General features: G+C 66.4%; 223 protein-coding genes, 2 tRNA genes and 12 pseudogenes (2 of these 237 cut by a window edge). 124 read left to right on the top strand and 113 right to left on the bottom strand.

Annotation, left to right across the window (positions count from 1 at the left end):
- A protein-coding gene (locus tag MMSR116_RS18285; protein ID WP_010687556.1) for a PAS domain-containing protein crosses the window boundary here: on the bottom strand, positions 1-2497 show its 5' portion. Its footprint begins 323 nt before the window's first position; the window shows 2497 of its 2820 coding nt (coding positions 1-2497); its start codon is at positions 2495-2497; the stop codon falls past the left edge of the window.
- 428 nt (positions 2498-2925) lie between these two features.
- On the opposite strand from MMSR116_RS18285, the pseudogene MMSR116_RS18280 reads away from it, so the two are divergent.
- A pseudogene (locus MMSR116_RS18280) lies at positions 2926-6244 on the top strand (DEAD/DEAH box helicase).
- Positions 6245-6521: 277 nt separating this feature from the next.
- On the top strand, positions 6522-6956 hold the full coding sequence (locus MMSR116_RS18275) for a GlcG/HbpS family heme-binding protein (RefSeq protein ID WP_010687554.1): 435 nt from the start codon (positions 6522-6524) through the stop codon (positions 6954-6956).
- A 15-nt stretch (positions 6957-6971) separates the two neighbouring features.
- Here the strand turns inward: MMSR116_RS18275 and MMSR116_RS18270 are convergent, their stop codons facing one another.
- Complete coding sequence (locus MMSR116_RS18270; RefSeq protein ID WP_010687553.1) at positions 6972-7523, bottom strand: PAS domain-containing protein; 552 nt, start codon at positions 7521-7523, stop codon at positions 6972-6974.
- 478 nt (positions 7524-8001) lie between these two features.
- Here MMSR116_RS18270 and MMSR116_RS18265 point away from each other — a divergent pair, with 478 nt between their 5' ends.
- The 3 genes from MMSR116_RS18265 to MMSR116_RS18255 all read left to right on the top strand — a co-directional run bounded on the left by MMSR116_RS18265 (position 8002) and on the right by MMSR116_RS18255 (position 10119).
- Positions 8002-9279, top strand: coding sequence for a Zn-dependent hydrolase (locus tag MMSR116_RS18265; RefSeq protein ID WP_010687552.1), 1278 nt, complete (start codon positions 8002-8004; stop codon positions 9277-9279).
- An 11-nt stretch (positions 9280-9290) separates the two neighbouring features.
- A complete protein-coding gene (locus tag MMSR116_RS18260; protein ID WP_010687551.1) occupies positions 9291-9596 on the top strand; it encodes a hypothetical protein in 306 nt (101 codons plus the stop codon).
- A 67-nt stretch (positions 9597-9663) separates the two neighbouring features.
- Entirely contained in the window at positions 9664-10119 is a 456-nt protein-coding gene (locus MMSR116_RS18255) for an SRPBCC domain-containing protein (protein ID WP_010687550.1), read from the top strand.
- Between the two features lie 60 nt (positions 10120-10179).
- On the opposite strand, the gene MMSR116_RS18250 is transcribed toward MMSR116_RS18255, so the two are convergent.
- A complete protein-coding gene (locus tag MMSR116_RS18250) occupies positions 10180-10431 on the bottom strand; it encodes a hypothetical protein (RefSeq protein ID WP_010687549.1) in 252 nt (83 codons plus the stop codon).
- A 150-nt stretch (positions 10432-10581) separates the two neighbouring features.
- On the opposite strand from MMSR116_RS18250, the gene MMSR116_RS18245 reads away from it, so the two are divergent.
- The 3 genes from MMSR116_RS18245 (at position 10582) to MMSR116_RS18235 (ending at position 12428) form a co-directional block, all read left to right on the top strand.
- On the top strand, positions 10582-11310 hold the full coding sequence (locus tag MMSR116_RS18245) for a spermidine synthase (protein WP_010687548.1): 729 nt from the start codon (positions 10582-10584) through the stop codon (positions 11308-11310).
- 61 nt (positions 11311-11371) lie between these two features.
- Entirely contained in the window at positions 11372-11578 is a 207-nt protein-coding gene (locus MMSR116_RS18240) for a hypothetical protein (protein WP_010687547.1), read from the top strand.
- A 394-nt stretch (positions 11579-11972) separates the two neighbouring features.
- Complete coding sequence (locus MMSR116_RS18235) at positions 11973-12428, top strand: hypothetical protein (RefSeq protein WP_244625487.1); 456 nt, start codon at positions 11973-11975, stop codon at positions 12426-12428.
- Positions 12429-12448: 20 nt separating this feature from the next.
- Here the strand turns inward: MMSR116_RS18235 and MMSR116_RS18230 are convergent, their stop codons facing one another.
- Complete coding sequence (locus MMSR116_RS18230) at positions 12449-12811, bottom strand: hypothetical protein (protein WP_039894961.1); 363 nt, start codon at positions 12809-12811, stop codon at positions 12449-12451.
- A 174-nt stretch (positions 12812-12985) separates the two neighbouring features.
- Positions 12986-13942 (bottom strand): LysR family transcriptional regulator, encoded by a 957-nt coding sequence (locus tag MMSR116_RS18225; RefSeq protein WP_010687544.1) that lies wholly within the window; start codon positions 13940-13942, stop codon positions 12986-12988.
- 103 nt (positions 13943-14045) lie between these two features.
- Here MMSR116_RS18225 and MMSR116_RS18220 point away from each other — a divergent pair, with 103 nt between their 5' ends.
- Positions 14046-14666 (top strand): YceI family protein, encoded by a 621-nt coding sequence (locus MMSR116_RS18220; protein ID WP_010687543.1) that lies wholly within the window; start codon positions 14046-14048, stop codon positions 14664-14666.
- Positions 14667-14921: 255 nt separating this feature from the next.
- Here the strand turns inward: MMSR116_RS18220 and MMSR116_RS18215 are convergent, their stop codons facing one another.
- The 3 genes from MMSR116_RS18215 to MMSR116_RS18205 all read right to left on the bottom strand — a co-directional run bounded on the left by MMSR116_RS18215 (position 14922) and on the right by MMSR116_RS18205 (position 19118).
- The gene (locus MMSR116_RS18215) at positions 14922-15500 is read right to left on the bottom strand and encodes a GNAT family N-acetyltransferase (RefSeq protein WP_010687542.1); all 579 of its coding nucleotides are present in this window, start codon (positions 15498-15500) and stop codon (positions 14922-14924) included.
- Positions 15500-17845: an Orn/Lys/Arg decarboxylase N-terminal domain-containing protein gene (locus MMSR116_RS18210; RefSeq protein WP_010687541.1), complete on the bottom strand. Its 2346-nt coding sequence runs from the start codon at positions 17843-17845 to the stop codon at positions 15500-15502. Before MMSR116_RS18210 ends, MMSR116_RS18215 begins: the two co-directional genes overlap by 1 nt.
- A gap of 292 nt (positions 17846-18137) precedes the next feature.
- Positions 18138-19118, bottom strand: coding sequence for a hydroxyacid dehydrogenase (locus MMSR116_RS18205; RefSeq protein ID WP_010687540.1), 981 nt, complete (start codon positions 19116-19118; stop codon positions 18138-18140).
- A gap of 322 nt (positions 19119-19440) precedes the next feature.
- Between MMSR116_RS18205 and MMSR116_RS18200 the strand changes: the two genes are divergently transcribed.
- A complete protein-coding gene (locus MMSR116_RS18200) occupies positions 19441-20196 on the top strand; it encodes a hypothetical protein (protein ID WP_010687539.1) in 756 nt (251 codons plus the stop codon).
- A gap of 9 nt (positions 20197-20205) precedes the next feature.
- Here MMSR116_RS18200 and metB read toward each other — a convergent pair whose 3' ends face one another.
- From metB to MMSR116_RS31395, 4 genes are all read right to left on the bottom strand, one after another.
- Entirely contained in the window at positions 20206-21366 is a 1161-nt protein-coding gene (metB, locus tag MMSR116_RS18195) for a cystathionine gamma-synthase (protein ID WP_010687538.1), read from the bottom strand.
- Between the two features lie 136 nt (positions 21367-21502).
- Complete coding sequence (locus MMSR116_RS18190) at positions 21503-22387, bottom strand: BLUF domain-containing protein (RefSeq protein WP_010687537.1); 885 nt, start codon at positions 22385-22387, stop codon at positions 21503-21505.
- 29 nt (positions 22388-22416) lie between these two features.
- Entirely contained in the window at positions 22417-24156 is a 1740-nt protein-coding gene (locus MMSR116_RS18185; protein WP_010687536.1) for a putative bifunctional diguanylate cyclase/phosphodiesterase, read from the bottom strand.
- Positions 24157-25013: 857 nt separating this feature from the next.
- A complete protein-coding gene (locus MMSR116_RS31395) occupies positions 25014-25820 on the bottom strand; it encodes a hypothetical protein (protein ID WP_191991822.1) in 807 nt (268 codons plus the stop codon).
- A 313-nt stretch (positions 25821-26133) separates the two neighbouring features.
- Here MMSR116_RS31395 and MMSR116_RS18180 point away from each other — a divergent pair, with 313 nt between their 5' ends.
- Positions 26134-26334 carry a hypothetical protein gene (locus tag MMSR116_RS18180; RefSeq protein WP_158169029.1) on the top strand — a complete coding sequence of 67 codons (201 nt, stop codon included), beginning with the start codon at positions 26134-26136 and terminating at the stop codon, positions 26332-26334.
- A 168-nt stretch (positions 26335-26502) separates the two neighbouring features.
- Here the strand turns inward: MMSR116_RS18180 and MMSR116_RS18175 are convergent, their stop codons facing one another.
- Complete coding sequence (locus MMSR116_RS18175; RefSeq protein ID WP_202882055.1) at positions 26503-26958, bottom strand: PaaI family thioesterase; 456 nt, start codon at positions 26956-26958, stop codon at positions 26503-26505.
- Between the two features lie 196 nt (positions 26959-27154).
- Between MMSR116_RS18175 and MMSR116_RS18170 the strand changes: the two genes are divergently transcribed.
- From MMSR116_RS18170 to MMSR116_RS18160, 3 genes are all read left to right on the top strand, one after another.
- The gene (locus MMSR116_RS18170) at positions 27155-27766 is read left to right on the top strand and encodes a recombinase family protein (protein ID WP_158169419.1); all 612 of its coding nucleotides are present in this window, start codon (positions 27155-27157) and stop codon (positions 27764-27766) included.
- 134 nt (positions 27767-27900) lie between these two features.
- Complete coding sequence (locus MMSR116_RS18165; RefSeq protein WP_158169025.1) at positions 27901-28077, top strand: hypothetical protein; 177 nt, start codon at positions 27901-27903, stop codon at positions 28075-28077.
- 756 nt (positions 28078-28833) lie between these two features.
- Positions 28834-29181 (top strand): hypothetical protein, encoded by a 348-nt coding sequence (locus MMSR116_RS18160; protein WP_158169023.1) that lies wholly within the window; start codon positions 28834-28836, stop codon positions 29179-29181.
- A gap of 83 nt (positions 29182-29264) precedes the next feature.
- Here the strand turns inward: MMSR116_RS18160 and MMSR116_RS18155 are convergent, their stop codons facing one another.
- Positions 29265-29591, bottom strand: a complete 327-nt coding sequence (locus MMSR116_RS18155) for a hypothetical protein (RefSeq protein ID WP_158169022.1) — start codon at positions 29589-29591, stop codon at positions 29265-29267.
- 185 nt (positions 29592-29776) lie between these two features.
- Here MMSR116_RS18155 and MMSR116_RS18150 point away from each other — a divergent pair, with 185 nt between their 5' ends.
- Positions 29777-29989: a hypothetical protein gene (locus tag MMSR116_RS18150; protein ID WP_158169020.1), complete on the top strand. Its 213-nt coding sequence runs from the start codon at positions 29777-29779 to the stop codon at positions 29987-29989.
- 398 nt (positions 29990-30387) lie between these two features.
- Here the strand turns inward: MMSR116_RS18150 and MMSR116_RS18145 are convergent, their stop codons facing one another.
- Positions 30388-30699, bottom strand: a complete 312-nt coding sequence (locus MMSR116_RS18145) for a hypothetical protein (protein WP_158169018.1) — start codon at positions 30697-30699, stop codon at positions 30388-30390.
- A gap of 242 nt (positions 30700-30941) precedes the next feature.
- On the opposite strand from MMSR116_RS18145, the gene MMSR116_RS18140 reads away from it, so the two are divergent.
- On the top strand, positions 30942-31880 hold the full coding sequence (locus MMSR116_RS18140) for a hypothetical protein (RefSeq protein WP_158169016.1): 939 nt from the start codon (positions 30942-30944) through the stop codon (positions 31878-31880).
- Positions 31881-32602: 722 nt separating this feature from the next.
- Here MMSR116_RS18140 and MMSR116_RS18135 read toward each other — a convergent pair.
- Both MMSR116_RS18135 and MMSR116_RS18130 read right to left on the bottom strand, forming a co-directional pair.
- Positions 32603-33052 (bottom strand): hypothetical protein, encoded by a 450-nt coding sequence (locus tag MMSR116_RS18135; RefSeq protein WP_158169014.1) that lies wholly within the window; start codon positions 33050-33052, stop codon positions 32603-32605.
- Between the two features lie 31 nt (positions 33053-33083).
- The gene (locus MMSR116_RS18130; protein WP_158169012.1) at positions 33084-33713 is read right to left on the bottom strand and encodes a ParA family protein; all 630 of its coding nucleotides are present in this window, start codon (positions 33711-33713) and stop codon (positions 33084-33086) included.
- 222 nt (positions 33714-33935) lie between these two features.
- Here MMSR116_RS18130 and MMSR116_RS18125 point away from each other — a divergent pair, with 222 nt between their 5' ends.
- The 8 genes from MMSR116_RS18125 (at position 33936) to MMSR116_RS18090 (ending at position 39893) form a co-directional block, all read left to right on the top strand.
- The gene (locus tag MMSR116_RS18125; protein WP_158169010.1) at positions 33936-34205 is read left to right on the top strand and encodes a DUF4258 domain-containing protein; all 270 of its coding nucleotides are present in this window, start codon (positions 33936-33938) and stop codon (positions 34203-34205) included.
- The gene (locus MMSR116_RS18120; RefSeq protein WP_158169008.1) at positions 34202-34396 is read left to right on the top strand and encodes a DUF2283 domain-containing protein; all 195 of its coding nucleotides are present in this window, start codon (positions 34202-34204) and stop codon (positions 34394-34396) included. Before MMSR116_RS18125 ends, MMSR116_RS18120 begins: the two co-directional genes overlap by 4 nt.
- Positions 34397-34479: 83 nt before the next feature.
- A complete protein-coding gene (locus MMSR116_RS18115) occupies positions 34480-35409 on the top strand; it encodes a hypothetical protein (RefSeq protein ID WP_158169006.1) in 930 nt (309 codons plus the stop codon).
- Between the two features lie 43 nt (positions 35410-35452).
- Positions 35453-35812, top strand: a complete 360-nt coding sequence (locus MMSR116_RS18110; RefSeq protein WP_158169004.1) for a hypothetical protein — start codon at positions 35453-35455, stop codon at positions 35810-35812.
- A 1926-nt stretch (positions 35813-37738) separates the two neighbouring features.
- Complete coding sequence (locus MMSR116_RS18105) at positions 37739-38032, top strand: type II toxin-antitoxin system RelE/ParE family toxin (RefSeq protein ID WP_158169002.1); 294 nt, start codon at positions 37739-37741, stop codon at positions 38030-38032.
- Positions 38033-38063: 31 nt separating this feature from the next.
- Positions 38064-38396, top strand: coding sequence for a HigA family addiction module antitoxin (locus MMSR116_RS18100; RefSeq protein ID WP_158169000.1), 333 nt, complete (start codon positions 38064-38066; stop codon positions 38394-38396).
- Position 38397: 1 nt separating this feature from the next.
- Entirely contained in the window at positions 38398-39171 is a 774-nt protein-coding gene (locus MMSR116_RS18095; protein ID WP_158168998.1) for a nucleotidyltransferase, read from the top strand.
- Positions 39168-39893: a DUF6602 domain-containing protein gene (locus tag MMSR116_RS18090; protein ID WP_158168996.1), complete on the top strand. Its 726-nt coding sequence runs from the start codon at positions 39168-39170 to the stop codon at positions 39891-39893. The genes MMSR116_RS18095 and MMSR116_RS18090 overlap by 4 nt, the downstream gene beginning before the upstream one ends.
- Before the next feature lie 155 nt (positions 39894-40048).
- Here the strand turns inward: MMSR116_RS18090 and MMSR116_RS18085 are convergent, their stop codons facing one another.
- From MMSR116_RS18085 to MMSR116_RS18055, 7 genes are all read right to left on the bottom strand, one after another.
- Complete coding sequence (locus MMSR116_RS18085; RefSeq protein WP_158168994.1) at positions 40049-40672, bottom strand: hypothetical protein; 624 nt, start codon at positions 40670-40672, stop codon at positions 40049-40051.
- Positions 40673-40694: 22 nt separating this feature from the next.
- The gene (locus MMSR116_RS18080; RefSeq protein WP_244625486.1) at positions 40695-40817 is read right to left on the bottom strand and encodes a hypothetical protein; all 123 of its coding nucleotides are present in this window, start codon (positions 40815-40817) and stop codon (positions 40695-40697) included.
- Between the two features lie 250 nt (positions 40818-41067).
- Positions 41068-41406, bottom strand: coding sequence for a hypothetical protein (locus tag MMSR116_RS18075; protein ID WP_158168992.1), 339 nt, complete (start codon positions 41404-41406; stop codon positions 41068-41070).
- Positions 41407-41612: 206 nt separating this feature from the next.
- Positions 41613-42113 carry a hypothetical protein gene (locus MMSR116_RS18070; RefSeq protein ID WP_158168990.1) on the bottom strand — a complete coding sequence of 167 codons (501 nt, stop codon included), beginning with the start codon at positions 42111-42113 and terminating at the stop codon, positions 41613-41615.
- Positions 42110-43867: a DNA polymerase gene (locus MMSR116_RS18065; protein WP_158168988.1), complete on the bottom strand. Its 1758-nt coding sequence runs from the start codon at positions 43865-43867 to the stop codon at positions 42110-42112. The genes MMSR116_RS18070 and MMSR116_RS18065 overlap by 4 nt, the downstream gene beginning before the upstream one ends.
- A gap of 8 nt (positions 43868-43875) precedes the next feature.
- Positions 43876-44433 carry a hypothetical protein gene (locus MMSR116_RS18060; RefSeq protein ID WP_158168986.1) on the bottom strand — a complete coding sequence of 186 codons (558 nt, stop codon included), beginning with the start codon at positions 44431-44433 and terminating at the stop codon, positions 43876-43878.
- Between the two features lie 1337 nt (positions 44434-45770).
- Entirely contained in the window at positions 45771-46364 is a 594-nt protein-coding gene (locus MMSR116_RS18055; protein WP_158168984.1) for a recombinase family protein, read from the bottom strand.
- Between the two features lie 246 nt (positions 46365-46610).
- Here MMSR116_RS18055 and MMSR116_RS18050 point away from each other — a divergent pair, with 246 nt between their 5' ends.
- Both MMSR116_RS18050 and MMSR116_RS18045 read left to right on the top strand, forming a co-directional pair.
- Positions 46611-46925: an AbrB/MazE/SpoVT family DNA-binding domain-containing protein gene (locus MMSR116_RS18050; protein ID WP_158168982.1), complete on the top strand. Its 315-nt coding sequence runs from the start codon at positions 46611-46613 to the stop codon at positions 46923-46925.
- A complete protein-coding gene (locus tag MMSR116_RS18045) occupies positions 46816-47307 on the top strand; it encodes a type II toxin-antitoxin system VapC family toxin (RefSeq protein ID WP_244625485.1) in 492 nt (163 codons plus the stop codon). Before MMSR116_RS18050 ends, MMSR116_RS18045 begins: the two co-directional genes overlap by 110 nt.
- Positions 47308-47649: 342 nt before the next feature.
- Here the strand turns inward: MMSR116_RS18045 and MMSR116_RS18040 are convergent, their stop codons facing one another.
- Together MMSR116_RS18040 and MMSR116_RS18035 are read right to left on the bottom strand one after the other, a co-directional pair.
- Positions 47650-48084, bottom strand: a complete 435-nt coding sequence (locus tag MMSR116_RS18040) for a tautomerase family protein (RefSeq protein WP_158168978.1) — start codon at positions 48082-48084, stop codon at positions 47650-47652.
- 94 nt (positions 48085-48178) lie between these two features.
- The gene (locus tag MMSR116_RS18035; RefSeq protein ID WP_202882054.1) at positions 48179-48928 is read right to left on the bottom strand and encodes a flavin reductase family protein; all 750 of its coding nucleotides are present in this window, start codon (positions 48926-48928) and stop codon (positions 48179-48181) included.
- A 172-nt stretch (positions 48929-49100) separates the two neighbouring features.
- Here MMSR116_RS18035 and MMSR116_RS18030 point away from each other — a divergent pair, with 172 nt between their 5' ends.
- Entirely contained in the window at positions 49101-49301 is a 201-nt protein-coding gene (locus tag MMSR116_RS18030) for a hypothetical protein (protein WP_158168974.1), read from the top strand.
- A 105-nt stretch (positions 49302-49406) separates the two neighbouring features.
- On the opposite strand, the gene MMSR116_RS18025 is transcribed toward MMSR116_RS18030, so the two are convergent.
- The 7 genes from MMSR116_RS18025 to MMSR116_RS17995 all read right to left on the bottom strand — a co-directional run bounded on the left by MMSR116_RS18025 (position 49407) and on the right by MMSR116_RS17995 (position 56223).
- Entirely contained in the window at positions 49407-50342 is a 936-nt protein-coding gene (locus MMSR116_RS18025; RefSeq protein ID WP_158168972.1) for an AEC family transporter, read from the bottom strand.
- A gap of 172 nt (positions 50343-50514) precedes the next feature.
- The gene (gene irrA, locus MMSR116_RS18020; RefSeq protein ID WP_158168970.1) at positions 50515-51012 is read right to left on the bottom strand and encodes an iron response transcriptional regulator IrrA; all 498 of its coding nucleotides are present in this window, start codon (positions 51010-51012) and stop codon (positions 50515-50517) included.
- A 92-nt stretch (positions 51013-51104) separates the two neighbouring features.
- Positions 51105-51971: a class II aldolase/adducin family protein gene (locus tag MMSR116_RS18015; RefSeq protein ID WP_158168968.1), complete on the bottom strand. Its 867-nt coding sequence runs from the start codon at positions 51969-51971 to the stop codon at positions 51105-51107.
- A 230-nt stretch (positions 51972-52201) separates the two neighbouring features.
- Positions 52202-52441: a hypothetical protein gene (locus MMSR116_RS18010; protein WP_158168966.1), complete on the bottom strand. Its 240-nt coding sequence runs from the start codon at positions 52439-52441 to the stop codon at positions 52202-52204.
- Positions 52442-52522: 81 nt separating this feature from the next.
- Complete coding sequence (locus tag MMSR116_RS18005) at positions 52523-53524, bottom strand: PDR/VanB family oxidoreductase (RefSeq protein ID WP_202882053.1); 1002 nt, start codon at positions 53522-53524, stop codon at positions 52523-52525.
- A gap of 61 nt (positions 53525-53585) precedes the next feature.
- The gene (locus tag MMSR116_RS18000) at positions 53586-55145 is read right to left on the bottom strand and encodes a Rieske 2Fe-2S domain-containing protein (protein ID WP_158168962.1); all 1560 of its coding nucleotides are present in this window, start codon (positions 55143-55145) and stop codon (positions 53586-53588) included.
- A gap of 403 nt (positions 55146-55548) precedes the next feature.
- Positions 55549-56223: a GntR family transcriptional regulator gene (locus MMSR116_RS17995; protein ID WP_158168960.1), complete on the bottom strand. Its 675-nt coding sequence runs from the start codon at positions 56221-56223 to the stop codon at positions 55549-55551.
- Positions 56224-56739: 516 nt separating this feature from the next.
- Between MMSR116_RS17995 and MMSR116_RS17990 the strand changes: the two genes are divergently transcribed.
- The 3 genes from MMSR116_RS17990 to MMSR116_RS17980 all read left to right on the top strand — a co-directional run bounded on the left by MMSR116_RS17990 (position 56740) and on the right by MMSR116_RS17980 (position 60614).
- Positions 56740-58059, top strand: a complete 1320-nt coding sequence (locus tag MMSR116_RS17990; RefSeq protein WP_158168958.1) for an MFS transporter — start codon at positions 56740-56742, stop codon at positions 58057-58059.
- Positions 58060-59212: 1153 nt separating this feature from the next.
- Positions 59213-59488, top strand: coding sequence for a hypothetical protein (locus MMSR116_RS17985; RefSeq protein WP_158168956.1), 276 nt, complete (start codon positions 59213-59215; stop codon positions 59486-59488).
- A 205-nt stretch (positions 59489-59693) separates the two neighbouring features.
- On the top strand, positions 59694-60614 hold the full coding sequence (locus MMSR116_RS17980; RefSeq protein ID WP_158168954.1) for a LysR family transcriptional regulator: 921 nt from the start codon (positions 59694-59696) through the stop codon (positions 60612-60614).
- Here the strand turns inward: MMSR116_RS17980 and MMSR116_RS17975 are convergent.
- The 4 genes and pseudogenes from MMSR116_RS17975 to MMSR116_RS17960 form a co-directional block, all read right to left on the bottom strand.
- Positions 60588-61619: an efflux RND transporter periplasmic adaptor subunit gene (locus MMSR116_RS17975; RefSeq protein WP_202882052.1), complete on the bottom strand. Its 1032-nt coding sequence runs from the start codon at positions 61617-61619 to the stop codon at positions 60588-60590. The two genes, MMSR116_RS17980 and MMSR116_RS17975, sit on opposite strands and share 27 nt — an antisense overlap.
- Before the next feature lie 20 nt (positions 61620-61639).
- The gene (locus MMSR116_RS17970) at positions 61640-61846 is read right to left on the bottom strand and encodes a DUF1656 domain-containing protein (protein WP_158168952.1); all 207 of its coding nucleotides are present in this window, start codon (positions 61844-61846) and stop codon (positions 61640-61642) included.
- On the bottom strand, positions 61843-63771 hold the full coding sequence (locus tag MMSR116_RS17965; RefSeq protein WP_158168950.1) for an FUSC family protein: 1929 nt from the start codon (positions 63769-63771) through the stop codon (positions 61843-61845). Before MMSR116_RS17965 ends, MMSR116_RS17970 begins: the two co-directional genes overlap by 4 nt.
- A gap of 301 nt (positions 63772-64072) precedes the next feature.
- A pseudogene (locus MMSR116_RS17960) lies at positions 64073-64299 on the bottom strand (DDE-type integrase/transposase/recombinase); the annotation flags it as partial.
- Between the two features lie 477 nt (positions 64300-64776).
- Here MMSR116_RS17960 and MMSR116_RS17955 point away from each other — a divergent pair.
- The 4 genes from MMSR116_RS17955 (at position 64777) to MMSR116_RS17940 (ending at position 67374) form a co-directional block, all read left to right on the top strand.
- A complete protein-coding gene (locus tag MMSR116_RS17955; RefSeq protein ID WP_158168948.1) occupies positions 64777-65469 on the top strand; it encodes a ParA family protein in 693 nt (230 codons plus the stop codon).
- Positions 65469-65855: a hypothetical protein gene (locus tag MMSR116_RS17950; RefSeq protein WP_158168946.1), complete on the top strand. Its 387-nt coding sequence runs from the start codon at positions 65469-65471 to the stop codon at positions 65853-65855. The genes MMSR116_RS17955 and MMSR116_RS17950 overlap by 1 nt, the downstream gene beginning before the upstream one ends.
- Before the next feature lie 30 nt (positions 65856-65885).
- Positions 65886-66359 (top strand): hypothetical protein, encoded by a 474-nt coding sequence (locus tag MMSR116_RS17945; RefSeq protein WP_158168944.1) that lies wholly within the window; start codon positions 65886-65888, stop codon positions 66357-66359.
- 133 nt (positions 66360-66492) lie between these two features.
- The gene (locus MMSR116_RS17940) at positions 66493-67374 is read left to right on the top strand and encodes a replication initiation protein (RefSeq protein WP_158168941.1); all 882 of its coding nucleotides are present in this window, start codon (positions 66493-66495) and stop codon (positions 67372-67374) included.
- 189 nt (positions 67375-67563) lie between these two features.
- On the opposite strand, the gene MMSR116_RS32550 is transcribed toward MMSR116_RS17940, so the two are convergent.
- From MMSR116_RS32550 to MMSR116_RS17905, 7 genes are all read right to left on the bottom strand, one after another.
- The gene (locus MMSR116_RS32550; protein WP_158168939.1) at positions 67564-67752 is read right to left on the bottom strand and encodes a hypothetical protein; all 189 of its coding nucleotides are present in this window, start codon (positions 67750-67752) and stop codon (positions 67564-67566) included.
- Positions 67753-67755: 3 nt separating this feature from the next.
- A complete protein-coding gene (locus MMSR116_RS17930) occupies positions 67756-68163 on the bottom strand; it encodes an IS630 family transposase (protein ID WP_432419874.1) in 408 nt (135 codons plus the stop codon).
- Between the two features lie 264 nt (positions 68164-68427).
- Positions 68428-69186 carry a hypothetical protein gene (locus MMSR116_RS17925; protein WP_158168937.1) on the bottom strand — a complete coding sequence of 253 codons (759 nt, stop codon included), beginning with the start codon at positions 69184-69186 and terminating at the stop codon, positions 68428-68430.
- A 414-nt stretch (positions 69187-69600) separates the two neighbouring features.
- The gene (locus MMSR116_RS17920) at positions 69601-69864 is read right to left on the bottom strand and encodes a hypothetical protein (RefSeq protein WP_010687633.1); all 264 of its coding nucleotides are present in this window, start codon (positions 69862-69864) and stop codon (positions 69601-69603) included.
- A gap of 125 nt (positions 69865-69989) precedes the next feature.
- Complete coding sequence (locus tag MMSR116_RS17915) at positions 69990-71675, bottom strand: porin (RefSeq protein ID WP_158168935.1); 1686 nt, start codon at positions 71673-71675, stop codon at positions 69990-69992.
- Positions 71676-72242: 567 nt separating this feature from the next.
- Positions 72243-72530: a ribbon-helix-helix domain-containing protein gene (locus MMSR116_RS17910; RefSeq protein WP_010687635.1), complete on the bottom strand. Its 288-nt coding sequence runs from the start codon at positions 72528-72530 to the stop codon at positions 72243-72245.
- Positions 72531-72535: 5 nt separating this feature from the next.
- Positions 72536-73171 (bottom strand): ParA family protein, encoded by a 636-nt coding sequence (locus tag MMSR116_RS17905; RefSeq protein WP_010687636.1) that lies wholly within the window; start codon positions 73169-73171, stop codon positions 72536-72538.
- A 354-nt stretch (positions 73172-73525) separates the two neighbouring features.
- Between MMSR116_RS17905 and MMSR116_RS17900 the strand changes: the two genes are divergently transcribed.
- Together MMSR116_RS17900 and MMSR116_RS17895 are read left to right on the top strand one after the other, a co-directional pair.
- A complete protein-coding gene (locus MMSR116_RS17900; RefSeq protein ID WP_010687637.1) occupies positions 73526-73765 on the top strand; it encodes a hypothetical protein in 240 nt (79 codons plus the stop codon).
- 59 nt (positions 73766-73824) lie between these two features.
- Complete coding sequence (locus tag MMSR116_RS17895; protein WP_244625484.1) at positions 73825-74886, top strand: site-specific integrase; 1062 nt, start codon at positions 73825-73827, stop codon at positions 74884-74886.
- On the opposite strand, the gene MMSR116_RS32545 is transcribed toward MMSR116_RS17895, so the two are convergent.
- From MMSR116_RS32545 to MMSR116_RS17885, 3 genes are all read right to left on the bottom strand, one after another.
- Positions 74827-75078: a PsiF family protein gene (locus MMSR116_RS32545; RefSeq protein ID WP_432419913.1), complete on the bottom strand. Its 252-nt coding sequence runs from the start codon at positions 75076-75078 to the stop codon at positions 74827-74829. The two genes, MMSR116_RS17895 and MMSR116_RS32545, sit on opposite strands and share 60 nt — an antisense overlap.
- A 5-nt stretch (positions 75079-75083) precedes the next feature.
- Positions 75084-75254 carry a hypothetical protein gene (locus tag MMSR116_RS17890; protein WP_010687639.1) on the bottom strand — a complete coding sequence of 57 codons (171 nt, stop codon included), beginning with the start codon at positions 75252-75254 and terminating at the stop codon, positions 75084-75086.
- A 616-nt stretch (positions 75255-75870) separates the two neighbouring features.
- On the bottom strand, positions 75871-76389 hold the full coding sequence (locus MMSR116_RS17885; RefSeq protein ID WP_010687640.1) for a MucR family transcriptional regulator: 519 nt from the start codon (positions 76387-76389) through the stop codon (positions 75871-75873).
- Between the two features lie 307 nt (positions 76390-76696).
- Between MMSR116_RS17885 and MMSR116_RS17880 the strand changes: the two genes are divergently transcribed.
- Both MMSR116_RS17880 and MMSR116_RS32410 read left to right on the top strand, forming a co-directional pair.
- Complete coding sequence (locus MMSR116_RS17880) at positions 76697-77212, top strand: hypothetical protein (protein ID WP_244625483.1); 516 nt, start codon at positions 76697-76699, stop codon at positions 77210-77212.
- The gene (locus MMSR116_RS32410) at positions 77213-77590 is read left to right on the top strand and encodes an HGGxSTG domain-containing protein (RefSeq protein WP_106428361.1); all 378 of its coding nucleotides are present in this window, start codon (positions 77213-77215) and stop codon (positions 77588-77590) included. It abuts the gene before it with no gap.
- Here the strand turns inward: MMSR116_RS32410 and MMSR116_RS17875 are convergent.
- A complete protein-coding gene (locus tag MMSR116_RS17875; RefSeq protein WP_158168933.1) occupies positions 77574-77777 on the bottom strand; it encodes a hypothetical protein in 204 nt (67 codons plus the stop codon). The genes MMSR116_RS32410 and MMSR116_RS17875 overlap by 17 nt on opposite strands.
- 199 nt (positions 77778-77976) lie before the next feature.
- On the opposite strand from MMSR116_RS17875, the gene MMSR116_RS17870 reads away from it, so the two are divergent.
- The 3 genes and pseudogenes from MMSR116_RS17870 (at position 77977) to MMSR116_RS31955 (ending at position 79093) form a co-directional block, all read left to right on the top strand.
- Positions 77977-78255 carry a hypothetical protein gene (locus MMSR116_RS17870; protein WP_010687644.1) on the top strand — a complete coding sequence of 93 codons (279 nt, stop codon included), beginning with the start codon at positions 77977-77979 and terminating at the stop codon, positions 78253-78255.
- Positions 78256-78342: 87 nt separating this feature from the next.
- Complete coding sequence (locus MMSR116_RS17865; RefSeq protein WP_010687645.1) at positions 78343-78585, top strand: hypothetical protein; 243 nt, start codon at positions 78343-78345, stop codon at positions 78583-78585.
- A gap of 197 nt (positions 78586-78782) precedes the next feature.
- Positions 78783-79093, top strand: a pseudogene (locus MMSR116_RS31955) (GCG_CRPN prefix-to-repeats domain-containing protein).
- 2 nt (positions 79094-79095) lie between these two features.
- On the opposite strand, the gene MMSR116_RS17855 reads toward MMSR116_RS31955, so the two are convergent.
- Complete coding sequence (locus tag MMSR116_RS17855; RefSeq protein WP_158168931.1) at positions 79096-79497, bottom strand: hypothetical protein; 402 nt, start codon at positions 79495-79497, stop codon at positions 79096-79098.
- Positions 79498-79532: 35 nt separating this feature from the next.
- Entirely contained in the window at positions 79533-79814 is a 282-nt protein-coding gene (locus tag MMSR116_RS17850; RefSeq protein ID WP_158168929.1) for a hypothetical protein, read from the bottom strand.
- A 222-nt stretch (positions 79815-80036) separates the two neighbouring features.
- On the opposite strand from MMSR116_RS17850, the gene MMSR116_RS32265 reads away from it, so the two are divergent.
- Together MMSR116_RS32265 and MMSR116_RS17845 are read left to right on the top strand one after the other, a co-directional pair.
- Positions 80037-80168 (top strand): hypothetical protein, encoded by a 132-nt coding sequence (locus MMSR116_RS32265; protein ID WP_010687649.1) that lies wholly within the window; start codon positions 80037-80039, stop codon positions 80166-80168.
- A gap of 43 nt (positions 80169-80211) precedes the next feature.
- Positions 80212-80610 carry a DoxX family protein gene (locus tag MMSR116_RS17845; RefSeq protein ID WP_010687650.1) on the top strand — a complete coding sequence of 133 codons (399 nt, stop codon included), beginning with the start codon at positions 80212-80214 and terminating at the stop codon, positions 80608-80610.
- Positions 80611-80911: 301 nt separating this feature from the next.
- On the opposite strand, the gene MMSR116_RS17840 is transcribed toward MMSR116_RS17845, so the two are convergent.
- The 5 genes from MMSR116_RS17840 to MMSR116_RS17820 form a co-directional block, all read right to left on the bottom strand.
- Positions 80912-83578, bottom strand: a complete 2667-nt coding sequence (locus MMSR116_RS17840) for a PriCT-2 domain-containing protein (RefSeq protein ID WP_010687651.1) — start codon at positions 83576-83578, stop codon at positions 80912-80914.
- On the bottom strand, positions 83575-84009 hold the full coding sequence (locus MMSR116_RS17835; RefSeq protein WP_010687652.1) for a hypothetical protein: 435 nt from the start codon (positions 84007-84009) through the stop codon (positions 83575-83577). The genes MMSR116_RS17840 and MMSR116_RS17835 overlap by 4 nt, the downstream gene beginning before the upstream one ends.
- Positions 84006-84227, bottom strand: coding sequence for a hypothetical protein (locus MMSR116_RS17830; protein ID WP_010687653.1), 222 nt, complete (start codon positions 84225-84227; stop codon positions 84006-84008). The genes MMSR116_RS17835 and MMSR116_RS17830 overlap by 4 nt, the downstream gene beginning before the upstream one ends.
- Complete coding sequence (locus MMSR116_RS17825; protein ID WP_010687654.1) at positions 84227-84409, bottom strand: hypothetical protein; 183 nt, start codon at positions 84407-84409, stop codon at positions 84227-84229. The genes MMSR116_RS17830 and MMSR116_RS17825 overlap by 1 nt, the downstream gene beginning before the upstream one ends.
- Positions 84410-84538: 129 nt before the next feature.
- Positions 84539-84754, bottom strand: a complete 216-nt coding sequence (locus MMSR116_RS17820) for a helix-turn-helix domain-containing protein (protein ID WP_010687655.1) — start codon at positions 84752-84754, stop codon at positions 84539-84541.
- 147 nt (positions 84755-84901) lie between these two features.
- Between MMSR116_RS17820 and MMSR116_RS17815 the strand changes: the two genes are divergently transcribed.
- Both MMSR116_RS17815 and MMSR116_RS17810 read left to right on the top strand, forming a co-directional pair.
- The gene (locus tag MMSR116_RS17815) at positions 84902-85453 is read left to right on the top strand and encodes a hypothetical protein (RefSeq protein ID WP_010687656.1); all 552 of its coding nucleotides are present in this window, start codon (positions 84902-84904) and stop codon (positions 85451-85453) included.
- Positions 85454-85590: 137 nt separating this feature from the next.
- On the top strand, positions 85591-85794 hold the full coding sequence (locus MMSR116_RS17810) for a CopG family transcriptional regulator (protein WP_010687657.1): 204 nt from the start codon (positions 85591-85593) through the stop codon (positions 85792-85794).
- A gap of 84 nt (positions 85795-85878) precedes the next feature.
- On the opposite strand, the gene MMSR116_RS17805 is transcribed toward MMSR116_RS17810, so the two are convergent.
- Positions 85879-86148 carry a hypothetical protein gene (locus tag MMSR116_RS17805; RefSeq protein WP_158168927.1) on the bottom strand — a complete coding sequence of 90 codons (270 nt, stop codon included), beginning with the start codon at positions 86146-86148 and terminating at the stop codon, positions 85879-85881.
- 135 nt (positions 86149-86283) lie between these two features.
- On the opposite strand from MMSR116_RS17805, the gene MMSR116_RS17800 reads away from it, so the two are divergent.
- From MMSR116_RS17800 to MMSR116_RS17790, 3 genes are all read left to right on the top strand, one after another.
- Complete coding sequence (locus MMSR116_RS17800; protein ID WP_039895015.1) at positions 86284-86568, top strand: hypothetical protein; 285 nt, start codon at positions 86284-86286, stop codon at positions 86566-86568.
- Between the two features lie 43 nt (positions 86569-86611).
- On the top strand, positions 86612-88567 hold the full coding sequence (locus MMSR116_RS17795) for a hypothetical protein (RefSeq protein WP_010687659.1): 1956 nt from the start codon (positions 86612-86614) through the stop codon (positions 88565-88567).
- A gap of 204 nt (positions 88568-88771) precedes the next feature.
- Positions 88772-90631: a hypothetical protein gene (locus tag MMSR116_RS17790; protein ID WP_244625482.1), complete on the top strand. Its 1860-nt coding sequence runs from the start codon at positions 88772-88774 to the stop codon at positions 90629-90631.
- On the opposite strand, the gene MMSR116_RS17785 is transcribed toward MMSR116_RS17790, so the two are convergent.
- Both MMSR116_RS17785 and MMSR116_RS17780 read right to left on the bottom strand, forming a co-directional pair.
- Positions 90574-90819: a hypothetical protein gene (locus MMSR116_RS17785; RefSeq protein WP_158168925.1), complete on the bottom strand. Its 246-nt coding sequence runs from the start codon at positions 90817-90819 to the stop codon at positions 90574-90576. The genes MMSR116_RS17790 and MMSR116_RS17785 overlap by 58 nt on opposite strands.
- 169 nt (positions 90820-90988) lie before the next feature.
- Positions 90989-91255 (bottom strand): hypothetical protein, encoded by a 267-nt coding sequence (locus MMSR116_RS17780; RefSeq protein WP_010687661.1) that lies wholly within the window; start codon positions 91253-91255, stop codon positions 90989-90991.
- A 69-nt stretch (positions 91256-91324) separates the two neighbouring features.
- Here MMSR116_RS17780 and MMSR116_RS17775 point away from each other — a divergent pair, with 69 nt between their 5' ends.
- The 3 genes from MMSR116_RS17775 to MMSR116_RS17770 all read left to right on the top strand — a co-directional run bounded on the left by MMSR116_RS17775 (position 91325) and on the right by MMSR116_RS17770 (position 93134).
- On the top strand, positions 91325-92140 hold the full coding sequence (locus tag MMSR116_RS17775) for a hypothetical protein (protein WP_244625481.1): 816 nt from the start codon (positions 91325-91327) through the stop codon (positions 92138-92140).
- Complete coding sequence (locus tag MMSR116_RS31950) at positions 92104-92475, top strand: hypothetical protein (RefSeq protein WP_244625480.1); 372 nt, start codon at positions 92104-92106, stop codon at positions 92473-92475. The genes MMSR116_RS17775 and MMSR116_RS31950 overlap by 37 nt, the downstream gene beginning before the upstream one ends.
- 320 nt (positions 92476-92795) lie before the next feature.
- Positions 92796-93134: a DUF3761 domain-containing protein gene (locus MMSR116_RS17770; RefSeq protein ID WP_039895020.1), complete on the top strand. Its 339-nt coding sequence runs from the start codon at positions 92796-92798 to the stop codon at positions 93132-93134.
- A 430-nt stretch (positions 93135-93564) separates the two neighbouring features.
- Here the strand turns inward: MMSR116_RS17770 and MMSR116_RS17765 are convergent, their stop codons facing one another.
- Positions 93565-94062, bottom strand: a complete 498-nt coding sequence (locus MMSR116_RS17765; RefSeq protein ID WP_010687665.1) for a hypothetical protein — start codon at positions 94060-94062, stop codon at positions 93565-93567.
- Positions 94063-94314: 252 nt separating this feature from the next.
- Here MMSR116_RS17765 and MMSR116_RS17760 point away from each other — a divergent pair, with 252 nt between their 5' ends.
- Together MMSR116_RS17760 and MMSR116_RS17755 are read left to right on the top strand one after the other, a co-directional pair.
- Positions 94315-94668, top strand: coding sequence for a hypothetical protein (locus MMSR116_RS17760; RefSeq protein WP_010687666.1), 354 nt, complete (start codon positions 94315-94317; stop codon positions 94666-94668).
- A gap of 389 nt (positions 94669-95057) precedes the next feature.
- On the top strand, positions 95058-97475 hold the full coding sequence (locus tag MMSR116_RS17755) for a bifunctional diguanylate cyclase/phosphodiesterase (RefSeq protein ID WP_010687667.1): 2418 nt from the start codon (positions 95058-95060) through the stop codon (positions 97473-97475).
- Between the two features lie 15 nt (positions 97476-97490).
- Here MMSR116_RS17755 and MMSR116_RS17750 read toward each other — a convergent pair whose 3' ends face one another.
- On the bottom strand, positions 97491-97700 hold the full coding sequence (locus MMSR116_RS17750; protein WP_010687668.1) for a hypothetical protein: 210 nt from the start codon (positions 97698-97700) through the stop codon (positions 97491-97493).
- 222 nt (positions 97701-97922) lie between these two features.
- On the opposite strand from MMSR116_RS17750, the gene MMSR116_RS17745 reads away from it, so the two are divergent.
- From MMSR116_RS17745 to MMSR116_RS17735, 3 genes are all read left to right on the top strand, one after another.
- A complete protein-coding gene (locus tag MMSR116_RS17745) occupies positions 97923-98195 on the top strand; it encodes a hypothetical protein (protein WP_158168923.1) in 273 nt (90 codons plus the stop codon).
- 447 nt (positions 98196-98642) lie between these two features.
- Positions 98643-100334, top strand: a complete 1692-nt coding sequence (locus MMSR116_RS17740) for a methyl-accepting chemotaxis protein (RefSeq protein ID WP_010687670.1) — start codon at positions 98643-98645, stop codon at positions 100332-100334.
- Between the two features lie 155 nt (positions 100335-100489).
- The gene (locus MMSR116_RS17735) at positions 100490-100915 is read left to right on the top strand and encodes a hypothetical protein (protein WP_158168921.1); all 426 of its coding nucleotides are present in this window, start codon (positions 100490-100492) and stop codon (positions 100913-100915) included.
- A 15-nt stretch (positions 100916-100930) separates the two neighbouring features.
- Here the strand turns inward: MMSR116_RS17735 and MMSR116_RS17730 are convergent, their stop codons facing one another.
- From MMSR116_RS17730 to MMSR116_RS17710, 5 genes are all read right to left on the bottom strand, one after another.
- Positions 100931-101113, bottom strand: coding sequence for a hypothetical protein (locus tag MMSR116_RS17730; protein ID WP_010687672.1), 183 nt, complete (start codon positions 101111-101113; stop codon positions 100931-100933).
- A gap of 203 nt (positions 101114-101316) precedes the next feature.
- Positions 101317-101535, bottom strand: coding sequence for a hypothetical protein (locus MMSR116_RS17725; protein ID WP_010687674.1), 219 nt, complete (start codon positions 101533-101535; stop codon positions 101317-101319).
- 156 nt (positions 101536-101691) lie between these two features.
- Complete coding sequence (locus tag MMSR116_RS17720) at positions 101692-102402, bottom strand: LrgB family protein (protein ID WP_010687675.1); 711 nt, start codon at positions 102400-102402, stop codon at positions 101692-101694.
- On the bottom strand, positions 102395-102766 hold the full coding sequence (locus MMSR116_RS17715) for a CidA/LrgA family protein (RefSeq protein WP_158168919.1): 372 nt from the start codon (positions 102764-102766) through the stop codon (positions 102395-102397). The genes MMSR116_RS17720 and MMSR116_RS17715 overlap by 8 nt, the downstream gene beginning before the upstream one ends.
- A gap of 42 nt (positions 102767-102808) precedes the next feature.
- Complete coding sequence (locus MMSR116_RS17710) at positions 102809-102994, bottom strand: hypothetical protein (RefSeq protein ID WP_010687677.1); 186 nt, start codon at positions 102992-102994, stop codon at positions 102809-102811.
- A 243-nt stretch (positions 102995-103237) separates the two neighbouring features.
- On the opposite strand from MMSR116_RS17710, the gene MMSR116_RS17705 reads away from it, so the two are divergent.
- A complete protein-coding gene (locus MMSR116_RS17705) occupies positions 103238-104341 on the top strand; it encodes a helix-turn-helix transcriptional regulator (protein ID WP_039895028.1) in 1104 nt (367 codons plus the stop codon).
- Positions 104342-104367: 26 nt separating this feature from the next.
- On the opposite strand, the gene MMSR116_RS17700 is transcribed toward MMSR116_RS17705, so the two are convergent.
- Positions 104368-104874, bottom strand: a complete 507-nt coding sequence (locus MMSR116_RS17700; protein ID WP_010687679.1) for an SRPBCC family protein — start codon at positions 104872-104874, stop codon at positions 104368-104370.
- Positions 104875-105184: 310 nt separating this feature from the next.
- Positions 105185-105913, bottom strand: a complete 729-nt coding sequence (locus MMSR116_RS17695; protein ID WP_348529320.1) for a helix-turn-helix domain-containing protein — start codon at positions 105911-105913, stop codon at positions 105185-105187.
- 387 nt (positions 105914-106300) lie between these two features.
- Here MMSR116_RS17695 and MMSR116_RS17690 point away from each other — a divergent pair, with 387 nt between their 5' ends.
- From MMSR116_RS17690 to MMSR116_RS17665, 6 genes are all read left to right on the top strand, one after another.
- The gene (locus MMSR116_RS17690; protein WP_010687681.1) at positions 106301-106837 is read left to right on the top strand and encodes a DUF2059 domain-containing protein; all 537 of its coding nucleotides are present in this window, start codon (positions 106301-106303) and stop codon (positions 106835-106837) included.
- A 72-nt stretch (positions 106838-106909) separates the two neighbouring features.
- Positions 106910-107164 (top strand): hypothetical protein, encoded by a 255-nt coding sequence (locus MMSR116_RS17685; protein WP_010687682.1) that lies wholly within the window; start codon positions 106910-106912, stop codon positions 107162-107164.
- A gap of 73 nt (positions 107165-107237) precedes the next feature.
- A complete protein-coding gene (locus MMSR116_RS17680; protein ID WP_010687683.1) occupies positions 107238-107504 on the top strand; it encodes a hypothetical protein in 267 nt (88 codons plus the stop codon).
- Positions 107505-107653: 149 nt separating this feature from the next.
- A complete protein-coding gene (locus MMSR116_RS17675) occupies positions 107654-107983 on the top strand; it encodes an HU family DNA-binding protein (protein WP_010687684.1) in 330 nt (109 codons plus the stop codon).
- A gap of 119 nt (positions 107984-108102) precedes the next feature.
- Positions 108103-108789, top strand: coding sequence for a helix-turn-helix domain-containing protein (locus tag MMSR116_RS17670; RefSeq protein ID WP_010687685.1), 687 nt, complete (start codon positions 108103-108105; stop codon positions 108787-108789).
- Between the two features lie 126 nt (positions 108790-108915).
- On the top strand, positions 108916-109158 hold the full coding sequence (locus MMSR116_RS17665) for a DUF6894 family protein (RefSeq protein WP_010687686.1): 243 nt from the start codon (positions 108916-108918) through the stop codon (positions 109156-109158).
- Between the two features lie 463 nt (positions 109159-109621).
- Here MMSR116_RS17665 and MMSR116_RS17660 read toward each other — a convergent pair whose 3' ends face one another.
- From MMSR116_RS17660 to MMSR116_RS17635, 6 genes are all read right to left on the bottom strand, one after another.
- On the bottom strand, positions 109622-110188 hold the full coding sequence (locus MMSR116_RS17660; RefSeq protein ID WP_244625479.1) for a PAS domain-containing protein: 567 nt from the start codon (positions 110186-110188) through the stop codon (positions 109622-109624).
- A 546-nt stretch (positions 110189-110734) separates the two neighbouring features.
- Positions 110735-111160: a hypothetical protein gene (locus MMSR116_RS17655; protein WP_010687689.1), complete on the bottom strand. Its 426-nt coding sequence runs from the start codon at positions 111158-111160 to the stop codon at positions 110735-110737.
- A gap of 90 nt (positions 111161-111250) precedes the next feature.
- Entirely contained in the window at positions 111251-111934 is a 684-nt protein-coding gene (locus tag MMSR116_RS17650; protein WP_010687690.1) for a hypothetical protein, read from the bottom strand.
- Positions 111931-112239, bottom strand: coding sequence for a hypothetical protein (locus MMSR116_RS17645; protein WP_158168917.1), 309 nt, complete (start codon positions 112237-112239; stop codon positions 111931-111933). Before MMSR116_RS17645 ends, MMSR116_RS17650 begins: the two co-directional genes overlap by 4 nt.
- 157 nt (positions 112240-112396) lie before the next feature.
- Entirely contained in the window at positions 112397-112678 is a 282-nt protein-coding gene (locus MMSR116_RS17640) for a hypothetical protein (RefSeq protein ID WP_010687692.1), read from the bottom strand.
- A gap of 84 nt (positions 112679-112762) precedes the next feature.
- Positions 112763-113053, bottom strand: a complete 291-nt coding sequence (locus MMSR116_RS17635) for a hypothetical protein (RefSeq protein ID WP_010687693.1) — start codon at positions 113051-113053, stop codon at positions 112763-112765.
- A gap of 109 nt (positions 113054-113162) precedes the next feature.
- On the opposite strand from MMSR116_RS17635, the gene MMSR116_RS17630 reads away from it, so the two are divergent.
- Both MMSR116_RS17630 and MMSR116_RS17625 read left to right on the top strand, forming a co-directional pair.
- The gene (locus MMSR116_RS17630; protein WP_039895034.1) at positions 113163-113408 is read left to right on the top strand and encodes a helix-turn-helix domain-containing protein; all 246 of its coding nucleotides are present in this window, start codon (positions 113163-113165) and stop codon (positions 113406-113408) included.
- Positions 113405-113725, top strand: coding sequence for a hypothetical protein (locus tag MMSR116_RS17625; protein WP_010687695.1), 321 nt, complete (start codon positions 113405-113407; stop codon positions 113723-113725). Before MMSR116_RS17630 ends, MMSR116_RS17625 begins: the two co-directional genes overlap by 4 nt.
- A 38-nt stretch (positions 113726-113763) precedes the next feature.
- Here MMSR116_RS17625 and MMSR116_RS17620 read toward each other — a convergent pair whose 3' ends face one another.
- On the bottom strand, positions 113764-114921 hold the full coding sequence (locus tag MMSR116_RS17620) for a hypothetical protein (protein WP_010687696.1): 1158 nt from the start codon (positions 114919-114921) through the stop codon (positions 113764-113766).
- A 231-nt stretch (positions 114922-115152) separates the two neighbouring features.
- Here MMSR116_RS17620 and MMSR116_RS17615 point away from each other — a divergent pair, with 231 nt between their 5' ends.
- The 7 genes from MMSR116_RS17615 (at position 115153) to MMSR116_RS17585 (ending at position 117306) form a co-directional block, all read left to right on the top strand.
- Complete coding sequence (locus tag MMSR116_RS17615; protein WP_010687697.1) at positions 115153-115404, top strand: hypothetical protein; 252 nt, start codon at positions 115153-115155, stop codon at positions 115402-115404.
- A complete protein-coding gene (locus MMSR116_RS17610; RefSeq protein WP_010687698.1) occupies positions 115401-115658 on the top strand; it encodes a hypothetical protein in 258 nt (85 codons plus the stop codon). Before MMSR116_RS17615 ends, MMSR116_RS17610 begins: the two co-directional genes overlap by 4 nt.
- Positions 115655-115819 carry a hypothetical protein gene (locus MMSR116_RS17605; protein ID WP_158168915.1) on the top strand — a complete coding sequence of 55 codons (165 nt, stop codon included), beginning with the start codon at positions 115655-115657 and terminating at the stop codon, positions 115817-115819. Before MMSR116_RS17610 ends, MMSR116_RS17605 begins: the two co-directional genes overlap by 4 nt.
- A gap of 126 nt (positions 115820-115945) precedes the next feature.
- Positions 115946-116185: a hypothetical protein gene (locus MMSR116_RS17600; RefSeq protein ID WP_010687699.1), complete on the top strand. Its 240-nt coding sequence runs from the start codon at positions 115946-115948 to the stop codon at positions 116183-116185.
- A gap of 126 nt (positions 116186-116311) precedes the next feature.
- On the top strand, positions 116312-116563 hold the full coding sequence (locus tag MMSR116_RS17595; protein WP_010687700.1) for a hypothetical protein: 252 nt from the start codon (positions 116312-116314) through the stop codon (positions 116561-116563).
- Positions 116564-116628: 65 nt separating this feature from the next.
- On the top strand, positions 116629-116850 hold the full coding sequence (locus MMSR116_RS17590; RefSeq protein WP_010687701.1) for a helix-turn-helix domain-containing protein: 222 nt from the start codon (positions 116629-116631) through the stop codon (positions 116848-116850).
- 168 nt (positions 116851-117018) lie between these two features.
- Positions 117019-117306 (top strand): hypothetical protein, encoded by a 288-nt coding sequence (locus tag MMSR116_RS17585; RefSeq protein ID WP_039895038.1) that lies wholly within the window; start codon positions 117019-117021, stop codon positions 117304-117306.
- A 27-nt stretch (positions 117307-117333) separates the two neighbouring features.
- On the opposite strand, the gene MMSR116_RS17580 is transcribed toward MMSR116_RS17585, so the two are convergent.
- A complete protein-coding gene (locus MMSR116_RS17580) occupies positions 117334-117654 on the bottom strand; it encodes a hypothetical protein (RefSeq protein ID WP_244625478.1) in 321 nt (106 codons plus the stop codon).
- Positions 117655-117737: 83 nt separating this feature from the next.
- On the opposite strand from MMSR116_RS17580, the gene MMSR116_RS17575 reads away from it, so the two are divergent.
- Positions 117738-118130 carry a hypothetical protein gene (locus MMSR116_RS17575; RefSeq protein WP_010687703.1) on the top strand — a complete coding sequence of 131 codons (393 nt, stop codon included), beginning with the start codon at positions 117738-117740 and terminating at the stop codon, positions 118128-118130.
- Positions 118131-118160: 30 nt separating this feature from the next.
- Here MMSR116_RS17575 and MMSR116_RS17570 read toward each other — a convergent pair whose 3' ends face one another.
- The 4 genes from MMSR116_RS17570 to MMSR116_RS17555 all read right to left on the bottom strand — a co-directional run bounded on the left by MMSR116_RS17570 (position 118161) and on the right by MMSR116_RS17555 (position 119885).
- Positions 118161-118379 (bottom strand): hypothetical protein, encoded by a 219-nt coding sequence (locus tag MMSR116_RS17570; RefSeq protein WP_010687704.1) that lies wholly within the window; start codon positions 118377-118379, stop codon positions 118161-118163.
- A 43-nt stretch (positions 118380-118422) separates the two neighbouring features.
- Positions 118423-118689, bottom strand: a complete 267-nt coding sequence (locus MMSR116_RS17565; RefSeq protein WP_010687705.1) for a hypothetical protein — start codon at positions 118687-118689, stop codon at positions 118423-118425.
- A gap of 148 nt (positions 118690-118837) precedes the next feature.
- On the bottom strand, positions 118838-119275 hold the full coding sequence (locus tag MMSR116_RS17560; protein WP_039895039.1) for a DUF5615 family PIN-like protein: 438 nt from the start codon (positions 119273-119275) through the stop codon (positions 118838-118840).
- Positions 119241-119885, bottom strand: coding sequence for a DUF433 domain-containing protein (locus MMSR116_RS17555; RefSeq protein ID WP_106428365.1), 645 nt, complete (start codon positions 119883-119885; stop codon positions 119241-119243). Before MMSR116_RS17555 ends, MMSR116_RS17560 begins: the two co-directional genes overlap by 35 nt.
- A gap of 319 nt (positions 119886-120204) precedes the next feature.
- On the opposite strand from MMSR116_RS17555, the gene MMSR116_RS17550 reads away from it, so the two are divergent.
- The 3 genes from MMSR116_RS17550 to MMSR116_RS17540 all read left to right on the top strand — a co-directional run bounded on the left by MMSR116_RS17550 (position 120205) and on the right by MMSR116_RS17540 (position 122844).
- Positions 120205-120870, top strand: a complete 666-nt coding sequence (locus tag MMSR116_RS17550) for a recombinase family protein (protein WP_010687708.1) — start codon at positions 120205-120207, stop codon at positions 120868-120870.
- Between the two features lie 212 nt (positions 120871-121082).
- Complete coding sequence (locus MMSR116_RS17545; protein WP_039895042.1) at positions 121083-121766, top strand: ParA family protein; 684 nt, start codon at positions 121083-121085, stop codon at positions 121764-121766.
- Between the two features lie 898 nt (positions 121767-122664).
- The gene (locus MMSR116_RS17540; protein WP_039895045.1) at positions 122665-122844 is read left to right on the top strand and encodes a hypothetical protein; all 180 of its coding nucleotides are present in this window, start codon (positions 122665-122667) and stop codon (positions 122842-122844) included.
- Positions 122845-123056: 212 nt separating this feature from the next.
- Here the strand turns inward: MMSR116_RS17540 and MMSR116_RS17535 are convergent, their stop codons facing one another.
- Positions 123057-123575 carry a MucR family transcriptional regulator gene (locus MMSR116_RS17535; protein WP_010687713.1) on the bottom strand — a complete coding sequence of 173 codons (519 nt, stop codon included), beginning with the start codon at positions 123573-123575 and terminating at the stop codon, positions 123057-123059.
- A gap of 178 nt (positions 123576-123753) precedes the next feature.
- Here MMSR116_RS17535 and MMSR116_RS17530 point away from each other — a divergent pair, with 178 nt between their 5' ends.
- The 5 genes and pseudogenes from MMSR116_RS17530 to MMSR116_RS17515 all read left to right on the top strand — a co-directional run bounded on the left by MMSR116_RS17530 (position 123754) and on the right by MMSR116_RS17515 (position 128088).
- Entirely contained in the window at positions 123754-124422 is a 669-nt protein-coding gene (locus MMSR116_RS17530; protein WP_051072340.1) for a hypothetical protein, read from the top strand.
- Positions 124423-124462: 40 nt separating this feature from the next.
- Positions 124463-124585, top strand: a pseudogene (locus MMSR116_RS32405) (HGGxSTG domain-containing protein); the annotation flags it as partial.
- Between the two features lie 750 nt (positions 124586-125335).
- The gene (locus tag MMSR116_RS17525) at positions 125336-125710 is read left to right on the top strand and encodes a hypothetical protein (protein WP_010687715.1); all 375 of its coding nucleotides are present in this window, start codon (positions 125336-125338) and stop codon (positions 125708-125710) included.
- A protein-coding gene (locus MMSR116_RS17520; protein WP_085988008.1) for an IS5 family transposase occupies positions 125673-126478 on the top strand; the annotation gives its coding sequence in 2 pieces (ribosomal slippage) (positions 125673-126003 and positions 126003-126478; 807 coding nt in all). Before MMSR116_RS17525 ends, MMSR116_RS17520 begins: the two co-directional genes overlap by 38 nt.
- A 386-nt stretch (positions 126479-126864) precedes the next feature.
- Complete coding sequence (locus MMSR116_RS17515; RefSeq protein WP_010687717.1) at positions 126865-128088, top strand: sensor domain-containing diguanylate cyclase; 1224 nt, start codon at positions 126865-126867, stop codon at positions 128086-128088.
- Positions 128089-128388: 300 nt separating this feature from the next.
- Here the strand turns inward: MMSR116_RS17515 and MMSR116_RS17510 are convergent, their stop codons facing one another.
- The 8 genes from MMSR116_RS17510 to MMSR116_RS17475 all read right to left on the bottom strand — a co-directional run bounded on the left by MMSR116_RS17510 (position 128389) and on the right by MMSR116_RS17475 (position 133976).
- Entirely contained in the window at positions 128389-128880 is a 492-nt protein-coding gene (locus MMSR116_RS17510; RefSeq protein WP_010687718.1) for a DUF6790 family protein, read from the bottom strand.
- Positions 128877-129722: a site-specific integrase gene (locus tag MMSR116_RS17505; RefSeq protein WP_010687719.1), complete on the bottom strand. Its 846-nt coding sequence runs from the start codon at positions 129720-129722 to the stop codon at positions 128877-128879. Before MMSR116_RS17505 ends, MMSR116_RS17510 begins: the two co-directional genes overlap by 4 nt.
- Complete coding sequence (locus MMSR116_RS17500; RefSeq protein WP_083920345.1) at positions 129719-129997, bottom strand: hypothetical protein; 279 nt, start codon at positions 129995-129997, stop codon at positions 129719-129721. Before MMSR116_RS17500 ends, MMSR116_RS17505 begins: the two co-directional genes overlap by 4 nt.
- A gap of 250 nt (positions 129998-130247) precedes the next feature.
- A complete protein-coding gene (locus MMSR116_RS17495; RefSeq protein WP_010687721.1) occupies positions 130248-130988 on the bottom strand; it encodes a carbonic anhydrase in 741 nt (246 codons plus the stop codon).
- Between the two features lie 216 nt (positions 130989-131204).
- Positions 131205-131414 carry a hypothetical protein gene (locus tag MMSR116_RS17490; protein ID WP_010687722.1) on the bottom strand — a complete coding sequence of 70 codons (210 nt, stop codon included), beginning with the start codon at positions 131412-131414 and terminating at the stop codon, positions 131205-131207.
- A gap of 180 nt (positions 131415-131594) precedes the next feature.
- Complete coding sequence (locus MMSR116_RS17485; RefSeq protein ID WP_010687723.1) at positions 131595-131846, bottom strand: DUF6894 family protein; 252 nt, start codon at positions 131844-131846, stop codon at positions 131595-131597.
- Between the two features lie 1145 nt (positions 131847-132991).
- Positions 132992-133423, bottom strand: coding sequence for a response regulator (locus tag MMSR116_RS17480; RefSeq protein WP_083920347.1), 432 nt, complete (start codon positions 133421-133423; stop codon positions 132992-132994).
- Positions 133424-133697: 274 nt separating this feature from the next.
- Positions 133698-133976 (bottom strand): hypothetical protein, encoded by a 279-nt coding sequence (locus MMSR116_RS17475; protein WP_010687727.1) that lies wholly within the window; start codon positions 133974-133976, stop codon positions 133698-133700.
- A gap of 384 nt (positions 133977-134360) precedes the next feature.
- On the opposite strand from MMSR116_RS17475, the gene MMSR116_RS17470 reads away from it, so the two are divergent.
- From MMSR116_RS17470 to MMSR116_RS17440, 7 genes are all read left to right on the top strand, one after another.
- The gene (locus tag MMSR116_RS17470) at positions 134361-134576 is read left to right on the top strand and encodes a hypothetical protein (protein WP_010687728.1); all 216 of its coding nucleotides are present in this window, start codon (positions 134361-134363) and stop codon (positions 134574-134576) included.
- Positions 134577-135163: 587 nt separating this feature from the next.
- On the top strand, positions 135164-135403 hold the full coding sequence (locus tag MMSR116_RS17465) for a hypothetical protein (protein WP_010687729.1): 240 nt from the start codon (positions 135164-135166) through the stop codon (positions 135401-135403).
- A gap of 610 nt (positions 135404-136013) precedes the next feature.
- Positions 136014-136535 (top strand): hypothetical protein, encoded by a 522-nt coding sequence (locus MMSR116_RS31390; RefSeq protein WP_010687730.1) that lies wholly within the window; start codon positions 136014-136016, stop codon positions 136533-136535.
- Between the two features lie 2 nt (positions 136536-136537).
- On the top strand, positions 136538-136933 hold the full coding sequence (locus tag MMSR116_RS17455; RefSeq protein ID WP_010687731.1) for a hypothetical protein: 396 nt from the start codon (positions 136538-136540) through the stop codon (positions 136931-136933).
- A 390-nt stretch (positions 136934-137323) separates the two neighbouring features.
- A complete protein-coding gene (locus MMSR116_RS17450) occupies positions 137324-137470 on the top strand; it encodes a hypothetical protein (protein ID WP_158168913.1) in 147 nt (48 codons plus the stop codon).
- 372 nt (positions 137471-137842) lie between these two features.
- Complete coding sequence (locus MMSR116_RS17445) at positions 137843-139156, top strand: Hint domain-containing protein (protein ID WP_010687733.1); 1314 nt, start codon at positions 137843-137845, stop codon at positions 139154-139156.
- An 18-nt stretch (positions 139157-139174) separates the two neighbouring features.
- Positions 139175-139381 carry a hypothetical protein gene (locus MMSR116_RS17440; protein WP_158168911.1) on the top strand — a complete coding sequence of 69 codons (207 nt, stop codon included), beginning with the start codon at positions 139175-139177 and terminating at the stop codon, positions 139379-139381.
- 714 nt (positions 139382-140095) lie between these two features.
- Here MMSR116_RS17440 and MMSR116_RS17435 read toward each other — a convergent pair.
- Positions 140096-140260 (bottom strand): hypothetical protein, encoded by a 165-nt coding sequence (locus tag MMSR116_RS17435; RefSeq protein ID WP_010687735.1) that lies wholly within the window; start codon positions 140258-140260, stop codon positions 140096-140098.
- A gap of 289 nt (positions 140261-140549) precedes the next feature.
- Entirely contained in the window at positions 140550-140921 is a 372-nt protein-coding gene (locus MMSR116_RS17430) for a hypothetical protein (RefSeq protein ID WP_051072339.1), read from the bottom strand.
- Positions 140922-141395: 474 nt separating this feature from the next.
- Between MMSR116_RS17430 and MMSR116_RS17425 the strand changes: the two are divergent.
- A pseudogene (locus tag MMSR116_RS17425) lies at positions 141396-141509 on the top strand (integrase core domain-containing protein); the annotation flags it as partial.
- Between the two features lie 250 nt (positions 141510-141759).
- Here MMSR116_RS17425 and MMSR116_RS17420 read toward each other — a convergent pair.
- Both MMSR116_RS17420 and MMSR116_RS17415 read right to left on the bottom strand, forming a co-directional pair.
- Positions 141760-141838: transfer RNA gene (locus MMSR116_RS17420), tRNA-Met, on the bottom strand.
- A 51-nt stretch (positions 141839-141889) separates the two neighbouring features.
- Positions 141890-143110, bottom strand: a pseudogene (locus MMSR116_RS17415) (penicillin acylase family protein); the annotation flags it as partial.
- Between MMSR116_RS17415 and MMSR116_RS17410 the strand changes: the two are divergent.
- The 5 genes from MMSR116_RS17410 to MMSR116_RS17390 all read left to right on the top strand — a co-directional run bounded on the left by MMSR116_RS17410 (position 143033) and on the right by MMSR116_RS17390 (position 160764).
- The gene (locus MMSR116_RS17410) at positions 143033-146425 is read left to right on the top strand and encodes a DUF499 domain-containing protein (protein WP_348529367.1); all 3393 of its coding nucleotides are present in this window, start codon (positions 143033-143035) and stop codon (positions 146423-146425) included. The pseudogene MMSR116_RS17415 and the gene MMSR116_RS17410 sit on opposite strands and share 78 nt — an antisense overlap.
- A gap of 410 nt (positions 146426-146835) precedes the next feature.
- Positions 146836-150261, top strand: coding sequence for an STY4851/ECs_5259 family protein (locus MMSR116_RS17405; protein WP_010686556.1), 3426 nt, complete (start codon positions 146836-146838; stop codon positions 150259-150261).
- 28 nt (positions 150262-150289) lie between these two features.
- Complete coding sequence (locus tag MMSR116_RS17400; protein WP_010686557.1) at positions 150290-156532, top strand: DEAD/DEAH box helicase; 6243 nt, start codon at positions 150290-150292, stop codon at positions 156530-156532.
- Positions 156533-156571: 39 nt separating this feature from the next.
- Entirely contained in the window at positions 156572-158431 is a 1860-nt protein-coding gene (locus MMSR116_RS17395; RefSeq protein WP_432419873.1) for a DUF262 domain-containing protein, read from the top strand.
- Positions 158428-160764 carry a DUF262 domain-containing protein gene (locus MMSR116_RS17390; RefSeq protein WP_010686559.1) on the top strand — a complete coding sequence of 779 codons (2337 nt, stop codon included), beginning with the start codon at positions 158428-158430 and terminating at the stop codon, positions 160762-160764. Before MMSR116_RS17395 ends, MMSR116_RS17390 begins: the two co-directional genes overlap by 4 nt.
- A gap of 64 nt (positions 160765-160828) precedes the next feature.
- On the opposite strand, the gene MMSR116_RS17385 is transcribed toward MMSR116_RS17390, so the two are convergent.
- Positions 160829-161935, bottom strand: a complete 1107-nt coding sequence (locus tag MMSR116_RS17385; RefSeq protein ID WP_010686560.1) for a helix-turn-helix transcriptional regulator — start codon at positions 161933-161935, stop codon at positions 160829-160831.
- Between the two features lie 186 nt (positions 161936-162121).
- On the opposite strand from MMSR116_RS17385, the gene MMSR116_RS17380 reads away from it, so the two are divergent.
- Positions 162122-162472 (top strand): hypothetical protein, encoded by a 351-nt coding sequence (locus tag MMSR116_RS17380; protein WP_010686561.1) that lies wholly within the window; start codon positions 162122-162124, stop codon positions 162470-162472.
- A gap of 719 nt (positions 162473-163191) precedes the next feature.
- On the opposite strand, the gene MMSR116_RS17375 is transcribed toward MMSR116_RS17380, so the two are convergent.
- Positions 163192-163857, bottom strand: a complete 666-nt coding sequence (locus MMSR116_RS17375) for a hypothetical protein (protein ID WP_039894513.1) — start codon at positions 163855-163857, stop codon at positions 163192-163194.
- Positions 163858-164050: 193 nt separating this feature from the next.
- Positions 164051-164127, bottom strand: a tRNA-Arg gene (locus tag MMSR116_RS17370).
- 186 nt (positions 164128-164313) lie between these two features.
- Here MMSR116_RS17370 and MMSR116_RS17365 point away from each other — a divergent pair.
- Together MMSR116_RS17365 and MMSR116_RS17360 are read left to right on the top strand one after the other, a co-directional pair.
- Positions 164314-164742 (top strand): RNA polymerase sigma factor region1.1 domain-containing protein, encoded by a 429-nt coding sequence (locus MMSR116_RS17365; protein ID WP_010686563.1) that lies wholly within the window; start codon positions 164314-164316, stop codon positions 164740-164742.
- Between the two features lie 78 nt (positions 164743-164820).
- Positions 164821-165231 (top strand): phage holin family protein, encoded by a 411-nt coding sequence (locus tag MMSR116_RS17360; protein WP_010686564.1) that lies wholly within the window; start codon positions 164821-164823, stop codon positions 165229-165231.
- A 144-nt stretch (positions 165232-165375) separates the two neighbouring features.
- Here the strand turns inward: MMSR116_RS17360 and MMSR116_RS17355 are convergent, their stop codons facing one another.
- The gene (locus tag MMSR116_RS17355; protein WP_010686565.1) at positions 165376-165606 is read right to left on the bottom strand and encodes a hypothetical protein; all 231 of its coding nucleotides are present in this window, start codon (positions 165604-165606) and stop codon (positions 165376-165378) included.
- 646 nt (positions 165607-166252) lie between these two features.
- Between MMSR116_RS17355 and MMSR116_RS17350 the strand changes: the two genes are divergently transcribed.
- The 3 genes from MMSR116_RS17350 to MMSR116_RS17340 are packed head-to-tail and all read left to right on the top strand — an operon-like array spanning position 166253 to position 170075.
- Complete coding sequence (locus MMSR116_RS17350; protein ID WP_010686566.1) at positions 166253-167497, top strand: MFS transporter; 1245 nt, start codon at positions 166253-166255, stop codon at positions 167495-167497.
- Complete coding sequence (fhuF, locus tag MMSR116_RS17345) at positions 167494-168318, top strand: siderophore-iron reductase FhuF (protein WP_010686567.1); 825 nt, start codon at positions 167494-167496, stop codon at positions 168316-168318. Before MMSR116_RS17350 ends, fhuF begins: the two co-directional genes overlap by 4 nt.
- An 11-nt stretch (positions 168319-168329) precedes the next feature.
- On the top strand, positions 168330-170075 hold the full coding sequence (locus MMSR116_RS17340) for an ABC transporter ATP-binding protein (RefSeq protein WP_010686568.1): 1746 nt from the start codon (positions 168330-168332) through the stop codon (positions 170073-170075).
- Positions 170076-170090: 15 nt separating this feature from the next.
- Here MMSR116_RS17340 and MMSR116_RS17335 read toward each other — a convergent pair whose 3' ends face one another.
- Positions 170091-171152, bottom strand: a complete 1062-nt coding sequence (locus MMSR116_RS17335) for a LacI family DNA-binding transcriptional regulator (protein WP_039894515.1) — start codon at positions 171150-171152, stop codon at positions 170091-170093.
- Positions 171153-171515: 363 nt separating this feature from the next.
- Here MMSR116_RS17335 and MMSR116_RS17330 point away from each other — a divergent pair, with 363 nt between their 5' ends.
- On the top strand, positions 171516-172190 hold the full coding sequence (locus tag MMSR116_RS17330) for a DUF4142 domain-containing protein (protein WP_039894544.1): 675 nt from the start codon (positions 171516-171518) through the stop codon (positions 172188-172190).
- Positions 172191-172523: 333 nt separating this feature from the next.
- On the opposite strand, the gene MMSR116_RS17325 is transcribed toward MMSR116_RS17330, so the two are convergent.
- Both MMSR116_RS17325 and MMSR116_RS17320 read right to left on the bottom strand, forming a co-directional pair.
- A complete protein-coding gene (locus MMSR116_RS17325; RefSeq protein ID WP_010686571.1) occupies positions 172524-173387 on the bottom strand; it encodes an SMP-30/gluconolactonase/LRE family protein in 864 nt (287 codons plus the stop codon).
- Between the two features lie 16 nt (positions 173388-173403).
- Positions 173404-174717 carry a sugar MFS transporter gene (locus MMSR116_RS17320; RefSeq protein ID WP_010686572.1) on the bottom strand — a complete coding sequence of 438 codons (1314 nt, stop codon included), beginning with the start codon at positions 174715-174717 and terminating at the stop codon, positions 173404-173406.
- 158 nt (positions 174718-174875) lie between these two features.
- On the opposite strand from MMSR116_RS17320, the gene MMSR116_RS17315 reads away from it, so the two are divergent.
- Both MMSR116_RS17315 and MMSR116_RS17310 read left to right on the top strand, forming a co-directional pair.
- Entirely contained in the window at positions 174876-176027 is a 1152-nt protein-coding gene (locus tag MMSR116_RS17315; RefSeq protein ID WP_010686573.1) for an aldose epimerase family protein, read from the top strand.
- On the top strand, positions 176024-177838 hold the full coding sequence (locus MMSR116_RS17310) for an IlvD/Edd family dehydratase (RefSeq protein WP_010686574.1): 1815 nt from the start codon (positions 176024-176026) through the stop codon (positions 177836-177838). Before MMSR116_RS17315 ends, MMSR116_RS17310 begins: the two co-directional genes overlap by 4 nt.
- Before the next feature lie 142 nt (positions 177839-177980).
- On the opposite strand, the gene MMSR116_RS17305 is transcribed toward MMSR116_RS17310, so the two are convergent.
- On the bottom strand, positions 177981-178721 hold the full coding sequence (locus tag MMSR116_RS17305; protein ID WP_010686575.1) for a FadR/GntR family transcriptional regulator: 741 nt from the start codon (positions 178719-178721) through the stop codon (positions 177981-177983).
- A 144-nt stretch (positions 178722-178865) separates the two neighbouring features.
- On the opposite strand from MMSR116_RS17305, the pseudogene MMSR116_RS17300 reads away from it, so the two are divergent.
- From MMSR116_RS17300 to MMSR116_RS17240, 13 genes and pseudogenes are all read left to right on the top strand, one after another.
- Positions 178866-180472: pseudogene (locus MMSR116_RS17300) on the top strand (aldehyde dehydrogenase (NADP(+))).
- A gap of 74 nt (positions 180473-180546) precedes the next feature.
- Positions 180547-181527 carry an AraD1 family protein gene (gene araD1, locus MMSR116_RS17295; protein ID WP_010686577.1) on the top strand — a complete coding sequence of 327 codons (981 nt, stop codon included), beginning with the start codon at positions 180547-180549 and terminating at the stop codon, positions 181525-181527.
- A 1-nt stretch (position 181528) separates the two neighbouring features.
- Positions 181529-182092, top strand: a pseudogene (locus tag MMSR116_RS17290) (Gfo/Idh/MocA family protein); the annotation flags it as partial.
- Positions 182093-182269: 177 nt separating this feature from the next.
- Positions 182270-183796, top strand: a complete 1527-nt coding sequence (locus MMSR116_RS17285) for a carbohydrate porin (RefSeq protein WP_010686579.1) — start codon at positions 182270-182272, stop codon at positions 183794-183796.
- A gap of 614 nt (positions 183797-184410) precedes the next feature.
- Positions 184411-184611 carry a hypothetical protein gene (locus MMSR116_RS17280; RefSeq protein WP_010686580.1) on the top strand — a complete coding sequence of 67 codons (201 nt, stop codon included), beginning with the start codon at positions 184411-184413 and terminating at the stop codon, positions 184609-184611.
- A 725-nt stretch (positions 184612-185336) separates the two neighbouring features.
- A complete protein-coding gene (gene msuE, locus MMSR116_RS17275) occupies positions 185337-185909 on the top strand; it encodes an FMN reductase (protein ID WP_010686581.1) in 573 nt (190 codons plus the stop codon).
- Between the two features lie 10 nt (positions 185910-185919).
- A complete protein-coding gene (locus tag MMSR116_RS17270; RefSeq protein ID WP_010686582.1) occupies positions 185920-186867 on the top strand; it encodes an aliphatic sulfonate ABC transporter substrate-binding protein in 948 nt (315 codons plus the stop codon).
- Positions 186868-186921: 54 nt separating this feature from the next.
- Complete coding sequence (locus MMSR116_RS17265) at positions 186922-187971, top strand: sulfonate ABC transporter substrate-binding protein (RefSeq protein WP_010686583.1); 1050 nt, start codon at positions 186922-186924, stop codon at positions 187969-187971.
- Positions 187971-188753: an aliphatic sulfonate ABC transporter permease SsuC gene (gene ssuC, locus MMSR116_RS17260; RefSeq protein ID WP_010686584.1), complete on the top strand. Its 783-nt coding sequence runs from the start codon at positions 187971-187973 to the stop codon at positions 188751-188753. The genes MMSR116_RS17265 and ssuC overlap by 1 nt, the downstream gene beginning before the upstream one ends.
- A complete protein-coding gene (locus tag MMSR116_RS17255; protein WP_010686585.1) occupies positions 188753-189598 on the top strand; it encodes an ATP-binding cassette domain-containing protein in 846 nt (281 codons plus the stop codon). The genes ssuC and MMSR116_RS17255 overlap by 1 nt, the downstream gene beginning before the upstream one ends.
- 117 nt (positions 189599-189715) lie before the next feature.
- Positions 189716-190891 (top strand): FMNH2-dependent alkanesulfonate monooxygenase, encoded by a 1176-nt coding sequence (gene ssuD, locus MMSR116_RS17250; RefSeq protein WP_010686586.1) that lies wholly within the window; start codon positions 189716-189718, stop codon positions 190889-190891.
- A gap of 149 nt (positions 190892-191040) precedes the next feature.
- The gene (locus tag MMSR116_RS17245) at positions 191041-191310 is read left to right on the top strand and encodes a hypothetical protein (protein WP_010686587.1); all 270 of its coding nucleotides are present in this window, start codon (positions 191041-191043) and stop codon (positions 191308-191310) included.
- A gap of 1396 nt (positions 191311-192706) precedes the next feature.
- Positions 192707-195004, top strand: coding sequence for a cyclic nucleotide-binding domain-containing protein (locus MMSR116_RS17240; RefSeq protein WP_010686590.1), 2298 nt, complete (start codon positions 192707-192709; stop codon positions 195002-195004).
- Between the two features lie 8 nt (positions 195005-195012).
- Here MMSR116_RS17240 and MMSR116_RS17235 read toward each other — a convergent pair whose 3' ends face one another.
- Positions 195013-195408, bottom strand: coding sequence for a DUF3307 domain-containing protein (locus MMSR116_RS17235; protein WP_010686591.1), 396 nt, complete (start codon positions 195406-195408; stop codon positions 195013-195015).
- 342 nt (positions 195409-195750) lie between these two features.
- On the opposite strand from MMSR116_RS17235, the pseudogene MMSR116_RS31940 reads away from it, so the two are divergent.
- Positions 195751-196233, top strand: a pseudogene (locus tag MMSR116_RS31940) (sigma factor); the annotation flags it as partial.
- 24 nt (positions 196234-196257) lie between these two features.
- Here MMSR116_RS31940 and MMSR116_RS31935 read toward each other — a convergent pair.
- From MMSR116_RS31935 to MMSR116_RS17215, 3 genes are read right to left on the bottom strand one after another with little or no spacing between them, the layout of a single operon-like run.
- Positions 196258-197673 (bottom strand): MATE family efflux transporter, encoded by a 1416-nt coding sequence (locus MMSR116_RS31935; protein WP_039894519.1) that lies wholly within the window; start codon positions 197671-197673, stop codon positions 196258-196260.
- Entirely contained in the window at positions 197670-199085 is a 1416-nt protein-coding gene (locus MMSR116_RS17220; RefSeq protein ID WP_244625477.1) for a lysine N(6)-hydroxylase/L-ornithine N(5)-oxygenase family protein, read from the bottom strand. The genes MMSR116_RS31935 and MMSR116_RS17220 overlap by 4 nt, the downstream gene beginning before the upstream one ends.
- 20 nt (positions 199086-199105) lie before the next feature.
- On the bottom strand, positions 199106-200092 hold the full coding sequence (locus MMSR116_RS17215; protein WP_010686595.1) for a GNAT family N-acetyltransferase: 987 nt from the start codon (positions 200090-200092) through the stop codon (positions 199106-199108).
- Between the two features lie 147 nt (positions 200093-200239).
- On the opposite strand from MMSR116_RS17215, the pseudogene MMSR116_RS32260 reads away from it, so the two are divergent.
- The 3 genes and pseudogenes from MMSR116_RS32260 to MMSR116_RS17200 all read left to right on the top strand — a co-directional run.
- Positions 200240-200785: pseudogene (locus MMSR116_RS32260) on the top strand (AMP-binding protein); the annotation flags it as partial.
- Positions 200772-203093 carry an AMP-binding protein gene (locus MMSR116_RS32255; protein WP_280178346.1) on the top strand — a complete coding sequence of 774 codons (2322 nt, stop codon included), beginning with the start codon at positions 200772-200774 and terminating at the stop codon, positions 203091-203093. The pseudogene MMSR116_RS32260 and the gene MMSR116_RS32255, both read left to right, overlap by 14 nt.
- 2 nt (positions 203094-203095) lie before the next feature.
- Entirely contained in the window at positions 203096-203869 is a 774-nt protein-coding gene (locus MMSR116_RS17200; protein WP_010686597.1) for a GNAT family N-acetyltransferase, read from the top strand.
- Between the two features lie 74 nt (positions 203870-203943).
- On the opposite strand, the gene MMSR116_RS17195 is transcribed toward MMSR116_RS17200, so the two are convergent.
- Both MMSR116_RS17195 and MMSR116_RS17190 read right to left on the bottom strand, forming a co-directional pair.
- On the bottom strand, positions 203944-204270 hold the full coding sequence (locus MMSR116_RS17195; RefSeq protein ID WP_039894521.1) for a hypothetical protein: 327 nt from the start codon (positions 204268-204270) through the stop codon (positions 203944-203946).
- Positions 204267-205052, bottom strand: coding sequence for an SGNH/GDSL hydrolase family protein (locus MMSR116_RS17190; RefSeq protein ID WP_010686599.1), 786 nt, complete (start codon positions 205050-205052; stop codon positions 204267-204269). The genes MMSR116_RS17195 and MMSR116_RS17190 overlap by 4 nt, the downstream gene beginning before the upstream one ends.
- A 465-nt stretch (positions 205053-205517) precedes the next feature.
- On the opposite strand from MMSR116_RS17190, the pseudogene MMSR116_RS17185 reads away from it, so the two are divergent.
- A pseudogene (locus MMSR116_RS17185) lies at positions 205518-205863 on the top strand (SDR family NAD(P)-dependent oxidoreductase); the annotation flags it as partial.
- Between the two features lie 21 nt (positions 205864-205884).
- On the opposite strand, the gene MMSR116_RS17180 reads toward MMSR116_RS17185, so the two are convergent.
- Positions 205885-206133 carry a hypothetical protein gene (locus tag MMSR116_RS17180; RefSeq protein ID WP_010686601.1) on the bottom strand — a complete coding sequence of 83 codons (249 nt, stop codon included), beginning with the start codon at positions 206131-206133 and terminating at the stop codon, positions 205885-205887.
- Between the two features lie 230 nt (positions 206134-206363).
- Between MMSR116_RS17180 and MMSR116_RS17175 the strand changes: the two genes are divergently transcribed.
- Together MMSR116_RS17175 and MMSR116_RS17170 are read left to right on the top strand one after the other, a co-directional pair.
- The gene (locus tag MMSR116_RS17175) at positions 206364-206933 is read left to right on the top strand and encodes a PepSY domain-containing protein (protein WP_010686602.1); all 570 of its coding nucleotides are present in this window, start codon (positions 206364-206366) and stop codon (positions 206931-206933) included.
- A gap of 253 nt (positions 206934-207186) precedes the next feature.
- The gene (locus tag MMSR116_RS17170; protein WP_039894549.1) at positions 207187-209463 is read left to right on the top strand and encodes a xanthine dehydrogenase family protein molybdopterin-binding subunit; all 2277 of its coding nucleotides are present in this window, start codon (positions 207187-207189) and stop codon (positions 209461-209463) included.
- A 143-nt stretch (positions 209464-209606) separates the two neighbouring features.
- Here MMSR116_RS17170 and MMSR116_RS17165 read toward each other — a convergent pair whose 3' ends face one another.
- The 6 genes from MMSR116_RS17165 to MMSR116_RS17140 all read right to left on the bottom strand — a co-directional run bounded on the left by MMSR116_RS17165 (position 209607) and on the right by MMSR116_RS17140 (position 216425).
- Positions 209607-210731, bottom strand: coding sequence for an aldo/keto reductase (locus MMSR116_RS17165; protein WP_010686604.1), 1125 nt, complete (start codon positions 210729-210731; stop codon positions 209607-209609).
- Between the two features lie 283 nt (positions 210732-211014).
- Positions 211015-211695 carry a nickel pincer cofactor biosynthesis protein LarB gene (gene larB / locus MMSR116_RS17160; protein ID WP_010686605.1) on the bottom strand — a complete coding sequence of 227 codons (681 nt, stop codon included), beginning with the start codon at positions 211693-211695 and terminating at the stop codon, positions 211015-211017.
- A complete protein-coding gene (locus tag MMSR116_RS17155) occupies positions 211692-212513 on the bottom strand; it encodes a hypothetical protein (protein WP_010686606.1) in 822 nt (273 codons plus the stop codon). Before MMSR116_RS17155 ends, larB begins: the two co-directional genes overlap by 4 nt.
- Positions 212510-213859, bottom strand: a complete 1350-nt coding sequence (locus MMSR116_RS17150; protein ID WP_010686607.1) for a LarC family nickel insertion protein — start codon at positions 213857-213859, stop codon at positions 212510-212512. The genes MMSR116_RS17155 and MMSR116_RS17150 overlap by 4 nt, the downstream gene beginning before the upstream one ends.
- 121 nt (positions 213860-213980) lie before the next feature.
- The gene (locus MMSR116_RS17145; protein ID WP_039894523.1) at positions 213981-214691 is read right to left on the bottom strand and encodes a Crp/Fnr family transcriptional regulator; all 711 of its coding nucleotides are present in this window, start codon (positions 214689-214691) and stop codon (positions 213981-213983) included.
- 552 nt (positions 214692-215243) lie between these two features.
- Positions 215244-216425 carry a YihY/virulence factor BrkB family protein gene (locus MMSR116_RS17140; RefSeq protein ID WP_010686610.1) on the bottom strand — a complete coding sequence of 394 codons (1182 nt, stop codon included), beginning with the start codon at positions 216423-216425 and terminating at the stop codon, positions 215244-215246.
- A gap of 150 nt (positions 216426-216575) precedes the next feature.
- Here MMSR116_RS17140 and MMSR116_RS17135 point away from each other — a divergent pair.
- Positions 216576-217233, top strand: a pseudogene (locus MMSR116_RS17135) (SDR family oxidoreductase) (it continues 337 nt past the right edge of the window).

The raw sequence follows: 217233 nt of genomic DNA, 5'->3' as shown, positions 1-217233 counted from the left end.
GGCCCAGATCCTCCAGGATCTGGGTGCAGAACCGCCCGACCCCGAGATTGTCCTCCACCACGAGGATGCACAGGCCCCTCTGGGGCTCCACCTCGCGACGGTCGTCGGACCCAGCATCGTCCGACGCCGCGGAGGCCTCGACCTGCGGCAGGTACAGGGTGAAGGTGGTGCCGCAGCCGACGGCGCTCTCCACGTCGATGTCGCCGCCCGATTGCTTGGCGAAGCCGATCACCTGGCTGAGGCCGAGCCCGGTACCCTTGCCGATCTCCTTGGTGGTGAAGAACGGCTCGAAGATCCGCCCGAGATCCGAGGCCGGTATGCCCGCACCGGTGTCGGTGACCCGGACGGCCACGAACGGCCCGCGCGCGCCGGCATGCCCGCGGATCGGCGGCATCGGCCGGTCGCTCTCGAGGCGCAGGGTCAGGCCGCCCTCGCCGTCCATGGCGTCCCGGGCATTGACCGCCATGTTGATCAGCGCCGTCTCGAACTGGCTCTCGTCGGCGCGCACGAACCGGGGCGCGTCCGGCAGCTCGATGGCGACGCGGATGCGCGCGCCGGTGACCGAGTCGAGCATGTCGGCGATGCTGCGCAGGCGCGCGCCGATGTCGAAGACCTGGGGCTTCAGCGCCTGCCGCCGGGCGAAGGCGAGGAGCTGGCCGGTGAGCTTGGCGGCGCGGTCGACCGTGTCGGAGACCGCGTCGAGGTAGCGGCGGCGGCGCTCCTCCGCGAGCTCGGGCCGGCGCAGGAACTCGACGGACGAGCGGATGATGGTCAGCAGGTTGTTGAAGTCGTGCGCCACGCCGCCGGTGAGCTGGCCGATGGCCTCGAGCTTCTGCGACTGCCGCAGCGCCTCCTCGGCCTGGCGCTGCTCGGTGATGTCGCGCCCGAACCCGTAGTACAGCCCGTCCTCCGGGACCACGGTCCAGAGGACGCGCCGCCGGTCGCCCGCGCGGGTCAGGCAGGACAGCTCGACGTCCTCGACGCGGCGATCCGCGCAGAGCGGCTCCAGGGCCGCCTGCGCCGCCGCGCGCTCCGGCGGCGCGACGAAGTCCAGGGCGGGCCGGCCCAGGGTCTCGGCCTCCGACCAGCCGAGCGCCCGGCTCCAGGAGGGGTTCACCGCATGCGCCCGCCCGTCCCGGTCCGCGACGAGCTTCAGCACCGGCGAGAGCGTCCAGACCCGGTCGCGGTCGCGGGTCTGGGCGGCGACCTGGGCCTCCAGGCGCTCCGCCCGGCTCTGGAGCAGCGCCTCGATCCGCGTCCGCTCCGAGACGTCGTGCGCGAACACGTAGAACCCGTCGACCCGCCCCTCCGCGTCCCGGCGCGGGAGGTAGCGGGTGTCGGCGGTCCGGGCCTCCCCGTCCGGGAAGGTCCAGGCCCATTCCTGGCGGACCTCGTGCCCGGCGAGGGCCTGCGCGATGGCCGCGCGCCGCGCCTCGAAACCCTCCGCGCCGAGGAGACCCTGGACCGTCTGGCCGACCACCGCGCTGGCCGACCGGCCCGTCCAGGTCTCGTAGGCGGCGTTGGCGAACCGATAGACGAGGTTGCGGTCGATGAAGGCGATCAGCACCGGCATGGCGTCCGCGACCAGACGGAGTTCGGCCTCCCGTGCCTGGAGCGCCAGCTCGCTCCAGCGGCGCTCGGTGATGTCGTTGAACAGGATGGCGACCCGGTTCCGCCCCGGCCCGTCGACCCGGTAGGCGTGGACGTCGTACCAGCGGCCCAGCGCCCTGGCCTCCTGCTCGAAGCGGACGGGCTCCCCGGTCAAGGCGACCCGGCCGTAGAGATCGAGCCAGCGCTGCTCGGGTGCGGGCACGAGATCCTGCAACTGTCGGCCGACCGCGTCTGTCAGGCCCGTCTGCCGCTCGAAGGCGGGATTGACCTCCAGGAAGCGTCCGTCGATCGCGCGATCACCTTCCCCGAACACCATCTCGACGAGGCAGAAGCCGGACTCGATGAACGCGAAGAGCGAGCGGTAGCGCTCCTCGTTGCGGCGCAGGGCGGCCTCGGCGCAGCGGGTCTCCAGCTGCGTCATCACGGTCCGGGCGAGCGCCTTGAGGATGAACAGCTGCTGGTCGGTCAGCGTGCGCGGCACGCGGTCGAGGACGCAGAGCGTCCCGATCGCCCAGCCCTCGGGCGTCACGAGGGGCACGCCGGCGTAGAAGCGCAGATGCGGCTCGCCGGTGACGAGGGGATTGGCGGCGCTGTCCGGCATCGCTGTGAGGTCCGGCAGCACGAGGGCGCCCTCCTCGCGCATTGCCTCGGTGCAGAACCCGAAGTCGAGGGGCATCGCCCGCACCGCGTGGCCGAATGCGGCCTTGATCCATTGCCGGTCGGCATCGACGAAGTTGATATGCGCCATCGGCGTGCCGCAGGCCTGGGCGGCCATCTCGGCGATCTCGTCGAACTCGCGCTCCGGCGGGGTGTCGAGGATGGCGTAGGCCCGCAGGGCGGCGAGCCGCTGGGGATGCTGGGGCTCGAAACCCGACGGGCGGGGCATTGTCCTGTTCCGCGACACGGGAGCGTCATAGCCCACGTCCCTGACCCTCCCAAGTGAGTCCATGCAACGCAGTTCTGGCGGCGTGGCGAACCGATCGTTGCCGTGACGGTAAGCTGTTGAAGCGCCCCATCGGATCCCGCCGCGGCGGCCTCTTTTCGGTTGCTGCATCGGATCGGGTAGCGAGCCCGGATACGTGCCCGGATACCAGTATCCACAATTTCAAATTGTACATCCGTGCGTCCACCGTCCGGCGCGACGACGGCCCCGGGCGGCGGCGCCCGCGCGCTCACGTTCTCGTGTTCCCGGGGCCACGCGCGCAGACGGCCCGTCGGTGGTCAGGCCGCGCCTGTGGATCCGATCGCCGCGGACGGGAGCCTCGGCGGCGGATGCGGCGTTGCCGGCTCGAAGGGGACAGGTTCGGATCAGGCATGGCCAAGCGCAGGACGAAGGCGGGCGCGCAGCAGGGACTCGAGGACGCGCCGCTGATGCCCACCGGGGCCCTGGCGGTGGCGCTGCTGGCCTTCGCCGCGGGACCCGGGCCGGTCGTGCACGTCGCCCGGGACGCGCGCCGCCTGGAGGACCTCGCCGCGACCCTCCGGGCGCTCGATCCCGACGCGCAGGTCGCGGTCTATCCCGAATGGGACTGCCTGCCCTTCGACCACGCCTCGCCGTCGCGGGCCACGATGGGCGCCCGGGCCGCGGTGATGCGGTGGCTGACCGACACGGACGCCCTGCCGGACTTCGTGCTGACGACCGCCCCGGCGCTCGTCCAGCGCGTGCCGCCGCCGGAGACCTGGGCCACGGCCCGCGTGACCCTGCGGGTCGGCGACACCCTCGACGTCGCCGCCGCGACGACCGACCTCAAGCGCCTCGGCTACATCCTCGACGAGCGGGTCGACGAGCCCGGCGAGATCGCCGTCCGCGGCCGCACCGTGGAGGTCTTTCCCGCCGCCGCGCCGCGGCCCTGCCGGATCGAGCATGCGGGTGGACGCGTGACCGCGATCCGCTCCTACGATCCGGTCTCGCAGCGCTCGGTGGCGGACGCGATGGAACTGGTGATCGATCCGGCGACCGAGATCATCCTGGAGCCGGGCTCCGGCCAGAGCTTCGAGCCGTTCACGGGCCAGGAGCACCGCCTCGACCGCTACTATCCCCACCTCGTCACCCTCCTGGACTACGTGCCCGAGGCGCGCCTCGTGGTCGAGGACGGCACGCAGGCGCGAATCGACGCCTTCTACGAGCAGATGGACGAGGCGCGCGGGCGGCTGAAGGCCCGCGACGGGCGTGGCTTGGCCGGCGCGGGCCTCTACCTGGCGCGCGACGCGTGGCGCGACATCGTGGCGGCGCACGAACGCATCACCGCCACCGAGGCGGCCGGGGCGCCCCGCGCCATGCCGGCCTTCGCCCGGGAGCGCCGGCCGGGGACGGCGTTCGCGAAGGTCATGCGCGACCGGCTGAAGGCCGGCGACATCGTGGTGCTCGCCGGCACGGTCCGGCCGCTCCGGCGCCTCGTGCGCCAGGCCGGCAAGATCGCCGAGCGCCCGATCCGCCTGATCGACGCCTGGGCCGACGTCGCCGAGGCGGTCCCGGGCGACGTCCTCGCCCTGGAGGCGCCGCTGGCGGCCGGGTTCCGGGTGCCCGAGCAGGGCGCCACCGTGATCGCCGCCGCCGACCTGTTCGGGCCGGAGGCCGCGGTGGCGGGGGGCGCCCGGGCGATCCTGCCGATGGGCGAGGTCGACCTGCGCCCCGGCGACGTGGCCGTGGACCGCGATCACGGCCTGTGCGTGTTCGAGGGGCTGGAGCCGGTCGCCGCGCGGGGCGGCGAGGGCGGCGAGGGCCCGGAGGCCTCCGAGGCCCTGCGCCTGCGCTTCGCCGGCGACGCGATCCTGATGGTGCCGGTGACCCAGGCCGACCGGATCTGGCCGCTACGGGCCGGAGCCCGATGCCGTCACCCTCGACAAGCTCGACGGTGGCACCTGGCCTCGGCGCCGCCTGGAGGCCGAGGCTACCATGGCGCGCACCGCCCGCCTGATGCTGGAAGCGGCCCGCGCCCGCCGGGAGACCGAGGCCCCGGTCCTGGCGCCGCCGGCCCGCGACATGGAGCGCTTCGCGGCCGGCTTCGGATTCGCGCCGACCCCCGATCAGGCAGCGGCTTTCGACGCGCTGATGGCCGATCTCGCCTCCGGCCGGCCCATGGACCGGCTGGTCTGCGGCGATGTCGGCTTCGGCAAGACCGAGGTGGCGCTCCGGGCGCTGGCGGCGGCGATCTTCTCCGGCAAGCAGGCGGCGCTGATCGCCCCCACCACCGTGCTGGCGCGCCAGCACACCGAGATTCTGCGTCGCCGCTTCGGACGCTTCGGCATCGAGGTCGCGCAGCTGTCGCGCCTCGTGGCGCCCGCCGAGGCCAAGCGCGTCAAGGCGGGACTCGCCGACGGCACGATCCGGCTCGTGGTCGGCACCCACGCGCTGGCCGGCGCCGCCTTTGCGGATCTCGGCCTGACGGTGATCGACGAGGAGCAGCGCTTCGGCGCCAAGCTGAAGGCGGATCTGCGTCGCTTGGCCGAGAGCCCCCGGGGGGGCGGTCACGTGCTGACGCTGACCGCGACCCCCATCCCCCGCACCCTCCAGGCGGCCCTCGTCGGCCTCCAGAGCCTGAGCGTGCTCGCCACGCCCCCGGCCCTGCGCCAGCCGGTCCGCACCGTGGTGGCGCCCTTCGACGCGGACGCGGTCCGCGAGGCGCTCATCCGCGAGCACCGCCGGAGCGGCCAGAGCTTCGTGGTCTGCCCGCGGATCGAGGATATCGGTCCCATGGCCGAGCGCCTGCGCGCCCTGGTGCCGGGACTGGACATCCTCGTGGCGCACGGGGACCTGAAGCCGTCGGCCATGGACGAGGTCATGGTCCGCTTCGCGGAGGGCGACGGCGACGTGCTGCTCGCCACCGCCATCGTGGAGAGCGGGCTCGACGTGCCCCGGGCCAACACCATGCTGGTCTGGGACGCCGCCCGGTTCGGGCTGGCGCAGCTCCATCAGCTGCGCGGGCGCGTCGGCCGCGGCCAGCGGCGCGGCACCGTCCACCTGCTCAGCGACCCGGCCGCGCCCCCGCCCGCGGCGGCCCTTCAGCGCCTGCGCGCCCTGGAAGCCCTCGACCGCCTCGGCGCCGGCTTCGCGGTGAGCGCCCGCGACCTCGACCTGCGCGGCGCGGGCGACCTCGTCGGCGAGGATCAGGCCGGCCACGCCAAGCTGGTCGGACTCGGCCTCTACCAGCACCTGCTGCAATTGGCGCTCACCGCCGCCAAGGGCGGCCGGGCCGAGGATTGGAGCCCCGAGATCGAGCTCGGCCTGCCGAGCCGGATCCCCGCGGATTACGTGCCCGAGCCCGAGATCCGCCTGAGCCTCTACACGCGACTCCTGCGCCTGCGCGACGCCGAGGCGATCGAGGCGCTCGCCGGGGAAGTGGAGGACCGGTTCGGCGCGGCGCCCGCGCCGGTGCTCGCCCTGTTCGACCTCGCCCGGCTGCGCGCCGCCTGCTGCGAATTGGGCGTGGCCCGGCTCCGGGGCGGTCCGCAGGGCGTGGCGGCCGATCTGAGGCCCGACCGGCCGCTGCCCGCGATGGCGGCGGCGAAGGAGATCATCCTGCGCGAGGGGCGGGTCGTGTGGAAGCGCCCCTGTCCCGGCCCCGCGGATTGCGCTGCCCTGGCCGATGCGCTGCTGGAGCGCGTGCGCGCTGCCCGGGAGCGCGCCGGCTGAGCTCGTGCGTCCGCCCGAAGAACAGGGGCCTCGACCGTGCCGCACCGACTGGGTGGGCTAGGATGGTCACACGTCTTTCTCGGCGGGAGGGAAGCGAGGGGGTTGCGCGTCTCCCGCCCCACAGGGAGGAGAAGAGAGAGCTCCGGACAGAGATGTGTGAACGTCCAAGAGGGCGCTCTGCCGTGTGCCGTTGAACGCGTTGCGACCGGGCCTGCTTGCGCCGGACGCTTCAAAGGGTCACAGCCTGTCGCGTAGAAACCGCGAACGGGAGTGTCCCATGCACGTCACGATTGAGCAGGCCGAGAAGGCCATCGCCGCCGCGCGGGCGAAGGCGACGGAACTCGGCACCCAGATGTGCATCGCCGTGGTGGATTCCGGCGGCAACCTGAAGGCGTTCCATCGCATGGACGATGCGTGGGTCGGTTCCATCGACATCGCCCACAAGAAGGCCAAGACTTCGGTGTTCTTCGGCATGATGACCGGCCAGATCGGCCAGCTTTCCCAGCCGGGCGGCCCGCTCTACGGGATCGAGCACTCGAATGACGGCCTGATCACCTTCCCGGGCGGGATCCCGATCGTCGACGCGGACGGCGTGATGTCGGGCGCCATCGGGGTCAGCGGCTCGACCGTGGAAAACGACCACACCGTCGCGGAGGCCGGCGCCAAGGCCATCGGCCGCACGGAGCTGCCGGCCCATCCCTGGCGGACCTGAATCCGGCGCCGCCGATCAGGCCTGACGCTGCGCCAGCGTCCGGCCGATCCCGAGCAGCAGCATGCCGGAGACCGTCTGCAGGTACGGGTCCCCGTAGCGGTCGAGGGCCGCATGGGCGTCGATGCAGTGATCGGCGGCGGCCTCAAGGTCGCCGGCCTGCAGCGGGGCGCCGTCCGGGGTGCGTGCCGGCCGGGCGTAGAGATCCGTGACGTCGAGATAGGCACCACGCCCGTGCAGCGTGCCCGAGCCGTCCGGGCCCAGGAAGCCCCGGTTGAGGATCCAGCGGACGTCGCCCCGGCCCGACAGGACCCGGAATTCGAGGGAGACCGGCCCGCCGGTCTGCCGGACGCGCCGGATCTTCCCGAAGACCCAGTCGCGGTCCTCCGGATGGATGCGTCCCAGCGCGGTCTCGAGGGCGAGGGGCTGACCGGCGAGGCCCGGGTTACCGGCCAGCATGGCGGCGGCGCCCGCGTCCAGCACCGACCGGCCGGCGGAGACATCGGTATCCCAGATCCCGACGAACCCCGCGGGCTGCAGGGCAGCGACTGCCTCGGACGCTAGCTGCATCGGGCCCCCTTCGAATTGTTCCAACCTGTGCTTGTACGGTGATGGACATAACAATCAAGACACAGGCAGCCCGTGGCTGCCCTGTCCAGAGGTGTCGAGGGCTTTGGGTATTTATCAGCATCTGACATGTTGTCGCGGTGATCAAATATGATTACCCTCGGGGTTAATCTGTCATGCGCGAGGGAATTGTATCAGACTCGCCAGTCCTGTCGGCGGGCGGGCGTCCGTAGGTAGAATCGCGGCTTGCGGATACTTCGCGCGCCTCCGTCGGCGACGCTCTGCGAGGCCGCGGGACTTCATCTCTCGCGGATCGTCCTGCGCCACGATCCGTCGGTTCGGGACCGGCGGGTCGGCGTGGCGACAGCCTCGACGTCCGGCCGCGATGACCGACCTCGCCCGTCGGGAAGCGCCGTCCCTGGTGCGCATCCGCGACACGGCCTAACCTCGCCGCACCCCGCACGCACCCCGCAGAGGCGCCATGGTTCGCAATCCGGACCGCACCAACCTCCCACTGTCGCAGGATCGGCTCTGGGCCAGCCTGATGGATCTTGCCCGGATCGGCGCGCTGCCCAACGGCGGCAACGACCGCCAGACCCTGACCGACCGCGACGCCGAGGGGCGCGCCCTCTTCCAGCGCTGGGGCGAGGCCGCGGGGCTCACCCTCGCCGTCGACCGGATCGGCAACATGATCTTCCACCGCCCGGGCCGGGACCCGGCCCGGAAGCCCGTCGCCATCGGCAGCCACCTCGACACCCAGCCCACCGGGGGCAAGTTCGACGGCCCCCTCGGCGTGCTCGCCGGGCTCGAGATCATGCGCGCCCTGCAGGAAGCCGGGATCGAGACCGAGGCGCCGCTCCTGCTGATCAACTGGTGCAACGAGGAGGGCGCGCGCTTCGCGCCGCCGATGAGCGGCAGCGGCGTCGCCATGGGCATCGTTCCGGAGGCCGACGTGATGGCCACCCGGGACCTCGCCGGCCACGTCTTCGGGGACGAGCTGCGGCGCATCGGCTGGCAGGGCGCGGCGGACCCGGCCGGCCTGCGGGGGATCGGCGCCTATTTCGAGCTGCATATCGAGCAGGGCAAGCGCCTGGAGGAAGCCGGTCTGACCATCGGGGTGGTCGATCGGGCGCTCGCCCAGATCTGGTACGAGATCACCGTGCTGGGCGAGGAGGCCCATGCGGGCAGCCCCATGGTCGGCCGGCGCGACGCCATGATGGCCGCGGCGGCGCTGATCGCGTCGCTGGAGGACATCGCCTTGGCGGCGGTCGGCGCCGGCGACGAGCGCGGCCGGGCCACCGTGGGCGTGCTGAAAGCCGAGCCGGCGAGCCGCAACATCACGCCCGGCCGCGTCTGGTTCAGCCTCGACACCCGCCACGGCGACACGGAGCAGCTCGAGGCGATGCGGGCACGGATCCTGGCCCGGGCCGACGGCCTAGCGGCGGAGCGCGGCGTCACGATCCGCGTCGACGAGTTCTGGCGGGCGCCGCCCACCGCGTTCGACCCGGTGCTGGTGGACCGCGTCCAGGCGGCCGCGGAGGCGCGGGGCCACGCCTGGACCCGGATGCCGACGGCGATCTACCACGATGCCGTCTACTGCGCCCGCACGGTCCCGGCGGCCCTGGTGTTCTGCCCCTGCCACGGCGGGATCAGCCACAACGAGGCCGAGAGCATCACGCCGGACTGGGCCGGCGCCGGGATGCAGGTCCTGGCCGACGCGGTTCTCGCGACGGCCGGCTTGGCCACCGCGCGGGCCTGAAGGGGATCGCCATGCCCGACGACAACGTCATCCGCCCGGCCTTCGGCGCCCGCCGGCCGGGCGCGCCGGCCCAGGGGCCGGAGCCCGCGCAGGCGCCCCTGCGGGTCCTCGGCACCGGGGCCGGCCATCGGGTCGGGCTGATCCGCGACCCGGCCGCCGAGGAGGGCGACGTCGTCCGGGTGGTGGTGGGGCCTGAGGCGGATCCGGTGGTCGAGACCGTGGCGCTGCTGCCGGCCTCCGACGGGGCGGAGGCCGAGGCCGAGCGGATCGGATTCGCGATCCTCCGGGCCCTGGAGGTGGTCGAGGGCGGGCTCTGACGGCACGCTCCGGCGGCACGCATCAGCCGCGCGCCGCGCGACGGGGGCACTTGTCCGGGAGGGAGACATGACGGTCGGCCGGGTCAGCAGCGCCGAGATCGCGATTCCGGCGCGGGCCGGGACGGTCTGGTCCGTCCTGACGGACCTGGATGCCTATTCCGCGTGGAACCCGGTCATCCGCAAGGCGGAGGGGCCGCAGCGCCGGGGAGGGCGCTGGCGCCTGGAGCTGACCTTGAACGGGCGCGCCGCCCTGACGCTGCGGGCGCAGGTGATCTGCTGGGAGCCCGGCCGGCGGCTGACCTGGCGCGTCGGCTTCGCGCGGCCGCACCTGCTCACAGGCTGTCACGACGTCCGGATCATCGAGACCCGGCAGGGCGTCAGCGTGGTCCAGGCGGGGACCTTCGCGGGCCTGCTCGCGCCGGCTCTGTTCCCGTGGCTGCGGAACCGCGTGCAGGGGAGGTGCGCCGCGATGAACGAGGCGCTGCGGGACGAGGTCGCCCGCCGCATCGCCGAGGCGACGTGACCCGGCCGACCCGGGTCGCGCTTCCGGAGAGGGCGAGGCCGCCGGGCGCCCGGGACGGCGTCAGTCCACCGGCTTCGGCTTGACGATCGGCGAGCGCGTCAGGCTCTGGATCTCGCGGCCCGGCCGTCCGGCCTTGAGGGCGATCTCCTCCTCCTGCTCGGCGATGAGCTGCCGGGCCGGCTCGTCGCCGTCCAGGCCGCCGAGGAGCTCCACCGGCACACGCCGGTTCGAGGCTCGGGAACCGTCCGTGTAGACGATATCGAACAGAACAAAGCCCCGCTCCTGCGGTCTCGACTTGATGCGCTTGGCCATAGGTGCTGATACGCCGCCGGAATCGATCGCGGCAAGGTGCGGCACCGGGCGGAGGGTTGCGCGGCGCGCACAAGCCGCACCCGGAGCCGCCACGCTCCCGCCGCGATCTGCCGCGCCGCCAAGTTTCGCTCACATGTGAGGACGCCGTCCGTGATACCCTGGGTTCATCTCGACACCGGCACCGTTCCCGGTGGCGGCACCGACCTGCGCCTGATGCGGCGGGGCGACGAGTTCGCGATCCTGGCCGACACGATCGAGCTGATGAACAACCGCCGCAGCGGCTCCGAGGTGGCGCTCGCGGCGCTGACCTGCGACCGCCTGAGGGACCGGTCCCGGCCGCGGATCCTGATCGGCGGGCTCGGCATGGGCTTCACCCTGCGGGCCGCCCTCGCGGGCCTCGGGCCGGAGGCGCACGTGGTGGTGGCCGAGCTGGTCCCGTCCGTGATCGCCTGGGCGCGGGGGCCCCTGGCCCACGTCTTCGCCGGCTGCCTCGACGATCCGCGCGTCGACCTGCAGGAGGCCGACGTGAACCGCCTGATCCAGGCCGGCCCCGAGCGCTACGACGCGATCCTGCTCGACGTCGACAACGGCCCCGAGGGCCTGATGCGCCGGGCGAACGATCGGCTCTACGACAACTGGGGCCTCAAGCGGGCCCGCTGGGCGCTGCGGCCGGGGGGAATCCTCGGCGTCTGGTCGGGTGCGCCCGACCGCAAGTTCAAGGGCCGCCTGCAACGCTCCGGCTTCGTGGTGGACGAGCGGCGCGTCCACGCGAGCGGCCGGGGCAGCGGTCCCAAGCACGTGGTCTGGCTCGCGACCCGGAGCGCGGCCCCGGATGAGGCGCTCCGGACCGACACCGGCCGGCTACGGCCGGCCCGGTAACGTCTGCCGCTCACGGTCGCACCCCCTATCCCGACACCGCGATGTCCCGCACATTCTACTCATGGGTGCGAATGGCGGGCATCTCTACACGGTCGAGGTCAGGCCGAGCCGGCACGATCCCGGTCGATTCACCTGGGCGATCCGCGACCGCGGCAAGCTGGTCCGGGGATCGTACCGTCCGCACGCCTCGGAGCGGGCCGCGCGCGCCGTCGCCCTCGCCGAGGTCGAGCGGCTGATCGGGCATGACGGAACGGCGGGTTCTCCCTAGGCAGGCTCGGCCATGACCTCTGTGAATGCCCTGACGGTCAGCCCACCGCGCATATGCATACCTTCACGCCCTGCGGGCCGTTGCATGCCGCAGTGCAGTATCCTATCTGTGCAGTGCGAGATCGCGATGGCGTCGCGGTCTCGCTGCCCTTCTTGGGCGTTTCCTCCCTAGACTTCGGGCCGCTCCTTCGGGAGTGGCCTTTTTTCTTTCCCGCCGCTCAGCCTCAGGCTGTTGCGTGTGCGAAGGGCTGACGAGCGACCAGTCAAGCGGAACCGGGAGCTTGGCCGTTCGTTCTTTCGTCATGGAACACTTCCGGTCCACACTCGCAACCACCGCCATTGCCGTATTCGGCCTGGCCGTGGCCGCGCATAGTCTGCATCCGTCCAATCGCGACGTGCTGACGACTCCGCCTCGTCCGGTCGCGGCGGTGGTGCAGCCGGCCGCGTGGACGGACCCGCCGGCCCGGCTGGCCGCTCCCGAGACCACGGGCGCGATCCGGACGGATCTGCGCAGCGTCGTCCCGGCAAACCCGCTCCCGTCCGCGGTCCCCGCCCCGCAGCAGGCGGCCGTGATGCCGCCGCTCGCGTCACCGCTCCCGGCCGAGATGGCGGGTTCGTCCGAGCCGCTCCGCAAGGCCGTGGTGGCGCGCCGGCCCAAGGGCAACGAGCGCGCCGCGCACCGGAGCGCCCGCCTCCGCCACGCCGCGCTCGCCCGCACGGCGGCCGTCGACCGGACCGCCGCCCCCGCGGCTCCCCAAGCCGTGCAGGCCGCCCCCGCCCCCGCCGCCGCCTCGCGGATCGACCCGATCGGCGACATCCTCCGCGGCCTCGGCCTCGGCCGTGACAGCTGAGTCCGGGCCCGGCGCCGGGCCTACTGGACGTGGATGGTCAGCTTCATCTTCGGGTGGATGCCGCACTGGATCGTGAAATCCCCCGGCTCGGCCAGCGTCAGGCGCGTCTCGGTGCCGGGTTCCTGGTCCCCGGCATCGAAGGTGAACCGGTCCGCCTCGATGAAGGCGTGATGCGTCAAGCTCTCGTCGCCGTTGCGCAGCGTGATCGTGTCGCCGCGGCGCAGGTACAGATCGGTCGGCATGTAGTGACGCCCCTTCTGCAGCACGATCCGGGCCGCGCTCGACAGCGTCGCCCAGGCCGTCTCAGCCACGAGGCCCGAACCGGCCAGGGCGAGCGTCCCGACGACCAAGAGGGTGTGCAGGCACCTGCTGCGAGGGGGCATGTCGGGCGTCCGCGCGAGATCTGAAGCGTTCCGGGGCCGTGAACCGCCGCCGGGCGGCCCGGGGCGCCGCTGCACCACATCCTGCGGGCCGGCCCTCAAAACCCCGATACATCGATCGATAAAATTTTATCGGATGCGTCTCTGTACGGTGTTAATATCGGGTCTACAGCCAGTTTAACTGTATTCGTAGCTATAATCGCCGGACTCTTGCGAGCCGTCCCGCGTCGCCAGCGCGCCGCGGACATGCTCCCGGAAGACGTGAACCCGGGCCGGCAGCTCGCGCCCCGCCAGGGTGACGGCGCGCAGGCGCGCGCCGCGGGTCGCCCAGGGGGCGAGCACGCGCACGATCTGCCCGGACGCCACCGCGCGGGCGGCGACGAGGCCGGGGAGATGGCCGATCCCGGCGCCCGCCAGGGTCAGCCGATGCGCGGTGGCGAAGTCGCTGACCCGGATCGCGGGGCTGAGGGCCAGCTTCTCGGTGCGGCCCTGGCCGTCGGTGAGGGCGAGCGGCGCGGCGCCGAAGCGCTCGCGGGCGAGGATCAGGTCGTGCTCGCCCAGATCCGCGAGGCGCGTCGGCGCCGGGTGGCGCAGCAGGTAGGCGGGGGCGGCGTAGAGGCCCACCGCCAGGGTCGCCAGGACCATCGCGCGGTAGCCGGTCTCCTCCGCACCGCCGAGCCGCAGGGCGAGGTCGATTCGGTTGGCCGCGAGGTCGAGGCGCGCGTCGGTGTTCAGCATCTCCACGGTGATCTGCGGATAGGCCGTCCGGAAGCTCGCGACGATCTCGGGCATCACCTCGATGCCGAAATCGATGGACGTCGTGATCCGCAGGTGGCCGGCCGGTACCGTGCGGGCGTCGCGGGCGGTCTCGGCGGCCTCGTCGAGGAGCGTCAGGCTTTCCTGGGCCTTGGCGTAGAAGGCGAGGCCCTCGGCGGTAGGCGAGACCGCCCGGGAGGTCCGCGCCATCAGCCGGGCGCCCAGCGCCCGCTCCAGACGGGAGATCCGCCGGCTGACGCTGCCCTTGGTCTCCCGCAGGCTGGCGGCGGCGGCCGTCACCGTGCCGAGGTCGACCACCGCGCAGAAGGCCCGCACGTCGTCGAGGCCGCCCTGGAAGGTTTCCGTTCTCGCAACCATGGGGTTCCGGATAACAGGCTCAACCGGGGCGGTGAACGGGGCTAGAGGGCTGCCGCGGCGCGTCGAAGCGCGCTCGACCGTCGGCCGCGTGTAGGAGACACCCGTGAAGTCGATTCTCGCCTCCGGCCTTCTGGCCCTGCTGATCGCCACCCCGGCGGTCACTCCGGTCCTCGCCCAGACCCCCCCGACCCGCGACCCGGCGCAGATCCAGGCCGGCACCTACGCGGTCGACCCCAACCACACCCAGGTCGGCTGGCGGGTCTCCCATATGGGCTTCTCGAACTACGCGGGCGGCTTCTCGGACGTGTCCGGCACATTGGAGCTGCAGCCGAAGAACCCGGCGGCCGCCAAGCTGTCGGTCAGGATCCCGGTGGCCTCGGTGGCGACCACCAGCGCCAAGCTCACCGACGAGCTCAAGGGCGACCAGTGGCTCGACGCCGCCAAGTTCCCCGCCATGACCTTCGTGTCCACCAAGATCACGCCCGAGGGCAAGGACCGCGCGAAGGTGACCGGCGACCTGACGCTCCACGGCGTGACCAAGCCGGTGACGCTGGACGTCACCCTGATGGGGGCCGGGGTGAATCCGCTCAACAAGAAGGTCACGGTCGGCTTCGAGGCCACCGGCACGCTCAAGCGCTCGGAATTCGGCGTGAAGACCTACGTACCGCTGATCGGCGACGAGCTGCACCTCACCATCGCGGGGGCGTTCGAGAAGCAGGAGTGAGGGCGGGCCGTGATCGCGGACGGGACGAAGCCTGTTCGATCCCACGCCCGTCAAGCGACGGGAATCCAAGCCTCTCCCTCATCCTGAAATGCCGGAGCGGAGCGAAGGCCTCGAAGGAGCCCTCCAGAGGTCGCGCGGCCGGCGGGAGCCCTCCTTCGAGGCTGCTGCGCAGCACCTCAGGATGCGGTCGCGGGTTGGACAAGCCCGATCGAACGGCCTGTCGGAGCCGCCCGATCGCGCATCCTGCGCCGCACCCTATCCCGGCCGGTCCTCCGATCCGGTGCCCAGCGCCCGCTGGACCATCACGCTGTCCGCCCAGTGGCCGTACTTGAACGCCACCGCCTTCAGGAAGCCGACCCGCTCGAACCCGCAGGCCTCGTGGAGGCGCAGCGAGGCCTCGTTCTCGGCGTCGATGTAGCCGATGATCTGCCGGTAGCCGCCGGCCGCGCAGGCCTCGATCAGGGCCGGCAGCAGCCGCCTTCCGATCCCGGCATGCAGGTGGTCGGGATGGACGTAGATCGAGTGCTTGAGCGTGTAGCGATAGGCCGGGCGCTTCCGGAACGGCACCGCGTAGGCGTAGCCCGCCACCGCCCCGGCGCGGTCCGCCACGAGGTGCGGCAGGCGCTTCTTGCGCATCGACTTGCGCCGCCGCTTCAGGTCGTCGGGGAGCAGGCGGCCCTCCTCGAAGGCGCCGACATCGCCCACGCCCTTGCCGATATGGTGCTCGTAGATCGCCACCATCGCCTCGACGTCGGCGTCCGAGGAGGCGCGGATGACGATGTCGGGGGACGGCCGGGCCGCGACGGGGCCGGGGGTCTCGACCGCGATCCCCATCAGGCCCCCTCGCGCACCACGTAGGTGTGGAAGCGGATCCGCCCGTCCGGCTCCACCTCGCGGTAGACGCCCTGGATCTCGGCCTCGAAGCCCGGGAACAGGTTGGCCGAGGCCTCGAACATCTTGAAATAGTCGAGCATGGGCTTGGCCCGCTCGTCGAGCCGCTCGCCCGGCAGCACCGTGCCGATGCCCGGGGGATAGACCAGCATCAGCGTGGTGGCGATCCGCCCCTCGGCCTCGGCGATCGGCACGTAGTCGACCTTGTTGCGGGTCAGCATCTGGGCGGCCTTCTTGGGCGGCATCACCATCTCGGGCAGATGCTCCGGGGCGAACTGGCGCCGCTGCAGCGCCGAGGTGCCGGCCTCCCGGTGGAAGGCGTGGAACTCGCCGCAGAGGTCGCGCAGGCGCACGCCGCGATAGCGGTTCGGCCGGCGATTGACGAATTCCGGCATGGCCTCCTCCAGCGGGACGTTGTCGTCGTGGAGCCGCTTGAAGGCGACGAGGCCCGAGATCAGCGTGCCGGCCTTGGAGGATTCGACTCCCGGGGTCAGCAGGAAGAGCAGCGAGTTCAGGTCGTTCTTCTCGGCGACGATCCGGTTCTCACGCAGGTATTGCGCCACGATCGGCGCCGGCACGCCGTGCTGCGCGTAGGCGCCGGTCTTCCGGTCGAAGCCCGGGGTCAGCACCGTGAGCTTGTTCGGGTCGGTGATGGCGTAGCCCGGCGCCACGTGGGTGAAGCCGTGCCAGCGCGCGCCGGGCTTCAGCTCCCAGTGGCGGGGCGTGGCGGCGAGTTCGTCGGTCGGCACGCTCTCCCAGGGCACCTCGGCCCCGTCGGCGTTCCGGGTCACGTCCGGCACGAAGGGGTCGAAGAACCAGCGCCGGGCGGGGTCGCGCTCGTTCTCCTCGAATTCCCGCCGGATCGCCCGGACCTTCTTGCGCCACTCGATCCCGAGCCGGATCGTGTCGTCCCACAGGATCATGCCCGAGCGCCCCTTCATCATCTGGGCGCCGACGTCGAGGGAGGCGAACAGGGGATAGAAGGGTGACGTGGAGGCGTGGACCAGAAAGCTCTCGTTGAGCCGCTTGTGCTCGACCCGCCGGGTCTGGCCACGGATGTGCCCGTCCCGGGTGTGGATCTGCGAGGCCTGGGAGAAGCTCGCGAGCTGCTTGTGGGTCGATTGCGTGGCGACGATGCCGGGCGAGGTCTCGTCGAGGCCGGTCAGCCCCATGGCGAAGCGGCGGGCGTAGAGCGGGTGGAACTTCATGAAGCCCGCCCAGGCCTCGTCGAACAGGATGTAGTCGCAGAGGTGGCCGATCTTCTCCAGGATCTCCTGGGCGTCGTAGATCGTGCCGTCGTAGGTGCACTGCTCGATCACCGCGACGCGGAACGGCCGCTCCCGCCGCCACGCCTCCGGGTCGGTCACGAGCGGGTTGCGGCGGATCTTCTCGCGGATCCGGGTCTCGTCGAGGGCCTCGTGGAAGATCGGCCCGATCAGCCCGTAGGCGTTGCGATCGGTTTCCAGAAAAATCGGGATGCCGCCGCCGAGGAACAGGGCGCCGTGGTGGGCCGCCTTGTGGTTGTTGCGGTCGAACAGGACGAGGTCGTCCTCCGCCACCAGGGAGGACAGGACGATCTTGTTGGAGGCCGAGGTGCCGTTGAGGACGAAATAGGTCTTCTCCGCCCCGAAGATCCGGGCCGCCTCCTTCTGGGCCTTCAGGGCCGGGCCCTCATGGGTCAAGAGGTCGCCGAGATCGAGGACCGAGTTGTCGAGGTCGTCGCGGAAGATGGCCTCGCCGAGGTGTTCCACGAAGATCCGCCCGATCGGGGAGCGGTTGTAGAAAATGCCGCCGTTGTGGCCCGGGCAGGTCCAGAGCTGGTTGCCCTTCTCGGCGTAGTCGACCAGCGCGCCGAAGAACGGGGTCTTCAGCGTCTCGGCATATTGCGTGACCCGGCTGACGAGGCCGCGGGCGATGAATTCCGGCGTCTCCTCGGCGAGGAAGATGTAGCCGTCGATGAAGTCGAGCAGCTCGACCGGGATGTCCTCCAGCCGCTTGCGGCGGACCATGATGACGATCGGCATCTCCAGGCCGCGCTTCCTCATCATGTCGATGAGGGCGGCGGCCTTGCCGTCGAGGCCGCGCTTGCCCCAGTCGACCACGAGGCAGCCCACCGCCGCGTCGGTCTGAACCGCGATGGCCGCGTCCTCGACGCGCCGGGCGCGCACCACCTCGAAGCCGCGCTGCTCCACGGCCGCCACGATCTGGTTGACGCGCGCGCCTTCCAGATCGTCCGGATCGAAGGCCGGGGCGCACATCAGGACCGTGAAGCGACGGTGGAAGTCCATGGAGCCCTCTTGGCCGGGAACGCAGCGGGTCGCTTTCCGGCCCGTCTGCGACGATTGCATGACACAGCGCGCGGCGGGCAGCCGGGGTGCGGACGAAAGGGCGTGATCCGCAGGGTCGAAGACGCTTGAACACCCCGCCCACCTGCACCCTCATCCTGAGGTGCTGCAGCGACGCGGAAGCCTGGAAGGCGGGGTCCAGAAAGTGCTGCGATCCCTGGAGCCTTCCGTCGAGGCCCGCTGGCGCGGGCACCTCAGGATGAGGGGGTCGTCGGGAAGCCGATCGCAGGGCGCGTCACACCCCGCGCCGCCGCTCCCAGACATCCGGATTGACCAGCCCGCCCGGCCGCCGGCCGGCCAGCACGTCGACCACGCGGGTCGCGGCGGTCTCGGCGGTGCGGATCAGGGCCGCCTCGGTGGAGCCGCCGACATGGGGTGTCAGGATCGCGCGCTCCTGGCGGGCGAGGGGATGCTCGGGGGGCAGGGGCTCCTGCGCGAAGACGTCGAGCCCGGCCCCCGCGATCGTGCCGGCCTCCAGGGCCTCGATCAGGGCGGCCTCGTCGATCAGGCCGCCGCGGCTGGTGTTGATCAGGAACGCCTCCCGCTTCATCCGGGCGAGTTGATCCCGGCCGATCAGCCCGCGGGTGCCCGGCGTCAGCGGCACGTGCAGGGAGACGATGTCGGCCTCGGCCAGGAGGGCGTCCACCGAGGCGGCCCGCAGGGCGCCGGCATTGGCGAAGTCGGCATCGGGACGGCTCGGCCCGTAGGCCAGGACCCGCAGGCCCAGGGCGGCGCCGAGCCGGGCGGTGGCCTGTCCGATCGCCCCGAAGCCGACGAGGCCCAGCGTCAGCCCGGCGAGCTCGACGAGGCGGGCGGTGAACTTGAAGCTGTCGTCGCCGCGTCGGACCGAGCGGTCGGCCCCGGGCAGGGCCTTGGCCAGGGCGAAGATCAGCGCGAGCGTCTGCTCGGCCACCGACACGGCATTGGCGCCCGGCGTGTTGACCACCACGATCCCGGCCCCGGTGGCCTCCACCTTGGCCACGTGGTCGGTGCCGGTGCCGTGCACGCCGATCACCCGCAAGGCGGGGGCCGCCGCGATGGCGCGGGCCGGGAAGCCGGTGTTGCGGGTGATGACGGCCACGCAGCCGGCGACCTCGCGCGCCAGGGTCTCGGCGTCGGTGCCGCTGGCTGGGCGCGGCTCCAGCCCCGCGGCCCGCAGCCGGTCGAGACCCGCCGCGTGGATCGGCTGGACGATGAGGCACGGACCGGTGATCACGGGAGGGGAAGCCTCTGCAGGGGGGAGGATCGAGGGGGCAAGCCGCTTGCCGCGACCCTCTTGGGCGCTCCGCGCCGCACTGGCAACCGCACGGTGCGTGGGTGAGGTCCGGCCGGGCTCGATCGGTGGCCCTCAGCGCGGCCTTGCATTGCGGCGGTCCAGCAGGCTGAAGCGGCGGTGCAGGCCCAATGTTTCCCGTGAAACATTGCGTTAACCCAGCGCGCCCGACGCCGAGCTCGTCCGCTTCCGCGATCCGCGACCGCGCCGCTGTTGCATCGGTACAGTCGCGACGCGATCCCCGGCGGGTTACCACCGGTCCGGCATGACCACATCGATTTGGCGCGATCGACGCAATGACCTGGCCCGGGCGCGGCTGGAGCGGGCTCTCCCGCCCGTCTTCCCGGGGGCGGTCCTGCAGCACGCCCTGGCACGGCCGCTGATCCCGCCGACGCCGCGGCTCGCGGTCGAGAGCTACTGGCGCAACCACATCCTACGGGCGGACCGGCTGGCGCGCGCCCTGGCGGCCCGCTCGGGAACGCCGGAGGGTTGGACGTGGCAGCTCGGCGCCGAGGGCCGGGCCGGGAGCTTCCGGATGCCGCCCGCGCCCTATCGCGACCCGGCCTTCGCCCGGGGGCGGGGCGCCTGCTGCATCTGCGGCCAGCCGGTCTACCGGTTCGGCTGGCACCGGGACCTGTGGCAGCGGGGACAGCCCAACGCCAATGCGGGCTGGCACGCGGCCTGCGTGGCCACCTGGAAGTTCTGGATCGCCCCGCACGCCCAGGTGCGCGCCCTGAAGCTCCGCCAGCAGCACCGTTGCGCCGCCTCCGGCAAGCGGCTGCTGCGCACCGCGGAGGTCGACCACGCCCTGCCGCTCTACCGGGTCTGGCGGGAGCACCGCGGCGCGCCCTGGCCGGAGCTGCTCGGCTACTGGGGCGCGCCGAACCTGCAGGTCGTCAACCGGGCGGTCCACGTCGACAAGTGCCGGGACGAGGCGGCCGAGCGGTCCCAGACCCTGCGGCTGTCCCGGTTCCGCGTCGTGGAGGACAAATCCGGGTTCGAGGTCATCGAGGAGGCGTGAGCGGCCGGCTCAACCGCCCAGAGCCTCCAGGCCCCGGGACAGGTCGGCCAGGAGATCGGCCTCGGCCTCGAGGCCGACGGACAGGCGCAGCAGCCCGTCGGTGATGCCCGCGATGGCGCGCGCCTCCGGATCCATGGCCGCGTGCGTCATGGTCGGCGGGTGTGCGACCAGGCTCTCGACGCCGCCGAGGGACTCGGCCAGCGTGAAGACCCGCAAGGCCTCCACGAAGCGCCGCACCGCGTCGCGCCCGCCCGCCAGCTCGAAGCTCAGCATGGCGCCGAATCCGGCCTGCTGCGCCCGGGCCAGCACGTGGCCCGGATGCGACGGCAGGCCCGGATAATGGACGCGGCTCACCGCCGGGTGCGCGTCCAGGAAGGCCGCCAGGGCCCCGGCGTTCCGTTGCTGCTGCTCCACGCGCACGAACAGGGTGCGCAGGCCCCGCAGCGTCAGGTACGCGTCCAGCGGCGAGCCCGTGACGCCGATCGTGTTCGCCCAGGCGGCGAGATCCTCGCCGACCGCCTTGTCGGCGGCGACCACGACGCCGCCGATGACGTCGGAATGGCCGTTGAGGAACTTGGTGGTGGAGTGCACCACGAGGTCGGCCCCCAGGGCAATCGGCTGCTGCAGGGCCGGCGACAGGAAGGTGTTGTCCACCACGGCGAGCGCGCCGACGGCCTTCGCGTCGGCGGTGATGCGCCGGACGTCCACCACCCGCATCAGCGGGTTGCTGGGCGTCTCGATGAGCACGACCTTAGGCCGCTCGGCCAGGGCCGCCGCCAGCGCCGCGGGGTCGGTCTGGTCGACGAAGGCCACCCGGTAATGGCCCCGGGCGCCGCGCATGCTGAGGAGGCGGTGGGTGCCGCCGTAGCAATCGTGTGGGGCGACCAGCAGGTCTCCCGGCCGCAGGCTCGACAGGGCGAGATCGAGGGCCGCCATGCCGCTGGCGACCATGACGGCCCGCGCGCCGCCTTCGAGCTTGGCGATCGTGTCGGCGAGCTGGTCGCGGGTCGGATTGCCGAGGCGCGAGTAATCGTAGGGCCCGGCCTGCTCGAAGGCCGGGAACTTGAAGGTGGTCGACAGGTGGATCGGCGCGATCACGGCGCCGAAGGCGGTGTCCTGCGCCACGCCGTTGGTCGCCGCGATCGTGCGGGCCGCGAATCCCTCTGCCATCGGCTGTCCCTTCCTGCGCCGTGTCCCGTGCCACCCGACGAGTCGGGTTGCGAGGCGCGTTCTTTATGCAGAACGGAACAGTCTTTCAAGAGAACGAAAGCTGCGGTCGCGGCGACGACGACGGGCCCCGTGCCGGTCAGGCCGCGAGTATGCCGGCCGCCGCACCGGGCGAGTCGTCCTCCCGGGCCCCGGCAGGCCGCACCGCCTCCGCTTCCCGCACCATGGCCTCCGCGAGCAGCCGGGCTCGGCCGGCCCAGAGGTCGCGTTCCGCCCCTAATCCGTCGAGCCGGCCCTCCGCCGCCGCCAGCGCCACCTGCAGGTTGTCGATCTCCGCGCGCAACGCGCTGGTGCGCTGCCGCTCGCTCGCCAGCGCCGCCTTCAGCACGCACAGGGCGGCCTCGGCGGCGTCCTGCGGTGCCACAGACCGGCCGGTGGCCGCCGGCTCACGGCCCGCGACCGGCTTGGCCGGCGCGCCGGCCGGCGGCGCGGCCTCCGGCCGGAGCTGCGCGATCGCGGCGCGCACCTGCACCACGTCGAGGCCAGACGCGTCCCGGGCCGGCTTGGCCGGCGCGGCCGCTTCCGCGGCCGGAAGACCCTCCTCCTCCATCACCAGCCCGTGCAGCATGGCGAAGACTTGGTCGCCGTCGAGGCGCGAGAGGTCGAACCCGCTCTCGGCGGCGAGGCTGCTGAACCGCGCCTGCCCCCGGGCGGACTGGCCCACGAACGCCATCGACCAGGTCGCGAAGCTGCGGCTCTCGGTCGGCCCGCACTGCAGGACCGTCACGTCGCCGTGGCGCGGGTCGCGCTGGATCCGCTCGAAGGTCGCCTCGACCCCGCGGCGCGGACCCTCCAGCACCTGCGCGAAGGCGCCGGTGTTGAACATCAGGGCACCGGTCACGCCGACCGCCCGGTTGTTCCGCTGCGAGGCGTCCAGGATCTGCCGGACGGCCGCCGACATCTCCGCTTCCGAGCCCTGGAGCAGATTCTTGCTGGCGTAGACGAGGCGGTAGAGGTCGCTCATGGCTGTGCGTCCGCGTGAGAGGGGGAGGATCAGGCCTGCGGGTAGGCGGCGAAGACGCGGGGGAGGTCCTCGGTGGGCAGCGGCTTGCTGATGAGGTAGCCCTGGACGTCGGTGCAGCCCTCCAGGCGGATCCGCTGCATCTGCTCGGCGGTCTCGACGCCCTCGGCAACCGTGGTCATGCCAAGGCTCTTCCCCAGGCCCGCGATGGCGCGGATGATCGCCTCGCCGTCCGGCTTGCTGGCCAAGTCCTTCACGAAGGAGCGGTCGATCTTGATCTTGTCGAAGGGGAACGAGCGCAGGTAGCTCAGCGACGAGTAGCCCGTGCCGAAATCGTCCATGGAGACGCGCACGCCGAGTTCCCGCAGCCGGTGCAAGGTCTGGAGCGTCCTGGTGTTTTCCTGCAGCAGCACGCCCTCGGTGATCTCCACCTCCAGCCGCCGGGCCGGCAGGCCGGAGGTGGCGAGCGCCGAGATGATCGTCTCCACGAGCCGGTCGCTCTTGAACTGCGCGGGCGAGACGTTCACCGCCACCGACATGTGGGCCGGCCAGGTCATGGCATCGCGGCAGGCCTGCCGGATCACCCATTCGCCGATCGGGACGATCAGGCCGATCTCCTCGGCCAGCGGGATGAAGTCGAGGGGCGACACGAGGCCCCGGTCCGGGTGCCGCCAGCGGATCAGCGCCTCGCAGCCGATCAGCCGCTCGCTCTCCAGTTGCAGCTGCGGCTGGTAGTGCAGCTGGAACTCGCGGCGGGCCAGGGCCTGGCGCATGTCGAGTTCGAGCTTCCGGCGCGCCTGCATGCGCGCGTCCATCTCCGGCTCGAAGAACCGGTAGGTGCCACGCCCGTCGAGCTTGGCCCGGTAGAGGGCGAGGTCGGCGTTCTTCAGGAGCCGGTCGGCGTCGGTGCCGTCCTCCGGGGCGAGCGCCACGCCGACGCTGGCGCCGATCGTCAGGAGATGCCCCTCGACCATGTAGGTCCGGCCGATCAGGTCGACGACGCGGCGGGCCAGCGCCTGCGTGCCCGCCGCATCGCGGATGCCCGCCTGGAGGATGACGAACTCGTCCCCGCCGATCCGCGCCACCGTGTCGGTCGGCCGCACCGTGGAGCGCAGGCGGTCGGCGACCTTCTCCAGCAGGGCGTCGCCGACCGGATGGCCGAGCGTGTCGTTGACCGGCTTGAACCGGTCGAGATCGATCAGCAGCAGGGCGCAGGCCTCGCCGGTGCGGGCCAGCCGCGCCAGGGACTCGGCGAGACGCTCGCGCAGGAGCAGGCGGTTCGGCAGGCCCGTGTGGGGATCGAGGCGCGCCATCTCGTCGGCGCGGGCCTCGGTGGCCTTGCGGGTGCTGACATCCTCCAGCGTCACGACCCAGCCGCCGCCCGCGACGGGGTGGAGCTCCGCCTGGACCGTGTGATCCGCCCGCCGCAGCTCGAACACGGTGGGCTGGCGCCGTTCGAGCGCGAGGCGGACGGCGCGCATCGCCGCGCGCCGGCCCTGCGCGGCTCCGCCCCGCAGGGCGCCGAGCAGCCGCATCGCCGACGCGTCGGCTGGCAGCGACACGTTCAGACGACCCAGGAGATCACGCGCCGGGGCGCTGGCCGCGACCACCGCGCCCGCGCCATCGATCATCAGCAGGCCTTGCCGGACCGCGTCCAGATAGGGGACGAGACCGTCGCGGCGCGCCGGCTCCGGGGCCGGATCAAGGTCCGGCCGGATCGGACGCGTCGCCGCGCGGCTCACCGCGAGGACGGGCTGGAGATCTGTGCGCATGCACCGGGCCTCGGCGAGGGCTGCCGCGCGGGAACCGGCGGCAGGAAAACCCGGCTGATCTAGGCCGAGATGTCCTAACTTCCGGTTTAGTTTCGGAAAATCGCGACGTTGACCTAGGTTAGGAAGCTAAAGCTCCGGTATTGATCGGAGTATCCGGAATGTCCTCGCGCATGGTGAGCCGGAATGTGCCGGATCATCCGCGCCGTCGCGCCAGACCGGAAGGCCGAAGCCGATGCAGCAGCCTCGCGCGCCGCGCAGATCGGCACCGGATCGCCTTGCCCTCATGCGGGGAGCCGCGTCGGCGCGCGAGGCCGGAGGCGTGCGCCACGGGCTTGGCGGTCCTGCGTGCGGCCTCTTGCGTCTCGCGGCCGGCACCACTAAATCCGCCTTACCGGTCGCGATGGTACGCCATCCGCCGGAACTTCCAGCAGCATCACCGGCCGGCGTGGATCCCTCGGGGTCGGGACGCTGTCGGGTGCGAGCCAAGGCTCGACCCGGATCCGGCGACTGAAGGAGCGTCCATCGTCAAGCGCCGCACCGAAGGGCTTCCGGGCCCTTTCGCACTGCGCTGTTTCGGCGGAGGCACCGGAGACCGGCCCGGCCGGTTCGGTTCCTTCGCCGGGAAAAAGGCGGTTGACAGGCAAGTCCGGGGCGGCCTATACGGCGCCTCCCGACGCAGTCCGGAAGAAAAACGGACCGGGTTGGACGGACTTACCGAGGTTGAGAAAAGTAGATCTGGCGAAAGCCAAGGTGCTTGACTTCTCCTCGAAAGGTAATTACGAAAGTGATTACTGATCTTTGACAAGTTGTGAATGAGGAAGGGAGACGCGGGCGGCGTTTGTCCTTGCGGCTGGGTCTTAGGACCTGGCGTGAGTAGACTTGTGCTGATCTGTCGTTTCTCTTTTGAGCTCACCGACGGGTATTTTGGCGCTGTGAAGCGTTGGGGTACTTGGTCGATGTGAGGCTCCGTCTGAGACTATGACGTGATCGGCCGGATCTTTCTCTTCAACGTGAGAGTTTGATCCTGGCTCAGAGCGAACGCTGGCGGCAGGCTTAACACATGCAAGTCGAGCGGCTCCTACAGGAGCGGCACTGTAAGCGTCATAACAAGCTTGTCGGAAGCTTTTCAGGTTTGCTGCAATATCTGCGTCAAGCTGAGCTTGCTTTGCAGACTCGGCATCCTGAAGCTGCTTCTTCGTTTTGATCAGCCGCACAATACGGCTATCCGAAACGGTGAAGAACCTACCTGAGACCTTTTTGATCTTGCCGTATATCTCGATCTCGGCGCCGTCGTACAAAGCGTTGATCGGTTTCTGAAAATGGAAATTCAGGTACGGATCGTCTGTGCCAACGGCATCGTTTGTGAGATAAGACGACGACCCATCATTGTTGACTGAAAATTTCTTGTGAAAAATGACGTTCTTTCCCTCACAGAAATCCTCAAATTTTGCTTCAACACAAGTTGCATTGATATTCTCGTTTGTAATTTGCGCATACAAAGTAGATGCATTTGGATCGACAGCGGGATAGACATCGGAATAAGATATAACATGTGATTGTTCATTGATGTTGTCTGATGAAAAGAACCGTCTTTTTATTTCAGATTGACCTATGCCTGCTACGACGGCAAGCGGCAACAAAAGGAACATCACCGTCGGACGCATGTCCTCTTTCCTTCACATCAAAAGCACGCACTCTTATGCTTGAATGGCTAAGCTTTTGAGTTATGACAAGCAAGATCTGAGTGAAGTCAATCTGAACATGGTGTGGGACAACGTAACTGCCGTGGTCGGATAGATATGCGCTGTGCGCTGGCCCAATTCAGTATGCTCGTTCCTTGAGGAGGCGGCTTGCGGGCGAGCGATCGGCCAACGTGCGGAACCCGTCCACATCCCAACCGTTGACTGGCAGATTGGATTTGTTCTAACTCGCAACTGAAGGCGGCACTCAACCGCCCCCTAGCTACAGGAGCCAAACATGGCCAACGCGAAGTGTGACACCTGCCGCTTCTTCGACGAGCACAAGGGCAACGGCGCGCAGGCGCAGAACGACGCCGGCCTGTGCCGCTTCAACCCGCCCGTGAGCCAGCCGACTCCGGAGGCTAAGGGCCTGTGGCCGGTGGTGTCGGAGAACGACTGGTGCGGGCACTACACGTCCGAAATGACCGCCGCCGAGTAAGCCTCGGATCTGAGCGAGCCGTCAGGGCCAGCCTTCGGGCTGGCCTTTTTCGTTTGTGCCAACGCATGCGCCGAATGCAGATCTGTTTCCGTATGCCTATCGAAGCGATCGGCGCCGGTTCGCTATAGGTGCGCCCTTCCCAGACCGGCGTCCGACCCGTTGCAGACCTTAAGCCCTGAGTTCAATCGCCAGCATCTCGCCGTGGGCGCACTCGACGCCGCCCGCCGAGAGCGAGAGGGACACTTGCGCCTTCCGGCCATCCAGCGACCTGAGCGTGCCCGTAATGAGCAGTTCCTCGCCGAGCGGCGTCGGCTTGCGAAAATCGACTTGAAGAGAGGCCGTCACGAACCGGAGGGGCGGCCCATCGTCACCCATCACACGCCCCCGGTCGCGATACGCGAACGCCGCCGCCGAAGCGGTCCCGTGGCAGTCGAGCAGCGAGGCGATCATCCCGCCGTAGACGTTGTCCGGGACCCCGCCGCTGTAGATCGCGTCCGGAGTGAAGCGGGCTTCGGTCCGTTCGTCCAGCAGGTAGCTCTTCAGGTGATGGCCATGCGGATTGGCGGGCCCGCAGCCGTAACAGTGGGCGAAGCTCGGCGGGTAGTGGTCCTGGATCGCCTTCATGGTCATTCCTCCCTGATGGCGCCGATGATGGCTTAGGCGGGCGGGACCGCAAACCGCCCGAAGCAACCGATTGGTCTGGTTCGGTTTGGGTATGCCTTTCCGGCACTGGCCTATGACGCTTTCAAAACGAGATACTTGACCATCCAAAACAGACCGCTATTATGTGAACCATCCAAAACAGACCATGGCGGTCACGATGTTCATCAGGGCGTATCTCAGGGCATCGACCAATCAGCAGGACGCCGAGCGTGCCCGCGGTCAACTTGAAGCGTTCGCTGCCGATCGCGGCTTGAGCGTCGCGAGCTGGTATGTCGAGAACGAGTCTGGATCCAAGCTCGATAGGCCTGAGCTGTTTCGGCTCCTACGCGATGCCCGCCCAGGTGACGTACTTCTTTGTGAGCAGGTGGATCGCCTAGCTCGCCTCAAGACCGACGACTGGACGAAGCTCAAGCTGGAGATTGCCGCTCGACGTGTTCGTGTAGTTGCGCTCGATCTCCCGACGTCCTGGATGATGGCGACCGCTGGCACGGACGAGTTCACCTCGCGGATGCTGGAAGCGCTCAACGGCATGATGCTCGACGTCCTCGCCGCCGTGGCACGTAAGGACTACGAGGATCGTCGTCGCCGGCAGGAGCAGGGGCAAGCCAAGGCTCGGGCTGAAGGACGTTACAGGGGCCGCCCTGAGGACGCTAAGCGCAATGCCGGCATCGCCGACATGCTCATTCACGGCATGAGTTGGTCGCAGATCCAGAGCGCCACTGGCTGTTCGCGCGCCACTGTCGCGAAGATCGCCAAGCGATCGGCATAGCCGTTATGCGATCTATCTGCCCCGCCTGTCGCAGCTCGATCGACAGTCTTTCGACCCGCTGCCCGTATTGTACGTCCTACCTCGTGCGCCGACGCATACCCATCGTCGGCGATTTGGCTGGGCTGATTGGCGGGGTGATCGCGATCGCCAGGAGCTTGATCCCTGCCATCCTCATCGGCGGTTTGAGTGCGGCCGTGACTGGCGTCGAGCTGATCGGCTACGTCGTCGCATACACGACGATGATCGTCAGCGTGCTCATAGCTGCGATCGTCGGTTATCTCGTTGGATCGACGCAGTTCCGAGAACGCTGAGCTGGTTTTCGACGACGTCGTTGAGGGATCGGTTCGACGACGACGATCAAACCGTCGTCGTCACGCTCTGTGCTCGACAGATCGTTGTCGGTGTCGTCTTGCGGATCGTAGCTCTCCTCAGTTTGCCATCGACTGTCGTTACCGTCTTGGTGACGTGTTGACTTCGTCGACGAGAGCGCTTTCGACGCCTTAGGTGGCTTTGGCTTAATCGGTTTGACAGCCTCATCGCGTAGTATGTCTCTGATTTTCATGTTCCTCTTCCACAATATGTCTAGAGCTATCTGGCGGCCGACCTCACTCCGCTCGGTCATCCGCACGTCGTTCGCTTCCTCAGATGACGACAAAGTCGTCATCTTCCGATGCTCCGCCGTGGGTCGCTGTGCTCTAAGTAACTAGGCAGTACAACAACTCTGCGGCCTGCGTGATGCAGGCAGCCTGAGCATTCTAACGCCGCAGCAAGGTCGTGCTGGTGTGTTTCATCGGCCTATATCAGGTGTTGATTGTCACCCGTGCCGACAGCCCCGACCTTGTTGTCTACGGTTATTTCGCTGCGATCGATCGTGATGCCACGAAAAGATCGGGATCATTGAGATCAGCCAAGCTACACTTGGTGGTGTACCAACCCCACGCTTGTCCGTCATCGCGGATCGGATCGGCCTGTACCGACCCACCAGGGGCGTACCTGTGCCACGCCTTCGATATGGCACGGGGAAATTCGTCTGCACGTTCTACCGGTACGGACCACGTGATGTGTACATGGATGTTCGTCGAGACATTCTCGATGACGCCGCGGAAGGACGTTCGACGTTCTTCCGGGAACCGGTTGAAGTGCGATCCGAACAACTGGCGATCGACGTCGAGATGCAGTCCGTCGAGATCCTTTTGGACACGCTCCGGCCGTATCGAGCCGTCCCGTACCCGGTTTGCCGCGGGGATCGTTTGGATCGTCCCATCTGCCGAGATCTGCCTGCACGGGCCAGCGGCTTGGGCGGAACGGGACGGATTGTATACGAGGGTTACGGCGTAGGCGATGCGCCCAATGGCACCGACGTCAGCGATCTGGAGCGCCGCGTGACCAGCCCGCAGAGCATGATTGCCCGCTGACCGAGGATGCGCTTGACGCCGTCGCTGATCACGTTCCGCGAGAGCGTCGAGAATGGCCTCGGCAGCCTGATGATCGACAGGGGTCACAGCGAACGCAGCCAGTCGACCAAGGCTTCATGGGCGCCAGCAGGGCCGCCGTGATTGCCGGTATCGTCCCAGGTTTGATCGACTTGTGCGCGCCACGGCTGGTCGGAACGTAGCCCAACATGGATCGCTGCGGACCAGCCGGCGTCTAGCTGCTCGACGAGCAACCGGTAGGCCCTGACGTCTACCGGCCAACCCGGTACATGTACTCGTGCGACCGATACGCATGCACCTTCGATGTTTCGGGGCTCAAGCTGAGGGTGCGGACCCGTTAAATACTGTCGGGCGTAGTGGTATACGCTCGCTCGAATGATGTTCTCGTCCATGTGATGGTGTACCTTGTCCTGGCAGACGAGGCTATTTAGTCCGGATCTAAATCCGGTTGCACTATTGAAGAGGCAGTATGTACGGACATCAGCTCATGCGTGTTTACGTTAGGCTCTCTAATCTCAGTTTGACGGCGAGTCGTGAGGCGTTTTCGAGAGATTGGTGCGGACGTGAGAGCAGCTACATGCGCAGCCACGAGCGACACCGCACGGTCAGCGCACGGGTTCGCGAGCGGACGATCACCAGGATCAGGATGCGTCTCGCCCAAGTCGCGACAATGCTCCCGGCCGAGGTTGCGGCCGAGGTACGTGCGATCGACGCGATGATCGTCGACGACATGATGATCGCCGATCTGCTGGGCCGGCGCTCCGTCGACAGGGTACGGGCGGTTTTCTGACCTACCTGACCTACCACCCGCCTCGATTCTGACCTGGGCTGTGTGTTTGACGTCGATCACTGCCCCTCGGCAGCCTTCTAACGGGTTCGCTAGCCTCGATTTTCACAGGTTGATCGGATTTAAGATCTTGTATGTGCGTGGCTTTCGCAAATCCGAAGGCACCCCCCCTGAACCTCGACGTCCTAACCGAAGCCAACCGGCCCACAGGGCCGAAACGATCTGCAAAATGTTTGTGTCGTTCCTCCGACCAGCGCGGCGCCGCTCCTCGACACTGAGCAGCCCAAGTCGGCGGGCCTCACGGATCGCGCTGCGGACGACGGTTGCGCACGTACCGACCACAGCAGCCATGTGCTCGACTGCGAGACGACAATCCCCATGACGGGCAACCTCGGCCGCGATCAGTGCGAGAACACCGGTCTCGGACGGGGTGAACTGTTCGGCGAGAGCTGGTGGAAGTCGACTGGATGCGGCCCAGCGCCGTCGGCGCGCGATGCTTGCCGACGTTCGCGGGCGCGATCCGACAACTTTTCGAGCGGGAGGGGGGCAGGTGGAAGGGAGCGCCGGAGGTTCCCGGCAGCTTCGAGAACTGCCGCCTCGTCCTCGGTGATCTCGCCAGCCGCGAGGGCCCCATAAACGCAGCTCAGAATGCCGGAGATCTCGCTCCGCGGTGCTCGGGCGATCTGCGCCCGCGTGATTTCGACGTCGATCATTTTTGGCCCTCTCGGGCCGTCGCAGATCCACACGCATCATCGCGGGGAAGCGTTTTCGTCGTACGAAAAACGCAGATCCCCGTTGACGCCCAAGGGGCGTCTGGTAACCTACTCGCTGTTCGGGCGGCGTAGGCCGACTAGATTTTCAAGGGCCTCGTCCTGCCAGGGACGGGGCCTTTGGCGTCTTAGGCTGCTACGGCATCTTGATCCTTCCCGGGTGAGTCCCCGGCGACCGATACAGCGTGCGGCCAAGCGTCGAAACGCGCAAGCGTTTGTTTACCGTCACCTTCGGCGAACGGTCGATGACCGACGATACAAAGCCTCATCGGCCGCTGCTCACCGGCAAGGATCTGCTCGACAGGATCTTCGACAATCAGGATCGCGTAGCAGCGGTTACGGACGAACGCTGGGTCCAACTCGGGCTACAGGCATCAGCCTGCTACGCCGCGGTGGGGACGGTTGTCGGTTACCTCGACAGGATGGCGTCCTGCTGGTGGGGGTGTCAGGGAGGCCACCACCGCATCGAGTACCTATGCGGACGGGCAACAGCCCAGACGCTCGCGGCACTGCGGCTCATGCGCTTCGGCAGCTACGACGAAGCGCTCCTACTCTGCCGCAGCCTTGGAGAGATCGCGAACCTCTTGTTCCTCTTCCGGGTAGAGCCTGCCTCTTTCGCGGAATGGATGACCGCATCTGAAGGAGCACGGCGCAGGAGCTTTAGCCCCGTTAGCGTTCGGATGCGCCTCATAGCAGGGGGCATTGATGCACCGATCGATGAGCATCGCTATCGACTTCTCAGCGGTCGTGCGGCGCATGTATCTCCGGATACCGTGCCGCAGTCTCACAACCTGCTAGGCGTGCCGGGTATCGGTCTAGGTTGGCAGGGTATCGGCGCAGTGGTCTGTCTCAACGAGATAGCTACAGCCCTCGCCCTCGTGACGGTCGCCGGATCGTTCGTGCTCGGGTTCGACAAACAGCTACAAGATGAGATCCACGACGTATGTCGTGCTCTCGTTACGCACATCGGTCCGATTGATCTCGGTCATGTTGAGAAGGCCGATCACGAGCTGCGTCAGAACCCTGATGCGCGGACGATCTTCGAGGAGGTTGCGAAAGCCATCAAGGCTGAACAAGCCGCTAACCCTCGGAGATCGTCAGGGGAGGGAGATCCGCAAGAGTGATCTGCGAATGCGGTCCCTTGGGATCGGCTGCTACCTCAGCGGCACGCCGGACCATCATCTTGGCGGCTTCTTCCAGCCATCTGCGCTCCGTCGGCATCAAGTCCGCTTTTCGCCCCTCCGCTTTTCGAGCCTCAGCGCCCCCCCTCGTGGTCGACAGCTCACCGACTTTTCTGAGTACGTCTGGAGAGATCGTAAAATATTTAGATGCCGATTTCAGACCACCATCTCTGTCTGTCAAAACCGTCAGAAGATAATATGCTACTGAAGTCAGCGATAGTCGACCTTCACAGTATCCGACGTACTGCCAATGCATGCTTTTTACATCGTCCGATATGACGATCCCGTTCGGTAGCGGGGGAAATTCGGAGTGATGCGCCATCGCGGTGCAAACGTCGATCGAGCATCTATCGGACATCTCCGAGACTCGTAGCGACGCGCCGCGCGAGGGTGCTCGATCGATAATCTCAACGTTCGTAAGCTTCAAGCGAAACGCGTTCGGCGTGATCGATAGGTCACTTGAGACGTGCCATGCATCGACATACGGCTGCACTATCGAGAGCGCATCCTCCTCAGTCGCACAGTGGCTTCTCATCATGAATACAACAGTGTCGTCGTGTGCCCTCAGATCGAAACGATCCGTCGCGTACTCAAGCAGTACCGCTTTCGAAAAATCGCCACTGGCACTCTTCAGAACTTGGTAGCGGACAGCGACGACGTGCGGGTCATTCACGACGATCGGCCTCTGTGCGGGTTGGTCGTACCTCGATCCGCAGGTCATCCAGTGGCCCGTCGGCCGCTGCATAGTCTGCCCGGTGCGCTGCTAGCAGCACCGTTTTGTCGTCAGTCTCTTGACCCAGCTCAAGCCTCACGCGGGTCTTTGCGATGACGTGCGCTCGGTAGAAAGCCACCGCACGTTCGATTGCCTCACCCTGCATCCGCATTCGCAGCCCCACCTTCAGGGCTTCGACCTCGTCGATCGTCGCTGCTTTGAGGCGTGTTCCGAACACCACTCGGGGTTCCGGGTTTGGCGGTCTGCCCTTGGGGCGCCGTGCGGGTTTCTCGACAGAAGGGGATGGAGGATCGGTTGCGTTTTCGGCACGGGCCGCGAGATCCATTGCGACCTCAAGTGAAGGCGGTTTCGGCGCCGTATGTCGCTTTGTGAATGTCGCCATCTTACGCTCGTTAGTTCACGTCATTTTTTACTTACAAACCAGCGCGGTCGATGATCGCCTGGACCAGTGCGTCGGCGCGTTCGCTGAGGCCTTTGAACCGAACTTCTGTGACCGCCTGTCCGTCGTTCTGCGCCTGCCGATAGGCGGGACGCTCTAGGAGCGCACCAGCCAGCACGTCATAACCAGCCTCCCCCACATACGATCGCGCGAAAGCTTCCTCAGCCTCCGTCCCAACCCGCACTAGGGCCAAGGTTAGCTTCGATCGAGGGATGCCAGCCCGTGCGAGGGAGTTGAACACGATCACGGCTGGCTCCAGATCGTCGACAGACGTGCTGGACGGCTGGACGACCAGGGCCGCACCCCTGGCGATTTCCAGGGTGCCTGCGGACGCGCGCGCAGGCCCATCCACGATCAATAGATCCACGGATGCAGCGGCTTTGAACGCATCGGCGGCGGTTCGGAAGGGTTCGACGGGAACCAAAGGCTCCAGGTTGGCGGCCATCCGGCGGCGGGCCCAGTTCGTCGCGGTGCCCTGCTCATGGTCCAAGTCAGCGATCTTGACGGACAAGCCGCCGGCTGCGGCCTCGCGGGCCAGAGCGCGAGCCAGGGTCGATTTCCCAACTCCGCCTTTTTGTGAGACAAAACCAACAATCGCTGACATGCGTAAGCCTCTACATGCAGTCGCTTACGTTCGCAAGTTTCTACTTACGTTTTTGATGCGGCTAACCCAAGGAGCTGCAAGGATGAGCTGCGGATGGATCCAAGCTGCCGACATGGATGTCAGCTTGCTGCGCGGACTGACGGTAATGCGCATCCCCCCGGTGAGCACATCCGCACGGCTCGTCAACGATCCATGTGACGTAGCCTAGAGGCTCGACTGGGTATGGCGATCATCTGGAGCGTTCACGCCCATGAGCGGGCGATCCGCCGTGGCATAGACCCCATATGGGCTGAACGAACGGTCGCGGCACCAGAGATCCTAGAGCCCGATCCCGATCATCCGGGACGATTGCGGGCTTACGCTGCAATCCCAGAAGCGGGTTGCCGCGTCCTGCGTGTGGTATACGATCCCAAGGATGGTAACGAAGTCATCGTCACCGTGTTCTTGGACCGCAAGAGAACGCGCGCTTTGAAGGGAGGATCGTCAGCATGAAGCACCAGTACGATCCCGCGGTGGATGCGCTCTACATCCCGTTGTCGACAGCGGCAGTTGTCGAGAGTGAAGAAGTGCGGCCCGGTATCATCGTCGACGTCGACGCCGAAGGTCGGATCGTTGGTGTCGAGATCCTCGACGCATCAACGCGGTTGGCGCCAGGGGCAGATCTCACAGGCCTTGCAGCATAGTAGACGTTCACCGACTTCATCTCTGGGTCCGGTGAACCGCAATGACTGTGCTGTCGCAATGTAAGTCGGTATGACGGGAAGTGATGTTGCTCGATCCATTCCAGTCCGCCGAGATCAAGATCAACCGAGCCAAGCATCACCTTGATGATCTCGACAGACAAGTGACCTCGTTCTTTGAACGTGGCGCTGTACGGATCGTCTTCGAACATGACGACGAGATGAGTGCCGGTGTGGGCTGGGAAAGCTCTGCCTTCGTCTATCGACAGCGTGAAAAGATCCCGCTGGAGTGGGGTGCAGCTATCGGAGATGTCATCCACAACCTTCGAGCATCACTGGATCTGATGGTCTCAGACATCTTTCGGCTGACAAAGGGCAACCCGCAGGATATCGGCTACGTTCATTTCCCGTTTGCCCGAGACAAAGATCGCCTTCACGAACAAATTAGAGCGCGACGCCTCAATCGTATTGGAAAGAAGTTCATCGAAGCTATAGAACACATTGCACCATATAAGGACGGCAATCGTGGGCTTCGAGCCATCCACGATCTGGACGTCCTCGATAAGCATCAAGCCCTGGTGCCAACTGTTGCAATCGTCGAAATCGACTGGCCTGTCTCCGTTACGAACTCTGAGAAGTTCGTAACCAGCGTTGCCCACGACGGTCAACGCATCATAATGATCCCGAAAGCACTTTGTCCTTTAGATTACGGCACTACGATCAAAGCTGATTTCTCGATCATATTTGGAGAAGGAAGTGCTTTCGAGCGAACGTACGTTGTCAAGCAGCTAGAGGCTAGCGTCACAAGTATCGAGTCTATCCTCAAGCTGTTCAAGCATGTGGCTACCGAGCAGGGATTGATAAAGAACCCTGATGGTATTTCGCAGGAAGTGGTCAGAGAGATCCCTACAGGAAATCTCAACTGGGGTAACGCCATCCTGAAGAAGGATGACACTGATGTCGAGCGCAGAGATCGACGTCGACCGGCGGCAGATGATCAGATAAGCCAGAGCTAGACTGTGCTGACGACGGTACCGTCACGCTAGCAGAGGTCTCGACGTGCCCAGGAATGCCATTCTCAGCGATCGTGCAGCTCTCGCCGAGAGGTTTGATCAGTTCACTGAGATCAGCGACGTCGTTGATCCGACATGGTGGCTGGAGGCAGCATGCCAATGCGTCGACTGCGCGTGTCGGAATGTGCCCACAGAGGGCTTCTCATGGTTGTCGCTGCTCGTTGACGGCCAAGACGTTGCGGTGATCCGATCTGGCCCTGCCGAGGTCATCATCGCCATTCTATGTCATCACGAAGCAAGATCAGTGGAAATCTGGGGGAACGACGTCGAGGCTCATGTTTTGATCCGCGCACGCATCGAAGCGTGGCGGATCACTCCGGCTGGCGATGAGATCGTTGAGCACTGATCAATGCCATATTACTCTGAGATAGTGCAGTCGTTTTTAGATACGAGTGTGAATTGGGTCGATACACCTGCTCCGTTTTGAGTGCACTTAAGTGCGTATCGACTTCTATCTCCCCAACTGTAGCTAACGTTTGACACCATGCAAATCACGATTGTTCGCCGTCCATTATCGTCGTGAGCGAACCGCTTGGTTGCTTTGAAACCCGCCTCCACTAGCAGTGGATTATGCGCATGTGAGAATGACGCTCCTACAGGAGCGGCACTGTAAGCGTCATAACAAGCTTGTCGGAAGCTTTTCAGGTTTGCTGCAATATCTGCGTCAAGCTGAGCTTGCTTTGCAGACTCGGCATCCTGAAGCTGCTTCTTCGTTTTGGGACTCCTGTGAGGGATTGGGGGGAAAGGGCCCGATTCTATGAGGATTCGGGGGCTTGAAATGAGGAATCGGGGGCGCAACTATGAGGTTTTGGGGGAGAAACCTCATAGTTGGGCACCAGGCAGTGTGGAGAAGGTGGGGACGGCTCCCCCAAAACCTCATAGTTGCGCCCCCGATTCCTCATTTCAAGCCCCCGAATCCTCATAGAATCGGGCCCTTTCCCCCCAATCCCTCACAGGAGTCCCCCAATCCCTCACATTTAAAGTTATAAACCTTTGATTTACCAATTTGATCGGCGCCTGAATCTAGAATCTTAGAATCCTGAATAAAGAAGAATCCGGGCGTCGCCCTGTGGGTCGCGCCTAATCGCGCCTAACAGCGTTCTCCGAGCCTGTAGTCTCGACCATCCAGTAGCTGCCTCTGACGCAAGAGGGCCGCCTGCAGCGGCCAATCGGTCAGCCTTCGGCTGTCTCTATCGTGCCGCTATGCGGCGGGAGGCGCTAACGCACCTCTAAGCGGACAACCTGCGGCTGACTTTGTTTCATCCCGACCGCCAGCTTACCGCCGTGCTCGCTCTGGCAAGGGGTGGGTCCTCGCCATGCTCGCTTCGCTGCGCGTGGCTCCGGTCCCGGCTACGCCGCCCTTGCCTGCCGCTGCGCGCGACGGTGCGCTTAAAGTATCGGGACGAGGAACATCAGGGTTCCGCCCCTACGGGGCGGTCGCTCCACGCCTCCGGCGCGGATCGAACAAGGAACGGAAGGGCAGGGTGGCGCAAGATCGCGTCGTGGCAGACAATTCCGGACCGCCTGATAGGGTCTGACGGTCCGGAGGTGGTTTGGGCCGTCTGGAAGCTGGAACGCGCCCACGGGCCTTAAAATCGACGGGCCGCTACGAGGCAGAATCTGAAAGCGCCCGCCGCAGCTGTTCGATGCAAGGTCGGCGGCCCTGGTGGCGCGGGTAAGGCGCCGACACCGGTCAGTTGAGCATCGTCACCACAGACCGGACCACCAGGCCGTCCCGGACCAGGGCGACGCCCTTCCGGCCGCCTTTGGCCTGCCAGGTCTCCAGCGGACTGCAGAACGCCCAGATTTCATCGCCGGACTCGAATTCGTCCGCAACGGCGACGGCGTCGGGATGGCCGAGGCCGACCTTGTCCTGCAGCGGCGGGTAATGGTCCGCCGCGGCGTCCGAGGATCGCCCCTGTTTTGGTGGTACTGTGGGGATGTATACAGCCGGAGGCAGCAGGACCGGCGTGTACCGTGCCCGGAACTAACCTATCACCCGCGCCAGCATGATCCGCCTCCGCTTACGGTGCCAAGGCCCAGTGCAGCACCGGAAGCGGGCAGGAGCATGGCGGGCCAGAGATCCCCGCCCGTAGGCCCATGGCGCTTTGACCCTACTCAGACACCCCAGCCGCTTCACACTGCAGCCACGGGCCGGCAATCGGACCAGGATCGGCGTCGACCGCGCCAGCGGCAGCAGCCGAAGAGGCTTGGCGAAGAGAATGTGTTAGGTGTTGCCTTACACCGAACGCATCTGGTAGACTGGCTTTGTATGAAGATCAGGAACGTTCGGCACAAAGGCCTCAGGAGGCTGATCGAGACGGGCAGCACGGCCGGCCTGCCGGCTGCCGTGGTCGATAAAGTCCAGAAGATCGTCTTCTTCCTGCAAGCCATGGGCAGCGAGGACGAGCTGCACGCCCTGCCAACATGGAAGCCGCACCAGTTCCAGCACGGCGACCGGGCAGGCCTGTGGGCGCTGCACGTGACAAAGAACTGGCGCATCACGTTCATGATCAACGGCGATCAGGTCGAAATATTTGACCTGGATTACGAGGATTATCACTGACGGACATTCATGCTCCAAGGAGGGAGATCACATGACCGAGCAAGGCTATACGCTGAAGAACCCGCCGCATCCGGGCAGCTTCATCCGCACGGAGATCATCGAAGGGCACGAGCTGTCCGTGACCGAAGGCGCTGAAGCGCTCGGCGTCACGCGGCCGACCCTCTCGCAGCTGTTGAACGAGCGCGTGTCGCTGTCGCCGGAAATGGCCCTGCGGATCGAAAAGGCCTTCGGCGTGAAGATGGACACGCTGATGCGCATGCAGAACGCCTACGACATTGCCCAGGCCCGCAGACGGGAAGGGGAGATCATCGTGCAGCGGTATGTTCCGAAGGCAAAGGAATCGACGCAGCCGAGTATAATCTAGGATGAGTGCAGATACTTACCTGCAGAACATTCTTATTCGCGAGGCGGTCGACATTGGCCTTTACTCGCCTGTGCGATCACTTCGGGGAGCACTTACCCCGATTTTGCAAGAGTGGGGCGGCCAGTACCTGATGGGCATAGCGCCAAGTGGATCCTTTGCCAAGGGCACCGCAAACAGGAGCGGCACCGATATAGACCTGTTTCTGTCGTTAGCTCAGAGTACGCCGCACACACTCAAGGAAATTTACGAAAAACTGTTTGCCCATATGGAACGCGCGGGCTTTAACCCGAAGCGGCAGAATGTTTCCATTGGTATCAGAGCTAATATCGCAGGCGTAAGTTACGACGTTGATTTGGTGCCTGGACGACGGCAGGACTGGATTTCCCAGGATCACAGCTTGTTCCGCCGCCGTGCCGACACTTGGACCAAGACCAACGTCGATAAACATATTCAGCACGTCTCAGCCAGCTATAGGACGCAGGAAATGCGAGTCTTGAAGCTATGGCGGAACCAGAAGCAATTGGATTTCACATCATTCTATCTCGAAATGACAGTGATTGCTGCGTTATATGGGGCGCCATACACCACGCTGGCCAACAATGTCTGGAAAGTTTTCGGATATCTGACCACAAAATTTGAAAGTGCCCGTGTGATTGACCCGGCCAATACGAACAACATCCTGTCGGATGAACTGTCCGCAGAGGAGAAAAGGAAAATCAAGATGGCTGCAGGACGTGCCCTTGCCGCTTCGGATTGGAACCAGATCGTCACATGAGCGAATGGTCCCTCGAACATCTGCTTTCCGGCCTGCATGAACGCGTGCAGCAGAGCCTGGCATCGTCGCGCCGCGCCTTCGGCCATCCTGGTACGAAGGGGGACGCGACAGAGGGCGTGTGGCTTGATCTATTCAACACCTACCTGCCGAAGCGCTACCAGGCAGCGAAGGCGCATGTTGCCGACAGCCGCAACGCGTTCAGCGATCAGATTGATGTCGTCATTTACGATCGCCAGTACACGCCACCCATCTTTGAGCTGCATGGCCAGACGATCATACCGGCTGAGAGCGTCTACGCGGTTTTTGAATGCAAGCAGGAGATCAACGCCCGAGAGGTTGGCTACGCGCACGGCAAGATCGCAAGCGTCCGCCGGCTGCACAGGACGAGCATGCCCGTGCCGTGGCTGCAGGGGAAAGCGGAGCCCAAGACGCCGCACCGGATCATTGGCGGCCTGCTGACCTTTGAGAGCGGATGGAGCCCGCCTCTGGGCGATACGCTCATCGAGGCGCTGTCGGACGCGGACGATGATAGCCGCATCGATCTTGGGTGCGTTGCTGCCAACGGCCTGTTCGGATGCACGGATCAGGGCTGTGGAACGGTTACCGCCCAGGGCAAGCCTGCAACGGCTTTCCTGCTTGAGCTGATTGCCCGTCTGCAGGAGTGCGGCACCGTGCCCATGATTGACGTGCGCGCCTACGCCAGCTGGTTGACGGCGCCCTAGCCGGACTGCCTAAACCCACCCCGCTGCCTGTCCGGTCAAACAGGGTGCACTTCAGAACGACGAGCTTGCCGGGCATGATCTGTCCTTCCAGGTTGGACGGAGAGATGCCTGTTTAGCATCGGCATGATGCCGCCGTGCCTCTCCTTTCAGCCCTGTTACGTCTGTACATATGCACCTTCGGGAGGAGGGTCGTCTTTCACCATGACCGAAAAATCGGTGATCTCTTTCAAATCCGGAAATTCGTCCGCATACCGCCCCCACCAGCTTCGAATGTCGTAGTAGAGCAGATACAAAAATTTATGATATCGATCATAGAAAGCTGACAGATCAAGCGTTGATCGTTCAATGCTTACATGGCCGAAGGTCTTGTTTCGGGCCTTGCGAAATTCTTCGGCGAATTCCGGCGGTATTTTTTCTGGATAATAGCTGATGTCGTTTTCCCAGTCTGGCGCGGTACCATCAAGTATTGCGTTTCGCCTATTAGTGACGATACGCTGTGTTTCCCCTGCGACAATACGATGAGCCATTTCTGCGCGGATTTGTTCCGTGTTCTGAAAATCTCGGACCGCGCCACCCATCAAAAACTCATACAGATGATGAATGAACCGCGCATAGGCATCATAGGTCTTGTAAGAAATACGCCGGTTCCCACCATTGCTTGCAATCATCATCCGCGCATAGAGCGAAAAATCATTGAATGCGTTGTCACATCGTAGAAATTCATGCTTTAAGGCAACGCATAAAGCCGTATCTGTGGCGTCGCCAATCTGAAATTTCATTGCTTCGTATCCGTCAAATGCGTCATGTCGCCTGACCTTCCATCACGCTCTCAGCCTTCAGCTGGTCGGCAATGCGCTTGAGCGTCGATCGACTGCATCCCGTTGCTGCAATGATCTGCGTCCATGTTTGCTTGGCGCGCAGCATCGCGGCAATAGCCTCATTGCGGGCCGTATCCTCTGCACACCCTTTGTAGGCGCCGGGATGCCCACCTCAGCTATCAACCCGTCATCATGGGCATCGTCGCATAGATACGGACCCGCGTCAGCGTCAGATCATGGGTCGTCTATCTGGTCGCGCAGCTCCTCGAACAGAGCTGTTTTTTGGGGGGTTACATAACCACGGCAGCCGAGCGCCCGCTTTTCAGCGGGAACCCATCGCCTTTTTCCTTCGCTCGTTACCCATTCGATACGGCTGCTGGCACGTGGCTCTTCGTCAGACGGATACACGATCTACTCTTGAAGGTAGCACGCTGCAAATCTAGACCCCAAGTAAATTCATTATTCTCAGCATATTCCTTGATCTCGGAACTCGATGGTGCAGTCAGTGATTTAGACAGATGTATAGTCTGATCGCCACTATATCTCGTCATACGATCGGCGCCCTCGGCCAGGCGCAACGCCTGTTCGATGATGGCATCCTCCTCCGTATCCATCATCCATACAATCACGGAGTAGCCGCCTTCCAAAGTGACAACCGCCCATATGTGTTGGTTTTGCATCTTGATCTTGAACAAAGACACTTCATAAAAGGAGTACATGGTTTTTCATCATTTCTCTGATTACATAATATTGTGAAAATCGAATTCTTAGCTCGTACGATTGATTAGACTTATCTCTAACTCCGGTTAAACGCCTATCGAGTTAGGCCGACGGCACGGACAGCATCTGCGTCGTCGGTTAGGGTCGAGCAGTCTTGTTGTGGCTGGTTCGGCTCAGTCCTTCAGACGGTCTGGGCAGAAAGCGTGAGCGTGATACGGGCAGCACGTCCGGGTGTGCGTTCGACCTGGATCAAACCGGCGTTCTCAAGCACGCGAAGGGCACGTGCTTTCGAGTCACGATCGACACCGAAGCTGCGCAGAAGTGCTGCGGGTAGGCTTACGGTGTTCTTGCCCTCCAAGTCGCATCGATGACGTAGGGCGATGTAGACGGCTAGGGCCTTTCCGGGAAGACGTGAGGCAACTGCCAAAGATTCCAGCGGTATAGGACCTTTGAGAAACCGGGCTTTAGGTTTCGTTTTATTGGCATAAGCTTCGAACTTAATCTCAATCTCGTCTGCTATCGGATTGATATTATCTGCTTGATCATAATTATAGTTAAACACAGACGTATAAGACTTATAAGAAGATGACCCGGTGTCGTGTGGGTGCGACGGTGGTGTCGTGTTGGTGCGACGCTCCCTGTCGCGTGGGCGCGACAGGTCCAGCAAGATCACTTTGCTCATGGGGTGCCCTCCCCCACCTCTGGAAGCAGCGCCATGACCCGGTCCCACATGGCTTGTCCGCCGTCATCCATGTAGCGATCCGGGTACCGCACGATCTTCACGTCAGTGCGAACTGGGAACCCGCCGGTGACTGCACGACCCGCCTCCGTCATCAAAGTACCCATCTGCGCGGCACGCTCCTTTATCTGCCCAAGTGGAGCTTGGATAAGAAACGCGTCATGAACGGGGGCGCAAACCTCGATACCAGCCTCAGTCCCCGCAATCGCTGCGATCCGCAGCATTTCCGCTCCATTGGATTGCATCGGAAAGTTCATTAAAGCAGATGCGCTCACACCTTCTACGATCCGGTGCCGCCACCCGAACAAAGATCGCATCTGACCCGTGAACGTAGCGGCGTTGATTACCTTTTCTACCCACGACCAAAACTTACGATATGTGTCCTTATGCAATCGCATCAGCGCTTTTGCTTCTACAGGCGTGATACCAAGGGATATCGCAAGAGTATCCGCTCCCATACCGTAATTCATACCGAGCACAACCGATTTGCAGCGATCCCGCTCGCCCTTGTGTGTAGTTACAGTAGCGTCCGGAGGGACAAGTCGAGCCGCCTTGGCGAAAGCTAGATAAGGGTCGCCCTCAGCATAGCCCTGCATCATCAGCTCATCACCTGATAAGGCTGCCGCAATCGCATTCTCTTGGGACGAGAAGTCAATGTAGGCAAGTCCGTAACCTTCTGGCGGGCGAATGATCCCTCGTAACCATTTGGCTCGACCGAATACAAATTCCGAGCTTTTCGGTTGATTACGACTGGTTTTAGCTTTGAAGGCTGAAATCATGCAGCGGTTGCGATTATCTGAGCCAATCGGTAATTCTTTATCGTTTAACTTCGCCATTGTTTTCCGCAATTGGCGAAGCAGGGCTAGTTTTGGATAGAATTCCACCATCAGTTTGAATGTGTCATCGTCCAATATTAATTGTCCGTTTGGGTAACGTGGCCAGTTAATTCCCGACCGCATGAGGTATTCGCCGAAGCGTGCCTGTTTGAAAGTGAGTCCATCGTAGACGCCGTAGTCCCGATCGACGTCAGCTACCAGCTTCGTGCGGATATCTTCCCAGCTGGCTCGAAGCTGATTGTAGACGGGCACATCAATAGGTATGCCGGTCCACTCCATTCGAGCCGCCGCAGCCATGTATCGTCCTCTGAGGAGCGCTTGGGGGAGGTCGAGTTCCGGAACCATCTGCGGTAGTAGAGCTTCGAGCGCAGTAACGTCGCTCTGGCAGTAGTTGAGGATGGCGACCTGCTCTGCGGCGGACCAAGCGGAGTTATCCATGATCAGCCGGCGCATGCAGTCTTTTTCGTCAACATCGATGTGGGTGAGACGCCGACAGGCTAGAGCACCGATCAGCCCATCACCCCACGGCAACGATATACCGTTCGTGGAGCAACGATGTTCGACGTAAAGATCCAAGATGCAGGCAGGGAAGGTCCACCCGAGCGCCAAGAAACAATTAAGCTCGGCGCTGTTGTAAAAGGCTACAAACAAACTGTCGGTTCCGCAGTCAAAAGGAGCCTGCCGCAATGTGATTAACTCATTACGCCACATCCTAATGATTCGCCCACTACGAAACTCTTGGGCAACCATACAAATTGGGTATTGCCGCTCGCCTGCTGATACCTGGAACTCAAAATCGACGAGCCAGATCTGTCTGTATCGGCGGAGGGCAGCCAAACCGCTGCCCTCGCCGTTGTTCATTTCAGGGCTCATTCGAACCCCTTCAGCCGACGCACAATAGTATGGTCTTCATTATCGATCACACGACCAGCAAACGCGATCTCAAGAAGTTCATTGAGAGTCTTATCCGGCCATACCGGATTTGAGCGCTCTGCAGGAGCCGTAATAATATTGTAGACACCCAACTGCTGATCTGACTTGAGACGGATCCAATTGCCCTGTGCATGTCTCGCTGCGGCATGAGCTGAGTCAATCCAACCGTTACGCTTCCCACCAGGATCAGGAATGCCAATCGGCCAAATTATTACGTTGTTCTCCCGGGTAATGCACGGTGTAAGTTGAACTAATCTAGCTTCATCCGCTAATACAGCTCTCATTCCGGGATCAATGAAGTAAACTTCATCTCGATCCAATTCGTCTTTGAATACGAGGGTTGTCAATATAAGATTTGGATCCTTAGTGACTTGGAACCACTCCTGTTTTCCTGGCTTTCGAACTGGCACTTTAGCCAATACTTGCGTGAAACCTGGTGCTGTGTCCAGTGGATCCATGCGTATTGAAGACAGGTCTTTGAAAAATTCAGGCATATCTATGGGTTTCCATTGTTATATTTCGTGAAAGTATCCGATCGATGAGATATGTTTTTGTTCTGCGTCGTCATCGGTTGGTATTCCGGAGGGTATTCTACGCAGAGACGTTCAACCTGCAGAAAGATGCCATAAAAGTAATTTTCTGAGATTTTGAACATACTGTTGCTTGATACTATAGCCATGCCGCTCGGCGTTTTACGGCTATTCTTTAATTGCATGTCTATAACAGTAAACAGGGTAGAAGATCGTCAAACGCATGACCAAGGCGCCAGAAGGGTCGCTGACGAGTAGTGAATGCGGGTCGGTGAAATAAGGAAGGCTAATCCGTTGCCTTTCCGGTGACGTGATGGAGCCGAGTACCGGAACACCGTTCCGCACGTTTACAGGATGTAGGAATTAGATGCTGATTTGAGAGAAACAGGCAAATGCCTACTTCAGCTCCGGAGCCGAACGACAGCTGATTGATTTGGTGGCTGAGAAGGAAGGCTCGAGCCGCGAGTTTCCGCCGCCGAATGAATATGTGACCGCAACTGTTTGGGCGTATATTCCTAAAAGGCATGGCTGCGGGAATATCTCATAGGCAGTGTATACTATAGCGCATGGCTTAGCTTAAAAGCCGGGCTGCTACTGATTGGCTCTTTGGATGGATAGGAAGGCTCATTCCTATGATTGCGACTGTAACTAAAGCAATCACTCGTTAATTCCGTGGGCCATCATTCCTCAAAAATCCCTGAAAATCCATTTCTTATACAAATTCAATAGGTTGCATTTTAGGAATTTGTCAGTTGGAACTTATCACTTGTTGAGTGTCTCCAACCATGCTGTTTCAGAGTGTGGTCGGGAAACGTCTTAGAAATGCATGAAATTGAAGAAACACGGTATCTTCGATACCGCTTCTGCGAGCTGCGCATCGACTGTCCGTCACCCTGACGATCCGAAGGTCAGGCTGCCTGATGTAGCGTTTATTTCAGTTTCGCTGGCTTTGCTGCCGATGTTCGAGATCTGCAACCACCGGCCGAAGAGTCGTTATCATTTTCGTACTCAAAGGAATGCTTAAGGGAGCGATTTCCGCCGGTCCCACAGGCCTATTATCATATAAGGCGAATTTATTAGGCGCAATGTCCTACAATAGCAATCCAGGCTCGTCACAAGCCAAGAATGACGCTCTTTGCTTTGCTTCGCTCTTTTGCAGACAAGTTGGTAATCGGGCGTCAGAGAGCAAGCGGTGATCGTCTGGATTCGCCCGGGCCGATCGTGCGAATGCCCACTCGTACCAACATCAGGATTTGCGTCAAGACGACCAGCAAGCGCCAACGCCGTTGCAGGTTAAGCTATTACAAACTATCATTTTTCTGCATCGTATCCCGGACCCGACGGATCGTGGTTCGCCCGACTTTGAGTTCTCGTGCAACCGCCGAGGCACCTTGGCCGTTACGCAGAAGCTGTTCAGCTAGTTGTCGTCGCTCTGGTGTAAGGCTCGCCGGTCTGCCAACGACTTTACCCTCGGCTCGTGCACGCGTCAGACCAGCCTGTGTCCGTTCGATCAGGAGATCACGCTCGAACTCAGCCACAGCGTTGATCACGCCCATGGTCAGCTTGCCGGTCGAACTGGTGAGATCAACTCCGCCGAGCGCAAGGCAGTGGACACGCACCCCCAGTGCGTCGAGCCGCTTGATCGTGCCCGCTACGTCCATAGCGTTGCGACCGAGTCGATCGAGCTTCGTCACGATGAGGACGTCGTCTCTCTCAAGCCGGTCGAGCAGGCGAACGAACGCTTTACGTTGATCGGTTGCGACACTTCCCGAGACCGTCTCTGTGATCACACGCTGAGGCTCGACCTGAAAGCCCGCTGCTGCGATCTCCTGGCGCTGGTTGTCGGTGGTTTGGCCCAATGTGGACACGCGCAGGTACGCAAAGGTGCGGGGCATGGTCAAAATCCGGCCGAAAGCGATGGCCGAAACTAGAGCCTGGCCGAAATCCCCGCAAGCCTATGTTTCGGCCGGATCTCCCGCCGGTGGCCGAAACCGTTCGGTTTCGGCCAGGCCTATTTAAGCCGAAGCTATGGCGAATATGATAAAGATGCCATATGGCTGCCTAATGGTAGATACGGAATGCCAAGCATCATGGCCTAGCATGGTTGGTGTGCCATACAGAGGGCATCGGGGTGATATGCCGTGAACACCACGCTTTCTAAAATTGACGCAGGTGGTCGTTTGATCATCCCGGCCCATGTTCGCAAAGCTCTCCATCTTGAGTATGGCGGACCTGTCGTGCTGACCTTGGTGGATGGCGAGCTTCGGGTTCGCTCTGTCGCATCTGCCATGGCAGAACTGCAGGCCCAGGCTTCATCCTACCTGGCCGGTGACGGCGCCTCGGTCGATGCGTTCCTCGCGGCGCGACGTGCCGAGGCTGCCAAGGAAGAGGGGGCATCAACAGGTCCGGAGGGTAAGCCGAACGCAATCACGACGGAGTCCGATCGTGGCGCTTAGCGTCCTCGACGCCTCGGCGCTGCTCGCCTACCTCCGCCGGGAACCTGGTTGGGAGCAGGTGCTTCAGGCTTTCACAGGAACCGCTACGATGACCACCGTCAACTTCGGTGAGGTGGCCGGGTGGATGGTCCGCAACGGCGCTGACGAGCCGGCTGTGCGGGCACTGCGGACTGGCCTTGTGTTTTCCCTCACGCCAGTCGACGACGATCTTGCTATTCGTGCGGCCCTCCTCGAGCCGCTGACCCGGCCCAAAGGGCTCGGGATCGGAGACCGGCTGTGCCTCGCGCTCGCCGCCCGCTCCAGCGCTGTCGCCCTGACCGCTGACGCCGCGTGGCAAGAGATTTCTGAAGTTGCCAGCGTCGAAGTCCGGCTTATCCGTTGATGCTGACCTGACGCGCCGGGCAGCGTTTACCCGACACAACAAAAACCGACAGGGTTCTCCGACAGCAAGTCGTCAGTTCGATCCGCATACAACACATGCCGTAGGGACCACGGGGAAACGATCGTTTTTCGGACATGCGGCAGAATAGGACGAACGTCCGAGTTGGGTGGAGAGCGGTAATTGGCTTGACGCCCGGAAGCCGCCATTCGCTAGTTCGTATGATGCGCTCGAAAGCGATCATGGTGGAGGCATCCCGGTTCTTGCTCCCGCATCCGCCGGGGCCGGCGAACCAGCAAAAGCGTGGGCCCATGGCCCCCAAGTGGATCGGGCGCGGTGGCTCGATCAGGAGGCCGCTTTCAGCTTCTCGCGCAGCGAGCCTGGTAGCGAGGCGAGCCACTCTTCCTCGCCGCCCGGCTGAGGCAGGACATGGCCGAACTCCGCGACACCCTCGGCCGGGATGTCGGAGACGTACACCCACACGTTCTCGGGTGAGGTGCCCAGGATCCCGCCGGTTTCCCGCATGATCCGTTGCAGGATCGCGGCCTTTTGTTCGCGGGTGCGCCCGCTCCGGATATCAGCACGTACCCACACATGGTCGTCCGGCGCTGATTCGCCGCCGATGTACATCGAGCCGCGCTCCACGGTGTAGAACACGACCTGCACGAAGTAGCGGGGTGCGGTCGCCTCCACCTGATGGATCGTCGTGACGCTCTCGACGAGCTTGCCGCGCTGTTCAGGCGATAGGTGCCTCATCGTCGTGAAAGCGTAGGTTGGCATCAGGGTCTCCCTCGTCCGGGAAAGGTAGAATAACCGGCACCTTCGGGTTGTCGTGTGCTGATCCAGGCAGTCAGCGCCGCGATTTGGACCGAAGCTAACCGAGCCTGAGATCCTTGTTCGGGTCGTACCCATCTCGGCAGGTGTTACGCCACTCGGCGGGTTGCAGGACACCGTCGCGAGCCCGATCCACGTCGGGCATGCGGTAGGCCTTCTCCTCGATCTCCGCGAGGCGGGACGAGACGATCTCGGTGCTGGAGACCCCGTAGAGCTTCTGGAAGTTCATGATCAACGGCTGCCACTTGGCAGGATCGATGCGGTTCTCGTGACCATCCATGAGCAAGCTCGGATGCACGTGGACACGAGTGATGCGCACTTCGAACGCGGAGAGCAGGCCCGCGACTTGGGGATCGTCGTCCATGATCCCATGCTGGGCCGCAACGACGGCTTCCAGTTGGATCGGGCACTCCAGGGCGCGCGGCGCGGCCACGGTCTGCGCGGCGATGGGTGTCAGACCAGCCACTTCGAACTTGAACGGCTCATACGTGTAGCCCAGCCGCTGCTTCAGTTCGGGTAGCTTCTCTGTGCCCGTCAGGCGCGCCAGCCTGTTCACCGCGTCAGCTTGCTTCGGCGACGGCAGATTGAGGACGCACTGGCCCGTGCGGATCATGTTCTGCGGCGTCTGCGATGCGGTTTGGAGGCCAAGCATGCACCGCCAACCGAGCCACCACGCGGACGACATGGGCGCGAGGTTGGCGGTGCCGTCCTCGTTCTGCGTGCTGATGAGGACGACCGGGGTTCCGAGGTAGAGGATCGACGGCTCGATTGAGACGTGGGGATCGGTCACGAGAGGCTCCGTGGCTTGGCAACGAACCACGTATGTGACCGCCCGGTCTGCGACGCTTCCCGCTTCTTGCGCCACAATCCAGTTTCTGCACTCCGCTTCGATGCGCATGGCGTTCGAAAGCAGCCACGAGCGTCGGTCTGGAAGCCGCCCGCGAGACAAGGGACTCGAAACGATGGCCAACGCTAAGTGTGAGACCTGCCGCTTCTTCGACGAGCACAAGGGCAATGGGGCCGTCGCCCAAAACGATGCCGGCCTCTGCCGCTTCAACCCGCCGGTCAGCCAGCCGGCGCCAGAGTCCAAGGGCCTTTGGCCGGTGGTTTCAGAAAACGACTGGTGCGGCCACTACACCATGGGAATGACTGCCGCCGAGTAAGGCAATCGCTCGCACGAATGACGAAAAGGGCCAACCAAGAGGTTGGCCCCTTTTTTCTGCTCAGGTGTCCAGCGCAGCTCTTAATACAAGATATGTGATGGAGCGCTATTGTGTTGCACCAACACAGAGTGATATTATTACAATAAATACGAGAACAGAGAGCATTATGAACTGCGATGAAACCTTTGCTTTGGATCCATATAGCTTAGCCAGGATGTCCGAGCCGGTGCCAGCCGGTAGGGCAGCAAGTAGAACCACCGCTTGAGTGGCTAAAGGGGAAAGGTGGAACACAAAGCGTGACAATACAAAGGCCAACAAGGGGTTCAAAAGGAGCTTGCAACACAGTATCCAAGCTGGAATACAATAACTTGGTATTCGAATTTCATCCTTGTCTGCTGAAAATATTCCAAGAGCAATCAACGCGCAGGGAGAGGCAGCTCCCGCCAATAGATTGAGAAAAACATCTGCCGAAGTCGGCGGGGTCATACCGAATATCGAGAAAATTACCGCAGCAACGGAGACGACCAAGGTTGGATTTAAAACGAACGCTCGATCAATTTTAATTGCATGTGAATGTGTCCGTCTACTCCTTGAGGAATTAAACTCTGCAAGAGAAATAACGATTATCAACGCAAATAACGTTGCAAGAAGAAATGCAAACGTGATTTCAACGATGATGTTCCTGTCTGCTGCAATCAAAATAAATGGGAGTCCGATGAATCGGATATTTGTGTAGCCTGCATTGAAGCATTTGATCGAAGCATCTGGAATGCAGTCGCCATAGTACAAACAAGCAAACAAGGCGAGGCACATGCTGAGCATGCCGCTCAACATGAGAGTTAATATGAAGTTGGGTTGCCATAGATTAGCCCAGCTGGCGTGGGAAATGATGTTGAATAATAGAGCGGGTGTCGCCAGCAATGAGTTAAAGCGGTCGATACCCAAAGCGGCATAAGGACCAAGCAGGCCGATGCGCCGAGCAAACCAACCGGTGAAAATCAGTAAAGGGATCGGAATGACGAGCTGTAGGGCTGAGAGCATGACCGCCTCCCATTTCGTGAGACGGTGAGGTCAGATCCCGCTCGACGATGCAGCTATGGCCCTACGGCAACTGAGCTGTTCTCAAATCTCGTGTCGGCATAAAATATGATGTAAGAATGAGATGCCGGTAGCACGCTGGCCTCTCTCGTTTTGGCGAGCTGATAATATTTCATTAAATCGACTGTCTTGATTGCAATTTGGGCAATGCCTGTCTTTTTTTAAGTCTTACGATGATCTCAATTTGCTGGACTTCCATACCCTCTGGCGGCATAGGAATGGAATTCATAACAACATTGAAATCTGGCATGTCAATCACTCTATCCTCTTCATCTAGATAAAAGTGATGATGTTCACTCGTGTTGGTATCAAAATAAGCCTTAGTTCCATCGAATGACAGCTGACGAAGAAGTCCGGCATCTGTAAATTGCCGAAGTGTGTTATAAACGGTGGCCAAAGAAATGAGGACTTTGGCAGAAATTGCTTCATCATAAAGCATTTCTGCAGTGACATGTCGGTCGCCGTGAGCAAACAGCAGCCATCCAAGGGACAAACGCTGACGCGTCGGGCGTAGGCCGACCCGGCGCAACCGGGTTCGAAGAGCCGCCAACGGACATCCACTGTCAGGAGGCAACACTGTCAAAGCATTACTACGATCCGTCGGCTTCAACATGGCTTCGGCACCGATATAGCAGCATTGATAGTTTGGTCTCCGCCGGCACTCCTTGCGCCGACGGAGAGCTGTAGGTCGATTGTCTATGGATGCTATGCAAACATATCGGGCTGGGTCTCGGCGATGTGGCTGTAGAGCGTCTGGAAGTGCAGCCAGCCGATATAGTCGCTGCCGACGTGCTCGCGGCTGTAGCGGGCGGTCTTCTCCGACACGACCTGCGGCTTGATCCCAGTGGCCTCGACCAAGAGCTGCTGCTTGCAAGCCCGCTCCAGGGCGATGAACCAGAAGGCCGCGTCGTCGATGCTGTGGTGTGAGCAGGTCAGCAGGCCGTGGTTCTGGTGCAGCACGCCGCGGTTGCGGCCGATCTGCTGGGCGACCGACAGGCCGCTCCCTTTCTCCACCGCCACGGCGCCCGCCGAAGCACCGATCACCGCGTGGCTCTTGTAGAAGGCCGCCGCGTCCTGGCTGATCATGTCAAGCTCGCGACCTGTGGTGCACCATGCGGTGCCATAGGTGGTGTGGGCGTGGCACATGGCCATCACCTCAGGAAACTCCTCGTGCACGGCACCATGCAGGACGAAGCCGGCGCGGTTGATGGCGTACTTGCCCTCGACAACGCGGCCGTCATGATCGGCCAGGATCAGGTTCGACATCCGCACCTGCGAGAAGTGCACGCACATCGGGTTGGTCCAGTACAGCTCCGGATGTTCCGGATCGCGGACCGTCAGGTGCCCGGCGAAGCCGTAGTCGAAGCCGTGCATCGCGAAGGCGCGGCAGGCGGCCACGAGGTGCTGCTTGCGGTACTCACGCTCCTCGGCATGGCTCTTGAACTCCGGCTTCTCGGGGAAGATGAGGCCGGCCTGCTCGGGCTGGTAGATCGAGGTCCGCTTGCGGCCGGCCGAGTCATTCGGCAAATCGATCGCCACATCACTTTGGGATGTATGAGCTTCTTCCAGCATCGCTTGTTCCTTTCGCGACCAAATCAGATGACAATCCGGATAAATCCTACGCTGGGCAAATCCTTTTATCTCTCGAAATGGAGATGCCCTAAATTGTTCCGGATTGATTTGCACCCAGCCAATTCGTAGTTCCAGCTAGGTGAACTGTATAGCAGAGATTTAACCTGCCTGACTGCGTCGATCCAACGATCTCAAGACAGATGTCAAATCAACACAGGTAAAGATCAATTTCAGGCCACGACGGGCCGTCGATGCTCGAACGCGATGACAGTCGATGGTATGTTAAAATCTAAGACCAGATCTTCTTTAGTCTCGACCTTAAACAAGACCATGCTACCGAGCGTCCCGTACTGCTCGACAATCGCATTTCTATCTAGGTGCTTGAACTTGTCGTGAAGCATCAGGAGATCCTTCTCCTGCGCAATTGGCGCATCAGGGGACGCGCCCACCCAATAACGAAGGATCTGCATCGGTTTACCTCTAACTCATGCTGGCCGGCTTAATGCGCCCGCTACGAGGTTGCAATTGAGTCGAAATCGTCAAGCTTCAGCTTAGAGATCTAGCTTCAATACCGGACTTGTCGCACGAGAAACGCAGGTAGTTAGACAGGTTTCACGCTCGTCATCGGATAGTATGAAATCTCGATGATCGACGGTTCCGCTAAGAAATTTTACTTTGCAGGATCCACAAAGCCCAGATATACAGGAAGTTTGAACCTCCACTCCAGCTTCACCAAGCACCTCTACGATGCTTCGGTCTGGCGGCACCTCAACTCTGGCTCCAGTGCTTGCGATTTCAACGACAAAGCTTCCGGACGCCATGTCAATTGCCGCTGCCTCGGCGCCATTCGGTTGCGCGACGGGAGCGGCGAAATACTCGCTGTGGACGGTACCGGCTGGCCAATGAGCGCTGGCGTTGGCGCATGCCTGCATGAACCCGCCTGGGCCACAGTAATATAGATGATCACCAGAGCGGTGTTGCTTTAGCAACTCGACTAGATCAAGACCGGCCCCCGGAACGCCCCCATCATAGTGGAAGTGCACGCATCCCGACGAGACAAATTCCTCAAGTTCTTGTCGGAATGCAGCGTGATCGGGCGTTTTGGCGCAATAGTGGAGCTGATAGATTTCCCCGCGGGCCTTCAGCTCGTGCACCATGGATTTGAGCGGCGTGATACCGATGCCACCAGCCACCAAGATGTGTCGTCGAGCGGTCGGCGACAGCGAAAAGTTGTTGCGCGGGCTGCTAACGGAAACGACGTTTCGGACTTGCAGTGTTTCATGCAAGAGACGCGAGCCACCTCGGCCGTTAGCCTCCAGCAAGACGGCTATGGTGTAGCGATGGCGATCTGCCGGGTCACCGCTCAGCGAGTACTGACGGATCAGTCCGCCGGGCAAATGGATGTCAAGGTGACTGCCAGCCGAGGTTTCCGGCAGAGCCTCTCCATCTGTTGACACCAACTCATAGGAGTTGATGCCAAGTGCCTCGGATCGAACCTGCCTGACGGCAAGCGAAAGCATCGTCATCTGAGTCGATGAGCTGTTCTGAGCCACGGTTTCCATCCCTCAGCCTACTGCGGGCGACCTCTTCGGGCCGCCCGCGTCAGGTCCGTACTCAAGCTTGATCGAACTGCTGCTCGAGTTTTTGAAGTCCGGCACGCACGAAGGCGTTACGCTCCTCGCCTCGCAGCTTGTCGCTCTCGGTCAGCATCATCACGAGTTGCTTCGCGATCTTGCGACGGTTGGCGACCTCATCGGCCAAGACGGGCGCCTCGCGGACGTTGAGCACGTTGCCCGAGCAGTAGCTGTTCGGCATGCCATTGAGTTCACGTAACCAGTCAGCAAACCCTTGCGCCGACGCTGCGGGATTGGTCCCCCGTGCCGCCTCGCGAAGCATCTTGCGGAATGCGTAAACACCAGCGTCGAATTTGGTCGGATTTTCCAGAGCGTGAACGGCGATCGGCCGCTGACTGATAATCGCCTCATAATCACCAGGGGCGTACTGGGCATCCTTGTAGTTGTGACGGGCGCGGTGATCAGACGGGATCTCCGGCATATCTTCGAGCTTGTACTTTCCGAACCGCTCGGGTCGGCGCATGGCCACCTGACCTTCGAGGAAGTCGATGGTCTCGTAGCCAACGAGCGACTTATCGCCGACACCCCGTGTATCAATCCCTGGGCCCATGACGCGCCAGCCGATCATCTTGCTATTTCGGTCATCAACCGGCACGGTCCAACGGATCATGTGGAACCGGCTAAAGTACTTCTGCGCCTTGCCGTCCTCGGACGTATAGGCGTGAAGGCTCAGGTTCGGCAGGACCTGATGCTGAACGCGGATGAAGAGCCGCTCGCTGTCCACGCGGCGTGCACCTGCACAGGCCAGGCTGCGCCCCTGATGCACCGGCACAAATTGCATGTCCGGAGCGACTTCCATCGAGTTGGCGCCGACCTCGTCGAAGGTGGTTCCCTGGAAATGCCCATCGACGACGTTCTTGCCCGCGTGAAGCGCCGTCGGGTGATAATTGTCCGCCGCGTTATCCTGCACCTGCAGCCAGTTGCAGTGCTGGAAATTGCTGTAGGCTACAAGCTCGTCGGTCGGTGCAACGGTGAAGTTTTCTTCCCACTCAGGGAATGGGGGTTCGTTCTCCGGAGGCCCCATGTACGCGAAGATCAGGCCGTGACGTTCGAACGCCTTATAAGCGCCCTGCCGGATTGAGCACCCAAAGCGCTCAGCTTCTGCTTCCTCGCCTTTTGGATACGGGACATGGATGCAGGTTCCATCCACGTCGAACACCATGCCATGATAACAGCACATAATGCCGCGCTCTTGGATCGCGCCATATTCAAGTGAGGCGCCACGGTGAACACAATGGGCGTGCAGAACACCGATTTGTCCGCTCTTGTCGCGGAAGGCCACCAGTTCTTCGCCTAAGATTTTAAGGAACCGAGGCGTGTCCGTCAGTTCCATCGACATGCAGATCGGATGCCAGAACGAGCGCATGTACTCGCCCATTGTGGTGCCGGGACCAACCTCTGTCAGCTCCGGATCGTGCTCCACCTCCTTATTGGTGTGATATCCACTGTAAGGAAGCAGGTTTTTCTTAACCGGACGGGGTGGTGATTTCGCAGCATCGGCAACGGCAGCGTTACCCGGGCGAAAGGTGGCTTCAGTCATCAAATTTCCTCCAACGATGGGGCACGGCCGTTCACCCGGCGCACTCATTCCCCGCCCCGCTCCGGCTACCCTTGCGGCATCGGCATAGCGATTAGGCACCGTAGGCGACTTCACATACCGTATACGAAAACCGATAGCAAGGCACGTTTGAACCCGTCCAGATTGGCGGTTGGGTTGCTCAAGGTGGTTTCCGGGAAATCAGCAGTTTTCTTGACTGGCCAACGAAATCAGACGAAGGCTGGTATAATGCCAGCACCTGTCAAAGCGGCAAGCGAAGAAAGAAGTGAAAAAAGCATCGCCTAGCTACTGAATGCGAGGACGACGGGAATATCAATGATAAAGTAAAAAGAAATAGTAAGTCGAATATGTCACTTAGGTATGTTAAAGGGTTCCAAGGATTTGGCTAATCCTTCTGTCCATTCACATGCGTTGCACCATGCCGCAAGAAAGCTTCTGTTTGAACCCCAGCACTCAAAGCATGGCGCCGTGCCGATCTTTCGCTCCCCTCTGGATCGCCCGCAAGAATGCTATCGAGTATCTGCTTATGTTCGCGCCAGACGCGGCTAATGGCGCGGTTAGGCGCGAGTACAACGACCATGGCGCGCTGAAGATGTGGCCAAAGAGGCGCCATAGTCTCAGCAATAGAACCGTTGCCAGACGAGTGATAAATTGCTTTATGAAAATCGATGTCCGCCTTCACTCGATCAGACATGACACACTTGTCGTCGAGAAGGTCGCCATGTTGCATGGCCTCGATAATGGGCTGCAACTCGCTTTCTGTTACCGAGTTGTTCATGACGCGCTCAGCGACGAGTCGCGCTGCAGTGCTGTCTAAAGCTGCGCGCACCTGGAAAAGATCGCGCAGTCGATTTGGCTCAATTGGTGCAACTTCCAATCCTTTGCCACCTGCCTCCTGCAGCATGCCGTGGTATTTAAGCAGCTGCAGCGCATGGCTCACGGGTGCACGTGACACGCCTAGGCTTGCGGCGAGGTCATCTTGCACCACCCGCTGACCGGGCATCAACGTGCAGTCGATAATAGACGTTAAAATGTGTTGGTATACCAGATCAGTCAACATGGGCGGTTTCACTGATTTCTTTTCTTTTTGTAAGACCCGATGTTCATCTGATCAAACACCTCAAGCTTCCTTACGTTGCGATTTCTGCGACTTATTCAAAAACAACGACCTTGGGCGGCCAAAGAAATCTATCTGGCTATAGGCCATCATTTTATAACTTTACAGTTAGTTCAGACGTGATCGGTTGCTCACAATCCTTCGCCCGCTCATATCAGACAACCTGATTGCATTCGGAATACAACCGCGATTGCCTCTTGTTTGCTCAAGAAGAAAACTACTTTGGCCCAAGCTTCGAGGCCAAGTGGCTTTCGATAACAAACACTAAGTTTTGTATGCTGAGAAACGCCATTCGTCAATAACAATAGGGAGTTGCGACCTGGAAGCATTCCAGCCTTGCGCAGGTCGAATTCGCCGTTTATCGTATACGGTATGCGAATCGTGCCCGGATCCGCCAGGGTGGTCGCATGTCTCGTCGTCGCTGCCAGCGATACGTGAAACCATGGAGGAGCGCCGCTCATGAGCGCCATAGGACTGACCCACCTGGATGCGTCCAGCCAAGGTATAACTATCCGACATAACGGTAAGATTTACGATCGCGTCTATAAACGTGTTATTCCATTTTTGCTTCTCTGCTATGTGTTTTCTTACTTAGATCGTATTAACGTCGGGTTCGCCAAGCTCAACATGCAGAGTGAGCTGGGATTTTCAGATACAGTCTACGGACTTGGCGCCGGAATATTCTTTCTAAGCTACTTTCTATTCGAAATTCCGAGCAATATTATCATATTAAAAGCCGGTCCGCGGATGTGGATTGCACGGATTATGATCACATGGGGATTACTTTCTGGTGGCATGATGTTCGTCCACAGCGAAAGTATGTTCTATCTCATGCGATTTCTGTTAGGCGCAGCTGAAGCTGGCTTCATTCCTGGCGTTCTATACTACCTAAATTGCTGGTTCCCTGCAGCCTACAAGGGGAAAGCTACTTCACTGTTCATGGCTGGTATCCCGATCGCAGGCATGATCGGCGCGCCACTCTCAGGATGGATCCTTCACGGGCTTGGTGGAGTGGGTGGTCTTAGTGGCTGGCAATGGGTCTTCTTGATCGAAGCGCTCCCGAGTATCCTTGCCGGATTTTTCTGCCTGTATTGGCTCGATAACGATCCTAAAAGTGCAACGTGGTTGAGCGATGAAGAAAAATCGATTATTGCCGCGGATCAGGACCGCGAGGCCAGCGTTAAGCAAGTGCATACAATTCGTGAAGGTCTGAAGGACCGGAAGACCTGGCTTCTTAGTGCTTTGTATATGACCTTCACAATCGGACTATATGCAGTAAGTTTTTGGCTGCCGAGCATAATCGTTCAGAGCGGTATTATCGATCCACTCGCGGTGGGATTTCTGACCGCACTTCCCTACACGGCGGCGCTCGTGACGATGTGTTTGGTTGGTATCAATTCAGACCGGATGAGGGAACGGCGGTGGCATCTTGCCATACCTGCGTTTGCGGGTGGCCTTGGACTGCTTGTCAGTGTGATCTTTTCGCATGAACCGATGTTGGCGGTAGGTGGTCTGACGGTGGCGACGGCGGGTATCATCACTTGTATCCCGCAGTTCTATGTCATTCCTCCGATGATGCTCAGTGGGCACGCAGCGGCGGCCGGATTTGCACTAATCAATTCGGTCGGGAGCCTGGCTGGTTTCATAAGCCCTTTCCTATTAGGTTATGTGAAGAGCCAAACTGGCTCAACAAACTTGGGGCTTATATTTGTTGTGATCTGTCTTCTAATCGGCGGCTCATGCGTTCTGCTGCTGTCCAAGTCAGCGGTAAACCGGTAACTTCACATCTAAGTAGATCTGAGCCATCATTCCTATGCGGCATCGTATGGTGGTCCAGGTCGTGATACGGGGCTTCCGTGATGAGGGCCAGCCTTCGGGTTGGCCCTTTCGTTGCCCGCCATCTCACGGTGTCAAAACGATGGGCTTCAGCAGAAAGCCTGCTTGCCGATCGATCTGGGAGCACTGGTGACCTCAACTCCCAGCCGTCACTGTGCTCCGCCGCTTCCAGGGATCAGTGTCGTCATTTCCGGCGAGCAACAGGCTGGTCACGTTCGGGGCAAGTCTGCCTGCAGTTCGTCGTGGTAGGTTGCGTACAGGTGAAAGTATCGCTGTAAGCCAGCCTGGAGGGGAGTACTCGCTACCAAGTCAGGGCTTCGAACTTTTGCCCTTTCCCAGTCTAATATCGCCTCGACGGCCGCATCCTGTACCCGAATTTCCTGCTCGACCGTCATTTGGTTGACTGGTCCCCAACCGAAGCTTTGCGCGATAAGCTCTTCGATCCTTGCCCGTTGTGAGCTGATATGGCCGGCAGCGTCGCTGAGCGGAGAGCGTGATCTCGTGCAGTTTACCTCACTGCGTTGCGAGCGTGAGTGGATCGAGTCCGCGCTTGCATGGGCTGCGGGTATGGCGTCACTCAGCGCCGTCACGCCACCACCGGCATGTCTGGCCAAGACATGGGTTGCTTCACGCATGCACCTGATCAGGGACTTAAGGGCGGACGCAGAAGCCGAAGTGAGGTCGCTATTTGCGAGACGAGTCGTCGTGTCGGTCATGGATGAGCATCGGAACGGGATGTGCCGGCACCATCGTGCTTTTTTGGCTATTCCGTAGCAGTAGTAGATGCTTGACCTCACCGTCCAATGCGTAAACGAAACGATCTTGATACCGGTTTTGAATGAAGCCTGACTGCGGAGGCGAATGAGTAAATGCGACCCGGATACAAAATCAGATGTTTTCCTTAAGATGCAGCTTGCGGTCCGGCAAAGCTCGTCATCGCGACTCGGACATAGCAGCTGAGAGGCGCGTGATATCATCTGTTCTACCCGCGATGTCATCCAGAAAAGGTATCAAAATCGATGGAATTACGTATTGGACGGCATTGTAGCGACTATCCAGATCTTGTTGCGTGAGTTGACGCGACCAGGAGTACATCGTGACTAAGATCATCGTCACTGCCATCGTTGCAGTCACGCTCCACACCGCAGCCTATGCCCAGGCTGTGATCGAGACGCCGACATCGACGACAGTCATCGTGCCTCCCGGGAGCCCTGGGGTGATCAGTCGGCACACGGGATCGACCGGGGACGAACAGGCTTTCACCTATTCGCCAACGGGTCGAGCCGCCGATGCTATCTCGGCTGACTCTGCTGCTGCCGGCAACGAGGGTCAGCCCTCACGCGTCGGCTCCACCGGCAGCGGTGGTAAGTAAGCTCCGCACGTGACAGTTGTGCCGCGCTCTCACTCATCTTCTGATGATGAGGGCGTGGTCGTCCGCTTGGGCGGGTCGTTCCTGGGTCTGATAAGCCGCAGTTGGATCGCTACCCTAGGCGTTCTGTTTGGTGTCGCGTAGCGTCTGTTCGAGCTATGGAACACCCTATTGGCCGTCCGGCCGGAGTTGTGCCCTGCCCTCAGAGATGACCGTCACATTTAACCAGTTCCGGTACTTCTGCACGTTGGCGGAGACCCTTCATTTTGGCCAAGCGGCCGAACGCCTGGGCATCTCGCAACCGCCGCTCAGCCGTCAGATCGCGCTGCTCGAAGAGAACCTCGGCGCCGAACTGTTCATCCGCGGCCGCAAGGGCGTGTCGCTCACCGCTGCGGGTCGGCAGTTGCTGGATGACTCAAGGGACGTGTTGCGGCTTGCCGATCAGGCGACACGCAACGTGGTCGCCACCAGCCGCGGACAAAAGGGTGGATTGAGCGTCGGCTTCACGATGTGCGCGGCCTACAGTGTCGTCCCGCAATTGACGATGCAGTACATGCAGCGCTTTCCTGAGGTGACCTTGTCCGTTCGTGAGATGCTACCGAACGTCCTCGAGACGGAGCTTAAGGAAGGCAAGATCGATTTCGCGATTACCTTCCCTGATATCGAGGCGAAAGGAAGCAGGCAGTATACCTTGTCCCGCGAGCCGATGAACCTCGTAGTCCCGCAAGATCATCGGCTTAGCCAATCGACGCGTGTCAGCATAGCTGATTTGCGGGACGAGAACTTTATCTGTGTCCCCCGCGAGCAGGCACCCCATCTCCACGACGGCATCGTTCGACGCTGCCAAGCCGATGGGTTCGCGCCGAAGGTGGCGCTAGAGGTATACCTGCAGCAGACCATCATCAATTTCGTCGCCGCAGGCTTGGGAGTTGCGTTCGTCCCAGAGTCGATGCGCCTCGCCCACATCCAGGGCGCGGCCTTCAAAAATGTGCGGAATGCCCCGATGGTTGAGCAGGTGTTGGCTTGGCGAGCAGCGAACAGGAACCCGTGCATGCCCGGGTTCCTGGAGGTCGCCAAGGATGTGTCTGGCACCAGTCGGGGATCAACGGGTGCCGGGCGAACGGAATAGCGTCTGCACGCGTTCACGTGCCATATCTGCCCAGCTGGCGAGCACTCCGCGAACGGTCGCGAGCGGCTTCGCACCATCCTCGACCTGAACGGTCGAGGTCAGTCCGACCACGAGATCGATGTTCGACGGCACTTCGTCGATGGCGATCCGCACTGGGACCCGTTGGGCGAGGCGGATCCAGCTGTAGACCGGATTGACAGACGCGAGGCCGGCAGCGCCTGCCTGTGCGTTGGCGACCTCGATACCGCGGGCAACGCTCTCGACATGACCCTTGAGCAAGCCCTCCCTGCCCATGAGTGCAGCTGTAGCATGGTCGCCGACATGGATGCGGCCGAGCTGCGTCTCCTCGAAGTAAGCGTCGATCCAGAAACTGTCAGAGTTGACGATGGAGAGGACGCGCTTTCCAGCGCTCGCATAATCTCCAGCCTGTACCGTGAGGTTCGTGATGTAGCCGTTGACGGGCGAGACAAGGCGTGTCCGCCTCCGGTTGACCTTGGCACGCATGAGGTTCGCCTGGGCTTGATCGACGGCCGCTTCCGCCATCAGCGCACCCGACGAAAAGCGCTGCTGCTCCTCGGTCGAGACGTAGCCACCGGTGGCCAGTTGCTCACGCCGTTTCATCTGGGCCCTTTTCGCTTCAAGGTCCGCCTTCGCGCCAGCGACGGCCGCCTCAGCCCCCTTGACCGCGACTTCGTAGTCGGTTGGGTCGATCTCCATCAAGAAATCGCCTTTGTGCACGAACCGGTCGGCGTGGACCGGTAGGTTCACGATCTCCCCCGAGACCTCGGGGGTTTGCGTGATGACGTAAGCGCGCACGGTCGCGTCCCGGGTCCAAGGCGCGAGCATATAGCTCTCCCAAAGTCCGAAGCCGAGCAGACCCGCGATGAACGCCGTGCCCAGGGTCATCAGGATTGGTTCGATCCTGAAAGGGCGCGCGTTGCGAATGGGACGCAGGCGCTCTTCGCTGTTCTCCGCTGGAGCGAAGGCGTCGCCTTCCCGCACCATAACTGAGGATCGCGACACGACTACAAACTCCCTTTGACGATGACGATGAGCGACAGCACGACGACGTAAAGTGCCACGTGGAAGAGCGCCGGGTGCCAAACGCGCGGCATCGACCCGAAGCGTTCGACAAGGCGGAGACCCACGAACAGCACTAGGGCTGCCGCGATCATCAGAGGCACGATGGGGGCGACGTAGATGCCGAGGAGATCAAGGTCGGCGAACCTCATGCCAAGGCTCCCGCGATTAGCTCCGCGGATGCCCGGCGTTGGAGCATTGATCCCGATAGCCGCTCATTTGGATCCGTCGCCCCGGCGAACTGACCTAGCCAGTAGCGCGCGCTGGCACTGTGACCGGCACCGATTTCGGCGAGACCTCGGTCGAGATGCTCGAAGCGTCCGGGACGGTCGCCCAACTGCCGCAGGTCGATGATGGCACCGCCGACCGACATCGCCATGAGCAGTGACGAGCGCTGCTCCAACGAGGCACTCACGGGTAGCGCCTCCAGGCGGCACGAGATCAGGCTGATCCAATCTGCCCGTGACATCCAGCGCCGCCGCACCGCCAAACGACGCATGTCGCGGAGCGAGAGCGCGACCAAGCGGTGAGCGCGCGTCGTCGTCGATAGAGAAGGGACGAGCAGCATCGCGAGCACGCCGAAGACAGCCCCGGCGACAACGGCAAGACCGGAATTCAAGAATTGGATGGGGTCGTAGACCGGTGGGTTGGTCGGAGAGAGTATGGCCAAGAAGTTGATGAGCAGCGCGGCGGTCAGGCCCTTGCGCCAGCGCGTCGCGCTCAGTCCGCCCAAGGGAACGAGTAGGCATGAAAGTGCCAGGGAGAATGCCGGGAAGCCGTCGAGGCCAGGCAGGAGAGCGAAGTTGACCAGCAAGGCCAGGACGAACGCGGCCGCAGTGCCGAGGCAGTAGTCGAACGCGGTCGAAACCGCGCGGTGTCTCAAGGGTGAGAACACTGTAACCGACACGATGGTGAAGGTGACGCAGGCCTGGCCACCCGACCAGTTGGTCGCGACCCAGAAGACCTCTGCGGCGAGGACCGCAAGGACGGCACGGAAACCATCAACCAACGCCGGCAGGACATCGGGCACGAGGAAGCGACCACCCACTCGCGTCGCTGGTTCCCCGCGGTCTCCCACGATAACTGTCAAGCCATTGGCGGCCTTGGCGAGCCCAGTCAGGGCGGCAACAGTCCGATCCGCGACGGCCAACTCGGCTGGGCTTGAAGCGGGGTGTCCTTCCACGTCGCGAGCTTCGTCGGCAAACCTGGCGCGTAGGCCGGCCGGATCATCGAGCCAGGGTTGCCATGTGGAGCAAGCGACGAGGATGTCTGTCGGGTTCCGGCTCGGGCTGGTTCCCAGATTGCTGATATCCTCCGCGGCGGCCAAGGCCGAAAACAGTCCCTCGATGCCAGCATGCAAAACATCGAACCGCCGACGCAGGTCCGGCTCCTCGCCGAATGCCTCGTCGAGCCGGCTGTCCAACGCGACCACGCGCTTGACGAGGGCGGCCGCCGCGTCCGAGTCCATAGCTTGGGTTTGCAACCGGAGATCCAGATGGATGGAGACAGCGGATGCAATGTCGGCGAAGGCTGTGGCAAGGCGCTCCCGCGCACCGCCGGTATCTGTGACGACTAGGATGGCGGCCGCGCTGGCCACGCCGATGCTGATCTCAAGCGCTCGCGTCATTGCGAGGATGAACGCGTGGTTCGGATCGTCGAAGATGCCAGTGAAGATGACAACTGCTGTAAAGCCGGCGAGCGCCGCGCCGTAGCTTCCGAAATTCCTTAGCAGGCTGGCAACGAACCCGCACAGACCGCACCAGAGAGCCACGCTCACAAAAAGCGCGAAACAGTTCTGGGGGAACATCGCTGTTATCGCGACGATACTAACCGCACCAACGAAAGTACCCGCGATCCGGACGCGTCCCTTTTGCAACGATGTTCCAAGGCTAGGCAGGCAGGCAACAGCGGCGGTGATGCCCGACCAGAACCCATTGTCGAGCGCTAAGTTGTAGGAAACAGCCAAAGCGGCCAGAACAGATGCAGCAACCCGAAAACCGTGCAGGAGGAATGGCCACGCGGAAGCGATGCTAAACCTGAAAGAAGCGCGAGAATTATGGATAGTCATGGCATTCATCACGCGACGTCCAGCATCGCTTGAATCTATGTCTGGGAAAGACAGGTCGGCAACTTAGTGCTATTCGACGGCCCGGGCGCTGGTGGCGTTTCCATCCACGCTGGGGTCTCAGTCAGCGGTCTGCGGCAAACGAAGCAGACACCCAAAAGACTTAGGCGTATTGCCCTATACCGTCAAATACCATTTGATCATAATTTTGATACCGGAATCGTATCGACAGATTGTGGGCTGGCGTTGATACCCGGGGCGTGTTGCCAACCAGACCTAGAGCCGCGGAAGGGCGTCTACTATCCGGCTTCCATGCTTTGTTCGTGGTGGAAAGCCTGAGGCAGCAGACGAGCAGCCGGTTCTGCTCGCGCACGGTCCACACCTCCGCAAACCCGAAGCCTTTGCGCAGCCACATCATCGCCTCGAAGCCGCAGATCGTGCGCCGGACCGTATGGAACGAGCGAAACCCACCGACCCACAGCATCGCCCGCTTCACTCGGAAGTGTCACTTTCGATCCCCTGGTGCAGGTGCTTGGTCACGCTTGGCAGAGACATTCGTCTCGAGGTCGGCCTAGCCGTACATGTTCACTGTTCACAGACAGTGAATGATACGCGCACGGACGAGGGGTCGATCAACCAGTGCCGTGGTGGCTTCGATGCCCTTGAGGCCAGGTCCGGCACGCCCAACCAATTCACGATGCTCGATACCGCTCCGAAATGGTCCGCATTCGAGTTTCAAGCGGGGCTGTATCGCGTCCAGCCATGTAGCTGGTGTCACCCTGCCGGAACGGAGCCTCAACTTCTCCACGCGCCCCAGGGCTTCACTTTGCTCAGTTCAATGCTAACAGGTTGTGAACAGGGATCAGACCGCTAACTGACTGTGAACAGCGAACACTATGATGCCAGTGAGTGGACTGTGAACAGTTTGTTGACAGTTTGTTGGCAGTAGCGGACCATGGTTGCAGGCACCGACTCCAAGCCTGCCCGCCTTCCAACCTCCTGCCCAACGGGGCTCTCATGCCAACGATCATCTGCGCCAGTCCCAAAGGGGGCGTCGGCAAATCGACTACCACCGTCATTCTCGCCTCGGAGCTGGCGAGCAGGGGAGCAGGCGTCACCGTGATCGACGCTGACCCGAACATGCCACTGTCCCGCTGGGCTGCCCGCCCAAACAGACCCGAGCGCCTGAAAGTCGTGGCAGACGCAAGGGAGGACACGATCATCGACGCCATTGAGGCGGCCGAGCGCCAGGCGCAGTTCGTGATCGTGGACCTCGAAGGGACCGCCAACATGTTGGTGGCCTATGCCATGAGCCGCGCCGATCTTGTCATCATACCGAGCCAGGGCAGCCAGCTCGACGCGGCCGAGGCCGTGAAAGCCATCAAGCTCGTGAAGCGCCAGGAAAAGGCGTTCAATCGCGAGATCCCATGCGCCGTCCTGTTCACCCGGACGAGCGCCGCCATCGAAACCCGCGATCTCAAAGATATCCAGGCGCAGCTGACGGAAGCGGGCGTTCCCACCTTCAAGACGCAGATGGTCGAACGTGCTGCCTTCCGCGCCGTGTTCTCCTATGGCGGCACGCTCGCAACGCTCGATCCGAGCCAGGTCAGCAACATCCCCGCCGCCAAGCGGAACGCCACAGCGCTCGCGCATGAGGTGGTGCAGCTGCTCAAGGCGAACGGCAAATCCCTGACTCGTGAGGTGGCGTGATGAACGACCGCGCCAAGCTGTTCGAGGATGACGACCTGGACCTGTCCGACTTCAAGCCGAAGGAGGGATCACGCCCGGCCGGTCCGGACCCGGAGCAGGTGAGGGCGGTTTCCGAGGCCGCGCAGTTTTCCAGCCGAGAGCCGAAGGCCGTCAGGCCGAAGCCGGCCGCGGCTGCGGCACCCGCAGCGAAGGCCGAACCTGCCGCGCCGAAGCGCGAGCCGCGCCGGCACCGCACCGGCCGCACCATCCAGTTCAATTGCCGGACGACGCCAGCCTGCGCCGATGGCATGTACGCCATTGCCGACAGCCAAGGCTGGCTCGTTGGTGAGACCCTCGAACGCGCTTACGCCGCGTTGAAACGCGAGCTGGAAGGGCAGGAGGTTTAACCCCCTGACCATCACCGGAACAGATCCCCGATGTCCCCTGACGAAATCATAGGCTTTGTGAAAGCGCGGAAGGTCAACGAACTGCTGGAGCTGCACGGGGCGGTTATCGAAGAATTGCGCGAACGTAAAATTGTCCGAAGCGCGAACGGACCCATTGGCGACTATGCTGAATTTCTTTTTGCGAAAGCTTTCGGCTGGACGTTGGTGAACAATTCTAAAAAGGATACGATGCGGTCGATGAGAACGACCGGACCTATCAGATCAAAAGCCGCCGCATCACACCTCATAACAAATCACGCCAACTCAGTTCGCTCCGAAAGTTGCCCGAAAAGCATTTCGATTTTCTCGCCGGTATTTTGTTCAATGTGGATTATTCCGTATATCGCGCAATCATCGTTCCTCACAAGCTTATCGAGCCTCGATCGCGTTTCCACACGCATACGAACGGCTGGATATTCAGATTGGAAGATGATGTTTGGAGCCTACCGACCGCGAAAGACGTGACACCTCACTTGAAGGCTGCGGCTGCGGCACTTGCAGACTTGGCCACAAGCCAGCCGCTAGGCTAAAAATGAAAATCCAGCAGGGAAAATTTTCATTTTTACAGCCTCATAGTTTGCGATAGGCTGGACGAATCATGCAGAAGGATACCGCCCAGCTCTACGTTCTCGACCTCAAGCCCCGCAGTCACAGCGAGGCGTCGAAGCCGGCTGAGCTGATCCAGATCAGCGGCCATCACGAGCTGACGCTGAACGCCCGCCGCGCCATCACCGTTCTCTGGCACAACGCCCACATGCAGGGCATCGCGGACGGCCGGGACTACACCGTCGAGATCGACATGCTGAAGCCCGACGGCCACAAGGGCTACGAGCGGGTGGAGGAGGCCGTGACGGCCCTCATGCGCGCCATCCTCACGGTTCGCATGCCGAACGGCAAGACGCGCCGCGTCCAGTTCCTCGGCGGCAACGACATGGACGATCCCGACCGGCCGGCCGGCGTCCTAACCTACAGCTTCGACAAGCGCCTGGTCGAAATCCTCAAAACCTCGACCATCTGGGGCAAGATCAAGCTGCCCGTACTGATGGCCTTCTCCTCGAAATACGCCGTCAGCCTCTACGAGAACGTCGCGCAGCTGACCGGCCTGGGCCTGAAGCAGAGCCAGCAATATGCCCTCGATGAATTTCGGGACCTGCTTGGTGTGATGCCCGGCAAATACAAAACCTTCGGCGAGCTGAACAAGCACGTCCTCAAGCCAGCCGTCGATGAGATCAACGCCCTGGCTGCCTTCAACATCTCGGTGCTGCCGGTGAAGCAGGGCAAGCGCGTCGCCTCCGTCATGGTCGGATGGATGCCGAAGGGCGCCGAGGCCCTGCAGGAAGCCTTTGCCGAAGCCGAGCGCCCGCGTCTCGGCCGCCGTGCCCGCATCACCGGCACTGTTGAAGCGGTGCTGCCGGTGACGCCTTCCCTCCCACGCCTGGTACGTCAGGCCCGCAAGGCCCGTGCCCCCAAAACCTCATAGTTGGGGCGGCCGGACCCCTGCAAAACCAAGCGTTTAAGCGGCTTCCCCCATTCCCTCATAGTTGCGGCCGAAGCCTGCGAAGGGCACACTCAGCCTTCCCCCAAAACCTCATAGTTGGGCACCAGGCAGTGTGGAGAAGGTGGGGACGGCTCCCCCAAAACCTCATAGTTGCGCCCCCGATTCCTCATTTCAAGCCCCCGAATCCTCATAGAATCGGGCCCTTTCCCCCCTCTGCGTGGCCGCGTTGGTGAGGAAGAGCGAGATGACGAGCTTGTCGAAGGAGGTCAGGAACGCGAACAGGGCGGCCGAGGCGACGCCGGGTGCGGCGAGCGGCACACGCTCGGCTTGGCCCGGCCGGAGGGGAAAGGCTGCAGCCATACCCTACACCGCCTGGATCTGCGGCTTCTCGTCGACGCACAGCACCAGCGCGCGATCGGGTGGGGTAAGGTAGAGGCCGACTACGTCGCGCAACTTCTCCACGAACGCGGGATCCGCGGAGAGCTTGAAGGTGTCGGCTCGGTGCGGCCGCAGACCGGAGGCGCGCCAGATGCGTGACACCGCACTCTGGCTCATGCCGGTGCGGCGCGCCATCGAGCGGGTACCCCAGTGCGTGGCGTTGGCCGGTGCCTCTTCCAGGGTAAGAGTGACCAGGCGCTTGATAGCCTCGTCATTGATGCTGCAGGGCGCTCCGGAGCGCGGCGCGTCGACCAGCCCCTCCAGTCGATGCGCGGCGAAGCGGGACTGCCAGAGCGCCACCGTCTGGCGGCTGATTCTCACCGCCGTCGCCACCCCAGGATGGTCGCGCCAGGTTCCGCACCGGCCAGGATGATACGCAGACGCGAAACCAGCGCCTGCCCGGTCCCGTGTCGGCGCAGCAGACGTTGTATCTCACCCTGCTCGTGCCGGCTGAGATCGAGAGATACGGCCTTTGGGCCACGCGACATGGCACACCTCCATCAGGATGCACCCAACGATCCACCCACACAACTAAACTGTCAAATTTATTTCAACTCAGACAACTAGAGAGCGCTTTGGTTCGAATAAATGACATGTTTATTCGGAGGTCTTGATCGAACCAGTCGCTGATACATGAATCCAAGATGATTTGTGTTCATTGTCGATTCTTTCTTGTAAAATAGAGTCATAATTATTCGATTCAAAGCCGCGATCAGCATTGCCAATGCGGTTGCGTGTGCTTTCTGAGTCATTAGCCAACGACTGACTTCTCATGTTAGATATTACCGTTCTAGCATGGGCTACTGCTCTTTCGCGCTCGTCAGGGGTAGCCCGGTCTTCGTACACTTCGGCGTCGAGGAGAGTGTTCAGCCGAGCGAGCTCGCGCTCGATCGGCAAAAGAATATGGCGGCATTCAGCAGCTATATGATGCGACTCAGGAAGCCCAATTCCCTTCCACTGACATTGCCACGGCCCACTACCAAATCGGTACTGAACCTCGTTCATTGCCCACGCCGGAAAGCCTCTAAGAACCTCAGAGTATAGCTTCATTTTCAGATAAGCCTCTTCCTCTGAAATGCCAAATTGAGTGGGACGACCAAAGATGACTGCAATTGCATCTTCAAGAGCCTCCTCGTTTGCGGGTGTGAGACTCAGTCTTAGCTGAGCTCGACGCGTTTCAAGCATTGCCCGGTGTTTGTCGGAAAGTGCCCGCGATGCAGGAGACTTACGGCGTCGAAAGTCTGTAGGATGAGTCTCCAAAGAATTGATATGCAGAGAGATAAGGTTGTCAATCTCCTTCGTGCTCGATGGTGGAGCTGATATCTGCATCTTGCGATCGGAAATGGCTTTTTGCATAACGTTCTGGACGCGGCCGGGGCGGCGGAAGAAGCGGGGCGAGTCTCAGTCCACAGATCGTTGGGAAGAAGGGGCGAGCCATCCCAGCCAACGCCCGACCACACGATCCGTGCCCGTTGTGTTAGGCGCTCTAAGCCCGCCCGGTTCGCCGCGGCGGGCTTTTGCTGGCTTCCGGGTTGGCGCTGCGCCTCAGATCCCGAAGCCGAGTGCCGCGAGCGACACGGACACGATCATCGACCCGACGAAGAGCGAGCCGAACGCGATCTCGCGCTCCCAATGAGCGTCAGAGGGTTCTGGAGTGTTCTGCATGAGGGCCACCTCCTATTGATAGGATAGCTGGCACCGTGGCCATTCCGGTCAATGGCGGCTGGAAAGCTCTCATGCGTATGCGGATCATGAGGCCAACCGCCCTCATCACTGCACCGGGAAGCCCATGATGACGGCGGTCTTCACCACCGTGCGGCGCAGGCCGAGCGTGGTGTCCTTGTCCGCCAGCAGCTTCTTGGCCTGCGGGTGCATCTCGATCGCCTTGGCCACGTCGATGGTGTGGCCGGACTTGAAGGCGAACGGCTTGGCGGCCTCGTCCTTCAGGTAGGCGGCCGTCGCAGCCTCGATCTCGTCGTCCGTCACCTCGGACTTCCGGCGCAAGTCGCCGACGCTGGGGATCTCTTTGGCCATGCCGGACAGCTAGCGCGGCTCAGCTCAACAAAAAGCCCGGCCTTTCGGCCGGGCAGTGAGGGTCCCTTTGCACGGGGACATCAAGACCAGGAAGCTTTGGAGAACAACCGGCCTCGATCTGGGGATTAGAAGTCGCGCTGAACGCGGACGCGGATCTGGGACACGCCGTCCGAGGTCGTGGTCCGGACCAAGCCGCCAGCGTTGATCGCCGCGACGCGGGAGTAGGCGGTCGGATCCTTGTCGACGTCGATGACGCGGCCGTTCTTCACGCCGATCTGCGTGTAGAAGCCTTCCACGCCGATATCGAGATCCTTGACCGGCGACCAGATGATGTTCGCACCGGCGACGAACTGGTAGGTGTCGCGGAGCGCCTGGCTGAGGGCGTAGAACCGCGTGCCGGGCGTGCCGACACCGTTCGAGCCGAACGAGTTGGCCGGGTTGACGACGTTGAACAGCACACCCTGCTCGAACCGCGAGTTCTTCGCGAAGTTCTGCTCGCCGTAGGAACCGAAGAACGCCGAGCGCCACTCTGGCGACCAGTAGTGCAGGTACGCCGCCGACACGGTGACGTTGTCGTTCTTCTCGATCTGACCCGTGAACGGGTTGATCTGCGCGTCGTTGAAGTACTGCGTGAACTTCTGGCCCTGGATGGTCGCGGCCGTCTGGGCGTAGGTGCCCGAGTACGAGGAGTAGCCGGAGTAGATCTGAGCACCGTTCGCGTAGGCGGCCTGGACGTACAGCGCGTCGCCTGGAGCGATGAACGGCGCGTTGACCTTGATGCCGCCCTGCACGGCGAAGCCGTAGGCCGAGTTGGCGTGCGGGATGCTCAGGTTCGAGCCGTTCGCCGCGGTCGCCGCCGTGCCGAGGCCACCGCCGGGCACGAAGCCGAGGCCGTTCTGAATGTTACCGATGTTCAACTCGTGCATGGCCGCCGAGATCTGGGCCGAGCCCCAGGCCTGATCGAGGCGGAGCACGCCGACGACGTCGGGGATCCGGCTCTTCTCGATGCCGTCGACGAAGTTGAAGCGCGACGGCGCACCGGCCGCGTTGAAGCCCGTGATCACCGGGATCGGCGAGTTGGTGATGCCGAAGTTCGTGATCGCCGCGTTCACCGTGACGTTGTTGGCGTTGACGGTCGGCGAGAAGACGCCGGTGCGGCGGAAGACTGGGTCTTCGGCCGAGAGCGTCGCGGACAGGCCGTTGCCGAGCGTGGCGGTGTAGGCGAGCAGGTTCGTGGAGAACACGTCCGAGCCGGCCGTGGCGCCGGTGAACTCGAAGTCGTGGGCGTAGAAGTCGAAGAACGAGGACGCGCGACCGGCGGTCAGGCCCGCGAACTGGATGAACGCCTTATCGACGTTCATGTACTGCTGGGCGCGGCCGAACTGATCGACGCCGAGGGCCGCGTAGGCCTGGCCGATGCGCTGCTGCGTGCCGGAGGTGCCGCCGCCGTAAGGGCCACCCGAGCGGTAGCCGGCGTCGAGACGCACGAAGGCGCGCAGCGTGCCATAGGCGGTTTGGGTGCGGGCATCGAGGTTGATGCGCATGCGGGTGCCGTAGCCAGCCGAGTCACCGCCTTGGTTGAACTGGCGGGTGTAGGCGGTCTGGTAGCCGCCCTCGAACCGGGCCCGACCCGAGAGACGCAGGCAGGTGTCGGTGCCGGGAATGTAGAAGAAGCCGGCGCCGTAGGCGGAGCAGACGCGGACGTACTCGATCGGAACCGCCTTCTTGACCGGCAGGTCGGCGGCGTGGGCACCTCCAACTGCGGCGAACGCGGCAGCCGAGCCCAATAGGGAGCTCTTCAAGAACCTCATCGATAACCCCAATTCTTCGAGACCCATAGCGCGGCATTGTCCGGTGGCCGGATTTCGCCGTCAGAATTGTTTCTGTCCGCATCTAGGCGGCGGACTTGATTGCCGACTTTTACTGCGCCGACTTGAGGCTATTGAACCCAGCGCTTGACAATAAGCAATCGCGCAAGACCCAGTCGTTGCACGTTGGCGAAGAGCGTTGCTGGAAAGCTACGATTTCAGACAATATGTTTCTGAGATTTTCTCAGTCGCTAGGCGGCTAACCACTCCGAACCATCCTCACGAAAACGTGAGTGCTCATATCAAAAGCGTTTCAGGGTATGAATTGCTACAATACTAGGCAGCGTGACGGGTTCCGCCATCGAACGGAAAGCCGCAATGCTTCAAGTGTGGCGTCTTGGACTCTCTTCAGCCTCGGCCGGGCGGCCATACCACCACGGCTCGCCCGGCCTTGCGCACCCCGACCGCGTCCGCGGCTGGCAGGAAGACGTCTTGCTATCAAGCTGTCTCGCCGTCAACGCATCGAGGCGTCTTGTGGTCGCGACATCGAGCCGCCAAGCCGTAGAGGCGTCACGACCCCTTGAAGCCGTGACGTCGCAGGACGTCGCGGATCGCATCCTCGGCCAAAGCCTGGGCGGTCGTGTCCTGGTCGAGGGCGATCTGGCGCAGGGCCTTCCGCTCGGCCGGCGTCATGCGGACGATAATCTGCACCCGCGTGTCGGACCCCTTCGCCTTGGCCGGCGCGGTCTGCAACTCCGGAGCGGCATGGGTCTCCGCCGGCTTCTCGGGCTCGGGAGCCGAGGTCTTTCTGGCGAGGCGGTCCGCAAGGCTCGTAAGCGGCTGACGTTCAGCGGACATATCCCCTACTCCTTCATCATGGACTGAACCTCGGACCAGAGCGCCAGCATCTCCTCGGCGGCGCGGCCGTGCGGTTCGAACTCGTTGACCGTCTGCCCGCCGATGATGGCGTGGGACATGGCGACCCGCTGCGAGACCACGGCGGCCGCCACGGTGGCACCCATCCGGGTCAGGGTCTCGCGCGCCTCCGACACGATGGCGGGCTCCGACGACCCGGTGCGGGGCGGCGCGTGGTTGATGACGGCCAGCGGCTTCTTGCCAACGCGCTGCGCCAGGTCGAGGGTGGTCGCCACCGCCGCGAGGTCGAACGGCCCTGGCCGGGTCGGCACCAGCACCAGGTCGGCCACGCGCATCGCGTCGGCGATCGAACCTTCGGCGTGGGGCGGCGTGTCGACGATGCTGTAGGCCACGCCCTCGTCCTTGGCCGCCGGCAGGATCTTGGGCAGCTCGCGCGCCTCGCACTCGATGAGGGCCGGCGTCTCGCCCTGGCGCAGGTCCCACCACCATTTCAGCGACCGCTGCGGATCGGTGTCGAACAGCAGTACCGGCTTGCTCGGACCGGCGGCGATGACGCTGAGGTGCGTGGCGAGAGTGGTCTTGCCGACCCCGCCCTTCCGAGCCGCTATCGTGATCGTCTGCATGCGAAGCGTCCTGCCGTCTCGCTGTCGAGCATGGGAAGCGTCAGGTTAACACGCCGTCAAGCTTGCGGGCGCGCTCGCCGTCGAGAGGTCGAGCCCGCGATCCGTCGAGCCGTCGGCGCGTCGAGCCGCCAACCTTGCACGACGGCCTGACCGCTCGCCATCCACCGATCGACACGTCGAGCCGTCTTGCTATCAAGCCGTCGCAGCGGTAGCTTCCGATAATCGTCCTTCTCGGAAGTTTTGGCGATGGCCAGTTGCAACTGTCGTGATGAAGTGAAGCCATGGCTATGTGCGCGTCGTTGGAGCGGACGTTAGGGTCCGCCGCATCTCCTACGGCTAAGGTGGGCTGCCTCCATGACTGACGACAGCGACAGGCTTCCGTTTCTCCCATCCGAGTGGCGACGGTCAGCCGAGGCGATCGCACACGCGCTGAAGCTCGCGCCCCCAGCCCAGGCCACCGAGGCCGAATGGGTTGTCATCCTGCGCAACGTCAAAGAGGCGGCTCGACTGCGCGGGATCACCGAGCCGCCCGTGGGTTGGCAGGAAGCTTTGGCACGCAAGGTCGGTCGAGTGCAGGGGAGCGGATCGCCGTGACCGATGAGCAGATGGGCCGGAACAAGCCCGACGCCTTCACCGGATCGGGGAGCTAGATAGTGTCGGACACTCTCCCAGCCGAAATCGTCCTGCCGTTGGGCGCCCTACCGGCTGAGACCCTGGCGCTCGTCCAGGCCTACCAGCGCGCCTCGAAGGCCGACGCCACCGTGCGGGCCTACCGCGCGGACGTGCGCGTGTTCGAGGCGTGGTGCGCCCGGTACGGGTTCCGCTCGATGCCGGCGGCGCCGGAGACCGTGGCGGCCTTCATCGTCCACGAAGCGGAGGAGGGCAGGGCGACCTCAACGCTCGGCCGGCGGCTGGCCGCGATCCGGTATGGGCACAAGCTCGCCAAGGCGCCGGACCCGACAGACGACGAGGGCGTGCACGCCGCGATCAAAGGCGCCCGGCGCAAGCTGCGGGATCGCCGCATCAATCAGAAGACAGCCGCCACCGCCGACATCCTGGCGGCGCTGCTGATGCGGACGCCCGACACCCTGACAGGCAAGCGCGACCGGGCTCTGCTGGCGCTGGGATTTGCGGGCGCGTTCCGTCGGTCCGAATTGGTAGCGCTCGACGTGGAGGACCTGCGCGAGGACCCCGAGGGCCTGCGCGTCATGGTCCGTCGGTCGAAAGTCGACCAAGAGGGCCGGGGGCTTGAGAAGGCGATCCCGCACGGGCGCTTCATCCGGCCCGTCGCCCTGCTGCGCGAGTGGCTGGACGCGGCCGGCATCACATCGGGCCCGGTGTTCAAGCCGATTTCGCGGTCAGGCAACGTTCGGTGGCTCGATGCCAGCGGCAAGCCCGCGCAGCTCTCGGACCGATCCGTCGCCAACATCTTGCAGGCCTACTGCACGGCCGCCGGCCTCGACGCCTCGACCTTCGGGCGCACTCGCTCCGGGCCGGCTACATCACCACGGCGGCCGAACGCGGGGCGGATCTCGCGCGGATCATGGACCAGTCCGGCCACCGGGATCCGAGGACCGTGGTCGGCTACATCCGGCGGGCGAACGCCTTCAAGGGGCATTCAGGGAGTGGGTTTTTGTGAGGAGCCGAAGCCACGCTCAATCCTCCGGTGTGACGCATGTCCCCATGAAGGCTTTCCGCTCCGGCCCGTCCTTTAGCTTCTGAGCGTCCGCTCGCTGTCGGCAGCGATCGAGCACTGCCGGATCGACGGCTGACGCCGCTTCCTCGCCAGCTGCTGTCGTACCCGAGACAGGCTTTCGAGGCGGCTCCGACGTGCTCTGCGCGCGTCCTGCAACAGGAAGGAAGGCGAGGGTGGCTAAGGCGGCGAGGAGCGCGATTGAGCGACGCACGATGATCAAGCCAAGCCGTCCTCAGCCGCCTCGTCAGGATCCTCAGGCTTGATCTCGGCGTCTTTGACCAAATCCTTCCTCTCGCTGCCGGTCGTCGGGTCCGGCACGTTAACGTTCGGGATTGGCACCGTCGGAGGCACCACGCTTACGCCTGGCGCTTTGTCCTTCTCAGCCATGACGATACCTCCTCGTAATGCTGATCCGCGCGGACCAAGCGACCCACAGTCTTTCCTGAGAGTCGCAGATCCTGCGCGATTGGCAATCAAGGTCGCGATGCAAGCATGCCGACCGCCGCGGCATTCGTGCTGGTGACCAACCCTTACTTCGCGGCGCCACCTTGAGGTACGGGCCGTTCAGGCTGGGCGGCATTCCCTCCTGCTGACGAGTTGTTCGTCACAGTGTCCGCGGGTTGCCCCGTCGGGGTGCCCGTCACGGTAGCCGGAGCACCCGTTGACCCCGGCTGCGGTGCAACCACCCCAGGTGAACCCGGGGCTGTCGCAGATGGCGGCGCCGCCGTTGGCGCCTGTGCGAAGGCTGCGCCTGAGAAAAGCAGCAAGAATGGAAGGGCTGTGACGAGAGTGCGATGGCGCATCGTAGCCTCAGAGTCGATGAACGCCGATAACGCGCGCGTGAGCAGAAACATTGCCCTTCGCAGCCGCAAGAGGGGCGAAGACGCGCCGGCCGCACGCGAACGGGGAGGACACGGCAGCCGGCGTGCTCGCAAGCAGGAGCACCAAGGCGCTCAACCGCCGCGAGGTAAGGGAAGAGTCGATGACCGGAGAAAGATCCGGGTTACGCCTCAGCACCGTCCTTGGCTTTCCGCGGCCGCCCAGCACGCTTCGGCTTCTCCGAGATAATCTCAGCGGGCGCCGCAGCCTTCGGAGCGACCTTCTTGCGAAGCTGGCCGAGCCCATTCCTGTGAGCCATCTCCGAACGCAGGGCCGAGTAGCTGGCCGCTGTGGAGGGGTAGTCCCGCGGCAGGCCGAAGCGCGCACGGTACTCCTCCATCGTCAGGCCGTTGCCGGCGAGGTGCCGCTTCAGCGTCTTGTACGGCTTGCCGTCGATGAAGCTGACGAGAGCATCCGGCCTGATCGATTTCCGGATCTGAGCGGGTGTGAGCTTCTCGGCCGCAGGAGCCGCCGAAGCCACACCGTTGCCAAGTCCCGCCAGAGCAGCGTGCGTGCTGGCGATCAGCTCCGCCATGTCTGCCGGCCGAACCGAGTTCTTGGACACGTACGCCGAGACGACGTCGGCCGTGATTTGTACATAATCGACGGCAACAGCCTCGACCATCTCAACGTTCTCGCCCACGTTCTATTCTCCAGCGCGTGTTAACACGTCCCTGCGCCCTTTATCGTGCACTGGCAAGATGTCTCCGCATCAATAAACGTAAAAACTCGCTGCTGATTTGCGGCCGCTGTAGGCTTTACCTTCCGAAGTGCTATATCATGCGACAGACCGGACGATGTTTTGACAGGCGGCAGCAGGCATGGCGCAGAGACAACGATCCGGCGATACCCTTCTCGGGGTGTCCCGCGTGAGGGCAGAGGAGCGGGGTGGTCCCTCGGGCTATTCGGATCGGCGCGAAGCAGAGGTGCGGGCTCCCGTTGAGGCTCCGGTGCGAGCCGTTGGCGGCGAACTGGTCCCGGCCGAGGACTTCGCCGTCAACACCCTCCCGGCGATCCTCGACACGCTCGTGAACCCTGATGCCGTGGCGGCCGATGCCAGCCGCGACCGGCTCGACCTGTTGAAGGAGGCCGGCGCACTGGAAGTGGCGTTGGACACCGCGGACTCGATGCAGGCGGCCGATAGCCTCGAACGCATGCTGGCCCATCAACTCGCGGCTACCCACGTCCTGGCGATGAAGGCCGCGGCCGTCGCGGGCAAGCAGCTGGATCTCGCGGGCAAGACCTATGGCTCGGCCGGGCAGGCGGCCTGTGTCGAGGGCGCGCGCTTGATCGGTGCGGCCATGCGGGCCAGCAGCGCCTACCAAGCCGGGCTGCTGACGCTGCAGAAGGTCCGGAGCGGTGGGAGACAGGTTGTCATCGTGCAGCACAACCGTGTCGAGGCCGGGGGACAGGCTGTAATCGGCGGCCACACGGGGGTGTCCCGGCGAAAGCGGGCGGGTGTCTAAATGGGGGCTTTATTCAAAAGCGAGGACGAACCCCAAGCACCCCGCTTCGTGCCTGACTGGCGGGAGTCATTAATTCGGGCGCAGGCGGCGGCTCGATGCGGGGCAAAAACCCGATCCGGGTGCCCGTGCAAGGGCCCGGCGATGCCGAACGGGCGGTGCCGGATGCATGGTGGCGGCAGCCGCGGCCCCATGACGGCGGAAGGGCTGGCGCGATCCAAGGCATCGAACCTGACGCATGGCCGGCACTCGGCCGGCTACATCGCGGAGCGGCGCGCGGTGGCAGCGCAGACACGGGAGATGCGAGCGGCCACGAGGCGTGCGAAGGCCGATCTGCAGGGGCTCTGGAAGCTGGCGCGGCTGGTCAGGCTGTACGGGTAGGCGTGATCTCGTCCTGATCGACAAGCCGGAGGCCGACATACTGCGGCCAGTGCGTCAGGTTGGCCCGGCAGACACGACAGCGGGCGTCGTCACGGTTCTCGATCATGCCGTACGCAGTGGCTTCGTGAAGCGCCCCGCACTGCGGGCAATTGATGCGGGCGCCGGGTTTGAGGTCGTGATCGGCCATGCAGAAGACATGGTGCTCTCATGGGCCTCGTCGATGGCGGGGCGTGAGCCGACACTTTGCGCACTCAGGCGCGCGCGCGAAGCGGTCATGGCCCCGATGGTCGCCGCTGCGGGTTGGTCACACAGGTTCATGGCGTTGGACATGAGCACCGGTCTTCTCTCAGATGGGTAGAGTGACCGGCCGAACCGCGAGCACGGCGATGACAGAGCCTAAGCCTACCTTCACCGCTCAACAGGCCGCCTTGGCCAACACCGCGTTGCGCGCCGCTCTGGATCTGCCGCCCGAGACGTTTCCGGTGGCTCAGTTCGTGGCGATGATTTCCGACGAGATAGAGCAGATGCGCGCCGCTGGGCACAGCGACGGCGCTATCGCTCGGATCGTTCGAGAGAGTACCGGTGGGACCATAACGGCCGTGGACATTGAGCATCACTATGCGCCGCCCGAGGCTCGTGGCTGGGCTGGCGGACGGTCGGAGTGAACGTATGTGAGTGGCTGCACGCCGTGGTTTGAGCGGAACAGCCGGCGGGCAGAACCCTTTGACGGTCCACGCTCGGAGGAACCCACCATGAAGCAGCTCATCACGGGAAGCTTGATCGCAGTAGGCTTGTTCGCGATCCCAACAGCGCCCTCGTTTGCACAGAGCATCGACATCGGCCCCGGTGGAGTGCGGGTGGATCCGCGTACCCCGCGGGAACGCGATCGAGACGAGATCCGCCGTGAAGAGCGCCGCGAGGAGTTCCGTGAAGAACGTCGCGATGCGATCCGGCGTGAGAACCGTCGACGCCTTGACGATGACGATGACGATTGATCCCCGTTGAGGGGGCTTCAGCTTGTCGCTTAGTACGTTGGAGCCCCGCCGTGTTCATGTGGCCGGCGGGAGTGCAGCGCGAACGCTCGAGCCCCTCTGGTTGATGAACGCGCGGACCAGAACCGGTTCAGCGGGCTCGGTGCACTCTCCTGTCATCCGGCCCGGCAAGCCCGGTCCGACGTTCAAGAGGTTTGATCATGGTGCGCACCAAGTTGCTCGGTCTGGCCGCTGTGTTCGCGGCCGGGCTCGCCACCACTCGGCGGCGAACGCAGCACCATTCGGGTACGGCCGGCCCGACGCTGTGGCTCTGATCGAGCGTGTGGCCGGTGGCTGCGGCCCAGGCTTCCATCCAAACCCGTGGGGACGCTGCCGTCCTAATGACCGTGGCTGGGGCTATGGTGGGCCCCGCGGCTACTACGGCGACCGGCCCGGTTACGGGTACGGCCGAGGCTACGATCGTGGCTACGGCGGCTATGACGGCCCGCGGCGGTTCTACGGCGGGTACTGATATCAGCGTTCGGCCGGGAGGCCTGAGAGCGTGTGCCCTCCGATCCCGTGCCAAGCCATCTCCAGCACGATCGCCCGCCAGCCCGCGTGCGTCGGGTCCATCTCGGCGATCTCGACCCCCAGCGCGGCGAGGTCCTCGTCCGGATTGGCGGCATGCAGGGCGTGACCGATCCGGCGCAGCTCGGCCCGGCAGGCAGTGCCGATCGGATCCGTGGCGAGGCCGGCAACGTCGAGAGCGTCGGTTGAGGCCGGCGCTAGGGTGTCGGTCCAGGGGCGGCCCTTCTGCCAGTCAGGGTTGGCAACAGCGCTTCTCTGGCGCTCGCCTGTCACGACGATGCGCAGCAGGGCATCGGCAGCGTCCTCAAGGTCGGAGCACCCAACACTTTTCCCACTTTTCCCACTCACGCGCGCGCGCGTGCGCGAGGCGGTCGCAGGCGGGGTCATATCAGTCCCTCCAGACCGGCCATCTCCTCATCGGTCGCCGCGACGGCCGAGCACCAAGCCATATGAACCGGGATCGGCATCTCGTAGACCGGCACTTGGAAAGGGCCGAGCGTGTCACGGCGCGTCTGGCTACCAGCCTCAACGAGCAGGCCGGCACTGAGTAGGTTCCGGAGTGTCCGGTGCGAGCACCCCGGGGGCTCGCCGCAGCCAACCCGGTCGAGGGCGCGGCGCTCGGCCGAGGTGCGGCCGGGGTGAGGCATGCGGTCGGGCTCGGACATGGCGGCTCCTTCAGGCTCATGCGGGTGTGGCCAGGCTGCGGATCAGTCTGGAATGCTGCGGGAGATCACTAGAGAGGCGAGGGCCTGCCCATCGCGGGCGATCGATCGACTGATCTGGCGCCGGCTGACGCAACAATCGAAGCAATATTGGCGCAACCGAGCTTAACCATAAGGCCGCCCCAGGACAGCCGATCCACGGCTGCGCAGACAAGGGGACGAGCGATGGCCACCAAGATGATGACCAAGGGCATGACCGTGACCGACCACATCGTGGCGTGGTCGATGATGTCGGGCCTGGTCCTAGCCCTCCTTCAAGTCGCCCAGACCGCGGCGCTGCCGTCCCATTTCGTGTGAGCTGCCGGACGTGACCCGCGCGGACAGGAACGAGGAGGTGGCGATGGCTCAGGGTTCGGATCGGCGACGTATCGGCGACGTGGTGTTGCGCGGCTTGCTGACGGCGGTGTTCTTGGCAGCGGCCGGCATGAAGTTCGCCGCTGTGTCCTTCGAGGTCGAGGGCTTCGCCCGCTTCGGCTACCCACTGTGGTTCATGTACGTGGTCGGCGCGCTGCAGTTGCTCGGCGCGGTGCTGCTCTGGACCCGCGGATGCGTGGCCCTCGGCGCAGGCCTGCTCGCCGTGCTGATGGTCGGCGCCGTCGGCAGCCACCTGCTCGCTGGCGATCCGGCGCTGATGCCACTTCCCGCCTTTGTGCTCCTGATCCTGCTCAGCGGTATCGCCTACGCGCGTCGGGCTGAACTGCTGCAGCCGAGCGCTGGCGCGGAGATGCGTCGAGCCTGACGATCCTACTCGCGCGGACGGCGAGAGCCTGGCAACGCAACGCTCAGCCTCGTCGAGATCGGGGTGGAACGGGCCCCAGGCGCCGGCGGCGGGGATCACAACCGCCTCGCCAGGCTCAGATGGGGGTTTAGGCGGTTATGGGGGGCCATTTTGGCCGCTACCCGTAAACTGTCATGTGTGCGTGTCTGTGCGGGTGCGGGTACGCCCGCAACATGCAGGTGCAAATTGATCCTGACAGTTCCTCGCGTTGGGATGAAAAAAACCCCCAATCCCCCGGAAACCCCCACATCTGGCACGCGCATCAGAACACCGGTTCCGCAGAGGCCCGGTATTCGGGGGCGGCTCGGCCGCCTGGGAATTCGTGCGCCCCGGTGACCCGGCAGAGCGAAAAGCGGTTGCCGTGGCTGCTGTCCTCCTTCATCTCGATCCGGTGGCCGCCGACGACGCGGCCCTTGATCCGAGACAGCCACTTGCCGAGGCGGCGGCTGTTCACCGCCCCGCCGTCGCCGGCCTGGCGCAGCAGCAGGTCGCGGAACTCCGGGGCTTTGAACTCCTGCGTGTTGTAGTCGAAGCTGGAGCCCGGCCCCTTCTCGCAGGCGGCCTGGATGATGGCGTTGGTGGTGTAGCCGCTCGATAGGTGCAGATACTCGCGCCAGTGCTCGAAAAGCTCGCGGATCGCGGACAGCTCCGGATCCTCCTCTCGGGCGGTCTCCATGCTCGTCACCGGATCGGCGTGGCCGAGCCAGACCAGCGGTGAGCGCACCATGTCGGACCAGTCCTCGTAGCTCCCGAGCGAGCCGCACACGGTCGGCGAGCCGGCAACCTGATAGGCGCGGATCACCGTGAGCGCGGCTGCGACGTAGGCCCCGCGGTCCGCCATCACGCGGTCGATCGGGTTGAAGCTGAAATCCCGTAGCTCGGGGCGGTCCAGCATGGCATCGAGGGAGCAGATCACCGCGCGGCGGGTCATATCGCCGGTCAGCACGAGGTTGTTGCCGGTGGCGAAAGTGGTCGACCGGCATTCCAGTTCGGGCGCCTCGGACTTGCCGAGGATCCGGACCCGCACGAGCGGGCGTTCCGTGAGCTGGCAGAGCATGTCGCCGCCGAGCTCGCCGTTCACGTTGTCGATCGACACGACCGGCACCGCGTCGCGCAGGAGAGCGCCCAGGCGCTTCTCGGTCTCCTCCTCGGTCTTGCCGGCGGCGATCACCGGGCAGCGACGGCCGGTGGCGATGACGGCCGCGAGGTCCACCAGGAAGCTCTTGCCGGTGCCAGGGCTGTGCGCCCGGATGGCGTGGAGCGGTGCCGTCGGCAGTACGCCGCGCACCAGCGCCGTCAGGATCCCCGACATGGCCACGGCGCGATCGACGGGACCGACGAACGGGAAGCCGACCAGCAGCGCCTCGATGAAGGCCAGCGCCGCGACCGCTTCGTCCCGGTCTGGGCGCTCCACCAGGTCCGGCATGGCGAAGCCGGGATCGTGGGCGAGGTAGAGTCGAGTTGCGGGATCGTAGCCGGTGGCGGTGAGCAGCGAGCCGTCGGGGCGCAGCGTCGGCGTGGTGATGATGCCGGCGACTGGCGGCACCCGCCACTGCCCCTCGCGGGTCAGCAGCGTCATGGTCATTTCGCTGGGCGGGTTGATGTCCAGCCAGTCCTCAGCCCGCCAATCGAACCGCTGAACCCGCATGATGCGGGCGACCATGTCGGCGAGGCTGACGGCAACCAGCGGGCTCATCCGCGCCACGGTGGTCATCCGGCCCTTGGCTGCCGGCACCTCGTCGATGACGGGCCGCACCAGGGCGCCGGCACGGGAGTAGATCTGGACGCCGGCCTCGAGCAGCAGCGCCTCCATGCGGTCGACAGCCTCGGGCACCTTACCGTTCACGAACCGCACGATGGGGCGGCCATCGCCCTCTTCGCTCGGTGCGGCTGCTGGGTCCGCGTTGGCGCGGCGTTCGGCCCGATCCTTCTTTGGGGCTCCCGACCGCCCCGCGCCGAGGCGTTTCCAGCCGTTCTCGGCGGCGTGCCAGAACAGGGTGGCGATGGTGATGCTGCGTCCCTGCGAGAAGGCCGAGTACTTCTCTGCGGTGTGGGCGGGGTCGTCTTTCGGGGAGGTGGCGGACCAGCTCTCCCAAAGGTCGCGGCCGCCCTCGCCGAGGCCATTGTAGAGGGCGTATCCGATACGGATCCAGCCGTCGTAGTCGAAGTCGTTCGGAATGCTGCGCAGCGCGTCGGCCACGGTCTCGCGGTCGGGTTTCTCGTTCAGGCCGAAGCCGCCTGCCTTCCGGCCCTTCTTCTCCTGGGCGGCCTGGGTTCGGTCCTTTTGCTTGCGGTCCCGGCGCGTAGCTGCCCCAGCCGCCCGCAACATCTCCTCGGCCACCGCCACGAAGTCGCGCAGCTCGTCCTCGGTGGTCTCAGGTAGATCGGAGAAGGGAACGGTGAGCGGCGAGGCGTCCGGCCAACGGTAGGGCGCGGCGGTCTCTGGATGGATACCGAAGCTGACGAAGTGCTGCCCGGACAGCAGCACCTCGACCTTCGTGTCCTTCTCCTTGGGGTCGTCGGTAAAGAACAAGGCCGGCGTCTGGATCTTGCTGGCCGGGATCGCGAGCCGGTAGCCGAGCAGCAGCTTCGGTTCGCGGCCGATCCGGACCAGCGGGGTATGCCCGAGCATGTCGCGCGCCCGGTCGGCGATGGCCGTCGCCAGTTCCGGCACCCGTACATCGATGTCGACGCCAGCCAGCCGCCCACACAGCAGGCCAGTGTTGGTGCTGTCGGGATAGCTCGTCGACCATCGCCGGATTTCATCCTGCGAGGCATTAAGGCAGCGGGTTTCCCATCGGGACATGACCGGCCGCTTGCCGGCCGAAGCGATGTTCATGCTCGGGCTGGAGACCGGCACAGGGTTATAGCCGTTCTCCCGCAGGGCCAGGCGCAGCTCGGTCGGGTTGGGCATGGTGTGCGCCGTCATTCTGCCAGCCCTCCACTCTGCTGATCGGGTGAAGCACCGCCGGGTCGCACATAGGTGTCGCGCAACATAGCCTCGCGCCGGCGCATCTCGGGATGCAGGTCGGCGTAGCTCTCGTAGATCGACCCGGCCTCGGCGTCGGTCAGCTCCTCGCCGATGGACTCGCGCGGACCGATCACGGTGGCCCGCATCCGCACGCCCGGGGCGAGCTGCTTCATCACCGTGAACACGGCCTGATCCGGGTCCGGCCGAAGCGGCTTGCCTTGGAAGATCTCGAGCTGCCTGCGCTCGGCACTTGAGACCAGGCGGATGCGGTACATGCGATGTGGCCAGCGGGCGAAGTAGCGCCGATCGCCCTCGACGGCGCGGTCGGCCTCCGCGCCGAGCCGCTTCATCTGCCGGCGCTGCTGGCGGGTCAGGCTCGCGGCGCTCATCGGCCGCCTCCATCAGCGGGGCGCAGCGTCTGGGCAGTTGATGCGGCCGCCGCGAGGGCGACGGCGGCCTGCCGGAGCGAGTACGAGAGGCCGCGGGCGTCGCGGGCCTGGGCGAACTCGCCGGCCGCGCGGACGTAGCTCTCGGCGATGGCCGCCGCTTCGCCGGCCGCGTCGAACGCGAGGGCGGTCGTGTGCGTGATCGGGGCGGGCGCCATCATCAGCGAGCTTCCCGAACCTGCGGGCCGATGCCGGCAAGGCCGGTCAGCACCGCGGCGACAGGGAGGGACACGCCCCACCGCTGCGCTAGGCGCTGCTCGAGGCGCGCCTGCATGGCGGCGGTGTCGGGGATGGCCTCGTGGGGCCGGATGGCAATGGAACGGCTGTAGGTCTTGGGCTTCACGGTTAGCACTCCTGCGTAGGGGTGCCGGCCGAAATCAGTGGCGCGATCCGCGCGGATGCACTATCTGAGCGTTGTCCAGACGCTGATAGTTTCCGCCGTCGGTCCTGATCTCCTGGGCCGGCGGCTTTTTCATGCAGCTAGAGCATCGGCCCGAATGCCGAGGATCCGGCGGCCCTCATGCGGTGGGATCAGCCGCGTCCGGCCGATCTTCACGGCTTCGACTTCGCCCCGCTCGATCGCCTTGTAGAAGGCCGCAGGGCTCATCCCGGACAGCTTGGCGACATCGGCCGCCTTCACGTTGAGGCCGTCCGTCAGCCTCTTTCTGATGACCTCAATGCTCGGCACTTCGGGCCTCCGTACTGCGTCAGACGCTGTTGCGTTGGATCCAACGCAGTACGGACGTTAAAGTGCACGCACGCTGCGCGCAAGGGGGTTGCGTCGGATCCAACGCATCCGATATGCAAAAGGCCCGAACGATACGGAGTGCCGGTTATGGCGATCAAAGCCGCTGAGCGAGAGAACAAGCGTTCGCCGCTGAACATGCGGACGACTGCCAAGCTGCGTGATGCTTTGGAAAGAGAGGCGTCTAAGGCCGATCGTTCGCTAGCTCAGGAAGTTGAGGCGAGATTAGAACGCTCATTCCAAGAGGATGAATTGCTGGCTGCCTTCATCGGCGATCAGACACACTCTCAATTACTAGTCAGAGTTTTGGCGGCCACTGTACGCCGAGTCGAGGCTCTGCGTGGTGACAGATTTGTTGATAGCCCAGAAACGGCTTGGCATTGCCGGAACGGCATCAACTTCGTTCTGAGCAATCTTCTCGGTCCGGACATGGGGCCGCCGAGAGCAGAAGATGGCAGCGATCTATCGGATGAGGATAAAAGAAAAGAATACGGGTTTGCTCAAACCGTGGCACACGAGACCCTTAAAGATTTTGGGATCTTTATGCATACCCCTAAGCAGCGGAAAAGCTACCAACAGATGCGATCTGATATACATGCCGCTCGCGCGGAGGCCGACCGCCGAGAAAAATCCGACGGCTGAATAATGCGGCAGCATGTCGCAACCTCGAAAAAGGCTAAACGTTTTGAACCGTATCCAACAATACTCGCGGCCTTAATTCACCGTCTTACGTTCCGGGGTGCCTCCTCTACTCTATCGGGTAGCAACGGAGGCATCCCATGCGCCCGCTCGTCTATTCCGACACGATCACCATCCGCACCGATGCGGATCTGCGCCGCGCGATCGACGCTGCGGCCCAGCGAGAGGGGGCCTCTGCCAGCGAGTGGGTGAGGCGGGCGCTCGGCTCCATCGTGGCGCCGAATGATCCGCCTCGCTCGCCGACCCCCACCGCACCGGCCGCCGCCCTGCCGGTAGCTGCTTGAAGGGGGCGTTGATGTCTACGTCATCGCTGAGTGACTGCCTCGCAATTATTGATCGCCAGCGGGCAATGGGCCCGATGACGCTGTTCAGTGCCGAACCCCTGCCAGCAGTGCTCTCAGGGTCACCGCTCGCAGATGAACTTGAGCACGCACGGTTACGTCTGCCAGCGCCTCGGCCTGATCGTTGGACATTCCCGAAGTTGGCCCAGGCGTGTCGAGTAGTCTGCCGAGTCCTACGGCGGCCTTCTCCGCGTCCTTTTGCGAATAGCGAGACAGATGCAGTGCGAGGAGGTGTTCGATGATTACCCCGTGCGCCATAACTATCGCCGCAGTGTCGCGCAGCAACTCTTCTTCCATCTTAAGCTCCATCGGTTCGGTTGGCACCGCCGATGTAGCGCGCTCGACCTGTTCCTGCCGCCTGTGGGACCCGAGCGACGCCATTGCGCCTCCGACCCGCAGCAAGCGCCGTGTCGCGGCTTGAGGAGGAGAGCCATGGAACGCCCCAGCGCCTCCGACTTGATGCCATCTGGCATCCCGGCCGACGACGCGGTGCCCACGCCTCTGCAGGAGCAGATCGCGGTCGCCGCCGCCACAGCCGCCTCAAGCTTCAGATCCCTACAGGCCGTGAGCGGGCAGGCCGCTGCAATCCTTGCGGGCGGCAACGGCACCGCCGACGACCTAGCTGGACTGCTCCAGGCCTTCGAGCAGCTTCAACTCCAAGCCGGCGAGCGGGTCACGATACTCGGCGCCATGCTCGGCTCTGCGGGGTCGGCCTGATGTCCGGCACCTTCTCACATCTCTCGAACACACGGGCGCCTCGATGAGCAGCGGTCCCTCTTTTCTCGACGGCTTGAGCCCCTTCGACCTGCAGGGCTTTCTTGAGCAGTTGCGTCAGACTCCTCAGGGCTTCAGCCCTCAGATGGATGCCACGGCGCCGACCATGGGGCCGAACCCGTTGCAGCCGGTCCGTGGCGCTGGCGACGTCGACCCGTCCGGGCGCGGTGTTGGTCCTGTCGATCAGCGCCGGCCGTCGATCGCGATGGACGAGGGCCAAGTGCAGGCCTTGGAGCGTGCCCAGGCCGGCCCGCAGGATCTCGCGGCGCTGGGCGGCTCCCCGCTGGACCGGCTGCTGTTCGACCGCTCCGGGTTCGGCGGCGGCCCCAACAGCTTCGCCGGCTCGGCCGACCCTCTCGGCTCGCGCAACGTCCCGCTGCCGCCCTCCCGGCCCTCCGATGCCGACCTGTTGGCCTCGTCGACGGCCACGGGCGCGATCCCGCCGGGCGTCTCGGGGATAAACCCTGACCGCGCGCCGGGCATGCCGGGCGTTCCCGGGCCCTCGTCCGTCACGGCCGCCAGCACGGGCAACCCCGCTGCGAGCAACGTCAAGCCGGTGGCAAGTTACGATCCGCTGACGGGTCAGGTTGTGTCCGGCAGCCCGAAACTGATGCCGGCTCCTGGCGCTGGGGGCCCTACGGAAGGTTCGGGCCGAGTGGCCGCGCAGGCCGGTGCGCCGCAAGCCGCTGGGCAGGCCGAAGGTCAGTCCGACCTGATGAGCAAGTTCATTGCCGGCGTGAACAACCCTGATTTTTCGAACTTGATGCTCAATCTCGGCATCGGCTTGCTAAGCCGTCGCGGATTTTCCGAAGGTGTTAGCGCGGGGCTTCAAGGTTACCAGCAGAGCCGCCTCGGTGACGTGAAGCAGCAGCTCCAGGCGTACCAACTCCAGCAGCAGATCAACGGGCAGAACGCCTTACGTGCAGATCTCAAGCGCCGCGGTTTGCCTGACGCCCAGGTTGAGGCGGCGGTCTATAACCCGTCCGTGCTGCAGAGCGCGTTGTCGCAACTGAACCAGAAGACGCCGCAGCAGCTCCAGGATGATGCCGCAGCGGCGGCTCGCGGCGCTCGATTGGGCGGCCCGCAGCTCGCGGACAAGGTGGCCGAGGCCGATGCTCTCGCGGGCGTGAAGGATGCTCACGCCAAAGACGAGATCATCACCGTCCCCGACGGGCAGGGCGGCACCCTCGCGGTTCGGAAGAGCAGCCTATTCCCGGACAAGGCGTCCGCCGGTTCGGCGGGCGAGGGAGGGGCCCCCGGTGCGGCGGGGGGCGATCCGAACATCCGGACGCTTGTCCCGCCGCAGCCCGACAAGAAAGCCAACGAAGGGCTCGACAAGCTCATCGGCGACAACATCACCGCAGGGTACTCGAAGGCACAGGGCGCCGTTGGGACGCTGGCCGCCATCAGCCGTCAGAAGGAAGCACTCGACAAGGGCGTGATCTCGGGCTCTGGTGCCGACTGGCGGACCCAGGCCCAAGCTATCGGGCAGCAGCTCCTCGGCATCGACCCGAGCCAGTTGAACGCTTCCTACAACTTCGATGCGGCTTCGACGCAGAAGCAGGCCGAGCTGGCGAAAGCGGTCAGTCAGGCTGGCCACACCACCAACATGGACCTGCAACTCGGCAAGACGATCGCAGGTGGCGACCGATCCAAGACGGAGCAGGCGCTGCGGCAGATCGTGGATGCGCAGGAGCAGTTGGCCCGTGACGCGATCGACCGGCACAACGCTGCGCTCGACAAGTACGGGAAGATTGCCCCCGAGGCTGCCGCCCGAACCGGGTTCTTCCGCGTCGAGACGCCCGAGGTCTACCGCTACGGGCAGGGCACCCCGAACCCTGTCGCGGACCCTGGCACCCGCATGCCGACGGGCGCCCCGACTCCGCTCGACGTGGGCGGGTCCCGCCAGTTCCAGGGCATCACCATCAAGCGAGTGCGATAGATGCCGACCTACAGCCTGTCCGGCCCCGACGGCGCCGAATACGAGATCGACGCCCCGCACGAGGAGGCCGCCTTCAAGGCGTTCCAGTCCCTCGGCACGGCCCCGAACGCACCTGCGGCTTCGGCGACGGACCTGCCGGCTGGCGGCTTCGGTGGCGATGCCTCGGCGGCAGTCGGGCGCGGCCTCGTCAACGGCATCCCGATCGTGGGCCCCTACGCCTTGTCGGGCCTAGAGCATGCCGCCGCGGGCGTCCGATCCCTGCAGAGCGGCGAGCCCTACGCGGACGAGCTGAAGCGGGTGCAGGGGTTCAGCCAGCACACGGCCGACGCGCATCCGTGGGCGACGACCGGCGGCGAGATCGGCGGCGGCGTGCTGGGCACCGCGCCTGCCATCGCGGCGGCGCCCGCGGCGTTCGGGGCTGGGACGGCAGCCCTGCCTGCTCGGATGGCCGCTTCGATGTTTTCGGGCGCCGGTATCGGCGGGGCGGACTCTGCCGTTCGGAGCGGGGGAGACGCCACGGAAACCCTTAGGGGTGCTGGTGTTGGTGCCGCGTTCGGCACGGCCGCTCCCGTCGCGGGCGCAGCAATCGGCGCCGGGATCCGGAAGTTCTATGATCTGATCGGCGGCTTGCGCTCGGCGAATAGCGGGTTCAGCCCGGCTGCCACACGTATCCTCGGCGAGGATGTTGCGAATTCGGGCGGCATCGATGCTGTTCGTAGCCGCCTGAACGAACTTGGCTCGCCCGCCATGCTGCTCGATGCCTCCCCATCCCTCCAAGGGCAGGCGCAGGGCCTCGCGGTCCGTCCGGAGACCCGGGAGGCCGTCACGGCGCCGATCATGGCCCGCACCGCCGGCACCAGCGACCGGCTCGGACAGGACGTGAACGCGGCTCTAGGGCCGGCGCAGAGCGCGCCGACGGCGACCGTGGATCTGCGCGGCCAGCGAATGGCTCCGAACCAAGCCATCGGTGCTGCAGTGGACGGCGCCCCGAACCCGGTCAGTGCCCTGCCGGTGCTGCAGGCGATTGACCAGCGCTTGCCGCAGGCCCGCGGATCCGAGGAAGCCGTGCTACGCCGCGCCCGCGGGATGCTGGCGCAGGAGGATCCGCAGACGGGATGGGTCAACATCTCGAACGACCCGCGCGTCTTGCACAACGTCAAGCAGGAGATGGACACCGTCATCAACTACGGCGCGCCGGACATGGGCGTGCAGCCGGGCGCACAGACCAGGAAGGACAGCGCCGCCCAGATGGTGCGCGGGCAGTTGAACGACCTGCTGCGCGAGAGCGTGCCGGGATACGGTGCAGCCAACGACGCCTCCTCCGCGCTCGCCCGCCAGATCGACGCCGTGCAGGCGGGTAGCGATCTGATGCGATCCGGCCAGGGTGCGACGGCGCCGGCCGATCTCGCCCGCCAGCTCGCCGGCATGGCCCCGGCCGAGCGCGCCGCGATGGCGCAGGGGTCGCGCGCCGCGATCGATCAAGCTGTTGGGACGAGGCCGAATGACCTCACGGCCTTGCAGCAGCTGCTGCAGATCGACCCCCGCAGCGGGCAGGGCGGCTGGGCTGCGCAGAACCTTGCCCAGCTTCACGGCCAGGATCCGGTCAACCGGATCGTCGGGGCGGTCAACCGGGAGCGGGCGTTCACCGACGCGGACAGCAACATCGTCCGCAACAGCCAGACGGCGCAGCGAACCCAGGCGGCCGACCGGATCGCCCCGCGCACGACGATGGGTGACGATCTCGGGGGGACGATGGCTGGCCTGGTCGGCGGCCCGAAGGGATACGCGTTGTCTCAGGCGGCGCGGGCAGGCAAGGCGGTCATCAACGCTATGGGCCGTGAGTCCGACGTGGCTCGCAACCGTCAGCTCGCCGACGCGGTGACGATGACCCAGGGCGAGCGACTGGACGCTCTGTTGGCGGCGATCCAGGCGCGGGGCGTGACGCAGCAAAGGGCGGCGGAACTCGGCCGGCTCGGCGCCCGTGGCACTCAGGCGGCGTTGCTGTCTCAGTCGGATCGGACACGGCCGTACTTCCCGGCGGCACTGCCGGCCTTCGGGCGATGAGCGTACCAAGCGTAGATGCCAGCGGCGAGCCAGACGACGATGAAGATGCCCCAAGCGGCGAGAATGCCGACGCTGCTGATCAGGCGGTCGATCGCTGAAGGCACGGTCGCACTCAACACCCATCCCAACGCCGTCATGACAACGGCGAAGACGATGAGGATGGTCAGGGGTTCGGCCCAGCGGCGCATGGGGGAGAATGTGGCCCTGCCCTGCCGTTCTGTCGATAGCCGCCAGGATTGCGTGCGGAGTCTCAGGACGGCCGCCGTCCATAACCTGCAGCCCAGGCACCCGAAGTCGCCTGATGCCCGCCAGCGAGCCTGATTTCGAAACTATGGGGCTATCCGCGTGAGCGCAGACTTAGACGATCTCGCCCGATTTCGGCTTGCAGCGGCTGCCAGCCCTGATCTGCTCGATGATCCGCAGGGCTTCCGTCATCCGCTTTCGCTGCCCGCCGCCGAACTCGGGATCGGCCTCAACCGCCTCTGCGATTTCGGCTGCCGATTGAAGGAAGTTGGGTCCAAGGACAGAAGCCAGCCCGAAGACGATCGCGGAGAAGGCGCGGGTCTCATATTCGAGAGCCAGAATGCGCCTGCGTAGCTCCCTGATCTCATCCTGCTCAGTCATGCGGATAATCTGCTGTGAGTCGTGGCATGCGTCTAGACGTAAGATATTCGCGGTATGGAGGTCACGTCTGTGAGTGACGGATCCAGTTTTGGAGCCCTACCCTCCTTCACCGACACCGACACGTTGCTGAGCCCCGCCCTGCAGGAGTGGCTGCAGATGCAGCAGCTAGCCCAGGCGCAGGGCCAGGGCGGCATGGGTCAGGGCATGATCCAGGAGGTGCCGCAGGCGACCCCGCCCGGGTTCACCGGCTACCAGCCCCAGACGCCGCCGACGGGCACGCCGACGCCGGTGGTGCAGCCGCAGGCGCAGGGGATCGCTTCCGCGGCCCTGAACGCGCTCGGGCCAAACAGCGCCGAGGCGGCCACCATGGACCCCGCCGACATCCGCGGCCGGTTCATCAGCACGTTGCAGCAGGGCGGTCTGACGAACCCGAACGGCCTCGGCGCGGTCGCGGCCTGCGCGCAGCACGAGAGCCGGTCTTCGCCCTCGAACATCACCGGCTCGTGGTCCGATCCAAGCGAGAGCGGGCAGGCGGGCCAGTCCGGCGGCATCCTGTCGTGGCGTGCTGACCGGCTCGCGAACATGAAGGACTTCACGCAGGGCGCGGCCGACCCAGTGGTGGCGCAGGCGCAGTTCACCCTCGCGGAGAACCCCGCGCTGATCCGGGCACTGCAGAACGCCCAGAGCCCGCAGGAGGCCAACGCCCTGATGGCCGAGGCGTGGAAATTCGCAGGTTGGAACCGGCCCGGCGGTGAGAACGCGGCCCGGCTGGCCACCCGCAGGCCTACGCCAACAGCTTCGGCGGCGGGCAGGCCCTGCCGGCCGTGTCGGCTCTCCGTGGCGGTTCGATGGGTTCGACGGCGCAGCAGGGCGGCTTCGGCCTGAGTGGTGTTGTCGGCCAGGGCGCGGCCGTGCCGGGTCAGTCCTCGCCCATGCCGAGCGTCGCAGCCCTGTCGGACCAGCCCCTCGCGGTGGCGCCGCCCCCGGTTGATTTCACCGACTCAGCCCAGCAGCAGCCGAGCAACCAGTACGCGCAGATCGGCAACGCGCTGAAGGTCGCTGCGGCCGCCCAGAAACAGGGGCAGCAGAAGGGCGGCAGAATGCCGGGAGCGCCAGAGGCCGGCGGGCGGCCGATCTCGCTACAGCAGGCCCGCCAGATGTTCGACCCGGGCAAGTTCTACGGCGCGCTGCGGAACGCGGGCGTGCGGGCACGCGGCTGATCACGCGTGACGCTCAGGCCGGGTTGGTAGGCTTAAAATCAAGTTTTGATCGACAGCACTCGCTTTACAGCCAAGCTCGATTAGGGTGCACCTCTCAACCGGAGGATGCATTCTTGACCCGAGTTCCTCTGCCGATCCTGCTCGCTCTCGCCACCCCGATGTTGCTCAGCGCCGTGCCAGCTTCCGCCACACCCGGCATGCTCAACGCCCAGGGCTGTCATGGTCATCCGCGGCACTGTCACCCGCGTTCCGAATGGCACACCAACCGCCGCGGTCGACACTACGTCGCCGGTCGTTTCTTCCGCGACTGAGGCCGATCCATGCCTGCACTCGATCGCCTCCGGGGACCGACCCGGCTCGTCACGCTCGCCGTGCTCGCCGTGCTCGCTACCGCGCTGCTTGGGCCGGGCGCAGCCAAGGCACGCGGCTCCTGCAAGCTCTTCGCGTCGGAGGAGCTGAAGCAGGGCACCTACACGAGCCGGGAGGGGTGCGAGGTCCCGCGTCCCGAGCAGCCGCAGGGGTCGAGTTGCGCCAAACCCCAGGACGCAACGGCGCGTTGCCGGGATGGCGACTGGAGCTTCAGCCAGCATCGCCAGGGCACGTGCTCACATCACCGCGGCGTGGGCTGCTGGGTCGCGGCGGGCCACGACTGCTGCTAAATTGCATCCTGGCTTCGGTCTACGGTCACAAACTCGGAGCGAAGCCAGGAGCCCGCCTGGTCCCCCCCGACGGGCGGGCTCTTTCCTGCCTCGCCATGTCGATCGCGCGCTAGCGACGGTCGCCCCCGCGTGGCACCCTTCTGCCATGGCGACGTACAACAAAACCGGATGCGAGGTGCGGATCAACGGCGCGTGGCAGCCCGTGTCTCTGACCGAGGCACACACCCAGCACCGCGCCGCCGAGAAGCGCTGTCCGTCCTGCCACGGCCGCGTTCACACCCAGGGCTCCTACTCGGCGCAAGGGACCGTCGCCATGACGCATCGCCGGGCACACGATGGCTGCCCGAGGATACCCAAGCTGTACGCCGGTACTTCTAAGCCGCACCCGCAGGTCGTGGACTGAGATGCGCGGCGAGCTTCGCGGCCCGCTTCAACCCTTCAACCGCGTGTTGCAGGCCGAGTAGTACCCGCCCCCCTTTTGGATCCACTTCGCGCCGCCGAGCGTCCCTGCGGCCTTGGCCGCGTTGTAGCTGTCCAGGCAGGTGTGCATCCGCGCCTTGCCGGCCGACTCCTTCGCGTACTTCGGATCGACCGCGGACGGGTATGCGGCTGAACCGGTCGCGGCGGACGGCGCAGGGGCAGCGGTAGCCGTCGACCTTGCAGTCGGGGCGGTCGGTGCAGGAGCTGTCGCCGACGGCTTCGCAGCACCGGCCGCTACTGGGTTCGGCACGGTTGTGGTCGCAGCATCTGGCGGGGCGCCGCACTCGGCCTTGCGGAAGTCATTCCACCTCTGACCGTTGAGTGTCCCCGCCTGCTTGGCGGCTTGGTACTTCACCGAGCAGTCCTTGACGGACAGGGCGGCGGCCGGGGTGGCAAGCGTGCCAGCGCCAAGTACCAGAACCGCGGCGGACAGGATGAAGCGGGCCATAGCAGGTTACCTCCAGCCTCATCGGAGAGCTATATCGCTACGCTACCCTGGTTGCGATCAACCGGGAAGCTACCCGATCGACCTTAATTAGCCATCTGGGTACGTTCGCCCCGACCGCCTCTAAACCCGCATATAGGTCACGAACACTGATCACATCGGCGCGATGAAAGACATTGGATTGATGCTTTTCTGACGACGTTAATGATTTAACTCGTAGCTACAGCGTCGGTAGACTGGCTCTCGGTGCATGCGATGCAACCCCACAACCGAAGATTGATATCGGCGACCCTCCTGGGAGCGTTTTGGGCGATCGCTTTGACCGGCGGGGCCATCGCGACTTTGCCAGACACCGATCACATCATCTCGCAGAAGGGCAAGCGCTTCGGATCGCAGGACGTTGCACTCCACGTCGGCGAGCACATCACCATCGTCAACGACGACGACAACTTCGTCCATCAGGCCTACATCGACACCGAGGAGTTCGCCTTCGACTCCGGCGACATCGAGCCAGGCACCAAGGCTGTGATCACCTTCCCGAAGGAAGGCGACTTCACCGTCCTATGCGGCGTCCATCCAAAGATGAAGCTCGCCGTTCGCGTGCGGTAGGCGGATCAGCGGCACCATGAGGCAGCCCCGCACCATCGCATATGCGTCACGGATCCGGTCTCAGTAGGTTCGCTGACGAGCCGATGATCCTCAGCCCTTGGCCTGTTCGCCTCGACCAACATGGTCCCCGAGAAGCAGCATAGCATCAGGGCAGCGACCCATAGGCAGGCCTGGAGGGTGCGGGCGGTACGCTTCGACATACGCGTCAGCGTGATGCCAGAGCGTTAGCGAACTCTTTCATTGTCAGAGTCACGACACACAACCTATTGTAGAACTTCATAGTCGCTCAACCACGGAACGAGATCGCTCAAGTTACTGATCAACTGGTAGGCATCCGGGCGGTATGCCTGCGCCGACGACCAATTGGTGTCGTTGCGAGCGAACTGGCTATGATCCGCGTCCTCACCTGCGTCGCGCAGCAGCACGACCTGCGACTCGTCGCACTCTCCGCACTCATCTGCGCGCTCGGGTGCTTCGCCACCGTCAATCTGATGATACGCGTCGATGCAGGGGAACACTGGATCCTACGCAGGCTCGTGCCGCCGGCGATCATCTTCGGCGGCAGTGTCTGGTCGCTGCACTTCGTCGCCATGCTGGCGTTCCGGCCCGGGGCACAGGTCGCCTACGACCTCGACCTCACCGCCGCTTCGATCGTTGTGGCGATCGTCGGATCCCTGGCCGCTCTGTGCCTGTGGCGGCGGCTGCCCTCCACACCGCTAGGCATCGTGACGTCCGGCACCGTGCTCGGGCTGGCGATTACCGGCATGCACTATCTCGGCGTCGGCGCGATGACCGCTTCCAGCCTCGTGCTGTTCGACCCCGTCTACGTCGCCGCCTCGATCCTGGTCAGTATCGCCTTTTCCGCCCTCGCACTGGCACGCGCCGGCAGGCTGACGAGCCTCGGCCGCCGCCTCGAGGTCAGCGGCTATCTCGCGCTCGCGATCTGCGGTCTGCACTTCACCGGCATGACCGCCGTCACGATGGCACCTATCACGCCGCGGGAGGGCGAAAGCTACGTCCTCGGCTCGACCCCGCTGGCCCTGACGGTCGCCGCCGTCAGCCTCGCGGTCCTGATCGCCGGTCTCGTCGCCCTGGCACTGCAGCAACACCTCTCACAACGCGATCGTCGCGACCTCAGCCGTATGCGCCTGCTCAGCAACCTCGCGCACGAGGTGCTGTTCATCCATCGCGACGGCGAGGTGCTGGAGGTCAACGATGCCGGCGCCCGACTGTTCGCGATGCCATCCGAGCAGATCATCGGCCGGCCGGTGCTCGACCTGTTCTCGCAAGCCGACACACCAGCGCTGCTGCGACGTACACGCTGTCGCTCAGAGGAGCTGCTTCCGGAGGAGTTCGAGATCCGCACCGCCGCCGGCACGCACGTGCCGGTCGAACTGTCCTGCCGCACCATCGAGTTCGGCGGCAAGCCTGCCACCGCCGTCGCCCTGCGCGACCTCACCGACCGCAAGCGCGACGAGGCACGCATCCGCCACCTCGCCCTGCACGACGCCCTGACCGACCTGCCCAATCGCTACCTGCTGGAGCAACGCCTCGGTCCGGCGCTCGATGTCGCCGCCTCGGATGGGACCGGCGTCGCGGTGATCTACCTCGACCTCGACCGGTTTAAGGCGGTCAACGACCTGCATGGCCACGCCGCAGGCGATGCCCTCCTGGTCCAGGCGACCAAACGCATGCTGACCGAGCTGCGCCCGACCGATACCCTGGCCCGGGTCGGCGGCGACGAGTTCGTGGTTGTGCTCACCGGCGCGCGCGCGCCGCAGCGAGTTGCCGAGATCGCAGGTCGCTTGATCGAGGGCCTGCGCCGCCCGTTCCGGATCGACGACCACCGCGTCGAGATCGGCGCCTCGGCCGGCGTCGCCCTGTACCCCGGAGATGGCAGTACAGCCGAGTCGCTGCTGCGCGCCGCCGACACTGCCCTGTACCGCGTCAAGGACGAGGGCCGCGGCGCGGTGCGCTTCTTCGAGGCGGCGATGGACGCTCAGCTGCAGGCGCGTCAGCGGCTTGAACACGAGCTCGGTGGGGCGATCGATCGCGACGAGCTGCGGCTGTTCTACCAGCCGATCGTGAACGCCCGCACCGGCGAGATCGAGACCTTCGAGGCACTGATCCGCTGGCAGCACCCGGAGCGTGGCTTCGTCTCCCCGGCTGAGTTCATCCCGGTGGCGGAGCAGGCCGACCTGATCGGCCGGATCGGCGAATGGGTGATCGACACAGCCTGTGCTGCTGCCGCGGCCTGGCCACAGCCATGGCGGGTGTCAGTCAACGTCTCGCCGACCCAGTTCCGGCAGTCCGATGTTCCGGCGCTGGTCGCGGCGGCGCTGGCGCGGCACGGCCTCGCTCCGGCGCGCCTAGTGGTCGAGATCACCGAGAGCGTGTTCATCCAGGACGCGTCTGCGGCGGTCGCGGTCCTGACACGGCTGCGTGAGCTCGGCGTGCGCCTGGCGCTCGACGATTTCGGCACCGGGTACTCGTCGCTGAGCTACCTACAGCAGTTCCGGTTCGACAAGATCAAGGTCGATCAGTCGTTCGTGCGCCGTCTGGGCCAACACGCCGACACGCTGGCGATCGTGCGGGCGATCGTGAACCTCGGGCACAACCTCGGCCTGCAGGTTACGGTCGAGGGGGTGGAGACCGCCGAGCAGCTGGTCATTTTGCGCGAACTGCACTGCGAGCAGATGCAGGGCTATCTGTTCGCACGGCCAGCCGCGACGCTAGGCGTGTCGGAATTGGAACTCGCGCGGCTCCGAGCACTGTTCGCCGAACCGCTTTTGCGGGCGCTGGCTTAGAGACGCCCTGCACCTTTAGGCTCTCCTCGCGCCTTGTAGATTGCCTCGCTCGGCCTCCTGCCGCCATGCATCGCGCTCAGCCTGAACCGCCTCAATGCGGGCGTGCAGATGACCGGCGTCGATGGCAGTCTCCATGAGCATGTCCTGGGCGGTCGCCAGCTCGCGCTTCAGCTCGGCGTTCTCGGTTGCAAGGGCAAGGAGCAGAGCCGCTAGATCATCGCTCATCCAAGCTCCAACGTCGCCGCGAGGCAGCGCGTCTAACTGGGCTCAAGCTTGACGGCAATGGGCATCAGGGGGACTGCGCCGGCGAGACCCTACCGGTCGGCCTTCTGTCGGCGCGATGCCTACGACGATACTGTGGATACCGCATCTAAGACGTGAACGAGCCCTGGCGCTACTTAACCCCTGCCAATACCAAACCTTCGACTCATTAACGATGGGGGCAACGTGAGCATAGACAAGGACATCGAGGTATTTCGAACAGAAGTTGCCCGGGCGTTTGGTGCAATCAGTCGATCATTGGAAGTGATGCAGGCCAATCTATTCATTACTCGCGCTGTAGTTGATTTACTCGACGAGCGCAACCTCATAACCGTGGGCGAAGTGCGATTTAAAGCACACAAATTGGCGCTTGCGGCTGCCGTGAGCCCTGAAGCGCTGTCGGTATTAGAGCAGCTGCTGGCCGAGGAGGGGCTGGCGATACCAAACCTGCTGCAGTGAGGGTGCCGCGGGCTGCGTTTCGAGGAAGCTCTGTGATGTATAACGCCTTCCGCCGTCGCTATTGATCTGCGGCATGAGCGCGGCCGGAGCCACCGTACGGCCGTTGGAGACGGAACGGGTTCCCCTTGTTGGCGAGCGGGTCGAGTCGATCATCTCAGCGGGTGCTCGCGACCGGTTTTCCCAATGGGCAAGCGCGACACCGAACAGGATCAGGATGAGGCCGAGAGGGAATAGCCAACGAGACATGGCGCGGCAACGGTAGCGTGACGTTCAAGTTCCAACAGTAGTCCGTGCTCATGACAGATCTCTGCATACGAAATCGTGATGCCGACGAACTTCCCTGGTATATCGAATTGTAAATAATTCGATCGATTGTCCGCGGGTTGCCAACCCCGGCCGGTCGCGCGCGCGGCGGACTGTTCGGTCCTCCCGCGCCCACTGTCCCCGATGCGCCATCACCTTTCTCTCAAGACGTCGCTCGCCGGAGCATTCGGCCTGCTCGCTGTCATTGCGGCCGGGCAGGGGGCGCTCTCGATCGTCAAACTCGGCGGCATCCGCCACGGCGTCAACGAGGTCGCGACCAACTGGCTGCCGTCCGTCGTGGCTGTGAACGAGATGCGAGCGAACGCATCCGAGGTACGCATCAAGCAGCTGCGCCTACTTAGCTTGTCCGATACGCCGGCTCGTCTGGCTGACAACGAGGCCAAGCTCTCCGCGACCCACGACAAGCTCACGCAGGCTCGCAAGACCTATGAACCGCTGATCTCCTCAGCCGAGGAGCGCGCCCTCTACGACGGCTTCGCATCAGCCTGGGCACGCTTCGAGCAGGCCGATGCGGAGATGCGGCGCCTGATGGAAGCTGGCCAGCAACAGGCGGCTCTCAAGCTCATGAGCGGATCCGAGGCGGCGAACCTCTACGACGAAGCCCGCTCCAACCTCCAACGTGATGTCGCCCTCAACGAGCAGGGAGCGCGCCGGGATGCTGGTGCGGCTATCGAGGAGGTCGGTACCTCGACCGTAGTCGCCTATGTGGCTGTGGCTCTCGCGCTGTTGGCCGCCTGTGTTGCCGCGGCTTTCGGGTTGCTGCGCGTCTCACGTCCGATCCAGACGATGACTGGTGCGATGTCAGTCCTGGCCGGAGGCGATGCTTCCGCCGAGATCCCGTACCGTCAGCGACGAGACGAGATCGGTGCGATGGCGGCCGCCGTGCAGGTGTTCAAGGACAACCTGATCCGGACCCGGCAGCTGGAGGCGGAGACGGCTCAGGCTCGTCTGGCCGCCGAGGAGCAGCGCAAAGCCGGGATGCGCCAGATGGCGGATGGGTTCGAGGCGGCGGTCGGCGGCATCATCGGCATGGTGTCCTCATCCGCAACCGAGCTCCAGGCCACGGCTCAGACCATGACCGCCACGGCGACTGAGACTGCCAGCCAGTCGACCACGGTCGCCGCAGCGGCCGAAGAAGCCGCCAGCAACGTCAACACCGTTGCGGCCGCCGCAGAGCAGCTGGGATCCTCCGTGCAGGAGATAAGTAGGCAAGTCGCCGGTTCGGCGGACCTGGCACAGCGCACCGTGCGCGAGGCGGACCAGACCGGCACGCTGGTGCAGGAGCTGAGCGCGGCCGTGTCACGGATCGGCGACGTCGTCGGGCTGATCTCGACCATCGCCGGACAGACCAACCTGCTGGCGCTGAACGCCACCATCGAGGCAGCGCGCGCCGGCGCGGCCGGCAAGGGCTTCGCGGTGGTCGCCTCCGAGGTGAAGGCGCTGGCCGAGCAGACCGCCAAAGCCACCGGCGAGATTGCCAGCCAGATCGGACACATCCAGGCGTCGACGAGCCAGGCGGTGTCCTCGATCGCGGGCATCACCGAGCGGATCCGCGAGATCAACGGGGTCGCGGCCTCGATCGCGGCGGCGGTGGAGGAGCAGGGCGCGGCCACGCAGGAGATCGTGCGCAATGTCAGCCAGGCCGCGATGGGCACGGGCGAGGTAACGAGCAACATCGCCGGCGTGGCGGGTGCGGCCGAGGAGACCGGTGCGGCGGCGAGCCAAGTGCTCGGCGCTGCCTCCGAACTGTCGCGCCAGTCAGAGACCCTCGCTGCCGAGGTCGGTCGCTTCCTCGCGACCGTGCGCGCGGCCTGACCCGAGCTAGAATGTAATAATGAGGGCCGCCGATGAGGTGGCCCTTTTCGTACGCGACCCTGCATGCTCGTTGCGCAAGCCGGCCTATTATGCAGGAACCCGGCAGCACGCTCTAAGGCTACGCTTTCTTCACGCTCGGTGGCACAGTGCGACCCATGCCGATCCGGCCCGAGCACCGCTTCTTCTACCCGATCGACTGGCCGCAGCTCTCGGCCGTGATCCGGTTCGGCCGTGCCAGGAGCTGCTGCGAGGGCTGCGGGCGACCTCACGGGCGGATGGTCTACCACCTCGGCGACGGTCGCTGGTGGGACGTGGAAGCCAGCCGGTGGCGCGATGGGTGGGGCAGACGGATCCGGATCGCACCTAAAGCCGACATCCTCGGCCAGGCTCGCCGCAGACGGGTGGTTCTGGCGGCCGCGCATCGAGACCACGACACCTCGAACAATGCGGACGCCAACCTCGCGGCCTTCTGCCAGCGCTGTCACATGATCCACGACCGGCCGGAGCATCCAAGGCGGCGCTGGCGCACACTGTTCAGGCGGAAGGCGCTCGGCGACCTGTTCGGCGGCCCTTACACCTGAGGACTGGTTGCAGGGTCAGTCGGACAGGTCGTTGTCAGGCGAAGGCTGCAGCACGTCGTCGTCGGGGCATCCGAGATCATGGCGCTCAAGGCTGGACGTGGCTTGTGCGCATGATGCCGTCAGCGCCGTCGAGGCCTCTTCGGCCCGCGACGTGAGTGAAACGGTCAGGAGAACGGCTGTAATCATGGCAAAGCGCATTGGCACCTCCTGATAGATCACCGGAATAGCGGCAGCCCCACACCAAGCAGTGCGAGACCGCAGACGATCAGGCTGCCCGCCAAACTCTCTAGGACCCCACGAGCTCTGGGCCGATGCCTGGCTTCGGTCGCCAGCGCGACGCCGCCGCAGAGAGCGAACAGGCTCAGACCGAAGGTCATCTCGACTCCTCCAGATGCCGACGATCAGGCGGCGTTGTAGGTGGTGATGTCGTCCAGGCTCATCTCGTCGTCCGGGGCGCACGCCAGGGAGGCGCCCAGCAGGACCAGCACGGCCGTCACGAGTGCCGTGGCGGCGAGCACGCGCGAGAGGGCCAGGGCGTGGGCACGGACGGCGTGGATCACTGCGCAGCCCAGCGCGAAGGCACAGACCTGTGCAGCGGGTGCGATCAAGCTCGTGGTCACTCGGATGCTCCGATCGTTGAGGGGTCGCAAAAGGGCAGGTCGAGAGGAGGGTCGACCGGAGTAAGCAGAAACCGGAGTCCGACGTGGTTTGATCAGCGATGCGTCGGTCCAGCGTTTCATCGCGAAGGCCGCCGTGACCCCCAGGATCGTGGGTTATCAGAGTCCCCTCATGGCGAGCGGCAGGAGCACGCCGGTCAGGACGCCATTCAGGCTCATGCCGAGGCCCGCGAAGGCGCCTGCGACCTCGCTGATCTGCAGCGCCCGCGCGGTGCCGATGCCGTGGCCGGCGATGCCGATCGCCAGGCCCGTGATGCGATCGTCCTCCACATGCAGCCAGCGTTGGATCGCCGGACCGGCTATGGCGCCGGTAATGCCCGTGCTGATCACCAGAACGGCGGTCAGGGCTGGGACGCCGCCGATCGACTCCGAGATCCCGACCGCGATGCCGGTCGTGACGCTTTTCGGCGCGAGTGACAGGAGCGTGATCCTGCTCGCGCCGAGCGCCCAGGCGATGCCGACCGCACTCAAGGCGCCCGTCGGCAGGCCAACAAAGAGTGCTGCAGCGATCAGGCCACCCGAGGCACGGATCAGCGTCGTCTGCCGGTACAGCGGGACCGCCAACAACACGACGGTGGGTGCGAGCAGGAACTGGATGAACCCTGCTCCGCGCAGGTACGTCGTGTAGCTGATGCCCGTGGCGTCGAGCACGATCACCACTAGGACGATCGCGATCAGCGTCGGGTTGAGGAACGGGTTGTTGCCGCTCCAGCGCGCCAAGCGGACCGCCGACAGGAAGGCGAGCACGGTGATGCCGACCTCCAGGATCGGCTGCTCGGGCAGACTGGCCCAGGCGCGGGCGTCAGGCATGGAGGTCCGCCTCCCCGAGAGGGCCGCGATCCGGCGGCTCAAGACGTCTTGTCCATGAGCGAGCAAGTACGAGCGCCGCGACCGTCGCCAGTAGGGTGACGATAGTGCCGCCGACGATGGCCGCGACGATGGGCAGGAGTTCGGCCTGCAGGACGTCGGCGTGGGCGACGACGCCGACGCCGGCGGGAACGAAGAGCAGGCCGAAGAGCGCGAGCATGCAATCCGCCAGCCGGCCGAGATCGTCGGGCAGGTTCCGGTGCCAGAGCAGTTCGAAGTAGAGCAGCACGAGCCCTATCACCGGCCCGGGCACGGGGACGAGACCGAGCCGCGTCAGGACCTCGCCCAATCCCAACCAAACGATCACGCGTGCAATAGCCTCAAGCATCGGGGCTGGGGCCGTGATCGGTCAGTTCTGGATCGTGCAGTTCGCGACGTCGCCTGTCGGCAGGTACTCGCAGATGGTGATGGCTTCCGTCCTTGATACAGGTGCTTTAACGGATGCCTCCGTCACGGGCGGTGAAACCAGCATGGTTGCCACGAAGGCGGTGGCTGCGAGGGCAAAACCGGCGGTGAAGAGCATCGCGATCCGCATGGCCAATCTCCGGTTTCAAGCGGAGCCCCAGTAGCCGGATGGCTACCAACGATCAGCCCCATCTCGGAGTGGATCAGCATTCGCGGCGCGCCGCCTCCCCCAAAACGGGTAGGTCCGATCATTCATTCGAATGTGGATTGTTTTCGTTGAGAAATTATCTTCTCATGCCACTATCTATTTCAACGAATGCTGCATTCTGAAGCGATCGGCGCTCCTGAATTGCACACCCGATGGGCAAATGCGATGGAAGCGGCTCTCTTATCGCGTCTGATCGAGTCGATCTACGACTGCGCGATCGATCCCACCCTCTGGCAGAGCACGCTGGAGGAGATCGCAGCCGCCCACGACAGCATGGCTGGAACGCTCAACGTCATGGACTTCGTCACGGGCGCTGAACGAACGCTCGTGCACGTCGGCATCTCAGATCACTACCAAACGCTCTACCGCGAGTGTTACCAAGGCTGCGACGTGTTCGCCCACAGCCTCCTCCTGCACCCGGTTGATCAGCCGGCGACGTCCGAGGAACTCGCTGCCGAAGAGGAGCTGCTGCAGAGCCGCATCTACCGCGAGTGGGCCGTCCCTCAGGGCTTCCGCTATGTACTGCTGACCGCACTCATCAAGAACCAGGCACGCTTGGCGTTCATCGGCGTCACCCGCGGCGAGAAAGGCGGCCCTTACAACGCCGAGGAACAGGCCCGCATGGCCCTGCTGGCGCCGCACATCCGCCGCGCGATCACCATCGCCGACCTGATCGATCACAAGACCCTTGAGCGCGATGATCTGGCGGCCACGCTCGACGCACTCACGACCGCCGTGCTGGTACTCGGCGCTGATGGCCGTCTCGTCCATAGCAATGCAGCTGGACGGGCTGCGCTGGCGCGTGAGGATTTGCTGCTCTCCCGGGTTGGGCTCGTCGAGCCGTGGGACAGAACTGTGTCCCCCGCCTTCCGCGCCATGCTCGCCACGGAGGCAGGCGGAACCGTCACCCTGGCGAGACGCGGCGGAGGAAACGCGGTCGTCTCGGCTCTGCCACTTAATAGGGGCCGGCGCCGCATCACTGCGCCTGGGCAAGCCAGAGTCGCCTTGTTCGTGCAGAGCAACCCGTGCGGTCCGCACGCGATTGAGTTGCTGGGACGAGCCTATGGCCTCACTGGCGCCGAACTACGTGTTCTGCTCGGGCTTGCCGACGACGCCTCGCCGGCTGACATCGCCAAGCGCTACGGCATCGCACCCTCGACGGTGCGGACCCATCTGAAGAGCCTCTTCGCCAAGACGGGGGCGAAACGGCAGAAGGATCTGGTCAAGCTGCTGCTGTCCACGCCGCCCGTCGCAGCGAAGCCAATGTGAATGGGCGGATCGCAGGATCGGCTCGACTACCGGGCAACCTCATGGGCGATATCGCCGAGGCCGCTCCTGAATAAGTCCTCAATGCGAGCTACTGCTCCTTCATCGCAAGCGTCCTCCAAACGAAAGGTAGCCCGCCAAATCACAACCGTTCCGTCTGCTGCTGGAGTGACGGTGAGTGACGCACGGTACTGCTTTACTGGCCACGGGCTATGCACCAGCCCATAGCTGTACGTCATGGCCTCCTCATCGCGGTCGAGTTGAATTTCAACGACAGTACCGATGCCACGTAGGTCGAGATTGCGACCAATCTGACCTTCATCGTGGAACAGGGCGCACGCCCGGGCTTGGCGGTGCCAGCGGCGGATGTCGCAGAATTCCCCGATGACTGCCCACACCGCCGCGGGATTGGCCGAGATCATGCGGGTCTGTGAGACCTCCAAAGTTGGCTTTGCGGTCGACCCCAGCAGCGTCATTGAGACCGCCGTCGCGAAGGGCGCAAAGCGCGCTGCGAGCGCCGGAAGCAGCAAAATCATCGGATCGCTCCTCCGCTCGGCGCAGGTGAGACCGGCTTTATGCAGCCACGGTCAGTGATAGGGGACAGGATATCGGTAGGGCCTCCCTCAATCAGGGGAGTACCTTGGCTTTTCGCCGTGGGTCTGCCGCTTCCACGTTCGTCATACCGATCGCCCGCAGACCTTCACCGCATAGCTCGGCCGGTTCTACCACCCGCGAGAATTCTCACGGGGTCGCTTCGGTCGAGGTCGCCCGCCGCCCCTCGGCAGCCCTTTTTCGGTCCCGCTGGCCTCATTTTCCCCAGATCTGGAACCTCAGTAGGCGTGCTGGTTACGCTTTTGACCCCTCCCCTTGGAAGGTGGGGCCGTGATGGCCCTCCCTTCGTCGAGGGGATCCCATCACGGTACCCCCTTTGCTGACGCCAAGGGTGTCACCGTCATGGTGATGCCTTGCCGGCTTCCGGGCGAGCCGGATCCAGGCCTGCCACTCTGGGCTGATGATCCGGAGCACGTTCGTGTCGTTGCGGAAGCCCGTGATTTGGCGCTCCTCGACGGTCAGGAGCCCGAGCTGGCGCGCCTCGCGGATGGCGTTCTTGACGGTCGAGCGGCACACACCTGCGACCGCGGCCATGTTCTCGATCGACAGCCGACAGTCCTTCCGACGCGCCGTCTCGGCGGCCACGAGAGCGAGGACCGCCTGCTCTGCCAGCGTGAACCGGGCCGCTAGCCCCGGTGGAAGCCGCCCTGAGGCGGCCCAGCGGCGACGGCGCTCCAGCGAGGCATCCGTGCGGGGGCGCGAGCCGACGGCCCTCCTGGGCGATCCTACGCAACCCTGGGCGGCAACCGTAGCCGCATTGGTTCCCGGTGGGTTCGACCTCTGTCCCGCAAAGGGTGCACTAGCTGACGTTCTCCGCGCCTCGATCAGGCCGGACAGCGACTCGGCCTCGGCCTCCGTCACTTGCCCTTCCCCATAAGCGCGCCAGAGCGCAGCTGTGACGGCCGGCAGCGCGGCGCGCGGGGCCGTCTCCGCCTGTCGGCGGATTTCCTCGGCATAGGTCATCGGTCCCGGTCCCTCTCGGGCCGCGGCTAGGGTCCAGGCAAAGCCTTCCCGTTGACGGAAACAGGTTCCGTCTTGACTCCCGAGGGAGGTCATGGCTTGTGGGGGGTAGTCACACCGGCCCCACAAGGCCCCAGGATTTTCAGCAGCCTCTTCCTTGCCGGGAAGGGGCTGTTGGCTTTTCGGGGTCTATCTCGCGGCGATGGTCTCCTAAATGGCGGCCGCGACTCGCCGAGGCGGGTGCAGCCGGAACGGTCCATGTCGGCCGGGGCGCACGGTTAAGTCAACTTTGGCATCCCAGCGGTCGACATCGATCGATGCCGCCGTATGCTGCTGAACCAGCGGTCTGCGACACAGCCGGATCGCGCCCCCACAGCAGCGGACCGTCTCATGCGCCTTTCGACCGTTATTGCCGGCCTGTGCCTCGGAGCTGCGCTGCCTTGCGCCGTGTTCGCTCAATCGGCTCAGAAGCCTGCTTCGACGACCGCGCCGGATCCGGCTCTGGTGAAGGTCGCGCGGGAGACGGTCGCGCAGATGCAGGGCGATCGCACCGCGACGCTCAGCGCCATGGCTGGGCCGATGGTCGGCATGATGCAGCAGCTCGGCATCAAGGAACCCGACAAGGCACAGGTGTTGGTGCAGGAGGTGGTCTTACCGACCCTGACCGCGCACTATGACGAGTTGCTCGACATCCAGGCTCGCGGCTTCGCTACGGTCCTCGGTAAGGACGACCTGCAGGCCATTGCGGCCTTCTATGCGACGCCGGCCGGCAAGCACCTCGCGGCAGCCCAGCCGCAACTCGCCCAGGTTCAACTAACGGGCATGCAGCAGTGGATGCAGTCGGTGATGCCCGAGATGCAGGGCAAGATCGTCAAGGCGGTTCAGACTCACGGCTGGGCCCCGGGTGGCCAGGTGAAGCCTCGCTGACGCGGATCCTCAGCGCAATCCTGCAAGTTGCGCGATCTAGCGCCGCCAAGCTTGCCGCGGTATCAGCCCGGCATGGCCAAGCGCGTGAAGCAACTGCCTCAGGATCGAGGCTTCGTGCTGTTCGACGTCGTCTTCGAAGATGGCAGTCGCGCCTCGAACCGGCGCGTGCCGATGGAGATCTTGGGCGGTCTCGACGGTGATCAGCCGGCCCGCGACCTCATCGAGCAACAGGAGGCGGAAATAGCGCAGAAGGCCGGGCGGCCGCCGCGCGTTGTCCGAAGCCTGATGCGGGCCGCCAAACCGGAACCGAAGCCGGTCCGAGAGTAGCGAGCAGCGCTCCACGGCAGCAGGAAGTCTCGCAGGCGGCACGTTGAGGCTGCGGTTTCGTGAGGTGATGCCCATGCATGCCGGACCGCCGACGGTTGCCGACCTGCGCAAGGTCGGCCGCATCAAAAGCCAAGAGATCGTCGCGGCGATCGACTTCTACCTGCGGGACCCAACGGCTGGCCCCTACCGCTTCGCCAGTGGTCACCGCCTCGATGTCGCGGCGATCGTCGCTTCGGCGATCAGCCTAGAGCAGGTCGCGCACCGATCCGGCCCGCAGGAGAACGCGTTCCGGATAGCCTTGGCCACCGCCGTCATGGCCGCCTGTCCGACCCCGCCGTAACGCGTCGGCCGCTCGACTCAGACCGGATATGAAACTACGGGCAGAGGAGCGGCCGACGTCACCGACGCGAACCGATGCGCAACGCGGCCCGTGGCTCGATATGCCATAGTGCGGCTGCGGGCCGGTGAACGAGGGAGCGGCGCTGGCGCATGATCCGGTCTGAGCTCATCACCCGCATCGCGAAGCAGAACCCGCACCTCTACGCCAAGGACGTGGAGGCGGTGGTCTCTGTCATCCTCGCGCAGATTGCTGCGGCGCTGACATCTGGCGACCGCGTCGAGTTGCGGGACTTCGGTTCGTTCGCGACGAAGGAACTGCAGGGCCGGACAGCTCGCAACCCGAAGACGGGAGCGGTCGTCAGCGTCGAAACCAAGCTGAGCATAGCCTTCAAGCCTGGTAAGGCCATGCGTGTCCGGCTCAATCGTCCCACCACCCGCGGTGATGGCGATCCGTCACAGCCGAAACATATCATAGATTAGTACTTGCGCGGCCCAGATGCGCTGTGTGCGGTCTGCTGCGAGGAGCGCTCTTCGCTCCTCACGGGTGATACGACGCGATGCCATCCTCCGGGTACCCGTTGGAGTTGATAGTCCGCAAATTGGGCGGTGCCACGCGCTTCTCCCAAGCTGAGCAGCACGCGCTCAGAGATCTGCCGGCGACGATCTGGACGGTCGAGGCCCAGCGGGACATCGTCCACGAGGGTGATCCGGCCACGCAGTGCTGCCTCGTCCTCGATGGCTGGATCTGCTGCTATCATCTTCTCACAGAGGCTGGGCGTCAGATCCTGTCGTTCCACGTGCCCGGCGATCTGCCCGATCTGCAGTGCCTCCATCTACCGCGTCCTGACTTCGGCATCGCGGCCGTCACGCGGGCCACTGTCGCCTTCGTGCCGCATGCCAAGCTCCGCGAGCTTGCAAACGGCTTCCCCGCCATCGCGGCCGCGCTGTGGCGGGAGACTCTGATTAGCGCTGCGATACACCGAACCTGGATCACCAGCCTCGGCCGGCGCGATGCACGCCAGAGGCTCGCTCACCTCATCTGTGAGCTGTACCTGCGCCTCGAAGCCGTTGGTCTCGCCGATGAGCACATCCTGCCGATGCCGCTTCGGCAACCTGATCTCGCCGACGCACTTGGGCTGACCTCCGTGCATATGAACCGGACGTTGAAGGCCATGCGCACGGACGGTCTGATCAGCTTGCGCTCACGCAGACTGGAGATCCGCGATTGGGCAGGCCTCAGTGCCGTCGCCGAGTTCGATCCGCAGTACCTGCACCTCAGCCTCTAGGTCGGTCCCGGTATCGCGCGACGCGAGTGCGGACGTCCGGGATCTGTGCGCTCTACGATCGCAGCAGGCCCATAGAACCTCCTCCTGGCGATTGTGCTTGATCGAGCATCGGCTTCGGAGGCGCTGATGGCCCGCTACTTCTTCGATATGAGCAACGGCGAGACCGTCACAGACGATGATGGCATCGAGTTCACGGATGCGCACCGTGCCTCGAAGGAAGCACTGCAGTCGCTCCCCGACATGGCCAAGGACTTGCACCCGTCCTCCGAGCCTGAGACGGTCACCATCACCGTGCGGGACGAGTCCGGCACCGCGCTCTACAGAGCCACGCTCACGATTGAGGGAACGTGGTTGCAGGACCAGCAGTAGAGAAGCGCGCTTCAAATTCCGCGGAGAGACGCACCGTCTTGTTCCGCCACCCGATCGGGCCGCTCAGCATACGGGGGCCGACCCTCAGCCTGATTTGCCAGGATCCTCTCGCGCAGCAGGACAGCTCGACGGGCGATCGCCTCAGCATCGCAGACCCGGCAGGGACCACCGCGGCCGGCAGCACGGCAGTTGTTGAGGTTCTGGCAGGACTGGCGAGGCATAGCAGCATTCACATACGTTGGGGTGCAACCTGCACGAGGGGTGTAGGGCCCGCCCGTCGGCTTCGGTCGACCTCCACGCCCGTCTGCAGTTATGCCCCTCAGCTGTCGAGGGTGGGCGTGGATGCCTTGGCTGCAGGAACCGGGCAAGCTTGGACTAGGACCGCCAACGAACCGCTTTATGGCGTGATTGGCGGTTAGGTCGGTCGAGATCAGCAGTTCCCTACCGAGTCGGGCGATGCCGTTTAGCTAGGTCTGCGTCCATTCCGACGCGCGAGGGTACGCCCAAGAAGCCAGAGCAAAGCATCGATCGCATGCCGTAGTGCTTGACCTTCGTGACCGCCCACCTGATCGATCGCCTGACGCGTCTCCACGGCGAGATCAGCCGCACGGTCGAGCGGATGCTTGTGGGTATGGGGTTTGATGAACAGAGCGCGATCCTCGACGTGGCCGTCGAGCTTGCTCTCCGTGATGTCGATGAGGATGCCTCGGCCCTGCATCTCGCCCGTTAAAGGATCGCGCTCGTAGCGACCACGCGCCAGCACCCAGCGCAATGCGCCGGCACGGGGCATTGTCCGGTACTCGATGACGAACAGACCGCCGTACTCGGTCACACGATCGATCTTTTCGTGAAATACAGCACGATCAGCGGGGTGAACGGCGCGGGAGTAGTTGAGAAGCGGAACCCCCTCGGCGGCTTGTTCCGGATCAAGGCCGAACAGGGCCGCCGCCGTTTCGTCGGTGATGTAGTGCTGTACCGTCTGGCCCGTGCGCCACGTGCCGACGTTCGAGGCTGCAAGCGCTTCCGGCACGTAGGCAGGAACAGTTCGAGTCGCTGGGTTCGACACGTCCTTTTAGCCCCCTGTCGCCTTTCTACATCCGGGTGGTAGGCAGGTAACCCTTGCAAATGAGGTCAGTTCGCACAACCCTTGGGCGTGACGACGAAAGGCGGAAATCAATCGCAGGTTCGAGCAGGAAGAGGTGCTGCCGTGAAGTTCGGTCCGAGGTTGGTTCGTCCTTCACCCGATCAAGGCGCGGGCAGCACGCTGAACCGGGTTGCCGACACGCTCGGCGTGCCCTTGGAGCAGCTGTACGAGCCCGTGGGACCACTCATCCTCCATGCGAGTTCAGACGGCACGCGCTGGCTTCTGGTTTGTGATGCTCTGGGCAATCCCGTCATCCGCCGCATGGGCGGAGGTATTACGGATCCTGACGGCCAGGACGTGAGTGTATCAAGCTTCCTTACTCGGGATACAGGCAGCCCGCAGCACAAGGCGCTTGTGGCGCTCACTGAGCGTCTTCTTACGGCGCATCTGGCAGGCTGGCCTGCGCCGCTTTCCTCCCTTGCGGCCTCAGCCTCAAGCACCTCTCAGCAAGTCGACTAAAACCGCGCCAGCGGCGGCGATGACATTCCCACGGCCGCGCCAGGGCAGCACGACCGCCTCGGGCGCCGGCTCGGGCACAGCGGCGGCCTCTACCAGCACCTCCGGTAGCACGGTCTGAGGCGCGTCGGCCTCGCCGTCCCGATCGCCGCCGCGCATGTAGACGACCTGCGAGCCCATGGTGTTCTCGGGAGCCGCCAGCGACGGCTCGTCGTCCCCGCCATCCTCGTGGTCGGTGTCACCGTCCATGCGGTCCAGAACCGCGATGATCCTGTCCGCCGCGTCGAGGGCGGTCTGTGCCGCCTCCTCCAGGCTGGCGCGGAGCGCGGCGCCCGTTAGCGGCTCCAAGATCTCCGGAGCGGCCGGCTTCGGACGCGGGGTGAAGGTGAGCACGTCGCCCATGGGGTCAGGTCTCAGGGTCTCGATGGGAGGAAGGCCCGGCGGGGTCCGGCCGGGGCGGTACGCAAGCACGCGGAGGGGTGGGAGCCGCTGTCAGCAGCCCCGGCGCTCGGCCTCGGCATGGGCCAGCAGATCGCGGGCAAAGGCCTCGGTCTCGTCCGGATCGCCGTTCTGGATCACTGGCAGGGCCAGCATCTCCAGTCGGGTCTCGCGGTCTGATCGGTCCGACGGCCTGCGCCGCCGCGCCTCGTTGTTGGCCGCCGTCTCCACGTCGGTCAGGGCATCGCCGAGCCACTGCATCAGCTTGCCGGCAGCGTTGTAGTCGTCACCTGAGCCACGGGCCTTGCATCGGGCCGTCCACACGGTGGCGTAGGCGACGCCGCCTACGAGGTCCGCGAGGTCGTGAAGGGCCTGCAGTTCGTCCAGCGAGGCAGACGCGAAGTCGATCATGCCGATGAGGCTGACAGAGGCGGAGTGTTCGCTGGCCGGCGGCGCCTCTGGCCGATCCTCCGGTTCGACGGCCTTGCCGGTGGTGCCGCCCTGGCTCAGCACCGCGGATGAGCCCGCCACCATGTACCGGGTGCGCGCTAGGTCCAGAAGCTTGCCCCAGCCTTCAAAGGTCCGCTGCGCGCTCTCCAGCGCCGCGAGCATGGTGACGGGCACCTCCGCATCGCGGTCGCCCCCCTTCTTGATGAAGGCGACCAGTTCGGGCTTGCTCATGCGCAGCGTCCGGTCGGCGACGTGCATGCCGATGGCGTGGTGAGCGAACTCCTTCATCCAGCCGTTCGGGTCTCGATTTCGCACAGGTCGTCCATGGCTTCGGCGGTAGCGAGCTCGGCCTCCTCGATGCCTGTGCGCTGACGCCAGCCGGGGATGAGCCTTGCCCATTCCGCGATCGGCTCGCGCGGTGGGGGCGCCTCGACGTTCGGGGCGTTGTCCGAGATGGTGCCTTGCTCCTCAATGGCCCTCGTGTAGGCGGCTGCACGGGCTTCCCATTCAGGCTGCAGCGCCAGCAGTTCAGCGTCGCGAGGATCGGGTGCGACCTCAGGTTCCGCCTGCATCACGGCGGGCTGGCGGGTCACGCGGGCAAGGTCGGTCTGTAGGCTGGCGGCGCGCTCGCGCAGGCTGGCGGCAGGCTCGCGGCAGATCAGGCTTCTGGAGGGACGTGCGCAGGGACATCGCGAATTCCTCGGAGAGTGAGGGGCGCGGGCAGCCGGCCCGCTAGGCTTGCGGGCTGGGTCAGAACAGGGAGGCGAGGCCGGTCAGCACCATGCCGCCGCCGATGATGGCGACCGCGGCCAGCAGCTCGCCGGCCGTGTCGAGGAAGCGCAGGGAGCGGCTGTGCGCGGTGTCGGGCCGGACGGGCGTCACGGCCTGCCAGGGCTCGATGGCGCCCGGCTGCTGCTCGTCGGGCAGGTTGCGGTAGCGGCGATCCAGTGGAGGATTGCGGCGGCCGGTGCGGGCGCTGGTGCTGCGCACGGGAATGGGCTGGCTAAAATTCGGGATGCGGGCGTGCGTCATCGTTCGGGCTCCAGAGGGCTCGTGTGGGTCGGCTCGGTGGTGAAGGGGGTGCGCCGTGGCGGCGCAGGTCAGGCCGCTAGGGGATCAGTGAACAGCGGCGCGGTGAGCGGCCTTGGCGACCTGCCAGGTGGCCTTGAGGGCGGAGGACATGGCCTCGGCGCGGGACACGCCGCACCGCTCCTGAATGCCGGAGGCGGCCTTGCAAGCGGCGGCCATGATGGCGGAGCGGTCGTACTGACCGGCAACGACGAGGGGACGGCTGCGGGCGCCGAGCTGGACGAGGGCACGGGCGCCGAGCATGCCCGCGGGGATGCGTAGGCGGCTGTCGTGCAGGGAGCGGGAGAGGCGGTTCCAAGAGACGGTGCGGTAGGGCATTGTAACCCCGCTCAACTAGGGATAATTCCTAGTCAGGTATGAGCCCTTCCGGTCATGCCGTCAATAGTCTACTATGAAAAAATCCTAGTCAGGCAGGATCCGAGCGGCGATGTTGACGATAGGCAACCAACTGCGAGCCGCGCGTGCGCTTGTCGGGATGGATCAGGGGACGCTGGCTGATCGGGCAGGAGTGAACATCAACACGATTGGCGCAATGGAGAAGCGCGGTGCCTCCGGGCTCGTGAGCGGGCTTGATAAAGTGCAGGCTGTGATGCGCGTCCTCGAAGCCGAAGGCGTCGAGTTCTTGAACCATGGTGAGCCAGGCGTGAAGCTGCGGCGGAAGGATCCGGCGTGAGCACTGCAGCCGCGTCACCCGCGCGCCTCTCAGAGGTCCGTCGGCTTACCGAGGCCCTGATTGACCAGGTGCTCGAAGCACAGATCCTGGGGCGCCCTGTTCCGGAGGAGCAGAGCACGGCACTGATCAAGGCCGCCTTCTTCCTGCGGGACTGCAATCTGCCTTGGTCACCCATGCTCGTTCAAGCACTGCATGGGTTGGGTCGCGATACCAACGAGGCTGCGTCTGAAGACACCGCCGAGGCTGAGGCTTTGCAAGACGCCGATTTGGAGGGGTTGACGCGCTTCTTCGCGGGGTTTCGCAAGAACAAGGCATAGCAGCGATCGCGATGGCCGATGCGCGACCTGCTGCTGGATTATGGCTCGGTCGGCACAAAGTCCCACACGGCACCCCGACCGGTGTCGCTGTTTGGATCTTCATGAAGGCGCGCCATTCCCCAAGGCAGCTTATGGGTTCCAATCTCGTGCTTGCGAGCTGAGAAGCTCGCATAAGACTCGGGAGGCTCTGCCTGCTCAACCGCTGGTTCAGCCGGGCCATCGGTCGACAGCGTCACCGTAGTCGTGACCGGATGCGCAACCGGTATATGCCGGGCTATGAGCGACACGGGACGACGCGGCGGTAGAGGCACCAAGGTGACGGAAGCGGATTGCACCACCTCTTGGGGAACGGGGACCAAAGGAACGGAAGTTGCCTCGACCAATCGATTGTCCGTGGGAAGATCGGTGTGAGGCGATACCTCCGGCGGGGCCTTCTGAACGAAGGCTAAGCTAGTAGGTGCGGCAACGACTTGCTGCTTAGGCTGGGGACCGATCGGAGAGATGTCGGCAGCGCTTCGGACCGGCTCCAGAGGCGGCGGATCAGTCCACACGCCAACGGAGACAGGCGCTTGGTCGATCGTACCCGGTGCCTCAGCCTCCAGGTGAGAGCCTGGGTTGAGCAGCGACAGCGCACTGATGAGGCTGATTAATCCCATGCCAGCCAAACCGACTCTTCGGAACGCGCCATGGCAATGAGATCTTTCCGGAGATTTCATCTCAATGGCACAAAGTACGGACGCCGTTGACGTAGTGATTTTGGCCCTGTAAGTCTCATTGTCACTAATAATATCCGCATCTTCACTCGATAAAACGAAGTAATCAACTCCTGCTATTTCATTATGTTCGATCCTAGTCCGTTGGGGCTGTGCATCTTGACTGTCCAGAGCGCCGATGTGGGTCGCGATATGCAGGATTTGTGCTTGGATCGCTTCCGTCTGTTCGTCACGGAAGGCTTCGAGATCTGGTGGCACAGGGTCCGTCTGCACCACCAATGCGGCAGGCTGGGCAGAAGCCGTGCTTAATGTGGGTTTTCCGAGCGTCAGCTTGTTTGGGGCAGGGTGTGGCGCACCGTTGGACTTGCGTTTGGAGCGCGGCGGCTGCTTATGCCGCTTCTTTGAGCGCGCCCTTTCCCGTGCAGCCGCAGCCTCGGCCTCGGCAAGGATCTTGTGGGACGACGCGTCAAAATCAGTCCACATCTGATACGCCTACCGGTGATACCGCCGAACATTCCATGACGCTGCGACCGCAAATTTTAGCGTCAGCGACAGGCATTTAATCGTTCCTTAAGGATTTATGATGGCCGAATATTGTTCTGCGTCTCTGCAACATAGATTATATTGCTCGATCATTGAGGCCACCGGCCTAGAGTTCATCCCGCAGAACGGCGGCGGGGCCGGGATCCGGTTCCGGGAGCGGAGGGGCTAGCGATGGCAACACAGCCCTACCGCTTGACCGCCCTGCTTCTGTTGGCCGGCTCGAACTCGGATACGACACAGCAAACCGTGACGATCGCCGCAGAGACGACGGAGGAAGCAGTAGAACTCGCGCAGGTAGTTCGCGCCGGTCTGCCGAGCGAGGCTGTAGTCTCCGCGACGCTCACTGATACGAACGGAACGGTGCTCTGGTCGGAGCAGGGCGGCGCGCCTCATGAGGTGCTCCTGCAGGAGGACCCAACGTGACCTACTCAGTCAGGCGTCTTGCCGCCGGCAGCTACGACGTCCTGCTCAATGGGTGCCTCGTCGCATCCCTAGTGCGCGAAATCGATCACAGCGGCACCCCGCGCGAATGGCTTGTTGATCTGCTCGACGAGGTGCCCCCAGCCACATGGCCTGCGCCCTTCACGGCTCAGCAGCACGCCTTCGCCTCCCAGGCGGCAGCCCTGAAGTGGCTTGGCATCCGGGGTGCCGATGCTTCTGGCGAGCCGAGCGGATGAACGCGATCAAGAGCCGGATGCTGGCGATCGGCGTGGCAGTCGTGCTCGTAAGCGTCGAACGTGCGCTTGAGGCTGCAGGCTTGGAATACGCCTTCGAAGACTGCGCCATTGCGGCCGTCACGGCCGCGGTTGTCGTCGCAGCAGCAGACCTCCGACGATGACCCGCGGCTTGTAGTTCATCCCCCGAGAACGATGGCGAGGCTAGGTTCTGGTTCCGGGATCGGAAGGGATAGAACCGGCGCTAGGTTCGTTACGCTTCGACGGAATGCTTCGGTCAGGGACCCAGTATGCGCAGCCTCATCCTCGCCGTCAGCGTCATCGCTATCGCCGTCCCCGCCTCGGCGCAGGCGCCCAACCGCGGCAACGCAGACCTACAGACCAATTGTGCGGGTGACGCTATCGCTTTCTGCGCCGGTATCGATCCGAACAGCCCGCAAATGGACGCCTGCTTCAAGAGGAATATGAGCCAGATGTCCCCAAACTGCCGCCGCGCCATCGATGCCTACGAGCGTGCTGGCAGTAAGTAGCAACCCTCCTGTTCGGTCACAGCCCAAATGCCGCGAAGGAGCGAGGCTCGGCCCCTTGAGCGGGGGGATAGATTATCGAGCCAAGCCGTTAGCGCATCGACGAACTCCCTCGACCGGATATCCAATATGCGAAGCATCATCCTGGCCCTCAGCCTTATCGCCGTAGCGGCTCCCGTTCTTGGGGCTCCCGACACGTCATCCTCCAAGCGTGGTAACAAAGATCTCAAGACCTACTGCTCCGGCGATGCGGTCACGTTCTGCAGCGGCAATGATCCAGATAGCCCGGAGATGGACGCCTGCTTTAAGAAAAACATGGACAAAATCTCGGAGAACTGCCGGCGTGCGATCACGGCCTACAAGGGCGGTGGGGGCAAGTAGTATCTTCGCCGTGATCAAGAGGGAGAAGTGATGCTGCAGCCGCCCGATCATAGGAGCAGATCAGGGTGATCACCGGCTCGCAGCTTTTCAAAGCACGCATCTCAATCGGCTGGACACCTCCGGAGCTGGCCAAGCGCGCAAAGGTGCCTCTGAGTGCCGTGGCGCGAGCCGAGGGCAGTCCCGGCGAACCGGTGGTCACCATCGCGCAGCTCAACGCCTTAGTGCAGGCTCTGCGCGCTGTCGGCGCCAGCTTCCCGCCTGCCGACCTGCCGCGAGGCGGCACATAAAAAGCGCCCCATCTTTTATTCGGAAATAGAGACGCTCGCTGCGCAGCGAGCCGATTTTCGTGATCTCTAAAAGGCTTCTTTTCCGGGCGCGAGCAGTTGCCACACGGAGTCGGCTGGAACAACCAGCAGTAAGCACCCTTCTTTCAGGCTTAAGAACCTGGAGGAAGCATGTCCAAGATCCTGAATATCGCTACCGCCGCCACGATGCTCACGCTTTCGGCGAGCTTGGCTGTTGCTGCGCCATGCAACGTCGGCACGACCACGAATGCGGCTACCGGGAAGGATGCCACCTCGAACGTCGACGGTGGTTCGACCGCCAAGGTGAGCCCGGGGGCAAAGGCGGAGTCGCCCGGCACGGTCGGAGCGATGAACAACACAGGCGCCGCCATGAAGGATGACGGCTCGAAGAAGGCCCCCGAGGGTCAGCCCGTTAAGCCAGGCGCCGACAACTGCTGAGTTTGCGACTGACCGGGCGCCGTGTCTTTACGGCTCGCCCGGTCGGGGTTTGATCGCGGGCGCCCCCATGACAGTGGCTGTTACGGCGTTCCGGAACGTTTTCTCCTGCGGTCCGGGGCGCGCCTTCAATTCGAAGGTCTCGGGCGATGCTGCGACGGCCGCCGCGATGTCGACGCTGTACCCGCTGGCGAACCGATACGGGCCCGCATCCGGAGCCCTCATGTAGAGGTCGATGGCCGCGACGATCTCGCTGCTGCTGACCGTGCCGGCCCTACGGAGATCGGCGAGCGTTGGGCGGGCGGTCGGCATGATGTCGGTAGGTCCAGAAGCGCCGCTGATGCGCGGCATCTATCCGACGCAATCTACATAGGTTGGGCAAGTCCGCTATCCGCCGCATGGCATCACCAAGCCCGCTCCCGTAGCTCGGCCGGATGGTCTCCGCTTTCGCTCCCACAATGCTCCCCGACGCCGCTGCCGTGTGGCGCAGTGCCTTGGAGGATCTGTCTCAGCACGCCTCGCCGTGCCGCTATCTCACCCCGGCGCGCTGGGCGCCGATCCGGGAGGCCGCCATCGATTTCTGCGACCGCCTCGGTACCGAGGCCCACGCGCTCGGCTGGACGGCCGCCGAGCTATTCGCGCTCCATCCAGAGCACGGGACGCTGCGGATCGAGGTCTGCGGAGTGATGATGATTACCGGCAACCGGGCCCAGGCCGTCGAGCCGACCCGCGTCGTGTTCGAGCGCGGCTCGGCCTACCGGACCAGGCAGGGTCAGATCTGGGGCATCCCCATCTGGGAGTTCGTCAAGAAGAGCGCGGGGCGGTGAGCAACACGCTCGCGCGTGCCGTTGTCCAAGTCACGGCGCTCGGGAGCAGCCCTTCTGATCGCAGATATAGGTGCCAGTTTTGGTCTGCATGACGCACGTGCGGTCTGGCGTTGGGATCTCGGCGCGGCGGTCGTAATCAACCCACCGCTTCACGAAGGTCGCGGAGCAAGACGGCAAGGGGGTGATCGCCTCGACGGGGATCGGCACCATCAGCACGGCGACTGCCGCAAAGACTCCGACGAAGCGCATCGTCCTCTCCCTCGGTATCGGCGTCCAACAATGCTGTCGCCGCTCATACCTGGACCGGGAAGCCCATGATGACCGCGGTCTTCATCATCGTGCGGCGCAGGCCGGGCGTGGTGTCCTCGTCGGCCAGGAGCTTCTTGGCCTGCGGGTGCATCTCGATCGCCTTGGCGACGTCGATGGCGTGGCCAGACCTGAAGGCGAACGGCTTTGCGGCCTCGTCCTTCAGGTAGGCGGCCGTCGCGACCTCGATCTCCTCGTCCGTCACCTCGGACTTCCGGCGCAGGTCGCCGACGCTGGGGATCTCTTTGGCCATGGCGTGGAGGTACCGCAGCCCCCCTGCCCCGTCCACGCGGCACGCTCGCCAGACAGCTCTATCATCCATGATCACGCAACCTCATAATCACATGGGCACGCGATCATGTGACTAGGTCATTGCGTTTTTCGCCGGACGAGCGGCCCTCCTAGCGGTGGGTGCGTATCCAGTGCGGCCCGATCTCGATGTAGAGGCGTCGGCCCCGCTGCTGGCAGCGAAACCGCCATTCCAGCTCGATCAGCTGCATCGCCTGCTCTATCCGCGCTGCAGCCAGCGGTTCTGAGCAACCGATTTTAATCACATTGAGCAGCTGGAATTTCGGATCCGCCTCCCCGTAGCGGCCAGTGATGCGCTTCATGTCTTTGTCGATCGCGATCAGCGTCGCGTCGTTGACCTGCGCGGTTCGCGCCACGAGCAAATCGTCCGAACCCGGGGCCAAGACGTCCGCGTGCCGGATAGCTACATGGCCGCATCCCTCGAACGCCCGAGCCACAGAGACAGGCACGCCTTCGTCGAGGAGGACGCGGATAATCAGTTTTGCTGGGGCGGCCTCAGGCAGCGGCGGCGTGGGCCAGGGCCGCTTCAACGTCGCGCTCCGTCAGCGTCGGATACTCTTCGATGATCTGCTGGACCGTGTAGCCGGCGTCGGCATAGGCCTTGATGCTCGCGACCTGGATCGCCGTACCGGCGATCACGGGGTTGCTCCTTGCGACCCCTCGCACGCTCTGGACCCTTCCATAATTATCAGAGCTCCGCGTGCGCAGCTGCCGGACGTTGCGCTCCATGTCTGCTCGAACGATTTCGAGCGGGATGCTGAGCACGCCTTGGCCGGTCGTGACTTCTTCTCGCCGGCCTGTCTCGGGATGGTCAAAGACGACGCGCTTATTGAGGACGTAGAGCGTCGTTCTCGCCCACACATCATCGCCCAGATCGACGAGTTTCGCCTTCACCTCGCGAAGGTGCTGCAGCGAGACGCCGTTCTCATTCCGCAGCCGGTCCAGCACCTGCAGACAGATGAGGTCACGGAACGAGTAGAGGCGCGTCTCCTCGCCTTCGCTCATCTCGACCTTCAGGCTCGGAACAAAAAAGGACAAGCGTCTCCAATACCTGAGCTGCGTCAGGCTGATGCCCGTCAGACGCTGCGCCTCTTCCTCAGTGAAGGCAGCGATGACGGTCCTAGATCCGGCCGTCGTCATGCACAGAGACATATCGTGAGTCACGGGTTGGGCAAATGGGCACCGCGTCGCGCTCCACCGGCCCCGGACTTCATGGTCCACGATCGCCGAATATCACACGAATATCGTCAAAGGATTTGCTCAAGTCGCTCGCCGGGCGGCCATATTATCACGACTCGCCCGGCCTGGCGCACCCCGACCGCGTCCGCGGCGGATAATCCTGAGATAGGTTCGAGGCCGTCCTGAGAGAAGCGACGGTGTGTCCCCGGGGCCATCGCAGGCGGGTGTCTCGTCCGGTTAAACGTCCGTTCGACCGAACGAGACACCCCGCGAAATCAGCATGACTTCCGCCTTCGTGTCCTACCTGCGGGTCTCGACGGAGCGGCAGGGCCGGTCCGGCCTCGGGCTGGAGGCGCAGCGGCGGGCGGTCGCCGACTTCCTCAACGGCGGCTCGTGGCGCCACGTGGCCGAACTGGTCGAGGTGGAGAGCGGGTCACGGGACAACCGCCCTCGCCTCGCGGAGGCTATGGCGCTCTGTCGGCTGCACGGGGCAACGCTGGTGATCGCCAAGCTCGACCGCCTCTCGCGCGATGCTGCCTTCCTGCTCAATCTGCAGAAGGCCGGCGTACGGTTCGTGGCGGCCGACATGCCCGAAGCCAACGAACTGGTGGTCGGCATCATGGCCGTGGTCGCGCAGGCCGAGCGTAAGATGATCAGCGTCCGGACCAAGGCGGCTTTGGCCGCGGCGAAGGCCCGGGGCGTGCGGCTGGGCAAACCAGAGAACCTTTCGAACCGGGAGACCGGACAGGCGCGCGGACGGACGCAACAGGCACGTCGAGCGGAGGAGCGGGCGCGGGATCTTGCGCCGATGATTGCAGCCGCCAGAGCTGAGGGCGCTGTGTCGTTGCGCCAGATCGCGGCTTCGCTGAACGCCCGCGGCATCCCGGCAGCTCGGGGCGGAGCATGGTCAGCGGCGCAGATCCAAAGGGTCCTTATCCAGGTATGAGGTTCCGTTGGCTGCGCATCAGCTCTCCGCTAGCTACTCTTAACAGGTAGCTACCGGCTACCTTGCGCTAGCTGGTAGCTCACGCTTACTGGCAGCTATCGGCCGGCGAGCTTACAGCTACCAGGTGGCTAGCGGCTACCATTCGGTATCCATTAGCTAGCTGTTAAGATACGCGTGACGTGGTGAGTGCGGCATCCGAAATCGGAGGGATCATGCCCGTCATAGCCTTCGCCAACCCGAAGGGCGGCTCCGGCAAGTCGACCAGCGCCCTGCTGCTGGCGACCGAGTTGGCCGTAAAGGGGGCTTCTGTCACCATCATCGACGCTGACCCAGAGCGTTGGATCAGCCAGTGGGCGAAACTCCCCGGAAAGCCTGAGAACATCACGATCATCAGCGACGTGACGGAAGAGAGCGTCGTGGACGCGATCGATAGTGCCGAGCGCGAAGCCGCCTTCGTGATCGTGGATCTGGAGGGTACAGCTAGCTTGTTGGTAGCCAATACCATCGGCATGGCTGATTTGGTGGTGATCCCTACCCAAGGATCAAGCATGGATGCCAAGGGGGCGGCGAAGACGATCCGCCTCATCCGCAACTCGGAGAAGCTGTCGCGGCGGCGCATAGCCCATGCGGTCCTGCTCACTCGAACCGGCGCAGCCGTGACGTCTCGCGCCCTGCGCAATGTGCAGGAGCAGTTGCAGGCCGGCGGTATCGAGATGTTCGAAACTGCGATCGTGGAGCGGGCCGCCTTCAAGGATCTGTTCGATTTCGGCGGCACACTTTTGGGGCTCGCCGCGACGCAGACGAGCAACCTCGAAAAGGCCATCCAGAACGCCCGCGAGTTCGCAGGAGAGGTGGTCTCGAAGCTGAAGGCAGCGAGCGCGAGGTCTGCAGCGTGATGGGCGGCAAGGAACGCGCTTCTCTCGGCTTCGGCGACGAACTCGACGATATCGATCCGTCGGCCTGGGCCAAACCCAAGCCTCGGGATGACAAGCCAACCCCCGAGGTGACGAGGCAGGCCGCTGAGGCAACTGGCTTCCGTAGTCGAGAACCCGCGAGGACCGAGCAGGCCCCGGTCCCGCCTCGGCAGCAGCGCCGCCGGCGGACAGGGCGCACCGCTCAGCTAAACCTCAAATTGAAGCCTGAGACGATCGAGGCGTTCACCCGAGTTGCGGACGCACATGGCTGGGGGCTTGGCGAAGCGTTCGAAAGGGCTGTCGACCTATTGGAGCGAAGCAAGGCTCAATAGCAGTAGCTGGTAGCTACTAGATACTATATCTGGCTACGTGGCGTCGATCTCGCGCGGATCATGGACCAGTCCGGCCACTGGGATCCGCGAACCGTCGTCGGGTACGTCCGGCGGGCGAACGCCTTCAAGGAGCATTCAGGAAGCGGGTTCCTATAGCTTCGGCCCATGTGTAGCGACCATGAGAGTGCCGCCCGGGTCATCGCCGAGAACGTCGTTTTGATCTTGAATTTCAGGCCCGTTGAATGCGGCTTTCGCTCAGCCGGACACGAGGCGGTGATGGCCGGGCTGACGCGCGAGCTGCTGACCGCCATGCCCACCGCATCCAGCGACGCGCTTGCCGCCGCCTGCAATCGCGTCCTCGACACGCTCCCGAGTTCGAGCAAGCGACTCTCATGGGTCGAGGCCGTTGACCCTATGGGTGGGGGCGTGACGATGCGGGAAGGTAAGGGGGCGAACGCCTATAAGGGGCACAGCGGGAGCGGATTTCTATGACGACGCGGCTCTCCCACGGTATACGATGCTCCTGCGGACACGCCGGTAGTATAATCGTGCGTGAGAACGATGCGCCTTTTTCCAGCTTCTGGGAGAGCTACACGCCGCGGGACCTAAACGGCGAACGGTTCGAGACGACGAAGTTCGTCTCCTGGGAATACGTATTCAACGAGATGAAACTTTCCTGCACCAAGTGCGAGCGAGCGCTGACTCCGAAGGACCTCACGAAGGATTGAGGCCATAGCTATGAAGCGGGATCTCGGCCTAATCCCTGGGCTGCAGCTGAAGCGATCGGAGACGGCGCTTGCCGTAGCGGTCTTTCAATAGGACGCGCCGGCCGCACGCGAACGGGGAGGACACGGCAGCCGGCGCGCTCGCAAGCGGGAGCACCAAGGCGCTCAACCGCCGCGAGGTAAGGGAAGAGTCGATGGCCGGAGAAAGATCCGGGTTACGCCTCAGCACCGTCCTTGGCCTTCCGTGGTCGCCCGGCTCTCTTCGGCTTCTCGGAGGTGGTCTCAGTGGGCGCCGCAGCCTTCGGGGATGCGTTCCGACGCTGTTGGCCGAGCCTATTCTTGTAAGCCATTTCTGAACGCAACGCCGAGTAGTTGGCCGCCGTTGAGGGGTAATCCCGCGGCAGGCCGAAGCGCTCGCGGTACTCGTCGAACGTCAGGCCATTGCGGATGATGTGACGCTTCAGCGTCTTGTACGGCTTGCCATCAATGAAGCTGATCAGCGCGTCCGGCCTGATCGACTTCCGAATTTGAGCGGGGGTTGCCTTCTCGGCCGACTGCGCCTGATGCTTGGCGCTCTGACTGAGGCCGGCGAGCGCAGCGTGCGTGCTGGCGATCAGCTCCGCCATGTTAGCTGGCCGAACCGAGTTCTTGGACACGTAGGCCGAGACGATATCGGCCGTGATTTGTACATAATCGATGGCAACAGCCTCGACCATCTCAACGTTCTCGCCCACGTTCTATTCTCCAGCGCGTGTTAACACGTTCCTGCTCCCTTTATCGTGCACTGGCAAGATGTCTCGGCATCAGTAGACGTCGAAATTCGCTTCTAATTTGCGATCACTGTAGGCTTCATCTTTCAAAGTGCTATATCAGCAGCTAGGTCAGACAATGCTTTGGCAGGCGGCAGTAGGCATGGCGCAGAGACAACGATCCGGCAACACCCTTCTCGGGGTCTCCCGGGTGAGGGCAGAGGAGCGCGGCGGCCCGTCAGGGTTCGCGGACCGGCAGGAGGCGACCGTGCGGGCCCCGATCGAGGCCCCGCCGCGAGCCGTCGGGGGCGAGCTCGTCCCGGCCGAGGACTTCGCCACCAACACTCTGCCGGCAATCCTCGATACGCTCGTGAACCCCGATGCCGTGGCGGCCGACGCAAGCCGGGACCGGCTCGACCTCGCCAAGAACGCAGGCTCGCTCGAACTGGCCTTGGACACGGCTGATACGATCCAGGCCGGCGATGCGCTGGAGCGGATGCTCGCCCACCAGATGGCGACCACCCACGTCCTGGCGATGAAGGCCGCGGCTGTCATGGGGCAGCAGCTCGACATGGCCGACCGGACCATGGGCACGGCCAAGCAGGCGGCGTGCGTTGAGGCCGCCCGAATGGCCGGCACGGTGGCGCGACTGACCGGCTCGTTCCAGGCCGGAATGCAGACCCTGCAGCGGGTGCGGGCGGGCGGGCAGCAGACGGTCGTGGTGCAGCACAACTACGTCGGGGACGGCGGACAGGCCGTGATCGGCGGCCAGCAGCAGGTTGGGGGAGGGGGTGCCCAGCGGCGGAAGAGAGGGGGCCGGGGTGCCTCCTGAATTGGACGACGGACCCCATGCACACGGCTGGCGGAACGCGATGGCGCGAGCCTGGGCATCTCCTCGGTGCGGTGCCTGCACCCGGCAAGGGTCGGCCTGTCGCTCCCCCGCGATGCCGAACGGTCGTTGCCGGATGCATGGCGGCGGGAGCCGTGGACCGACGACTGCGGAAGGTCTGGCCCGGTCCAGAACCTCGACGCGGACCCACGGCCGGCGATCAGCAGAGCATGCCGCGATGCGCCGGCAGATGCGGGCGGCCTTCACCCACCTGCGCGAAATGGTGCGGGCCACGAACGCCGAGCTGCGGGAGACGGAGGCCCTGCACCGAGCGATGATGCGGCGGCTTGGGCGGTAGGGTCAGGCCCTCGGCCCTCCGATCCGCAACTAAATTCGCTGGCGGTGAACAGCCCTCGCGCCTGGGTTGCAATTGGTTAACGAATGGTTAAGCTTCTGCGTAAGTACTACGGGGAAGGGCGACCATGAAACCAATCTATCCGCTGCGCGAGGATCGCCTGAGCGTCTCACAGCCCACCGCAACAACACTCCGTCCTCCGCACGAGGATGAGGTCCTCCAGGAGCAGATGCGGCGACTGCACAACGCCCGCGCTCGCCAGCGTGCCACACGCCGTCACCTCGCCGGCCGGACCTGCATCTAGGGCTGGCAGTCACATGCCCGACCACGCCTTTCTGCTCTGCGTCGTCATGGTCGCCGTCGGATGGGCGATAGGGATGGGCACCGCCACCGCTGCCCGACGCCTCCGGCCTCGCCGCGTGAAGTGGGACGACCCTGCCGACGCAGAGGTTCGCTCACTCTCGTGAGGGCCTGGGCCACGCCGGGCGAAATCTTCAGGAACTGCGTTCAGCCTGTTTTCGGCCTCGCCCCACCTAGCGAGACTGAAGAGGCACGCAATGAATGCCAGGCGTTATTGATGTCATTGGCTTGGCTGCCCCGGTCGCACTGATCATGCGGCCTTGGGTCGGCGTGCTCGCGACTGCACAGCCCGGCATGGGCGAGAACGTGCGGGTGACTGCGAGGAACGCCTCCACGAGCCTCTGGCGCCGCGTCGTCATGCTGCCACCGATTGAAGGAGGCGTGGCGAAAGCCCTGTCCGCCTCCGAACTGTTCGCGGCGGCATTGGACAAGGAAGGCTCATCCACGTCCGAAGCCCGACTTGATGCGCTGTTCACCTTGAATGTCTTAGAGCGCCTAACACAACGGGCACGGATCGTGTGGTCGGGCGTTGGCTGGGATGGCTCGCCCCCTTCTTCCCAACGATCTGTGGACTGAGATCGCCCCGCTTCTTCCGCCGCCCCGGCCGCGTCCGAAGGGCGGGCGGCGCCCGCTCGAGAACCGTGCGGCGCTGACCGGCATCCTGTTCGTGCTGCGCTCTGGCCTGCCCTGGGAGATGCTACCCGCCGAGATGGGCTGCGGCTGCGGGATGAGTTGCTGGCGCCGCCTGCGCGACTGGCAGGCGGCAGGCGTCTGGGCGCGGCTGCATCAGATCCTGCTGGAGCGCCTGCACGCGGCGGGCGAGATCGATTGGGGCCGCGCGAGCCTGGACAGTGCGTCTGTCCCGGCCAAAAAAGGGGCTCTGCCACGGGCCCGAACCCGACGGATCGGGGCAAGCCGGGCACGAAGCGCCACCTCGTCACCGACGCGCGCGGCACGCCGCTCGGCTTCTGCCTGAGCGGCGCCAACCGACACGACAGCGTGATGATGGCCCAGACCCTCGACGCCATCCCGCCCCTGCGCAACGGGCGGCGCGGACGCCCGCGGCATCGTCCGGACAAGTTGCACGCGGACAAGGCCTATGATGCCAAAGCACGACGCCGGGAGTGCCGGGCGCGCGGGATCGTGCCGCGGATCGCGCGCAAAGGCATCGAGAGCAGCGAGAGGCTCGGGCGTCACCGCTGGGTCGTCGAGCGGACCCATGCCTGGTTCAACCGCTTCCGCCGCCTGCCCATCCGCTACGAGCGGCGCGGCGACATCTACGAGGCCTTCACAACCCTGGCCGCGAGCCTCATCACCCTCAAGCAGATCAAACGGTTCTGTTAGGCGCTCTTAAAGCAGTGCAAGCTCTCCAAATTATTTACTAATTGTAAACTCAAGGACATACTCGGTAACGACCGCACCTCCTCATCAATAAATGCGTGCTACCTTAGTCTCGTCGCTCCGACTTGAACGCCGAACGGCACAGGGCCGAACCACGTCATCACGGGATCCGGCCCACACTCTCCTGCTGCCTGCAGGCATACGCTCTCCAACCGCACGGCTTGGCTGGGGCGCAGTGAAGGTGACTCGGCGCGTCGCGTGGCCCGGCCAAATCGATGGCACGATGTGAGATGTGTTGAAGAAGTTTTCAACAGCTCCGTCCAGAGTCATATTTCGTAAATCTTTAGCCGCCATCAAAGAGGTTTGACCCTTGCATCCGAGGATGTGCCATGTCGGCTCAGACCCAGATCCAAGAACAGGCTCGACTGGCCAGCCTTGACTACTACGATGTCCTCGACACGCCCTCCGAAGAGGCATTCGACCGCATCACGCGGCTGACACGTCGGATGTTCGATGTTCCCATGTCGACCATCACCTTGATCGATGGTCACCGTCAGTGGTTCAAGTCACGCCAGGGGGTTTCAGCCTCCGAGATGTCCAAGGGTCCGGCCCTCTGCGACATAGTTGTTCGGGAAGCTCGACCACTCATCGTGCCAGACACGCTTGCCGACGTGCGGTTCGCGGACAATCCTTTCGTTCTGGGTGAGCCGCATATCCGGTTCTATGCCGGCGCACCGCTGCGTACCTCGGAGGGGTATTGCATCGGCACGCTCTGCGCGATGGATACGAAGCCGCGCACGTTCCCCGCCGATCAGTTGGATACGCTTTCCGACCTCGCACGCATCGTCATGAGCGAACTCGAATTGCGAGTGCTTGCTATGACGGATGGACTGACCGGCGCACTCTCACGTCGAGCTTTCCGCGATGAGTTCAGTCGCGCGTTCGCGCTCGCTGTGAGGCATAAGCACGAACTCAGCTGCATTATGCTCGACCTCGATCACTTCAAGTCCGTGAACGATGGGCACGGACACGCCGTCGGCGATAGGGTACTGTCGGCGGTGGCCGGGGTGTGTCGCGACGAACTTCGTAAATCTGACGCCTTCGGGCGTCTGGGTGGAGAGGAGTTCGCTATCCTGTTGCCGCATACAGGACTGGCATCCGCGATGCAGGTGGCCGAAAAGCTGCGCGGAGCTATTGCGCGCCTCGACATCCCGACGCCCCTCAGGCCCATCCGGATTACAGCGAGTTTCGGTGTGGCGGCCCTCAACGGGTCTGTCGCCGATCCTGACATGCTGCTGCAGAACGCGGATGCGGCGCTCTATTCGGCAAAGGATGACGGTCGAAACAGGTGCATGGAATGGAAGCCTGTCGCCATCGCGCAGCAGAACATCCGCCGCCGCGTGCTCAAGTCAGGTCAGATCTCGTTCAACGCAGGGCGATCCGCCATCGATTGCACGGTGCGCAGCCTGTCCGACGACAGCGCCGGCTTGAAGATCGTCACAACGGCGGGCGTTCCGGAAAGGTTCAAATTGCTGATCGAGGCTGATGGCTTTTCCCGGCTCTGCGAGATCGTGAGCAAGAGCGACCAGCATCTCGACGTGGCCTTTGTTTGAGCTGTTGGCTCCCGTCACCATCCTATCGCTGCTGGCTGACTGAAGGTGGCAGCGGCACGGACCACATCGGTTTCTTGAAGCACCCTGTGGCGGCCAGAGCGCTGGCCTCAGAGAACGCTTGAAATCGCCACCGGCGACAGATGGCCTACAGAAGCCCGCTCCCTGAGTGTCCGTTGAAGGCGTTCGCCCGCCGAATGTACCCGACGACCGTCCGCAGATCGCGGTGGCCGGACTGGTCCATGATGCTGGCGAGATCGGCGCCGCGCTCGGCCACAAGGAAGAGCGTGCTTAGCTGCTTCATCATCGTGCTGGAGCCCGGCTGGCAGCGAAGAGCAAGATCAATCCGTACAAGGGCGCCAGGATATCCCACCACAGGATCGAACCGGCGTTACCGGGAGCGAGATTGTCCGTGCGCAGGATCTCCAGGATGTGCCCCACAGCATCGCCGCCGAGCGCGATGACCAAGGTCCAGACGATGGCGGCTTTGAAGGGCAGCGGCTGCGTGCTGGCGACGCAGGCCGTCACTCCCATCGCGAGGTCAGCCAAACCGACCTCGCGTTGAAACGGGCTGGGTGCCCAGCCGATCAGCCGCGCCGCCATATCTGGCTGGAGCAGGTGGTAGTAGGCCGCCCAGATCATCGGCAGACCCAGGCCAAGAAGGAGCAGCCACGCGAGCATGCGCTCGGCGTGAGGCACGCGTCCTTTATAGAAAGGCAGAGCGACAGCGAGTGCTAGCGCGATGATCGGTACGTTGCCGAGGACGATTCCAAGGCCATTTTGTAACGTGATCACGTCGTCACGTTGCCCCGTGATCCCGCTGTCACGCAATGTCCCTCCGCCAGTGCGGCGGCCTCGACTGTGCGCTGAACGATCCGCGCGACGGCGCGATCCGTCACCGCCTTAAGGCCGATATGTCCGTATCGGTCGATGGGACGGAACGCCGGCCCTTCCTCAAGGCGGGCTGCGTTGATCCGCGCGCGATAACTGCGCACTGGGCACGTCTCCATGTTCGAGCCGTAGGGCACGCCGATCTCGGCGCCCTCGGCCTGCTGGTCGGTCTTGCTGCGGGCGAGGTGGATCACGAGGCCGTCGTCGGGCCGCCCCTCGACCCACGCGCGGCCATCCCTGCAGGCGACTTCCAGACCCGCAAGCTCGGACCGGCGCAGCGCTGCCGCGAAGCCCACGAGGATCGGCGCCCGGTCCCGGCGGCCGGCCAGGGTGTCGGGCAGAGTCGCCACGGCGCGTCGGAGATCGACCGTCATCAGGGGCCGCGTCTTGGCCGCCGGTCGACCCTGCGCCCGCTTGATCCCGCGCCACGCATCTCGGAACGCGGCCGACGAGGTGTCGAGGGCGAGCCCGACCGCGGCGTGCTGCTCGCGGATCGCCGCCAGCCGACGCTGTAACGCGGCAACTTTCAACGTGGACACGTGGTCAATCAGGTACGCCAGCACGGCGGCGGGGCGGGCCGGCAGGGAGGCCTCGCCCCGCGCGTCGCACCAGGTTGCGAAGGCCCGGACGTCCGAGGCGTAGGCCCGGCGGGTGTTCTCGGCTCGCGCCTGATCGGCGTACCCGCGCGCCCGGCCGGCGAAGGCCTGCAGTCCGGTCGGTGAGGGGAGGACGGCTTCGGTGCTCACTGCTGAGGTTCCTCGACCAGCGGCTCGCCCTCATCGATCGCCGACACGATCTGATTTCGCACGAGTTTCAAGGCGGCTTGCACCGGGTCGGCCCAATCGGGCCGCTGGGCCTTCTCAATGGCCTCAGCCGGCACGACGACGATAAAACGCGTTCGCCCCCTGGAGCGAGCGTGCCAGAAGCCACGCACCTCGATGCCGTCCGCCACTGGCCGCGCCTTCACGATGAAATCCTGCCCGGCGTGCGAGAAGGCGAGGCGAGGCAGCGTCGATGCCATACTGACTTCTGATGTCCGATAATCTCTTCTTATCGGACCTTAGCCTACTACGCGGAAACTGGTAACGGGATCGCGTCACCACGTTGTAACGTGGTCCTGTGGAGACGTGGCGCTACACCTTGGGGTCGGCTGTCCCGCGCCACCAGCCGCGGCGGCGGTCGGGGCGTGCGCGAGGCCGGAGTTTGCCGACGGGCTGCATTCCGGCCTCTAACTTCGTTGCTGATCGAGTCTGGCCAAGCTCGCTTGGGTTTCAGATGTCTTCCATCCACTCGACGTGGCCATCCGAGAGGCCGTAACGCGCTCCCACGACTTTGACTTTTCCCGTGTCGAGCGCGTCCTTGATCACGAGGCTCTGGGTCGTCAGCCGCTTCGCTACGCGGCGGGCGTTCATTCGCACGGAGGCCTCAAGGAGGTCGCCGCCTTGGCTTTTTGCCTCCAGCACGGCGGGCACGATCGGCTGCACCATCTCGCCAATGACACCCGGGAAGGTCGCGTTCTTTTGCACCACGTCGACCGCGGCTGCGACGGCGCCGCAGGACTGGTGCCCGAGCACCACGACGAGCGGGACGCCAAGGACGCCGACCGCATATTCGATGCTGCCCAGCGCCGCTGTGTCGACCGTGTTGCCGGCGTTCCGGACGATGAACAGTTCGCCAAGCCCGCGCCCGAACAGGATCTCGGGGGAAACCCGGCTGTCGGAGCATCCGACGAGGACGCAGAACGGTGCTTGCCCGCGAGCGAGTTCGAGGCGGCGCTCGCGCCCGTTAGCCGAGAGAGACGGAGCTTCATTCTTAAAGTTCTCGTTGCCCTCCTTCATGAGCTTGAGGGCTTCAACTGGTGCCAAAGCGGTCTTGGCCACGGGAGAAGCGGCCCGCGCAACGGTGTTCGATAGGGCGGTCGCAGCGAAGACGCCGACCGCCCCTAGCAGGAGGCGTCGGCGCCCGAATTTTGCCGAGCTGTCCGTGACGCAGCAGTCGCAGTTGATGTGCATGCAGCTGATCCTCCCTCAGTCCCGCAGGGCCCTGATAGCCACGAGCCGAGCGGGTGGCATTTCGGACGACTGGAAGCGGGCCCGTAATCCCTCACCTGCATGCGACCATTGATCGGCGATGCCATCTGCTGACGGGGTCTGCGTGAGCCGGACGAGCTGCGGCCGTGCGACCGCCCGCTCGATCGTGCGATAAGCTTTCGCGCAGTTAGACGCCAATCAGGGGCGGTATTGCCGCCCAATGGCCTTGCGTGTGGGCTCAGCCTCGACATGAGCCTGCTCGGCGCGAGCGTTCTGGTCGAGGATCGTCTGGATACTTTCCGGATGCCGGGGCACGCCCAGCAATCGAGCCAATCCATCGGCCACGCCACGACGCACAGCGTCTTCTAGCTCGTGATCGTCCCTGCCTTCCACGACCGTGAAGCCCATACGCCCCCCTGCGCATTTCTCACTGAGATTAAATTAACCACCCGGCGTCGGTTCCAACGGGGCTGCTGACGCTGGCTTGTGGATGATGACGTTGTCGCTCTGTTTTGGGCGGGAGTGTTGCCGATCGTCGGCACGTGGCTTGCCGCAGACAGCACTCAGCTTTGCCGCCCGTGAGCCTCGTCACACAGCCGCAGGCCCGGCGAGCCTCAAGCCCGCGAAGGTTAGCGTCGCCGTGTAGACAGGCACGCCATCCTCATCGCGAACCAGCACGGTGAAGGCTTGCCGATCACCCTCGCTCGGGATCTCCCAGCGGGCCACTTCGGGGAGCGACGCCATCGCCTGCTTCCGAGCGGCCTCGAAGTCAGCGCACTCGGTGCCCTCATCGTCGGGATGGAACGCCCCGTTGTGAATGTCGAAGAAGTAACGGGGCACCGTGATCCTCTAAGCGTCGCAACTGCGCTGAGAGCGGCAACCTTCCTAATGTGGATTGGTTCACTGGCTCAGAAGGCCAGACACGATGATCTCGGCGGGTCGCTACCGAGAAAGCGCGCCCGCTCCCAAAGGTCGGCACCGAAAGCGTTGGTGATCGTCGCCGCAATCGCCCTTGCATGATCGTCGATCTCAGCTTGCAGGACAATCGCGGAGCGTATCGCTCCACCCTCGTCCAAGACAAACGCTCGATAGGCTCGAGAGCCAGGGCCGGGAATTCAATAATGAACAACTCGTCGGTCGTATTCTCGCTTGGCGATTGCGGGCGGGCGCACACGGCGCTCAGCCACCGGGGCCCGTGCGGTGTCCTTCCGGTGATGATGTCAATCAGCAGGGATCATAAACCTGAGCAACAACGGAGGTTGGCTCGTCACGCCAGCCCGTTGTTGGACGCCATCGCGAAACCGGAGGCTCACTCGGCCTTCGCCATTTGCCTCCCGTCGGTCTGCTCGCTCGCCCCAACCCCGATGTGCTCACGTGGCGGGTGTAGCGTCCGATCTCACCCGCGTGTCAGCCGGGCCGATACGCAGCGTGGCTCAGGTGCAGGATGCCTGCGGGAACCGGAAAGCCCGGCATCTGACCAGCGTTCGGCCGTCTCCGTTCGAGATGGCGCCGGGACACACGTGTCCTGGGTGCGCGGTTTCGCCCGCAGAGACTGAGAAACTCAGTCAAGTTTCAGACATTTCCCCGGTCCGACATCGGCGGCGGATCGATGTTCGAGGTCGAAGGAGGTCGAGCCATGCACGCTATCAACATGCGTACCGTCGCTGATGAAGCGCCTGAAAGTTGGGAAGCCCCGCCGCCTCTGAATGATGTTGAACGGGCACTCTTGTCGGTGCTGGATACGCAACTCGTGAGTACATCGGTCGTGAGGGACAGGGCCCGCCTCAAAGTCCGAGAAACGTCGCCCAAATTGGCCAGTACGGGATTGGCTGCCTGCCAGCCGATATCGACGATCACTTCTGCGCTCGAAGAACTTGAGAAGCGGGGCCTCGCGCAGAGCATCCAAATGGCCAAATGCGTGCGTTGGCGTCGCGCTTCTGAAGCAGACGAGCGAACGAGCCGATAACCGCGAAGCCGAGAGCACGCTACGGCAGAAATGCCTTGCTCTCGCAACCCGTGGTGCGCCCGCTGCCGTTGGCTGGCCAGAGGTCCTCAAGCGTCTTGCGCAGCACCGCGGGCATGAAGGGCTTGACCAGGCAGGCGTTCACGCCCGCTCGCCGCGCTGTCGTGAAGAAGTGAGCGTGCTCCTTCGTGGTCATCATCACGAACAGCGTCTCTCGCAAGCGGCGATCCTCTCGCACGTGGCGGAGTAGCTCGAAGCCTGTCATCGGGAACATGTGTAGATCCGAGATGATGAGGCCGTAGGCACGCTCGTTCAGCATCGCGAGAGCAGCGGCTCCGTCGGCGGCCTCGTGAACGTCGTTAATTCCAACCTGTTCGAGCACGGCGCGGACCACCGCTCGGATCATGGGTACGTCATCGACCACAAGGACGGGCATCTGTCGTGGATCAGGCATCACAGCTCCGGACGGCTGCTCGCAGGTAGCCAAGACGAGGCCGACACGCGGCGCAGACGGATGAGGGCTCCGCCGCCCGATCTGCTCACGGGCTGGAGGGGCTCGGTGCCGTTCCTCACGGCCGGGGCCGAGTACGCGACGCGGCCCGAGGTACAGGATGCGGGAAGAGCGGTTAGCAGGGCGTGCCCGCAGGCCAGCCGCCGTCTCACCTCAGGTCACCGCCTTGGAACAAGTCCGCGGCGGCGAACTGGGTGGGCTGAGTGCGGCAGTGAGGTTACTTGCCCCCGCCGCTGCCAGTCGAACCGAGACGTGAGGGCTGTGCTTCGTTGCCGGCAGCCGCCGAGTCCGTGGCAATGCCGTCGGCAGCGCGACCCGTCGGTGAGTAGGTCGCGGCACCTTCGTCTCCGGTCGATCCGGGCTGGCGCGTGACGACGCCGGGCGCACCGGGCGGCACGATGACCGTGGTGCTGGTGGGCGTCTCGATGACGGCCTGTGCGAAGACGGGGGAGATCAAGGCCGTAGTAATGATGGCTGTAAAGGCAAGCTTGTTCACGCTGGACTCCCGTCGAAACTGATGTGGCAGGATACTCCTGAAGCTTGTGCCAATCCATGTTGTCCGCAATTGATCCAGAAATGCCTTATGCCACCGTCATCCGTGTGCGCTTGCACACGTAAGTTACATTTGGAAACATAGGCTTTGTACCGGCTCAACGTTCTCGCGGGAGGTGCAAAGCGAGGGTGCTTTTGCAGCCCTGGAAGTCCGTCTGAGCCGAGAGCGGACGGACTGCCACTCCGGTCATGTTCTGCCGGCGTTCCATGTCCTCGCAGGGCGCAAGGGGCGGAGAATGGCGGGGCGAGGAGCCTTCGTGCGAGCCGATGGAGCGGCGCGTCGTCCGTAGTTCTGAGCTGCCCGGCGACTCGAACCGGGGTGCACGCCATGCGTACGTTCCTCGTCACCTTCCACAGGACGGTTTCGGACGGTCGCGGCCACGACCGCCGGATCATACAGCAACAGAGCATTGTGCCCGCCAGCTACGGTGAAGCCGCAGCCGACGCCGCCAAGGCGCGTTTCTGTCAGGCCGCTAGCATCGTCGACTGGCGGCAGCGGGCTGATACCTGCGAGGTCGTCGAACTGTCTGGACAAGCTGCCTGAGGGCACGAAAAAGCCCACCCGTATCGGCCGGCCGGGCGGGCTTGCTCAGAATGCAGAGAACGCGGCGGCGGAGGCAAGCAAAGCTCCCCCTCCCCCGCCGCCGAGCCAGACGATTGGCGGTGAAGCGATCAACGCCCGTCCTGTCACGCTAACGGCCACGCTCAAGCAAGGTTCACCGGCTGCCGATGAGCAGACTGCTTAGCTAAGCTAAGCGGGACCCGTCCCGAGGAACAGGAGCGGACCCCGTGCGACCGCGACGGCGAGGCCGCGCCGGTACCGACCGTATAACGGCCCGGCGCTGCTCTGCTGACGCTCAAGGGTTCGGGGCCCCAATCGCCCATAGAAGGCCGATCTCGCAGGGCTGACGGGTCGTTAAATCCTAGGGGCGCAGCAATTCGTGGATTGGATCTGCCGCCGAGGGAGGGGCGGCCGCCGTGATAGGTTGGAACACAGAGAGTCCTAAAGCGGGAATTCTCTCGGGACATTATGTGAATGCAGTTTTCGCACCGAGAGCTATCAAATTTAGTTTTCGATCTCTGCAAGCCGTCATATAATCCCGCTTGCTTTGCTGATGGGGAGCGAGTCCGATGACTGCTGACGCCCTTTTCGCGCTCATTCGACGGACGAAGGGTTTGGTCGGCAAGAAACGACAACGGGCTTCTAATCATCCTCTCGTTCAGGATGCTTTGGCGGCCCTACGGGCGCAGGGAACCAAAGTCGTGCCGTACGGCGACGATTTTCAACACTGGCAGCTCGGTGACTTCCTGATGACGGATGCCGATCTGGTTCACTTTGCAGTAAGCCGCGGAATTATCGCCGACCGCTAGGCGCGAATTCTGCCTCGAGGCCGAGCCATGCCGAAATGCAGGACGTGCGGCCTTCCCCTCAGAGGAACAGATCGGCTTTGCCGTAGATGCGGCGCCCTGACAGGCGTGAGCATGCCATCGAGTGACGACCCGATCGGCTTGGGCGGCCTCGCTTTTCTGGCCGCCCTGGCGATCTCAGTCGCTTATCTGCTGTTCGTGGATTGGATGACACCGTAGGGCGAGGCAGAAGGGGCACAAGACGACCTACGCCGGCGGGCCGGGCGGGCGGATGTTGTGCGTCTCCATGCGGCCCGCTTTCCCGCGATCCCCGCATCCCGCGTTGCGGGCCTGACCCGCGCCAGCGCGGCGCACCCCTTCACCACCGAGCCGACCCACACGAGCCCTCTCGAGCCCGAACGATGACCCATGCCCGTATCCCGAATTTCAAACAGCCCGTTCCGGTCCGCAGCACCAGCGCCCGCACCGGCCGCCGCAACCCTCCGCCGGATCACCGCTACCACAATCTGCCGGACGAGCAGCAGCCGGGCGCGATCGAGCCCTGGCAGGCCGTGCCCCCGTTCGCCCCGACGCCGCGCATAGCCGGTCTCTGCGCGTCCTCGACACGGCCGGCATGCTGTACGCCAGCGACGGCCCCAACCGTGAGGAGAACCTGCGCGAGAAGATCGTAGGCACCGTCGTCGGCATCCTCGTGCCGGATCGTGGGAGCCAGTGCCCTCGGTCAGCCGAGCCGGAAGCCGGGCCAGCAGCCGATCCGACCGAGCCTGCTCAGGCGGCCGAGGACGGCACCCCATTGACGGTGGAGGGTGCCGCGTCCCTCGACCGTCCCACCTACGACTTCTCCGACGTGCCGCTCCGCAGCCCGCAGGAATGGGCCGAGACGTTCTGCAATCAGGCGCTCGGGATGCACTTCGCCGACAAGACGCTGCGGATGAGCAAGCCCGAGTTGGTCGCCTTCATCCGCGAAGCCGCCGGGGGTGGGGAAGGCGTCGACGAGACCCTGTACAAGGCCATCGACGACGCGCGGGAGAACCTGCAGGGCTGGGCGAAGCTGCTCGACGTGGCGCGGGCCCGGTTCCTTGTGGCCGGCGCGACATACCAGCTCGAACAGGACGCCAAGAAGGTAGGAGCCTGACCATGGGCGATGTTCTGACCTTCGCACCGCGCCCGAAGCCGAATGCGCCAGAGAGCCCGGAGCCGCTGGCAAGCGCCGAACTGCGAGCTCAGCTCGAGGCCGGCGTGCAAGCCGCCCTCGACGTAGCCGACCACTTCAACGCCGTGCTGAACGGGATGGACGGCTGCCCGGATCTCGAGGACGGTGACGACACCGAGCCGTCCCTGGGCGCACCCGGGAACACCGGCGGCTCGCAGGTCGTCGACATGCGCGGTGGCGATCAGGATCGCGAGGAGGAGGTGAGCGAAACGACGCTACACGAACTGGCGGTGGAGGGTCTGCCGCCGCTTCCGTGGGGTGGGCGCGGGAACGTGCTTGCGGCGGCTGGCGCAGCGCTCCCCGACCTGATGAGTGGATGAACTGGCGGCTGCGGCAACACTTTGGCTTTGCGGCCACGTATAGATCTCGTGCCGCTTGTCTCCATGGTAGAACCAATGAACGTGCTTGCGGTCATCGATGCCATTGGTGCGGTAAGACCGCGCAATGCTTTGAACGAGTGCATCCGCATCGTCGCGTTTGGGAATATCATAGGCCAGCATGACAGGTGGACGTGCTTCTAAGCCGTTGTATTCGCGAACGAAAATGCAATGGGGCACGATGTACCTCCTCCTCGTTTGCGCTCCCTATAAGTTGCAGTACTATTCAAATTGCAATCTGAAAGTTCAATCAGAACTGAAGCAACGGTTAAAATTGGGTTAGCGAAAATTCGTGCCTTTCGTTCGCGGCGCGGTGCAGCCGGCGCGTCACTGATGGCCGATGCGACCAAGACCGCCCTGTCCAAGGCTCCGGCTGGAACGTTGCCCGAGGCGCAGATCCTGCCCCGGCGCGGGCGCGGCAACGTCATTGCGGCAGCCGGCACGCCGCTCCTTGAATTCCTCGAACGAGCATGCCCCTGAGCCTGTTCGGCGAGGTCAGGGGGATCGGCGCTCGTGTCACTTGCAAGTACGGTCAAGTGCATTGCCGAATTATCCTGCCCTGCGAAGCCAAAAAATCCTTTTCCAACCATTGCTATTAGGAAGTGTTGCTCGACTGTTACATGATCAATCCAAACTTGAAAACAGATCAAAAAGACCACGATGAGAAACGTTTGCTCTATTGTGCGTTCCGAACCTTTAAGTCATGAGTGCTTTTGTGCCTATGATTGGGCTGGATCAGAAAAGCACGATATTACGAGCTGAAATGCTCGAACTACTGCGTTCTGGATCGTATCCCAGCTATATTTTTAGGCAAAACGAGAAAATCGGCTTTTTAATCGGGGGGAATAACCAATGCCGCTTCCTTATATTTTCAACAACACCGCTTACAACGCGGGATTTTTTGGAACGGATGACGGCAGAGCGGCCTCTTCATTTCAAATCGATGATGCATCTACCTACTCGGTCTTCGTTTCAGGCCAAGTCAGGTCTCCGGGAGACACAGTCACCCTGCATTACGGAGCGGACGCGCCGGCTGGGTACGCGAATAGGTCAGCAACTTTGACCGCGACCCAGTACGACAACCCGAACATGATACAGTTCACCAGTACGGATATTCCGCCCGGAAACACTCAGGCTGGAAATTACCGGTACGTTCTATCCAACACGCGGCTTTATGGATCGAACCCCCCAGCAGGTGCAACACGGACGCGCTTTACCGCCGACGATAATACGCTCGGAAGTTGGTCCGGTCCCAGCAACACAACGCCATGCTATTGCACTGGTACGCACCTCCTCACAGAACGGGGACAGGTCGCGGTCGAAGACTTGGCGATTGGCGATCTGGTCGTGACCGTCTCCGGTCAACATCGCCCGATCCGCTGGATCGGCAGCCGCGCCCACCCTGGTCTGTCCGCCCCTCAGGCTGAGCGCCCAGTGCGGATCAGGGCCGGTGGCCTTTCCGAAGGCGTGCCCGCCCGCGACCTGCTCGTTTCCCCTGACCATTGCTTGTGGCTCGACGGCCTCTTCGTGGCCGCCGGTCATCTCGTCAATGGCACCAGCATCACCCGCGGCGAGCCTGTGGCCGATCTCACCTACTGGCACGTCGAACTCGACAGCCATGACCTGCTCGTGGCCGAGGGCGCGGCTGCCGAGAGCTTCCTGGCCGCTCCGGGGGTGCGCGCTGGCTTCGACGGTGTCCAAGCTCTCGACGCTGGCACAAGGCCCGTGCCCTATGCCCCACGCGCCGAACTCGGCCCCGAGCTTGCCGCGTTGCGCGGACGCTTGGCCCGTCGCGCCATCTCGTCGGGCGAGACTACTGACTTGGGCCCTGTGCGAGCATGGCTGGATCGGTGCTTGGTTGGAGCCGATGGTCTGCTGCATGTGGGCGGCTGGGCGCAGAACACGGCGCAGCCTGACGCTCCAATGTGCCTGGACGTGATGGTGGACGGGGCCGTGGTGGCGTTCACCGTTGCCAGCGAGTACCGCGCCGACCTCGCCACGGCTGGCATCGGCGACGGCCGGGTCGGCTTTGACCTCGGGTTGGACGTGCGGCTGGTTTCGGGCGTGCCACACATTGTCGAGGTACGTCGCTCAGCTGACGGAACGCTGGTGTGTGCCAAGCAGATCGACGCAGCAGGAATTTGGGCGGCGCTGTTGGCGGCGTAAGCATCCTAGGAGCCGGCTGTGCGGGCGGTGATCCGCTCAGTCAGAGCTTTCCTGCGGCGCCCTGGGCTGAATGAGGCTCAGGGCGTCGAGGCGCGCGCTGTCTTCGATACACCGCTCGCCCCAATGCCGGAGATCCAGCCTTCCAATGCCGGCAACGATGATCCGTCGAGGACACTCCATGAAGACGTCGAACGCGAGCTGCGGGTGGCGAATTTGATCTGCTGAACGGCTACGAGGAGATCGGAGCCCTGCTGCCGGGCGTGCCAGAGCCCAGCACATCGCCTGAGTGCGAGAATGTCGAAGACCGCGAGGGGGCGGCGCGCGAGGCCGCACTGCTGGAGGTGACGGCCGACTCGACGTCGGCTCTGCGCGCCGAAGCGACTGCAATCGCGGTGGAGCCGCTGCGCTGGGGGCCCGTGGGAACATCGTGGCGGCGACCGGCTTGGCGCCCCTCGATTCCGCCAAGGTGCGCTGATGCCGACCGCCTTCCCCAAGCGTCCTGAGATCGCCGTTGCCGCCCAGCGCCGATCCTGGTGCGATACCGCTCGGTTCATGATCCTGCTGGCACGGGTACGATGGCTGAACCGGCGACTCGAAGCTGCTCACCGCCGTGTCGAGCGCCATGGCCTCGACATCGCCGGCCCTCATCGAGTGATTGCCGCCCGGCGCTGGCTCGACATCCACCAGCAGATCGGCGCCCGGCTCGGGATCCCCGAACCGCCGCAGGTTGCACAGGTCCGGGCGACCATAGGGTCATCCCACATAAGTGGCGTCAGGCATCCACGTCCGCCCCTAGCCTCGGGGAGAGGTGACTAGGACGGACGTGGAGATCAGCGCATCCCACCGCCGATGCACGTAGCCAACGTCTCGGCAGCCAAAAGAGAAACGGTCTCACTTCTGGAAAACGGAAACGGTTCCCGTTTTGCCGGGTGCCGATCGTCAGTTCAGCGCGGCCACCATGAAGGGCTCGGCGTCTAGATCCGGCTGGTCAACCATCGCAATGCTTGACCCATAGCTGGTGAGCTGCGTCTGACCCAGCAGCATCAGAAGGGCGAACACGCCCCAGATCGCAACGAATTTGATAGGGGGGCCGTCGTTGACCATTTTCGTCGCTCCTCTGTGACCAGCGGGCAGACGGTACGCTCGAAAGCGTAACCGAACGTCCTCCAAAGGGGGTACACGCATTGAAGAATTCAGTGTTTGCGGCTGGTATACTGCATGTCTCAGAGCGAAAACTTGATGTACGGCGAGGCAATCAAGTTTTCGTGAGACTGTAGCGTGAACTTGCGCAAGCCCTCACGATCGCCGCTCGCGCATCTGGTGCGGGCAGGGAGGCCGAGCGCCGTGAAGAAGCGCTCGGCTGGATCATGTCGCGGATCGGGCCCATCCGCACTCAGTCGTTCGGGATGCAGCGTCCCCAGGAGTTGCTGAAGTGGAAGCCGTAGTCGCAGCCACGGCCCACATAGACGACGCTGGGACCATAGCCGTACCCGACGAACCCACCGCCGAACCGACGGCCGCCGAAGCCGCCCCTGCCGAAACCACCACCGCCGCTGGGATGACCGCCGAGGCCGCCACCCCCACCCGGGTGCCCACCACCGCCGGGATGCGCGCCACTGAAGCCACCGCCGCCAAAGTGACCACCGCCGAAGCCGCCCCCACCGAAGTGGCCGCCAAAGGCGAGCGCGTCGGTTGCCACAACCATACCGACCGGAGCCGCGATGGCGGCAGCAGCGAGCACGGACTTGAAGGTCTTGCTGATCATCACGCTCTCCAATGTATCGCCGAGCGGTTCATCCGCTCCGATGTCGGAAAGCTTAGTGATTTGCTCATGCCCTTCTGTGATCCGTATCACAAACACGGATGCAGCCGAAAGCTTGGCAGTAATCTGCCATATTCGAGCGGTTGAGGATGTCGGTGCTTAGGAGGAGGCTCGGCCGGGGGGCGGCTACGGAGTTAGCCACCATGAGCGACTTCGATCATATCCCGAGCTGGAAGCTTCTCCGGGGCTCGCATTCCTTCCTCGAGCCGGACGGAGGCACTTGCATCAACGAGGCGGCAGTCTTGGCGGCCGGGTTTCGTTATCGACCCATCCGTTCGGTCAACTCGATGCCGCCCAGCTTCTCCCGGCCAATCTGCCAGCTCGCGCTGCATCTGAACGATATGGCGACGGACACGCAGCGGCAGCACCTGACGCCGTTTGTGACGCGACTAGTCTGTGCGGATATGCCCGCAGTCGAGCAAGATCGAGACGTGGCGGCGGCAGTCCAACGAGAGCCGTCCTCACACAGCCCTGGGGTGGCGGACGCCCCAGGAATTCGCCTTGGTGGCGGCCCTGCAAGCCGCCGAATGAGACCCGGAAGCTCACCTTTCGGCCGGACCAAGATCCGGGGGACCCTCAGTTCTGGCCGCAGGCCATATCTCAGGCGGACCACATCGAGGTGGCTCTGGCCTGGAATTGTTCGTGGAAGGCAGGCGAATGAGCTCGGGCTTGCCCCCTCCCCTGCCAGGAGCGGATATCGAATTGGTTGAGCTTGACAGCGGTGGCGCACGAAAAAGCCCGCCGCGCTTATGGGCGCGGCGGGCTTCGTTCGAGCTTGTTTTGGTTGCGGGGACAGGATTTGAACCTGTGACCTTCAGGTTATGAGCCTGACGAGCTACCGGGCTGCTCCACNACCAGTGGCGCAAGGCCTCCCCGAAAGCCTCCGGGCTGCTGGCGCCGAGATAGGCGAGGCTGGCGAGATAGGCGGCAGAGCCCGGTTCGGACCAGACGGTCCGCAGCGCGAAGGCGCGCCCCGCAGCCTCGCGGATCACCGGCCCGTGGCGGGTGAAGCCGAGAATTACGGTCTCGTCCGCCCCGCCGCGCACCGGGATTCGTTCGATGCTGCGCGCGATCGGCTCCCAGCCCTCGCCATACCGATAGCGGTCGGGATCGGCCGGGTCGGTCTCGCAAACGAAGAGATCCTCCTGGTCCATCGGCGCGATGGTCAGGCTGAAGGCCGCGTGGCCGTTATGACCGATGGAGATGCCGGGCAGCGCCGGCTCGCCGGCGCCGATCACGTCGAGGCCCGGCGCAGTGAGGTGGACGGCGTAGCGCAGCGAGGGCTGCAGGTAGACCCGGTGCGGGTCGCTCGCGAGGATCGGCCGGCCGGTCGCGGTGCGGGACGGCCCGACCACCCAGTTGTTCGAGCCCTCGGCCGGCTCCTTCGGGGCGCTGCGCGGCCCGCGGGTGACGGAGCCGTGCGCGTCGACCTTGCTCCAGGCCCAGGCCTCGTCGCGGGTGGCGGCCATCCGCTCGCGCGAGAACCCGACCGTCGCGGTGGCGAGGCGGAACTCGTCCAGGAGATCGTCCGGCCAATCCGCGGCTCCGAGGCCGTCCGGGATCACCGGCGCGTGCGGCGGGCTGATGCGCTTGCGCAGGTCGTCCGCCGCGAGCCCGTCCGCCCGGTTTCCGGCGCGGGCCAGAACCCTGGCGCGGGCGACCTCGGACAGGACGTTGCGGACCAGCCCGTGGCTGCGGATCCGCACCACGTCCTCCGGCTGCCATCGGCTCGGGCGCGTGTCCGTCAGGGCGAATTCCGGCGGCAACAGCGCGGGCCGCGCCTCGGTGAGCGCCACGTAGGCGTTGAGGCCGTCCACGAAGGCCGTGACGATGGCCTTCGTGTCCTGCGGCCCGTAGGCGGCCCACTCGGCCGCCATGTCCCCCCGGTAGAGGAACAGCCGGGCGGCCCGGTCCTGGGCGAGGTAGCCGGGCCCGAAATCCGCCGCCAGCAGGCCGAGCCCGCGCTTGCGCCAGAGATCGAGCTGCCAGAGCCGATCCCGAGCGGCGTTGAAGCCCTGCGCGCGGAACGCGTCCAGCGCGGTCCCGGCGCGGATATGCGCCAGGCCCCACCGGTCGATCCGGATCTCGACCGGGCCTTCGAGCCCGGGGAGCGGGTAGGTGTTCCCGCTCACAGAGCCACTTCGATGATGAGTGCGGCCCCCTGTTCGATCGGCCCAGGATCCGGTGAGACCACCGGGCACGGTGCGAACTGGCTGCACTTCGCCAGCCGCGCGGCCGGCGGCTCGCCCAAGGCCGGGCTCGACGAGTACGGCCTGCTCAAGACCATGATCGACAGTTGGCGCGACGTGTTCGACGACGCCTTCGCACGCCAGGACAAGCACAGAGTCCGCAATTTCACCTCTATGGCGCTCGAGGCGCGCAACGCCACCTCTCACCTCTCGATCCCGCTGCAGGACGACGAGGCACTGCGCTACCTCGACGCGATCCACTGCCTGTTAAAGGCAGTGAAAGCGCCGACGGTCGAAATTAACGAGGCCAAGGCGCTCTACGATGCCCAGCGCCGGTCGGGCTTCGCATCCGCCGAGCCGGTGGTGGGCCCAGGCCCCTCATCCCCCCCGGCGGTGCCCGCGGCTCCATCCCGGCCGACGCTGACACTCGGCACCGTCTCGACCGCACCGATCGAGAGCGGCCCAGCGAAAGACCTTCGCCCCTGGATCGATGTGGCGCTGCCGCACCCGGACGTGCTCGCCAACCGCTTCAAGGAGGCAGAATTCGCCGCCGACCTGTTCGCGGTCGATGCCGGTCATGCCGGCGAGGATTACGCGAGCCCGGAGAACTTCTTCCGTATCACCTTTCTCACCGAGGGCCTACAGCGCATCCTGACCTCCAGCCTGCAAAGGTTGTCGGCGAGCGGCGGCGATCCCGTCATCGGCCTGCAGACGGCTTTCGGCGGCGGCAAGACGCACACGATGCTGGCCGTCTACCACCTCGCCAAAGCGCGCGACCTCACGCTGCTCGAAGGCGTCGGCGATCTCGTGGCGCGGGCCGGCCTCACGGGCTGGACGCCGCCGAAGGTGGCGGTGTTCGTCGGCACCTCCAAGGGCACCGACACCTCGCTGATCCTGCAGGGCGGTCCGAAGGTCCACACGCTGTGGGGTTACATCGCCTGGCGGCTTGCTGGCCAGGCCGGCCTCGATCTGATGGCCGAGGCGGAGGCCGCGCGCACCAACCCAGCCTCCGAACTCCTGGTCGCGCTATTCAAGCTGTCGGGGCCGGCGCTCATCCTGCTCGACGAACTCGTCGCCTACGCGCGCCAGTTGCCGGAAGACCGATTTGAGGCTTTCCTGTCGTTTATCCAGTCGTTGACCGAGGCGGCCAAGATGGCCCCCGGTGTACTCATCATCGGCTCGCTGCCCGAGAGCGTCGCCGAGGCCGGCGGCCCCAAAGGCGAGGCAGCGCTGCTTCGGCTGGAGAAGGTTTTCGGCCGCGTACAATCAGCTTGGCTGCCGGCCTCCGGCGACGAGACCTATGAGATCATCCGGCGGCGTCTTTTCCAGACGCTCGACGTCGAGGGCGAGAAGGCGCGCGACGAGACCGTTAAGGCCTTCGCGGACCTCTACAAGACCAACGCTGCCGAGTTTCCGCCGGAAGCCAAAGAGGCGCGATACCGCGAACTTCTAAAGCTCTCCTACCCAATCCATCCCGAATTGTTCGACCGCTTGTCGAAGGATTGGGCGAGTCTGGAGAAGTTCCAGCGCACCCGCGGCGTGCTTCGCTTCATGGCCAACGTCGTTGGCACACTTTGGCAGGCCCAAGCCAACGATCCGCTCATCACGCCGGCGCGCGTGCCGATCGCGCACGAACGTGTGCGCGCGAGCGTGCTCTATCCGCTCGACTCCAACTTTAACGCGGTGGTCGACAAGGAGGTGGATGGCGACAGTGCGCTGCCGGCCCGCATGGAAGCCAACCCGTCGCGCCGCATCTCACAGCTGCGGGCGGCGACCCGCGCCGCGCGCGCCGTCTTCCTCTGCTCCGCGCCACTGGTCGGCCGGCCGAACGCCGGTCTCACCGGCCCAGGCTTGCGGCTCGCCTGCGCCGAGCCCGGAGACCAGCTTGCCATCTTCGGCGAGGCGCTGCGTGAGCTGACCGAGCGCGCGACCTACCTCTACGAGGAGGCGGGTCGGTACTGGTTCTCGACCCAGCCGACGCTGAACCGCCTCGCCGACGATCGCGCCAAGGCTCTCCCTGATCACGAGGTCGATGAGGCGATTACCAAGGTGCTTCGCGAAGACGGCGCCACTAGGGCCGGCTTTCACCGGATCTTCGCCGCGCCGGACGACCCAATCACTATCGACGAGTCGAACGCCCTCGCGCTGGTCATCCTCGGTCCTGCGACCACGCACGCGGGCAAGGGCGTCGCCCAGTCACCAGCCACGGAGGTCGTGACGGACACCCTGATGCGCTGCCGATCGGCCCAGCGCCGGTACCGCAACACGCTGCTGTTCGTCGCCGCCGACGAGGCGCTGCTCGGCACCGCCCGGGAAGTGATGCGCAAGGCGCTCGCTTGGGGCGAGATCGCTGGGGATAAGAGATTGCGAGACCAGCTTCCGCCCGCGCAGATGAAGGATGCGGATGAGAAGGCGAAGGCGAGCCGGGACGGCGCCGCAAAAGCTGTTCGGCTCGCCTGGAGCCACATCCTGTTCCCGGTGAAGGCGACGGCTCCCGGCACCGCCTTCGACCTGGATCATCTCTCGATCGCGTCTAAAGACCGGGCCGCCATTCCGGCTGCTGCGTGGGAGAAGGTCAAGGTCGACAGCATCGCATCCGAGAAGCTCGGCGGCGGTAACCTCTGGGTGGCCTTGAAACCGCTATGGGCGTCCGATCGGCCGCATCTTGCGGTCGCCGAAGTGGCAGACTGGTTCGCGTCCTTTGCCTATCTCCCGAAGCTACGGGATCGCGTCGTGCTGGAGAACGCGATCCGAGACGCGGTCGGAAAGCTCGATCCGGCTTTCGGCTACGCCGACGCCGTCGATGAGAGCACGGGCGAGTACCGCGGGCTCACGTGGGCCAAAACGGCGCCCGAGTTGATGCCGCCCTCCGCTGTCCTCGTCCGCGAACAGGCAGCGCTCGATCAGCTCGGGCGCACCTCCCTCCAGCCGGTGCCGGGGCAATCGAGTGGCGGCGTTGTTGGGAATGGAGCGGTAGATCCGGGCACCGGTACGCCCACACCGCCGTCTAGACCGTCCGCGCCCAAACGCTTCTGGGGCTCAGTCGAGATCGATATGGTACGGCCAGTTAAGTCGTTCGACGCCATCCTCAACGCCGTCGTCATGGAGCTTCAGCGAACGCCGGGTGCCAAGGTCACGCTAACGCTGGAAGTCGAGGTCCAAGCGGAGGCTGGCTTTAACGACACGGACGTGGGGGTGGTTCGCGACAACGCTCGGCAATTGAGGTTCAAGACCGAATCGACCGGCTTCGGCGATTGAAACTGGCGATTCTTTCGAGTGCGATCGCGCTCCCACGCCGCAGCATGATCCAAGAGCGCGCGCCGTGTGTCGCAGGGCGCCGCTGCTACCTGTGATAATTCTACCGCTAAACTTGAAATTGCAATCGATGCTGTCCGCGCAAGCGTGTTCGTGATGGACGGCTCTCGTGGGACCGGTGATGCTTAGCACGAAGCCGACACGGTCCCGCGCCCGACGCGCTGCACCGCGATAAGATCATGGCTGTCGTCCGGAAGGCATAGATGCTGAACAGGGTGGGCAGATCGCGGACTTCGTCGTCGCGGCAAGTGACGTGCACAACGTTTCAACCTCGTCCGAGGGACTCACTCGTCGTCTGACGACAGGTTTCCTCACGCCACACTTGAAGTCGATCGCGCAACACGCCAGTTACCATGAACCCGGCAACGCTCAACCCGTTCGCGTTCACGGCCAAGCAGTTTCTCACCCAGCACGGGCTCGACCAGCCTGATGGGCGGCAACTCTACAAATACCGCTTGAGCGATGAGGCTTTCCTCGCTCTGCGCACCTTGATCGGCCGCTGGCCCGCGCGCTCGCAGATGGTGGATTCGTCGTCGCGGTATATCGGTGCAGTGTTCTGCCTGTTCGTCGCGGAATGGTTTCGGCGCGACTTCCAGGAGGGGCAGTGGAGCTGGGACGGCCCCTGCGGCGCCGTCGGGCTGGCGAAGGACTTCCCGACGCTGCATGGCCTCACGGCGACCGGTCTTGGCTTCTGGCGCCAGGGCCTCTTGCGCGGCGTGGATAACAGTCGAGAGTACCTCCACTCGCTCATCGTGCAGGGCGGCATCCCAACCGCGTTCGCCGCGCGAGGCGAGGGCTGGCTCTCCGCGTACGTACGCGCCGTCATGGGTGATCTCGAAGCCGGTGCGGATCTGTCATCCGAGCAGGCGCTGCGCCACGCGCGCTTCCACGATCACCGCGTGCCCGTCTCGTTCCGCGTGGCGCCGTTCGTCGAGATCGTCGCGCAGCTGAGCGCCCGCCTGACCGAGCTGCGACGCGAGGCGCGGGCGGGGGCGGGTCAGAGTGACGTTGTGGGCTGGCTCGACGGATTCTCGCCGGGCTGGCGCGAGAGCCTGCCGATCGCGATGGCCGATGGGTCCGCCGCGCGCATGATCGAGGGCCTCGTCCGCCTGCGACCTGATGCCGAGGCCAACGGCTCCGTGACGGTCGAGCGTCTGCTCCTGCGCGATCCCGCATGTGGCGGGTACCGCTTCGCGGCTCGCCTAGCGCTCGACGGGACGCTCGATCTCACCCAACCGCTCCCGCCCGACGTGTTTGCCGACCTCGCGCGCCAGACACGCGCGCGCCTCTTCCCGAGCGGATCCACCGCCGAGCGCGTCACTGGTTGCTTGGCGATCCTTGAGCCGCCCGAGTCGGACGAGACGACGCGACGCGCGGATGGCCGCCGTCCCTGGTCGGCCCGCGCTGTCCTGAGCGAGGCACGGCGGCTCCTCGCGCCGTTCCCGTTCGACGCAGACGTCGAGGTGCGCCTGCACGCCGACAACCGCGATGTAGCGACGTTCGTGCTTCCGGCCGGGCGCCGCGTTCTTGAGAGCGTCCTAAGCTTCCGCGCAATCGATGACGAAGACACGCCCCGCGAGTTGCGTCTGATCGGCTCGGGAAGCGTGCGAACGCGCGAGGCTGCCCTTTACTTCACGGTCGCGGACGCCGCGGACGCGCAGATCACCTGCGACGCCGGCACGGCCGAGACCATCGCGCGGTTCGCCGGCCTCACCCTCCACCGTCTTACCGGGCAGGCCCGCATCACCACCCGCGATGGCGTGATTTACCGCCTGCGCACGGCCAGCGACGACGAGGTTGCCCTTCGCCTAGATCTCAGTGGACCGGCTCCAGACGATCTGAGCGCGACAGTACCTTTGTTCTGCGGCCTGCCCGCGATTCGCGTCCTGCGTCCGGGCAACGTCATGACCTCGGCCCCCGTGGGCGGGCTGCGCTGGCGCCCGCTCGGAGTTGGGGCCGGGTGGCAGACGCTCGATCGCGGCAGCTCCCCGATCGGCCTCATCGAAGTCGGGCTGTTTGAGGACGACGCGTTACAGGACCGTGTGCGCCTAGCCATCGTGCCGGCGGGTGCACGGGTTCGTCGACCGCGCCCGCCGCGCGATGCCGCCGCCATCGTCCTGGAAGGCTTCGGCGCGGTCACGTTCGAACCGCGCCCGCGCGATCCGCAGATCACCGTGACGCAATCGCGTGATCCGGTCGCTGACAGCGTCGCCTTGACCGCGCGGTCCGATCGCCCGCTCCCGCAGCGCCTGCACATCGAGTTGCGTCGACCGGGACGGGCCGGGTTCGAGGTGCAGGTCCCCCTGATCGGCTGCGAGGTCGCGTTCTATGCCGCCAGCGGGCGTCGGCTGCGTGAGCGTGCTGAGATCGGGCTAGCGGATCTGCGTGGCCTCACCGTTGAAGCCTCAGCGCCGGGTCGCATCGACGGCGAAGTCCACGCACGCGGCTCGCGCGGCGAGATCTTGCGCTTCACCCGCCGGTTCGAGAGGAGCTTGCCGGCCGCGGCTCTGCGTGCAGAGATCGAGGCGCTGCTGGCTGCCTCCGACGACCTCGACGCGGTGATGCGACTGACCGCGTCCGTTGGGCCCACCGAATGCCGCCTCGATGTCCGGCGCTACGCCCTGGCGTTCGAACCGGACCCGGCGGGTTTGCGCGTCGAGGCGCGCAGCGGTCAGGCATGGCGCGCCCGCCCGGAGGATGAGGGCGGCGCGATAGCACTTGTCGCCCGGCGGTTCGCGGACCTGTGCGGGCCGGAAATCCCATTGTCCGTGCTGGCGTCCGCAGACTTCGCAGCGACTGCGATAGGGCTGGCGGACGTCGAGGGTCCCGTACTGTACTACGCACGCCGGTGTGCGGACGGGCGCGTCGCCTCGCGTCCGCTCCTCGCTGCTGGGGGTCGCGCTCCGGAAACGGATGCCGCGCCGGCCTCCGATCGCCTTGCGCAGGCTCTGCTGATGCCGGCGCGCAACTTGCGCGAAGAGGCCGTCCGCGCCTGCTTGCTCGACCTCGGGCGGGGCCGGTATCCTGAGGCCGCGGACGCGATCCTCGCGCTCGTGCGGACCTTCAGCGACGTTCTGGCTCCGCAGACCTTCGATCTGCTGCGCCACCTGAGCGCCGAACCACGGGCGATGGTCGAGGTGATGGCGCACGCGCAGGCTGACGACTTGCCGCTCGTGCTCTCCCTCGAAGAGCAGCTCCCGTTCGCCTGGGTGTCGAGCCCGCTCACCGCTTGGATGAAAGCCTTCGTCCGGCGTCGGGAACGTCTCGAGGCCGCGCTCAGCGCCGCCTCATCCGATCCAACCTGGCGTGCGGACCTCGCCACGCGCGAGGCGTGCGGCTTTCTCGACGGGCTCGAGGCGATCGCGCCCGCCCTCGCGATCCACGTGCGCGCCGCCAAGCTCGGCCTCGGGGTCGGAGATGCCGCCGAAGTCTTCGGGAGGGGGCTCGACGGGCGCGTCCTTGCGCAACGCGTCAGGACCCTGGCGAGCGCGTGCGTCGGACGCAACCAAGGTCGCGATGACTGGCCGCGGCACGCCTGGATCCGAGGCGACAGCGCGATCAAGAACCTCCTGCCGCTCGAGCTTTCCGTCTTCGCTGAGATGGCGCTGCCGATGCTCGACGCGCCCTACGTCGCGGCTGCGCTTGCTCTCGGTCAGGCGAAACCGAGCGCGGATCTCGAGCGGCGTCTGCGCGTCTGCCGCTTCTACGATCCGGCCTATTTCGAGCTGGCCTTCCCGCATGCTGTGCGCTGCCTCTGGGCGCGGTTGAGCGCAGCCTGATCCAACGTTGTCAGGAAGTTTCTTGGCCATGAACCTCGTGCGACCCGCCGCCGCCTTCGGGACCCTCGATCGCATCGCGGCGCGCTCGACCGCTGCGGTCCTCGGTTGGTCGGCCCTGCGCTCGCAGGCTCTGCGCGCGCATCTCCTCGCCACCATGCCGGCGGGCGGCGATCCGAACGCGTTCCTGGCCGAGCCGATCATCGAGGCGGCGCACGGCTGGGCGATGGCACGCGAGACCTTCGGGAGTTTGGCAGGCACACTCCTGAGCGAGAGCGTGGTGGCGGCTCTCGACGGCCGCGATCTGCCCGATCCGGACGGGCGCGAGCGCTACCGCCTGCCGCGCGACCGCCACCCTTACACGCATCAGCTCGCCGCTTGGCGTCATCTGCTAGCCGATACGCCCCGTTCGGTCCTCGTGACCTCCGGCACCGGTTCCGGCAAGACAGAGTGTTTTCTTGTGCCGCTGCTCGAGCACCTGGCGCAGGCCGCGGCCGCCCGGGGCGGCCCGTTGCGCGGTGTTCAGGCGCTCATGCTCTATCCGCTCAACGCGCTGATCAACAGCCAGCGCGAGCGCCTATCGGACTGGACGCGGCCCTTCAAAGGCGATCTGCGCTTTTGCCTCTACAACGGCGAAACGAAGGATCAAATCCCGGCCGCCGAACAGGCGAAGACGCCGGAGGAAGTCCGCTCGCGCCACCTCTTGCGCCGCGATCCGCCACCCGTCCTCGTGACCAACATCACGATGCTGGAGTACATGCTGATCCGCAAAGAGGATCAGCCCATCCTGCAGCGCTCGCAAGGACAGCTGCGCTACATTATCCTCGACGAGGCCCACTCCTACGTCGGCTCGCAGGCCGCGGAATTGTCGCTGCTTCTGCGTCGCGTGATCCGGGCCTTCGGCGTCGAGCCGGAGCAGGTGCGCTTCGTGGCTACGTCAGCCACGATTGGGCGCGCGAACGATCCGCGCACACTCGACGCGCTCGCCGCTTTTCTCGCGGAGGTCGCCGGCGTGTCGCGAGACGCTGTCAGCGTCGTCGAGGGACATCGGCAGCCCCCGACTCTGCCGCCAGTGCGCGACGCCCTCGCCTTGCCCACGCCCGAGGAGCTGGCGGTCGCCGACCCGCTGTCGCTGTTCGACCGCCTGGGCAGCACGCCGGCGTTTCAGCGCGGCTTCGCGAGCCTTGTAGCTGGTCCGCGCACGGCAGCCGAGTGGTTCAAGACCGTTGGTGTCTCCCCCAACCACGGCGACGCGCTGCTCGCCGCCGCGGCCCGCGCGCGCAAAGTCCTGTCCGGCGAGACCCCGACACACCTGCAGCCGCTCAAGGTACACGGCTTCCACCGTACACAAGGCGGTCTATGGGCCTGCGCCGACAGCAATTGCCGCGGACGGGCCGGAACCCTTCTCGATGGACCGGACTGGCCGTTCGGCGCGGTGTTCCAGGAGCGGCTCGATCGCTGCACGCACTGCGAGGCCCCGGTGTTCGAGGTGGTCTTCTGCAACCAGTGCGGCGAGACGGCGCTCGATGCGCTGCGCGAGGCGGATCGTGAGGGGATTGAGCGACTGACGCCTGCGCGCGCGGCGCGCACGGAGGACGAATTCCTCACTGAACTCGTCGAGGAGACGCCCGAGGCCAACTCCGAGGATCCATTCGCCACTAAAGAGACCGTCGATCCCCACCGCGTGCTGATCACCGCGCCGGCGGCGTCGAAGGCGCGACCGGTCGTGCTAGCGCGGGCGACCGGCACCATCCTCGACGCGGGCGAGCCGGGGACGCTCGCGCTGCCCCTGACGAGCGCGGACCAATGCCCGCACTGCGGTGTGCCCTTCGACGGCAAGGGCCTGCGCCTGCAGAATTTCCGGGTCAGCGGTCCGTTTCTCCTGGGCAGCATCGTGCCCGAACTCGTGAGCGGCGCCGAGCCGTTGGCTGGCAACCGCGAGACGCCGGGCGTGCTGCCGGCAGCCGGCCGGCAGATCCTGACCTTCACGGATAGCCGCCAAGGCACCGCCCGCCTCGCGGCCAAGCTGCAGCGCGACGCGGAGCGAAATCACGTGCGCGCGCTCCTCTATCACGGTGTGCAGGCCCAGCCTTTCCTGACTTCGGATCTGCGCCAAACGCTCGAAGCGAAACAGGCAGAACTTGCTCAAGTCGATGCGGCGATCGCAGCTAACCCGGCACTCGCGAGCGTCCTGTCCCTCGGTCGCCGGCCAATAGTCGACGAGATCGCGCGCCTACAGCCGAGCGAGATGCGCCTGACCTGGGCGGACGCGCTGCAGATGATTCAGAAGGATGAGATCTGCCGGCGCTGGATCCGAGAGGCGATCTGGACGGAGCGCGAGGCGGCCTTCTCGGATGAGACTACCTTCGCGCGTTTCCTCGTCCTGCGCGAGATCATCCGGCAGCCCAGGACGGCGAACAGTCTCGAGACCATGGGACTTCTGCGCCTATGCTTTCACCACATCGAGGAGAGGGTCACGACCTCTCCCAGCGCATTCGCTCGGCACGGGGGCACGCTTGCCGACTGGCGCGACTTCCTGACACTCGCGCTGACGCGGGTGTTTCGCGGCAACGTCGCCGTCGACACGGACCGGGAGATCCTGCATTGGATCATGCCGGACGTCCCGAAGCGGTTCATCGTCCCGCCCGGCAGCAACACATACGGCGATAAGAAGCTGCGCGCGTGGCCGCAGCCGTACGCGACCTCGGCACGACGGCCCATCATCGTCTCGCTCCTTGCCGCGGGTCTGAAGCTCGATTTCGACAATCCGGCGCACCGCGACGATCTCATCGCCTGCATGGGACACGCGTGGGAGGCGATTTGGCCGCTGCTCAAGGCCGACTCGGTCTCGGGCACGCAGCTCGATCCCGAGAAGATCACGCTCGCGCCGGTGCGCGCGGCTTATCTGTGCCCGATCACGCGTCGGATCGTTGATCGCACCTTTCGCGGCCTCTCGCCGAACCCGCGCGCGCCCGGCGACGTCTTCCTCCCAGCCGAACCGATCGCGATGCCGAGCTTCCCATTCGCGTTCGGGCGCAGCGGCGTCTCCGCGGTGGAACCAGACGCGATCGAGGCTTGGCTGAACGAAGATACTGACGTGCGTGCGTTGCGTCAGCGCGGCCACTGGAGCGATCTGCACGACCGCATCGCGCGCCAGGATGCCTTCTTCCGCTCGGCGGAGCACTCCGCCCAGCAACCCGGACGCCGGCTGCGCGCCTACGAGACGGCGTTCCGGCGCGGCCACATCAATGTGCTCAACTGCTCGACGACAATGGAGATGGGCGTCGACATTGGCAGCATTGGCACCGTCCTGATGACCAACGTGCCGCCCTCGGCGGCCTCATACCGGCAGCGTGTCGGGCGGGCGGGCCGGCGTGGCCAGGCGATCGCGCTCTCCCTCACGCTGTGCAAACACCGGCCGACCGAGCTGTCGGTGTTTCGCAACCCCCTCTCTCTCCTCACCCGGACAATCGCGGCCCCAACGGTCTCGCTCGACAGCGCCGTGATTGCGCAGCGCCACGTCAACGCGCTCCTGCTCGCGCGCTTCCTGGCCGCGACGGGCGCCGAGTTGCCCAAGCTTGAGGTCGGCTACTTCTATGGGCTCTACGCCGACGGCACGCGCGCCGCTCCCGGCGAATCCCCTGCCGAGGGTTTGCTCGGCTGGATCGATGCCCCGACGACGCGCGCCGACGCTGGCCTCGTCGCTGACCTCAGCGTGCTCCTGCGCGGCACCCCGTTTGAGGCCCGTGCCGAGGTCGCAATCGACGGCACGCGGGATCAGCTGAGCGAGCTCCGGTCTGCCTTCGAGCAGGAGTGGGACGTTGTTCGCGCCGATCTCCTCGTGGCTGCGAAGGAGCGGAGCGCAGCACACACGGCGCTGAAAATCGCCATGCAGCGCCTGACTGGGGAGTACCTGCTGGCCGAGCTCGCCTCGCACAGCTTCCTGCCAGCGCACGGCTTCCCGACAGACGTCGTACCCTTCGACAACTCGAACGCTTTCATCAAGGAGCGTCGGGCCCCGGATCAAGACGACGACGCTTCGAAACGCCTGCGCCATCGCGATGCGCCTTCCCGCCAGCTCGACCTCGCAATCCGTGATTACGCGCCAGGTTCGGAGATCGTGCTCGACGGGATTGTCTATCGATCCGCGGGCGTGCGCCTCGACTGGAAGCGTCCCGCGAGCGAGTCGAGCGTCCCGGAGATTCAGTCGCTGCGCTTCGCCTGGCGGTGTGAGCGCTGTGGGGCGACTGACACTGCGCACCGGCAGCCTGAGGCGTGCCCAAGCTGCGGCGAGGCCGGACGCGCGCTCAAGTGGCATCGTTACCTACGCCCGTCCGGATTCACGTGCGACCCCGTGACGAAACCACATTCCGAGATCGAGAGCGTCGCCTTCGTGCCGCCACGTCTGCCCTGGGTGGCGGCACGCGGTGGCGCGTGGACGTCGTTCTCCGATCCCGAGGTTGGACGATTTCGTGCGAGCCGCAACGGGATGGTGTTTCACTACACAACCGGAGCAACGGAGCACGGTTACGCGGTCTGCCTGTGCTGCGGACGCGCGGCTCCGGAAACGGGTCCGCGGGAGGACGCACCGCCGCTGCCCGGCGAGATGCTGGCGCATCGCCCCTTGCGCACAAGCCGCAAGGAGCAGCCGATCTGCGATGCGCAAGACCGCCCATTCGCCATTCAGCGCCATCACTACCTTGGTCACGAAACGATTACGGACGTCCTCGAACTGCAGCTGACCGGGCTTGAGGGCCCGGCGATCGGTTACCCAATTGCTGCGGCTTTGCGCGATGCCCTGGCCCAGAAGCTCGGCGTTGAGCCGGGGGAGATCGGCTTCGGGATCACGCAAACCCGCGAGGCTGAAGGCACCGAACCGCGCTGGTCGATCTTCTTGTTCGATCGAGCTGCTGGTGGCGCTGGTTTCTCCGTGTGGGCCGGACCGCATCTCGTCGAACTCTTGGGGTCGACTCGTGCGATCCTCGACTGCCGGCATGGTCAGCATTGCCGACAAGGGTGCGTGGACTGCGTGCTTTCGCGCGACCTTGAGAACCAAACAATTGACCGGATCGGCGCCCTTTCGTTCATGAAGGAGCGCGTCTTGCCGCGCTTGGCGATCCCGGCAGAGGACCGTCTGTTTGCCCCGGCAGAGACGTTTGCGGAGATGCAGCCGCTTGCCGACGCCATCATGCGCGAGATGGAGAAGAAGCCTGACGTCGGACTGACGCTCTGGATCGATGGCGATCCCAAGGACTGGGATGTGGCGCGCTGGCCTGCCGTTTCGCTCGTTCGGCGCTTGGCCCTGCGCGATCGCAAAGTCGAGATCGTTGGGCCGAAAGCACTTCTGCAAGGGGCAGACGAGAGCCTGCGCCTCACGATCTTCGGCTTATTGATGCGCTCGGGTGCCACGGTGCGCCAAGTGACAAAGCCACGTACCGTCGGAGCGGGGGTCGCACTGGCGCAGGTCGGCGATGCGACAAGCGGGATCCTCTGGGCGAGCCGCTCGCGCGAAGGTTGCCTTCCCGGTCCAGCTTGGGGAGGAGACGCCGAAGCGCCGATCGTCCGCGGTCATAGCGAAGGCCTCATGGACTCTGGCGACGTCATCGACGCCACAGCTTTTTTGCGTCCCGCGCCCGACACAGTGCTGATTGATGTCGGCTCGGAGCTGAACGGCGCGATTGAAGCGTTCGGATCGAGCTTCTGGCAGCTCCTAATCGCCAAGGTTCCCGTGCTGGCACATTACGCGCGAGGGCAGACGCCACTCACGAGCATGGACTATTCGGATCGCTACCTCCTCGCACCACTCCCGTTGCGTCTGATCATAGAAGTGCTCGCGCACGCACCGGGCCGCACGTCGCAGACGACGATCAGGGTCGCGACTGCCCAGGGTGGATTGAACCGCCACGCCACGTCTCCGAGCTACATCGAGCACGATTGGCAGCACGATCCCCACTGTCACGCAGTCACGGGGACTCTGCTCCGAGGTCTCAGTACGCGCGCCGTCCTACACCGCGGCGACAAACGAAACCTTCCACACGGCCGCACACTCACGCTGCGCTACGCGGACGGAACCAGTGTGCGCATCGTTCTCGATCAAGGTGTGGGCTATTGGCGCCCGCTTCAGCGCGGCACACGCTTCGGCTTTCAGCTGTCCGCAGCGGGACAGGCGGAGAATTTGCGCACCGCCAAGCTCCAGGTGCAGGCTTCATCCACACATCGCACTTGGATCGTGGTGACGCGGACCGCCGCTGCCTCCAGCTCGAAGCCTGGGTGATCGCGTTCCGGCCAGCTTGACCGCAGGCCTCGACGAAGCATGCATGATTGCAACTCAAATACGCACGGTACTGCGATGTTGCCAACAGTCCCTGTGATGCCACGGCCGCATCCATCGATCGAGCTGCGATGCGTATCCCGGCTCCTCACTGACGATGAAGGTGTACCAGCGCGCTACTTCGTCCCAGCTTTTCAGCGTGGATACCGGTGGTCCCGTATACAGGTGACCCAGCTGCTCGATGACATTTGGGAGTTTATTCAAAACAGCGAGGGCAAGGAAAAATCGGCCTTCTACTGCCTCCAGCCGCTGGTTGTTCGGCGCAAGGAAGATGGCAGCTATGAAGTCATCGACGGACAGCAACGTCTTACCACGCTATTCATCCTCCTTGCGCATCGCAAGGACATCATCGCGCTGCTCAGCAAGACATCGTTCAAGATCGCATACGAAACACGCGACACCGCCTTCCTCGAGGCGATCGACCTCGAGCGAACGAACGAGAACGTCGATTTCTTTCACATCGGTGAAGCTTGGCGCGCGATCGATGCTTGGGTGAAGCAGCACGATGGGATGCACACCCTGAAGCTCCTGCAGCACCTCCTCAACGATGATGAGGCGGGTCGCAACGTGCGGGTCATCTGGTACGAGTTGGCGCGCGGGGACGACGCCATCGCAGCTTTTACCCGACTCAACGTCGGCAAGATCCCGCTTACCGAGACCGAGCTAGTCAGAGCGCTATTTCTGCGTCGGGCGGCGAACGACGAGAGCGGGGGCGCCGTAGGCTCGCCAGGCCGGTTGTCGCTGAGGATTGCTTATGAGTGGGACCAGATCGAGAAGCGCTTGCAGGATAATGCGGTCTGGTACTTCCTCCAGAACGCTAGCATCGGCGAGGCCAACAGGATCGGGCTGGTCTTCCGCTTGGCGGCGCAGATCGCGGACCAGGACGTCACGGCAGATTATGGCGTTTTCGCTCACTTTGCTGGGGTGCTCAGCACAGAGCGCAGCGCCGAGCGAGAATGGCAGCGGGTGAAAGATCTATTCATGACGCTGGAGGAATGGTTCGAGGATCGCGAACTGTTCCACATCCTCGGCTTCGTGCTTCAGCGAGAACACGATAGCATCGGCAACATCGCAGCACTGGTTAAGGAAAGTCGAAACTCCAGAAAGGCAGCGTTCGCTGCGAGCCTGCGTGGACGCGTATTCCGGATGTTGTTGCACAAGAACATTGACGCCATGGCTGCGGACGAGATCGCTCGTCACGTGGACTCGCTTTGTCGTGACATCGGCTACGGCGACGGCCGCATCCGTGACCTAATGCTTCTGTTCAACCTCGCCACGTTGCTTGAGCACCCGCACTCGAACGTGCGCTTCCAGTTCGACAGTTTCAAGCGTGAATCGTGGGACATCGAGCATGTCCGCTCGGTGAGCGACCAGCGCCCGGACAGGCCAAACGAACAGCAGGAATGGCTTCATCACTGTCTGGCGTTCCTGCGCTCATCGACAAACGATGGATCGTCGGCACTGGTGGAGCGGATTGAGACATACCTGGCAACCGATCGCACGAGCCGCGAGGATTTCAGTCGAATAGACGGCGACATCCTCACGTACTTTGGGGAGAAGGTTACTGAGCCTGACCACACGCTCGGCAACCTCACACTGCTCGATAGCGGGACCAACCGCAGCTACAAGAACGCCGTGTTTGCTGTGAAACGCGAGCAGTTGCTGCTGCGGGATCGGGCAAGCGTGTTCGTGCCGGTATGCACCCGAAATGTCTTTCTCAAATATTACAGCCGAGAGGTCGGCAATATGATGTTCTGGACTACGCAGGACGCCCAGCATTACGCCGACGCCATCGCGCACACGCTCACACGGTTCTTCGCCAGCGAGGCGCTCACTCAATGAGAACAACCTTCAGCAAATTCGTTGAGCATCATGGTCGTGTCGAGATTCCATTGATTCAGCGCGACTACGCGCAGGGACGGCCGGATCAGCACATCGTGCGCGATGAGTTCCTCGCCGATCTACGGCAGGCCCTGATCCTGCCGGCGGGCGATCCCAAGCTGCCGCTCGACCTCGACTTTGTGTATGGCAGCGTAATCGGTGATGCATTCAGACCACTCGATGGGCAGCAGCGGCTTACGACGCTGTTTCTCCTTCATTGGTACTTGGCTTGGGTTGATGGACGGCTTGACGATTTCCGTTCTCGCTTCGTCTCGGCAGCTGAGTCTCGGTTCGCCTATGAGGTGAGACCGTCGAGCCGCGATTTTATCAATGGACTGTCACTCTACGAACCCACGCCCGCGAGCACGGACTGCGTCGATCTCGGGGCCTTGATTGCGGACCAGCCGTGGTACTTCCGGAGCTGGCAGTTCGACCCGACGATCCGCTCTGCAATCAGCATGCTGGACCGGATGCACTTGATATTCCGTAATGAAACCGGACTTTTTAGCCGACTGATCGATGACGAGCTTCCCGCGGTCACTTTTCAGGTCCTAGACCTGAAGAAATTCGATCTATCGGACGATCTATACATTAAAATGAATGCCCGCGGGAAACCGTTAACGCCGTTTGAGACGTTCAAAGCGCGATTTGAACGCCATCTCCAGAGCTCATTTCCGAATGAGCGTTTAGAAGTCTGTGGCGGCAGGTCCATCGCTGATTTCTTTGCACACGAGATCGACACGCGTTGGTCGAATTTCTTCTGGCCATTCCGAGATCTACGGACGGCGACCTTCGACGACGCAATCATGAACTTCATGCGCGTCGTGATCGCTGTCACGCGTGCGCCGGCGGCGGACAGCACTACGGCGGACCTTACGGAGCTGCGATCCGCAGAGCCCAGCACCTACACCTGGTTTCACGACCGTGGCTGGCTCGATTGGGACATGATCGCTGCACTGACGACACTGCTGGTACGGTGGAGCGCCGGTCCGGAGCCGTTCCGCCGCCACCTCCCTGCGAACCAAAATTTCGATGAGTTGAGTGTTTTCAAGGATATCATCGCGCAGCCGACGAAGTTGAAGCTAGATCAGCTCGTACAAATTGCTGGCTACGTACAGTATCTTGTCGCGACATGCGGTCCGGTCGATCCGGTGCGCTTTGCCGCGTGGATGCGCGTTGTCACGAACCTTGCCACAAATACGGATTACAACCGGCCTGATGATCTGCGCCGCAGCCTCGCCGGTGTTCGGGACCTTGCGGCCGGGATGGACGACATCACGGCCTATCTCGTTCAGCCCGGTATTGAGGTACAGGGCTTCCTTCGCCTCCAAGTCGCGGAGGAGCGTATAAAGGCGCACCTCATTCGTTTGGGCGCTGGCTGGCCGGAGCGGATAGGACGGGCCGAGGGACACTCCTATTTCCGGGGCCAGATCGGCTTCCTGCTGCGGTTTGCCGGCGTCGATTTGGACGCACCGGAGGCGGAAATCGCACGCTTGGATGCGTCGACGGCGGCAGATCTAGTCGAGCCGTTCGAGCACTACCTCGATTGCGCCTCGCAAATGTTTGACGATCTGCAAACCGACCCAGCGGGTGCCGGCCGTGTCTGGGAACGCGCGCTGCTGACCGTTGGCGACTTCCTGCTGCCAGTGGGGCGGAACCACTCGCTGCTTGTCATCACTCAGGACGAGCCGTGGAGTTGGCGTCGCCTCCTGCGCAACGCGGCGGAGGGTCGCGACGAAGGTCGCGTGCTGCGCGATCTGTGGGACAAATTAGATTCGTCAGCAGATTGGTCTGCGACGCTTGCAACGATCGTCGCGACTGACGCCGGCGTCGATCTATGGCGCAAGGTAATTCGCGATACTCCTGAGATCTACAGCTTCGGCAGCGCCAGGATGCTACGATTCGAAGAGGATCGAATATATCCCCTGCGCAGACTGCAAATGAACGGCGCGCGTGCCGAGCTGCATACTTTCGCGCTTCATCAAACCCTAAAACGAATAACGCATCCTGCCCTGCGGAAGAGCGAATACTCCGAGACGGTTGGCTGGAGCGAGGAGCCGCATTCTCAGATAGAAGTTGCACACGGCAGTGAGGCGGTGACATTCGGCTTGATGCTCTACGAGGCGCCCGACCTCTACGGACTCTATCTCGAGACCCCGCAGTCGCCTGGACCGGATTTGAAAGCGATCTTGTTAGGGGAGGGGTTCAGTGAGATTGATGAGTGGTGGACGAAACACACCAGTCCAACCGATATGAAGGCCGATGTGCTATCATTGCTCGAAGCCTTTCACTGATATACGTTTTAATTAACCGCTCGTTCGACGTTGGAGGATCATACTGGACAGCCTTCGCCCATACTTATCCCACTAGGCGAGGGTTGTTCAGCGAGGGCCTTACAGCGTCGATGCCATCGATCGGGTCAGCATCGACGCACCGCGCCTCTGAAGGGACCGTGTCCTCGGCACACGCGAGCGTCGTCGCGGCTTCGTCCAAAAACGCGCGGTAGTGAGCTCTCAGGACCTCGGGGCCGAGTATCTCGACATGGCGCCCCCAGGTGAAGAGGTGCCATACCATCTCCGTCAGGCCTGAGGCCCGGAAGGTAACCGTGACCCGACCCCGATCATCGGTGGTGACCTGCTGGTCAGGATGGAAGCGGAAATGTCTGACGTCTTCGGCCACCTCGGGTGCGAAGCGCCAAACGATGTCGAAGGTCTTCCCATCCCAGAACGCGCCGAAGGACCGAGCGGCATAGGCCGGCAAGTCGAAGGTCTCGTCGCGCACGAAGGTCTCACCAGTCAGGCGCACCCGCTCGATGTTGGCGATTGCATAGAGGCGGTGCTCGCAGACCTTCGGATGCGGGTTGAAGCCGACGAGATAGGTGCGCGAGCCGGTGAGGAAGCCGTAAGGGTACAGGATTGGGTATGAGAACGAGCCCGTGTCGCGGCGTCGATAGACCAGGCGTACCGCGTGGCAGGCGAGGACAGCCTCCCGCAGAACTAAGAGGATCTCCGGCGCGATGGTCTCCTGGGGACCAGGTCGGGCGACGACACCGGTCGCGGCAAGCAAATTCTCGAGGTTCGCGTCGATGCGTCTGAACGCGTGCCGATTTTGATTGGCTTCGAGCTTGGCTGCGAGGGTATCCAGTCGTCCTGCCTCGTGGACGAGCCCTTGGCGCCGCGCCCTGTCCGCCGCGACGCGCAGCTCCGTGAGCTCGTCGAGCGTTGGGGTCTGAAGCGGTGCTAAACGCCCAGCAGGAACGCGCCAGATCTTCGTGCCGTCGTCGCGGGTGAACGAGAGGAGACCGCCCGGCAGGAGGCGGTGTAGCGTGTCGCGGAGCCGCTCGGCGGTCCGGCGGTTGACGCCAACAGTCTCAGCCATCTGGTCGAGCGTTAGACCGCCGCGCGCTTCGGCCAACGCGAGGCCTAACGCCAGCAGGCGCTCGGCGGGTGCGTAGCGCGTCCCCATCGGCCTCAGCTCCCAATCCCGCGTCCGCTTCTGTCGTACGGATGAGGTTTATCCCTCACGACGATCCGATCAAGGGCCGCGGCGCACCGCCGGCCGCCGGGAGCTTGGGAAGGTGGCATGGCGTGGGGAACGCGTGCGATCGGACGGGGCGAGATTAGCCGGTATCAGGGGGAAGCCCACCGAGCCGTGACGATCGCTGAGAGTGGCGGTTTTGTCACCTGCACGCTCGAGGCCGAGAGCGTGAAGGCTCTGAAGGATGCCGGCATCGTGGGCAATGGCGCGAAGGCGCGCCCTGACGGAACGATGATCCGCGACGAGTACAACGCGCTCCTCGCGCGCCGGCAACCTAGCGAGGGCACAGACGCGGCCTTCCAGCGCTTGCTGAGCCGCGACCCTGCCGCCTTGGAAGCGGCGCATGCCCGCGTCGTTAAGGCCCGGCGGCGGGCAGCGGCACCGTTTACCCCGAAGGCGGAGCTTGCCGCGCTCGCCCGCGCGGCGGTGGCCGAGCGCGATCATCTGATCGGCCGCGGCGCATGACCGCTGCCGTACTGAGGAGGGCCTCACTATGGTTGCGCTCAGAGCATCGATCGCAGGGCGTACATGATCCTCCGGACTATCATCGCCTGGTCTCTACTCGCGCTCACCGGGATCGTCCTTGCGGGCACGGGAGCTCGTCTCCTACCGCAGGCTCGTAGGGCGGCTCTGGTGCTGCGAGCCGCCGACGACCCGCCCGCGCTTGCCGATCTGCGGCTGACGGATGTCTTGAGCCCAGAGCGCGTGACCACCGAGATCGACGCCGCCCTCGCGGCCGAGGACGACGAACTCGCCCAGAGCTTGATCGACCTCGCGGACGGCCGCGGCATCTCGGTCAGCGCCGACCAGCGTGAGCGCGTGGCGTCTGCGCGCAGCAACACCGCCTATCGCACGGCGCGCGCTTTCGCCACAGGCGCGATGACCGGCGAAGCCGAGAGCGCGGCCGGCCTCGCCGGGACATTGGTCGCGGATGTCGCCGGTGTGGGCGACATCCGCGATCTAGTGCGTGAGGCGCCTCTCTGCGCGCGGCGAACGGCAGCAGCCTCACGTTGCGTGAGGAAGTCGAGCGCAGCGTTCGCTGCCCGATTGTGGAAGTTGGCCATTCATCGCCCCCGGGGCCGCCGTGTGCATGGCGGCGTCTGTCGGAGCGATCTGGTCGGAGAAGGATCAGGATCTCAACGTTCGAACCGTGCTGTGCGAACCGTGAAGGGTCGACGGTTGGCTCAGCGCTCGCGCCGAGGTTTGGGGTACTGGACTCCGTGGTACGGCACGCAAGGGTCGGGTGGGCGCTTTCCCGTGAGATCGCCGGGCTGCCCGCCACCGTCGAAGTCCGGATGCCCGAGGTAGCGCGCCAGATTGAGCGCCCTCGATTGCGACATCTTCACGCCCGGAGGCGGGTTCTTGGCGATCCAGTCCGCCATTAGTTCCTTCGAGAACCGGTAGTCGGCGGTGAGATCGAAGCGCTCGGCAACCTCGAGGAGGTAGGCGACTAAGGGCGGGGTGTAGGCCTGCTCGGCGGGGTTCGGGGCCTGCGGTGCCGGTGTCAGCAGCCGCTCGAAGGCCGCTTGGTCGACGAGAAGGTAACCGGACACCGTCCGGCCCTCGAGCGGCACCTTGACCAGACAGCTCTCGTAGGCGTGGGCCCAGAGGCCCGATCCGTTCCACAGCCAAGCCGGGATTGGGTGCTGCCGCCCCGTTTCCTCGAATACGAAGGCGGGCACCCGATCGTGCGCCAAAGCCTCGCGAATCGAATTGCGCGCGAGATCCCGGACGCGCGGCCAGTCGATGTCGGTGTCGGCGCTGCGCTCGCGGCTGTCGCCGTAGAACAGGCGAAGCGCCTTATGCAATTCGAGACGGTCGGTTGGGGTGCGTGTCGCGACGGGATGCATCGGCAAGGGATTCACCCACTCCCGGGCTCAGTAATGCGATCGACGAGGCCCGCTCGTCGCTACGACGGGCCCGTCCGCGCTGCTCAACGAGCCCGCGATGCGCCGGAGTTACGGCAGGAAGCATTTCTGTAGCCCGGCTGTAGCCCACGCCGTTACGGCTACGCCAGGCGCCAGGCTAACCTGTTGATTAAAATGGCGCACCCGACACGATTCGAACGTGTGACCTTTGCCTTCGGAGGGCAACGCTCTATCCAGCTGAGCTACGGGTGCTGGCCGTGGCCATTCCCTAGCCCAACCGCGCCGCCAGCGCAACGGCGCCGGCGCGCCCGGATCATCGGGAGCGGATCGGCCGGACACCGGCCGGCGCGCCCGGTCGGCACGGCCCGGCGCGCGGTAACCGCATCAGACGTGGCGGGTTCTCGTCCGGCAGACGGAACTCGGTAGCGGGGAGGGGACATGGCGCAGACCATCGATCGCGGGACGCTCGACCGGCTGATCGCCCTCGGGCGCGACCAGGGCGAACTCTCCGCCGAGGACCTGCGGGCCGCGCTTCCGGTGGAGCAGATGGATGTCGATGCCCTCGTCCTCGTGATGCTGGAACTCGAGGCCGCGGGGGTGAGCGTCGAGCCCGACGCCTTCGGACCGCCGGCGGAGCGGCCGTTGCCGGGCTCACCGGTCCTGCCGGCCCGCGCGCCCGGGCCCGTCCCGCCCGCACGTCACGCCGACGGCGCGGGCGCCGCCGCGGCCCCGACCGCGGACAAGGCGGGGCGCGGGGCCGCGCCGCAGGAGCCGGCCGCCGACGACCGGGCCGACGCCACCCGGGCCGTCGCCCTCGCGGGCGCGGCGACGCTGCTCGTCATCGGCGCCCTGCTGCTGATGCTGTGAACCCCGGGGCGGAACGCTTCCGCCGACGGCCCCGTTGGCCGGGGCGCGTCACGGACGAACGAGAGGACGAGCCCGCCCATGCACCAACGACCCGAAGGCCCCCTGGCCCTGCTCGTCGCGGCCCTGCGCGAGGGGGCGGCCCACATCGAGTCCCTGCTCACGCTGGCGCGCACCGAAGTCGACGGCAACATCCGCGCCCTGGTGTCGCTGGTCGCCATCGTCGGGACGATCCCGATCCTGCTGATCGTCACCTTCTTCCTCGGCCTGGACGCCGTCGTGAAGCTCCTGGCCGTGGTGCTGGGCTCCGAGGCGCCGGCGGCGCTGATCGTGGCGGCGCCCTTCCTGGCCCTGGCGCTGCTGCTCGGCTGGCTCGGCGCACGCCGGATGGCCCTGTCGAACCTGGAACCCTGGCGGACGTGGCAGCAGGTGAAGCGGGATGTCCGGGAGGTCGCCGCGAACGCCAAGGAGGGGGCGCGAACCGAAGCCTGATCGGGCGCCCGGTCGATCGCGTCCGCGCGCCCGGCCCGGCGCAGTGCGGACCGCATCAACCCGCGCCCGCAACCGAGCAGTGCGGCGCGGGACGGCCTCGACCGGCGGTCGCGCCCGCGACGGCGCCGGTGACGAACGGCAGCGTCAGCTCCGGCCGGTACCGACGCGGAGCCGCCCCTCTCCGGGACGCAGGTGCAGGAAGCTGCGCTCGCCCGTGGCCGCCTCGGCCACGTGCTGGATCGTGTCGAGGAGTTCCGCCACGCCCTGCGGCGCGGCCGGACGGAACTGCGCCTTCGGCTCGACCCAGCGCTTCTGCGTGCGGCCCGCGGCGATCTGCGCCTCGCTCAGCGCGTCGAAATCCCGGCGTCGCGTCATGGCCCAATCCTCCACATGGACATCTGTCCGGGGCATGGTTGACGAATGGTTAATGGCCGCCCGGGACCGGCGCGTCGGCCTGCGGCGGGCCGAGGCCCGCCGGCACCCTCCGCCGCCGGCCGGACATCGATCCCCCCAGAGGCGGTCGGGACCGCACCGGCCGCCGCCTTCCCCCGCGCCCGCGATCGCGCGCCCCGACGCGACGGGGACGGCCAGCCCCTGCGGCCGCGCACCGGTACGATACTGCGGCCAAGCCTGCGACCCCGGCGGCCCCCGCGGCAGGCTGCCCGGAGCCGGCGGCCGCGCTAGATGAGGTCCCGGTCCATCAGACCCCCCGAGACATGGATCCACCTCAGCCCGTTCGGTCCGTCCGAGCGGGCTTTTTCAGGGATTCGGCCCCGTGACCGCGCTTCGGCGTCCGGCTGGAACCGGTTCCGATCCTGTCGCAATCGTCGCGCCAACGGGCGTCGCGGGCCCGGTTCGGAGCGGCCGCCCGCAAACCGTATCGGAACTCGGGTCGCAGCCAGCTTGATCCGCGGAATTAGATTGTCTAATCCAGAAAACATGAGCGGCATCAATAGATTAGTGTGATTATAAACTACCCCGTCCCGGCGGCCGCGCGCCCCTGCGCCGGAGGCCGGCCGCGATGACGGGATCGGCCGAGACCGCCGTCGGCGCGCGGGTCGTCGACGCCCTGGCCGGGCTGCGTCCGCTGGCGCCGTTCTTCTGCCTATACGTGACCTTCGGGGCGACGCTCGGCTTCCTGTCCGGCGGGGCGCCGCTGATCCTGCGGGCGCGGGGCGTGGAGCTGGCGGATGTCGGCCTGCTCCAGCTCATCAACCTGCCGGTCGGGCTCACCTTCCTGTGGGCGCCGCTCCTCGACCGTTTGCACCTGCCGGTCCTCCCGCACCGGATCGGCTGGATCGTCGCCGCGCAGGGCGCCGCGGTGACGCTGCTGGCCGTCCTGAGCCTCGGCGAGCACTGGCCGCTCCCTGCGCTCCTCGCCCTGGCGATCGCCGCCTGCGCCTGCGTGGCGACCATGGACATCGCCCTCGAAGCCATGGTGGTCGAGACCGTGCCGGCGGCGGAGCGCGCCTTCGTGGCCTCGGCCAAGCTGTGCGGGGCCTCGCTCGGCGGCATCCTGGGCGTCGGCGTGCTGGTCGGCTCCTACGACAGCCTCGGCTGGCGCGGGGCGGTCCTCGCCTGCGCGGCGCTGGACGCCCTCTGCCTCCTCCCGATCCTCGGCTACCGCGAGACGCGCCTGCGCGGGGCCGGAGGCGGCCCGGAGCGGCTCTCGGGCGCGCTGGCGCGCCTGCGCGTCCTGGCGGGCCGCGTGGTCGTGCTCGGGGCCTACTTCGCGGCCTCCTACCTGCTGGCCGGGCCCAACACCCTGGCGCTCCTCGATCTCGACGTCCCGCTCGGGCAGGTCGGGTTCCTGACCGGCACCGTGCTGCCGGGGGTCAACCTCGTGATGGCGCTGGCGGCCGGCGGGCTCGCCGCCCGGTTCGGCACGGTCCGGCTGATCGTCCTGGGAGCGCTCGGCGTCCTCGCCTCCGGGGCGCTGATGGCGGGCGCCTGCGCCGTCGGGTCGGGAGCGCTCGGGATCGCCGCCACGATCCTGAGCTTCGTCGCCGGCGGCTTCCTCGGGGTCCCGGTCTTCAACATGATCTATCGCTGGGCCCAGGGGCCGAAGCCCGCCACCGACTACGCGCTGCTGTTCGGGGCGGCCTTCTTCGCCGCCATGCCGCTGCGGGTCGCCGCCCCGGCGCTCGCCGGCTGGATCGGATGGCCGGGCTACTTCGCCGCGACCCTGCCGCTCTACGCCGCCGCGATGGGCTGGCTCGCCGTCGCGGTGGGCCGGACCCTGCGGGCCGACGGGGCGGCGCGATGATCGCCGACCTCGCCGCCCAGGTGCCCGCCTCGCTCGCGGCCTATCGGGACGGGGTCGCCGAGGGTCCCGGCGGCCCGGAGGCGCTGCCCCTCGGCGCCCTGCGCGACCCGGACGTGTTCGACGCGACGCTGGCGGCCTTCGGGGCCGGGTTCGGGGCGAGTTTCGAGGCCGCAGATCCGCGGGTCCGCGTCTCGTACTGGAGCCAGTTCTACCTCGCGGCCCTGGCGACGCCGGCGCTGACCGCCCTGGTGCGCCTCGGCCGGCCGCTGCCGCTCGCCTTCGACGCGGTGAGCCTCGAACTCGACGCGGCCGGCCGCCCGTGCCGCTTCCGCCTGCCCGCGCACGGGTCCGGCTGCGCGGCCTGTCCGGCGCCCGGCCTGACCGGGCTGGTGGAGGCGCATCTGCGCCCGTTCGTGGAGCTGTGCCACGCCCGGTGCGGGATCGCCCCCCGGGTCCTCTGGGGCAACGCCGCGGTGATCCTCGACTACGTCGCCCGGGAACTCGGGGGCCCGCCCGGCGCTCCGCTCGGGGACGGGGAGGGGGCCGGCGCGGCCCCCGCGCGCGGCGGCGCCTGTGCGAGCGCCTGTGCCGCCGCCTGTGCCGCCGCCTGTGACGACGTCGCGGCCTGCCTCGGATGGCGCGCAGGCCCCGGCTGCGCTAGGAGCCCCCTCAAGAACCCCCTCGACAGTCCCCTGGCGCGGGCGCTCTGCCCGGGGGCGTCGGGCTGCCGGCGTCGGCGGGTCTGCTGCCTGCGCCACCGCCTGCCGGGGGTGCCGTCCTGCGGCGCGCTCTGCCCGGTCGAGGGTGCCGCCCCACGCTGATCCGAGCCGCGATGCTGAAGGCCTTCCTCGCCTATTACCGGCCGTACCGGACGCTGTTCCTGGTGGATTTCGGCTGCGCGGTCCTGTCGGGCCTGCTGGAACTCGGCTTCCCCGTGGCCGTGAAGGGCTTCATCGACTCGCTGCTGCCCCGGCAGGACTGGGGCCTGATCCTGCTCGCCGCGGCGGCGCTGGCGCTGGTCTACGTGGCCAATGCCGGGCTGATGGTGGTCGTCACCTATTGGGGCCACGTGCTCGGCATCAACATCGAGACCACGATGCGGACCCGGGCCTTCGACCACCTGCAGAAGCTCTCCTTCCGCTTCTACGACGGCCAGAAGACCGGCCATCTCGTCGCCCGGGTCACCAAGGACCTGGAGGAGATCGGCGAGGTCGCCCATCACGGGCCCGAGGACCTGTTCATCGCGGTGATGACGCTGGTGGGCGCGTTCGCGCTGATGCTCATGGTGCACGCGCCGCTGGCGCTGATCACCGGGGCGATCCTGCCGCTGATCGCCTTCGTGTCGATCCGCTACGGCGGCCGCATGACCCGCAACTGGCAGGCGCAGTACGGCCGGGTCGGGGCGTTCAACGCCCGGATCGAGGAGAATGTCGGCGGGATGCGGGTCGTGCAGGCCTTCGCCAACGAGCCCCACGAGCGCGCCCTCTTCGCCCTCGACAACGCCCGCTACCGGGACACCAAGCTCGAGGCCTACCGGCTGATGGCGGCCGGCCTGTCGATCAACTACCTGGGCCTGCGCCTCGTGCAGATCGCGGTGCTCCTCGGCGGCGCGGCCTTCGTGGTCCGGGGCGACCTGACGCCCGGCGGCTTCGTGGGCTTCCTGCTGCTGGTCGGCGTGTTCTACCGGCCGCTGGAGAAGATCGGCGCCGTGGTCGAGACCTATCCGAAGGGGGTCGCGGGCTTCCGCCGCTACCAGGAGTTGCTCGCCACCGAGCCCGACATCACCGACCGGCCCGACGCCCGCGCGGTGGAAGCCTTGCGCGGCGACATCCGCTTCGCGGGCGTGAGCTTCGGCTACGGCCCCGGCCGCCCGGTCTTCACCGGCCTCGACCTCGCGGTGGCGGCGGGCGAGACCGTGGCGTTCGTCGGACCCTCGGGGGTCGGCAAGACCACGCTCTGCGCCCTGCTGCCGCGCTTCTACGAGGTCGAGGCCGGCCGGATCACCGTCGACGGGATCGACATCCGCGCCATGACCCTCGCGAGCCTGCGCCGCCAGATCGGCATCGTGCAGCAGGACGTGTTCCTGTTCGCCGGGACGATCCGCGAGAACATCGCCTACGGCCGTCTCGACGCCACCGAGGCCGAGATCGACGCCGCCGCCCGGCGCGCCCGGCTCGGCGGCCTGATCGACGGCTTGGCCGAAGGCCTCGACACCGTGGTGGGCGAGCGCGGGGTGCGCCTGTCGGGCGGCCAGAAGCAGCGCATCGCCATCGCGCGGGTCTTCCTCAAGAACCCGCCGATCCTGATCCTCGACGAGGCGACCTCGGCGCTGGACACCGAGACCGAGCGGGAGATCCAGCGGGCGCTCTCCGAACTCGCCCGCGGGCGCACGACCCTGGTGATCGCCCACCGCCTCGCCACCATCCGCGACGCCGACCGGATCGTGGTGCTGGGGGAGGGCGGGGTCGTCGAGGAAGGCCGGCACGCGACGCTGCTCGCCGCCGGCGGCCCCTACAGTCGCCTGCACGCGGCCCAGTTCGGGAGCGGTGAGGCCGATCCGGTCCTCGCCGCGGAGTGAGGCTGCGGCGGCCCGCTAATGCTGCGGCGGCCCCGCGACCCCGGTTGAGTCGCGGACGACGAGGCGGGTGGGGAAGAGCCGCTGCGCCAGATCGTCGGACGCGCGCGTGCCCTCGATGACCTCCACCAGGGTCGCGAAGGCGAACCGCACCATCTCCAGCGTCGGGACCTCGATCGAGGTCAGGCTCGGGATCGTGTAGGCGCTCTGGACGCGGTTGCCGAAGCCGACGACCCGGATCGCCTCGGGGACGCGCACGCCGCGGTCGTGCAGCGCCTTCAGGACGCCGAGCGCCACCCGGTCGTCGGCCGCGAGGATCGCGTCCGGCCGGGCCGGGCGGTCGAGCAGGTCGAGGGTCGCGCGATGGCCGCTCTCGGACGTCCAGCCGCACGGCACGACGAGGTCGTCGCGCAGGGGCAGACCCGCCTCCGCCAGGGCCTCGCGATAGCCCCGGAACCGCTCGGCGACGGCCGGCGACGACCGCCCGTGGCGCTCGCCCCGGAAGAAGCAGATCGACCGGCTGCCCGCCCGGATGAGATGGCCCATGGCGGCGTGGACCGCGTCGCGCTCGGCCCGGATCGCGCAATGCGCGCCGGGCAGGTCGAGGCCGAACACCACGAAGGGGAACCGCTTGGCCTGCAGCATCGCCACCAGCGGGTCGTCCGGTCGGTCGCCGAAGACCACGATGCCGTCGACCCGGGCCTCGCTGACCAGGCCGTTGATCCGGCTCAGGCCGTCCGGCTCGTCGCGGCACCAGCGGCGGTGGATCAGCGTGTAGCCGTGCTGGTCGGTGACATGCGCGAAGGTCTGCAGGAGGACGCCCTCGTCGGTCTCCGGCACCGGGCCGGACGCGTCGTCGGGCCGGGCACCCACGGAGAACACGCAGGCGATGCTGCGGCTCGGCTTCTTGCGCAGCGAGCGGGCCGCGAGGCTCGGCACGAAGTCCAGGTCGCGCATGGCGGCCTCGATGGTCTCGCGCGTGGTCCGGGCGACCTTCTCGGGATGGTTCAGGACCAGGGAGACCGTCTGGAAGCTCACGCCGGCCCGCCGCGCGACATCCTTGATCGTCATCTGGCCCATGGTCACCTCTGGGTCACCTCTGCCCCGGTCCGCGCGGCAGGGCCAACGTGCCTGTGACGCGCACGGTGCCGCGCGAAGCCCGAACGCCGCCTCGTCCAATCGATCAGTCTTAGGGCCGGCCGGATCGGAGATAAAGCTTCGGATCACGCGCCGACATATCGGCGAATAGCCTGAAGACTTGTATCGCCCGGCTGGATCCGTCCACCGCCGGCCGGACCTGCCGCCGCGGAACCGGGGCCGTCCGTCCAGACGCACGGGGGACGTCGGAGCAGGAACATCGTCCGCGTCGTGCGGTTCGCCAAGCAGCACCTCAGCGATGATCGGGGCGTCGGGTGCCTCACCTCACGGGAAGCTATCCTCATGATGCATCGTCGCGACCTCCTCACCACCATGCTGGGCGCCACCGCGGCGCTGGCGCTCACGCGCACAGCCATCGCCCAGGTCACGCCGGCGGGCGCGGTTCCCACCGGCGCCTATCTCCAGATGGCGACCACCGGCGGCCTGTTCCTGGAGAACACGGCCCGCGACGCCCACGAGAAGACCACGAACCCGATGGTCAAGAAGTTCTCCCGGGCGGAGGTCATCGAGCAGGTGAACCTCTCCCGGAAGATCAACGCCTATACCGGCGGCGCGCCGATCCCGGCGCCGGGCCCCGCGGCGGCCGGCCCCGGCGGCCTGATCGGCGGTCTCGTGGCGGCGCCCGTGGCGGTGGCGGGCACCGCGGTGAACACGGCAGCCGGGGTCGCGGGCGGGGCGCTCGGCGTCGCGGCGCCCCGGGGCATGACCACCGACGCGCAGAAGGCGCAGATCCTGTCGCAGCTCACCGGGATGCCGCCGGGGCCGCAATACGACGCGACCTTCGTGAACGCCTCGCTCCAGGGACACCAGGAGGCGCTCGGCATCCATGGCTCCTACGCCCAGTCGGGTGAGGATCCAGGCCTGCGCCGGATCGCCCGGGGGACCCTGCCGCTGATCGACCTGCACATCGCCCAGCTCACCCGGATGCAGGCGCGGATGGGTGGCCGGCAGCCCGGCTGACCCCACCGGCGGGCAGGCCGGCCTGGCGCATCCGCGCGCCGGCCCCGAGAAGAAGCCCGCCACGGCGTTGGCCGGGCGGGCTCGGAGGTGGTCTCGTCTCGGAGATGGACCGACGGTAGAGGCCGGGCCGGTGCGGCGCATCCCCCATCCGGGTGATGGCCGCACACGATTCCGAGATGGTCTCGGGGCCCTGCGACGCGCGGCGTGAGCGGGAATGCCACCGGAACAGGACGGCCCGGTCGCGCGCTCGGGCCGATGCGGTTCGGCTCCGGTGTCGCCGGGCGCCCGATCGCTTCGCGATCGTCGCGAAGCGATCGGGCGCCGAGGCCGGCCTCATCCCCCGAAGGCCCGCGGCGGCAGCCCGACCACGCCGACGTCGAGCTCGAACAGCGCTCCGGCCTCCGCCACCTGCTCGGCGCCCCGCGACGCGGAGGTGACGAACAGGCGGTCGAGCCCGTCGCCCGCGAAGGCGCAGCTCGTGATGTTGGGGGCGGGGAGGGCGACCGCCCGCATCGGGCGCCCGTCCGGATCGACGCGGCTCAGCCGGCCGCCGCCCCAATGGGCGATCCAGAGGCAGCCCTCGGCATCGGTGGTCATCCCGTCGGGCCAGCCCCAATCGTCCGGGAAGCGCAGGAACGGCCGCTTGCCCGAGAGCGTCCCGTCCGCGGCGAGGTCGAAGGCGTAGACCGTCCGGGCGGCGCTGTCGCTGTGATAGATGACCCGGCCGTCGAGGCTGAAGGTCGGGCCGTTGGCGACGCCGTAGGCGCCGTCCATCCGCTGCCACGTCAGGTCGGGGTCGAGCCGGTGCAGGGACCCGGAGACCGCCGTCTCGGCCTGGTGCATGCTCCCGGCCCAGATCCGGCCGGCGAGATCCACCTTGGCGTCGTTCAGGCGGTTGTCGGGATAGTCCGGTTCGGGATCGCCGATCGGCACGATGCGGTCGGCCTCCAGGTCGTAGGTCGCGAAGCCGCTCTTCAGCCCGACGATGAAGTCCCGCCGTCCGGCCCAGGGGATGATCCAGCCCAGCGGCTCCGGGAACGGGCGCCGGCCGGTCGCGCCGGCCGCGAGGTCGAGCCAGTTCAGGGCCGGCGCCTCGATGTCGACCCAGAACAGCATCCCGCGTTCCGGAACCCAGATGGGCCCCTCGCCGAGACGGTCGCGCCCCGCGCGGGCGACGATGCGGATCCCTGGTTTCATGGTCGCGCCGCCCCGGTCAGGCCGATGCCGGGGGGCCCGGCCGGCAGCCCCAGACGGCGTAGAAGAGGACGTAGAGTTCGCAGGCCGCGGTGATCAGGAACGCGTGCTGCAGCCCGAACCGGTCCGCCGCCCAGCCCTGCACCACCACTAGGGAGCCGCCGGCGATCGCCATGATCAGCAGCCCCGCCCCCGCCTCGGTCAGCGGCCCGAGGCCGCGGATGCCGAGGGTGAAGATCGTCGGGAACATGATCGCGTGGAACAGCCCCACGGAGATCAGCGCCCACATCGCCACGGGGCCGGTGGCGAAGGTTGCCACCAGCATCACCGCGCAGGCGCCGACCGCCGCCCCGGCGAGGACCGCCTCGGCCGGGCGCGCCTGCATCAGGTAGCTGCCGACGAAGCGGCCGACCATCATCCCGCCCCAGAGCAGAAACAGGTAGCGCGCGGCCTGAGCGTGGGTCAGGTCGCCGATCTCGGGCTGCGCGACGAAGTTGATGAACAGGTTCGACACCCCGATCTCGGCGATCAGGTAGATGAAGATCGCCGGCACGCCGAGCACGAGGTTGCGGTGCCGCCAGAGCGACCCGCCGGTGCCCCCGGCCCCGGCGTCCCGGGCGGCGCCCGCCCCGCCCCCCATGGCGGGCAGCGGAAAGCGGGCGATCACCACGGCGAGCCCCACGAGGATTGCCGCCACGATCAGGTAGGGGAGCTGCACCGACTGCGCGTCCGCGAGGCGCTCGGCGGGGGTCAGCACGGTGCCGGCGGCGGCGTTGCCCGAGGTCGAGCGGCCGAGGATCAGGATGCCGCCGAACAGGGGCGCCAGGGTGGTGCCGAGGGAGTTGAACGCCTGCACGAGGTTGAGCCGCGCCGGGGCGCTCTCGGCGGGGCCGACCACCGCCACGTAGGGGTTGGCGGCGACCTGCAGCAGGGTGATGCCGCTGGCGATCACGAACAGCGCGGTGAGCGTGATCCCGTACGAGACCGCGTGGGCCGCGCCCACCATGCCGAGGGTGCCGGCCGCCATGATGCCGAGGCCGGCCACCAGGGACCGCTGGTAGCCGATCCGCGCGATCAGCTTCGCCGCCGGGATCGAGGCCACGAAATACGCGATGAACCAGACCGACTCGATCAGCGTGGTCTGCGTGTAGTCGAGGTCGAACACGCTGCGCAGGTGCGGCAGCAGCGTGTTGTTGATGACCGTGATGAAGCCCCACATGAAGAACAGGCTGGCCAGCAGCGACAGGGCGGCACGGGACCCGGCCCCGTCGCCCGCGGCGGCTTCCCCCGGCCGGGCCGCGCGTGTCCCGGCGCCCGCGATCGGTCCTGCCATCGAGCGCGTCCTCTCCCTGCCGGGCCGCCTTGCCGGGGCGCCGTATTGTCCAAGTCAATTGTCTGAGTATAAAACGGGTTCGCGGGCGTCAACCGCACGTCCTCCGCGCACCGGCGCATGATCCGGCAGGGCGGACGGATCCGACCGGGGAGGACCTGATGCGTGGAGCGGAACTCGTGGCCTTGTGCGCCGGCGCGGCGATCCCGGCCTCGGCCCAGGCGGCCGAGCCGTCCCGGACCGTGTTCGGCACCCTCCCGGACGGCCGCACGGTCGAGGAGGTGACGCTGTCCAACGGCAGGGGCGTCACGGCGCGGATCCTCGCGTGGGGGGCGCTGCTGCGCACCCTCGAGGTGCCGGACCGGGCCGGCGCGCCGGCCGACGTGGTGCTCGGCTACAACGACCTCGCCGCCTACCTGGCCAAGGGCAATTATTTCGGCGCGAGCGTGGGCCGCTACGCCAACCGCATCCGCGCGGGCCGCTTCACCCTCGACGGCCGGACCTACACCCTGGCCACCAACGACGGCCCCAACGCCCTGCACGGCGGCGCCGCCGGCTTCGACAGGCGGCTCTGGACGATCACCGCCGTGACGGGCGGCGCCACGCCGTCGGTGACCCTGCGCTACGTCAGCCCGGACGGCGAGGAGGGCTATCCCGGCACGCTGACGGCGACCGCCACCTACAGGCTGGACGACACGAACACGCTGACCGTCACCTACGAGGCCACCACCGACCGGCCGACCATCGTCAACCTGACCAACCACAGCTTCTTCAACTTGGCGGGGGAGGGCTCGGGCCGCTCGATCCTCGACCATGTCCTGACCATCCCGGCGGAGCGCTACACGCCGGTCGACGCCACCCTGATCCCCACCGGCGTGCACCGGCCGGTGGCGGGCACGCCCTTCGACTTTCGCACGCCGGCGGTGATCGGCGCACGCATCCGCGACGGCCGGGACGCGCAGATCGTGCGCGGGCGCGGCTACGACCACAACTGGGTCGTGACCGACGCCCCCACGGCCGAACCGCACCCGGTGGCGCGGGTCGAGGATCCGGATTCGGGCCGGGTGCTCGACGTGGCGAGCAATCAGCCGGGGGTGCAGGTCTACGCGGGCAACTTCCTCGACGCGACCGCGGTGGGTAAATCCGGCCTCGCCTACCGGCAGTCGGACGCCCTGGCGCTGGAGCCGGAGCTGTTCCCCGACACGCCCAACCAGCCCGCCTTCGGCTCGGCCCGGCTCGATCCCGGCCAGACCTACCGGAACGTGATCACCTACCGCTTCTCGACCAGCCCCGCCCACCGGACCCATCGATGACCGACCCCAAGACCGCCCGGCCCAAGACCGCCCGCCCACTGCGCTCCCGCGCGTGGTTCGACAATCCCGACAACATCGACATGACGGCGCTCTACCTGGAGCGCTACCTCAACTTCGGCCTCAGCCTGGAAGAGCTGCGCTCGGGCAGGCCGATCATCGGCATCGCCCAGACGGGCTCCGACCTGTCGCCGTGCAACCGCCACCACCTCGTCCTGGCGGAGCGGATCCGCGAGGGCATCCGCGAGGCCGGCGGCATCGTGCTGGAGTTTCCCGTCCACCCGATCCAGGAAACCGGAAAGCGGCCGACCGCGGGCCTCGACCGCAACCTCGCCTATCTCGGCCTCGTGGAGCTGCTCTACGGCTACCCGCTCGACGGGGTGGTGCTGACCACGGGCTGCGACAAGACCACCCCGGCCTGCCTGATGGCCGCCGCCACCGTGAACATCCCGGCCATCGCCCTCTCGGTGGGGCCGATGCTGAACGGCTGGTTCAAGGGCCAGCGCACGGGCTCCGGCACGATCGTCTGGAAGGCCCGCGAGATGCTGGCGGCGGGCGAGATCGACCATGACGGCTTTATCAAGCTCGTGACCTCGTCGGCGCCCTCGACCGGCTTCTGCAACACGATGGGCACGGCGACCACGATGAACACCCTCGCGGAGGCCCTGGGCATGATGCTGCCGGGCTCCGCGGCGATCCCGGCGCCCTACCGCGACCGGCAGGAGGTCGCCTACCAGACCGGCAAGCGCATCGTCGCCATGGTGGCGGAGGACCTGAAGCCTTCCGAGATCCTGACCCGGGACGCCTTCCTCAACGCCATCGTGGTCAACTCGGCGATCGGCGGCTCCACCAACGCGCCGATCCACCTCGCGGCCATCGCCCGGCACATGGGCGTGGAACTCGACATCGCCGACTGGCAGACCTACGGGCTCGACGTGCCGCTGCTCGTCAACCTGCAGCCGGCCGGCGCCTATCTCGGCGAGGATTACTACCGCGCCGGCAGCCTGCCTGCCGTGGTGGCGCAGCTCATGAGCCGCGGCCTGATCCGCGAGGGCGCGCTGACCGTCAACGGCCGCACCATCGGCGACAATTGCCGCGGCGCGACGATCGAGGACGAGGACGTGATCCGGCCGATCGACCGGCCCCTGAAGGAGGCGGCGGGCTTCCTGGTGCTGCGCGGCAACCTGTTCGAGGCCGCGGTGATGAAGACCAGCGTGATCGGCCCGGAATTCCGCGACCGCTACCTCTCGAACCCCGAGGATCCGGACGCCTTCGAGGGCCCCGTCGTGGTGTTCGACGGGCCCGAGGACTACCATCACCGGATCGACGATCCGAGCCTCGGCATCACCGCCGAGACCCTGCTGGTGATGCGCGGCGCCGGGCCGGTGGGCTATCCCGGGGCGGCCGAGGTGGTGAACATGCGCCCGCCCGCGGATCTGATCCGGGCCGGCGTGCACGCGCTGCCGTGCCTCGGCGACGGGCGCCAGTCCGGCACCTCGGCCTCGCCGTCGATCCTCAACGCCTCCCCGGAGGCGGCGGCCGGCGGCGGCCTCGCGCTCCTGCGCACCGGCGACCGGGTCCGGATCGACCTGCGCCGCGGCACCGCCGACATGCTGGTCGACGCGGACGAGATCGCCCGGCGCCGCGAGGCCCTGGAGGCGGCGGGCGGCTACGCCTACCCGGCCTCCCAGACCCCCTGGCAGGCGATGCAGCGTGCCGCCGTCGGGCAGATGCACACGGGCGCGATCCTGGAGGGGGCGGAGACGTTCCAGCGCATCGCGCAGACCAGCGGCCTGCCGCGCGACAACCACTGAACCCCACGGAGTCCCGGATTCGAAAGGTCCGGGACCTTTCGCGGGTGCAGGGCGGAGCCCTGATGAGTTCGGGCGAAGCCCGACATCGGGGCTCCGCCCCGATACCTCCCCAAAGGGCTGCGCCCTTTGGAAACCCGGATTCTCAAGGCCGCAACGCCATCTCGGTATCGGCGAGCGCGAGGCGGACCAGCTCGGTCATCGCCGCGCGGGCGGTGTCCGGCTCGCCCGCCACGATCGCGTCGTAGAGGACGCGATGGTCGGGCATCGGGTCCCGCGGCTTGTGCTGCCGCCGGTGCTTGAAGATGGTGGTCCAGGTGACCGCGGCCGCGATGGAGCTCGACAGGGCCATCAGCGGCCCGTTGCGCGCCGCCTCCAGGATCGTGTTGTGGAAGGCTTGGTCGGCGGCGCGGCCCACCTCGGTGGCGAGGCCGTGGCGGCCCATCTCCTCCAGGGCGTGGCCCATCCGGGCGATGTCGAGGCCCGAGCGCCGCTCGGCCGCGAGGGCGGCGGCGGCCGGCTCGACGATCATGCGCAGCTCGAACAGGTCGCGGATGAACGCCTCGCTCGGCTCCGCCTCGAAGGCCCAGGCCAGGATGTCGGGATCGAGCAGGTTCCAGCGGCTGCGCTGGCTGACGCGGGTGCCGGTGCGCGGCCGGCTCTCCACGAGGCCCTTGGCGCTCAAGATGCGAATCGCCTCGCGATAGGCGGTGCGCGACACCTTGAGCTGCTCCGCGAACTCGATCTCCCCGGGCAGCACGTCCCCCGGCGCGTAGCGGCCGGACAGGATCGCGACGCCGAGATCGCGCGCCACCGAGCCGTGGATGCGACGCCAGCTTGAGGCAAGCGGAAGCCGGATATCTTCGTGCCCGCGGTCCTGCCTCACCCGTCACCTCCGGTCCGAGCCTCCGGGAGGGGGCAGGATCGGCGCAACTGTATCCTGAAGTTGTAGGAGTGCAAGCGTCGACACCCCTAGGCAGGAGAAGTCGAGACGCTTGCGAGCCCGGCCGAACTGATCTAGCTTATTTGTATGAGTAAACAGCCTGCAGCGCCCGGGACCATCCGGGGAACCGGCCTGGTCGGCGCCGCAGATGTGGCGTCCGGCGAGACGTTCGTGGCGGTTGACCCGGCGACGGGAGCGCCGCTGGAACCGGTCTTCTCGGCGGCGGGCGCCCCGGAGGTCGCGGCGGCCTGCGCACTGGCGGAGGCGGCGTTCCCGAGCTTCTCCGAGACCGATCCCGAGACCCGCGCGGCCTTCCTCGAATCGGCGGCCGCGGCCGTGGACGATCTCGGCGCGCCCCTGATCGAGCGGGCCATGGCCGAGACGGGCCTGCCGCGGGCGCGCCTGGAGGGCGAGCGCGCCCGCACGATCGGCCAGCTGCGCCAGTTCGCCGACCTCGTGCGGTCGGGCGCGTGGGTGCGGGCGACGATCGACCCGGCCCTGCCGGACCGCAAGCCGCTGCCCCGGCCGGACCTGCGCCGCCGCCACGTCGCCCTCGGCCCGGTGGCGGTGTTCGGCGCCTCGAACTTCCCGCTCGCCTTCTCGGTGGCGGGGGGCGACACCGCCTCCGCCCTGGCGGCGGGCTGCCCCGTGGTGGTCAAGGGGCATCCGGCCCATCCCGGCACCGGGGAGCTGGTGGCGCGGGCCCTGCGGGCGGCCGCGGCCGCCTGCGGCCTGCACGAGGGCGTGTTCTCCTACCTGCCGGGGCCGTCGAGCGCCCTGGGCGCCGCCCTGGTGGCCGATCCGCGCGTCAAGGCCGTCGGCTTCACGGGCTCGCGCGGCGGCGGTCTGGCGCTGATGCGGATCGCCGCCGCCCGGCCCGAGCCGATCCCGGTCTATGCCGAGATGAGCGCGGTGAATCCCGTCCTGCTCCTCCCCGGCGCCCTGCGGGCCCGGGGCGCCGCCCTGGCGTCCGGGTTCGTCCAGTCCCTGACGCTGGGGGCCGGGCAGTTCTGCACCAATCCGGGCCTGCTGATCGGGATCGCGGGGCCCGAGCTGGACGCGTTCGCGGAGGCGGCGGGCGCGCTGATTCGCGAGAGCGTTCCCCACACCATGCTCACCGCCGACATCACGTCGCGGTTCGAGCGTATCGTCGCCGCCCTGGCGGATCGCCCGGGGGTGACGGTCGCGGCGCGCGGGGTGGCGGCGGGCCCGGGGGTGCCCCCGCCGCCCTGCTGCGCACGGAGGCGCGGAGCCTCCTGGCGGATCCGGCGCTGGCCGAGGAAATGTTCGGCCCCGCCTCCCTGCTGGTCGCTGTGGCCGACCCGGCGGAGATGGCCCGAGTCGTCGCGTCCCTCGAGGGCCAGCTCACCGCGACGCTGCATCTCGACCGGGCGGACGAGCACCTCGCCGCGGGGCTGGTGCCGCTCCTGGCGCGGAAGGCCGGGCGGATCCTCGCCAACGGCTGGCCCACCGGCGTGGAGGTGGCGCCCGCGATGGTGCATGGCGGCCCGTTCCCCGCCACCTCGGACGGCCGCAGCACCTCGGTCGGCACCCTGGCGATCGAGCGGTTCCCGCGCCCCGTCTGCTACCAGGACCTGCCCGACGCGCTGCTGCCGTCGCCCCTGCGCCCGGACAATCCCTGGCACCTGCCGCGTCGGATCGACGGCGCGCTCCAACCGCAACCGAGCCGCTGACCGGCCACCGCGCGGCCCTCGACGGCCGCGCGTTCGGGACGCCCCGGCATGGGCGCCCCTGGGAGGAACACACGATGGGCGGATCACTCCTACAATTCCGCCGACCCGACGGGGAGCGCGGCGTCGCTCTGCTGGACGCGGGCCAGGCGCGGCAGGTGATCGGCGTGCGCAGCGTAATCGAGCTGGCGCGCAAGGCACTGGCAGCCGGGGGCGGGCTGGCCGAGACGGCGGCCCTGTCGGGGCTGGGCACGGCCATCGATCCCGATTCCGTGCAGCTGCTGCCGCCGGTGGACCACCCGGATCCCGCGCATCTGCTCCTGAGCGGCACCGGCCTGACGCATCTCGGCTCCGCGGAGGGCCGGGACGCGATGCATCGGGCCGCGGCGGCCGATCCGGCGCCGACCGATTCGATGCGCATGTTCCGGATGGGGGTCGAGGGCGGCAAGCCGGCCCCGGGGGAGACGGGCGTCCAGCCCGAATGGTTCTACAAGGGGGACGGCAGCGCCATCGTCGGAACTGGCGAGCCCCTCGTCTCGCCCGCCTTCGCCCGCGACGGCGGCGAGGAGCCGGAGATCGCCGGCCTCTACCTGATCGACGCGGACGGCACGCCGGTGCGGCTCGGCTTCGCGCTGGCGAACGAGTTCTCCGACCACGTGACGGAGCGGGCCAACTACCTGTGGCTCGCCCATTCGAAGCTCCGCCCGGCCGCGCTCGGACCGGAGCTGTGGCTCGGGGACCTGCCGCCGGAGGTGCGCGGCGTGAGCCGCATCCTGCGCGACGGCACCGTGCTCTGGGAGAAGCCGTTCCTCTCCGGGGAGGCGAACATGTCCCACAGCATCGCGAACCTGGAGCACCACCACTTCAAGTACGCGCCGTTCCGCCGGCCCGGCGACGTGCACGTCCACTTCTTCGGGACCGCGACCCTGTCGTTCGGCGACGGCGTCGCGACCCGGCCGGGCGACGTGTTCGAGATCGCGGCGGCGCCGTTCACGCTGCCCCTGCGCAATCCGCTGGCGGTCGCGCCGCCGGCGGACGTCACCGTGCGGGTGCTCTGAGATGGCCGAACCGATCCGCATCGGCCTCGTGGGCGTCGGCAAGATCGCCCGCGACCAGCACCTGCCGGTGATCGGCGCCAGCCCGGATTACCGGCTCGTGGCGGTGGCGAGCCGGCATGGCGGCCTCGACGGCGTGCTTAATTACCGGACGCTGCCCGAGATGCTGGCGGGGCAGGGGGACCTGCAGGCGGTCGCCCTGTGCCAGCCGCCGCAGGCGCGCTTCGAGGCCGCCCGGGCGGCGCTCGCGGCGGGCCTCCACGTCTTCCTAGAGAAGCCCCCCGGGGCGACGCTGGCCGAGGTCGGACTGCTGGTTGAGGCCGCGCGGGCCCGGGGCGTGAGCCTGTTCGCGAGCTGGCACTCCCGCTGCTCGCCCGGGGTGGAGCCCGCGCGGCGCTGGCTGTCCGGGCGCCGGATCCGGTCGGTGTCGATCGCGTGGCTGGAGGATGTCCGGCACTGGCACCCGGGCCAGGACTGGATCTGGACGGCCGGCGGAATGGGCGTGTTCGATCCGGGGATCAACGCCCTGTCGATCGCCACCCACATCCTGCCGCCCTTCTTCCTGACCGATCCGGGCCGGGCAGAGCGACGTCGACCTCAATCCGCTCATTCACGCCGCCGACGCCTTCCTGCGCGGCGCGCGCCGCACGGTGGAGGCCTTCACGGACTGACCGAGGAGGATCCCGGCGGAACACGGACGCGACAGAGCCCGACAGGGCCGCGCGGTTAAGGGGGAGTCATCACGATGGGAAAGCACATGCGATGGGCGGCGCTCGCGTTCGGCGCCGCCATGGCCACGGCGGGCATGGACCCGGCCCGGGCTCAGGATGCGGCGGCGCCTCCGGACGGGGGACCGAGCCTGGTGAACCCGGGCCCGAAGGCGAGCCCGGCGCAGAAGGCCCGCTACAAGGCGAACCGCGCCCGGCGGCGGGTCATCCGTGAGGGCCGGAGCTTCGCGGGCGCCAGCAGCGCGGCGGCCACGAGCATCGCGCAGGGCGCCACCGCGGCGCCGCCGTCGCTGCCGCCCGGCACCGTCGACCTGGGTCACGGGGTCACCGCGATCCTGAACTACACGGGCGAGTTCGCCACCAATCCCTCGGGCGGCCGGCGCCAGGGCTCGGACTATGCCGGCCAGGTGTTCTTCGGCCTCGACGCCGATCTCGGCCGGCTGGCCGGGATCGAGGGCGGCTCGGTGCACACCATCGTGACCCAGCGCCACGGGCGCGCCATATCGAGCGACTTCATCGGCAACACCACCAGCGTGCAGGAGATCCAGGGCGGCGGCCAGACCGCGCATCTCACCGCGCTGTCCTACGAGCAGAAGCTGTTCGACAACCGCCTCGACATCGAGTTCGGCCGCGTCCTGGCCAACCCGAACTTCCTGGCCTCGCCGTTCTACTGCAACTTCCAGAACAACGGCATCTGCGGCGCGCCGAAGGGCGCGTTCAAGATGACGAACATCACGTGGTGGCCGATCGCCACTTGGGGCGCCCACGCCAAGGCCTGGGTCACCGACAAGGTGTTCATGCATGCCGGCGTCTACGAGGTGAATCCGCGCGATCAGCAGGCGGACCAGAACGGCATCGACTGGTCGACCCGCGGCGCCACCGGCGTCGTGGTGCCGGTGGAGGTCGGCTACTCGACCAACTTCGGCAACGACCCGCTGCCGCGCAACTACGGCATCGGCGCGATCATCGACCAGTCGGACTACAAGGATCCGGTGCAGGACGTCCGCCGAGGCTCCTACCTGATCAGCGGCCTCGATCCGCTGACCCGGTTCGGCCGGTCGGCGGTCTACGCCCGGTTCGACCAGATGGTGTGGCGTCCCGATCCGACAGGCGTCCAGGGGCTGACCTTATTCGGCGCCTTCCTCGCCGCGACCGGCGGGCGGCAGTTCGAGGATTACTTCCTGAACGGCGGCGCCGTCCTCACCGGCACCTTCGCGGGCCGGCCCTACGACACGCTGGGCTTCGGCTTCGCGCTGGAGCACTTCTCGCCGCTGGGCCTCGCCAACCTCCGGGCCGCGCGCACGGCAGTTGGGCTGGGCCGCAACGTCGCGTCCACGCAGACCATTCTGGAGGTGAGCTACGGGATCCAGGTGACCCCGGCGATCCGCCTGATGCCGAACCTGCAATACGTCATCAATCCGCAGTTGCAGGAGCGCTTCTTCGCGCAGCCGAAGCGGGTCCCCGACGCCTTCGTGATCGGCGCGAAGCTCTCGGTTGACCTGTTCACCCTGGCGGGCTTCGCCAAGGGACCGGGCAGCCTCTGAGCCAAAGCGGCGAGCCGGATTCCACCCGGCTCGCGGACCGCCACCCAGGCAGGCGGGCCGCAGAATCGTCCGCGCGGCCCGCCTGCACGCGGTGTCGTCCGGATGCCCGGGCGGGGACGCGTTCCGATCTTCATCGTCACGCGCGCAGCGCCGTGCCTTGAGAGCGCGCGAGGTGACCGGCACCGTCATATCCCGGCGCGACGAACGCCGAAGTTGCAATCCGGGGCCGCGCGGATCCGGGGGCAGAGCCTCTGAAGCGATGATTCCGTGGCGGGCGACCCGCCGGAGATGCCGATCCTCCGGGAGGGCTCGAAATCGGGACGCCTTTCTCCAGGCATCGGCGGTCTCTCCGGGCAGCCGTCCCGCCTTGCGGGACCACGCGATCGCGACCGGGGGCCGCCGATGGGACAGGACGCAGGGGCGAAACGGCCGGCGCCGATCCCCCGATCCGGACCCCCAGTCCAGGCTCCCCGATCCTACGAAGCCCGCGCGCAGCGCGGTCAACGCAGCGATCGACCGGGCCTTGCCACCGACCCCTTGACTGTCAGATTGTAACTGTTCTAATTCTTATGAGAAAGAAGGACCCTGTCGGTCCGCAGCAGGAGATACGCGACATGGCCAGCGCACAGTGCGAGAGCTGCAAGTTCTTCGACGAGCACAAGGGCAATGGCGGCACCGCGCAGGGCGACGCCGGCCTGTGCCGCTTCAACCCGCCGGTCAGCCAGCCGGAGCCGGATTCCAAGGGCCTGTGGCCGGTGGTGGCGTCGAGCGACTGGTGCGGTCACTTCACGGCCGAGATCAGCGCCGCCGAGTAACCGGCGACAGACATCGTGAGACCGGGGCCGGCCCGAAGGGCTGGCCCCTTTTCGTTTGCGGTCCCCATCGGCCTGCGGCATGGGCGGATCGGACCGATACGACCTCCGAACCCGCATGCAGGGTTCACCCGCGCCGCCCCGGAGCGCTCCCGAAGCGTCCCCCTTGCGGTCGATGCCGTCACCGTCCGGCACTCCAGGATGGACCGCCGCGACGCTGCGTAGCCCGCGAGGCTCGGTCCGCTCGGCCGAACGGGCGGCGCGTCGATGCGCCCACTCACCGCCGCTCGGGTCCGGTCTTCCGGTCCAGAAAGCGCGGACGGGAGCCCGTCCGAGGCGGGACCGCGTGCCAATGCCCTGAGCCGCCTCGCCGCGCCGCACAAGGCATATCGCAGCAGGAACATCCGCCTTCAAAATCCGCCGTGCGTAGAATTTCCGTGCCCCATCGGTGAGCCGGAGAGATCACGTTGCCGCCAGCGCTTGATCCGGCCGCTCCAAACGTGATGCAGCGCGCACAATCGACGCGCGCGACAAAGTAAAACGACATCCGAAATCGTAGCTTTCGAGGAGAATGTTTTTCTCCCCCAGATCAATAGGGAAAGCCGTTTCATTGACGTCGGCGAAGACGGCCCGTAATTCTAGTGGCCAGTCTGGATGTCCGGTCGTGCAGCCTCCGCGCCGTCCGATCGGTGCGATCCGCCATCCCGCTTCACCGCAAGGCACTGAAGATGACACGACCGAGACTCGTCGGGCTGAGCGCGAACGTGCAGCGCCCGTCCAAGACCCGCACCCTGGTCGATGCGGTGCTGCGGGAGGCCGGCGCGCAGGTGGCGCTCGACGCGCGCATCCTGGACTTCGTCGATGCCGGCCCCGGCCTCGGCGCCGCCTGGACCCGCGATCAGCTGACGCCCGCGGCGCGCGACGTCCTGGCGGCGATCGAATCGGCGGACGGCCTCGTCGTCGGCTCGCCGGTCTACAAGGGCGCCTATACCGGCCTGTTCAAGCACCTGTTCGACCTCGTGGATCCGGGGGCGCTGGCCGGCAAGCCCGTGGCCATCGTGGCCACCGGCGGCGGGGCGCGCCACGCGCTGGTGGTCGAGCACGCCTTCCGGCCGCTCTTGGGCTTCTTCGGCGCACTGCAGATCCCCACCGCGGTCTACGCCTCGGACGCGGATTTCAGCGACGGGACGCTCACCGAGGCCGGCCTGCGCGCCCGCGCCGCAGAGGCGGGCGGCCAGCTCGCCGCGCTGCTCGCCCACCGGGCCGCGGCCGCCCCGGTCGCGCTTGCCGCCGCCGAGTGAAGGCCGGACTATGCTCCACCGCCGCGCCCTGCTGGCCGCCCTGGCGGCCGTTCCTGTCGCCCGGCCGGCCCGCGCGGCCGAGCCCGGCGTGCTGCGGATCGGCTACCAGAAGAACGGGATCCTGGTCGTCGCCAAGCAGCAGGGCCTCATCGAGAAGCGCCTGGAAGCGCTCGGGCAGACGGTGCGCTGGACCGAGTTCTCGTTCGGGCCGCCGCTGCTGGAAGCCCTGTCGGTCGGCGGGATCGATATCGGCCTGACGGGCGACGCGCCGCCGATCTTCGCGCAGGCCGCCCGGTCCAACCTGGTCTACGCGGCCGCCCAGGAGGGCGGGAGTTCCGGCGCCGCGATCCTGCTGCCGAAGGGCTCGGCCCTGCGCAGCCTCGCCGACCTCAAGGGCAAGCGGGTCGCCTTCGCCAAGGGGACGTCCGCCCACAACCTGACCATCGCAGCGCTGGAGAAGGCCGGCCTGAGCTACGCCGACATCGAGCCCGTGACGCTGGCACCCGCCGACGCCGCGGCGGCCTTCACCCGCGGCGGCGTCGATGCCTGGACGATCTGGGACCCGTACCTCGCCATCGCCGAGCAGGGGGAGGGGGTGCGCGTGCTGGCCTACGCCACCGCCATCACCCCGCAGAACACCTTCCTGCTGGCGAGCCGGCCCTTCGCGGAGACCCGCGCCCCGGTGCTCGGCGCGGCGATCGAGGCCCTGGGCGCGGTGGCGGCCTGGTGCGCGCAGAACCGCGGCGCGGTCGCCGAGCTCCTGTCGCAGGGCACCGGCGTGCCGCTGCCCGCGACCCGCCGGGCGGTGGACCGGGCCGAATATGGGTTCGGCCCGATGACCGACCGCATCGTCGCCCAGCAGCAGGCCGTCGCCGACCGCTTCCACGCCCTGAAGCTGATCCCGAAGCCGATCCGGATCGCCGACGCGGTCTGGACCGCCCCCGCCCGCGACGGCTGAGACCGATCGCAGAGAGCCATGCAGAGAGCCATGCAGAGATCCTGGCAGAGATCCATGACCGGCCGAACGCCCCGTACCCTGTCCCTCGCGTCTCCAGCCGCGTCCCCCGCCGGGTCCGCCCCGAGCCGCCGGCTGCTCCTGTCCGCCGGGCTCGGCCTCGCGGCGGCCGCGGCGTTGCGCCCGGCCCGCGCGGCGGGGAGCATCCGGATCGGCTACCAGAAATACGGGTCCCTCGTGCTGCTGAAGGGCCGCGGCCTCCTGGAGGCGACGCTCCAGCCGCTCGGCACCACGGTGTCGTGGTCGGAGTTCCCCTCCGGGCCGCCGCTCCTGGAGGCGCTGAACGCCGGGGCGATCGATTTCGGCTCGGCCGGCGAGGCGCCGCCGATCTTCGCCCAGGCCGCCAGCCCGGAGCTGCGCTACGTCGCCGCCGAGCCGCCGGCGCCGCGGGGCGAGGCGATCCTCGTGCCCAAGGACAGCCCGATCCGCAGCGTCGCCGACCTGCGCGGCAGGACCATCGCGCTCAACAAGGGCTCGAACGTCCACTACCTGCTGGTGCGCGCCCTTGAGCAGGCGGGCGTGCCCTACGACGCGGTGAAGCTCGCCTTCCTGGCGCCGGCCGACGCCAACGCGGCCTTCGTGCGCGGGTCGGTCGATGCCTGGGTGATCTGGGATCCGTTCCAGGCCGCGGCCGAGCGCGCCACCGGCGCCCGGGTGCTGGTCGACGGGCGGGGGGTCGACGGGCACGCGCTCGCCCCCAACCGCCAGTTCTACCTGTCCCGGCGCGGCTTCACCGACACGAGCCCCGGGATCGTGTCGGCCGTGCTCAAGGCGATCGCGGAGGTCGACGCCTGGGCGCAGGGCCACGCCGAGTCCGTGGCGGCGGAGCTCGCGCCGTCCGTGGGCATTCCGGCCCCGGTCCTCGGCGTGGCGCTCGGCCGCCTGTCCTACGGCGTCGCGCCCCTCGACGCGGCCGCGGTGGCCGACCAGCAGAAGGTCGCCGACGCCTTCCACGGGCTCGGCCTCCTGCCGAAGCCGATCCGGGTGGCCGACGCGGTCTGGACGCCGCCCGGGCGCACGGCCGGAACCAGGGCGGAGAACCCGTGATGGCCCGATCCAAGCTTCACCGGATCCGCGACACCGCGGTGCCGTGGCTCGTGCCGGTCGCGATCCTGCTCGGATGGCAGGCCGCGGTCTCGACCGGGCTCGTCTCCAACCGGTTCATGCCGGCCCCCCTCGACGTGGTCCGGGCCGGCTGGGAGGCCGGGCGGACCGGGGAACTCTGGACCAATCTCGGGGTCAGCACCCTGCGGGCGCTGGCGGGCTTCGTGGTCGGCGGCGGCATCGGCTTCGCGCTCGGCCTCGCCAACGGCCTGTCGCGCCTGTCGGAGCGGCTGACCGACACCTCGGTGCAGATGGTCCGCAACGTGCCCCACCTGTCGCTGATCCCGCTGGTGATCCTGTGGTTCGGCATCGGCGAGGAGGCCAAGCTGTTCCTCGTGGCGCTGGGCGTGTTCTTCCCGATCTACGCCAACACCCTGCACGGCATCCGCTCGGTGGATCCGGGCCTCGTGGAGATGGGCCGGGTCTACGGCATGTCCCGCACGGAGCTGTTCACCCGGGTGGTGCTGCCCGGCGCCCTGCCGTCGATCTTCGTGGGCCTGCGCTACGCGCTCGGCATCATGTGGCTGACGCTGATCGTCGCCGAGACGATCTCGGCCTCGTCGGGGCTCGGCTACATGGCCATGCAGGCGCGCGAGTTCATGCTGGTCGACGTCGTCGTGCTGGCGATCCTGATCTACGCCGCCCTCGGCAAGCTCGCCGACGCCCTGACCCGCCAGCTCGAGCGCGCCTGCCTCGCCTGGAACCCCGCCTACAGGAGCGCCTGATGCTGCTCGACGCCGTCCGCCGCGAGGCGCTGCCCGACGCGATCGATCCACCCCGGCAGGCCGGAAGCCCCGCGCCGTCGCGCGCGGAGCCCTCCGCCCGCGGGATCGCCGTCACGGTCCGCGACCTGCACAAGAGCTTCGACGGCCACGCGGTCATCGAGGGCCTGAACCTGTTCCTGCCGGCGGGCGGGTTCACCGCGGTGGTGGGCCGGTCCGGCTGCGGCAAGAGCACCCTGCTGCGCCTGATCCTCGGCCTGGAGACGCCCACCGGCGGCCGGATCGACCTCGAAGGGCCGGAGGGCAGCCCCCGCCGGTCCGAGCCGCCGAAGCGGATCATGTTCCAGGAGCCGCGCCTCCTGCCCTGGGCGCGGGTGGTGGACAACGTCGCGGTCGGCCTGTCGGGCCACGGCAGCCGGGCCGAGCGCCGGGCGCGGGCGCTCGCGGCGCTGGCCGAGGTCGGCCTCGCCGACAAGGCCGGGCAGTGGCCCGCCACCCTGTCGGGCGGTCAGCGGCAGCGCGTGGCGCTCGCCCGGGCGCTGGTGAGCCGGCCGGGCCTGCTCGCCCTCGACGAGCCCCTGGGCGCCCTCGACGCCCTCACGCGCATCGACATGCAGGACCTGATCGAGCGGATCTGGCGGGCTCAAGGATTCACCGCGCTGCTCGTCACCCACGACGTCGCGGAGGCGGTGGCGCTCGCCGACCGCATCCTCGTGGTCGAGGCCGGCCGCATCGCCCTCGACCTGCGGGTGGACGTGCCGCGCCCGCGCCGGCGCGGGGATCCGGACCTCGCCCGGCTGGAGGGCCGCATCCTCGATCACCTGCTCGGATCGCAGCCGGCCGCCTGAAGGCGGGCCGCCGTTTCCCGGACGCGGCGACCCGCCCTAGCTCTCGAAGATCGCCGGATGCGCGCAGTCGGATCCGGCTTTTCCGCATCCGGCCACCGGGCCGCGAAGGAGATTCCGATGACCGCATCGACTGACGGACGCGCCGACGTCCTCTGGTTCCTGCCGACCCACGGCGACGGCCGCTACCTCGGTGCGCAGGAGGGCGCCCGGGAGGTCTCGCTCGCCTACCTCCGGCAGATCGCCCAAGGGGCGGACGAGCTCGGCTATTACGGCGTGCTGCTGCCGACGGGGCGCTCCTGCGAGGATTCCTGGATCATCGCCTCGGCGCTGGCGCCGCTGACCCAGCGGCTGCGCTTCCTCGTGGCCGTGCGGCCGGGCCTGATGGAGCCCTCCGCGGCGGCCCGCATGACCGCGACCCTCGACCGGATCTCGGACGGCCGCCTGCTGATCAACGTCGTCACCGGCGGCGACCCGGTGGAGCTCGCCGGCGACGGCGTGTTCCTGTCCCACGACGCGCGCTACGCGGTCACCGACGAGTTCCTGACGATCTGGCGCGGCCTGCTCTCGGGCGAGACCGTGACCTTCGCGGGCGAGCACCTGCGCACCGAGAACGGCCGGGTGATCTTCCCGCCGGTGCAGAAGCCCTACCCGCCGCTCTATTTCGGCGGCTCCTCGCCCGCCGGGATGGAGGTCGCGGCCGAGCATTGCGACGTCTATCTCACCTGGGGCGAGCCCCCGGCCCAGGTCGCGGAGAAGATCGCTTCGGCCCGCCGCGCCGCGGAGGCGCGCGGAAAGACCTTCTCGTACGGCATCCGCCTGCACGTGATCGCCCGCGAGACGGAGGGCGCCGCCTGGGAGGCGGCCGAGCAGCTGATCTCCAAGCTCGACGACGCCACCATCGCCAAGGCGCAGGAGACCCTGAAGCGGCAGGATTCCGTCGGCCAGAGCCGCATGATGGCGCTGCACGGCGGCAATCGCGACAAGCTCGTGGTGTCGCCCAATCTCTGGGCCGGCGTCGGGCTCGTGCGCGGCGGCGCCGGGACGGCTTTGGTCGGCTCGGCCGATCAGGTCGCCGACCGGATGAAGGCGTACATCGATCTCGGGATCGACCGCTTCATCCTCTCGGGCTACCCGCACCTGGAGGAGGCCTACCGCTTCGCCGAACTGGTCTTCCCGAAGCTGCCGCTGCGTCCCACCACCGGCCGGCCCGTAGGCAATGCCCGCAACGACGGCCCGTTCGGCGAGATCATCGCCAACGACCTCGCGCCGACCCGGCGCGTCGGGGCGCACTGACCTGCGGATCGGCCCGGCCTGCAGTATTGGGCATGGCTGATCTGCATCCCGATTGTCCGGATGTCATGGTGACGCCATCCTTGGCGTCCATCCGCCCCGCCCATCGCCGCGCGATGCGCTCGCGCGGCTTGGACGCGTGAAGGATGTCCATGACTTCGACCAAGTCGGCCCTGTTGGCCATCGCCCTGTGCTTCGGCCCCGCCGCGGCCTTCGCGGAGCAATCCCCGGCCCGGGAAGCGCTCAAGCAGCACTGCACCGGCGACTACATGGATTACTGCAGCGCCTACGCGCCGGGCGGCCCGGAGGTCGAGGCCTGCTTCAAGGCCAACCTCAAGAACCTCTCCCCCGGCTGCTCGGCGGCGATCACCGCCTACAAGAAGGAGCAGCGGGCGACCAAGCGCGTCAGCGAGGCGCGCTGACGGATGCCGTCCGGTCGTCCCTGACGGCGGGGCGCTCCTCTCGGGACGCCGATCGGGTTGGAAGAGCCTGCGTGTCGATGGGCTCGCGATCGCTGTCGTGACGCGTCCTGTCCGGGCGGCGCGTCGACGCTCAACCCTCGCCCCCGTCATCCCGGGGCCGCGCAGCGGAGCCCGGGATCCAGAACCACCGGAGCCGCAGAGCTTGCACCGTCGCGGCTCTGGGTTGCCCGCCTCCGGCGTGCCCCTTCGGGTCCGGGCTCGCCTGCGGCGCCTCGGAATGACGGCAGGCTCGGCCGATGTGCCAAGGGCTACGGCTGATATGCTCGGCACCGTCGTCCTTGCGAGCGCAGCGGAGCAATCCAGCGGCGCCACGCCGGCCGACGTCGCGCTGCCCTGGGTCGCTTCGCTGCGCGCGCGATGACGGTCGAGCACGCGTCGACCGGGCGCCCGACGGCACGAACCTTGACAATGTTCCTATTTTGTGCTTCCTGACCGCACCTGCCCGCGGCGCTTCGGGAGCGATCCTGTGGCGTCCGTTCTGGGGCTTGTCCGGTGGCTGACCGGGCGGGTCCGCGGGCGGGGCGGTGCCCGCGTCGGTGGCTCTCAGCCGCCATCGCCCCGGGCGGCGGACCGGCACGGGGCGTGTCTCGGAGGCGGGCGTGAGACCGGGCGGCCCTTGGCCCGGCGGGGTGAGGAAATGCCCCCGCGCCGACCCGCCTCTGGGCCTGCCCGAAGCTCCCTGCGGACCCGCCCACTACGAGGCGGGGGACGGCTGGAAGGCCACGGCGCTGAAGGGCGGGTTCCGGAGGTGCGTGCACCTCGACCGAGACCGCCGGCAGCGAGGCGCAGGACCGGGACGTCGGCAAGACACCGCGACGAGAAAGACGGTAGCGATCGGGGGCGATGCCCGGCCGCTGCCGCGGGCGCCGCGGGGATCGGATCCCGCGCGTACACGGCCGACACCTGGGTTCCCGCGGCGTCCCGCGTCCCGCGTGTTGCTTCCTGGGCCATGCCCCCGGCGCCGAACCGCGCGCGGGGACGAGGACGCGTGTCCGGAGACGGCGGACCCCGTCGGCGGCCACGGCGCCCTGACGGGCCGGCCGCGGATCAGGGCGGCCTCCGGAACAGTGTTACTGAAATCCTGCGCCTATCCCGGATCCCGCCGGCATGATCCGGGACTGATCGGATGCGAGCGTACTCCGATCTTCCGAGGAGAGGATCAGTAAAACGTGCCCTCAAATCGATCAACCAACACGGAATTTTAAGCGTGCGGCACCGACCGGGAGGCGCTAATCAATCCCCCCACGAATCCGGCACCCGTCCGCAACCGCGCACGACAGCGCAGCGGGGGCGATTGCGGCCTGCGCCGGAGCTCAGAGAGCCGGATCCCGCCCCCATGACCACCGCCGATCTGTCATCCGCAGGGCCGGGATCCGGGGGCGTGGCAGGTGCCGCGACCCTGCGCCTGTCGCGCACCGTCGTGGCCGCCGCCGTGGCCACGATGATGATCGTCGTCGATCTCATCAGCTTCTCGCAGCTGATCTTCTCGGGCCCCCTGGCGGAGTGCCGCGCCGCCGGGGTGTCGGCGATGCTGGCGGCCTACATGGCCGGCAGCCTCGTCTTCCTCGCGCTGCGGCGGGACGTGGTGATCTCGCTGTCCTTCTTCGGGGCGGCGGCCATCGTCCAGGCGGCGATCGCCGCGGCCGTCGCCGAGCAGCTGCGCGCGGCGGGCGTGACCGATCCCGACTCGGTCGGCCCGATCGTCCTCGTCACCTGCGGGCTCTCGACCGCGATCACCGGCCTCGTCTTCGCCCTCCTCGGGACCCTGCGCGCCTCGCTGCTGGCACAGCTGCTGCCGTTCCCGGTCCTGATGGGGTTCCTCGCCGGCGTCGGCCTCCTGCTCCTGCGCAGCGGCGTCCAGATCGGCGCCCAGCTCGCCGATCCCCTCGGTGCGCTCGTCGGCGCGCTCGTCGGCGCGCTCTTCGGCGACCTCGGCCCGGCGGCTTTCGCCCCCATCGATCCCGGGGCGCTCGGGCGGGTCGGCCTGACGCTCGGCATCGGGGTCTGCGCCTTCTACCTGCCCCGGCGCCGCGCGCACTGGACGACCTACCCGGCCGTGATCCTCACGAGCCTCCTCGTGGTGCATCTGGGGCTGGCCTGGCAGGGCCTCGGGCCCGCCGCCGCGCAGGCCGGCGGGTGGCTGATCGACCCGCTGCCACCGGGCTCCCTGCTCCGGGTGCCGGCCATCGGCCACCTCGCGTCCTTCGATCCCGCCCTGATGCTGCCGATCCTGCCCAAGATCGTGACCTACGTGGTCGTCGCGGTGATCGTGCAGATCCTCTACGTCGTCAGCGTCGAGCTGGACCTGCGGCGCGAGTTCAACGTCGACCGGGTCTTCGTGGCGTCGGGCGTCGCCAACCTGCTCGGCAGCCTGTTCGGCAGCCCCGTGATGGGCTTCGACCGGACCTCGACGCTGCAGCTGCACAACATCGGGGGCGGGCGCTGGCTGGGCCGCTGGCTCACCCTCGCGGCGATGGCGGCCCTCCTCGTCTTCGGCGCCGGCATCATCGCGCTGCTGCCGCGCCCGCTGGCGGGCGGCGCCCTGGTCGCCCTGGGCCTCGGCCACCTGACCAACCTGGCGCTCGCCGGCCGGGCCTTCCTGCGGTGGGAGATCGCCATCGCCCTGGTGGTCTGCGCCGCCACCGCGCTGTTCGGCGCCACCGTGGGCTTCCTGGTCGGCGTCGTGATGGCGATGCTGATCTTCGCGGTCCAGTACGCGCAGATCCCGGCCCTGCGCCGGGTGCTCACCGGGGCGGAGCGGCGCAGCAGCGTGATCCGCGCGCCCGACACGGCCGAGCGGCTGCGCGCGGCCGGCACCCGGACCCGGATCTACGCCCTGCAGGGCTACCTGTTCTTCCTCAACGCGCAGGCGATCCACCGCCGGGTCGTGGCGGAGAGTACTGGCGAGAGTACCGCCGGGGCCGCGGACCTGCGCGTCCTCATCCTGGACTTCCGGGACTGCGTCGGGCTCGACAGCTCCGCCCTGGTGGCGTTCCGCAAGATCGGGCAGCGCGCCGAGCAGCGCGGCTTCGACGTTCTGCTCGTCCATCTCGGCCCGACGGTGCTGCGGCAGGTCGCGCGCAGCCGCCTCACCGCCAACGCGCGGATCCGGATCCTCGACACCCTGGACGCGGCCCTGCGCGAGGCCGAGGACACCCTCCTGTCGGAGACCGGGACAGCCGGCACGGACGAGGTCGCGCCCTTCGCCCGGCACGTGGCCGACCGCCTGGGCTGCGCCGTCGGACCGGCCGATTTCGCGCCCTACCTCGCCGTCCGCGACCTCGCGGCGGGCGAGACGCTGATGCGCCAGGGCGAGGCGGCCGACGCCCTCTACTTCCTCGAACGGGGCGTCGTCTCGATCGAGATGAGCCTTCCCGGCCGGCCCAACCTGCGCCTGCGCACCACGACGGCGGGCACGGTGATCGGCGAGATCGCCCTGGTGCAGGGCGGCCGGCGCACCGCCACGGCGCTGGCCGAGAGCCCCTGCCGGGTGGTCGGCCTCGACCGCGCCGCCCTCGCCCGCATGGAGGCCGAGCGCCCCGACCTCGCGCTGACGTTCCAGCGCTTCCTGATCCTGGAACTCGCCGGCAAACTCGTGGACACGAACCGGCTGCTGGAGGTCGAGCTGCAGTGAGGCCGCGATCAGGCGACCGCCAGCATCACGGCGAGGCCGATATGGGTGACCTGATGCAGGAACTGATCGACGCCGATCAGCCACCAGAAGCGGGCGTCCGTGGCCGGGAAGTGGGTGCGCTGGCCAACCAGAGCCTTGCCGCGGTCGATCGCCGTATGGATCGCGAAATCGACGACGGCGAGCCACCACAGGGCCGGCTTGACCGCGAGGGCGATCAGCAGCGTGCCGAGTCCGTGAAGGCCGGTATGGGCGCAGAGCGGGGCGATCCAGTCCGCGGCGCGCTCCTTGCCCTGCGCCATCCAGTTGCTCTGAAGCAGGAAATCCGCGCCGAGCTGCTTCACCGCGAAGGCCAGGAGGATCAGCGCGAACGCTCCGACCGGGACGGACGTGTCGAAGGACGGCATCGCGGCGCTGGTTCTCCTGCTCGCGCGCCCGCGCGAGGGACATCGCGAAGGCCATCGTGCGGGACATCCGGACCGGTCGCCCGCTCCGAATCGGCACGCGCCCAGCATACACGGCCGCCCGTGCCCTGGCGCGCCCGAGCCGGCGCCGGGCGGGCGGGGGCCGGAGATCCGGACAGCAAGTCGACGCGGGTGACCACAATCGCCGGAGACTGAATTCTATAGACAATCCGGCAGAAAAAAACGAAGCGTTCGCAAGTTTTAATAGTTCTAATTCATGAACATAGAGGTTGTTGCGCAAAGATTTCCCGTGATAGCCCTTGCCTCTGCACGAACTCTGCGAGCGTGACAGTGGCAGCCCTCAAGCGCGACGTGAGCCATGACTTTGCGGCGACCGGGCGCGCCGACCGGCAGCCGGTCGACGCGGCAACGTGGAACCTCGCTGCGTTCGTGCGCCATCGCGCCGCCTACCTGACGCGGGCGCGCCGCATCCTCGGCTGCCCGGCCCAGGCCGAGGACGTGGTCCAGGACGTGATGCTGCGTCTCATCGCCGACCCACCGCAAGCCGAGCAGGCCGATCGGGCCGCCTATGTCGGCCGGATGGTGCGCAACCTCGCCCTCGACCGGGCGCGCCGGCGGGGCTTCGAGGGGCGCCTGTTCACCGGCCTCGACGCCGCTCCGGACCCGGCCGATCCCGGGGCGGGAACGCCCGAGACGGCCGCAGCCTCTCGGGAATCCCTGCGGCAGGTCGCGGCCGCGGTGGCCGAGTTGCCGGAGCCGGTGCGCACCGCCTTCCGGCTCCACCGGGTCGAGGGCGTGCCGCAGATCGAGATCGCGGCGCGGCTCGGGGTCTCACGTGCCCTGGTGTGCGGCCTCGTGCGCCGGGGGCACCTCCACTGTCTCGCGGCCCTCGACCGCCGCTGCGCCGCCTGCCCGGCGCGCGTCCGCAAACCAGGCCAGCATCAGGGCCAGCCCGATCCCGTCGGCCAGGAACTCGGCCGCGACCCGGCTGGCGAGCACGCCCGCGTAGCCCATGAGCGGCGGCAGGATCAGGAGCGGCGGGATCAGCGCCAGCCCCTGCGCGGCCAGCGACACCGCGGCGGCCCGGCGCGGCGCGCCGATGGCCTGGAACAGGGTCGCGGCGGCGAGCTGTAGGCCGACCGGCGCGAAGGCGAGGGCGAAGATGACCAACGCGCGAGCCCCCTCGCGGGCGGTGCCGGGATCCTGCGCGAACAGGCCGGCGAGCGGCCCCGCCAGCGCGGCCATCAGACCGCCGACGCCGAATCCGTAGACGAGGGCGGCGGCGAGCACGACGCCGAGGGCGCGGTGCAGACGGTCCCGCCGTCCGGCGCCGGCCGCGTGGCCGAGCACAGCCTGGGCGCCAGCCATCATACCGAGCAGCGGCAGGGCCGCCACCAGGGTCAGGCGCAGGGCGATGCCCTGAGCGGCGACCGCGGCGTCGCCGTAGGGGGCGGCTGCCTCGACGAACAGCGCCATCGCGAAGGCCGCGAGCAGGCTTGACCCGGTGGCCGGTACGGCGAGCCGAAGGGCCTCAGGGATCAGGCCGGGCTCGATCCGGCCTCGGCCGGGCCACCGGAACCGGATCCGGTCCGGACCCCGCGCCCGGACATAGTGCAGGCCGTACGCTCCGGCGCCCGCGAGTTGCGCACCGATCGCCGCCCAGCCCGCACCCGCGGTGCCGAGGCCGCAGAGGCGGATCAGCACCCAGTCGAGCAGGATGTTCAGGCCGAAGCCGCCGACCATGATGGCGCCGCTCAGGCGCGCATGACCCTGAGCTCGGACGATGAAGCCGCCGACGATCATCACCAGCATCAGGACCGTGCCGACCGTGGCGAGCGCCGTGTAGGGCGCGGCCGCGGCGGCCAGCGCGGAGTCCGCGCCGAGGAGCCGGAGCCAGAACGGCGTGTCGATGAGGATCGCGACCGTCACGACGAGCCCGGCCGGCAGACTCAGCCAGAATCCCAGGGCGGCGGCCGCGTCGGCCCGGTGCCGGTTGCCCGCACCGAGCGCCCGCGCGACCTGCGAGGCCGCCGCGATCCCGGCCCCGTAGCCGAGCGCCGCCACAAGCAGCGTGACCGGATACGCGATGGCGATGGTGGCGATGGCCGCCACCCCGAGATCGGCCACGAACCACGCGTTGACCAGCATCTGTAGGGCGTGAGCGGAGATCCCGAGGATCGCCGGCCCCGAGAGCCGCAGGACCAGGGCGACGACCCCGTCCCGGTCGAGGTCGGCCGGCCGCCTCACGGAGCCGACGCGGCGGAACGGATCGCGGCCCGGGCGGCGCGCTCCTCCCTGAGGATCGTCCGCGCAATGGCGCCGGCCCGCACCGGCAGGATCGACAGCAGGGTCTCGGTCAACCCGTGGGTCGGCTCGCTGAACCCCTGCAGGTGCAGGCTCACCCGGGGCTCGGCGAGAGTGAGCGGCAGGCGATAGTTCCGGTCCGCGGTCTCGCCGGCGAGGAACGGGCGCACGGGGTCGAGGATCGCCGGCACCGCGGCGCGCTGGTAGCCCGTGGCGCAGATCACCGCCGCGTAGGGCTGGCGCTCCTCGACCCCGGCGACGTCGTCGCGCAGGGTCGCGCACAGGGCGCCCGATCCCGGATCCAGCGCCACCACCCGGGTGCTGCGCCGCAGCCGGTAGCGGGTCACGCCGCTCACCGCCTGCTCGTAGAGGGTGGCGTAGAGATCCTGGATCAGGTCCGCGTCGACCACCGCGTAATTGGTGGACCGGTGTGCGGCGATCAGCTCCGCCCGCACCGGCTCCGGCGCGTCGTGGATGCGGTCAACGGCAGCCGGATCGAAGATCTCGTTGACGAAGGGGCTGTCATCGGCGGGCTTCAAGGCCGGCCCGCGGATCGCGAGGTCGATGAGCGCGCGCGGATAGCGCTCGCCCAGGTCGGTGGCGATCTCCACGGCGCTCTGACCCGCACCCACCACCAGGATGCGGGGTTCCGGCCCGTCGAGGCGCGGCGCCCCGAGGGCCTGCGCGATTCCCGGCAGGTACCAGGAGGAATGGATCAGCCTGGGGTCCTGCGCGTGGGCGGCGAAGGGGGCGGGGATCGCCGGATCACCGCCCGCCGCCACGATGAGGTGGCGGCAGCGGCGCAGGCGGGACACACCTGCCCCGTCCCGGGCCTCGACCACGAAGGCGGCGAGCCGCCCGTCGCGCGCCTCCGGCCGTACGGCTTCGACGATCTCGCCGTAAGCAACCACGTCCGAGAAGTGGTTCGCCGCCCAGGCGAGATAGTCGTTGTACTCCACGCGCGACGGGTTGAAGGTCTTCAGGTTGAGGAAGGTGCTGAGCCGCCCCTTCACATGCAGGTAATTGAGAAAGCTGAATGGGCTCGTCGGATCGCGCAGGGACACGAGGTCCTTCACGAAGCTGATCTGCATGTCGGCGCCGGGCAGCATCATCGCCCGGTGCCAGCCGAACCGTTCCTGCCGCTCGATGAACCGGAGGGACGGCCGCGGCGGTCCGTCGCCGATCGCGTCTTGGAGGGCGATGGCGAGGGACAGGTTGGCCGGGCCGAAGCCGATGCCGATGATGTCGTCGGTCTCGGGGTGATCCGTCATCGCGCGCATCTCTGTGGTCGGGAACAGGTCGAAGCTCGTGGTCTGCCACGCTCCTTCGCCGAACCGGCGGTCCCGGCGGTGCAAGAGCGCGTCAGGCTGGCGCGTCAGGCCGGCACGGCGGGCGGCCGTGGTGCGGCGTCGGCGGCGGCCGCGCCCGGCACCCAGAGCCGGTCGCGGACGAAGTGCTCGCGTGACAGGGCGACCAGGGCCGCGCGCTTGTGCGGGAAGTCGATGGTCGCCACCGTGGCGAAGCCTGAGGCGTGGAGATTCCGGATCTGCTGGGCGTGATCCGCCCGGGGCTCCCCGACGATGCGCTGCGTGCGCGGCTCGTCGAGGAACAGGTAATGCATCAGCGACGGCAGCCAGGCCGAGAGGTACGAGCGTCCGCGCACCGCCGCATCGCCGATCGCCACATGCCAACCGCGGTCGTAGGGGTCGGATTCGTAGAGCGGACCGAGGCGGCTCTCGCGCGCCCAGTAGAGCTCGAAATAGCCGAAGGGCGTGCCGTCGAGGCATCCGAGGAGCGGCAGGGTCCCGGCATCGGACTGGAGCCTGCCGATATAGGTGGCGTGCGCGTCGAGGGATCCGGTCTCCTGCCAGACGGCGGCGACGCGCGGATCGTTCATCCAGGCCGAGAACAGGGCGACGTCGCCGGGCTCCGTCAGGGTGCGGAAGCTCAAGGTGCGCTCGAGCCAGGGAATGACGCGGGCGTAGACGGTGCCGGCCGGCGTCTCGGGGCGCAGCGGATGGCGGCGGCCTTCCGTGGCGATGTACAGCGCGGGGAAGGGCGGCCGCGCATCGGGGAGCCATCGGGCGGCGCATTGCCAGAGCAGGCCCGGCAGGATCTCGATCCCGTCGCCGACGCGGCGGGCGGCCCCGAGGGCGAGGAGCCGCCCGGCCGTCTCCGGATCGGCCGCGACGGCGATCCGCTGAACCCCCGTGTCCTGCGCGGTCAGCGCCTCGGCGCGGGCCAGGATCGCCTCCACGGCGGCGTCCGGCGTGCCCAGTTCGGCGACGCGGATCAGGGGCGCCTCCCGGCTGCCCGCCACCGCGAGCCGGACTCGTGCCTCGTCCCGTGACTCGTCCCTCATCCGCCCTCCACACGTCTCCGGCACCTCCCTGACGGTTGGCCCCGGCGGCGGTTCAGGCTTTTCGGGCGCGCCTGAACGCGCCGCCGTGAACGGCGTCCCGGCTCAACCGTCAGTCCCTCGAAGCCCGAGCGGCGCAGGAGCGAGCGGATGGACAGGCAGGCCGGCGAGGACGGGGACGCGGGATCGGCCGCGGATTGGATGGATGGCACCGTCGTGGTGACCTTCGATCAGGCCGGGCACGGCGCCTTCTGGCCCGACGGACGCGCGCTGCCCGCCGGCTGGAACCGGGTGCACGGCCCCTGCACGATCGCTGAGGCCCGGGCCTGGATCGCGGATGCGGCGAACGCCCGCGCGTCAAGCTCTCCGGCAGGGCCACCACACGACGCCGACCGCGAGACCGTGCCGGCCCGTCTCGCACGCCTCGCCGCGGCGGAGCCTGGCCGGCCGGCGGTGCTGTTCGAAGGCGCGACGCTCACCCGAGGCGATCTCGACGCCCGGGCCGCCGCCCTGGCGGACGGGCTCGCGGCACGGGGCATCGGGCGTGGGGACCGCGTGGCGGTGGCGCTGGAGCGGGGGCCGGAGATGATCGTGGCCCTGCTCGGGGTGCTGCGGGCCGGCGCGGCTTTCCTGCCCCTCGATCCCGCGTATCCGCCCGCCCGGGTGCACGGGATGCTGGCGGATGCCGGGATCGTTCACTGCCTCACGACGCCCGAGATCGCCGGTCGCCTGGAGCTGCCTCCGGCGATCACCCGGCTCGACCGCGCGGCCCTCGAGGACGGCCCGGTCTCCGCCGCGCCCGCACCGCCCGAACCCGGGGGATCCCGCCTACCTGATCTACACGTCGGGCTCGACGGGGGCGCCCAAGGGTGTCGTCGTCGAGCACGGGCCGCTCGCCATGCACTGCCGCAGCACGGCCGAGGCGTACGAGATGAACGTGGAGTCGCGCGAACTGCACGTTCTGTCCTTCGCCTTCGACGGTGCGCACGAACGCTGGATGACGCCGCTGGTGGCCGGCGGCTGCATCGTGCTGCGCGGCCCGGAGCTGTGGACTGCCGCCGAGACCCTGGCGCAGATCCGCCGCCACCGGGTGACCCATGCGGGCTTCCCGACGAGCTTCATCGGCCAGCTCGCCGAGTGGGCCGAGCGCCTGGGCGCGGCGCCCACGGTCCAGGTCTACTCCTTCGGCGGGGAGGGCATGCCTCGGGAGACCTTCGCGCGGCTCGGCCGCGCCCTGAAGCCCCGGCTGCTGATCAACGGCTACGGCCCGACCGAGTGCGTGATCTCGCCCCTCATCTGGAAGGTGCCGTCGGACGCGGCCTTCGATGAGCCCTACGCGCCGATCGGCGGCCCGGTGGGGACGCGGGCGGCCTACGTGCTCGGTCCCGACCTCGTGCCCGTCGCGGACGGTGAGACCGGCGAGCTCTACATCGGCGGCGGCCTCGCCCGCGGCTACTGGCAGCGCCCGGCGCTCACCGCCGAGCGCTTCCTGCCCGACCCGTTCGCCGCGGGTGGCGGACGGATGTACCGGACCGGGGACCGGGTGCGACGGCGGCCCGACGGCAGCCTCGCCTTCGCGGGACGGGCCGACGATCAGGTCAAGATCCGCGGCCACCGGATCGAGATCGGCGAGGTCGAGGCCGCCCTGCGGTCCCTGCCGGGGGTCGCGGAGGCCGTGGTCCTGCGCCGGGACGGCCCGGCCGGCGCCTACCTCGCGGGCTACGTCGTCCCGGTGCGCGGGCGCCGCCCGGAGGCCGGGCGTCTGCGCGCCGGCCTCGCCCGCACCCTGCCGGAGCCCATGGTGCCGGCGAGCCTGACTCTCCTGGACCGGATGCCGGTGACCACCAACGGCAAGCTCGACCGCAACGCCCTGCCGGATCCGGCCGCCGACGACCGCCGCGGGCGACCGCCGGGCACCGCCACGGAGCGGCGACTCGCGGGGATCTGGTCCGAGGTCCTGGGCTTCCCGGTCCGGGTCGCCGATCGGCGCTTCTTCGAACTCGGCGGCGATTCCCTCTCGGCCCTGCGACTGGTGGCGCGGCTGCGCCTGATCGCCCCCCGAGGCGGGATCGGGGTGGCGGATCTCCTGCGCGATCCGACCATCGGGGAGCTGGCGGCCCGGGTCGAGGCGGGCGCCGCCTCCGCCGAAGAGGGCGTGGCCCCGACGGTCCGGCTCAGCGCCGGACGCCCGGGAAGCGGCCGGCCGCTCCTCGTGCTGTTCCCGGGACTGCTCGTCAGCACCCGGGAATACGAGCCACTGGTGGCCCGCCTCGGCCCGGAGCAGGAAGCGCACGGCTTCCTCTGCGCCTCGCTGGTGGAGGCGGTGCGGCCCCTGCCGCCGGTCGCCGACCTCGCCGCCGCATACGCCGCGCAGGTGCGCGCGCTGATGCGCGGGCGGGCCGGGTCCTGCATCTTCCTGGGCTGGTCCTGGGGCGGGGTGCTCGCCTACGAGACCGCCCGGCGCCTCGGCCCCGGCTTTCCCCTGGACTGGGTCGGCATGCTCGACGCCTGCGGGCTGGAGCCCACCTTCGCCCCCGGCGCCGGCCGGCCGATCGCGGCCGACGAGCGGGCGGCGCACGGGGCGATGCTGGCGGCCTGGCTCGACCGCTCGCCGATGGCGGCCCAGTGGGAGGCCCTGCGCGCCCGCATGGATCCGGAGGCGGAGGTGCAGTTCCTGCGCTTCCTCGCCGCCGAGCCGCAGCCCCTGCCGGCCGACGGTCCAGAGGTCGGCAGCCGGGAGCGGATGCTCTGGACGCTGGTCGACCACGCCGTCCAGTTCCGCGCCCTCCGACTGGAGGAAGGCGCGGTGCCGATCCGCAGCTTCGTGGCCGCGGATTCCCGGGGGCGCGGCCTGCCGGTGATCGACTGGGCGCCGCTCACGAGCCGGCTCCTGTCGGTCGAGACCGTGCCGGAGACCGATCACCTCGACATCGTGCTGTCGCCCCACCTGCACGCCCGGATCGCCGCGTTGTCGTCAGCCGAGCCCAACTCGACCGCCGCCTGACCATGCGGGCGCTCGATCTCACCTTCGACGCCCTGCGCGAGGCCCACGTGGCGTCGCTCACCGGCTCCCTGATCGACGGCGTCGAGCACGGACCCGGCGGCGCCGGCTACGTCTGGTCGCGCGGCATCCCGGACCCGACCCTGAATTTCGCCTACGGGGTCAGCCGGCCCGACCAGTTCGCCTGGGCGGGGGCGGCGGCCCTGGGGCGCGCCCGGGCGCCGGCCTTCCTGGCCCGGGATGCCGAGGAGGTCGCGCTCCTGCGCGGGCTGTTCGAGCCCGCCGTGCATTACCCGGCGAGCTGGATGGTGGCGCGGTCGCTGCCGGCCCGGTCCGCTGGGGACGACCCGGTTGCCGTGCAGGCGACCCCCGCGCCGGGGCCGGTTTTCGAGGGCGTCTTCGCCAACCTGTCGGACGATCCCGCCGTGCGGACACACCTGCGCCGCACCTACCTGCCGGCGCTCCGGGCGGCCCGGGTCCGGCCCGGCGTGGCGCCGCTCCACCTCGTCCTGCGCGACGCCGCCGGCCCGGCGGCCTGCGCGAGTCTCTACCTGCGCGGCGACACGGCCGGGCTCTACAACGTCAGCACCCGGTTTGACCGGCAGCGCCGCGGGCTCGGCGCCGCCGTGACCACCGCGGCCCTGCGCGAGGCGCGGGCGCGAGGGGCCGTGCAGGTCTTCCTGCAATGCCCGGCCGGCGGCGCCATCGAGGCGCTCTACGCCCGTGCCGGCTTCCGGACGGTCTGCGCGCCGACCCTGCTGTGCACGAGCCCGCCGTGAGCGCACATCCCAGCGCAGGTGGTGCTGCACGTGGTCCCCGGTTTTGCGGCGCGCCCCCGCGATCCCTCGTGGGCTCAGAAGTGCTCCTCCCCATGACCGCACGGCGTGAGGCAGAAGACGAACCCGCACTCGTCCTGCGGGTCCCGCAGGGTCAGGACGCTGACCGGCCCGGTCACGACCTTGCCCGTGCCGGCCACCCGAGCGCCGTAGCGGCCGCCGTGCCTCAAGGCCGCCAGCGACGCGAGGACGTGCCGCGCCGCGCGGCGGTGCCGGACGCCGTTCTCGTCGAGCCAGAGCGCCGCATCGTCGGGCCAGATGCGGACGGGGAGGGGCCGCCCGGTGCCGCCTCGCTGGCCCGGATGCGGTCGAACGACCGCCGCCAGGACTTCACGGATCCTCACAGGCGACCGATCCAGGCGGCGCGCAGGACCCGTAGGGTCGCCGCAGTAGCTATCGCAGGGGCCATCGCCGAAGCCGCCGCCGGCGCGACCGGGATCGGAGCGGCCGGACACCATGGCCGCCCGGCAGGCGGTTCGGGGCCGAGCGCCACCAGCCGGGCGACCGCCTCCGCCAGGGGCGCGTAGTCGGCGAGATGCACGCCGTCCCGGTGGAGCCCCGCACCGGCCAGTCCTCCGGTGCCGGCCCGCCATCGCGCGAAGGGATCGACGAACGCGTGGCCTTCCGCGACGCAGAGTCCGGCGAGGCGCGCCGAGAAGGCCGCGACGGCAGCGGGATCCCGGCCGGTCGCCTCGGTGCCGATCGGTGGGACCGCGGCGACGAAGACCTGCGCCGACCACCGGTCCAGGATCCGCAGGATGCGTCGGGCCTCGACCTCGAACCGGTCGCGGGTGCGGAGACGCTCCGGGTGCCGCCAGCGTTGGAGGTCGTTGGTGCCGATGATCAGGATCGCGGCCGCGCAGCGGACCGGAAGCCGCAGATCCGCGAGGTGGCGGGCGCAGTCGGCGGCGGTGCTGCCGCCGACGGCGAGGTTGATGCAGGGCCGGCCGCCGAGATCCGGGCTTCCGATGAACTCCGCATGCGAGTTGCCCGCCAGCAGCACGCTGTCGGGCGTCGCGGCGCGGAGCGCGGCGACGATGCCGGGATGCCGTTCACCCGCACGACGCCGGACGATCCGCCCGTGCCGCCAGTGCCGGACGACCGTCTCGATCCAGGGCGCGCGCATGGCTGTCCTCCGCGGACGAGGGAGATCGGCGCGCCCGGACGACCTGATCCGGGCGCGTGAGACATGATTTCGATGCAGGCCGTTCGAATGATCGGCCCTCGACCGATCATTCCCTGCCGATCACTCTGCAGAAGTGAAACGAACCTTCAGAAACACATGGAGACACGACTCAATACAATGGTCCGCGTCACGATCTTTATGTGGGAAAAAATCACACGTCAACGGCCAAGCCCGCGACTTGGCCCGTCCCAGAGGGTGACGGACGCTCTTTCAGGCCTCGCTATCCCACGCCACGTCCCGGGACCGCCTTGCCCGCCTGGAACCGAAGAGGAGCCAGGATGGTCAGCGAACGCGTCCTCAACGTCACCGGAGCAGGCATGGGCTGGGCCAGGCGACGGCCCTGGGGCCCGATGGCGGCAGGGGCCTGGATGGTGCTGGCCGACATCGCCCGGGAGGCGCCGGGCGCGTGGGACGAGCCGGGGAATGATTATCAGCACCGCCTCGATCGCGGCCTTCGACGGGCAGATCGGGCAGGGGGCCTACGCGGCGCGAGGGGCGGCGGGGCCGCCATGACCCTGCCGATCGCCCGGGAACACGCCCGGTACGGCATCCGCGCCGTCACCATCGCGCCGGGCATCTCCGGGATGCCGGGGATGGCGGGCCTGCCGCAGGACTTGGAGGACACGCTGAGCCGGACCGTGCCGTCCCGCCGCGCCTCGGCCGTCCGGCTGAAGACGCCGGCCTCGTCCTGCACACCGGCGAGAACCCGATGCTGAACGGCGAGACGATCCGCGTCGACGGGGCGCTCCGGAGGCCGCCGCGCTCAGCGGCCTCAGCCGATCGACACGCTGGTCAGGACTTCGGCGGCCCGGCGGACCTCATCGGCGATCATCTCCTCGCTCGGACCGTCGATCGGCATGTCGGACAGGATCGCCGCGACGTCGCGCTTCACGTCCTCGCGGATCTCCGGGTTCTCCTCAGACAGCCGCCCGATCAGGACGCCGAGCACGATCTCCAGGGCGGACAGCTTGGCGTGCAGGCGGGTGAACTCGTCCAGCGGCTCGGGCTCGTTCGCGGTCATGGCCTGCTCCATCCGAGGGGGGAATCCGCCGTCGCCCAGGGGCACGCCGGATCGTGCGCGTGTCATACAGGGGTGCCGGCCGTCCGTCTCGCCGGGCGGCCGATCCGGCCCGACGGCCCGCTCCTCCCCTCGGCGACGGCGGCAGAATTTTTTCCCGGGCGCGGGCAACCGGATTTCCGGACCCGACGTTTCACGCTCCCGTGAATGAACCCGCAAAGGGACACCCCGCCATGATCACCCGCCTCACCGCCGCAGCAGGCCTGCTCGCCCTCTCCACCGGCCTCGCCCTGGCCCAGACCCCCACCGCGACCCCCGCCGAGCCGGCCTCCAAGGCCGACAGCAACATGAAGGAGTGGCAGGTCGCCAAGGTCGCCAAGGTCAGCCTCGCGCAGGCGCTCACCACCGCCGAGTCGCAGGGCGACGAGAAGGGCGGCCGCGCCATCGACGCCGATTTCGAGAAGGCCGGCAGCAAGGATCCGGCCCACTACGCGATCAAGGTCGTCTACCCGAGCGGCAAGCTCGTCGAGTACGGCATCAACGCCGACACGGGCGCCCTCTACAAGACCGAGAACCAGCCGATCGAGCGCTACTTCACCCGGCTGAAGGCCTCGGACTTCCAGAACGCCAAGACCTCGCTGAAGGACGCGCTCGCCATCGCCGAGCAGAAGGCCGGCGGCGGCAAGGCCTACGAGGCCGAGGTCGAGAAGGACGGCTCCGCGGTCCAGTACGAGATCAAGGTCGCCGGCGCCGACAAGGAGCAGGAGGTCAAGGTCGGACCGGACGGGAAGGTCCTGAACTGAGGTCACGGGCTGCGGCAGCGAAGGCGGCCGCAGCCCGCTGCGTCCTTGCGAGCGGAGCGAAGCAATCCAGTAGCGCCACGCTCACCCGCCGCGCGCTGCCCCAGGTCGGTTCGCCGCGCTCGCGGTGACGGCCAAGTCGGATCGGCTCTGCTGCATCCTGTCGCCCGGCGGCCCGTCCGGGGAGCCGAACGGTCCCCTCGGGGCTTCCTTTCCCGTGATGCGGCCCAAGCGGCGGCTGATTCAGGAGGGCGGCATGGACGCGCGCGCAGGGGAAACCGACGGCCATCTCGGCCGCCCTCACACCCGGGTCGAGGGGCCCGACAAGGTCACCGGCCGGGCCCTCTACAGCTCCGACCTCACCGGGCCGGAGACCGGCACGGCCCACGCCGCCCTGGTGACCAGCACGATCGCCCGGGGCCGGATCACCGGATTCGACCTCGAGGCTGCCGGGCGGGTGCCGGGCGTGCTCGGCATCTTCACCCACCGGGACTTCGCGGGCGCGGTGGCGCCGGTGAAGCACCTGATGGCCGGCGGCTTTGCCAACAGCTCGCACCGGCCGCTGGATTCCGACGCGGTCGCCTATGCCGGCCAGATCGTGGCGCTGGTCGTCGCCGAGACCCAGGAGGCCGCCGAGGCGGCGGCAGGGGCGGTCAAGGTCTCCTATGCCGCGGAGCCCGCCGCCGGCGGTTTCGACGCGCCCGGCGCCGAGACCGTGCGCCTCGCGGAGCTCAAGCCGCACCACGAGGACATCGCCCGGGGCGATGCCGAGGCGGGCTTGGCGGACGCCGCCGTGCGGGTCGAAGCGCGCTACGAGACGCCGGTCCAGCACCACAATCCGATCGAGCTGTTCACCACCCGGGCCGCCTGGGACGGCGACCGGCTCACCGTGCACGAGCCGACCCGCTACGTCGGCGCCGTCCAGCACGGGCTCGCGGCGCAGCTCGGCCTCGATCCCGCGCAGGTGCGGGTCGTGGCGGGCCTGATCGGCGGCCATTTCGGCTCGAAATTCGCCCTGTCGCAGCACACGGCGCTCGTCGCCCTGGCGGCCCGGCGCCTCGGCCGGCCGGTCTCCCTGGTGCCGAGCCGGCGGCACTGCTTCACCATCGCCAATTACCGGCCGGAATCGCGCCACCGCATCCGGCTCGGCGCCGACCGGACGGGCCGGTTCACCGCCCTGGTCCACGAGGCCGACACCGTGACGTCGCGCTTCGACCCCTTCGTCATGGAGGGCGCGGAGGTGACCGCGAGCCTCTACGCCTGCCCGAACCTCCGCACCGAGGAGCGGGCCGTGCGGGTCGACCGCAACACGCCCGGCCCGATGCGGGCGCCCCCGGAGGTGCCGTTCCTGTTCGCCCTGGAGAGCGCCGTCGACGAAATGGCGGTCGCGCTGAACATGGACCCGATCGCCCTGCGCCGGCGCAACGACACGGCGATGGATCCGGTCTCGGGAAAGCCGTTCTCGTCCCGGCCGCTGATGGCCTGCTTCGAGGCGGGCGCGCGGGCCTTCGGCTGGTCGCGCCGGGTGCCGCGGCCGGGCGCGATGCGCGACGGCCCCTGGCGGGTGGGGCTGGGCTGCGCGACCTCGGTGCGGCCCGCCAAGATCGCCGCCGCGACCATGCGGGTCCGGCTCGGCCCGGACGGGTCGGCGGAGGTGGCCTGCGCGCACCACGAGATCGGCAACGGCATCACGACGCTGCTCGCGATGGGCGCGGCGGACGGGCTCGGCGTGCCGGTCGAGCGGGTGACGGTCCGGCTCGGCGACACGGACCTGCCGGCGGCCGGCATCTCGGGCGGGTCGAGCACCACCACCAGCCTGATGAACGCCCTGGCGCTCGGCTGTCGGCAGATCCGCGAGACCCTGGCGCAGGCCGCGACCGGGCAGGGCGGGCGCCTCGCCGGCCGGGATCCGGGCTCCTTGCGCCTCGCGGGCGGCCGGCTCGCGGCGCCGGACGGGACCGGGATCGCGCTGGCGGACGCCGTCGGCCCCGAGGGCGTCGAGACGATCGCGGATTTCGTGCCGGCGGGCGGCGACCGGGAGAAGGCGCTCGCGGGCCTGCGGCAAGGCCATATCGGGCTCACCCTCGGCGGGGGCGGGAAGGCCGTGTCCTGGGGCTTCGGCGCGCAGTTCGCGGAGGTCCACGTCCACGCCGAGACCGGGGAGATCCGGGTGGCCCGGCTCACCGGCGCCTTCGCGGCGGGGCGGATCCTCAACCCGCTGACCGCGAAGAGCCAGCTCGCGGGCGGGATGATCTGGGGCCTCGGCTCGGCGTTGCTCGAGGAGACGGTGGTCGACGGCGCCGCCTACCGCAACCCGGACCTCGCCGAGTACCTCGTCCCCACGGCCGCCGACGCCCCCGAGGTGGAGGCGCTGCTGGTGCCCGATCCCGACGATCAGGTGGATGCGCTGGGCCTGAAGGGCCTGGGCGAGCTCGGGATCATCGGGGTGAACGCCGCCATCGCCAACGCCGTGTACCACGCCACCGACCGCCGGATCCGGAGCCTGCCGATCCGGCTGGAGGACGTCGCGTGAGGGGGGCTTCTCTCCTCACCCTTGCGGGGAGGAGTTGGAGGTGGGGGTGGTCCAGGGTCGAGCGCTGCGGTGCCTTCCGCACCACCCCCACCCCTGATCCCTCCCCACAGGGGGAGGGGAACATCGGACGCGCCAGCCCGCTCCTACTCCATCGTCGGCGCGAGCTTCTTCACCCCCTGCACGTCGTCGCCGAGCCACGCCGCGTTCTTGGCGGTGCCGTCGAAGGTGGCGCTCGTCTTGAACAGCTCGTACTTGCCCTCCAGCGCGTAGGGCTTGGCCCGCGACAGCAGCTCGGCCACCGTCGCCTTGTCCATCGGCGTGAAGGTCTTCACCGCCTCGAAGGCCTGGTCGAGGTCGCGCTGGTTCTGGATGCCGGTGATCACCACCGAGACCGGCAGGTTCAACGAGAAGTGCAGGTACTCGAGCGGCTTGATCGGCGCGTCCGACTTCAGGATCACCCCGTCGCCGAAGGTCTTCATGGCGAGCGGCGCGATGCCGTTCTGCACGAGATACGGCAGGACGAGGTGGCTGAACGAGCGGAACTGCGCGTCCATCACGTTGACGGGCATCTGCACCGCGTCGAAGTGGAAGCCGCGCTCGGCCGCCACCTCCAGCATCTGCAGGTGGATGCGCGGGTCCTTGTGGCCGGTGAAGCCGATGTAGCGCAGCTTGCCCTGCTTCTTCGCTTCGAGAAACCCCTCCATGGCCCCGCCCTCGGCGAAGACCCGGTCCGGGTCGTCGAAGCGCAGGATCTCGTGGTGCTGGACGAGGTCGATCCGGTCGGTGCGCAGGCGCTTCAGCGACGTGTCGATCTGCTTGAGCGCCTCCTCCTTGGTCCGCCCGTCCATCTTGGACATCAGGAAGACCTTGTCGCGGTAGCCGCCCTGGTCGAGGGCGACGCCCATGCGCAGCTCGGAGCGGCCCTCGTTGTAGTCCCAGCAATTGTCCATGAAGGTGATGCCGCGATCGATCCCGGCATGGATCAGCCGCGTCGCCTCGTCGTCGGTGACGGCGTTCTTGCCGAGGTGGAACCCGCCCATCCCGATCGCCGAGATCTTTTCCGACGTCTTGCCGAAGGTCCGGTAGAGCATCTCGCCCCGGCGCTCGCCGGGATCGGTGACGAAGGGCAGGTCCGCCGGATCCTGCGGGCGGTTGCCGGGAAGGGCGGGGGCGTTCACGGCCGCACCTGCGCTGCCGGCGCCAGCGAGGCTCGCGCCCGAAAGACCTGCGCCGAGCACGGCGCCCTGGAGGAAGCTGCGGCGTTCCATCGGCTGTCTCCGTTCGAGGATCTGTGAGTCAAAGTGATCATCCGGCAGGTCGCTGCGCCACCGAAGGCCCATGCGTGGTTCCGGGACGCCACAGGCGAGCCCGGCTCCGAAGGGGCACGCCGGAGGCGGGCAACCCAGAGCCGCCGACGGCGCAAACCATGAATGAACGCGCGTGTCTGGATCCCGGGCTCCGCGTTGCGGCCCCGGGATGACGAGGCGGATGCTCGAACACCAGTGCAGTCTCCAGCTTCGCGCATCGGGCGGGGTAATGCTTCGCGTCGGCTCATCGTTCGGTCCCCGCGGCGAGGCGTCCTGCCGCGTGGAGCAGGCGCAGGGCGGCGCAGGCGGCGCCGTAGCCGTTGTCGATGTTGACCACCGTGATGCCCGGCGCGCAGCTCGCGAGCACGGCGTCGAGGGCGGCGCGCCCGCCCGCGGCGACCCCGTAGCCCACGGAGGTCGGGACGGCGATCACCGCGCCCGCCACGAGGCCGCCGACGACGCTGGGCAGGGCCGCATCCATCCCGGCGGCGACGATCACCACCGGATGCGCGCGGATCTCCTCGATCCGCGACGTCAGCCGCCACAGGCCGGCGACGCCGACATCGGCGAAGAGCGAGGCGGCCCGGCCGGCATAGGCCAGCACCCGCAGGGCCTCGCGGGCGACGGGGACGTCCGAGGTGCCGGCCGCCACCACGGCGACGCGGGCCGGGCCCGCGACATGCGGCGCCTCGCCGAACACCGCCGTGCGCGAGACCGGGCAGTAGTCGAGCCGCGCCGCGTCCCGCAACCGGTCGCGCTTCTCCGGGTCGAGGCGGGTGAGGAGGAGCGAGGCGCCGCGCGCCTGGGCGGCCTCCAGGATCGCGTCGATCTGCTCGGGACTCTTGCCGGCGCAGAAGATCGCCTCCTCCAGGCCGATCCGTTCGGACCGGGCGAAATCGAGGGTGAATTCGTCCGCGACGCTCACGACCGGGCCTCTCCCTGCGGTACCAGGAAGGCGCTGCCGACCCGGTAGGGGGCGAACCGGACGAGGCCGGCGAGACGCGCCGGCGCGATGTCCCGGATGCCCGCCCCGAGCTTTTCGCGATCCTCCGCAGCCAGTGCCGCGAGGCTCGCCGGATCGAGTTCCACCACCACGCCCTCGGCGCGCACCCGGCACCGGACCGCGCGCTTGGCGCCGCTGTCCGCATCCAGCACCCCGCCGACCAGCCGCTCGACGGCGTGGATGAAGCCCAGGGTCTCCGGCTCGATCGGGATGCCGGTCTCGACCCGGCTGGACAGGCAGGGTGCCGCCGGCAGCTCCGCCACCGTCCCGAGGCCCAGGTCGCGGGCGAGCGCCCGCACGGCCGCCTTGTCGAAGCCCGCCTCCACGTAGGGGTGGCGCACGCCATGCTCCCGGGCGGCGTCGAGGCCGGGGCGGTACTCGCCGAGGTCGTCGCGGTTGGCGCCCGACAGGATCTGGCGGTCGGTGACCTGCCGGACCGCACCGTACAGGTTGGTCTTGCAGAAGAAGCAGCGGTTGACCGGGTTCGCCCGGTAGGCCGGATCGGCGAACTCGCCGGCCTCGATGACCCGCAGGTCCCAGCCCTCGCGGGCGCCCTCGGCGCGGACGCGCGCGGTCGCCTCCTCCGGCACGGCCGGCGAGACCGCGTGGACCATCAGGGCCGCGCCCGGCGCCAGCCGGTGGGCGAAGGTGGCGAGCGTCAGGCTGTCGACCCCGCCGCTCACCGCGACCGAGACGGGCCCAAGCCCCGATAGGACGGTTTCGAGATGCTGGCGCGTCACCGCTCCTCCTGCTCCTGTTCCAGCGCGCGCTGCTCGGCCTCGCGGCGCAGGGCGGCCCGGGCCGCGTGGCCCGGATGGTCGCGGGCGTCGTCGGCCTCGGCCTTGGCGGTGCGCCCGCCCGGCCGCGCCACGACCTTCACGCGAACGGACCGGCCGTCGTGCTCGACCCTGCGGGCCGCGCGGTCGAGCACCGCGCCCTCCACGTGGTGGTAACGCAGGCCGATCGTGGTGGTCTCCCGGAAGCAGGCCGCGATCGCCGCCTCCAGGCTCTCCGGCCGTACGAGGGCCTGGACGCGGGCCATCATCCGGCCCTTCTTGCCGAGGACCGGCGCCTGCACGACGTCGAGCACGCCGGGCTCCGACCGCAGCCGGTCGAGCCCCATGGCGAGGTCCTCGCCCGACTGGTCGTCGATCTCGAAGGCGATCACCGCAAGGTCCCGCCGGCCCGGACCGGTGGAGCCACCGTCCTCCACCACCAGGGCGCGCAGGCAGTTGCTCAGGCCCGGCAGGACCTTCGTGCCGAAGCCGATGCCGGTGCGCCCCAGGATCCCCCGGGGGCGTCCCCGACCGGGATCGTCGCCGCAGAGATGGCGCAGGATCGCCGCGCCGGTGGGGGTGACGCGTTCGCCGGGGATGCCGTCATCGAGGGTCGCGAACCCTTCGAGCAGCAGCGCCGTCGCGGGCGCCGGGACGGGGAGGGGGCCGTGCTGGGTCCGAACCCGGCCGGAGCCGAGGGGCAGGGCCGAGACGCTCCAGCTCCGCGCCTCCAGCACGGCGATCAGGTGGGCGGCGGCCACGATGTCGGCGATCGAGTCGAAGGCGCCGACCTCGTGGAACGCCACCGCCGCCACGGCGATGCCGTGGACCCGCGCCTCGGCGGCGGCCAAGTGGCCGAAGATGCCGAGCGCGTGCGCCCGGACGGCAGGCGCGAGATCCGCCGCCGCCAGCAGGGCGCGGATCTCCGCCCAGGGCCGGTGGCCGTGCTCATGACGATGCTGATGACCGGGCTCACCGCCGTGATCGTGGTGGTGGGGATGGTGGTGGGCATGGACGTGGTTGTGATCGTGGACGTGATCGTGGGCATGGTCGTGGTGCCCGTGGTGATCCCGCGCGGGACGCGGGTGGTCGTGCCGGTGCGGTCCGCGGTCGGCTTCGGGGCTCGAGACGGCGAAACGTGAGCCGCGCAGGATGCCGTCGTTGTGATCCTGCACCGCACAGGCGATGCGCGCATCGACCGCCCGGACGCTCGCGCGCACGCCCTCCCGGTGCTCGGGAAAGGCGTCCAGCAGCGCGGCGGCGAACATGTCGCCGGCGACGCCTCCGAGCGCGTCGAGGTGGATGTGCATCGTCTGTCAGGCGGCCCGGACGGGAAGGAAGATCCGGCTCAGATCGGCCGATTCACGCCCGAGGCAAGGTTCGCCAGGCGACTCACGGGGCGGCCATGCCGCGGCGTATCGCCCGCCGCCCTCAGGAGAGCTGCAGGTAGGCCGGATCGAACAGTCCGCGCTCCATCAGCCCGTCGAGGTCGCGGATGGTCAGGCGCCGGCTGCGCAGGGCGACGAGGCCGCTGGTGCGCAGCTCCTTGAGGGTGCGGTTGATGTGCACGCTCGTCTGGCCGAGGGCGTCGGCGAGATCCGGCTGGGTCACCGGCATCGGCAGCGAGGTCCCGTCCGCCAGCCCGACCCGGGCGAGCCGCAGGTGCAGCTCGCAGAACAGGTGGGCGAGCCGCTCGATCGCCGAGCGCCGGCCGACGCTGGCGATCCACTCCCGGTGGATCGCCAGGGTGGCGAGCATCTCCCGCCACAGGCATTCCTCGACCGCCGGCCGGCCGCGGATCGCGTCGCCGATCTGGTCCGGCGTGATGCGCGCGACGGTGACCGGGGTGAGTGCCCCGATGGCGTGATCCATCCGCGCGCGGCGGAACACGAAGGGATCGCACAGGTCGCCGGGCAGGAGCAGCGCGACGATCGCCCGCCGCCCGTCCGGGAACTGCTTGTACCGGCAGGCCCAGCCGTCGAGGATCAGGTGCGTGTGGTACGGGTCGCTCTGCTGCCCCTCGATGTCCTGACGGGCGGCGACGTGGCGGACATGCTGGCGCGCGAGGCCGTCGAGCAGCGCGCGGTCCTCGGGCGCGAGCCGGACATGCTGCTCCATCTTCCGGACGAACGGGTTATCCACGCCCGCCTCCGGTCAAAGCGCTGCCGCGCCGGCGTGCTGCGAACCGAACCGCCTCACGCCGCGGCCCCCATGACCCGCAGGGGATGGACCATCGGGGCACGAACGGCCGGCACGGAAAGCCCGGCCACGTTCCGCCTGCCGGGATGCGGCCACAAGGCCCCGGCCTTGCCACCGGCCCGCAGGACGGCATCACCAGCGGTATCGTTGAAGGAGCGAGCCACGGATATTTCTATCAGGCAAGGAGCAGCGATCTTTCGAACACCGAAGTTCGGATCTTCTTGACCGGCTTGTGCCTGGACCGAAAAAACGCGCGCCAACCTGTGTTAGTTCGCCTCGTCCGGTCGTGAGCCGGAGGCGGGACAAGTCTCGCACCCGCCCGAAATCGGGCCCGCGAGCCCTCGGTTGCTTGGCAGAGGCGCCGAAACCCTGCGGGCGCGCGGCAGAGCAGCCATGACAGCCTGATCCCGGGCGGTGACCGGCGGCCGGACCAGGATGGGAGACCTCAGGAGCCTGGTCCCCGTTCCGCCACCGGGGCGACGCCGCGCAGGCGCCCTATTCCGCGGCGGCGCCCACCGTGTCGGCCATGCGGGCCCGGCGGGTGCCGAGGGGCTGCGGCTCACCGACGGTGGTGTCCTCGGCGGTCTGGTGCTCCATCTCGGCATTCACCTGGGCGCCGACCAGCACGATCATGGTCGAGAGCCAGATCCAGGTCATGAAACCGATCGCCGCGCCGAGCGAGCCGTAGGTCTTGTTGTAGCTGCCGAAATGGGCGACGTACCAGGAGAACAGCAGCGAGGCGGCGATCCAGAGCACGGCCGCCAGGGCGCCGCCCGGCGTGACCCAGCGCCAGCGGGGCGCGTCCCGGCTGGGCCCGTAGCGGTAGAGCAGGGCGAGCCCGAGCAGCACAGCCACCAGCAGGGCAGGCCAGCGCAGCAGCGTCAGCCACCACGCGTCCGTGCCGAGGCCGATATACGAGAGCACCACCGGCAGGACGACGACTGCCGACAGCGCCAGGATGAGGAACAGCAGCGCACCCGCGGTGAAGCCGAGGGAGACGAGGTTGAGCACCACGAAGTTGCGCTTCTCGCGCTCGTTGTAGACGAGGTTGAGCGCGTCGAAGACGTGCTTCACGCCGCCATTGGCGCTCCAGACCGACAGGACGATGCCGACGAGCAGGCTGAAGCCGAGGGTGGTGTTGCCCTGCTCGTTCAGGCGCTTGACCTGATCGCCGACGATCTCCAGCGCCCCCTGCGGCAGGATGCCCTGGAGGCTGGCGAGCTGGTCGTTGATGGTCGAGGCGTCGGCCACGAGGCCGTAGCAGGAAACCAGGGCCGCCACCGCGGGGAAGATCGCCAGCAGCGTGAAGAAGGTCACCCCGGCCGCGATCAGCGACAGGCGGTTCTCGCCGATGTCGTGGTAGGTGCGCAGCGCGATGTCCTTCCAGCCCTTGGCGGGGATCTCGGTCGGCCCCGAGGCGGCGCGCCCGCGATCGGTCTGGGTCCGGGCGACCGCGTGGGCCTCGCCGCCCGCGTGCGAGGGCGAGGGCCGGCGTGCGCCGTCGCGTTCGGGCGCCCCGGCCCGCCGCTCGGCCGGCCGGGCGGCCCGGCGCGGCAAGGCGACGAGGCCGATCAGCGCGGTGGCGAGCGCCAGCGTCCAGACGGCGGAGGCCTGGTCCTGCGAAGCCCGTCCCTGCGGGCCGGCGGCCTCGGGGCGGATCGGGTCGGGGGTTGGCATCGGCGGACCTCGGCGGACAGGCGGACGGGCTCGGGGCGGCGTTCGGAGGTCCGCGGGCAGACATGTCCGGTTCGCCGCAGCTGCCAGGGGGAACGCCACTTCCCGCGCCGCGGTTCGCTGTGGAGTTGCAAGACGAGACGGAGACCCGGCATGGCGGGACGGGACGGCGGCACGGTGGTGATCACCGGGGCTTCGAGCGGCATCGGCCGGGCCGCCGCCGAGGCCTTCGCGGCGAGGGGCGCCCGGGTGGTCCTGGCGGCGCGCCGGGCGGAGGTGCTCGACGGGATCGTCCGGGACCTGCGCGCATCGGGGGCGCGGGCGCTGGCGGTCCCCACCGACGTCACGGATCCGGCGGCGGTCGACGCCCTGGCCCGCGCCGCGATCGACGCCTTCGGGGCCATCGACGTCTGGATCAACAACGCCGGGGTCGGCGTCTTCGGCCCCCTGCTCGACGCGCCGCTCGACCTGCACCGGCGGACGATCGCGGTGAACCTGCTGGGCGCGCTCCACGGCGCCTACGCGGTGCTGCCGCACTTCCTCGACCGCGGCCGGGGCACGCTGATCAACACGGTCTCCATGGGCGGCTGGGCGCCGACACCCTTCGCGGCCGCCTACACGGCGAGCAAGTTCGGCCTGCGCGGCTTCTCGGCGAGCCTGCGCCAGGAACTCGCCCGGCACCGGCACGTCCACGTCTGCGCGGTGTTCCCGGCGATCGTCGACACGCCGGGACTGGAGCACGGCGCCAACGTCACCGGCAAGCGGCTCAATCCCGGCCACCTGTACTACGCGCCCGAGGCCGTGGCCGAGA

Origin of the sequence: Methylobacterium mesophilicum SR1.6/6 (assembly GCF_000364445.2) — a bacterium.
Taxonomy (GTDB): Bacteria; Pseudomonadota; Alphaproteobacteria; order Rhizobiales; family Beijerinckiaceae; genus Methylobacterium; species Methylobacterium mesophilicum_A.
Note: the sequence above shows the minus strand (reverse complement) of the source record. Positions and strands in the feature narration are given on the sequence as shown.

Excerpts from the sequence above, each read along its gene's own strand:
- MMSR116_RS17245 (WP_010686587.1), top strand. The coding sequence starts at position 191,041 with ATGACTTCGACCAAGTCGGCCCTGTTGGCCATCGCCCTGTGCTTCGGC.
- MMSR116_RS18000 (WP_158168962.1), bottom strand. The coding sequence starts at position 55,145 with ATGACTGAAGCCACCTTTCGCCCGGGTAACGCTGCCGTTGCCGATGCT.
- MMSR116_RS17990 (WP_158168958.1), top strand. The coding sequence starts at position 56,740 with ATGAGCGCCATAGGACTGACCCACCTGGATGCGTCCAGCCAAGGTATA.
- MMSR116_RS17600 (WP_010687699.1), top strand. The coding sequence starts at position 115,946 with ATGCGCAGCCTCATCCTCGCCGTCAGCGTCATCGCTATCGCCGTCCCC.
- MMSR116_RS18170 (WP_158169419.1), top strand. The coding sequence starts at position 27,155 with ATGTTCATCAGGGCGTATCTCAGGGCATCGACCAATCAGCAGGACGCC.
- MMSR116_RS17740 (WP_010687670.1), top strand. The coding sequence starts at position 98,643 with ATGCGCCATCACCTTTCTCTCAAGACGTCGCTCGCCGGAGCATTCGGC.
- MMSR116_RS17180 (WP_010686601.1), bottom strand. The coding sequence starts at position 206,133 with ATGACCGCGAACGAGCCCGAGCCGCTGGACGAGTTCACCCGCCTGCAC.
- MMSR116_RS17805 (WP_158168927.1), bottom strand. The coding sequence starts at position 86,148 with ATGGAAGAAGAGTTGCTGCGCGACACTGCGGCGATAGTTATGGCGCAC.
- MMSR116_RS18055 (WP_158168984.1), bottom strand. The coding sequence starts at position 46,364 with ATGCCCCGCACCTTTGCGTACCTGCGCGTGTCCACATTGGGCCAAACC.
- MMSR116_RS17810 (WP_010687657.1), top strand. The coding sequence starts at position 85,591 with ATGCGCCCGCTCGTCTATTCCGACACGATCACCATCCGCACCGATGCG.
- MMSR116_RS17655 (WP_010687689.1), bottom strand. The coding sequence starts at position 111,160 with ATGGGCGACGTGCTCACCTTCACCCCGCGTCCGAAGCCGGCCGCTCCG.
- MMSR116_RS17550 (WP_010687708.1), top strand. The coding sequence starts at position 120,205 with ATGACTTCCGCCTTCGTGTCCTACCTGCGGGTCTCGACGGAGCGGCAG.
- MMSR116_RS18210 (WP_010687541.1), bottom strand. The coding sequence starts at position 17,845 with ATGGACTTCCACCGTCGCTTCACGGTCCTGATGTGCGCCCCGGCCTTC.
- MMSR116_RS18265 (WP_010687552.1), top strand. The coding sequence starts at position 8,002 with ATGGTTCGCAATCCGGACCGCACCAACCTCCCACTGTCGCAGGATCGG.
- MMSR116_RS17730 (WP_010687672.1), bottom strand. The coding sequence starts at position 101,113 with ATGCGCTTTGCCATGATTACAGCCGTTCTCCTGACCGTTTCACTCACG.
- MMSR116_RS17585 (WP_039895038.1), top strand. The coding sequence starts at position 117,019 with ATGTCCAAGATCCTGAATATCGCTACCGCCGCCACGATGCTCACGCTT.
- MMSR116_RS17570 (WP_010687704.1), bottom strand. The coding sequence starts at position 118,379 with ATGCGCTTCGTCGGAGTCTTTGCGGCAGTCGCCGTGCTGATGGTGCCG.
- MMSR116_RS18155 (WP_158169022.1), bottom strand. The coding sequence starts at position 29,591 with ATGGACGAGAACATCATTCGAGCGAGCGTATACCACTACGCCCGACAG.
- MMSR116_RS17515 (WP_010687717.1), top strand. The coding sequence starts at position 126,865 with ATGTCGGCTCAGACCCAGATCCAAGAACAGGCTCGACTGGCCAGCCTT.
- MMSR116_RS18085 (WP_158168994.1), bottom strand. The coding sequence starts at position 40,672 with ATGAAATTTCAGATTGGCGACGCCACAGATACGGCTTTATGCGTTGCC.
- MMSR116_RS17780 (WP_010687661.1), bottom strand. The coding sequence starts at position 91,255 with ATGACTGAGCAGGATGAGATCAGGGAGCTACGCAGGCGCATTCTGGCT.
- MMSR116_RS17355 (WP_010686565.1), bottom strand. The coding sequence starts at position 165,606 with ATGACGCGACGCCGGGATTTCGACGCGCTGAGCGAGGCGCAGATCGCC.
- MMSR116_RS18040 (WP_158168978.1), bottom strand. The coding sequence starts at position 48,084 with ATGCCAACCTACGCTTTCACGACGATGAGGCACCTATCGCCTGAACAG.
- MMSR116_RS17605 (WP_158168915.1), top strand. The coding sequence starts at position 115,655 with ATGAACGCGATCAAGAGCCGGATGCTGGCGATCGGCGTGGCAGTCGTG.
- MMSR116_RS17190 (WP_010686599.1), bottom strand. The coding sequence starts at position 205,052 with ATGCGCGCGCCCTGGATCGAGACGGTCGTCCGGCACTGGCGGCACGGG.
- MMSR116_RS17365 (WP_010686563.1), top strand. The coding sequence starts at position 164,314 with ATGGCGCAGACCATCGATCGCGGGACGCTCGACCGGCTGATCGCCCTC.
- MMSR116_RS17385 (WP_010686560.1), bottom strand. The coding sequence starts at position 161,935 with ATGGGGACGCGCTACGCACCCGCCGAGCGCCTGCTGGCGTTAGGCCTC.
- MMSR116_RS18180 (WP_158169029.1), top strand. The coding sequence starts at position 26,134 with ATGGCCAACGCGAAGTGTGACACCTGCCGCTTCTTCGACGAGCACAAG.
- MMSR116_RS31395 (WP_191991822.1), bottom strand. The coding sequence starts at position 25,820 with ATGCGTCCGACGGTGATGTTCCTTTTGTTGCCGCTTGCCGTCGTAGCA.
- MMSR116_RS18185 (WP_010687536.1), bottom strand. The coding sequence starts at position 24,156 with ATGCGCACAGATCTCCAGCCCGTCCTCGCGGTGAGCCGCGCGGCGACG.
- MMSR116_RS17890 (WP_010687639.1), bottom strand. The coding sequence starts at position 75,254 with ATGGCTGAGAAGGACAAAGCGCCAGGCGTAAGCGTGGTGCCTCCGACG.
- MMSR116_RS18125 (WP_158169010.1), top strand. The coding sequence starts at position 33,936 with ATGGCGATCATCTGGAGCGTTCACGCCCATGAGCGGGCGATCCGCCGT.
- MMSR116_RS18255 (WP_010687550.1), top strand. The coding sequence starts at position 9,664 with ATGACGGTCGGCCGGGTCAGCAGCGCCGAGATCGCGATTCCGGCGCGG.
- MMSR116_RS17565 (WP_010687705.1), bottom strand. The coding sequence starts at position 118,689 with ATGGCCAAAGAGATCCCCAGCGTCGGCGACCTGCGCCGGAAGTCCGAG.
- MMSR116_RS17315 (WP_010686573.1), top strand. The coding sequence starts at position 174,876 with ATGCGTGGAGCGGAACTCGTGGCCTTGTGCGCCGGCGCGGCGATCCCG.
- MMSR116_RS17530 (WP_051072340.1), top strand. The coding sequence starts at position 123,754 with ATGGCGCAGAGACAACGATCCGGCAACACCCTTCTCGGGGTCTCCCGG.
- MMSR116_RS17555 (WP_106428365.1), bottom strand. The coding sequence starts at position 119,885 with ATGACGACGGCCGGATCTAGGACCGTCATCGCTGCCTTCACTGAGGAA.
- MMSR116_RS17865 (WP_010687645.1), top strand. The coding sequence starts at position 78,343 with ATGAAGCAGCTCATCACGGGAAGCTTGATCGCAGTAGGCTTGTTCGCG.
- MMSR116_RS17500 (WP_083920345.1), bottom strand. The coding sequence starts at position 129,997 with ATGGCATCGACGCTGCCTCGCCTCGCCTTCTCGCACGCCGGGCAGGAT.
- MMSR116_RS17170 (WP_039894549.1), top strand. The coding sequence starts at position 207,187 with ATGGACGCGCGCGCAGGGGAAACCGACGGCCATCTCGGCCGCCCTCAC.
- MMSR116_RS18275 (WP_010687554.1), top strand. The coding sequence starts at position 6,522 with ATGCACGTCACGATTGAGCAGGCCGAGAAGGCCATCGCCGCCGCGCGG.
- MMSR116_RS17770 (WP_039895020.1), top strand. The coding sequence starts at position 92,796 with ATGCCTGCACTCGATCGCCTCCGGGGACCGACCCGGCTCGTCACGCTC.
- MMSR116_RS18115 (WP_158169006.1), top strand. The coding sequence starts at position 34,480 with ATGTTGCTCGATCCATTCCAGTCCGCCGAGATCAAGATCAACCGAGCC.
- MMSR116_RS18045 (WP_244625485.1), top strand. The coding sequence starts at position 46,816 with ATGCGTTCCTCGCGGCGCGACGTGCCGAGGCTGCCAAGGAAGAGGGGG.
- MMSR116_RS17950 (WP_158168946.1), top strand. The coding sequence starts at position 65,469 with ATGAACGACCGCGCCAAGCTGTTCGAGGATGACGACCTGGACCTGTCC.
- MMSR116_RS17495 (WP_010687721.1), bottom strand. The coding sequence starts at position 130,988 with ATGCACATCAACTGCGACTGCTGCGTCACGGACAGCTCGGCAAAATTC.
- MMSR116_RS17785 (WP_158168925.1), bottom strand. The coding sequence starts at position 90,819 with ATGCGCCGCTGGGCCGAACCCCTGACCATCCTCATCGTCTTCGCCGTT.
- MMSR116_RS17400 (WP_010686557.1), top strand. The coding sequence starts at position 150,290 with ATGAACCTCGTGCGACCCGCCGCCGCCTTCGGGACCCTCGATCGCATC.
- MMSR116_RS17575 (WP_010687703.1), top strand. The coding sequence starts at position 117,738 with ATGGTCTCCGCTTTCGCTCCCACAATGCTCCCCGACGCCGCTGCCGTG.
- MMSR116_RS17875 (WP_158168933.1), bottom strand. The coding sequence starts at position 77,777 with ATGGCCGATCACGACCTCAAACCCGGCGCCCGCATCAATTGCCCGCAG.
- MMSR116_RS17955 (WP_158168948.1), top strand. The coding sequence starts at position 64,777 with ATGCCAACGATCATCTGCGCCAGTCCCAAAGGGGGCGTCGGCAAATCG.
- MMSR116_RS17705 (WP_039895028.1), top strand. The coding sequence starts at position 103,238 with ATGGAAGCGGCTCTCTTATCGCGTCTGATCGAGTCGATCTACGACTGC.
- MMSR116_RS18130 (WP_158169012.1), bottom strand. The coding sequence starts at position 33,713 with ATGTCAGCGATTGTTGGTTTTGTCTCACAAAAAGGCGGAGTTGGGAAA.
- MMSR116_RS17150 (WP_010686607.1), bottom strand. The coding sequence starts at position 213,859 with ATGCACATCCACCTCGACGCGCTCGGAGGCGTCGCCGGCGACATGTTC.
- MMSR116_RS17545 (WP_039895042.1), top strand. The coding sequence starts at position 121,083 with ATGCCCGTCATAGCCTTCGCCAACCCGAAGGGCGGCTCCGGCAAGTCG.
- MMSR116_RS17450 (WP_158168913.1), top strand. The coding sequence starts at position 137,324 with ATGGCCGATGCGACCAAGACCGCCCTGTCCAAGGCTCCGGCTGGAACG.
- MMSR116_RS17980 (WP_158168954.1), top strand. The coding sequence starts at position 59,694 with ATGACCGTCACATTTAACCAGTTCCGGTACTTCTGCACGTTGGCGGAG.
- MMSR116_RS17830 (WP_010687653.1), bottom strand. The coding sequence starts at position 84,227 with ATGATGGCGCCCGCCCCGATCACGCACACGACCGCCCTCGCGTTCGAC.
- MMSR116_RS17390 (WP_010686559.1), top strand. The coding sequence starts at position 158,428 with ATGAGAACAACCTTCAGCAAATTCGTTGAGCATCATGGTCGTGTCGAG.
- MMSR116_RS17710 (WP_010687677.1), bottom strand. The coding sequence starts at position 102,994 with ATGCGGATCGCGATGCTCTTCACCGCCGGTTTTGCCCTCGCAGCCACC.
- MMSR116_RS17700 (WP_010687679.1), bottom strand. The coding sequence starts at position 104,874 with ATGATTTTGCTGCTTCCGGCGCTCGCAGCGCGCTTTGCGCCCTTCGCG.
- MMSR116_RS18135 (WP_158169014.1), bottom strand. The coding sequence starts at position 33,052 with ATGGCGACATTCACAAAGCGACATACGGCGCCGAAACCGCCTTCACTT.
- MMSR116_RS17970 (WP_158168952.1), bottom strand. The coding sequence starts at position 61,846 with ATGAGGTTCGCCGACCTTGATCTCCTCGGCATCTACGTCGCCCCCATC.
- MMSR116_RS17445 (WP_010687733.1), top strand. The coding sequence starts at position 137,843 with ATGCCGCTTCCTTATATTTTCAACAACACCGCTTACAACGCGGGATTT.
- MMSR116_RS18060 (WP_158168986.1), bottom strand. The coding sequence starts at position 44,433 with ATGCCTGAATTTTTCAAAGACCTGTCTTCAATACGCATGGATCCACTG.
- MMSR116_RS17615 (WP_010687697.1), top strand. The coding sequence starts at position 115,153 with ATGGCAACACAGCCCTACCGCTTGACCGCCCTGCTTCTGTTGGCCGGC.
- ssuD (WP_010686586.1), top strand. The coding sequence starts at position 189,716 with ATGACCGCATCGACTGACGGACGCGCCGACGTCCTCTGGTTCCTGCCG.
- MMSR116_RS18215 (WP_010687542.1), bottom strand. The coding sequence starts at position 15,500 with ATGGGGATCGCGGTCGAGACCCCCGGCCCCGTCGCGGCCCGGCCGTCC.
- metB (WP_010687538.1), bottom strand. The coding sequence starts at position 21,366 with ATGGCAGAGGGATTCGCGGCCCGCACGATCGCGGCGACCAACGGCGTG.
- araD1 (WP_010686577.1), top strand. The coding sequence starts at position 180,547 with ATGGGCGGATCACTCCTACAATTCCGCCGACCCGACGGGGAGCGCGGC.
- MMSR116_RS17175 (WP_010686602.1), top strand. The coding sequence starts at position 206,364 with ATGATCACCCGCCTCACCGCCGCAGCAGGCCTGCTCGCCCTCTCCACC.
- MMSR116_RS17350 (WP_010686566.1), top strand. The coding sequence starts at position 166,253 with ATGACGGGATCGGCCGAGACCGCCGTCGGCGCGCGGGTCGTCGACGCC.
- MMSR116_RS18270 (WP_010687553.1), bottom strand. The coding sequence starts at position 7,523 with ATGCAGCTAGCGTCCGAGGCAGTCGCTGCCCTGCAGCCCGCGGGGTTC.
- ssuC (WP_010686584.1), top strand. The coding sequence starts at position 187,971 with ATGGCCCGATCCAAGCTTCACCGGATCCGCGACACCGCGGTGCCGTGG.
- MMSR116_RS17310 (WP_010686574.1), top strand. The coding sequence starts at position 176,024 with ATGACCGACCCCAAGACCGCCCGGCCCAAGACCGCCCGCCCACTGCGC.
- MMSR116_RS17525 (WP_010687715.1), top strand. The coding sequence starts at position 125,336 with ATGCCAGGCGTTATTGATGTCATTGGCTTGGCTGCCCCGGTCGCACTG.
- MMSR116_RS17925 (WP_158168937.1), bottom strand. The coding sequence starts at position 69,186 with ATGCAAAAAGCCATTTCCGATCGCAAGATGCAGATATCAGCTCCACCA.
- msuE (WP_010686581.1), top strand. The coding sequence starts at position 185,337 with ATGACACGACCGAGACTCGTCGGGCTGAGCGCGAACGTGCAGCGCCCG.
- MMSR116_RS18080 (WP_244625486.1), bottom strand. The coding sequence starts at position 40,817 with ATGCTGCGCGCCAAGCAAACATGGACGCAGATCATTGCAGCAACGGGA.
- MMSR116_RS18095 (WP_158168998.1), top strand. The coding sequence starts at position 38,398 with ATGAGTGCAGATACTTACCTGCAGAACATTCTTATTCGCGAGGCGGTC.
- MMSR116_RS17640 (WP_010687692.1), bottom strand. The coding sequence starts at position 112,678 with ATGACGCACGCCCGCATCCCGAATTTTAGCCAGCCCATTCCCGTGCGC.
- MMSR116_RS17735 (WP_158168921.1), top strand. The coding sequence starts at position 100,490 with ATGCCGATCCGGCCCGAGCACCGCTTCTTCTACCCGATCGACTGGCCG.
- MMSR116_RS32255 (WP_280178346.1), top strand. The coding sequence starts at position 200,772 with ATGCCGGGATCGTTCACTGCCTCACGACGCCCGAGATCGCCGGTCGCC.
- MMSR116_RS18145 (WP_158169018.1), bottom strand. The coding sequence starts at position 30,699 with ATGATCGACGTCGAAATCACGCGGGCGCAGATCGCCCGAGCACCGCGG.
- MMSR116_RS17430 (WP_051072339.1), bottom strand. The coding sequence starts at position 140,921 with ATGATCAGCAAGACCTTCAAGTCCGTGCTCGCTGCTGCCGCCATCGCG.
- MMSR116_RS17915 (WP_158168935.1), bottom strand. The coding sequence starts at position 71,675 with ATGAGGTTCTTGAAGAGCTCCCTATTGGGCTCGGCTGCCGCGTTCGCC.
- MMSR116_RS17850 (WP_158168929.1), bottom strand. The coding sequence starts at position 79,814 with ATGTCCGAGCCCGACCGCATGCCTCACCCCGGCCGCACCTCGGCCGAG.
- MMSR116_RS31390 (WP_010687730.1), top strand. The coding sequence starts at position 136,014 with ATGCTGTACGCCAGCGACGGCCCCAACCGTGAGGAGAACCTGCGCGAG.
- MMSR116_RS17665 (WP_010687686.1), top strand. The coding sequence starts at position 108,916 with ATGGCCCGCTACTTCTTCGATATGAGCAACGGCGAGACCGTCACAGAC.
- MMSR116_RS18120 (WP_158169008.1), top strand. The coding sequence starts at position 34,202 with ATGAAGCACCAGTACGATCCCGCGGTGGATGCGCTCTACATCCCGTTG.
- MMSR116_RS17265 (WP_010686583.1), top strand. The coding sequence starts at position 186,922 with ATGACCGGCCGAACGCCCCGTACCCTGTCCCTCGCGTCTCCAGCCGCG.
- MMSR116_RS17795 (WP_010687659.1), top strand. The coding sequence starts at position 86,612 with ATGAGCAGCGGTCCCTCTTTTCTCGACGGCTTGAGCCCCTTCGACCTG.
- MMSR116_RS17595 (WP_010687700.1), top strand. The coding sequence starts at position 116,312 with ATGCGAAGCATCATCCTGGCCCTCAGCCTTATCGCCGTAGCGGCTCCC.
- MMSR116_RS17255 (WP_010686585.1), top strand. The coding sequence starts at position 188,753 with ATGCTGCTCGACGCCGTCCGCCGCGAGGCGCTGCCCGACGCGATCGAT.
- MMSR116_RS17580 (WP_244625478.1), bottom strand. The coding sequence starts at position 117,654 with ATGCCGCGCATCAGCGGCGCTTCTGGACCTACCGACATCATGCCGACC.
- MMSR116_RS18175 (WP_202882055.1), bottom strand. The coding sequence starts at position 26,958 with ATGAAGGCGATCCAGGACCACTACCCGCCGAGCTTCGCCCACTGTTAC.
- MMSR116_RS17340 (WP_010686568.1), top strand. The coding sequence starts at position 168,330 with ATGCTGAAGGCCTTCCTCGCCTATTACCGGCCGTACCGGACGCTGTTC.
- MMSR116_RS17330 (WP_039894544.1), top strand. The coding sequence starts at position 171,516 with ATGCATCGTCGCGACCTCCTCACCACCATGCTGGGCGCCACCGCGGCG.
- MMSR116_RS17765 (WP_010687665.1), bottom strand. The coding sequence starts at position 94,062 with ATGGCCCGCTTCATCCTGTCCGCCGCGGTTCTGGTACTTGGCGCTGGC.
- MMSR116_RS17280 (WP_010686580.1), top strand. The coding sequence starts at position 184,411 with ATGGCCAGCGCACAGTGCGAGAGCTGCAAGTTCTTCGACGAGCACAAG.
- MMSR116_RS32410 (WP_106428361.1), top strand. The coding sequence starts at position 77,213 with ATGGGGGCTTTATTCAAAAGCGAGGACGAACCCCAAGCACCCCGCTTC.
- MMSR116_RS17910 (WP_010687635.1), bottom strand. The coding sequence starts at position 72,530 with ATGTCCGCTGAACGTCAGCCGCTTACGAGCCTTGCGGACCGCCTCGCC.
- MMSR116_RS17480 (WP_083920347.1), bottom strand. The coding sequence starts at position 133,423 with ATGCCTGATCCACGACAGATGCCCGTCCTTGTGGTCGATGACGTACCC.
- MMSR116_RS17335 (WP_039894515.1), bottom strand. The coding sequence starts at position 171,152 with ATGGGCCAGATGACGATCAAGGATGTCGCGCGGCGGGCCGGCGTGAGC.
- fhuF (WP_010686567.1), top strand. The coding sequence starts at position 167,494 with ATGATCGCCGACCTCGCCGCCCAGGTGCCCGCCTCGCTCGCGGCCTAT.
- MMSR116_RS17455 (WP_010687731.1), top strand. The coding sequence starts at position 136,538 with ATGGGCGATGTTCTGACCTTCGCACCGCGCCCGAAGCCGAATGCGCCA.
- MMSR116_RS17750 (WP_010687668.1), bottom strand. The coding sequence starts at position 97,700 with ATGAGCGATGATCTAGCGGCTCTGCTCCTTGCCCTTGCAACCGAGAAC.
- MMSR116_RS18100 (WP_158169000.1), top strand. The coding sequence starts at position 38,064 with ATGACCGAGCAAGGCTATACGCTGAAGAACCCGCCGCATCCGGGCAGC.
- MMSR116_RS32265 (WP_010687649.1), top strand. The coding sequence starts at position 80,037 with ATGGCCACCAAGATGATGACCAAGGGCATGACCGTGACCGACCACATC.
- MMSR116_RS17435 (WP_010687735.1), bottom strand. The coding sequence starts at position 140,260 with ATGGTCAACGACGGCCCCCCTATCAAATTCGTTGCGATCTGGGGCGTG.
- MMSR116_RS18225 (WP_010687544.1), bottom strand. The coding sequence starts at position 13,942 with ATGGTTGCGAGAACGGAAACCTTCCAGGGCGGCCTCGACGACGTGCGG.
- MMSR116_RS17240 (WP_010686590.1), top strand. The coding sequence starts at position 192,707 with ATGACCACCGCCGATCTGTCATCCGCAGGGCCGGGATCCGGGGGCGTG.
- MMSR116_RS17800 (WP_039895015.1), top strand. The coding sequence starts at position 86,284 with ATGGAACGCCCCAGCGCCTCCGACTTGATGCCATCTGGCATCCCGGCC.
- MMSR116_RS18090 (WP_158168996.1), top strand. The coding sequence starts at position 39,168 with ATGAGCGAATGGTCCCTCGAACATCTGCTTTCCGGCCTGCATGAACGC.
- MMSR116_RS18240 (WP_010687547.1), top strand. The coding sequence starts at position 11,372 with ATGGGTGCGAATGGCGGGCATCTCTACACGGTCGAGGTCAGGCCGAGC.
- MMSR116_RS18260 (WP_010687551.1), top strand. The coding sequence starts at position 9,291 with ATGCCCGACGACAACGTCATCCGCCCGGCCTTCGGCGCCCGCCGGCCG.
- MMSR116_RS18150 (WP_158169020.1), top strand. The coding sequence starts at position 29,777 with ATGCGCAGCCACGAGCGACACCGCACGGTCAGCGCACGGGTTCGCGAG.
- MMSR116_RS17685 (WP_010687682.1), top strand. The coding sequence starts at position 106,910 with ATGGCCAAGCGCGTGAAGCAACTGCCTCAGGATCGAGGCTTCGTGCTG.
- MMSR116_RS17270 (WP_010686582.1), top strand. The coding sequence starts at position 185,920 with ATGCTCCACCGCCGCGCCCTGCTGGCCGCCCTGGCGGCCGTTCCTGTC.
- MMSR116_RS17695 (WP_348529320.1), bottom strand. The coding sequence starts at position 105,913 with ATGACCTATGCCGAGGAAATCCGCCGACAGGCGGAGACGGCCCCGCGC.
- MMSR116_RS18030 (WP_158168974.1), top strand. The coding sequence starts at position 49,101 with ATGGCCAACGCTAAGTGTGAGACCTGCCGCTTCTTCGACGAGCACAAG.
- MMSR116_RS17965 (WP_158168950.1), bottom strand. The coding sequence starts at position 63,771 with ATGAATGCCATGACTATCCATAATTCTCGCGCTTCTTTCAGGTTTAGC.
- MMSR116_RS18250 (WP_010687549.1), bottom strand. The coding sequence starts at position 10,431 with ATGGCCAAGCGCATCAAGTCGAGACCGCAGGAGCGGGGCTTTGTTCTG.
- MMSR116_RS18070 (WP_158168990.1), bottom strand. The coding sequence starts at position 42,113 with ATGAGCAAAGTGATCTTGCTGGACCTGTCGCGCCCACGCGACAGGGAG.
- MMSR116_RS18015 (WP_158168968.1), bottom strand. The coding sequence starts at position 51,971 with ATGCTGGAAGAAGCTCATACATCCCAAAGTGATGTGGCGATCGATTTG.
- MMSR116_RS17375 (WP_039894513.1), bottom strand. The coding sequence starts at position 163,857 with ATGCATCCCGTCGCGACACGCACCCCAACCGACCGTCTCGAATTGCAT.
- MMSR116_RS17840 (WP_010687651.1), bottom strand. The coding sequence starts at position 83,578 with ATGACGGCGCACACCATGCCCAACCCGACCGAGCTGCGCCTGGCCCTG.
- MMSR116_RS17325 (WP_010686571.1), bottom strand. The coding sequence starts at position 173,387 with ATGAAACCAGGGATCCGCATCGTCGCCCGCGCGGGGCGCGACCGTCTC.
- MMSR116_RS17690 (WP_010687681.1), top strand. The coding sequence starts at position 106,301 with ATGCGCCTTTCGACCGTTATTGCCGGCCTGTGCCTCGGAGCTGCGCTG.
- MMSR116_RS17995 (WP_158168960.1), bottom strand. The coding sequence starts at position 56,223 with ATGTTGACTGATCTGGTATACCAACACATTTTAACGTCTATTATCGAC.
- MMSR116_RS18230 (WP_039894961.1), bottom strand. The coding sequence starts at position 12,811 with ATGCCCCCTCGCAGCAGGTGCCTGCACACCCTCTTGGTCGTCGGGACG.
- MMSR116_RS17835 (WP_010687652.1), bottom strand. The coding sequence starts at position 84,009 with ATGAGCGCCGCGAGCCTGACCCGCCAGCAGCGCCGGCAGATGAAGCGG.
- MMSR116_RS18200 (WP_010687539.1), top strand. The coding sequence starts at position 19,441 with ATGACCACATCGATTTGGCGCGATCGACGCAATGACCTGGCCCGGGCG.
- MMSR116_RS17870 (WP_010687644.1), top strand. The coding sequence starts at position 77,977 with ATGACAGAGCCTAAGCCTACCTTCACCGCTCAACAGGCCGCCTTGGCC.
- MMSR116_RS18105 (WP_158169002.1), top strand. The coding sequence starts at position 37,739 with ATGAAGATCAGGAACGTTCGGCACAAAGGCCTCAGGAGGCTGATCGAG.
- MMSR116_RS17680 (WP_010687683.1), top strand. The coding sequence starts at position 107,238 with ATGCATGCCGGACCGCCGACGGTTGCCGACCTGCGCAAGGTCGGCCGC.
- MMSR116_RS17630 (WP_039895034.1), top strand. The coding sequence starts at position 113,163 with ATGTTGACGATAGGCAACCAACTGCGAGCCGCGCGTGCGCTTGTCGGG.
- MMSR116_RS17815 (WP_010687656.1), top strand. The coding sequence starts at position 84,902 with ATGGCGATCAAAGCCGCTGAGCGAGAGAACAAGCGTTCGCCGCTGAAC.
- MMSR116_RS17920 (WP_010687633.1), bottom strand. The coding sequence starts at position 69,864 with ATGGCCAAAGAGATCCCCAGCGTCGGCGACTTGCGCCGGAAGTCCGAG.
- MMSR116_RS17490 (WP_010687722.1), bottom strand. The coding sequence starts at position 131,414 with ATGGGCTTCACGGTCGTGGAAGGCAGGGACGATCACGAGCTAGAAGAC.
- MMSR116_RS17470 (WP_010687728.1), top strand. The coding sequence starts at position 134,361 with ATGCGTACGTTCCTCGTCACCTTCCACAGGACGGTTTCGGACGGTCGC.
- MMSR116_RS17410 (WP_348529367.1), top strand. The coding sequence starts at position 143,033 with ATGCGCCAGGCCCCACCGGTCGATCCGGATCTCGACCGGGCCTTCGAG.
- MMSR116_RS17360 (WP_010686564.1), top strand. The coding sequence starts at position 164,821 with ATGCACCAACGACCCGAAGGCCCCCTGGCCCTGCTCGTCGCGGCCCTG.
- MMSR116_RS17140 (WP_010686610.1), bottom strand. The coding sequence starts at position 216,425 with ATGCCAACCCCCGACCCGATCCGCCCCGAGGCCGCCGGCCCGCAGGGA.
- MMSR116_RS17235 (WP_010686591.1), bottom strand. The coding sequence starts at position 195,408 with ATGCCGTCCTTCGACACGTCCGTCCCGGTCGGAGCGTTCGCGCTGATC.
- MMSR116_RS17675 (WP_010687684.1), top strand. The coding sequence starts at position 107,654 with ATGATCCGGTCTGAGCTCATCACCCGCATCGCGAAGCAGAACCCGCAC.
- MMSR116_RS17620 (WP_010687696.1), bottom strand. The coding sequence starts at position 114,921 with ATGTGGACTGATTTTGACGCGTCGTCCCACAAGATCCTTGCCGAGGCC.
- MMSR116_RS17215 (WP_010686595.1), bottom strand. The coding sequence starts at position 200,092 with ATGAGGGACGAGTCACGGGACGAGGCACGAGTCCGGCTCGCGGTGGCG.
- MMSR116_RS17635 (WP_010687693.1), bottom strand. The coding sequence starts at position 113,053 with ATGCCCTACCGCACCGTCTCTTGGAACCGCCTCTCCCGCTCCCTGCAC.
- MMSR116_RS17395 (WP_432419873.1), top strand. The coding sequence starts at position 156,572 with ATGCATGATTGCAACTCAAATACGCACGGTACTGCGATGTTGCCAACA.
- MMSR116_RS17975 (WP_202882052.1), bottom strand. The coding sequence starts at position 61,619 with ATGGTGCGGGAAGGCGACGCCTTCGCTCCAGCGGAGAACAGCGAAGAG.
- MMSR116_RS18160 (WP_158169023.1), top strand. The coding sequence starts at position 28,834 with ATGGATGTTCGTCGAGACATTCTCGATGACGCCGCGGAAGGACGTTCG.
- MMSR116_RS17755 (WP_010687667.1), top strand. The coding sequence starts at position 95,058 with ATGATCCGCGTCCTCACCTGCGTCGCGCAGCAGCACGACCTGCGACTC.
- MMSR116_RS17320 (WP_010686572.1), bottom strand. The coding sequence starts at position 174,717 with ATGGCAGGACCGATCGCGGGCGCCGGGACACGCGCGGCCCGGCCGGGG.
- MMSR116_RS17945 (WP_158168944.1), top strand. The coding sequence starts at position 65,886 with ATGTCCCCTGACGAAATCATAGGCTTTGTGAAAGCGCGGAAGGTCAAC.
- irrA (WP_158168970.1), bottom strand. The coding sequence starts at position 51,012 with ATGTTGAAGCCGACGGATCGTAGTAATGCTTTGACAGTGTTGCCTCCT.
- MMSR116_RS17760 (WP_010687666.1), top strand. The coding sequence starts at position 94,315 with ATGCAACCCCACAACCGAAGATTGATATCGGCGACCCTCCTGGGAGCG.
- MMSR116_RS17900 (WP_010687637.1), top strand. The coding sequence starts at position 73,526 with ATGACTGACGACAGCGACAGGCTTCCGTTTCTCCCATCCGAGTGGCGA.
- MMSR116_RS17905 (WP_010687636.1), bottom strand. The coding sequence starts at position 73,171 with ATGCAGACGATCACGATAGCGGCTCGGAAGGGCGGGGTCGGCAAGACC.
- MMSR116_RS17285 (WP_010686579.1), top strand. The coding sequence starts at position 182,270 with ATGGGAAAGCACATGCGATGGGCGGCGCTCGCGTTCGGCGCCGCCATG.
- MMSR116_RS17465 (WP_010687729.1), top strand. The coding sequence starts at position 135,164 with ATGACTGCTGACGCCCTTTTCGCGCTCATTCGACGGACGAAGGGTTTG.
- MMSR116_RS18025 (WP_158168972.1), bottom strand. The coding sequence starts at position 50,342 with ATGCTCTCAGCCCTACAGCTCGTCATTCCGATCCCTTTACTGATTTTC.
- MMSR116_RS18065 (WP_158168988.1), bottom strand. The coding sequence starts at position 43,867 with ATGAACAACGGCGAGGGCAGCGGTTTGGCTGCCCTCCGCCGATACAGA.
- MMSR116_RS18010 (WP_158168966.1), bottom strand. The coding sequence starts at position 52,441 with ATGCAGATCCTTCGTTATTGGGTGGGCGCGTCCCCTGATGCGCCAATT.
- MMSR116_RS31950 (WP_244625480.1), top strand. The coding sequence starts at position 92,104 with ATGGGTTCGACGGCGCAGCAGGGCGGCTTCGGCCTGAGTGGTGTTGTC.
- MMSR116_RS17845 (WP_010687650.1), top strand. The coding sequence starts at position 80,212 with ATGGCTCAGGGTTCGGATCGGCGACGTATCGGCGACGTGGTGTTGCGC.
- MMSR116_RS17720 (WP_010687675.1), bottom strand. The coding sequence starts at position 102,402 with ATGCCTGACGCCCGCGCCTGGGCCAGTCTGCCCGAGCAGCCGATCCTG.
- MMSR116_RS17940 (WP_158168941.1), top strand. The coding sequence starts at position 66,493 with ATGCAGAAGGATACCGCCCAGCTCTACGTTCTCGACCTCAAGCCCCGC.
- MMSR116_RS17405 (WP_010686556.1), top strand. The coding sequence starts at position 146,836 with ATGAACCCGGCAACGCTCAACCCGTTCGCGTTCACGGCCAAGCAGTTT.
- MMSR116_RS17200 (WP_010686597.1), top strand. The coding sequence starts at position 203,096 with ATGCGGGCGCTCGATCTCACCTTCGACGCCCTGCGCGAGGCCCACGTG.
- MMSR116_RS17650 (WP_010687690.1), bottom strand. The coding sequence starts at position 111,934 with ATGAAGGAGTTCGCTCACCACGCCATCGGCATGCACGTCGCCGACCGG.
- MMSR116_RS32550 (WP_158168939.1), bottom strand. The coding sequence starts at position 67,752 with ATGGCTGCAGCCTTTCCCCTCCGGCCGGGCCAAGCCGAGCGTGTGCCG.
- MMSR116_RS17165 (WP_010686604.1), bottom strand. The coding sequence starts at position 210,731 with ATGGAACGCCGCAGCTTCCTCCAGGGCGCCGTGCTCGGCGCAGGTCTT.
- MMSR116_RS18190 (WP_010687537.1), bottom strand. The coding sequence starts at position 22,387 with ATGAGCGACCTCTACCGCCTCGTCTACGCCAGCAAGAATCTGCTCCAG.